Raw genomic sequence first — 230,686 nt, 5'->3', positions numbered from 1 at the left:
TATGGCAGGTACGAAGTGATGCCACCGCTGTTGCCAGGTCCTCCTGTCTGTGGACCCATGGTTCCGCCGGTAATCTCGAGTTCTACTTCCTTATCGACGGTTATTCTCTCTCCTTTTGCATCCGTATATTCAATCTGGACTAACAGGGGATTGTTTTCCACGGAGGCAACGGTTAAATTTCCTTCTTCAGTACTTGCTTTTGCAGTACCCGGTCCGCCTGTACTACCTTCAGCTCCTACGGCACCCTGTGTGCTTGCAACGTCAAAGGTAGTGATTGTATAGTCTCCTTTCTCAAGATTTCCTACAATTGTTGAGGAACTCCCCGATACCTTGTAATTTTCCTGGTCTGGAACCGAGACTTTCACTGAATATGCGATGTTGTTGCCCACGTTTGCAACCGAAAGTGAAATTTCTCCTTCATCGCTTTCCGAGAAGGATACGTCAAAGTCGGTTTCACCGCCTACGAAAACTCCTGCTGTAGTATTGATAGTCTGCTCATTGGATTCATAGTCTTCAAGGGTCAGGGTTATGTCAAGTGTGTAAAGGCCCGGATCCGCGTTTACATCTGCCATCACGGAATAAGTAACGGTTACGGATTCCCCTGCATCCAGGTACTTAATGTACTTGGTATTGTCCGAGTATACCGGGAGGACCACGCCGTCAGGGTCTGTCCAGGATATCACCATATTTTTCAGAGGGGAAGTTCCGGTATTCGTTACGATGAACTCAAGAGTTTCTTCTTTTGCAATGTCGATGTTTGCCTTATCTATGGTCACGATCTGAGCGTATTCTTTCCCTCTTACATCGATGTAGACGGTTTTTGTAGTTGTGTACGTGGTCGCCGAAGATCCTGACCCTGTTTTATAGGTAGTTGTAATATCTACGGGATACGTACCGGCAGAGGCATTGGAATCTACCAAGAGCTTGAATTTTAGGACACCTCCCTCGTCTTCGTCCTGCCGCGCATTCAGATAGGAGATCTCTTTTTCCAGGGCTTCTCCGGAAATTTTAGAGAAAGGATATTCCGGATCGACGGTGACAGTAATATCTTTTGCATCCTTTGTTCCCACATTCTGCACGCTAACGGTAAGCTCAGCAGTTTCTCCGGGACGAGCAGTGTCCGGGTTCTGATTGGTTAAATTGACTTCCAGGGATGAGGACGTTATGTCCCCTGTAGACCCTAAGGCTGTTCCGGCCCCCAGGCATATGAACGCTGAAAACAGCAGCAAAATTGTTAGTAAAGAAAACTTTTTCATTTTTATTCCTCAATTCATATCCGATTCATTTATCGTACTTGGTTCTTTTTTCGTGCGTATTTCAATTTTTTCGATTTCACCGTCTCTGATGTACACAACTCTTGTTGCATATTTTACCAGGTCCAGGTCATGGGTCACAATGATAATCGTCTTGCCTTCCTTTTCATGCAATCCGTCCAGAAATTCCAGGATGTAATCTCCTGTCTTGCTGTCCAGGTTTCCCGTAGGCTCGTCTGCCAGGATTATAGGCGGGTTCACAGCCAGGGACCGGGCTATGGCAACCCTTTGCCTCTGCCCGCCAGAGAGCTGGGATGGCAGGTTTTTTTTCTTGTCCGAAAGCCCGACTATGTCAAGCAGATATTCAGCTTTCCTTCGGGCTAAATGTGCGTCCTCTTCCTGAAATTCCAGGGGCAAGAGCACATTTTCTTCCGTACTCAACGTGGGAATCAGGTTGAAACTCTGGAAAATAAAGCCAATCATCTGTCCCCTGATGCGGGCAAGCTCGGATTCTTCGAGTTCTGAGATGTCATTTGAGTTCAGGTAAACCGTGCCCTCTGAAGGTATGTCGAGACAGCCCAGCAGGTTCATAAGAGTGCTTTTTCCGCTTCCGCTGGGGCCGAGCACTACAAGAAATTCTCCTTCGAAGATATCCAGATCTATTCCCTTCAAGGCTGCAAACTCAACCTCCCCCATCTGGTAGATTTTCCAGACATCAGTGAGTTTTATAAGTGGTTCTCTTTCGTTACTGGTGAGCCTGCTCCTTTCAGAGCTATGGGAAAAACCGGTGGAGGAACTTCTTTTCTGGTTTTGTAGCTCCTCCCATGAACCACTTGCCTCTGAATCGTTTTCGGATTCGTCGTAGAAACTTGCAGTTTTTTCGAGCGAATCCATGATTGTTGAGGGATTTAACTTCGTTTTGAAGTTCTCTATAATTTCAGTAAGTGTCATAAATTACCTCTAAAAAGCTAGTCATATCTGAGCTGAATCTTTCAGGCTGAGCTGAATCTTTTCAGAGTAGCTTTAATTTGATTTTCTTCTGTTCGGTTGGCTTTTATATTCTCACGACCCGTTTCGTGATTGAATCTGATTATTTCGTGATCGAATCCGATTATTTCGTGGTCAGGCTGATGTCCTTCTCCAGGGTATCAGGGTGATAGTAACGCAAAACTTGATGTATTTAATGTATATGTTGTGGTGCGTTGTGGTGCGTTGTGGTGCGTTGTGGTGCGTTGTGGTGCGTTGTGGTGCAATCTGGTTTGATTTTATTATGTGGTCTAGTTGGACCATGAAGGCCCAATTAGACGGTTTAATGAGGTCCTGATAATTTTGAGGCACCTGCGGGGTGCATGGTGCCTCTTTCTTCTGGGGTGTAGGGTTTCTGTTTGACTGCTCCTTTCCTCTTGTTCTTAAACAGGGAACACCTGGACGTTTTGAAGGGTTCCAGTTTTCTGGTGGCGAGGTATCCTTTCCAGGTGTAGTTCCCGTTTACTCCTCTCTGACGTAAGCACCTTTAGACGGTACCTGGTCAGATAACTGCTCTGGAGGGACTCGAGGCAGTCAACCCCATCATGGGCATTTAATAATAAAAGCATACTTAACCGAAAAAAGGGAATTTAAGGAATGAATTTATCAATGAAGCTTTTTTATATGGTTTTTGACATATTTATTCTTTAATAGGCCTTTAATCTGAAATTATAATCCCTATAAAGTGTTATTATCTGTAACGATTATTCGTAATCCCATGACAACCTTCTCAGTGAGCTGTTTTCCATGGACGAAATCCCGGATTCGGATATTGACATGTTCTCATTCCTTGACCTGCATACTCATAGAGAGGTAGAAAATAACCTCCTCCCCAAAAATAAAATAAAAAAAATATTTAGAACTCGAGAGCATCAAAAATAATTTAAAAAATTTACTGTTCTTTTCTGGAGCCCCCAATATAAATTGATCTCCTACTATTTGCGCACTGAGGGTTGAGTCAATGTAAGAAAATCGTCGGAAATAATTCTGAAAATACTCAGCAAGTCTTTCGAAGTCATAAACCCCTGGAGTTATCTGGCATGGAATGGAAATTTGTTTTTCTCCCGAGTTTCGCTTCCCGAGTTTCGCTTCGGGAGCATGAGGTCCTTTTCACTCGCTTCGCTCGTTCAAGAGGACTAAAATTACAGGTCTTATGACCAGTAAAATCTTATTCACTATATCGAGTCGTTTTTGTCCCGGCAGAGTTGCGCCAGCAGAGTTACGGCTCCGCAGTGCGCTGCCCTTTTCGCTTTGCTCAAGCAGATTATTTATGGGTTGAGAAGTGAGCTGAGCTCAGGCGGACTAATTGATGGGTTTTTATAGGTAGTTTCGCTAAAGCAGACTACTTTATAGTAGAGTCGGGAGCTGCGCTCAAGAGGACTAACTTAAAACAATGGTAAAATAAAAAGACTCAGGAGAACGGTCATTCCAACAAAAAGAAAAAAGAAGAACAGAAAAGCTGAAATGTAAAGTTATTTAATATGTTTGAGGGTAAAAAGAGAAGCAAAAAGGTCAAATTGGCATAATTAGGCCTTATTTCTCTTTCAAATCTGTATTTCTTTTTTACAGGGTCACCAGTCAAGTTGGAGAAATCGCTGAAAATTACTTAAATTAAAAAATAGTCTCTGGGGTAAGAAAAAATATTCTCTTGAGCTAGGGGTCATTTTTACAGTTTATCTTCTTAATTGAGGCACTGGTTTGCAGATTGTTTTTTATCTGACTGGAAAACAGGCTCGAAAGCAGCATGGGCTTAAAAATATCAATTAAAAAACTTTTTTTAAGGTTTAAACACAAAAATAAAGATTTAAATCTAATTTATAGCTTCAATTATGCTTAAAAATGAAAATAAAGTTCTTTTTAGACTCTTTTTTTGCAAGTATCTTTATCTCTTTGTCTGGCAATTAGAGGGATGTTAGACGGCAAGCTGAGTTAACAGCGTGGCCGTAATTGATCGTTAGACAAATATGGAAAAATTACTCAGAGATGTAGAAGTTAGAAAGATGTAGATCCAATGGAGTAAAAGAATGAGTCGAACAAAAATTAACTACGTCGTGGACCTTGCCTTACTCGTACAATTTGTGCTGGTTGGCTATTCAGGTCTTTTATTGTTTATCGACGGACATGGAACGTCCCATTTCTGGAAGGTTATCCATGAGAAGATTGGGATTCTGATGCTGGCTTTCTTTATTGCCCACTTTGTACTGCACTGGGGCTGGTTAATGTTAAACACAAAGAAATGTTTCAGAAGAAACAAAGAAACAAAAGCTGATGAGATTATCGAGGCAAAATATACTGCTATCGACTAATCTGGAATAACCCAATATACAGGTATGAAAAAAGTAGTGGGATGTGGGAATCAGGGGATATGGGGAGCTGATATATGAGGGAAACTTATCTCTCCTCGTCCCTGATGATCACAACATTCCCACGTCCCCGCTTGAACTTTTCTATCAGCTCTCTTCTTTCCAGATCTGCAAGCATGAGGCTGACTTTCCCTTCGGAATATCTTAACTTACTGCGGAGATCTTTCTGTGTAATCCTGCCTCCCTGGCCCCTGATGATGTCCATGATTTCCTGGAGGTCCGCAGGGAGAGGAAGATTCTTTTTGACAGCAGGGGCTTCCGGTTCGGGCCGCTTTGCGGGTTCCGGAGCCTGTTCTGATCCCTCTGACGACTTTTCTGGAGATGGTTCTTCCGGACTCTTTTTCCGATCTTCTTCTGCTTCAGGTTCAAATTCTGCAGGTTTTATTTCAGTTCTGGAAGGCTCTGTTTTGCTTTCTGTCTCTTTTTCCTTTTCCTTTAATTCAAAGTCCGTCTCTTCGGGGAGTCGGGTTTCTGAGGGCTTTGCCTGGATTTCCTTTTCGATTGACGGTGTAACTCCTTCATCAGGAAGCTTTGCTGAAAAGGTGGGTGTGTTCCCGAGTGAAGAGATTTTTTCTGCTTCGGATACTGCTGTTTCATGTACAGCTTTTCCTTCCTGAAGTCTGTTTTTCTTCAGTTTATCTGCTTCCAGTTGACTTTTTCCCGATTTATCTTTTTCTGGTTCCTTTTTCTCTACGTTTCTACGTTTCTGGAAACTGTAGCCGGCAACTAAAAGGAGAGACAGTGCAAGGGCAGCAAGCAGATAATATCCGGTTGAAAAGGTAGAGCCGGTTATTCCTTCAGGGACACTTACATTAATATTGCTCGAGTTTTCTTCATCTGAGCTGATATCAGAATCCGAATTATTACTCACCGGTACGGAGGTGCTGGAATTATTCTCTCCTTCCATCAATATTGTGGAATAAACAGGGAGGAGCAAAAGGTCACGTACATAACTCCCTTCCCCTTTAATTGTGACCGTTACTTCGCCAGAATTAACTAGCGTACTGTTTTCATAATAACTGGCTTTAATGAGATAATCCCCAGGGTCAAGCTCAAAATAGTATACGCCGTATTTAGCTACCATGGACTGGGAAGGGGTGGAGTTTACTTCAACCACGGCATTTTCCAGCGGTTCGAAGGTATCCCAGCTATACACCTCTCCGTGAATTGTGGCTGTGTTGTCTGCAAGGACAGGCACAGCAAAAAGTACGGCGGTAGCAACGCATATTATGTAAACTTTCAGATTCATTTTTATCAGGAAACCCGGGTTACGGTTGGATTCTCAATTTATCTTTTCGGACTTTATACTTATATCTTTTTTATGACTTTATAGATTCTCTTTAATAAAGTTGATTCCCTTTAATAAAGCTGATTCCTTTCAATGAAGCTCTTTTCTCCCGTTTTCCTGAATATGCATGCCCACTGGGGAAAACTTGCTTTCTGTCCTTTCCGGTTTCCCTGGGCCCATTTCTGCTACTAAAATTATTTCAGCTGCCCACTGTTCTTCGGGCTTTGTTCCGGCGGCATCTTCAACAGTGTAAGTCCCATTCCCGAAGAAAACCGCATAGCCTTCTCCGTCTGCTTCAACAGTGATATTTTCACCAATAAGCAACAGTGTTTTTTGGGAACCTGAAATCTCCACATCCGCAGACCGTATATGGTAGATGAGCATGTTTTCCTGCCGTCCATCCTTAATTTCAACTGTGTAGTCCCCTTCGATCTGTATTGCTGAATCAGGGGAAAGGTCCATTATGGCTATTTCACCTTCCTGCAGGTGCAGGCTGAGGTTAAAACCTCCCATTAGAGTAACTCTTCCCTCCCCTTCCGCATTTAGCCTGGCAGTCTCGTTCAGTTCTACACTTCCGGGCATCAGGCGCTTAAACTCTTCAAATATGTCTTTAAGCACGAGGTTGGCTTGAATCATGCTCTTCTGGGACTGGATCAGGTACTCCTTTTCCGAACTCTCCACTGTCATTTCGTCTTCTGAAGCTTCATTCGTCCCGGAAATGACGTAGTCTTCGCCAGATACGGATGCTGCGAGGGCTCGATAACTCTTTGCTTCTTCTATGAGCCTTTTGTATTCTTCAAGCAGAGCCTCAAGCCTGTTCACATCCTTTCCCTGTTCCTTGAAGTACTGAATTCCAGGTTCTATTTTTTCAGCTATAAATTCTGCCTTTTCAATATTCTCATCAAGCAGGTGGGTTGCATCTCGCAGAGAAGGCGGTCCGTCCACATCTGAATGTGGAGGAGGATGCGGCGTCAGGAGTCCAGCATAGGGGTAGAAAATGCTCCTGTAAAGATCGCCTGGAACTTTTGTATAAGGCTGTGCCTGTGAATCAACACAACCTGAAGTTACGAGAACTCCCATTATTATAAGAATCAAGGACAAGAGTTTAATTTTCATGCTTGTCTACGCCTTCTGGTAAATAATCACTGGACACTACATTCCATTTATTGTTTTTATATATTAAAATATTGTTGGAGTTCTGAAATTTTTCTTTAAAGCATACCTTAAGCAATCTCAGATGCATGCTTGCGGAAATTTCAGATTCCGGGCTCACAATAAACTCCCGAAACATCCGATCCTTCCGGGCTTTTCAGGCTGTGCTGCCGGAGCATCGTTAATATGAGGGACATATCAGGACTTCTTTTTCCTGGCAGAAGAATTATTACTTTCTCTACTGCTTCATACACCTTTATTTCTCTTCCTTTTCGACTCCATTTTACCTGTCTGACTCTGATCAGCCCGGCTTCAAGGAGTGAATCCAGGTTGTACTTGAGGGTATTCAGGCGCACTTCAAGCTCATCGGCAATGTCAGCGGCTGACATCGATCTTCTGTAAAGCAGTTTGAGGATCCTGATCGAAGTCTCATTAGAGAGGAGTCTGGCAATTTTCCTAGAATCTTCGGAAAGCTGCAGGACCAACAAATTTTCCTCAGGGTTTTCAGGCATCTTTCTGTCTCTGTATGTTGGATGTTGTGATAATAATATCTCTTCTGATATCTTCTTGAAGGGTTTATTAGCTGTCAGGAACATCCGAAGCTGTTATTTTGCAGGTATATGATACAACATGTGGTCTCGATTTTTTGCTTCAGCCGCACCTTTCATGATGTAAACACGAAATAGTACGGCTTGAAAGCATATTTTGAAGGTTTCTTGTTTTGAGAGTTTATTGGTTTTAAGAGTTTGTTGGGCGAGGATTGTAGTGGGTTGGATGTGTATTCTTCGGTATATTCCTGACTGCAGATGCTGTATCTGGATTTAAAGATAAAAGCATACTTACTTTTCCAGTTCCGTCACGGTATTGGGTTTAATAAATTTCCTTTAAGAGGGCTTATTTTTGTGTTTAATACTTTATAATTCTTAAATCTCATATTTTGGGAATTCAGATTTCCTTAAAGCTCTTGAACAGCGCTATACTCTATTTATAAGCCATTTTCACATTTGAAAAGTGCCTTTCTGATTTCAGGTTTTATACCTCTATGAAGCCCCCCATAATAATCCCATGTTTTTCTCAAATTTTTTCTTCCTTTTTTCTTCCTATTTTTCTTTTTTGATCTTTTTGATCTATCTCTTAATTTCTCTACCAGTAAGTGACTCCGAGTAAAACTAATCGCGAGGACAACTAATCATGAGTGCAATTAGCGACGAATGCAATAAGCGACGAATGCAGTTAATAATGAATATAAATAATAAATGTAATTAACAGCAAGTACAGGCTCATTGACAGTTACCTTTCTCCTTCAGCTCTTTTTTATCACACAAACCTGAGGAAGATATGGATTTCTATAAAAATGAGCTTGTAATAATGGGGAATGGTAATCTGGTAGGTCACGTATCCCAGTAATCCAAAAGATGCAGATTTTCATTCCTGGTGCTGGAGAGTCTCTGTACCGATCTGCCTTAATCATCAACCTTAAAATCACTCTATTCTTGTAGGACAGGTTACCACTAGCTGTTCAGGTATCTAATTTATTGGACACATTTATCCAGTTAAATTATAAGGTTTTTTAGAATTTAAATAAGCATCATATTCATTATTTAAGCTTAATTCTTAAAATAAAGTTGGATAAAAGTTTATTTTCTAAATTCAAATCGTTAAAAATCCCTATTCCAGAAAGTATGCTTATATTTAAGCCAGCTTATTACAGAAATGTCGAGCGGCGAAAAGCTGCTTGAGCTCAACAGAAAAGAATAACGAAGTAAGTTAGACAAGTAAATCAAACAAGTAATTGACGGAGGTATACTATGAAAAAACAAGCAGTAAAATCGGCTGCCAGTTTTGCGGTGGTGCTGATGGTCTTAAGCATCATTCCTTCCGGCGCCTTTGCTTTGGAAAACGGGACCACAAATCAATCAAATTCAACAAATGAAAACGAATTAGGGAAAATGATGCCCGGAGGTATGGGGCATGGGGGTGCAGGGCCTGATGGAATGCGTGGCATGGGTTTTGGTTCTGCTTTAAATATTACTGAAGAAAACTTCTCAGATATTCAGGCTGAAATTCTTAACTCAATTACTGAAAAGATTGCTGAACTTCAAAGCAAGTATGACAATGTAAGTGAGGCTTCAAGTGCAGAAGAACTGCAGGAGGTTTTGCTCGCAGATAGGCCAGCAAATGCTGAAGGTGCGGGCTTTGGAGAAAAGAACGGATTCCCCTGTAGAACATACGGACCATGCCTCTTTGAAGTCGCGAACTTAACTGATGAGAACTTTACTGAGGTCCAGACTAATATGCTTGATTCCCTTCAGAACATGACCGAACAGCTTGAAGAAATGCAGACCAGTCTCGAGGAAGCAGGCGAAGACGACAGGGCTGAAGAGCTCAATGAAAAAATCGCTGAGCTTCAAAACTTATATGCTGATATAAGTGAGGCTTCAACAGCTGCAGAACTGGAGGACGTTATATTCGATTACCTTCAGACCCAGACCGTTGATTCCCTTGAAAAGGAAATTGAGATCCTGAATGCCAGGCTTACGGAAGATGAAAATGCAACTGATGAGCAGCTAGAAGACAGGATTGAGGAACTCACTGCCCTGATCGCAGATGTCGAAGGGGTTGAATCCCTTGATGAGCTCAGAGAAATTATGTCCTCTGAAATGAAAAATGGGAAGGGCCTGATGCAGCAGGGTGGCCCAATGCAAAGAGAAGGCAAAATGCAGGGTGACCGCGGAAACAGGCTCATACGCTCTGAAATCGTGCCGGAGAACGGCACGGATAACAGCACCGAGGACTGATCCTCTGAGATGATCATTAAAAATCCCTCCTTTAAAGATCCAGTTAAAAAACCCAAACCGAAAACCTAAGTCAGGAGATCCGTAAAATCCATACCAGGGAAATAGAAGTCAAAAAAAATAGAAAAGGCCTCCTGAAAGGAAGCCCATCATAACAGCACTATATGATATGTCAGAACCTGAGATAAAGGGAATGGATTGGGAGATAGAGCACATACTCTTTTCCCGTTCTTTTTCTGGCACATGTTACCTTCAGGAGACCTGGATGGATTTTTATTCCTGATTTGTTCCCCGATTACACATTTCAAAATTATGTATCCCAGAATACGATCCGAATTCAAGATTCGTTATCTGAATGCAGATCCATTAGAGGTTAGATTCATTAGAGGTTATATACATGAAACTTTTTGATTCGACCAAATTCTTTACCCTGAAAAAAATTTCCATTTTTTCCGTTTTGCTGATAATGTTCAGCGCAGTTCCCAGTTACGCACTTGCTGAGGAGGAAACAACAGAACCCTCCCTCCCGGAGGAAGATTTTGATACTATGCAGAGCCGGATGACCGAATCTGTTGACAGGATGATAGAAGCTCTTGAAAACTCCACCGAAGAACTTGACGATGAGACCCTTGCATCCGCCGAAGAGTTGATAAGCGGGCTGACTTCAATCAAAGAAGAAATTTCCGAAGCCGAATCTGAATCAGACCTCCAGACGGTCCGGGAAGAGCTTGATACCCTGCTTGAAGAGGCCCCTGAAGAATTGATGAGCATTTCCGGTTTTGGAATGATGGGCCCTGGCCCTGAACAGGCTCAGAACGGAAGTCAGAACGGAAGTCAGGTACCTCCACAGGGCGCTGGGAACATGTCCGAAGAGCGCCCTGAGAGGCCAGAGGGGGCTAACGCAATGGGCGAAAATGCAAGTATGGAAAAACAGGGAATGTCCGGACAGGCTCCCGATGAACAGGAAGAAACAGATAATGCCGAAAATGCTGAGACCGAAAGCTCCACTGAAACCGGTTTCTTTGCAAGTCTTCTTAACAGTCTGAAATCCCTTTTCAGCTGAGCCCTTTCAACTGAGTCGGAAATTGACCTGAAGTTTAGATTCTTTTAAGGCTTCAGGAGCAAAAATGGAAAGGTCTATCCAATAGAAGGATCTGTCCTTTCCTTTTTCTAACCGTTTTTACTGCCTGTTTTGAACTGCAAAACAATTATTTAATCATTCAGGAAATTGTTTTTATACATCCCTTTACACACTTGAGACTATCACGAAGAAATTACCCTGAAAGAGGAAACCAGAAAATGAACAAATATCTTGTATCTCGAAATGTAGTCGCGCTGCTGCTGGCCACCAGTATTATCACACTCATTACGCTCGCTGGCTGCGGATGCTTATTCGACTCTGACAGTTCAGGGGGGTCTGAGTCGGACAGAACATCGGCGTCAATAACAACTAAGGCATATGCACAGAGTGGCGGGACTTCAGCCCAGGCAACCCAGGCAATTACTGCATCTAATCCTGATGAAAGCAGCATAAAAGTTACTGATGGAGGAACTTTTACTCTATCCGATTCAACAATAAAAAAGACTGGAAACACTTCTTCGAATGAAAACAGTGACTTTTACGGCCTCAATGCTGCAGTACTGGCAGAGTCAGGCAGTAAGGTGAAACTCACCAACTGTACGGTGAGCACGAGTGCCAATGGTGCCAATGCTGTCTTTGCAACGGGTACGAGGTCTTCAATTGTCCTGTCTGATGTAGAGATCAAGACCACAGGTGATGGTTCAAGAGGCGTGGATGCAACCTTTACTGGAAACATAACCTGTACCGATGTGGATATCAGCACTGAAGGGCAGCACTGCGCAGCCATTGCAACGGACAGGGGCAGCGGAACTGTGACCGTTACAGGCGGGACTATGAACACGGCAGGAGACGGTTCTCCAGGAATTTATTCAACAGGTGTTATTAAGGTTTCCAAAGCCGTAATTACTGCGACCGGGTCCGAAGCTGCCGTAATAGAAGGAAAGAACTCCATTACCATTACGAATGTTACCCTCTCGGGCGCAAAAAAATACGGAGTAATGCTGTATCAGAGCTTCTCCGGGGATGCCGAAGTGGGCACCAGCATCTTTAAGATGAATGGCGGGTCCCTTACGGCTGAAGTCGGTCCCCTGTTCTATGTTACGAACACAGACTCTGTAATCGAGTTAAAAGGTGCGGATTTAACTGCAACATCAGGCACGCTTCTCACAGCCAGTGCCGACAAGTGGGGAAATACGGGTTCAAACGGTGGTGTAGTGACCCTTAAGGCCGAAGAGGAAGTTCTTAACGGGGACATTACCTGTGATAGCCTCAGTTCGGTCACAGTCATACTCGAGAATGGAACCAGCCTGACAGGAGCTATAAATGCGGACAATACAGCTGGCTCAATTGCCCTTATCCTGGACTCGACCAGCACCTGGGACGTGACCGGGACTTCCTACCTTACGAGCCTGACTAATAAAGGCCCCACCCTGGCCAATATTAAAGACAACGGCTACACTATCTATTATGACGCAGATGAAAGTACAAATAGCTGGCTTAAGGGTAGAACATATACCCTGAATGGTGGGGGAAAACTTACCCCCTTCACAAGTTCGGTGTAAAGCCGGGAAGACTAATTGTTCTGGTGCGTTATTCTGAAACCTCGAAACCTGAAGTTCCGAGGTTTTTTACCTTTTCCAGGGTATTGCCTGATTTCTCAACTCTTTCGAGAGCCTTTAATGCAGCTTTTCTTACGGAAGCGCCATGATTCTCAAGAGCTCTTGCAAGACCCGAAACTGCTTCGGGTGTACCTATTTTTTCGAGTGCAGAAATTACGGCTTTATGCGTCATAGCCTCAGGGTCATCAAGGATTTTTAGTAGTTCAGGAACCGCATCCTTTGCCTTCAGGTCTCCAAGCGAGATCACAGCAGCTTCCTGGACGGCATTTTTCGAATCATGAAGTGCTTTCAAAAGCCCTGGCACAGCTTCTGTTTTTCCTGTCTTTCCAAGCACAAGGGCTGCAGTCTCCCGGACCGAGCTATCAAGGTCTTCAAGGGCTTTGACCAAACCTTCAACGGCTTCAACCGTCCCGATTTTTCCAAGGGCATTCACTATTATTTTCTTTACAGGACTGTCATGGATATCCATGACTTTAATAAGCCCCAGGGCGGCTTCAGGGGAAGCGATGTCTGCAAGTGCGTCAGCAGCCCGACTTCTCAAATACCAGTCTGCGTCATCAAGCTCCCTCAAAAGGGGGGGAATGGCTTCAGGGGTACCTGCTTTCCAGAGAGCTTCTATTGCAGCTTTCCTGACATTTCTGTCAGTTGCATCCAGTGCCTTTACCAGAACGGGGACCGAGTCTGATGCAGCTATTATTTTGCGGAGGGCTTCGGATGCCGCTTCCTGTACCGGTTGTCTTGAGTCTTTCAGCGCCTCCATCAGATCTTCAAGGACATCCGGGTTGCCCCTTTTTCCAAGGGTTTTCACAGCTCGCTGCCTTACCCTGTTGTCCGGGTCTTCAAGAGCTTTTATAAGCCCGCAGCCCGCTTCATAAGTATTTATTTTCCCAAGGGCGATTATTGAAGTTTTTTTTAGGGGGATATCCGAACTCCCAAGAGCTTTCGTAAGCCCTGAAACAGCTTCCAGAGACCCTATTTTCATCAGGGCTTTTACCGATTCTTTTTGTACGAACTTATCCGGATCACTGAACCCTTTAACAATTCCGGAAACTGCCTCCGGTGTGCCTATCTTTCCCAGAGCAATTATTGCAGTTTTCTTGACAGTACTTTCAGGTTCAGCAAGCATTTTAATCAGACCCGGGACTGCAGCAGGGTCGTTAAGTCTCCCCAGCGCATCCGAAGCCGCAATTTTTACCTTCGGGCTGGAATCTTCAAGCGCCTTAATCAGAATGGGAACAGCCTCAGGGTCTCCGGTACTCCCCAGCTCTTTTGCAGCGGCTGCCCTGTTCCCCGCGAAAACAGAGCGTTCGACCTTCTTTCTTAAACTCTTTTTTTTCTCATCCATTTCATTCTATCCCCATAAATATAAAGAGTGATAAATCTCAAGAAGTTCTGTATCAAAAAGTTTCAGATTATTTTTGGAAGATGCATGTTAATCGGTGTATTAATCGGTATAATATCAATTTTTAAAAACAATTATCTATACAAGGTTATTATTATCATTTTTTTATTTCGATTGTTTATATAGCGATTTAGTTAGTTGAAACCCCATCTTCCGAACAGTTAATCCAATAACTGAAACTCTGCAAATTCCCCTCTTAACACCCTATATATCTCCTCTCCTGATATAAATTATTTCTTAATGTATTCCCTCAGATATATATGATATTTTAAAATGTAGGGGATGAACGATTTAAATATACAGGCTTTCAAGGCAAGCTTAAGGGTTACTCAGAAAAAATAGGTATAAAGGGCTGTAAGAATGAATCAAGGGAATGTAAGAAAAGAATCCGGAAAATTATACTTCAGGTTCCTTATTATTCCGGTTATCCCGTCCCCATATGCCATAAAAAGCACAGGGATTACCCCAAGCCAGAAAGTTCTGTCAATACACCAGGTAAAAAATATTATCAACCCCCAGCTTAATGTGAAATCCACGTCATAGATGTTTCCGGACCCTGAAACCAGTACATGCGTCTGTTAAGTCTATGGCGGCAGATATGTTGCAAGAGCAAGCCTGGAAGCCATCATTGCAGGCAGGATAGGCTCATGAGCGACAAAGGGAAGTAACATTGCCGTAAATTCGCCAGCCAAAAAATGAATTGCTTTTCTGGAGAAATTCAAGTAAGATGAATATATTACCAACATGTTTTTATTACAATGGGAGCGCGGAGGGTCTTATTACTGTCAAGATTTGTCGGACAGCCTCTTTAGGGTGTGGTGGCCGCACGCAATTTGATTTATTCGCCTCTAATTAAGTATTTCATTTATACTCAAATTTTTGATATTATAACAAACCCATTTACTTTATTTCCCGATCTTGAAACAAATTCTTTAATCTTAAAATAAGAGTCTTTTTAATTTTTTCTGGTTTTTCTTCAATTTCAAGACAACCACAAAATTTCATCCCAATTTGAGCAAATCAATTCACTCATTTAAAAATGTTGATTCATTTACACAAGCATTCACCAAAATTTTCCAAATTGTGGAACTATTTTTGTGGGAATTTCCGACAGCTACAGCTATAAGCCATCAAGTTTAAGAACTAATTATTCTCCAATTCTAGCATTATCCATATTGGAATCTTGCTCTCATTAAAGGTGAGAAACCTTTCCATTTTCCAGTGCTGAAACACCGTTTGTTGAAAAAAGTAAATAGATTGTAACAAAAATTAGTTAGTCCATTATCGGTTTTGAATGACCTTACTTTGTCTACTATATCACATATCAAAGAAAATATTTGTTCCATTGTATTATCTGTCTCAGGTGTAAAACCTTTTTTCAAGAAGCTCACATTCTTGCTGAAAATCTCTTCGGCATAAGAAATCGCTTTATGAGACGCTTCAGAAAGTTCAAGATCAGAGTTAAATTCTCGTATCTTCTGAATATGCGCAACAGCACTGATAACCGTATCAGAAAGTATCAATTGAGATATCTCATTGTAGGTAATCTTATCGTTATCTGGAATCTCTTCAATAGAACTGAATTCCTCATAATACCTCTTACTAACGTTTTTTAATTGATGAAACACACAAAAAGAATGAGTCACTTCAGGAAAGACCATTTTTACGGCTCCAATGATCGCTTTATCCTCATCAGAAACAATCTTTTTGATTTTATCTTCAGGAAATCGGTTCTTTATTCGTATAAAAAGAGGCATCAGAGCCTCAATTGTTGGTAACCTCTCAGTTACTTCAAAATCTAAAATGACCTTCTCTTTGGTAGCAACAACGTAAACAGATTTATATCGCATTTTTTTCCATTCTTTCTTTGTGAGTTTCGTTCCAATAAATTCTTCAAGCTTTTTTTTCCATCCATTCTTGATCCAATTCCCATCAACATACAATGTTTCTTCAAAGCTAACTCCTTGGTTCAAAAGTTCTTGCTTTGAAAGTTTTGCTAGTTTCTGTTCATATAACCACAATGAAGTGGGACAAGGAGCTCTTCCACAGACATTTATTACTCCTTCTGTATATGTTTCCCCAATTCGCCGAGAATTGTGCAGACTGCATCGTCCATCGTATCTGACATTTATTTGTGTATCATAATATTCAGAACTGTAATTTGCAGAACCCTGAACACCAATAACCTGATCATGATAATGTTTCTTACAAGTGGGACAAAGCCAGTATGTAACATTGAGAGATATAGTGCCGTAACGTGATATAATAAAACGAGTGTGATGAGAGTTAACATGTAATTTACTTCCACAACTATCACACTGAGTAGGGGAGAATATAGAGAACATAGGATAGTATCGATTTTCAACCAAAACTTTTGGCAAAGGAATTATTATTTTGCCGTCAACTATTGTTTTTATCATTGATTTATCTATTGCAATGTTTCCTTTTCCCATAAATAGAAAAAATATATCAATATAATTAAAATTTTATTGTTTTGCACGATATAGAGGGAAAACGAAAAACCAGAAAATAATAAAAAGTCTCTAAAATAATCTATTTTGAATCCATTATTTACCAAAAGAAAAATCAATTCTTTTTCTGTATAATGATGTGAAATGAACTCAATTTCCCCTGTATCTTTATTATAAACTAAAAAAGATCCTTCTTCCTTTGTTATGGGGAAATCTTTCAGATATCTTTCTCTGTATATATCTGAGTGCCAAGTTTGACCAAAGTCTACAATATATAAATGCCCTTCTGGGTTCAGAACCCTATAAGCTTCCTGTATAATTTTGTTTCTATCACTGTTATCCACAATAATGGTCAAAAGTCCATGCATGATAACAATGTCAAATTTATCATCCATATATGGTAAATCTTTAGCATCTCCAACTCTGAAATGTGCTTTATCAGCCAGGTTTAGTTTTCTTGCACTATCCTGTGCAGCAAGTATTCCAGTTTCATTAATGTCTATTCCTTCCACATAAAAACCCTGAAAGGCAAGTTGAAGGGAAACTTTTCCAACACCACATCCGATATCAAGAATCAAATGATCTTTTTTTATATATTCATAAATTATAGGATCCAATTTGACACTTGAGGGAATTTTGGTCACAATAAATTTGTCCCAACTTAGATATTCTTTTGACATTAAACAAAACAAGGATTCACCAGGAATAACTTTTTCGATTTTTCACTATTCTTAGCTTTTATATCATATGGGAGGCCCTAGTGTCTCGTCAATTCTTAAATGTAATTTCTACAAGTTTTTTATTTCTTTCGTACCTAAACTTATTTTTATGCATCTTAATTAAAAGACAATGCAGGCAGATCAGCCTGATTAACTGGCAGGGAACTTGAAGCACAGACTCCATGACATTTTCTATATCTTTCAGATATATGGCTTTTTGAATTTGCTGAAATCAGTCAATCATCCTTAATTTCTAAAAGGGCTGTATGCTCGTGGATTCTTGTAAACTGTTTTTAATGAAAAGGGTTTTGTGAGCAGGGGCATTCCTGAACTTACTTGTAATATGAGATAAGTTTCCACTTCCGATTTTTGATCAAAATATTTTTACATTTATTTTATTATCTTTTTTTAAATAAAAATGGAAACGCCTATATAACTTATAATCTTGACACTGTTACTGGAGGACTTCTATGAAAATTAACAGGATCTTTTTGGCTCTTCTTTTCTCCCTGGCACTTACCCTTGCCGGAAGCGGGTGTGTATCGCAGGGTGAGGGAGCAGAAGATGGCGAAAGTGCGGACACAGAGGTTGAAAGCGAGGTTTCGAACATCCGGGCAAATCCCGTGACCCCCTGGAATCCCGAACCAACCGAACCGGTAATTGACTCTACTGCCTACATCCACCCTCAGGCAGCAGTAATAGGTGACGTAACAATAGGCGCAAGTGTAATGGTTTCCCCGATGGCTTCGGTCCGGAGCGACGAAGGCACGCCGATTTTTGTTGGGGACGAGACCAATATCCAGGACGGGGTCGTACTACATGCCCTTGAAACGGTTAATGAGGAAGGCGAACCTGTGGAAAGTAATCTGGTTGAGGTTGACGGTGAAAAATATGCAGTTTACGTCGGAGAAAGAGTATCTCTTGCCCACCAGTCTCAGATCCACGGTCCGGCCTATGTCGGAAATGACACATTCATTGGTATGCAGGCTCTCGTTTTCAAGGCTAACGTAGGAGACAACTGTGTACTCGAACCGAAATCAGGAGCAATTGGTGTGACCATCCCTGATGGCAGATACATCCCTGCAGGTACTGTGGTAACCTCTCAGGCAGAAGCGGACGAGCTACCCGAAGTCACTGATGACTATGGCTACAAGCACACTAATGAAGCAGTAGTCTACGTAAATGTCAACCTGGCTGCGGGATATAACGCATAAAAGCACTTTCCTCTAAAGCAGAAAAATAAATGGATTGTACTATACAGGGAAAATATACAGAGTATAAAATATACAGAACAAGAAAATATACTAAAACAAGGAAATATACGGGAGATAAAACTTCAAAAGATACAAAGGACTTTAATCTAAAAAAACCTGTACCGAATCTTTTTTCTTTGCCCGGAACTGCCTTATTTCCCTGCTTTCGGGCAAGCCCTCTATTTCTTTTTTCATCCTAAGCGTACCACCCGAGTTTCTCTTCCCGAGTTTCGCTTCAGGATCACAGGAAATCGGAGATTTCCTGGGAGTTGCGATGTAATCGCAACAGCACGAGGTCCTTTTCGCTACGCTTCGCTCAAGAGGACTACGTTATGGTTTTAAACAATAATGTTTTTCTTCCCGAATTGCGCCTCGGGATCGCAGGAAATCGGAGATTTTCTGGGAGTTGCGATGTAACCGCAAAAGTACTCGATTGTTTCGCTTCGTTCAAGCAGACTAATTTGTAGGTAAAAATCGGGAGCTTCTCTCAAGAGGACTAAATTATGATTTCTCTGACCCGTACAACCATATTTGCCATACAGTATATCTTTCTTTTTCCACTCTATGCTGGAGAGCGGCTTTTCCCACAAAAACAGGATCAGGAAAAAGTGCCATAAGTAAAAGTCACCAGGGAAGCAAATACGAACCAACGGAAAAATTTGTGGGTATCAGCTAACATGTGAATTAAAAAGCGACTGTGAGTTTTGTTTTCTGAATTCAGTTAATAAAATATAATATGGACTAAAGTTTCGATATATTATATAATTAATCGTTTATAATTATGTATCTAATTTTTTAAGTTAACAGTGAGGACTCATGAGAGAAATACTCAAAGGTTTTTGTTCTTTATTGTTCATTGTAATTCTCGTCCTGCCTGTGGAGGCAGTACCCAATGAACTGTCTGAATACGACAACTTTACAGAGGATTCGGGATTAAACAAAACCTCAAATGCTTCGCGTTACTACTTTGATTCCGATTCCGGTTTGATCTGTGTTGCTGCAGGAAAGACCGTAGATTCTGGGGAAATTATCTCTGCAGATGAGCTTGTGGAAGAAATCACTTTTCTTACTGACAGTCCAGAATCGGAATCGTCTCCGGTCTGGACTGCAGACGGCCAGTACATCATGTACACCGTTGAAAGAAACGACTCAGAAAATTTAGAATCATATCGGATGAAAGCAGATGGAAGTTCGATCGAAAGAACCGGAATTGGGGAAGGAAACCTTGCCGGTTTCAGTGATATAAATCTTAATGGAACAGAACTGATTTTTACAAAATCAATTAATTCTCAGCCTGGACTGTATCTGGCAAATCTTGAGAATGGAACAGTATTCCCTGTTGCTGATGACCCGCAGATCTCCGAATACTGGGGGGCTTGGTGCCGCCTCGGGAAAAAAATAACCTACACGCAGAAGGCGGCAGAGATCCCGTCGCAGTTATGGATAGTTGACCGGGACGGAAGCAACAAATTCAGGCTTGGAACCTCTGAAAATGTGGGGACTGGGAAGGACTGGTGTCCTCTAGGGCTGAGAGTGATATACAGCGCAAAAGATTCAGAAGATAACTCAGATCTATGGGTAATAGACTTTTATGGTACAAACCAGGTCAGGTTAACAAATACATCCTGTAACGAATGGAACCCCTCTTTCAGTCCAAACGGAAAATGGATAGCGTACGTCTCAGACGAAGGCGGAAGCCCTGATATCTGGCTCAGGGATATCGAAGGAAACTATAGATCCAGAGTTACAAACAACACCGGAAGTCCTGATTCTGTTCCAAAGTGGAGCCCTGACGGGTCAAAAATCGTTTTTGCGGGATACAACCCGGAGAATAATTCTGAAATTAATTCGACGAACACTGATATGATAAACGGTTCCAACATTAATGGTTCGGATATTGATGCAAATGGTTCGGATATTGATGAAATAAATGGTTCCAATGCAACTACATTTGAAAGTTCAGATACAGCTACAGTTAGTGGTTCTGACATTGTTATTATAAAGCTCGTCTCCTCCTCTTATATCTCCCCCTATCCAGAAATCACCAGTGTAAAAGCCGCTCCTCCCGAAGGAGTTTCTCCGGAGGGAAATGTCACAATTTCCGTAACAGTACTCAATGAAGGAGGAAACGCATCTGAAGGCTATATCTCAGTCTCCTTCCCTGAAAATGAGACGATAGAAGATGTAGAGGGAACAGGCAGCAGTGTTGATGTTTATTCAAAAGGAAATTCTATCCAGGGAAATACCGGAGAGATAACCGCTCAGTATCCACTTGTTGAACTTGCGGAGTATGATTGGGGTGCGGGGAAGGAAGAAACGCTCAACGTGACAGTGACACCGAATAACCGAACCGAGGAAATTGTGTTTTTCGTAAGGTCCTGGCTGAAAGACGATAGCAACGGCACTTACATAAGAGACCCTTCACTCTCTGCGGACCGGGACCAGCAGGGATATGCTGTATACAGATATTCTACAGGTATTCTACAGAGTATTCAATGAATATATCTGAGGATCTGAGGAACGAAACATTTCTTCCTGAAGCAGAATATTTGGTCATTAAAGATCTATCCGAAAAGTCAATAATGGCATGTTGTAGAAGTTACAATAGGTCATAATATCGAGTATCAGTTAAGTTGTGCATATTGCCAATTGTAAAAGTTACAGTAGGTCACAACACTTTTCGGATAGGCTCTAAGTCAGGATTCTTCTCCTTCTTTTCCTTCTTTTTCCTTCTTTTTCCCTCTTCTTTTCCTTCTTTTTCCCTCTTCTTTTCCTTCTTTTTCCCTCTTCTTTTCCTTCTTTTTCCCTCTTCTTTTCCTTCTTTTTCCCTCTTCTTTTCCTTCTTTTTCCCTCTTCTTTCCTTTTCTTTTTTCTAACTTTCTTCTTTAAGTCATTCATCCAGCCCTTTTCTTCCGACGATATAGTTTGCAACCCTCAGGGCGTCCCTTTCTCCTGTCTCTTTTTCGGGAGAGTCGCTTAATTTCACTACCGGAATGCCGTTAACACTGTGGAGTTTAATCACCATATTCAGGGGAGGACTTTCCCGGAAAAATTCCGAATTGTTGGTAAGGCTTGTACCTATCCCGAAACTGCAGTTGATTTTGTCCTGGCAGTATTTTTTGAGCCGGATTGCGGCTTCGGCGTTGAGGGCATCGCTGAAAACTATTACCTTTTTCATCGGGTCGATGCCCATTTTCCTGTAATGATCTATCACCCTGTCCACAAAGGTGAAAGGGTCTCCACTGTCGTGTCTGAACCCGTCGTAGATTTTTGACAGTTTCAGATCCATATCCTTAAAAAAGGCCTCAGAGCCGAAGGTATCCGTAAGGGCAATCCCAAGGTCTCCTTTGTAGACCTCCACCCAGTTTTCGAAAGCGAAGCGGTTAGCATACCTGAGCCCTATAAGCGCAGAAGTGCCCATAATCCACTCGTGGCCTACCGTACCTATAGGTTTTAAACCATACTTTTTTGCAAAAAAGACATTGCTGGTCCCTGTGAGGGTTTCTATCTGCAGAAGGGTTTTCATCACCTGGTCGTGGAGTTCAAAGCTTCTTCGCCTGCGGGTCCCGAACTCGGCAAAAAGGCAACCGTTTTCCTCAAGGATCTTTCCGATTTCCAGGATTTTTTCTCCATAGGCTGTAAGGATGGATTCGGATGTCGCGGAGATGTTTCCGTCCCATTCCTTTCCGTTCCATTCCTTTTCTATAGTCGTGAAGTAGAGTTCGGAGACCGCAGCCATAAGAACAATCTCCCAGAGAATCGTGCTATGCCAGGGCCCTTTTATTCGGATGTCCAGTTCTTTTTCTTCGGTGAGGCAGACTTCTACTTCCCCGGGTTTGAAGCGGAAATTTTTGAGGTATTCAAGGTACATCGGTTTTAAAAAAGAGCAGTTTTCACCAAGCCACTGGTATTCGTCTTCTGTCAGCATCAGGGCGGAGATATCTTCGTCTATGACTCTCCTGAGCTTTTCTACGAACTCTTCGGAAAAGTGATGGGATCCACGATTGGTAAAACGATATTCTGCCTCTGCTTTTGGAAATAATTCCAGTACAGCCATTTGCATGGTGAATTTATAAAGGTCGTTATCAAGTATCGATTTTATCACGGAAGGCCTTCCTTTAACGTTTTAGCTTGATTCTGGCGCAACATCCGTAACTTCTCAGTAATATTGCGGCTTTTTGCTTCACGTATATAGCCTGTTATATTTTTAAAATTTCTGATGTACCTGCTCAAAAACAAGTTTTCTTTATTAAGTTAGGACAACCTTAAACCTCTTTCTTGCCTTTTCTTCCAAACAAATAATTACCGGAAAGACAGATAATTTGTCTGGACATTAATTTTAACAGGGGGTTTTAGGGATATGGAAAGAGAACTTAAGTTTGCAACCAAATGTGTGCATGCAGGAGAAGAGCCGGACCCTGTCTTCGGGGCGCATACGACTCCGATATTTCAGACTTCAACTTTCATTTTTAAGAATGTCGAACAGGGGGCTGCCAGGTTTGCAGGAGAGGAATCAGGGTACGTATACACAAGAATCCCTCCGAACACACCTACACATGCGGTCCTTGCCGAAAAGGTTGCTGTACTTGAGGGCGGGGAGGCAGGACAGACCTTTGCTTCCGGAATGGCTGCAATAACCGCAGTTGTACTCTCAACCCTGAAACAGGGAGACCACCTGATCTCAACGGATGTGGTGTACGGCTGCACCTACAGCCTCTTTTCGGAGATCCTGCCCGGGTTTGGGATAGATGTCAGTTTTGTTGATACATCCGATATAAAAAAGGTGAGAGCAGCCTTTAAGCCGGAAACCAGAATGGTTTTTCTGGAAACGCCTGCCAATCCCACAATAACGGTCTGCGACATCAGGGAGATTTCCAAACTTGCAAAGGCACAGGGGGCCATTTGCATCGTGGATAATACCTTTGCAACGCCGTATTTCCAGAAACCCCTTGAACTCGGGGCAGACATATCCCTAAGCAGCTGCACAAAATACATAGGCGGGCACGCTGACCTTCTCGGTGGAATCGTTGTAGGGAGCAGGGATTTTATGAAAAGCCTGGGAAAGGTTGTTGGGTATACCGGAGGGATCATGGGACTGCACGAAGCCTGGCTCTGTATCAGGGGGCTTAAGACTCTGCACATCCGGATGGAAAGGCATGCTGAAAACGCCCTGACGGTTGCAAACTTCCTTGAGGCTCATCCCACAGTAGAATGGGTCAGGTATCCCGGACTTTCAAACCATCCTCAGCACGAGGTCGCAAAAAAACAGATGAGCGGCTATGGTGGAATGCTCTCTTTCGAGATCAGGGGAGGAGTTGAAGCCGGGCGCAGGCTTATGGACAGCGTCAGGCTCTGCTCTCTTGCAGTGAGCCTGGGGGCAACTGATACCCTTATCCAACACCCCGCTTCCATGACCCATGCCTGCATTCCCGGGCATATAAGAAACAAGGTCGGAATCAAAGACGGACTTGTCAGGCTGTCTGTTGGAATCGAAGACCCTGAAGATATAATTGCAGACCTTGAACAGGCCCTCTCAAAAGTTTATTGCCGGAGAGGAAACGGATTCGACCCATGTAATTGAATTTCACCTGTTTTATTTTCAGAACCAGACAAGGTATATTTGCCGCGGAAATAATCTTTATTTCAACAATCAGCGCATAAAATCAGAACTCAAGACCAGATAATCATAGGCAGATAATCATAGGCAGATAATCATAGGCAGATAATCATAGGTCTAAACAGAAAAGCCTGAACTTTAAGCTAAACCGAAAAATGAACCTTAAGCTAAAACCATAACTTAACCGGGGGAGTCTCATATGAAAGCACTTGTATTCGGAGCCGATGGTTTTGAAGACCTTGAACTTTTTTATCCTTACCACCGTCTGAAAGAGGAAGGTATAACCACACATGTAGCCTCTATGAAAAAGGGGCCGATAACAGGAAAGCACGGCTATGAAATCACTGCCGATATCGCTTTTAAGGATGTGAACTCTGCAGATTATGATATCATCGTAATCTCCGGCGGAAAAGGTCCGGAAAAAATGAGGCTTGATAAGGATGCCCTTGAGATTGTAAAAAACTTTTTCAAGAAAAACAAACCCGTTGCTTCAATCTGCCACGGCCCGCAGGTTCTTGTCTCGGCAGACGTGATAAAAGGCAGGAAAGCTACCTGCTGGATAGGAATCAGGGACGACATCATAGCTGCAGGAGCACAATACGAAGATAGTGAAGTTGTCGTGGACGGGAACCTCGTATCTTCAAGGAATCCAGGAGATCTGCATGCTTTCGGAAGGGAAATGATCAAATTGCTGAAATGAAATGTTCTTGGGAATATAAGGTTTACGGGGATGGTAGGAAAAATCAAAGTTGCACTGGTACACCTCGCTTCAAACAAGGAATATATTCGTGCCCCCAATCTCTTTATAATGGAATATTGAAAATTGAGAATTTTCATTTGTTGATATGTTTCTTTTTCTTCCCATTTTCCCTGATCGAAGTGGCACATAAAAATCGTTAACCGATGAAAGTAAGTTATTATTTGCCTTTTCTGATCTGATCCCATGCAAGTTCTTGCAAAAAAGTTATTAGAGGAAGTAATGAATCTGGAGCCGTAATGTCATTAAATGATAAAGAAATCCTCATATTTCCTTCATGAACCATAAGTTTATAGTGCAATACATCAGGAGGGCCGGATAAATTGGGAATAACTTCTTTTTCTTTAAGGTCAAATATCCTGGAGCTTTCTACAAGCTGTATGAGCTTATCGGCAACTTCTTCAGGAAGTGTATCTGTGTTCCCATGATATTTTAACTTAATATTGGCATATCCACCTGAACTTTCAAAGTCGATGTGCATGACCATCTTGCTCCTATATGATTATGGAAAGCTCCCAACACTTTTACAAGGCACTGGAAGCAATCCATAAAATTCCTCCTCATTGGCTGTCTCAGAACTCAATTCACGGTATGAAGCCAATTCACGGTATGAAGCCAATTCACGGTATGAAGCCAATTCACGGTATGAAGCCGATTTTCTACATTAATTAGCTTTGTTCCCATTAATCTAATTTAAAATAGCCCTACTTCCCTAAAAGCTGTTCTTACTCTTTGCGTCGCATCTTTGTCTACTTTGTTGTTTTTTGCAAGAATCCGTGCAGCTTTTACAATCTCCCCGACAGCTTCCTTGAAAATTGCAGTAGGCCAGAGGTTCTGTAATGCATTATACCAGATTAAAGCTGCTTGATCGGTCCCTATTTCGATGGCTGTGAGGTAAAAAGCTTTATTCATAATGCCGCTGTTGATGTGCACACCACCGTTATCGCCAGTGCCAGTGTAGATATCTTTCATATGTGCAGGTTGAGGATCCTTGCCTAAAATACTGTTATCATATGCAGTTCCCGGTTCACTCATGGAACGAAGGGCTTCTCCATATAATTCCGGCCCCATGATCTCGTCACCGATTAGCCAATCAGCTTTGTCTGAAGTCTGATTCTCGACCCACTGCGTGATCACCGTTCCAAATACATCAGCGAAATGTTCATTCAAAGCGCCCGATTGACCATGATATTCAAAGTCAGCAGTAAACTGAACAACGCCATGACCCAGTTCATGAGCTATTACATCAAGAGATTTGGAAAAGTTGGTGAATATTATGCCGTCTCCATCACCAAGAGTGATTTGCTCGCCATCCCAAAAAGCGTTATTGTATTTTACACCGAAATGTACGTTGCATATCAGATCCATGCCATTGTTATCCAGGGAATTTCGGTTTATTACTTTCTCCTTTAAAAAATCGCGATCTTTGCTAACGTAATCGTAAGTGAGATCCACGGATTCAATGCCTGTAGGAGAAGAATTCCCTCCTTGATCACGCTTTAGTGTCTTTTGAAACGTTGTTGTATTTTCAGAATCATATACCTGCACATATGCCCTGCCTACTGGCACAACAGCTTTAGGTAATCCAGCCTCCATTCCCATCTTTTTAGAAGTCTCAGTCCTTTTCTCCCGGAAATACTGGCTCTGCAGAATGGTCGACTTTGCTTCTTCAATTCCAGCTTTCGCCATATTATCAAGAACATAAGGTGGAATAAACGTTGAGAAACATTTATTATCCGACCCCACTTTTGTGAAATTATTCATCTCTTTTCCTCCCCCTAAGTATCTACTTTCGGTAAATAACTCACATTCCGACCCCTTTCTCAAAAGTGCCAATTACATTTTAGACAGAGGTAATTTACGAACAAAAACATCACTAATATTAGATTTTTTGTCTCGCAAAATAATATAAAAAATTAAAACTCGGAATGTGAGAGGTAACTTGTTTTTCTTAAAATTTTTATTGATTTCATGTTGGCAGGCAACTTGTTTTTTCTAAACAGGTTACTTACCTTGTTTTGTCTGCCAATTCAATATTCTACCTATATTATATATTACGTAATATAAAAGAAATGGAGAAAATGTATTCAGAACCTATAGCTAAGATTGCATGTAACCTGCATTCAGTAGACTTTAGAAGATGATAATCATTGTTGATAGCGTTTTTGAAACTATACCCCACATTTTAGATGGAGTCTATATTTTTCCAAAATTTTAATTCGTGTGTAAGTGAGTGCACATGTACAGGATTGTATTTTTTGACGTGACTTCGTTGAGAATATCAAGGCTCAAGCTTTCTATCAACCTGGTCTGTGTAAGTACTGCTAATCCCTATATCCGAAAGGAATGCTGCTAGAGAATTTCGAAACATAAAATTTTTATAACACCTAATATATATTCTGCCATTTTTTTATATCGCTGAAAATATAGGAAATATGACTTATGCGATGGAACTGAAAAATCAATAATGAGAATACCATTTAATCTAAAAATTATGGATTTAAAACGCAATTTTTATCGCGCTTGGTTTTTCGCTCAGGTGCGTGAGTCCTATTATTAGTCAAATTAAAAGTGGGAAGGGGGAAAAGGGATGAGCAAGCAAGAATTATGCAACGATTTCTATGATATGAACAATGTGGTAACTATTCGAATCACCATGCCACAAAGCGACTGGGAAGCGTTGAGAAACGCGGAGCCATATGGTGGGATATGTAACTATGCTTACACCGAAGATCGGTATGATTGGTTTAAAACTACATCGGTAGAAATTGCGGGTTCTGCATTTCCTTCAGGAGGATTTCACAGCTTTGAATCCGTAGCGATCGGGAAAAAGTCCTATTGCGGATCTTTTAGCACATCAAAACCATCGTTGAAACTGAACTTTTCGAAATACGTTTCCTCCAATGAAAAAGCGATTGAGGGTCTGGTTGGTACACAGTATATTACTCTTAACAACTGTGTGCAGGATCCTTCATACATCAGGCAACCGCTTGGATATTTCCTGTTCAAACAGGCTGGTCTTCCGTATTCGCGATGCAATTTTGCCAAAGTTTACGTTAATGGTACGGACTACGGTGTTTACCTGAACATCGAGCCAATCAAAAAGCGTCACATACAAAACAACTTCAATGACAACGACGAGGGAAATCTTTATGAGATTGAAGAAGGTGAAGATTTCACCCAGTCTATCATTGATGCTGACCGGATCAGCTGTGAAAGTATGTCTAAGTACTCCAACATGAAAGACCTGGAGCTTGCAACCACGGAAATTTCCGATAATGGGTTGTCAGGAATGGCGAAGGTCATAGACATCAATCAATTCCTTCGATTCTTTGCGATGGAAGTTCTTTTGAAGCACTGGGACGGATATACAAACAAATTAAACAACGCATATATTTATAATGATGTTGTGGCTGTGAAGACTCCCAGTGTAAACGACGTAAAATTTAAGTTTATCCCATGGGGGGTGGATCGGATACTGCAAAAAACCGAAAAGTTCCAGTTGTATGACGCCTCCGTTCTCGGGAAGCTTGTCCTTGAAGACGCTAACAGCCTTGCTAAACTCAAGATGGAAATCAGAAATTATTCCAACACTATTTTTGACCGAGGCAACTACAATAACGTGCTGAATCCCTACATTGACCAGATGCAGAACATTCTCATCAGCCTTGGTCTAACAGAGCTGACCTCGCAAATCGAAGGCGTCAGAGAGCAGTTAAAGCTGGTAAAGTCTGGAGGATTTCAACTTATAGGTGAATTCTCAGCAGCCCTGGTCTAACTGAGCTGACCTCTCAAATGAGGTTGTTAAAGAGCCGTTAAAGTTGGTCAAATCCGGTGGATTTAAACTACTGGTGAATAACCATTCAATTTTGCTTTCTTGCTCGACAGAGAAAGGTTATTGTTTTTATGCCAGCAATATCGAGTTTGCCGGCGATACCGGAGAATAGCAAGAAGTTATCATCATGTATCCAATACGGCTTCAGCGGACACGTGGTCTATTTCCCTGTCTGGTCAATTGGGAATTTGCAAGTTCAAAAACAGAGAGTATGGCACATATGTCTATTGCAGTTCCATAGTGCAGACTTCTAGTGGTAATCTGAACGTTTACAGTGTCCTTTATTTACAGAGTCCTTTATATAGTATCCTTTACTTTTGGGATGGCAGGCGAATATATCGGAGTGCCCGAAAATCAAACTTCACTTTTTAAAGTGTTTCTACGAATGACGGTCTGGCCTGGAATAACCCTTCCATTTATGGTTGGGGTTTAATAACGGACAGGAGTAGAACCATACCTCGAACCTTTTCTTTCTTCATCCTCTACTTTTATCTTATACGATGCGGTTTCACCAGCTGGTTTTTCGTCTTCTACTTTTATTTTATACCAGCCACACCAACGGCAACTTTCTTTGCCGTGCATGATGTGTTTTACAATATGAGCAAAACCTATTATCGCTAAGATAAAGCCCACTATTTTTATTAATTTATGCATAATTATTCACCCCAAGCTATTATTGTACCTTATCGTTTATGAAGATACGCAAACAGGTAGAAAGCCGTCGGTTATAAAGAAAATAAGTTATGTATAAAGCGGATCAATTGTTATTAATAATAAAAAGGCGGTTTGTGACATGCATAAATAGTAACTTTTGTGTATGGAACTCGCTGGATAAGGACCCGCTGCGAAATAACGTATGCATCCGTATTCCCATGGATCAAACTTTGAATATGGACAGCCTGCTTATGAATATACTCATTTAATTTCTCAATCTGCTAATCCTTAATGTGCAACTTATTCTTCAACAGGCAAGGCCTGCACGCCTTAAGTCCTAAAAACTATACTTTCCCAATCGATAAGTCCTGGCCTTTTAGATTAGCTTCAGGTATATGTGCGTAGTTAGGGTATGTGAAAGGCTACAAAAAAGAAGCTGTGCCTGGTTCCACATTATTTCCACAAAATCCTTTTTCGTATCCTCTTCAAATTCAAGGGAGAATTTTCCAACCAGAAGAATACGCAACAAAGTTGAATGCAGCTCTTGACATTATTTTACCCTGGCTGAATAGTTGCAGAGAAGGTAACTATTCATTAACTTCGATTTCTTACTTCTGTTTCTTGTGAATCCAATAATTATTTTTTTATATTTATAGTGACATTTTATTATCCTAAACAAACCTATTTTTTGGCGTGTTTTTCTATGAAACCCCTTGTCAAATTCACTCTGAAGGATGGCAGTACTGTATTAGTAGAAGCAGAAGAGACTGAAGTTAAAGGGGAAACGGTTCGTGTTTCACGTCCATCTACATCTCGCGAGATTGTAGACGGCGCAAATCAAACATTTGAAGAGTCGCTTGGTATTGTAAAGCCGGTATGTTTATGGCAGCGGGTACGGGTGCCAATTTTAATGTGACTTTGACCTGAAAGAATTGAAAACACGAAAAATTGAAATCATTTTCATTTCTGTGTTCTGATTTTAATCTGTTTCTAAAATAATGGAACAATCCAACAAGCAGGGACATCATGATACCTGAAGGTTTAACTGCAGGAATCGTTCAGATTCTCAGGAATGATGATATTGTTGTTGGAACCGGATTTCTCGTCTCTAAGAGCGTGTCTTAAAATTCAATTTAATTATACAATTGGGATAGGACTCATGTATTTGGACTAAAAAACGGTAGAATTGAACCGTTAAATGTCTAAAGTTTAAATTTTAACCATGATGTCTAATGCATTTGATATTATGCATAGAGCTAATATGTTAGATATAATTAATTTACTGAGTGACCTTAAGATCAACAATGCGTACTATCCAAATGTAGAAATGATTTGAATTTTAAGACAGCCTCTAAGAGCGTGTTTAAAAATTAAACTTTATCCTAACCAGGATAAGACTCATGCATTTGAACAGAAACACGGTAGCATTTAATGTTTACCGTACTTGATTTTATATTTTGAGTGCATATAGTCCGATGGGATAAAGTGATATCTCAAGGTCGATGTGTATCTGAATTTCGGGAAAATTTACGATCTAAATTTTAAGTTAAAGTTGCTCATTATCCAACTGGAGAAATGGTTTGAATTTTAAGACAGCCTCTATGATTAAAAATTGACTCTGAAAATAGAAAATGGTTCCAAAGAAATCCAGCAATGGCAGAAGGAATAAATATCACATGTGGAATTTAAAGGAATTACTAATTTATAAGGATCCTGTTCAATAACTTGGGGACACGATCAGGTTCCGATACCTGCAAAAATGATTTACGAAACTGATTTAATTTGACAATATCAAGCTATCTGCCAGGAAAAAATGATTGAAAAATTAAAACTGTCTTAGACATAAGTTTTGGGAGTGTGGTATTTTATGGGAAAAGAGATATTCGGTATTGTGAGGAAGGTGCTGTATGTTTTACTGCTGATCTTTTTTGCGATGTCTGCAACAGCCGGGACAGTAAACGCAGCAGAAGTAATTGTATACGAGCATGTTAACTTTGGGGGAAAAAGCTTTGACGCTACTTCTGATCAACCAGGCGCTGGAGATAACTTGAATGACAAAATATCATCAATTAAGGTCAAGTCAGGTACATGGCGATTCTATGAATATATAAATTATGGAGGTCGCTATTGGGATCTTGGACCAGGAGAATATTCTTCGGTGGAAAGTGCTGGTATACCCGACAATTCAATTTCGTCATTTAGACAGATTTAAAAACGCATTTCATGTCACAGAATCCTTCGTAGAAATTAACATGGTTGAGAAAAAAATTGGTAGTCCAGTGTCATATGATCGATGATTTAAAACACTGAAAGTCAAAAGATTTCGTAGTGTTCACTTTGAATCTGTAATCCCTGCTTCTCTTGCAGGTGTATTTTTACATTCAACGCTTTTTCCATCTTTGTACTTTAATCCCACATGCTCTCTACATAAGCTGAAATGAGTACAGTAGGGCTTCATTTGATTTACGAACCGTTTTACTACTTTAGACACTCCTATTTTTTCTCGAAAATCTGTTTTTGTCCTGCCTGAAAGCGCGGTAGACGTCGCAATTAAAAGTTGACTTTTCGGAAGTTGTAAGTTTAATGCTGTTGTTTTTGTACTTCAAGTGCGTACGCCCCGGAATTAAAACTCCAACTTTATAAACACTAAACCAGTAACAACACCGAATGTGCTTGATTTCATATATAGTGCGTAAGTCCTATATTTACAAACGTTTATGGTAAATTTGGAAATCTCTTGTGATACGGCTTATCGCCCATATATTCTTTCCATTCCTCTGGTTTAAGATTCCGGGTTAGACGATTGTTGGCTTCATCTATAAGATCTTCTGTATCAGATATCCACAACTTTGCTGTCCACAACCTTGCTGTTTTGTCGACACTCGCCGTTGCGATGTATTTTCCATCAGGACTGAACACAACATTATTCACACCACTATCATGTCTCAGATAGGAAATTTGTTTACCTGTAGTTGCATTCCATAAACGCGCTTTGTCAGCGCTTGCCGTAGCAATATATTTTCCATCAGGACTGAATACAACAGTATTTACCCTACCAGCATGGTTCAGAACAAAAATTTTTTCACCTGTAGCTGTGTCCCATAGACATGCTGTATTATCGTAGCCCGCCGTAGCAACATATTTTCCATCAGGACTGAACACAACATTATTTACCGGACCATCATGTTTCATATCAAAGATTTTTTCACCTGTAGCTGTACCCCACAAACGTGATGTATTGTCATCACCTGCCGTAGCAATATATTTTCCATCAGGACTGAACACAACATTATTTACCCTATCAGTATGGTTCAGAACAAAAATTTCTTCACCTGTAGCTGTATCCCATAAACGTGATGTATTGTCATCACTCGCCGTAGCAATATATTTTCCATCAGAACTGAATACAACAGTATTTACCGGACCATCATGGTTCAGAACAAGGATTTGTTTACCTGTAGCTGTATCCCATAAACGTGATGTATTGTCATCACTCGCCGTAGCAATATATTTTCTATCAGGACTGAATACAACATTACGCACCGGATCAGTCTGATTCAGAACAAAGATTTGTTTACCTGTAGTTGTATCCCATAAACGTGATGTATTGTCAGCGCTCGCCGTTGCGATATATTTTCCATCAGGACTGAATACAGCATTATTTACCCTGCCAGTGTGGTTCAGAACAAAAATTTTTTCACCTGTAGTTGTATTCCACACGTCTGCTGTTTTGTCAGCGCTCGCCGTAACAACATATTTTCCATCAGGACCGAACACAACATTGTTCACACCACTATCATGTCTCAGATAAGAAATTTGTTTACCTGTAGATACATCCCATAAATGTGCTGTTTTGTCAGCGCTCGCCGTAGCAACATATTTTCCATCAGGACTGAATACAACAGTATTTACCCAACCATAATGGTTCAGAAAAAAAATTTTTTCACCTGTAGCTGTATCCCATAAACGTGATGTATTGTCAGCGCTTGCCGTTGCGATGTATTTTCCATCAGGACTGAATACAACAGTATTTACCGAACCATCATGTTTCATATCAAAGATTTTTTTACCTGTAGTTGTATTCCAAACTCCTGCTGTTTTGTCATCACTCGCCGTTACTATGTATTTTCCATCAGGACTGAATACAACAGTATTTATACCACTATCATGTTTCATATCAAAAATTTTTTTACCTGTAGTTGCATTCCATAAACGCGCTTTTTTGTCAGCACTCGCCGTAGCAACATATTTTCCATCAGGACTGAATACAACAATATTTACCGGACCATCATGTTTCATATCAAAGATTTGTTTACCTGTAGTTGTATCCCATAAACGTGATGTATTGTCAGCGCTCGCCGTTGCGATATATTTTCCATCAGGACTGAATACAACATTACGCACCGGATCAGTCTGATTCAGAACAAAGATTTGTTTACCTGTAGCTGTATCCCATAAACGTGATGTATTGTCATCACTTGCCGTAGCAATATATTTTCCATCAGGACTGAATACAACATTATTTACCCTACCAGTATGGTTCAGAACAGAAATTCCTTCACCTGTAGTTGTATTCCATACGCCTGCTGTTTTGTCAGCGCTCGCCGTAGCAACATATTTTCCATCAGGACTGAACACAACATTACGCACTGGATCAGTATGGTTCAGGACAAAGATTTGTTTACCTGTAGATACATCCCATAAACGTGATGTATTATCATTGCTCGCCGTAGCAACATATTTTCCATCAGGACTGAACACAACATTATTCACATCACTATAATGTTTCAGAATCACAACACGGTGAGGCATGGATAATAATCCCTGACGTATTAAATGATCGGCAGTCGATGTTATATGAATTTTCAATGATTCGATAGCAAGGAGAACACTTTTATCTAGATTCCTGGGATCTCCCTGAAGAAGGGCGGAATTTAAATTTAAATCCGAAGCACGAGCTTCTTCCGCGTTTTCCTTGGCTTGATGCCATTCAAAGACTGCAACTAAAGCTAGAAGTATAGCAAGAAAAGAAATGGCTGCAAGTCTTTTATAGAAAAGTTGTTTGCTCTCTGCCAGTTCTTTCTCTGCCCGTAGTTCTTTCTCTAGCCTTTCTTTCTCTGCCCTTTCTTTCTCTAGCCTTTCTTTCTCTGCCCATTCTTTCTCCGCCCACTCTTTCTCTATCCGTTCTTTCTCTATCCGTTCTTTCTCTGCCCTTTCTTTCTCTGCCAGTTCATCATTAAAAACCCTGTTAGAAGATAGTATCGGCTTGATAAAACCGTCGTGGGTCAGTTCATACCAGCGCGCACCTGCCCGCCACTCTGCTCTAATAAGGTGCATGCTTTCAAGCACATCAATGGCTGTATTGGGAATGCCGCCAGTGGACTCTTGAGCCCGGTATACCATCCCCCGCGTCCCCATCGTCGTTATCAGCACTTCACCGAACAATCTGCGCAGGCTCTCCTCGTCAATATGTGCCGTAGCTGCCGCTGTCCTTATAGCTTCTTCGTAAAATCTGTAAAGTTCCTGTTCTACATTGCCATAGGTTTTCAGGTGATGAAACGTGATTTGCTTGACATCTGGCGGTAACTCTCTCCAGAGGTTCTGGCACACTACCTGAAGTTGCACAGCCTCTATGAACTCTCCTGTTACCTCAGTGGTCTCGCCTGGTGTCGTTTCAACTCGAATCTTCAGCAAATCATCGACAAGTTTTTCTGCCACACCTTCTGCAAAAGAACGACCGGTATCTCTTAACGGCTCTTTGATTGCCAGCAGTGCAGCCTCACGTCGCAGGCGCTCTATGTGAAAACGCGTCCGCAATCTCTCGGGAAGAAGCTCTACATAAGGGTCTAGTTGAGCTATGAAATCCTCCCGTATGACAAAAACAACCCTCAAAAGGGGGTCTGTTTCCAGAGCAGCGCTTATTTGCTCAAAAAATCCCTCTCTATCTTTCCAGCGGTCCTGATATAAAGAGAATATTTCCTCAAACTGGTCGAAGATAACGGCACGGGGTAAAGGTATGCCATCTTCATCCTGCAGGCGCTCCTGTTCATTCAAAAAATCAACGAGTTTCATTTTGGTCAGGCGTTCAACGTCGTATTCATCTTCAGCCCAGCTTGTGAGCGTATTAAGAACATATATGTTCGAAATCTCGTCAGTTTTTATATTTCTTAAAGGTGTGCCTTTAACTCGCGCCACCGGGAAAACTTCAAACCGGTTTTCCTTCAGGAGAGGAATAAGCCCGGCATTGATAAGTGAAGTCTTACCTGCACCCGACTGGGCATAGACGAGAACCAGATTATGTGCAATGACTAAGGACAGGAGATCACGAGCTTCACGGTCTCTTCCGAAAAAAATGAATTTATCTTCCTGTTCAAAAGGCCGAGGGCCCACGTAAGCCTGGAATTCAGGTTCTTCCATTGAAAACCTCCCATCGCGTTTTCAATTCCGCGGCAAATTCGTGGCAATCTTGCCAGTGTACCTGGATATAAAGATCCTCAAAATAGCGATCCAGATATTTCTGAGCTTTTTCTTCCCGGGTCTCAGAAAAATTCCCTGGCCCGAGCTGCACGGATATGTGCTTTCTACCCGTACTTCTTTCTAAGTATCCAGCAAAAATCCGGAAATTACGGCTTTCAAGAGCTTGCACCATAAGGTCATCGTAAGTTGTGGTAATATAACTTGGCAGTGGAAAATAGGCTAGCACTCCGTGAATTTCATCAGTAGTTTCAAAGTATGTTGGTGTGACTTCTTCTGACAGTTCAGTGATTTTATTACAAACCTCATCCCTTGGAAACATCTCGTCTTCTTCGGTCATAGCTACAAACTGAACCACCCTTGTCAAGTCATCAGGGTCTTCCATTGGGTAGTCGTACTCTCTTGCCCATTCATTTACAATTTGGGAAATAACTGGAATCTTTTCAGAACAAGCTACAGATCCGAGAAAGGGGGTACACTTCCCGTTCTTGATCCTCCGAAGAAGGTCCCAATCCTTCTCTTCCAGTATATTTGGCATTACTGATACCCTCCACAAAGTTTAAAATTCGAACCATTTCTCCACTTGGATAATAAGCAACGGTACCATCCAAGTTGTAGGATCAAGTTTAATTTTAGTACACGCTCTGAGAGAGCAAAAAACAAAGTGCACCAGAGCTGCAGCTCTGCTGATGAAAAATAAGATCATAACCTTTCCCCCATTATATATTTTCAATTAATGGTTAAAAAGACATCGGCTCTTCGTTTTTGTGTGGGTTGAAATTAATTTTCCAGTTGAAAAGAAAACACACTAAAAAGATAAACATTGATTCCGGATGTGATTCCCCACAATAAATGTTTTCAAATATTATATGTGTTACACACATATTCAGAACATTACTATAAATTGTACACTCGAAATAGCGATCCTGCTGAAGCTTTACCCTTAAACCCTCGGCTTACCTGAACCTGGGATCGAAAAGACGCTCCGCACCGTCTCCTCAATCCTTATTTGTTGGGCGGTGACAATTAAGACCGATCCTTCTTTATTAAAACCGGTGTTAGATGCCCTGGAATATTCTGTAGTTGGATTTGTACATACCCAAATCTATATGCATCTTCAATGCTACGCCCTCCTCCTAATGCCTGGTAAAAACCAATTGCGAAGGCGATAGCAGCTCTATCACCGATTTCCTGGTTCATGCCAATGACATATTTGATGTGTTTAGCGATGGCTTTTGCCTGAATCTCTGAGTAACAAGCATTCAATATTACACAATTCACCTGACCGCTAAATTGTTCAAACAATGCAGCCAACGCATCAGGCTCGACTGAGTGGGCTTTCCCTGCCAGATCCTCAAAGCACAAAGCACCGATAGGTGTGCCATGACCAGAAAAATGGACGATTTGCGGCTGTGTATCAAGCAAAGCCTGGGATATATCTGACGGGCGAACCGACAACTGTGGCAATTCTAATGTAAAGTGATCCCGAAGTCTAGCCAATTTCAGTTTTTCTTGAATCTCTCGAAATTCTTCACCAAGCCGCAGGCGAGACGCATCAGTGGGATCGGCTGCCAAGAAGAGTATCGAAACCTTATCAGCCTCTTCTTTTGTTTTACCAGTTCGCTCATACTCCGTCTTAAACCGGTCAATACTTGTCATATCGGTATATTTTTTTACGGTACCACGATTGAAAGCCTCCCATCGTGTTTTCAATTCTGCGGCAAATTCGTGACAATCTTGCCAGTATACCTGGATACGAAGATCCTCAAAATAGCGATCCAGATATTTCTGGGCTTTTTCTTTTTGGGACTTAGCAACATTCCCTGGCACAAGCTGCACGGATATATGCTTTCTACCTATACTACCTATACTACCTCTTCCTATGTATTCATCAAGAATCCGGCAAAGAATACGGAAATCCCAATCAGTTACCTTGTAGCCTATAAGAAGAAGAGATGTGCCTCCAAATGCCTGCTGAATACGCGGCGGAAGCAGGTTTTGTTCCTTTGAAATGGCAACGAGGAAGTCCAGATAGTTGTCCTCTGTTAGAACCAGCGACTCCGGTATTTTATAGCAGCCATTGAGGTGATATACTAAAGGTTTTTCAGGAGTAGGGTCGAAGTCTGGTGATGTTGGTTTGCGTTGAATCAGGTATTCATTCCACCGACATATTTCCTGGGTTGGTGTTTTGCCACAGCTTTCAAGAGCTTGCACCATAAGGTCATCGTAAGTTGTGGTAATATAAATTGGCAGTGGGAAATCGGCTAGCACTCCGTGAATTTCATCAGGAGTTTCAAAGTATGTTGGTGTGACTTCTTCTGACAGTTCAGTGATTTTATTACAAATCTCATCCCTTGGAAACATCTCGTCTTCTTCGGTCACAGCCACAAACTGAGCCACCCTTGTCAAGTTATCAGAGTCTTCCATTGGGTAGTCGTACTTTCTTGCCCATTCATTTGCAATCTGGGAAGCAACAGAAATCTTTTCAGAACAGGCCCAAAATCCAAGAAAAGGAGTACATTTTCCGTTCTTGATTCTCTTAAGAAGGATGTCCCAATCCTTCTCTTCCAGCATTTTTGGCATTACTAATCCCCTCCACAAAGTTAAATTTTCTTCTCAATTTTTCTCGTTTTTGTTCTTCCCACTCACCTGCTGTCTTGAATCCTGCTCTGTACTGAAAACAGACCTGCGAGGGTAGAAATAGCTACAAAGACAAAAGCGCTTGTTTGTTGAATCGTCGTTGTCTGTTGATAGATCCCGCCGCGGATTGTAATACAAAAAATAAGCCCGAGAAATGCCCCGATAACTGGTGATAGAAGGTACATGGCAAGCAAGCTCAATACCAGTTCAAGATTACCTGCATACCAATAGAAAGATCGAAGAGCATGAACTAAATTCCCAAGAGCACCAGCTAATGCTACAATGAGGAACAATCATTCTTTATCCGAAAGCTTTCCGATAAGGATTTTTCCACCGGCTCGAAAGGTATGTGTTTGTAGGTCTTCTGGAATAGATTCAGCTTCATCAATTGAAGTCTTTGTATTCGATTGTATATTATAATTAATTGAGTATAATTATAAAATACAATAGAAAATCTAAGTCAGAACTTTAGGTCATTACAATTACCGGGGTTCTGTTGGAAGGAGGCCAATATGATAGAGGATAAAAGCAATAAGGCAGTGCGTCGATTTTTCCGACAAATCACAAATTTCAAGAAGTTATTGGGTCATAAATTCGATATCTGAAGATCAGTTTCATCGACAGTATACGAAAACTTAACTTTGAATTTATAGCAAATTCTCTATATTTTCCTCAAAATACCAGGATTATGGTATCTTAAAAAGATTTTGTAATATTTTGATGGGGGACGGGTTCATCAACTTGTCTATCTGGCTGCTTTTCATCGATAGTGTTATTGTATTTACAAACAAACACAAAATATATAAACAGCAATTAAGTATAATGAAAAATGTGTCAATCTCACAAAAAACAACAAATGCAACAATAGACAAAGCAATAATCTTAGCACCAACGGTCCTTATTTACTTTATTAGCTACTTTTTTATATTTATTAAAGAAACACCGAATGAAAACAATAACATTAGACTATACAACCGCCTCAATAAGCTTAATACCACCAATAATGTTTTTAGCAGCAATATTTATTTTTCACAAATTATGATATTTTTTAATATCTTCTGGGATCGTCAAAAAACCAGAAAATAATACACAGTCTCTAAAATATTATTTAATATGTGACAAATGATAAGTATCGGTTGTTTTATAACTCTCTAAAAGACCTTTTAAACAGCTTTAATAAGTATTTTAGTCCAGTTTGGTGCGGATTTTTGCGGAAACGCCATCCTAGGAGAGGCCAAAATAAAGTTCGAGGCGATGCCCACATCTGATCTTCCATAAGGTGTAAAATGGAACCTATTGCAAGGGTAAGGACTTTGATATCCCCTCTTTTATCATATAAGTATAAACCTGTCAGAAAGAGAGTAAAAGAAAATAACAATGTATGAGCTATTATCCGTCCGTTTGCAATGGCAGAAGAAAAGATAACCATTCCTATAGGTTTATCTATTAAGTCTGGAAGGAGCGATCCAATAACCAGATATGTTGGATCTATAATGGTTCTTAATTGTGGTATGAAAAATGCAACTCCGAAAATTATCCCTAGCGTGACGCCAATATGTCCAAAAAGAAGCATCAGCATTAAAAGGTACTGTAGTTACATATAAATGTGGTCTAAAGATCTGTTTCTTGCAAAACTTTACAAAAATAGCAACGTTTTGACCTGAAGTGCGCCATAGTGAACTGCTGGAATGGGCTATTGGTCTCGAGTTGATGTCGCTTTTGTCATCGGTTAATGAATTCTAGGCATAACTTCGAACATCATTTTAGCGATTTTCAGACTTAGTGCCTATCCGAAAAGTCGGTAATGCGATCGAAAAGTTACAGCAGGTCTATAATAGCAGGGCATCCTCTTCGGTTTTGCATATTGCTAATGGTAAGTTACCATAGGTCACAACACTTTTCGGATAGGCTCTTAAATGTCAGATCTTGGCATAAAATCAACACTTTTTAAATTTTTCTATCTTAACTGAATTCATATAAAAAAGATTAAGAACATCATTATCTGGAAAAAGCAATGTATGGACTGCAGAAAAATTTTTGATAAAGGAGATGCTTGCTTCCATCTGCGACTTTTCTCTTAAAAGAAGAAATTGTAAAAGAATCAATCTTTAGCTGAAAAAAAAGATATAACGCTTGATATTATAATACGGTCTTAATTTAGAGGTTCCGGAAATACAACCGGATAAAATCTCAGGTGGGAATAGAAATATGAAAGATATCGAAGATTTAATCGAGAAAGCTGTAGAACTGCAGAGTAACGGGCTTATTAGCGCCCAGATTGCCGATGAACTCAACATCTCAAGAGAAACGGTTACCTGGCTTTTAACACGTTCAAAAAAAGAAGAAGCAACCCCTGCTCCGAAAGATATTTCTGTAGATTGGAGCAGTATAGGGAAAAGTGCTAAACGTCTCCACAATATCTCGCTTGCACTCTGCGACATGGTGCTTGAGACCATGGAAAAGGTGAATGCCGAGGTAGACGTGGTTGTTGGTATTGCTGCCAATGGTGTACCTCTGGCAAGCATGATGGCATATGAACTGGATGCGGATTTTGCGATTTATCATCGTAAAGGGCAGGGCATCGTTCACGCAGGCCACAGAGGGACCATAAGCAGAAATTTTGGATCCGTTGCCGGTAAAAACTGCATTATCGTGGATGATGTTATTACCACCGGTTCAACCAGTATGGAAGTGATTGAGCAACTGAAAGAAATGGATGCAAAACCAAGAGTTGTAACGGTACTGGTCGACAAAAAAGGTGTAGATACAATATATAATGTTCCGATTCAGTCTCTTGTAAGAATTGCACGTGTGGACTGAAAAAAACTTGGGACTCGTTGCGAAATAACTCAGACAACATATAATCATTTTAGTACAAAAGTGCTCAATAGATTGCGAAAATAGTTAGGGACAGTGTAAAAATGGACCTTAGCTATTTCGCTTTGTACCCTCAGCAGGCCAGCCTGTGCCTGAAGAGTTTGTCATCCTATGGGTGAGACTAAGGCAAATTCTTCACGCCGGCTGTCCAAAATCCATCCTTATCTCAAGCGATAGCCTTGGCCCTTTAGCTTCTATGTATATGTGTATGGAAAGGATCGTTCGATATAAGGGCTTCTTTTTCTCAAAAAAGGAATAGTCTCAATTAGAGTTGTGGTTTTCCAGGTTTGCACATAACATAAGAGTACACTCTGCACTGGAGTGAAAAGCTAGCTCGATTGTCTGTCATTTCAAGCATATCGACATTTCTGTCTTCTCCAATTTGAGGCGCTTAATTACTTCTTTTCGTCTTCCGTTTGTCCGGAAATTAAATTGTGATAACTTTTCAGGATGGGGGCATTTGTGACTTTCTCACTCCCTAAATACAAAGCATTTATACACTATTACAAGAGATTTTTTAGGTCCCTATGGGTTACTATAATACCTGTTAAATTTGCATACCTGTTAAATTTGCAACTGGTGTATTTTTTACGAACTTTGAACTTTCCATTCCCTAGCAGTTAAATTACTTGCATGTGCTACTCCTGTTCTTGACGGTGCAGCATTTTCGGTTAAGTCTACGTACCCACCACTGGTCTTGTAAGAATCCAGTGTTTGGAGTATCCCGTCTACTGCTGTTTGATTTAGTGAATTACGACTGACATTTAAATAAAATAAACCAGGGTCATTGGAAATGTCTAAACTTGTGAGGTCATTATCATAAAGATTCACAGTGCATTCTCCACCTGCAGGAAAACAGCCAGATAAATTAGCTGCAGTATATTGATTATTGAAGGATATAACGCTTTTCAAATTTGTTGAAGTTAGGTGCAGAGTGCCGCTTTGATTCCCGTTCCATACAAAAAAATCTTCAATAAGTGGAAACTGACTGACCGGGAGGAGGCTGGTCATCTGCGGGTTATCTCGAACACATATATGCCATATATTAGCCCCGGTAGTGCCCCAATTTATTGTGTATGTTTGATTATTTTGAGATGCTCCACGAAGATCAGCCAGAGAAGGAGCTTCCGAAAGATCAAGCTCAGAAATGTTGCAATTTTCGAGGCAAAGCCTGGTCAGATAAGGAACATTACGGAGTCTGATAGTATTCAGTGATGTACAATAAAAACACTCAATCGTATGCAGTGCCGTAAAGTTACTAAAATCCAGCGAAGTTATTGGATTATAACTCGATGCCCATATCTGGAGATACGGTGCAACATTCTCAAGACCAGTAACAGCTATTACATCCTGTTGTTCTAAATTCTCTATTGTATCGGAGCCCGGAGTTACACCCCCATCTGCCCCATCATAACCTATATTGATCTTGGTTACTGCACTCCACGGTGTTACTACCAAAGTGTTTTCCCTTATCTTCCTTAAACCAAAATTTACAGTCGGAGACGTAGAATTAGATGTTGAACCGTCGCCAAATACCCATTGTATTTCAGGATTACCTGTAACTGTGATAATTGGCGAAAATTCTGAACCAGCCGTGACAAACGTAATATTTTCATTAGGTTTTGCAGTTCTCATTTTTTCATCTAGACTGCCGCTTGAATTGCTCTTTTCCGAGTTCGAGCTAGTATATTCAAGAGTACAAAATATTAAAACAACGATGACTAATAATCCTGCAAATTTGATTCCAGAGATTTTATTAGAGAATCGCATAATTGTTCCCCTGGTATTATTTACTTTGAGATTACTTTTGCCGAAAACTTACGTCATTTCTTAATAAATTTCGCTCAGGAAATTCTTTATTTTTACTAAATATTTTAATTGTGGCACTCTATTTATATTTAGCTAATATTCTGTCCTAGATATACTATAATTAGACAGAATAACGACGCCGGATTAACGCCAGAAAAAGAGTTAAGTCCTGGTAAAGATTCAAGACCGCGGTGTGTCAGCTCATCGAGATTCGGGCGATCATTTAAATATTGAAGGTGATATGTATAAAAGGATAGGATGATCGATGAAGTGCTAAAGGTTTTCAAGAAACTTGATGCAAAGGATTTCAGGATACTCACAGGCATCGAGACAGGGATGAAACATTTTGAGTGGGTGCCGGTAGAAGAACTGAATAAATACACCAAATTGCCTTTCGATAAACTGGAATACAGGCTGAAGAGGCTTGTCAAGGACAAGCTTGTGGTCAGAACCACCCAGCCTTATGAGGGTTTTCAGATTTATTTCGAGGGCTACGATGCCCTCGCACTCAATGCCTTTGTGAAAAGAAAAAGTATCAACGCTATAGGGGACGAAATCGGGGTAGGTAAGGAGTCCGTTATTTATGAAGCGATCCGGCAGCCTGAGCTTGCAATAGGGGAACCTTATCCTGTCATAATCAAGTTCCACAGGGAAGGCAGGACCAGCTTCAAACAGATAAAAAGAGTACGTGAGCATCTCGGGGAAAGAGAGCATTTCTCCTGGATTTATGCTGCCCGGCTTGCGGCTCAGAGGGAATATGAGATCATGACTCAACTGTACCCGCGAGTGTCTCTCCCAAAACCCCTGGACCAGAACAGGCATGCAATTATTATGGAGCTTGCAAAAGGCAATCTGCTCTCAAAAACAAAACTTCTGGACCCTGAATGGTATCTTGATGAGATTCTCAGGCAGGTAAAGATTACCTATTCGTTGGGTGTCATCCATGCCGATTTAAGCGAATATAACATCTTTGTATCCGAAGATAGTGTCCAGTTTATCGACTGGCCCCAGTATATCACTCCAGACCATCCTCACGCTGATGAAATTCTCGAAAGGGATGTCTCAAATGTCCTGGCTCATTTCTCTCGAAAATATAATATTGAAAGAGAACTTGAAGAAGTTCTCGAAGAGATCAAAAGTGCAGCAGAGAAAAGCGTTGAAGAAACTGCAGAAGAAGCTTAAATGTGACACCTGAGGTTTTTCTATCCGAATAGTCCCTCAGACCTTATTATTTTCACTTCGTCCCGGACCTTATTATTTTCACTTCATCCCGAAAATTATTATTTTCACTTCATCCTGGACATTATTATTTTCACTTCATCTCAGACATTATTAATTTTACTTCATCTCAGACACTGATAATTTTCCTTCACCTGGGGTCTTATCGATTTCACTTAATATGTGAAGGGGTGAATTGTCTGACTAATTCGGGAAATTAAGTTGTTCCGCCGAACGGATTTTAGTTTTGAACTGGCTATATAATTGTAAACGTACTTCCCTTTTCCTCTTCACTTTCAAGCCTTATTTTTTAACTTACTTGAGGTTCTGCCAAAATTGATATAAATGCTTTAAAATAAAAAAAATGGGTCAAAATCACGTATTTTGACAAAAAATTCCTTTTAAAGCCTCTAAAATAATACTTCAAAATGCCTTTGAATACGAATTAAGCTCAAAAACTGATATAATATTATATTTACTTTAAAAATTAGAATTTATTGCAACTTATTTCAATAAATTACATAAAAATATAAATATTTATCATGTTTTGAAAGTTCAAAAGAAGTTTATTTCCAAATTAATGAGTTATTTATTACTCCAATATTAATTATAGATAAAAATAACGAATTAAATAGATTTTAAGTTGTTATTAGGTAAATTTTTCACAAAATAAACTACGTTGTTAAATATAAGCGGAAATAAAGGGATTATGTGAAAAATGGCAAAACCTCACTTCAATGAAAAAAGTTAATCGATGGAAAAGGTGCTAATTGAAGGAGCTAAGACAAATGAAGTTATTCAAGGATATTTGAAGTTAAATGAAAGAAATTAAAGCTAGCTTAGACAAATTTGGTCGGCTGGGACAAAAGGCAGGACCTTATAGATTATGTTTATATTGTAAAATAAAGGTAGAAATCAGTTAAATATATATTCAACAAGAAATAAAATATAGGTGCTCATGCAAAACAGGATAATTTATGGAATTGATATCGCTCGGGGTTCCCCAAGGGCAAAGGAACTTCCTCGCTATGCTCTGGCTATCCTGAAGGACGGAGAAGTTACCCATTACAGCATGCTTCGCCGCCAGAAGGTCCTGAATATGATACAGCGGGACAGGCCGGATATCATAGCTGTGGACAATATTTTTGAGCTGGCTGCTGACAGAAACGAGCTTCTCTCGATAATGGAGCGCCTGCCTGATGGGGTTAAACTTGTCCAGGTTACCGGAGGGCTTCACCCGGAACCTCTGGTCAGGATTGCGAAAAAACATGGTTTTTCCTTTAACCCTGAAAACCCCAACGATGAAGCTGAAGCCTGTGCCCGGCTTGCAGACCTTGGAGTAGGGCACGAAGTCTCTCTTTTTGAAGACATTACGAAAATTAAGGTTAGCAGAGCCCGTTCACTCGGGCGGGGGGGCTGGAGCCAGAACCGGTACAGAAGAAAAGTACACGGAGCCGTGCTTCAGAGGAGCAGGGAGATTGAAAATGTCCTCAAAGACCTTTCACGGGAAAAAGGCATCAGATTCGAAGTCGTAAACGTGAAAGGGTTCGGGGGCTATGTGAGGTCAGAATTTACAGTATATGCAAAGCGCGGAGAGATTCCAATACACTCTATGGCAAGCAACGATGCGCAGGTAAGTGTGAGAAGTGTCGAACGTGATAAAATCCGTTATGTCCCCCTGAAGCCGAAGAATCCCCGGCGTAAATTTACAATCGTGGGAATAGATCCGGGAACAACCGTAGGCATAGCCATCCTTTCTCTCGATGGAGAACTCCTTTATTTGAAAAGCTTCAGGGGAATAGCTCCTGATGAAGTTGTCAAGCTTATTGCCGAATACGGAAAACCTGCAGTGATCGCAAGCGATGTAACTCCAATGCCGGGTTCGGTTGAAAAAATCAGGAGGAGTTTTAATGCAGTCCCTGCGAGCCCAGGGATTGAGGTTTCTGCCGAGGAAAAAATCGCGCTTGGAAAACCCTTCGGTTATTCCAATGACCACGAAAGGGACGCCTTAACTGCTGCCCTTCTCACCTACAGGAGCTACAAGAATATCTTTACGCGGATTGAAAAGAAAGCTCCGGATAATGCGGACCTTGAGCTGATAAAGCTTCACGTAATCCGCGGAGACTCGATCGAAGCTGCGATCGAAAAAGTCAAGGCTGCAGCGAGAGCGTCTGAAAAGCCGGGGGTACGGACTGCTCCTGAAAAACCGGAGGAAAGAGTCATTGACGAATCTCTCATGAAAATTAGAGAAACTGTCCAGAGGCAGGGAGAACAGATTCAGAACCTCCAGGATTATGTGGAAGAATTGAAACAGGCTCTTCTGGCAAAAGACCGGAAAATCTCAATGCTTGAGTCCAGGTTGAGGGGCTTCAAAAAAGAAGTTTATGGCGAAGTCCGGAAATCAAAAGAGATCCGGATCAGGGACAGCACCATAGAGAGTCTGAAAAAAGAACTCAGCAATAAAAGCAAAACCGTAAAAGAACTCAGGCGCAGGAGCAACAAACTGCGTAAAATCCAGAAAATGGAAATCCGCGGCGAAGGTACTCCTGTAAAGGTTATTTCCGCCTTTACAAAGGAATCCATTGCCGAAACCAGAGAAAAGTACGGGCTTAAGGAAGGAGACGTCGTTTTTCTGGAAAAACCGAGCGGAGGCGGAGCAGCAACCGCCCAGATCCTTGTAGAAGCCAGGGTCCGAGCTATCCTTATTCCTGAAGATATCTCACATGCAGCAGAAGAGACTTTCTTCAAGGGTGATGTGCCGGTCTTAAGGGAGGTCCAGCTTGAAAGAGCTGAAGATTTTGCAATGGCAGAACCGGAGTCTCTGAAGGCTTCAATTGCTGCATGGGAAAAAGAAGCTGAAAAAAGACGGCAAAAAGCCAAAGAAGACGAGCTTCAGAGTCTTTTTGATGAATACAGAAGTGAAAGGAGGAGAGGCCTGGTTTAAGGCTCTTTTCTTTCCTTTATCTTTCTTCTAACTCTTTTCTTTTAGTTTCCTTTTTTCCTTGAGGTTCTTTTATCTCTTTTCTCTAAATCATAAAAAATGAAGTTGTATATCAGCTTTTTATCCATTTTTTGTGCTTTAAATTGCCATATATCTTTAAACAAGTATTTTATATCCTTTTATAGCCCTAAATAAGTATTCTTGTTACTGATATTACCTTAAATTAATATCTCATGTTATTTTATCTGGAATTATTATGTATTAATGTACTAAAGTCAAGATATATGCAAGCGATTGAAGTATCTCATCTTGTCAAAAATTTCGGTGCTCTCACCGCGCTCAATGATATTAATTTCTCAGTCAGCGAAGGAGAAACCTTTGGGTTTTTGGGTCCCAACGGTGCTGGTAAGACCACTACCATTCGTATTTTAACCGGGATCTCCAAGCCTACATCCGGAACAGCAACCATTTTTGGTCATGACATTGAGCATGAAACCATTGCCGCAAGGCAGTCCATGGGCATTGTATCCGAGAATTCCAATGTTTACGATGACCTGACTGCATGGTAGAACATAATATTCTCTGCTGAACTTTACCATGTTGGCCGGAAGGAGAGAGAAAAAAAGGCCACAGAACTGCTTACGGTATTGGGTTTATATGATCAACGTAATGATAAAGTACGCGGCTTTTCGAAGGAGATGAAAAGGCGTCTTACGCTTGCGATGGGGCTGGTCAACAGCCTTCGACTGCTGTTTCTGGACGAACCTACCTCAGGACTTGATGTACAGAGCAACCTCATCATTCGGGATGTGGTCACAGTACTTGTCCGTGACGGGGTCACAGTTTTTTTAACAACGCACAATATAGAGGAGGCGAATATCATGTGTGATCGGGTGGCAATAATCAATAAAGGCAATATCATTGCAATCGATTCCCCTGAATCCATGAAAAAGACGCTTCAGAGTGTGCAGTCTATAGTTCAGAGTGTGCAGTCTATAGAACTGTCATTTAACTGTAATTCTGCAGATAAGCTGGAAGAACTGCGCCGCCTCCCCCGGGTAAATGATGTACAAAAGGCTGGTGACAAGTTTAAGCTCTATACTGGAGATCCATCTGAAGTTATCGATGCCGTACTGGCTTATGCCCATACTCACAACCTGAAAGTGGTGAGTATCATGACTCTGGGCCCGAGCCTTGAGGATGTGTTCATATGGTTGACAGGCCTTCGGCGGGCAGGTGATGGAATTCATGCTATCGACTGATCATGAAGGGTGGACAAAACTTCTGTCCCGTGAGCTATCTGCGGCATGGACAATCGCCAGGAAGGACATGCGAATCTACTACCTCAAGCCCAATATCATAGTTTCCGGCATCTTCTTCCCGCTCTTTATGTTCCTGGCCTTTGCCGTCGGGAAGAGTACCCCCCTGGAACCCTTATCCCGGGTTTAATCTCAATAACCCTTTTTTTTCATCTTCATCAATAGAATCTGTCTCTATACCCATCGAAAGGAGGGTAAAAACGTTTGAACGCCTGCTTTCAGCCCCATTTTCTCTTTATTCGCTTGTATCGGGTGAAAGCCTTAGCGGTTTTCTCTACAGTCTCGGCATCGCATGCCTCCCACTTGCAGTCGGTGTCATCGTCTTCAATACACCTATTGTTCATGCCCCTGTCCTTGTGGTTTCAATGATACTCACAGCGTTCTGTTTTGCTACGCTTGGGACACTGTTTGCTGCATATCCTACTGAGAATGTGGGAGAGGTTATGTCCATGCTCAACACAGTCAGGCTACTGCTGATCTTTATCTCCGGGGTTTTTGTCCCTATATCCTCTATGCCTCAAATCGGGCAGAAGATTGCAATGATATCCCCTCTTACCTATGGAAACGATCTGATAGGGTACGCATATACCGGTAAATCGCTTTTTCCCCCGATGCTGGATATCCTGCTGCTGGTAATCTTCATCTTTCTCTTCCAGATAACGGCGAATTATCTCTACAAAAAATTTAACATTTAAATGAGAAATGATAGAAAAGTAATGAGTGGGAGGGAAATCGCAAGAAAAATTGATATCAAGCAGGATTAAGTAACTGCATAGTAATATCAGATTGTACTGAATATTGCAGAAAAAATTGAAAATTTGTTTCCTGCAAAAACATTCTTCATCTCCTGTCAAAAAAGATATTCTTCCCGGTAACGCTCAGCGGAATTCCAAAAACAACATCTGCATCCAGAAGGCCGGAGGCCCTTGCTGCCGCACCTATCGAATACATGACCCTGTTGTCAATGCAGAAGTCTTTGGCTTTTGCGGTAGCTGCTCCGACAGCGATTCCCAGATCCGCATACTTGAGCATGCAATTCGGACCCTTAAATTCTGCTTCAACCTTTTGCCGGTCCAGCATTTTTGCACAGGTCTTAAACCCGCAGGCTCCGCAGTTTAAGCCTGCGGCCCCGCTGGCTTTTACTCCTATAAGGACAGCAGCTCCCGCATTTCTAAGGTTTCTCGCATCTCTTTTGAGGAAAGCAAAGCCTTCTCCCTTTTCATCTGCCAGCTTTTCCATGGCTAAGGCAAGGACTTCAACATCTTCTTTTTCAACAAGGGCAGTTATTATATCATCTACTCCTTTGGCTTTCGGGGCAGTCCGTGCAGCCAGAAGGATGCTCTTTGCAAGTGTCTCGATTACATCGGATTCGGGATTGAGGATCATGCATGAATTATTGGAACTTGCGGAGCTTAAGCATTTCGCAGGCTTCAGGAAAACCTTTGCATTTTTTTCTCTCATTCCCTGCGCTCATTCTTTCCTCTTTTTCTGTCCTCTCTTTCCTTTTTCCCGATTAAAAGCTGAAGGACTCTCCATTTGCGGGTGCATAAGCTTCCACACCGATTTCTTCAGAGATCCACTGTGCAAAAGCTTCGGTTTTGTCCCCATGCATTACAAAGACCCTTTCAGTGCCTTTCTTGCAGAAATCCTTCACAAGTTTTTTAAGCTCGCTGTCCCCGCTGTGTGCGGAAAAGTCGTACTGCTCTATTTTGGGCTTGAGGGCAAGGACATCCCCTCTGGTCTCGATGACGCCGTGATTCAGTGCCAACCGGCCGTTTGTGCCTTCAACCTGATAGCCGGTGAGCAGGACTTTCGAGTTCGGGTCCCTGTAAAGCTGGCTAAGGTAATAGAGTACAGGCCCGCCGTTAAGCATTCCGGCTGTAGTGACAATAACCGAAGGTTCTTTGAGGACAGACTCCCGCTGTTTATCTTTTACGGAAATAGCCCGGTCGAAAGCCCTGTCCAGAAGTTCCGGATTTCTCAGATACTCGGGATATTTTCGGAGGAGTTTGTACACATCTCTGCCCATGCCGTCCACATAAGCCGTGATCCCGTGGGCGTCGAGCAGCATAAGGATCTCCTGCGTCCTGCCTATTGCAAAAGCAGGGATAAGGGCAGTTCCTCCCCTTTCCAGAGTTTCAAGGACAGAGTCGATAAACCGTTTTTCGGTTTCCTTTCTCGGGACATGTTCTTCTCCGAAGTATGTACTTTCAAGCACAAGCGTATCAGCTTCGGGAAACTTTTCTGCTCCCGGCACAAGTCTTGTTTCCTTCATGCTGAAATCGCCCGTATAAAGGAGACTTTCTCCTGATTTGGATTCAAGGTAAATTCCGGAGGCTCCCGGGATATGGCCTGCATTATAGAAACAGACACTATACCCTTGCGTTTTGAAAGCCTCCCCGTAATCTTTTCTCCGGGTCAGCTGGTTAACTCTTTGAAGGTCGTTGGGGTCAAAAGGGGCTACACCCGAAAGGGTGGTTTCTGCAAGCTTGAGAGTATCCCTCCCAAGAAGGTTGGTAAACTCTGCCGTTGGCGGCGTCATGAAAACTTCGGGATTCATGTACATCAGGTTAGGGACAGCCCCGCAGTGGTCCAGATGCCCGTGGGATACAAGTACGGCTTTTGGTTCCATGCCGTTTCCGGGATATTCGGGGATTTCTCCGGCCTTTATACCGTAATCGAGTAGAATTTCCTCATTGACAAGCAAACCCGAACGTCCGACTTCCCTGCATCCGCCTTTAAAGCTAAGTTCCAGAACAAACACTCCTTGGATATTTTTTTATGCTTCAATTTCTCAAATAAGTTTTTCAAAATGCTTTTTGAAATAAATCTGGCTTACAGCCCTTAAAAGTTATGATCCGATAATCTTCCTCTCCGGAAATGGTATTTTCAGTTTTCTTCCTCTGCGCTGTGCAGACTTTTAGCAGGCCCCGGAAGCTGAGAAATAAGCAATAGCTGAACATAGCCTCACACTAAAAAAACTGGATTCTATGAAGAAAACCTCTGCACTAGAAATATTCTCTTATTTCTCTTGACCCGTGTCGCGTATCTATAAAATAATTTTACAAAAAAGAAGAAAAAACTCAGTTAGGGGAATTTCTACAGAAACATTTTTGGCATATAATTTAGACCTTGGCGTATAATTTAGCACCTCGAGTTCTCGTGATTCCCATCCCGGACAACAACCACAGGGACTTTTGAATATCTTACCACTTTTTCTGCAACACTTCCCATCAGGAGTCTTTCAAATCCGGTTTTTCCGAGGGTTCCCATCACTATCAGGTCCATCTTGTTATTTCCTGCAAAATTGATTATTTCATTAGCCGGATGTCCCTCTAAGAGAACCTCTTTAACCTCCACCCCCGAGTCCTCTATAATCTTCTTAACTTTAGACATTACTTTTTTTCCATCGTTCATCATCACTTCCCGGATTATTTCTTTGCAAGCAGTCCATTTTTCAGAAATCGTAGAGCATGTATCCACCACGTAAAGGACGTGGATGGTAGCTCCGCTGAGCTTTGCAATTTCAATACCGCAAGAGATAGCCCTCCGGGAATTTTCTGATCCATCAGTTGCAATCACTATATTCCGGTACAAATCACTGGACATTTATTGTTCCCCATTTTAGATTTTAATTTACATTCAAGTTCCTGAACATGAAAAAATTACTCACGGTTTCCTATACTACTATTACAAGATAAACAAATGGTACTGATCAATCTATCAATATCTTCCAATACATCCTACAATTGTATTTAATTGTTTTTCGTTTGTTTGGTGGTCCTGTATTAATCAGTTGATATTATTCAGATATCTGAAACTGGGACCTTTTGTTTGTTGATTCTACTCCTTGCAGGGCTGAACTTTTCTCTTCTGCAGCGCAAAAAAGGAACAGGCGAATTTAGATCTTGACCTGGGGGACCTCATTAAAATTCATAGATAAATATAAGCGCCTCCGCCAGCTTGTCTGGCGGCCCTTCACAAAAGGAAAAAGAAGCAGAAGGCGATCAGTTTCTCCTATCATTTTAATTGTTAGTTCCTAAAAGTGGTACAGGTCGATTTTTCTTTTCTTTTCTTCTTTTCTTTTCCTTTCTCTTCTTTCTTTTTCTTCCCTTCTGTCTTTTAGGAAAAGACCGCTCTCCTGCGTCGAGCGTGGAAAGAACGACCCTGTATAGTGAATAATGTTGTACGGGTCAGAATTCAAACTTTTCACCGAATTTTCAAAAAGAAAATTTCAGCAAGATCACTTTCTCTTTTTTCTGTAGTATTTTCTGTAGTATAAATAGAAAAAACAGATAATCAAAATAAAGAGAATTGCAAGGAATAATTCTCCTGGTATTATTTGAGTAGCAGAGCTTGTAGCAGCATCAGTAAAAGTAGGCATAGTTCCTTAAAGGATGCAAAAGTTAAATTTTTTCCTGTAGTTCTTCACATGGCATTTTGTTTCTATAAGCCCGGTAAGAGTTTGCCGACAAGCTTACTGCTCCAAAAACTAGCTCACTCCGCATAGGGTAGCACCTTTTATCATGTGATATGCTGTTTTGCAGTTACTAAATGGATTAGTCTAAATTACCAGGAGCTCTTGGGGATATGAAAAAAATTCATTTTTTCAGAGAAGTTCTGACTCGGAGTATAGCGCCTTCGAGAATGGATTCTACACGAAGCTATTCCTTTTTCTGTTAATTCATCCGAAACTTTCAACGCCTCCATCGACAGGGTCATCGCCTCACTTGGCGACTCGGTGGAGCTGCTCGGCTTCGGAGAGGCCCTTCATGGCGGTGAGAATATTCTAATACTTCGCAACAGGCTCTTCCAGCGCCGAGTGGAGTAGCATGGCTACAGAGCCTTTACAATCTAGAGCAGTTTCCCCAGGGCACACATAGTGAATAGTACGTCGCCGGTCACAGCCCGAAATCTTATGAGGGCGTGAAGGACACCGGATTCAGTCACGGCTTCGTCAGTCTCGACGCAAATTGAGAACTTGTGGAGTGGGTGCGGCTATATCATGCTGATCCTTCCAATCTCGTCAAACTCCTGTTTTATGGCTTCGATAGCCCGACAGAAATGACCGGTACCGATAGTCCACGCAGGGTCCTGTATTTTGTTCTCGATTACCTCGCCTCGATTGATAACGCCAGCAGTCAGGAGCATCGAAAATGTATCGACCAGCTTCTTGGTCAGGACTTCGATTGGGAGAATCCTGCTGCGATGATGGACCCGACGAAGTCGACAGGTCTGTCCCCAGCCGCAACGGCTCTCCGGATTGAGACGGAAAATCTCATTTCGGAACTGCATGTACGCCGTCCAGAACTGGTGGCAAAAAGCGACAAACTTCGTTATCTGGAAGCCGTACACTATGCAACGGTATCACGGCAGTTGCTGAACTGCCATGCCGTGATGGCCAGAACCACAGGCAAACCAGGCTACCGACTTGTCAGCGGGCTCGGACTTCGTGATGCGATGATGGCTGCTAATCTGGAGTAGCTGCTAATCTGGAGTAGCTGCTAATCTGGAGTATATTGTATCCCGTGAACGTGGTCGAGGAAAAGTGCTGGTTTTTGCTCATAACAGCCACCTGAAGCGAGGAAAGGCAGAATGGCAATTAGGCTCTGACCTCTTAACATGATGGCCCGCAGGCTCTCACCTCAAGGAGATGTTTGGCCCGCGCTATGCCCTCATCGGTTCGGCCTTAGGAGTTTCTGATGCAAATGGCATCGCCCAACCCGAAGCCGGCACTCTTGAAGAGATGCTGACCACCATGCCGGGGCCGGTGCGGTTCATTCCAATTCACAAAGGCCAGGGGCTTCCAGGCTAGGAAATCGAAGCTCTTCCTACTCGCTCGGGCAGCACGAAGAACCCGACTTATTTCCCATTAACTCCTCAAAGCTTCAGCGATTTCTACTGGCTGGCGGTCCTGGATTCTACTGAATATTCCCATGGTGGGCCACCGTTGCAATAATGGGATGCTAACACAAGACAGTAAAACTCTTCGGCTTCCTGCCTTCCCTGTCTGAAGAATATTTTTCGTTACCTGGGTAGCCTCATTTAAAATCCACAGGTTAAAATATAAGCGCCTCTGCAAGCTTATCTGACGGCACTTTACAGAAAGAAGATAGAAGTAGACGTAGAACGAAGGTAGAAGGAAGAAGCCTGAAAATTCAATTATATAGAAGTAAAAAGCAGAAGTAGATATTATCTGCTTTTACTCTTCTTCTATCGTGTCTTTTTGGGAAAGACCGCTCTTCTGCGTCGAGCGTGACAAGAATGACTCGGTATAGCGAATAAGGTTGTACATGTAAGAAGTATAGCAATTAGTCCCCTTGGCAATTAGTCCCCTTGGCAATTAGTCCTCTTGAGCGAGCAAAGCGAGCGAAAAGGACCTCGTGCTCCCGAAGCGAAACTCGGGAAGTGGAACCAGCGCAAGGCACAATTCAGGTATACTAAGGACTTTTTTTACAAATTCCCTCTATTTTCAGAAGCCCTCAGTTTATAGGTCCTCAACTATGCCGCCGTTACATGAGATCTGCCAGGTTTTGACCTTTTTTACGCTGGTCTTTATTGTTTTTGCGAGTTCTATGGGATCGGCTTCTGCCAGGGCTTCCACGCTTGTGATCCCTGCTTCTTCCAGTTTTCCTGCAGTGGCTTTTCCCACGCCTTCGATGTCTTTAATTGTCTTGGGCTTTTCTTTTTTCGGCTGCTGGGCCTGCTTTTCTTTCTGGGTTTTTTGCCATTCGATAAAGTTGCACTGGGGGCAGCCGAGGTCCCAGGGGCGTTTTCCGGCATTAATTATGCGGATGTGGTGCAGGCCGTGTGTCTCGCATTGCTTGTCTGTAACCACGATCTGGCCGCTCTTTGGTAGGGGGAGGGAGAAGGTACAGTTAGGGTAATTGCTGCAGCCTATAAAGCGGCTTCCTCTTTTCGAGCGGCGGATCATGAGTTCGTTTCCGCATAAGGAGCAGTTGCCTATGATCTTGTCTTCCCTGAGACCTGCCTGCAGGGACTCTATGATTTTGTCCCTGTTTTTGTCGAGTTCCGAAAATACCTGCTGGAGCATTTCTCTGGACTCTTCAAGGACAGTGTCCTCTTTAATTTTGCCTTCTGCGATCAGGTCCATATTTTCTTCAAGCAGCTTTGTCATGTCCGGTTTTGTGATCGTAGGCGAGTATTTTTCAAGAGTTTCCACCACGGCAAAAGAGGTATTTGTGGGCTGTACCGGGTTTCCGTGGATATATGCCCTGGAATAGAGCTTGCTGATAATCTCATGGCGGGTAGCTTTTGTGCCAAGACCCAGCTCTTCCATTATGTTGATCAGCCTGCCCTGCCCGTAACGGCCGGGTGGCTGGGTTTCTTTGTCCAGCATCTCTTTTTTTATGACTTTAAGGATTTCTCCTTCGCTGAGTTCCGGAAACAGCCTGTCTTCAGGGACATTGTAAGGGTAATACCAGCGCCATCCCGGTTCCAGCAATCTTGCTCCGTTTGCCCTGAACTCTTCGGCATTGATTTCGAGTCTCAGGCGCATGGTCTCCCAGGTGCTGGGTCCTGCGAAGGTTGCAAAAAAGCGCCTGACCACAAGCTCGTAGACCTTCCATTCCTCTTCTTTTAACTCGGATTCCTTTGCAAGGGACGCCGGATAGATAGGGGGGTGGTCTGTTGTTTCTTTTTTCCCGCGGGTGGGAACAAGTTCGGCTTTCTCAAGCAGGGCGTCTGCGAACTCCTTAAAAGGCCCTTCCGTAAAGATTTCAATTTGAGCCCTGAGGTCAAGGGTTTCGGGATAAACCGTATTGTCGGTCCTGGGATAAGATATATACCCGTTAGTGTAGAGGGATTCGGCTATACGCATGGCGTTTGCAGGGCTGAGCCCGATTGAGTTTGCCGCGCTGATAAAGCCTGTAGTATTAAATGGGGTCGGGGGCAGGTCACTTTTTGTGCCCTTTTCTATCTCTTTTAATTCGGCTTTTTTTCCCAGTTTCTTAAAGACCGCTGTAGCTTCCTCTTTGTCCAGGAAACGGCGGGTTGAGTGCTGGGCTGAAAAAGTCTCACCTGCTTTTGTTTCAAGTTCGACGTGGATTTCCCAGTAAGGAGTAGGAACAAAAATATTTCTCTCTTTTTCCCTGTCGACTACAAGTGATAAGGTTGGGGATTGCACCCTTCCAACGGATAGGAACATTTTCCCGAGCCTGCCTGCTGCAAGGGAAATATATCGGGTAAGGGCAGCTCCCCAGACCAGGTCAATAACCTGCCTGGAGTGGCCTGCATCGGCAAGGTCAAAATCAACACTTGTAGGGTTTGTAAATGCTGCATCAATTGCTTTTGGGGTGATTGCACTGTAGCGGACCCTGTCAAAAGGTACCTCCGGGTTCACCTTCTTTATGATATTCAGAGCTTCGACTCCTATCAGTTCCCCTTCCCGGTCGTAGTCAGTTGCAATTGTGACCCTATCTGCTTCTTTTCCAAGGGTCCTTAAAGCGGTCACTATCTTCCGGTTGATTGGAGTCGTCGTAATCTCAGCGTCGATCAGGGCTCTGGCATCAACCTTCTGCCAGTTGTTGTACTCTTTTTGAAAATCTATCCCGACAATATGCCCGGAAAGCCCTACTACTGCAGTCTCCTGCCTGCTTTTGCCTTTTCCAAGCTCGTACCGGTATACGTCTACTCCGCTGACTCTTTCCTTCTTAGGACTTTTTGGAGCCAGAATCGCAGCTATCCTCCTTGCTGCTATATTTTTTTCCGTTACGATAAGGTGCATTTAAAACTCCGATATAACTTTTCTTACATTTTATGGAGGAATACTGGCGTACCCCTGAACTCCTGCCAGTATGAGTCGAAGCCTGCCTCCTAATTCTTGAAGTTTCCTTTTGTGATATAAATTTATGGATCAAATACTCAGAATATTCTACTATCCGGAACTATAATCAGGTTCGGATATTCCTGATTTTTCTTTATTTGCCTGTTTTTTTCCTTTTTCCCGATTCCACTTCACTCATAATTTTTCATAATTTTTTTCTAATGTTTTCCAGTTTCTCTCTATTTTTCGCTCTTTTTTCGCCCTATTTTTTCCCTTTTTTTCCTTTCCTCAATGAGCCTGAAAGCGAGTTCCACAGCCTCCAGCGGGCTTCTTGCGCTCTTCGTACCTTCGATTTTCCATTTTGACTCCAGCAATACCACAGGCTTTCCCATCTTAAGGCCGAAAGCTATTTCCGAAAGTGTACCATACTCCCCGTCAACCGCAATCAGAGCATCTGAGGACTGGGCTATAAGGGCGTTTCTGGCATGTCCCATTCCGCTGAGCACGGCTACATCTATCCAGGGGTTTGCTTCCTCTCTCAGGATTCCGGGCAGGATTCCTGTGGTCATGCCTCCCTCAAGTTTTGCCCCTTTCGCTGCAGCTTCCATTACTCCCCCCAGGCCTCCGCAGAGCAGGATGGCTCCCTTTTTTGCAATCTCTCGTCCCACAGCTTCTGCAAGGGTTCGCGTCTCCATGCTGCAGGTCCCGGCTCCTATTACCCCGATCTGAGTCCTTACTTGCGGTTTCACTGTATTCCCTCCTGTTTTACTACTTTTTCTTTTCTCTAAACGGAGCTGCTTTCAGATATAGTGGCTCTGGATTTCCACAATCTCGGAGCTGTTTTTTGCAGTGGCGTATTCGTCAAGGGGCTCCCTGTTCAGCTCCAGAAAACTGTGCCCCCAGTTAAACTTGGACATGACTTTTTCGGCCTGTTCTTTGTAGCCTAAAATGTACAGGGCGGCTGCAAAAGCCTCTGCAGAGTTGAGTTTGAAAGGCCTTCCGAAGTTCACCGGATTGCCTGCAAGCATGTAAGGAAGAGCCCTGTGTTCCAGGTTCAGCTTTTCCAGTTCGGGAAATACCCTTTCCACTTCTTCCCAGGAGCAGTCAAGCACTATAATTCCTTTCTTCGGGTCATCAGCTGGCGAGAGAGCCTTCTCTGCCATCGGGTCAAGCAAAATCGCGGATCTGGGCAGCCTTGAAATCTTATCGTAAAGGCGGGCAAGCTCAAAACGTGCCATTTTTCTTCCCGTGCACTTCTTCGGGTCACACTGCCCGGCATGGTAGATGTATAGGGGAACGTCCCGGCTATTTGTCGGATTCATCATTGATCCTCTGGGATGCGGGACTTATATGTTTTACGTCTTTCTGCGCGGTTTTGCTGCAAAGCCACACGGCCGGTACCAGGCTGCTTCACTTACCTTACCCTTCCCTGAGTTTTCCATATTTACTAACTCTGATACTCCCTTATATGCCCTTATTTTTGATTTTTCCTTTAGCAGGGGCTTTCTTTTGTCGTTGCACAAAAATTTCGGAACTTATTTATACCTCTCACTGTTTTACTTCCTCACTTTAATAAAATATTGCACATTTTAAACTGTGGTATGCAATTTTTGTATTTCTTTATATTTTCAGGCAGATTTCAAGCCGGTATGCAAGGGACTATCCCGGCATCCAGGTCTTATTGTTTCGTTTAAATGCCTGAGCCTTTTCATTTCCTTTGACAGAGAGGTGCCTGTTAAAAACAATGTTTAAAACTCCGGCAGGTTGTGAAAACAAGCCCGCCTTTTTCTTACTTGAGGGAGGTTTTTCATGAGAAATATGAATATTACTATCAGGCTATTGCTTTCGTTAATCCTTATTTTGGGGCTTGCGGCAGCAGGTTCAGCTGAGGCTGAAGAAAGTGAAACCGTTGAACAGTTGACTTTGACAGCAAACCCGGTTGCAGAAGGAAGTTCCGGGGCAGACTATTCTCTTGCTCCCGTAAACCCTGAATTTCTGGAATATCGGGAACAAATGGATGAAATGGAAAACATTGATGATTTGATTTTTTCCGTCCGAAGTTCATTGACTTCCGAAACAGAATCAGAAACTGAGCCTGAACAGAAGACTGTAGTTCATACTACTGGGCTGAACCCTGCCCCTGTGGATCTTTCTCACCTTAAAGCGCTTGAAGATGCGGAAGACTCCGGCTCTTTTGAGCCTTTCTACGACCTTCGGGAGCTTGGGAAAGTGAGCCCCGTAAAAGATCAGAAAGACTCGGGAAGCTGCTGGGCTCACGGGGCCTATTCCTCGCTTGAATCTTACCTGCTCCCCTCGGAAACCTGGGATTTTTCGGAAAACAATATGAAAAATCTGCTCACACCCTATTATCCCGAGAGTTTTGATTATTACGAAGGTGGAGTCACCCTGATGTCAGTAGCTTACCTCACCCGCTGGAGCGGGCCTGTTGTTGAAACGGATGACCTCTATGACTCCCATTCCATTCTTTCTCCGGACGGGCTTCCAACAGTAAAACATGTTCAGGAAGTTCTGTTTATTCCGGACAGGCAGGGGGCTCTGGACAACGAGAACATCAAGCGGGCTCTGCAAGAATACGGAGCAGTTGCCTCCACAATTTATATTGATCTTGCCTATTTTAATTCCTTTAACAACAGTTATTATTATCCTGATGAGGAATTTTCCAATCACCTTGTTGCTATTGTCGGCTGGGACGACTCCTTTGATAAAAACAAATTCAATCCGGCTGCTCCGGGAGATGGCGCTTTTATTGTAAAGAATTCCTGGGGATCTGACTGGGGAGATGAAGGTTATTTCTATGTTTCTTATTATGACTCGAAAATAGGCACGGATAATGCCATTTACACCGCAGAGAGTCTTGACGACTATGATTCCATATACCAGTATGACCCTCTGGGCTGGGTCAGCAGCTTCGGGTATGCCCAAAAATCCTTTGCCTGGACTGCCAATATTTTCGCAGCAGGAGAAAATGAGACGCTCAGTGCTGTCAGTTTCTATACAACGGATTCCGGTGCTGAGTATGAGGTTTATATTTATACCGATCCGATTTCCGGGCCTATAAACCCCAAGGGCCCCGAAGCATCCGAGAAAGGGACATTTACCTGTGCCGGGTATCATACTGTCCGGCTGGATCAGGGAGTTCCCCTCACTAAAGGGCAGAATTTCTCGGTGTTACTCAGGTTCAGTGCTCCTGAATACGGATATCCTGTTGCTCTGGAGTACCCGATAGATGGTTACAGCAGCCAGGCCTCCTCCGGTGCAGGGGAAAGTTATGTCAGCCCTGACGGTATCAGCTGGGTTGACCTCTCTTCTATCCTTGAAAACTCAAACGCCTGTATAAAGGCATTTACTGACAGGGACGTTGCTCCGGAAGCGGCTTTTGTACTTAATGTTACTTCGGGAGCTTCCCCACTTGCGGTCAGTTTCATTGATGCAAGCAGGAATTCCCCTTCAGCCTGGAGCTGGGACTTCGGGGATGGCAGCAATTCAACCGAACAAAACCCGGTACATTCGTACTCCGAGGAGGGGCTCTACACTGTAACCCTTTCCGTGGAAAACGAATTTGGGGCTAACGGCACTTCCAGGATTGACTGTGTTTCCGTAGGGAAGCAGGCTGTGATCCTTTATGTTGACGATGACAATGTATGCGGTACTTCCTCCAACACTTATTCTTCCATTCAGGAAGCAGTGGACAGGGCAACCGCCGGTTCAACAATTATTGTCCGCGATGGCTGGTACAGCGAAACTGTGAATGTAGATAAGCCCCTGACAATCCGCTCCGAGTGCGGGCCTGAAGCCACCGTTGTCCAGTCCGATAAACAGGAAGATTCTGTGTTTTATGTTACTGCCGATTCCGTAAATATCAGCGGATTTTTCATAATCGGAGCAGGTGATTATTCAGGTAGCATTTTGTCCAATTGCGGAATCCTCCTTTACAATGTCAGAGGAAACAATATCTGTAACAATATTCTTACAGATAACCTGCTCGGGATTTGCATGTACGGCTCATCCGACAATACGGTGCAGGCAAACAATGCTATCTCAAACACCCATACAGGGATCTATCTGTACGATTCCCCTAACAATACCCTCTTCCGGAACAAAGCTATTTCAAACGGGTACGGGATCTGTCTTCGAGCTTCGGGGGATAACAGGCTCCGCCGCAATGAAATGGTGAACAATAAATATAATTTGAAAATTACAGACTTTTCCTCCATAAACGATATCGATAAGAGTAATACCGTTAACCGCAAGTCTGTTTACCACATTGTCGGAAAAAGCGACCTGGAAATAAATGCTTCTTTCGGGGCGGGGACGGTTTTCTGTATCGACTGCCAGAATGTGACTGTCAGGGACTTGGCCCTCGAAAACAACTACTGGGGACTTGTCCTCTGCAACACAAGCAATTTCCTGCTTGAAAACAACACCCTTGAAGATAACGACATAGGAATGTATCTCCTGGATTCCGGGTACGGTAAAATCGCAAACAACAGTGCGGTTTCAAATGGGGACTACGGTATCCTGTTTGAAAACGCCTGTGAAAACAGCGTTGAGAACAACACCGCAGATTCCAACAAGCTGTACGGGCTTTACCTGAGCAGTTCCTGGGGAAATACGCTCCGGAACAACACGATGTCAGACAACTATTTTAACTTCGGAGCCGGAGGGGTGCTTGAGCCAAACAGGATAGAAACGAATAACCTTGTTGACGGCAAGCCGATTTATTTCTTTGTAAATAGAGACGGAATCGAACTTAATTCAAGCTCGAATGCAGGCACCGTTTATTTCGTTTCCTGCCAGAATGTTTCGGTCAGGGACCTTTCCCTGGAATATAACCTGTGCGGGATTTATCTCGAAAATACACGCGAAGCAAGGCTGGAAAATAACAGAGTATCGGACAACCTTTACGGGATCTATCTCGAAAATGCTGAGGGCGGTCTGCTTGCTAACAATATTGCCTCAAACAACGATGCCGGCATTTTCGTTTTAAGTTCGGAAAATACCACTTTTGAAGACAACATCCTCTCTGATGGCGGGTACGGAATCTGTCTGGCGCTTTCCGAGAACAGCAGCCTGCTTAACAACAGTGCCTCGGACAATTTCTACGGAGTTTATGCTTATAGGTCCGGAAATAACACGTTTACGGGAAACCTGGCAAATGATAACTTTGAAGGCATCTATCTGGAGGCTTCGGACAATAATAGATTAATTAATAACTATGCCTCGGAAAATATTTACGGCTTAGACCTGACATTTTCAAGCAATAACACCCTGGACACAAATACTGCAGACTTAAACTATTACGGCCTTTCAATGTGGGTTTCCGAAAACAGCAGCGTTAATGAAAGCAATGCCGGTTCGAACTTAATAGGCATTTTACTCTGGATGTCTGAATACAACAATTTAAGCAACAACACTGTCCTCGACAACATATACGGGTTCTATCTGATGGACGACAGCACAGGCAGTGGAGACAAAATAAGGCCAAATGCCAATACCCTCGTGTCGAACGTCGTTGCAAACAATGATGGAGGTATCCTGATTGATGAAAGTTACGGAAACCTCATTTACAGGAACTACTTCAACAACACGGAGAACGTTGAGGATGAATACCTGAACACCTGGAACAGTTCCGAAATCGGGAACTACTGGAGTGATTATGAAGGTCAGGACTCCAATGGGGACGGAATAGGGGACACTCCCTATGTAATCAGTAATTACACAGGCAGCCAGGATTATCTGCCGGTAACCTGGCTTTTCGATTGTCCGGCTCAGCCTGAGGATAATGATTCGGAAGGGCAGGATCTTGAGGATGATACCGATACTTCAGCAGAGCCCGCAGAAAACTTCTGGGCAGTTGAAGCCTCGCAAGAAGATGTTTCAGACTCGAAAATAGAGTCCATTCTCGGCAACTCCGAAACTGGAATCACTGAAATCGTCTTTGAACCCTGGAAGTATTCCACAAGGATACCTTCTGGATATGAAAGGTTCGAAGAGGAAGCTTCGGCTATTGACAGTGAACAGGAAGACGAACCGGAAGACGAACTGGACTATGCTGTCTCCCCAGGTTTTGAAATTTCTCAGAGTATGAATCTTCTGGCAGGCAGCGAAGAGTTTGAAAACTCCGGGAATATCAATAAGGCAGTTATAGAATTCAGAGTTTCAAAATCCTGGATTGAAGAAAATAACGCAGATATCTCCACGGTCGTCCTGAAAAGGTTCACTGACGAATCCTGGACTTCCTTTGAAACAGCAATCGCCGGAGAAGACGGGGAATATTACTTCTTCGAGGCTGAAATCTGGGATTCTCCCGATATTCAACTAAGGGAAAGAAAATGATCTGCAGACAACGGAAAAAAGTCTGATGGGAGTTCGCGAGAAGAGGTTCAGGTTGAAAAACCTTAACCTCAAACTCTTTTATTCTTCAATTCGGTTTTGATTCTTTTTTAACTTTGATTTTGATTTGTTTTTCAATTTTGGGGTATCACCCCGAATTGAGCCACCCGAGTTTTGCTTTCCGAGTTTTGCTTTCCGAGTTTTGCTTCGGGACAGAAAAATCTATGATTTTTCTTTTAGTTGTGATGTAATCGCAACAGCACGAAGTCCTTTTCGCTTGCTTTGCTCGCTTAAGAGGAATAATTTAAAAACAATGGTAAAATAAAGAGATGCAGAAGAGCTGCTTTCTCGAGAGTAAGAAGAGGGAAATGAAGATAAAAGGCAAATAATAATCTAGTTCTACTTTTTACTGTTTTATACTGGTATTTTCAGGCTACTTCCGTCTCTTTCTTCTTTCTCTTTAATCATTCCTTTTTCCTTTTTTTGAATAACTTCCCGGCAAGCTGACGGAATTCCGGATAAAAGAGTCTTCTTTGAGAATTAATAATAAGTTATTTTATATCTAATGGTTTGTATATAAACAATCATATCATTGCTTCATCATCAGGAGAATGTAAAGAAGGGATCAATCTTGAAGTTGAAATTGGTCTTGAAATTAACACTGAAATTAAGATCCCAGCAGAATCCTGTCTTCATATGTTGCAGTGATAGATAATACTTTATTTCAGCCTGCGTCATGTCGGGGCTTTCAATGATGGAAAAGCTGCACTTGATCAGAGACTTTCACAATGAGATCTTCTGATTAATTGTGGGCAAGCCGTACAGGTGTGAATTCCATCAATGAACGCCCGGAAAGAAGAGATGCTCTGCTTTGTGGAGGGGGAAGACTGTCTTCTCTTTGATTCTGGCTGATTCCTGAGTGTACCGGAAATTATCCGAAAACAGGATATTTCTGCTCAGGATGGGTGATGTCTCTTTAGCTGTGCTCATGCCTGTATTCCAATAGTGGAAAATTGGCTGGGGCACTAAAAAATTAGGGAGATGGATTATATGGAACAACCAGTTGAAGTTGAAGAACAACCAGGCAGTGAGGTAGGGTATGGAGTACTGGGAGTACCATGGTGGGTGGTTCTTCTGGAAGGGATTATCGCAATTATCGTTGGTTTATTCCTGATATACAACCCTGCAGTAACCACTATCTTTCTCATACAGGTCCTGGGCATTTTCTGGCTGGCAGGTGGGATCCTTTCCGTTTTAGGGGCATTCGTATTCTCAGGGAACCGATTATGGAAACTGCTTGCAGGTATACTGGGCATTATTGTAGGAATTCTCGTATTGATATACCCTATTTACAGCCCTTTCATAGTACTCACACTCTTCATTATTTTCATAGGGGTATGGGCTATAATCACCGGTGCTGTAAAACTTTTTCTGGGATTTAAGGGAGGAGGATGGGGGACTGGAATTCTTGGTATCGTTACCATAATCCTCGGGCTGCTACTTCTAAACAACTCTCTGGTAGGAGCTCTGGTTCTACCGTGGGTATTCGGGTTTTTCCTCATTATCGGAGGGATTGGAGGAATTATCGGAGGACTGAAAATGCGAACCTGAAGAAGGGGTTTTTCGAGACAAACATAAGAAGACAAACATAAGGAGACAAATAATAAGGAGACAAAAATATGGAAAGACCTATTGGCGTTACTATTCTGGCACTTCTGGCTGTATTGTTGGCAATTTTAAACGGTATTGCAACGCTTCGTTTTCTTGGTTTTTTTCCCTTTGTCGGGCCTCTGGACATCCGTATTTTCAATCTCTGGTATGCCCTATTGTACGGCCTGCTGACCTATATCTGGGCGTGGGTGGCCAAGATGCTCTGGGAGGTAAATCCGCAGGGCTGGATATTTATGGCTGTTATCTCGATATTTAGTCTGTGCGTGGATTTTGTGGTGCTGGTTACAGGCGGCTCATGGTATGACGTTAACCTTTCAGTAATTGTTAGCGCCCTTATCCTCATCTACGTTATGCTGCCTGGAGTGAGAGAGGCATTCGGGACAGATTAAACCGGGATAGGGATTGGGAACTAATGTGATCCAATAATCCATTTTTGTTCCTGCCAGGCAACTCTCTGGCAGGAGCCTTTTTCTTCCTTGGATATCCGTGCTGTTCCTTATTCTCGGGAATCAGGGTAGCCATCGGAGGGTTAAATATGCGAACCTGATGAAGGAATTTTTCGAGACAAAAATAAGGAGACAAAAATATGGAAAGACCTGTTGGTGTTACTATTCTGACCTTTGTAGCTGTATTGCTGGCATTTTTAAACGGTATTGCAATGCTTCGTTTTCTTGGATTTTTGCCTTTTCTCGGGCCTGTGAACATCCGTATTTTCAACCTCTGGTATGCCCTCTTGTATGGCCTGCTTGCCTACATATGGGCCTGGGTGGCTCAGATGCTCTGGCAGGTAGACCCGCAAGCATGGCTCTTCCTGGCTGTCATTTCAGTCTTTAATCTGTGCCTGGCTTTTGTGGTGCTGATTACCGGAGGCTCATGGTATGATGTTAACCTGTCAGTTATCGTTAACGCCCTTGTTCTTATCTACATAATGCTACCCGGGGTGAGGGAAACATTCGGAAGGGATTGAGAAGTGAAGATGAAGGCAGGAGTGGAGATGGAGGACAGTAGATGATGATTTCCAGGGGGATTAGAAAAGGTTCCTGACTTTCTGCTCCTGCTTTAATTCTCTGAGAAAAGCTCTGGTTGTGAAAGGATGAAGGGAGCTTATCTGCCGAAGATGTTCACTATTGCTCTAATTCACAGGAGGCAGTAACATCGAGAGAAAGACCGTACTTGTTGCACTAGTGCTTGCAATGTTCGTGCTCGTTATTGATACCACAATCATGAACGTTTCGATTTCAGCACTTATAAGTGACTTCAATACGAACGTAACTACCGTCCAGGGCGCTATTACTCTGTATGCGCTTGTTATGGCATCCTTTATGATCACAGGGGGCAAAATCGGAGATATCATTGGGAGAAAACGAGCATTCAGGCTCGGACTGGTGATATACGGGGTGGGGTCACTCCTGACGGCGATCAGCCCGACAATAGGTGTACTGTTTGTGGGCTGGTCGATCCTTGAAGGACTGGGGGCAACCCTTGTCATGCCTGCCATCCAGACTCTCGTGACCTCAAACTACGAAGGGGAAGATCGCGCCATTGCTTATGGGATAATTGGGGGAATCGTTGCAAGCGGAATTGCTCTTGGCCCTATCATAGGAGGCTGGCTCACAACCGCATACACCTGGCGGCTTGCCTTTGCTGGAGAGGTGGTGATAGTGATCATTGTCCTGGCTTTAAGCCGCGCTATCCTGGATGCGCCTCTTAAGGCCGGAGAAGAACCGAAGCTGGATGTAATCGGGTCTATTCTCTCCGCGCTGGGAATGGGACTTATCGTTTTTGGTATATTGATGGCAGGGACCTACGGCTGGTGGAAGGCACGCCAGACTTTTTCAATAGCAGGGATTGAAATTTCCCCGTTCGGCCTTTCCCCAACTCCCGTATTCATTGCAGCAGGAGTCGTTATCCTGCTTGGTTTTGCCGCCTGGGAACGCCATCTCATTAGCAGCGGGGGAATGCCGCTCGTAAGGCTCGACGTGCTCAGGGACCGCAGGGTCACATCGGGAATTCTCACCCAGATGGTCCAGACCCTCCTTTTCGGAGGTTTCCTGTTCAGCATGGCTCTCTTTCTTCAGATCGTCCTGGGCTTAAACGCGATGCAGACCGGCTTTGTCTACCTGCCTCTTTCCATACCGCTTTTGATAGCCTCACTAACGGCATCCCGGCTCTCCATCTTCATTGCCTCGAAGCGCATCATCCAGGCCGGACTGGTCATACTTCTCGCGGGTCTTTTTCTGGCTATCGCAACTATTGACGTAGAGGTAAGAGGACTTGGCCTTATGACCGGCTTTGCCCTGATAGGTATAGGCGGGGGGCTTATAGCATCCCAGGTGATGAACCTCGTGCTTTCCCAGGTAACTCCCGAAAGGACAAGCGAGACGGCTGCCCTGATGGGCACTTCCCAGAACCTTGGCATGGCCATCGGGACTGCGCTTATGGGCTCTCTTCTGGTTGCGGGCCTGGCAGTCGGAGCCATTACCTTAATCGACGACAGTACTGCCATTCCGGAGGATCTCAAGCCCGACCTGGTATCTGCGGTAGAAGAGAATGTGCAGTTTTTGAGCAACGAGGAACTGCAGACCGCCCTGGAAGGTGTCCCCTCTGACCTTGCAGCGGAAATCCTGAGAATCAACGAAATCGCTCGCATTAAGGGGATAAGAACTTCCCTCCTGGGGCTGGTGCTTGTTACAATATTCGGCATATTCGTCTCGGCATTCCTGCCGCCTGAAATCCTGGTCTCTAAAAAAGAATGAGGCATCAAACACACCCAGATGATAGGAAATTCGACAGGTCTTGAATGTTCAATACAAGGAACGAATAGGGGAATCAAAATATGGCAACCAAAATTGAAGATGCGGAAACCAGAATTGAAGATGCGGAAACCAGAATTGAAGATGTGGAAGCCAGAATTGAAGCATTGATGGAATTCATGAGGGTCCCGCCCGGCAGGAAGATCAACCTGAGGAAGGACTATGATCCCGGTTTCACCGGCAGATGGATGAAGAAAGCGGAGGCAAAAGAGATCCTGGCCAGAGGTATCCAGATGCTCGCCGAGATGCAGGACAAGCTCTGGGCCCAGAACCAGTATGCACTGCTTATGGTCCTTCAGGCCCTCGATGCAGCCGGCAAGGACGGCACCATCAAGCACGTCATGTCGGGGGTCAACCCGCAGGGGGTCGATGTCTACAGTTTCAAGGCGCCTTCCGGCGAAGAACGGGACCACGATTATATGTGGCGAAACTTCAAGGTCCTGCCCGCTCGCGGTGACATCGGGATTTTCAACCGTTCCTACTATGAAGAAGTCCTTGTTGTGCGCGTGCATCCCGAGATCCTCGCCGGCCAGCAGCTCCCGCCCGCATTGAAGGACAGGGATATCTGGAAACGGCGCTTCGAAGAGATCAACAACTTCGAGAAGTACCTGGTCGACAACGGCATCATTGTCGTCAAGTTCTTCCTCTACGTGTCCAAAGAAGCCCAGAAGAAGCGTTTCCTGAAGCGGACCATGTTGCCTGAGAAGAACTGGAAGTTCTCTGCAGCTGACATAAAAGAGCGGGCCCATTGGGACGATTATATCGACGCCTACGAAGACATGTTCAACCATACAAGTACTGAGTGGGCACCCTGGTATATCGTACCTGCCGATCATAAGTGGTTCACACGGCTGGCCGTTGCTGCCGTACTATACAGCACTATGAAAAAACTCGACCTGGCCTATCCTACAGTCAGTGAGCAGCAGAAACAGGCTTTGCTTGTGGCTAAAGAAGAGCTCGAGAACGAGGACGGGGGTCGGAAGGATAAAGCTGTCGTAAAGGCCAAAGCGAAAGGCAAGAAGAACAGGTAAGACCACGCCTGAAAGCAGGGCAACTCAAACCGGAGGACATCAAAACCTCCATACTTTTAGAACTCAAGGAGATGGAACATGTCATCCAATCAAACAGAATCGCCTGGTCCGGCCCAGATGGCGTCAGATGTCGAATGGTACGCACTTACGCCCGCAGAAATCGCCAGCCGGCTTCAGGTCGATCCGGACAGGGGCCTGAATGCGGCTGAGGCTCAGCAGCGTTTGCAGAAGTATGGCCCGAATCACCTGGTGGAGATGAATAAAGAGCCGGGCTGGCAGGCGTTCCTGCGGCAGTACAAAGACCTGATGCAGATCATCCTGCTGGCGGCAGCGCTCATCAACCAGATATTCACAGATAAGTGGGGGACCACGCTGGTTCTGGTGGGTCTGACTGTCTTCAATGCGATGCTGGGCCTGCGCGGCGAATCCAAGGCTGCTGCCAGCCTGGCGGCGCTAGCCGGGACGATGAAAAACATCACTCATGTGCGCCGGGATGGTGTGACGCAGGAAGTAGATATCGCGCAGGTGGTGCCAGGCGATGTCGTGTTAATGGAAGCGGGTGATGTAGTCCCTGCTGACGGACGCCTGTTTGTGACGGCAACACTGGAAATCGAGGAAGCGGCTCTGACAGGCGAAAGCGTTGCTTCGGCCAAGAATAGCGAGGTCATCGACGGAGCCGAGGTGCCCCTGGGTGACCGCCACAACATGGCTTATATGAACACTTCAGTCACCCGTGGTCGAGGCGAGATGATCGTCACCACCACCGGCATGGGCACCGAAATGGGCCACATCGCTGACCTGCTCAACAAAACCAAAGCGGATAAGACGCCATTACAGAAGCAGCTCGACCGGCTGACAATGATCATTGCAGGGCTGGCAGGTCTTGCTTTTATCCTGATGGTCATAATGGGACTCCGCAACGGACAGCCCCTGGACTCCATCTTCATCGCCGGTGTGGCTCTGGCTATCGCAGCTATCCCCACAGGCCTGCCGGCTGTGGTCATCACCATGTATTCCATGGGTACGCGGGAACTGGCGGCCCAGAATGCCATTGTCAAACGGCTGCCATCGGTGGAGACGCTTGGTTCGGTCTCGGCCATCTGCACGGACAAGACCGGCACGCTGACACTTAACAAGATGACAGCGGTAGAGTTCACTATCCCCGGCCAGAACCGCTACCATGTGACAGGTGAAGGCTACGGCATCACAGGAGAGTTGAAACTGACCAGGGGTATTCAGCCCGGCCAGCCTTGGCAGAAGAATACGGCGCCTTACAGCACCGAGGGTAAGATACAGAGTGCAGGTGGGAAAAGGATCGACCTTGATCAGGTCTTGCTGCCCATGGCACTGTGTGCAGACGCGCGGCTGGACGGCGAAACCCTGATTGGCGACCCCACCGAGGGTGCTCTGATCGTGCTGGCTGAGAAGGGAGGCATCCATGTTGACAGCGCAAGAGAGATGTTCCCCCGTGTTGCCGAGGTGCCGTTTGATGCCGAATATAAGTTCATGGCGACCTTCCACAACATGACCGATGAGCAGGGAAAGCCGGTTGTGCGTTGCTGCGTCAAGGGAGCGCCTGACGTGTTGATCGCCCGTGGTGGATATTACTGGATTCCGGGTGGAGAGCCATTCGCAGTAACCGACGAAAATCGTCATCTGGCACTGGCCGAAAACGACCGTATGGCAGCTGCCGGGGAGCGGGTAATGGTCGTGGCACGCCGGGACTTCGATCCGGCAACTTTCGACCCGAAAAGTAATCTGCTCGACCTGGTGCAGGATCTGACCCTTCTAGCGATGGTTGGGATAGTCGATCCGCCGCGAGGCGAGGCAAAGGATGCGATTGCCAGCTGCCACAGTGCCGGCATCCAGGTACGTATGATCACTGGCGACCATGCGGTGACAGCTGCCGCCATAGGCAACGAACTGGGCATTGAAGGCCAGGCTTTGACAGGGGCAGAATTTGCCGCCATTCCTGATGAGCAGTTGAAGCCACAGCTGGATCAGATCGGTGTGGTGGCTCGCGTGACCCCGGAGGACAAAATTCGGCTGGTGACCCTGCTCCAGCAGAAAGACAACATCGTAGCGATGACCGGTGATGGGGTTAACGATGCCCCTGCGCTGAAGAAAGCTGACATCGGCGTGGCCATGGGCGTTACCGGCACCGAAGTCTCTAAGGATGCAGCGGTGATGATCCTGACCGACGACAACTTCGCCACCATCGTCAAGGCAGTGGAGTACGGCCGGCACATCTACAATAACCTGTTCAACTTTGTCCGCTTCCAGATGGGACAGCTGGTGGCGTACATCGCATGCTACCTGCTGGCTGCGTTCTTCTTCGTACTCGGGGGAACCCCGTTTGCAGCACTCGTTGTCCTGTTTCTGAACTTCCTGATCTCGGTCCCGGTGGCTATGGCGCTTGGATTTGACAAGCCAACCACAGGCCTGATGAAGAAGAAACCACGGCCGCTGAAACAACCCCTCCTATCAACTTCACAATGGATACGCATCGCTTTCCTCGGCATCCTGATGGCTATCGCCACGGTCTATCTGGAGGCTATCTTCGAAGCAGCCGGCGCAGTCACGGCGGCTACTATGGGTTTTGTGGCTTTCGCCTTACTCAGCATCTCCAGGGGACTCAGCGTTCGCAGCGAGACCGAGACCGCCTTTGACCGGGACATTATCCGTGATCGAAACCAGCTGCAACTCTATGGCATGGCGTTGTTGATAACCATCCTGGCGACCGAGCTCGGCTTCCTGCAGCGCCTCCTTGGCCTGACCTCCCTGAGCGGGCACCAGTGGCGGATTTGCATCGCCGCTGCCATCGCCCTGCTGCTCGTTGATGAGCTCATCAAGTTCTTCATGCGCAGAAGCCACAAGCATGATACATTAGCTCCTGTTGCCGCAGCGCCAGCCCATACATAAGCGGAAACATCCAGGCAAAAACATCTGAAATCATTGTGATACGCCCGCAATTACCGGGGTGAATCTCCAGGATGTAGTTGGAATGTGAGAATGAATCAATTTGAGTGTGAATCAATTTGAGTGGAGGAATTAGTTGAATAAACAATACTTGCCAGGTTTTGCAATTCTTATTGCGCTTCTCATAATTGCCCCGGGCATTGCAGAAGCGGTATCTGAGACTGATTATACTGAGACTGATTATACTGAGATTGATTATACTGAGACTGATTATACTACTTCAGTTGGGTACCAGAATATTACGCCCTGTGTTGCCAGTGAGATACTCGAACAAAAATGTGTGTTCATTCTGGACGTTCGTACCCCTGCTGAATACAAGCACGGGCATATAGGAGGAGCAAAACTGATCCCATTAAAAAATGTGCCAGCATATGATCCAGTTAATTTATCCGATAGCCAGCTATTGCCGAATAGAATAAATGAATTACCAAAAAATAAAGATATAAAAGTATTCGTTTATTGTAAAGCAGGAAACAGAGGCGCTGCTGCAAGCCAGTTGATAGCAGATTCGGGTTACAAAAATGTGTATAACATTCAGGGTGGTATAGATTCATGGGTAAATGGAGGGTGTCCAATTGTATTTGACCCTACAGAATGGACAGCTAGTTATCCTTCAAATCTATGACGCAAAGGAGGTATGTAAGTTGGTGAACTACCGCTAAACTAAAGATTCAGCGGCTTCCTGAATCCTCCTCCCAGCCAATGTTGACGAGTCATACAGGCTCTGCCCCTCGTTCCAAAGGTAAAACAGAGTATGAACGTGAGATTATACTTGAGATGCTTTCCAGCTTCTGGTTTTCTCCGGCTTGACGTTCCCGATCCCTTCAGGTATGAGGATACCCTGTTATCCAACTCCTCAGCTTGGTTTTCGCATTTTGGTTGTGGTGACAGTATCGAATATTATAATATAGTTAAGAATACAAGCTTATTTGCAGAAGCAATATCAGGAGAATGTTGAGAAGTTGACGCTTATCCTCCTGAACTTAAAAACTCAGGGTTTTGCGCTTCTTCATATGAACCAATTTATACCGGCACTATAATTGCTGAAGAAAAGATATATATCCGTAGCTTCTGCAGTAAAATTGATGAGCTCTTCTCTGGTCACAGTCTTTCTGCCTTCCAAGAAGACAGATCTGTTCTTGTTTTTAAAAGAAAAACCCGGGACAGTCGAAGAAATAAACTCCGAACTTGGAATCGGTCCGGATGCAATCCTTTCCCGGCTCAAAAGGCTGGAAGAAAACGGGCTTGTGGTTCAACAGGGCAATCTATACAGCCTTTCCCTTACAGGAAAAATTCTTGTCCGAAGAATGGAATCGCTTGTTAAAGCTTTCAGGCTGCTTGAAGACGATTACGATTACTGCCCTGGAGTTAAACCCGGAGGAATCCCTCCTGTTTTTTTCAAGCTAATGGAAGAACTTATAGTCTGTTTCCCGGCGCTCTGTCACGGTGATGATGTTTCTTCGATGTACAGGGAAGTGACCGAAGCTTTTTGCAGCTCAAAACAGCTTCTCCTCATCATCTCATGCCTCCACATGAGCTACTCGGGTATCTGTGCGGAGCACGCAAAAAAAGGACTGAAGGTCTCAGTGATACTTACTCGGCTAATCTTTGAAAAACTCGCAGAAGAGTTTAAAGAAGACCTTGACACCCTCCTTCTTCTTGAAAACTCAGAGATGTATATACTGGGTAATGATTTTAATCCTCCTACGGTTGCTGTAACCGATACAATGGTCCTTATATACTTTTCATCCGGAAAAATGGACGACAGTGAGGACAATAGTATGGTCGTTTTCGGAGAAAAAGCTGTACGGTGGGGAAAAGAACTTTTTGAACACTTCAGGGTGCTGGCTGAACCTCTGGGGCCTGATCCATCAAAGCGATTATACCTTGAGGGCCGCAGAGGCGAAGGTTAAGAGGACAAAAGCTTTTCTAAAAGCACCTGTCCCACCTGAGTTTATTTTCGGCAGCATATGTCTGTTTCGCAGCTCTCAAGCGGAATAAATTAAGATTTTCCTTCCCCGTACAACCTTATTCGCTTTATTGTGTCGTTCGTGTTCCGCTCGACGAAGGAGAGCGGTCTGTCTCAAAAAGGCAAAAAGAGAGACAAAAGAACCTAAAAGTAGGAAAAGAGGAAAACAAGAAAAGTTACAGCTACCGAATACGCTTGTGAGGAAGTAAGAGAACCTGAAAGGCAAACAGTAAGAAATTTCGGTCTTTATTTTCCTATCATTTCTTCTTTTTATGAATTTTGGGAAGGGCCGCCAGGCAAGCTGGCGGATAAGTCTGATATTTAACTTTGATTAACAAATGGTTTTCAGGGTAGAGAAATTATTTTTCAGGTACTAGCGGGGAATGCAAGTACAAACTGAAAAGATTTCAGATAACTGGTGCAGGCCGGAAAATTGCACTACCTTCAGGACTGTACTACCTGAAGATTGCTTCATCTGAGGACTGCACTACCTTAAACGTTGATTTTTACTTCTGCATTCCTTCATACACTTTCTCAGCTTTTTCCCTGACCTCTGCAAAAATATCTTTCCCTTTTGCATCGATTCCTACTATGAGAGGCCCGAACTCCTGCACCCTGAGTACCCAGACAGCCTCAGGCATGCCAAGGTCAAGCCAGTGGACGGTTTTTACCTCTTTTATAAGTTCGGCGGCAAGGGCTGCGCATCCTCCTGTATATGCAAGGTAGACGCATCTGTTTTTTAACGCATCTGAGACCCCTTTCATCCCACCTTTTCCGATAATCGCCCTAACTTCATGTGCTTTCAGGAGAGGAGGAGTCATTTTTGACATCCTGCCGCTGGTTGTGGGACCTGCTGACACTACTTTCCATTCCTCCTTTTCGCCGTTTCCTGTCTTTTGCATAAGGGGGCCACAGTGGTAGATAACTGCCCCTGTAAGGGAGAACGGAAGTTCTTCTCCTTTTTCTTTCATTTCAAGAATTCTTGCATGGGCTTCGTCCCGGGCTGTCAGGATCTCTCCTGAGATATAAACAATGTCTCCGGCATTGAGTTTCTTGATATCCTCAATCTTCAGCGGGGTCTGCAGGTGGTACTCCATTATTCTTCACCCCCGAAAACGACGGAAGCATGCCTGTTCGCCCAGCACTGGATGTTTATGGCAACAGGCAGGGAAGCCGTATGGCAATGTGCGGTTTTCACATGCACGGCAAGGGCGGTTGTGCTGCCTCCAAGTCCCATACAGCCGATTCCAAGGGCGTTTACTGCTTCCAGGATTTCCTTTTCAAACTCGTTCATGGGGGTGTCAAGGGGTTCTAGCAGGGCTTCTTTTGCAAGCCTTGCGGCTTTGTCAAAGGACCCTCCTATCCCTATGCCAAGCGTCAGGGGAGGACAGGGCATCCCGCCTGCGTTAATCACCGTTTCGAGCACGAAGTTTTTGATACTACCGGTTTCGGTCGGGTTTAGCATCCGAAGAGCACTCATGTTTTCCGAACCCGCACCTTTAGGGGCAACTGTGACTCTGAGCTCTTTTCCGGGCACGAGTTTCCAGTGAATATCCGGGATTCCTGCGCCGGTATTATCTCCGCTGTTTTTTCGGGTCAGGGGGTCCACGGCATTCGGGCGGAGGGGGATTTCCCGGGTCGCAAGGACGGCAGCTTCCCGGATTGCGGCTTCAAGGTCAAAGCCCGGTTGAAGCTCTGTCCCGAGTTCGACAAAAAAGATCATAATGCCTGTGTCCTGGCACATGGGAACTCCATGATTTTTTGCAAGCTCGATGTTTTTAAGGATTGCCCGGAGCTGGGACTTTGCAACCGGTTTTTCTTCCCGGGCTTCGGCTTTCCTGAGGGTTTCGACCACATCGTCGGGAAGCTCGATTTCCGCTTTTCTGAGAAGGTCTGCAATAGAACGGATAAAGGTTTCACGGTTTAGTTTTGAAGACAAAAAGACCACCAAAATGGCTAAAATGGATTGATGATAGTTAGAAGACGGGTGTAAGATAAACGGAAAATAATTGCAGGAGAAGGAATTTTGGTTCCAAACGCCTGACGAATAGATCTCTGGCTTTCTGAGAATTGGGTTCTTTAATTAAATAATTTCTTTTCCTCCGTATATGCTAGGATACTTTATTTCGAGACATGCTTTATTCTCATTTTGGCAGATCCGTAACAGGAAGCTTTATGCTAATACGCTTCTCAGGATACGCTATCCTGCTCCGTTTGCAGATAAAGGAATCTCCCAGGTCGGCTGCCATCTGCTGCACGAGCCCTGCAGGGATTCCCATAATCATTAACTCGGGTGGAAGCCAGGAGTTTCCTGTAGGATCTACAGGTCCGACATAAGCAGAGTCCGCAGGTGCATTTTCTGCCATTCCTGCCGGAAAAGCGATCATCGTAGCACAGACAGGCCCTCCGGGTATTATTGTCCTGAAGAAAGGGTCGGAGTTACTGAACTGCGCCAGCCCGCAGAGGTTTCGGATCTGTTCACTGCCTGCGAACAGGATAAAGGCGCTGGCAGTCTCAGGTGCAATCTCATCAGTACACGGCGCGATAACTGTGTATTTGCTGTGAGGAGTAATTTTCCCGGCACGTTCTTTCTGCTCATCGAAAAGTTCCGGGGTTGCTTTTAAATGTTCAGCAGCTCCACCCCGGAAGTCCGGTGTGCCTACGGTTACGAAGTACTTCAGCTTCGGGTGCGGTTCAGCAAGCCCCATCCACGTAAGCCCGCCGGGACAGCATTGCTCATGGCTTGCCTCAATGTAAAGAGCAGGTGTCTCTTCAAAGAGGGCAGAAGTGTATATTGCCTTTGCTACACAGCGGTCTACCGCGTACGATGGTACTGCTCCCTTCGGGATCTCATCCGTGCCGTAGACGCACAGAGGGCGCAGTTTCAGCCTTCCGGCTTCGGTAAGCTTTTTCCCAAGCTCTTCAACGCTTAACATTGCAGCTTCCCCCAGGTACAACCTTTAGAATCTCATCTTTGGAATCTTATCTTGAAAATCCTGTTCTTTGATCAATACAGCCTCTTCGAAAATTTCACACTTTCATCCAGCCCTTTTCAATCCAGTAATCGCAATTATGCGTCCATTGTTCTTTGTTGGCAAGGATAACATACTTGAAGTGTTCTCTCCATGCCTCATGTACAGCTTCCTGTTCAGGATATTTTCTCTTTTCTTTTATCGCTTCAACTAGGTCTTTTCCCTTATCACGCGATTTTTCAATAGCTACCTCCATTGCTTCAGGTCCCCGTGCTACCGCACAGCCCACTCCTCCGATAGAGTTCCCTCCGCAGTGTAGCATAAAATTATCCATAATACCCAAGACAAAATCGAGTTCATCACTGCCAGCAGTTGTTAAGGAAAGGCCGCATTTTCCATCAAAGAGCTGTTCGTGAATGACAAGCGGACTTCTGTCAAAGACTGTCTTGAGCTGGGCTGTCACGTTTGTTATGTAGTTAGGGCTGCTCCAGATTATACCATCAGCATCCAGCAGCTTTTCCAGCACACCGTTATAGTCATCTTTTATTGAGCAGACGCCTGTTTCCTGGCATTTGTTACATGCTGTGCAGTATTTGACCTTCAGTTTTGCAACGTCGATGGATTCAACTTCTGCTCCTGCTTTTTCAGCCCCTTCCAGGGCTGCATCCAGCAGTTTTAAGGTATTGCTGTTCTTGCCTCTCGGGCTTGATGATATTCCGACTATTTTCATGGTTACCTTCTTTGAATTTTACAATTCTTTTGCAAAATAACAGAGTATTGTATTTAATTAAAACTTTATTATCCTCCCGGATTGGGGAATTACCGGTTACAGCAATTCAAAGATTCGTCCTCTACCTGTGAGCTATTCGGGATTAATCGTTATTTGATAATCCCCAATCGGAAAATTCACTATCGAATTTTTATAGAGAATAACTTCCGGCGACTCAGTCCCAAAATCTAGTGATAAAAGTAAGTGTAACATCACTACACAAAATTATAATCCTATAATTATGTAATGATGTTACGGCAGAAGCAATGGTGACTATAAATCTTACACTTAATAACTTTTCTGAGCTCCATGCTCTCTTAGACGTTTTTGGTTGTTTTGGAAACGATTATGAATATACTACACGAGGAATTTTTCGTAGAAAAATTCCTCCCGTCTGTTCAATTTGTAATACTCCAATGGTTCATAATGGCTATAATCCCCATACCAAAGACGGTCTTGGGGAAATCAACATTGGTCGGTATAAATGCTCAAACTGTGGTAGTACACACGAAGAAGATTATAGTTTTTGGGAAGATATGAAGACTTTACTTTTTGATACATTCAATGATTTTTTCCAGTTACTCAGATACCATAACGTTTCATATGATGGAATTTCTGATCTAATGGATTTCATATATCCAAGATCAAGAAGCACGATTTTTAGAGCATTCTACAAAGAAATGGAACAGGAAACTATTCCATATTCAGAAAATATACATATGGTGCATTATGACGAACAACATCCAAAAGAAGGAAGATGTCAGAAATACCGTTTAACTTTACTGGATGCAAAAGCTCAAAGAACGATAGCAGATGAACTTTTCAAAGATAAGAGTCCAGAAACCATCAAGGAATTTCTAAAGAAAAATCTTGATGCATCAGAGCCAGTGTTTATCGTTACGGATTTTGATAAGAGATACCCTGATATATTAAAGGAAATTTTTAGGGATAAGTTAGTCCATCAATATTGTTTGATGCATTTAAATAAGCTTATTGTTAATGATTTTCCAAAGAACACAACGATAGAACAGGAACTTTTGAAGTACAGGTTATTAAGTATATTTTATAATAGAGAGAATGAGATTAAATTTCTGCAAAAACTTCAATCTGAAGAACTCAACGTAATTAATAACAAAGAAAAGCATCAAGAATGGATTAAAAAAGCAAAAAAGGAATTTTGCCAGTATAGACATAAATTAAAGCTTGAAATCAGAAGAAAAAAGGAAAATCTTCCACGTAATAGTCTTGAAAAAGCAAAATATAACTTTGATAAATTAATGGAAAATATAAGAATATATGATGAAAAGGTTCAAAAACGATTGTGGATGATCAATAAACACTGGTTAAATCTTACTTTGTTCCATTATCTTCCAGGAGCGCCAGCGACAAATAACCCTATCGAAAGCTATTATTCAAAAAGTCTAAAAACGGATAACAAGAAGAAGTTTAGAACTGACAAAGGAATTGAAAATCGGATTAAACTTACTCAGATGAGAAGATTAAATTTACTTAAGAAACCACAAAAGTCATTTATGGAATTGTTCAGATTATTTTCTCCATTTAAGCTTTAGTAATATCTATTTTTGAGAGAGTAGTTCAGAATGACATAGCGGAGCGTGTCGATTTTAGTCAATAGGTTCAGTGAAAAATTACAGAAGTAAAAGAATTCTTTGGCAGAAATGCCAAAAAAATTGTTTCTCAAGGGTTATATTACAGTTTATTTAGGAAGTTAGCAGAGAAATTGAAGTTTAAAGGATGGAAAAAAATGAGAAATCACTAAATTATGGAATTGTGTCCTTCCGGCTGGCTTGAGCCGGAAAAAGTTCATGGTGCCTGATAGCCCCATATCTTCAAGGAGAGGTCTACCATCATGTCCGTTAGGGCTTCTTCGCTTATGAGAGGCAGAGAGTAGATAACATTGGAGAGAATGGTGCCTTCTACTGTGATTCCCCAGTACATGAAGAGTTTTAGAGGATCTTTATTTCCTACCTCAACGCCATTGAAACGACAGAAAAATTCGGATACGGCTTTGTAATCTTTAATGTCTATGTTTTTGACTTCAGCCATGATTTCGCTATCGCAAAGTGCGGCCATGATCAATGCTTTTATCAAAGAACTATTATCCTTATAGAATTGCTGCATATTTTTTATGACATCCCTTATGTAACCCGGAAAATCATTAAAATCAATAGTTTCCGGCTGTTTTATCCTCAATATCTCGTCCATGTATCTATAACTGATTTCTTTAAGGACGTCAAATTTGCCGCCCGGGAAATATTTATAGATCAGCCCTATGCTCACACCGGCAGCCTCAGCTATGTCCCGGATGGTCACCTTATCATAACCAACAGTCTCGATCAGCATAAGTGTGGCATCCTGTATAGAGTTTATTTTTGCTTCTTTATCCCGTTTGACACTCATTTTATCGCCTTTGGTGCTCTTTTTAGCCAGAATTAAATCCTCATAAGTGAACATTGTTCAAAAGCTTTATTAATAAGTTGTATGTATTACTTTCTCTTAAGTGAACATTGTTCAATAGCTCTGATAATAAGCTGTATTCATTAAATCCAGTAAAACTCATGTATAGCTCAGAAAATAATTAAAAGTCTTTGAGACCAAAACAATCTTTTTGTCATCGAATCGGAGTCTTTTTAATTTTTTCTGGTTTTTCTTCAATTTCAAGACAACCACAAAATTTCATCCCAATTTGAGCAAATCAATTCACTCATTTAAAAATGTTGATTCATTTACACAAGCATTCACCAAAATTTTCCAAATTGTGGAACTATTTTTGTGGGAATTTCCGACAGCTACAGCTATAAGCCATCAAGTTTAAGAACTAATTATTCTCCAATTCTAGCATTATCCATATTGGAATCTTGCTCTCATTAAAGGTGAGAAACCTTTCCATTTTCCAGTGCTGAAACACCGTTTGTTGAAAAAAGTAAATAGATTGTATCAAAAATTAGTTAGTCCATTATCGGTTTTGAATGACCTTACTTTGTCTACTATATCACATATCAAAGAAAATATTTGTTCCATTGTATTATCTGTCTCAGGTGTAAAACCTTTTTTCAAGAAGCTCACATTCTTGCTGAAAATCTCTTCGGCATAAGAAATCGCTTTATGAGACGCTTCAGAAAGTTCAAGATCAGAGTTAAATTCTCGTATCTTCTGAATATGCGCAACAGCACTGATAACCGTATCAGAAAGTATCAATTGAGATATCTCATTGTAGGTAATCTTATCGTTATCTGGAATCTCTTCAACAGAACTGAATTCCTCATAATACCTCTTACTAACGTTTTTTAATTGATGAAACACACAAAAAGAATGAGTCACTTCAGGAAAGACCATTTTTACGGCTCCAATGATCGCTTTATCCTCATCAGAAACAATCTTTTTGATTTTATCTTCAGGAAATCGGTTCTTTATTCGTATAAAAAGAGGCATCAGAGCCTCAATTGTTGGTAACCTCTCAGTTACTTCAAAATCTAAAATGACCTTCTCTTTGGTAGCAACAACGTAAACAGATTTATATCGCATTTTTTTCCATTCTTTCTTTGTGAGTTTCGTTCCAATAAATTCTTCAAGCTTTTTTTTCCATCCATTCTTGATCCAATTCCCATCAACATACAATGTTTCTTCAAAGCTAACTCCTTGGTTCAAAAGTTCTTGCTTTGAAAGTTTTGCTAGTTTCTGTTCATATAACCACAATGAAGTGGGACAAGGAGCTCTTCCACAGACATTTATTACTCCTTCTGTATATGTTTCCCCAATTCGCCGAGAATTGTGCAGACTGCATCGTCCATCGTATCTGACATTTATTTGTGTATCATAATATTCAGAACTGTAATTTGCAGAACCCTGAACACCAATAACCCGATCATGATAATGTTTCTTACAAGTGGGACAAAGCCAGTATGTAACATTGAGAGATATAGTGCCGTAACGTGATATAATAAAACGAGTGTGATGAGAGTTAACATGTAATTTACTTCCACAACTATCACACTGAGTAGGGGAGAATATAGAGAACATAGGATAGTATCGATTTTCAACCAAAACTTTTGGCAAAGGAATTATTATTTTGCCGTCAACTATCGTTTTTATCATTGATTTATCTATTGCAATGTTTCCTTTTCCCATAAATAGAAAAAATATATCAATATAATTAAAATTTTATTGTTTTGCACGATATAGAGGGAAAACGAAAAACCAGAAAATAATAAAAAGTCTCTCGAATCGGGAAAAAAGACCATGAAAGCCTTGCTTTTCGTACTCGTATTATTTCTTATATCAGTTCTCCCGGCCTCTGCAGCAAATACCTCCCAGGCCAACGGAACAGCTCCAACCCGCATAGCCGAACTTTACAGTGATATCGAGTCTTTTGATGTAACACTTTACTCAATCCAGCCAGAAGAGAATCTGACCCTGGAGGTATCTCTGATCAGGTCGGAAAATGGAAACAAAGAGGTCATTGCCACGCAGGAATTCTCGACTGGCAGTTTGCCTGCAAACACGAGAGTCACGAAAGTTGGTTTATGGGATGTAAGGAACGCCGAACGCGGGGCTTATACTCTGAGAGCAAGGCTTCTGGAACAGGGGCAGATACTTTCAGAATCGGAGTATGATTTTGTTTACGGCGGCAACTCCGCGTCCAGACTCCGGGTCGATGATCTCATCCCCAACTCCGAAGGGATAACTGTCATACTCTCCCCCAATCAGGCTTCACTTTTTGATCTCGAATACATGCTTGTAGACGGACATGATGTCCTTTCCAGTACAAAAACCGAAAAGGCATCCCTGACCAGCATTCCGGAAGCCTTTTCTGCATCATGGGAGACCCTCCTCGAAAACAATAGAGAATATACAGGGAGGGTGAAAGTCCGGGTTTACTCCCCAAATAGGGGGTTTATCGCATCAACGGAGAATTTCACTGCCAGAGACGATGCAAAGATTACTGATATTTATGAAGATGAGACTGGAGCAAGTGCAACTGTTTTAGGGCGTTCCCAGGTGCCTTTTGAAGGAAGCCTGGCCTTTTCTGTATACAAACTGAACGAAAATTTCGGAACCGGAAACGCCATCCCGATCGAATCTGTCCAGGAAAGGGTTCCAGTGCTACTGAATAATGACGATGAGACCGTTGAAATTGCCTGGAGCCAGAAACTTCCTGAAGGAGTCTACAGGCTTGAGATAGAGCTTCTGGGAAATAACGGAGACGTTATTGAGCACAGGGAAACTGTTATCGAGTCCGATCTCTCCCTGGCTTCCAGTCTTAGCTCGGTAAACAATTCTACTTCAGAAACAGAGGCTTCAAGTGGAAAGAGAACTCCCGGTTTTTCCGCATCTTCTTTAATTTCAGGGCTTGTTGCTGTTTTTGTCCTTTTTAAGGAGGCAAAGTTGAAACAAAACACAAGGCTGTGAACCCCATGCGTTATGAACTCTTTATCGCACTCAGGCAGATTTGGGCGAGAAAGGTCCAGACCTTACTCTCGGTAGGAGCTATAGCTCTGGCAGTAATGGTGCTCACGGTTTCTCAGGCCGTTATGGTTGGGTTTACTGGCGAGCTCTATAACACTACCGTAAATAAACTTCCTCATGTTTCGGTATCTCCAGAGGAAGGCGAGGATTATATTTACCTTTACAGGACCCTTATCGAGGATATCAGCAAAATTGAAGGGGTTACTGCCATTTCTCCCTTTCTTGCAGGAAAAGCTTCCTTCAGATTCAAGACGAATTCCCTTAATGCTGAGCTAAAAGGCGTAATTCCTTTAGAGGAAAATGAAATCAGCTCTATTGAATCCGATATGGTGGAAGGCGATTTCAGAGAGCTTGAGTTTTCCAGAAATACCGTGGTAATCGGCTCTAAACTTGCAGATAAACTCGAGGTTAATCTGGGGGAATCGGTCGATGTGTCTTTCCCCAATGCAAAATCTCTTTCTTTGAGGGTGGTCGGAATCTTCCATACCGGGTCTTCTCTGGACGAGTCCCTGACTTATACGTCCCTGGACACTGCGCAGGAGTTTTATGATGTTCCTGATGTGATTAACGGAATCTCTGTCCGGCTTGCGGATTTTAACAGGGACAGGGAAGTTGCTGCAGAGATAAGAAAAACTGGTTATAAAGTAAAAGGGTGGACAGAATCAAATCCGGAAATCCTTCGTACTATTGCGATCGAAAGCACTTCAAATAACGTTACCCTTGGCCTGATTGTGGTTATTGCTTCTTTTGGCGTGATCAGCACCCTGAACCTTTCGGTTATCAGTGCAACAAGCCAGATAGGCATGCTCCGCGCTATGGGCGCCAGGGTTTCAAGTATCCGAAAAATCTTCATTCTTCAGAGCGGCATTCTGGGTTTGCTGGGAGCTCTTGGAGGTACTCTTACAGGAGTTGCAATATCCCTGGCAATAGGCCAGTATGAAATTCCGGGCGCCTCCTCCGAACTCTACGGGGGTCTTACAACCATCCCCATAGTAGTCCGCATCGGGGATATCCTGCTCATTATTCTTGCTGTTTTCCTGCTGAACCTGATTGCCGGAATTTATCCTGCCCAGCAGGCAGCTAAATTGGATCCTGTGAAGGCGATCAGTTCAAAGTGAGTACGGATTCAAAGTGAGAACAGATTTAATATTTTGGAAATCGTGAAATTCCCTGATGACTAAAACCCTGATGCGTATCATACCTGGGAGTTTATTAGGATGTATGAACTGAAAATCGCTTTGAGGCAAGTTTTTTCCAGAAGAAGGCAAACCTTTTTTGCCATACTTGCTGTTGCCCTGGCAGTTACCGTGATCACGGTAATGATGGCAATGCTTTCTGGTTTTCAGGATGAACTTGTAACCTCAAGCATCGAAAATAATCCCCATATTGTTATCAATCCTCAAGACGAGGAAGAAGAGTTCATCCACCTTTACAGGTATACGTCTGACCTAATTGCTGAAAAGGAAGGAGTTATAGCTGTATCCCCCAAATATCTGGGTCAGGTGGCCCTGGAATATCGGGATAATGCCGAAGGGGTTTCCCTTCAGGGGGTTGATCCTATGGCTGAAGAGAACGTTATGAGGGTGAGCGAGGATGTTATAGAAGGGGACTTCATGACTCTTGTTCATACAAGATATGGGATCCTGCTTGGGGACCAGCTTGCGGAGAACCTTGAGGTTCATGTAGGAGACAGGGTAGACGCTGTTTTTCCGGGTTCTCAAACAACTTCTTTTAAGGTCGTGGGCCTGATTAATACCGGAACTGCTGAAGATGAGGTAACAGCCTATGCAAGGCTGGATTCTGTGCAGGATTTTTTTAACGAACCAGGCGTTGTGAGCACTATAGGCGTCAGGGTTGTAGACCCCTACCAGGCAGACATTATTGCAGGTTCGATTGAAAGAGAAACTGGACTTGATGCCGTAAGCTGGATTGAAGAAAATGCTGAAATTCTCAACCTCTTGGAAACCCAGACGGTTTTTGTAAATATTTTCTACTTCCTGATTTATGGGATTGCAGGTTTCGGGATTGCAAATACCCTGATCACCATCGTTGCCCAGAGGACCAGGGAAATAGGTATCTTGAAGGCGATGGGGGCTTCTCAAAAGAGCATAATGTTTGTCTTTCTATTCCAGTCCATGATCCTTGGAGCCATAGGCCTTATCCTCGGTACAATTCTCGGTTATATTGTGACCGTTGGCCTGCAGAGCTATGAAATAGAGGTACCCCAGGAGATGTATTTCGGGCTTCAGACCCTTCCCCTTGAGATCGAACCGCTTAACTTTGTGTATGCTGCTTTCTTTGCCTTTATTATCAATATAATCTCAGGAATCTACCCTGCGCGGAAAGCTGCAAAACTTGACCCTGTAAAAGCTATTGAAAGCGCCTGAATGTAATAACCATCAAAATACAGCAGATACAGCAGATTAAACACTTATTGTCTAAATATACAAATTTTAATGAGGCATCGGAAAAGCATGACAGAAGAAAGCCCAATTATAGAGCTTAAAAATCTGACAAAAACCTATAAAAATGGAGTGGAATTTCACGCGCTCGACAGTGTAAATCTGAAAATTGAGAGAGGGGAATTCGCAGCAATTGTCGGGCCATCGGGTTCAGGCAAAAGCACACTTATGCATCTAATAGGCTTGCTGGACACTCCGAGTTCAGGCACCCTCCTGATAGACAGGAATGATGTGACAAAAATGTCGGACAAAGAACTTTCCGAGATGAGAAACAGGACTCTTGGTTTTGTCTTCCAGTACCACCACCTGCTGCCGGATTTCACAGCCCTGGAAAATGTAATGATGCCACTTTTGATTTCTGGAAAAAATCGGAAAGAAGCAACAGAAATTGCCGAAGAGCTTCTGAAGAAGGTAAGGCTTGAAGACCGGATGGATCACAGGCCTGGTGAACTTTCAGGAGGGCAGAACCAGAGGGTTGCAATAGCAAGAGCGTTGAGCTGTTCTCCTGCAATCGTGCTCGGGGACGAACCTACAGGCAACCTTGATACAAAAACGGGCGACATGATCTACGAACTGCTCAGGCAGCTAAACAGAGAGTATAATCAGACATTTATCGTAGTTACTCATAACGAGAACCTGGCTTTAAAAGCTGATAAAATTATCAGGCTTGTAGACGGGAAAATTACGGTTCAGTAAGGAGAAAATACAGAGCACGCAAAAGGAAGAAACACATCCCTATCCCTATAGATTTTTTCAACTCCACGTACTTTTTTTGGCACTCCGGCAGCGTGGAAGTTCTTCCTTTTCTCCCGCAGATCGGCAAGCTGCTTGCCGATCCAGTCCAGACCATCGGTGGGAGAGGGATGCAAGCCTCGTACTCGTGCGGTCTAAGGCTCCCATATTTTCGGACAAAGGAGCGAGGTCAATTTTTTTTCCAGGCTTCTTCAAACCATTGCCAGCTCGGTCATGAAGCTTACGAGTGGCGAGCCTTGCGGCTGGTTCGCCCGAAAGCCAGTTTTATGGCAGGCTTTGCCGGCGTTTCCATGAGCTTCACCGGGCTTTTGGCAGCGGTAGCGTACCATGTCTCTTTCGAGTATTTCCTCGCAGTTCTCATCTTGTTCCCATGTCATCGGGTCTGAACGGCGCCCTCCGCAGTGCTAGCCGAAGGTGGGCGAAGCAAAGGGCTGAAGTCTAAAACACGCTCAGGAATGGCAATAACCCCGGTTACTTGATCGGCCCTACGGTCGGAGGCATCATCGCTGTGATGAGCTGGGCGAACTTCCCTCCATATTCTGAATATTGTCGAATTAATACATATTTAGTAACACAAAATTATTAAATAGTAATATATCGTAAAGCAATCAGTATTAATTAATAGACATATGGATGTTGACGGTTCGTTATTCCATAAGTCATGACATTGAGGTATGTTGATGAGGCACATGACAAAGCTATTGATGATTACTGTTCTGGTTGTTTATCTCTTGTTATCAGGATGCATACAGCCGTCAGCAAATACGATGGAGCCACCGACCTCTGCGGAGGATAACCAGGTCCAGAAACTGGTCATCGGAACCACCAACAAGGTGGAAGACACGAACATTAACGATTACTGCTTTGGGATTTTCTTACGTCAAATGTCCCATCAGGCGTTGGTGACTATCTCCGCGGACGGGGATATCGTGCCCGAGCTTGCCACATCATGGAACACCTCGGACCTGAAAACCTGGACGTTCCACCTAGTCGACAACGCCACGTGGCACGATGGCAAGCCGTTGACAGCGCAGGACATCAAGTTCACCATGGACTACCGAAAAAAGAATGATCCAAACTGGAAATCGGTATTTGGCGATCTTCTTTCGGTAGAAGCTCCCGACAACCGGACGGTAATCATGACTCTGGACAAGCCAGACTTCAACTTTCTCATGAACCTTGCTGTTTACCGGATATTGCCCGAACATGTCTACAAGAAAGTCGAGGACCCTAAGAAGTTCAATACTCCGGACGCATGGATCGGCACCGGCCCTTATGTGCTCAAAAGTTTTGACAAGGCCACCGGCCTTCTGCACTTCGAGGCTTACGACCAGTACTGGGGTTCGGCTCCAGCCATTGATCAGATCGATATACGCTACTTCGCCAACACAGATACCATGATACTTGCGTTCCAGAAGGGAGAGATCGACGTCCCGTACGCCTACGCGACGGGTTTCAGCCCTTTCTATATGCCCAAGCTGCTCAACGATGAAGATATTGGCATAATGATCCAGAAGAACGGTGGCATCACTAACGTGCTCTGGTTCAACGAGAACAAGACATACTTCGACAGTAAGGTCTTCCGGCAGGCCGTCAGCTATGCGATCGACTACGAAGAGATGAAGAATATCTTTACGGCGGGCTACGGCTCGATTCCCGATGCAGGTCTGGTACCCCAGGGCACTCTCTACTACAAAGAGACAAGAACACTTGCCTATGACGTGAACAAATCAAGAGACCTTCTGGACGCGGCCGGTTTCAAGGACACGGACGGTGACGGGTTCCGCGAGGCTCTAGGCGGCAAAAAGTTCCAGCCGGTGCTTTCGACGCGCAGTGATATGGCAGACAACGTCCGGGCTGTCGAGATGCTGAAGAAGTACCTGAACGCAGTCGGCATCGATGTACAGCTCAAGGTCATGGACCGTACGTCCTTTAGTAATTCCCTTGACTTCGACAAGACGCATGAGATGGCGCTAACTCGGACAACGTATTGGGGCATGCAGATGTGTGCGGGTTACGGGTCGGGTTACATCGACCAGCGTTTCTATGGCTGGTCAATGGTTAACGACTCGAAGTTCCAGACCATCGTGGACCAGCTCACGTCGACCATCGACAAGGACAAGCGCAAAGCCCTGGCCGGTCAGATTCAGGACTACTATGCCGATGAGATGCCGGCGATTGCCGTGTACAACATGGACATCATACAGCCGTACAACAAGAACTATGCGGGATGGGTCTACAACCCGTACAACGGTGTCCTGAACTACGACACGCTATTTAGCCTGCATAAAGTATGAACTCCCCCTTTTCAGGGGCATTTTTTTATTATCCTTTGTCCGATCGCGGAGGCTCTATGAATAAAACAAAATGGGAAATAGCGTGGGATGAGGCCCGGCTGAAATCACCGGGAAGGGTCAGGATGCAGAATGAGGCTGCATGGGCAGGCTACTGGGATGAGGTCGCAGACGAGTACCTGTGCGATGTGATCGCGGGAGAGCCCGTGTACAGGGCCATCATCAGTTATCTGACGAGACAGGGTGCATTCAGGGATAGTGACCGTGTGCTGGACGTCGGCTGCGGCCCTGGGACTTATGCCCTGATATTTGCCGAACGGGCGCGACAAGTCGATGCCCTTGACTCATCGGCCGCCATGCTGGCCGCGATGTCGAGGGAAGCGTCGCACAGGGGTCTGGCCAAGCTCCGGCCATTGCAGGTAAAGTGGGAAGAGCTCGTGCCGGAAGGCAGATACGACCTCGCTTTTTCGGCCATGTCTCCCGCGGTAAAGGATGCGCCTACGCTCCGGAAGCTGGAAGCGTGCTCCTCCCGGAGCTGCTGTCTGGTCACCTACGGGGAGAATCCGGACTACGGACCAATTAATGATCTCTGGAAGGCGGTCATCGGTAAACGGCCGGCGACCAATGCATTTCATTACGTTTATCCATACAACTTGTTGCGGGAAATTGACAGAAAGCCTGTGCTGGAGATGTTCGAGCTGGAGCGCGCAAAACATGTACCTGTGGACCGGCTGGTCAGGCAGCATGTCACCTATTTCGGCATCTTCACTGCGATCGATTCCCGCAGTGAGCGCCTGATCCGTGAATATTTCGAATCCCGGTCTGATGCGGGCTTATTCGAGGTAAAGACACACGTCAGGCTGGCAGCTATCTGCTGGGATGTGCCAGGAAGGGCCGGGACATGAGCCAAGCTAAGGGGCAGGCGCGCTTTTTTGCTGACAAGGCGCTACGGTATGGCATCACAATAGTGATCATTCTCACCATTAACTTTGCCATTCCCCGCGCCATGCTTGGCGACCCTATGATCAATCTGCTGGGCGACGAAGCGGTCCGCATCGACAGGCAAATGCTGGACGAGCTGCGGGCGCAGTACGGCCTCGATCGGCCTATCCAGGAGCAATACATTGAGTACATGCTGGGCGCAGGCCGCCTGGACTTCGGCTATTCCATCCACAAGAACCTGAAGGTAACCGACCTCATCTCCGACCGGCTCTTCTGGACTCTAGTACTCGTCTTCCCGTCGGTTGTCATCGGGGGACTGCTTGCCCTGGTTCTGGGAGCCATCGCCGGGTTCAGGTACGGGAGCAAAATCGATAGACTGCTCACCGGGACTTCGATATTCATGTACACCTGTCCCTCGTTCTTGTTCGCTATGGTCGTCGTGACAATCTTCAGCTTCCACCTGGGATGGTTCCCGCTGGGCAGTATATCCTCAGGCAAAACCCAGGGCTTTGCCTACCTGTTGGATGTCGGATGGCACCTGTTCCTCCCGATCACCATTCTGGCGGTCTTTGAGGCGGCATACATTTTCCTGGTCATCCGCAACTCGATCACCCAGATAATAGATGAGTACTTCATTTTCGTAGCGAAGGCTAAAGGCCTGCCGGCACGGACCATTGAGCTCCGCCACGTTATGCGGAACGTGCTTCCCCAGTTCATCAGTATCATGGCCCTGAATTTCGGGTTCATGGTGAGCGGAGCTCTGATAATAGAGATCGTATTTTCTTTAAACGGCATGGGCACGCTTATATATGACGCGGTTATGTCGCGAGACTACCCGGTCCTGCAAGGGGCATTCGTCTTCCTGACGATCTTTGTTCTGGCCGCCAATTTCCTGGCAGACGTGCTATACGGCCTCGCCGATCCGAGGATAAGCGATGCGAGCAGAGGCGGGAGCCTGGTCTGAATCGCGGAACCAGTCTTCGACAATTGCCTTCTAGTTTTTCGGGTAATACCTAGAGACCTGCCACGGGCCGGCCAATCCGAGAACAGAGGGAGTCAAAAATAAGTCGGCAACGGGCGGATCGCAGGCACCTCTCTCCCCTGTACGGATCTCATGCTCCCGAACTTCCAGCCGGGCGAAACGGACCACCATCTGCTGAGTCCACATCAGCAGGGGAACGGCAACGAGAACCGATGCCAGGATAATCCCGGCCAGCCGCCAGGCGACCGTGAGCAAGACCAGCAACAGTATGCCCGGCATCACTATCGAGCAGATGAACCGGGGGAATATGATCCTGGTCAGCAGCGCCAGCTCCATGATCCCGGAACGATCGAAAGGAACGGCGAGTAGTTCACGATCACGAGGTATATGATGACGAAGGGCATCAAGCCCAGTACCTCACTTACGATCGGACATACCACGGAGGTGATGACGTATCATTTTTTTTCGTCAAGCTCCACCAGCCAGATAGTATTATCCAGGTCAGACATATAAAAATATTAACAAGTATGATGAAATATGAATAATTCTTAATAATTTAACATAAAAAATTAAATAATTACAATATTTTACTAATTATTGTTACAAAAGAAAAATTATTAATACGATCAACCATAACTGCAAATAGTATCAAGCTTTACGTTCGCTTTACAATCTGCCGGAAGACCGTTATAGATACGGGGGAGGGCATGAGATGAGACAAAAGACGATATTCGTAGTTTTATGCTTATTGATACTGAGCCTAATCGTTGCAGGTTGTACAGGTACGAAGGGCACCGATTCGAAGCCTATCGAGACGACGACGAAACTGGTAATCGGCACGACGCTGATCCCCGCAGACATCAACCTCGGGGATACCAACTTCGGCGTTTTCACCGAATTGTTATGCCGCCCGAGCCTGATCACCGTCAACGAGAAGGGTGAGATCATGCCGTTTCTCGCCGACTCGTGGGAAAATATAAACGGGACGACCTGGACGTTCCATCTCAACAAGAGTGCCGTCTGGGAAGACGGAGTACCGATCACCGCAGAGGATGTCAAGTTCATGATGGAATACCGGGTGGCGAAACACCCGACATTTAGCGCATCATGGTCTTACGTGGATTCAGTGGACACTCCCGACGACCACACAGTGGTGATCAAGCTCAATGGGCCATTCAAGAGCTTCCTGGAAGATATGGAATCGCCCGTCATCCCGAAGCACGTGTTCCAGAGCATCGATGATCCGCTGAAGTACGCCGACAAACTGGCATCATTGAGCGGCGGGCCGTTTTCGTTCGTAAACTTTGACAAGCAGGCAGGCGTCCTGACGTATAAGGTCAACGACAATTACTGGGGCAAAAAGCCCAACGTCGATGTTATAGAGATCAGGACCTACAAGACCAAGGACGTCATGATGTTGGCGCTACAGAACGGAGAAATCGACCTGCCGTACATCTATGGTGGCAACATCGACTACTATTACCTCTCCAATATTTTGTCCAATAAGAACCTGAAAGTGGACATATATAGCCCGCCGGCAGTCGCCAAGGTTATCTATTTCAATAACAACCGGACCCCATACAGCAGCGCAGATCTGAGGATCGCGTTGAGCTACGCCATCGACTATAGCGAGATCAACCGGCTCATCAATGGAGGTTTCGGCGAGGTGGCCGACGCCGGCTTCATCCCGGCCAGCGCACCCAACCACATCGAGACGCGGAAGATGGCGTTCGACAAGGACAAGTCGATTGCCATGCTGGACGCCCTTGGGTACAAGGACACCGACGGGGACGGATTCCGCGAAATGCCCGATGGCAAGAAGTTCCAGCCGAAAATATTGATGGGGCCGGAGGACACCTCGAGTGACAACTACCGGATCGGCCAGCTGCTGAAGAAGTACTTCAACAATGTCGGGATCGACATCAAACTAGTGTACCTCGACAACCCGACAAAGTGGGACCTGGTTGAAACCAAGGAGGACTTCGATCTCTGGCTGGGAGAAGCGAGGACCTGGATGCTGACCGACTACGCCGGCTACTGGACCGGAGCTTTCGACGCCCGGAGCTGGGGCTGGGCAGCGGTGACCGATCCAGAATACACGACCATGGTCGATGAGCTGATTAAAACGAACGACCAGGCAGGCACAGCGAAGATACTCGCGGACATGCAGCATTATTACGCCGACAAACTGCCGTCACTGCCGCTGTACACGAGAAATGAGATCCAGCCTTATTCGAACGAGTACGAGGGATGGAAATACCACTACATCTGGGGCATCTTCAACCTCGAGACGATGTACAGCATCAACCAGACGAAATGAACGGTCCCTCAAGGAGCCTTTTTCTTTTTCCCGGTGGCAAAGCTATGGCAAAAATTGGAGAAAAAAAGGCTTTTCTGCTTCATAAGTCCCTACGTTATGCGCTAGTCATTTTCATCATCCTGTCCGTCAACTTTCTCCTGCCCCGAATGATGCCGGGAGACCCGATCCAGACGATGGTCCACCAGAACCGCTACGTAGACGATTCGACGATACAGGCACTGCGGGATCGCTACGGCCTGAACGATCCGCTGCACGTGCAATACGTGAAGTATTTCTACATGCTCGCACACCTCGATCTGGGCTTTTCGCTGGTGACCCATAAAAATGTGGCCGACATGATAGGCGAAAAGCTCTTCTGGACGCTGCTGATCATCTTCCCGTCGATCGTGATTGGCAACCTGCTGGCCCTCGCCATGGGCACCTTCGCAGGATACTGGCACGGCGGAAAAATCGACTGGATGCTGACTGCCGTAAACCTGATCATATTCGCGACCCCGACGTTCCTACTCGGGATGCTCTTCCTGACCTTTTTCGGGTTCCAGCTCCGCTGGTTCCCGCTCAGCAACCTTTCGACCGGTGGCATATCTGGTATGGAGTACTACCTCGACACGGCATGGCACATGTGCCTGCCTATCGTGGTCCTGACGTTGTACGAACTTTCCTATACGTTCTTTATCGTGAAAAACTCGATAGTCCAGGTCCGTAACGAATACTTCGTTTTCGTGGCCGGATCGAAGGGACTGACGGAGCGATCGATCATGTTCCGCCACGTGCTCCGGTGCATCCTTCCCCAATTCATCAGCTGGATCGCACTCAACATCTCATACATGGTGACGGGTGCATTGCTGATCGAGGTGGTATTTTCCCTGCCCGGCATGGGCAGCCTCATCTACGAGGCAGTCATGAAAAGGGATTATCCCGTCCTGCAGGGGGCGTTTTTGGTCATGACGATCTTCGTCATCACGATGAATTTCTTAGCCGAAATGCTTTACGGGATCGTAGACCCGCGGGTAGGTGACAATAAGAGTGCTACGACCTGAAGCCCCGGCTAACTAAAAACAAGATCACCAATGATTTGATCATACTGTATAGCGACAAGCGTCTGATCGGATACCAATTCGATTCCCGTATAAGACTGCCGACCTGGAGGTCCAATCCTTTGGAACTATCACTACCCGATAACACCTTCAAGCACATCAACGACACAGGCATAAAAAGCCTGACCCGTAATCCGTTGCGGTCCTTCGGCATTTTCCTGCTGACAGCCTTGGTGCTGGTAGCCCTCTTAGCACCTTACCTGGCACCGCACGACCCGAAACAGACAGGTATTCCCTATCAATTGCCATCGTCTGAGCACATACTCGGGACGAACGACCTGGGCCAGGATGTATTCTCAGAGCTGATCTACGGGACGAGGGTGTCCCTGACTATCGGCTTCCTGGCAGGAATTATTTCCATCATAATCGGCGTGACTGTAGGTGTTTTCGCTGGCTACTTCCGGGGTTGGACGGAGGAGCTGTTGATGGGCGTGACAGATGTGTTCCTGCTCATCCCGGGCCTGCCTCTCATGATTATTCTGACTGCCTACCTCAATGCAAGTATGTGGAACATCATCCTGGTGGTCGGACTCCTCTGGTGGTGTTCGACCGCTCGGCTGGTACATTCTCGAGTGCTGCAGGTGCGGGAAATGCAGTTCATCGAGTCCACCCGGGCGCTCGGCTACTCTGACCTTTATATCATAAGCAGGCACGTCCTGGTCAACACAAAGGATATCATCTATGCCAAATTTTCGCTGGCCGTTGCCTCAGCAATGCTGTCGGAGGCATCGCTCAGTTTCCTGGGCCTTGGCGATCCCCTGAACATCAGCTGGGGTGAGATGATCCATTTCGCATTCAGTCGGGGTGGCTTCGCCAACGACATGTGGTGGTGGTATCTGCCGCCAGGCCTAATGATATGCATCACTGTGCTGGCCTTCATTATGCTCACCATGGAGAGAAGGAAGACCAGTAAGATACTGGAGTTGATCTGATGAGCCTCCTCAAAGTAAGAGACCTGTCGGTGACGTTTGACACGCTGCAGGGGCCCTTCAAGGCTATCGAAGGCATCGATCTCGATGTGGAGGAGTTCGATACACTTGCCATCGTGGGCGAGTCTGGCTGCGGAAAATCCGTGCTGGGCCACGCTACAATGAGATTGCTGGACGACATCGCAGTTGTCAAGGGCAGCGTCATCTATCGCGGACGGGAGGTCTATGCCATGTCCCGCGAAGAACTGTTGGAGCTGAGAGGAAAGGCAATCTCGCTGGTGCCGCAAAGTCCTTCCGCATCGTTCAACCCGGTCATCAGGATCGGGACGCAGATTACCGAACTGATTGAAAAAGCTGGCGTTGCGCACGGCAGGGAGGCTGAGCAGAGAGCCCTGACGTATCTGGAGCGCGTCGGTTTCCCTGATCCCCGTGCCATCTTCAATTCGTACCCCCACCGCATGTCGGGTGGCATGTGCGAGCGTGCGCTCATAGCCATGTCAACTTCGACTGAGCCCGATCTGATCATCGCGGATGAGCCCACAAAAGGCCTGGACGCACTCTCCCGGAAGAACATACTGTATATGCTCCAGAAGATGACTACAGGGTCGACCCTTATAATGATCACGCACGACTTCAAAGCGGCGGCAATGTGTAAACGGATCGCAGTCATGTATTCCGGAGAGATTGTCGAGATCGGACCTACCCGGGTGGTGCTGGAGCAGCCCACACACCACTACACCAGGGGCCTCATCGACGCCCAGCCCTCCCGGGGCATGAAGCCCATTCCTGGCCGGCATACCATCGGCTCGCATACGTCCGAAGGGTGCCGGTTCAGGGATCGCTGTGATCGTGTCCGTAGCGAATGCGGTCGTCACCCGCTGCTCCGGAAGATAGAAGACTATCGCATGGTGAGGTGCCATTATGCTTGAGCTGGCAGGTATATCGAAAATTTTTCGGACCTGCTTCATGGGGAGGAACCAGAAGGTAGCTGTGGACTGTGTGTCCTTCCGGTTGAAAGAAGGGGAGATCCTGGGGCTGGTCGGCGAAAGCGGGTGTGGCAAATCCACGCTCGGACGGCTGGCAGTCAGGTTGCTGCAGCCATCCGGGGGCTGCATCTTCCTCGACGGGAAAGACGTAACCGAACTGTCCGAGCGGCAGTTCCGGGAGTATCGCCAGAAGATCCAGATCATTTTCCAGCACCCGGAAAGTGCCCTGGACCCGCATTTCACACTAATGGATTCCATTCGGGAGGCATTCAACAGGCTCAGCATCCCTAAAAGTGAGCATCAGACTCTGCTGGAACAGCTGGCGGATGAGGCGAACCTGCCGCTTGATATCATTGACAGGTATCCGAACCAGGTGAGCGGGGGCGAAATCCAGCGGGCCGTGTTGACGCGCGTGTTCGCGTTCAAGCCCAGCTATCTCGTGCTGGACGAGCCCACTTCGATGCTGGACGTCTCGGTGCAGGCTCATATCCTGCAGCTTTTGAAGAAGAAGGCCAGAGAGGACAATATGGGCATGTTGTTCATCTCTCACGACCTTGAGGTCGTACGAGCGATGTGTGACAGAGTACTGGTAATGAAAGAAGGGAGGATTATCGAAGAAGGTACAGCGGATAAGATCTTTACAGATCCATCAACGCCTTACTTGCATAAACTTATCGCAGACTGTCACGACACAATTTGACTCATTGCAATGCTCGGGGGTCTATACTTGTTCATCCCGTATCTGGACAAATTGGCCGGCGCAGACTATCGACCAGAGTGCCTCCTACACTAGATATCACCCGTAAATAATGAAAATAGAATTTACAGGAGACAATAATTTGAGCAAACCGAACAAGTCGCTAACGAGATCTGCAGTGGGCATAGTCGTGTTACTTATACTCGTCAGCCTGTTCCTGATCGTAACTGGCACGAAATCAGATGACGGAAATGTCAATACTGGAGACGAGACCGTTTCTAAGCTAGTCCTGGGAAATGTTGCAGAAGTAAATAGTGTCAACTATTTTGATCGCGGTCTCAGCAGCTTTTTCTGGCTGCTGACGAACTATGGGCTGATTCGATTCGACAAGGACGGGGAGGTTGTTCCTGAGATCGCTGAGTCATGGGAGACCACTGACTTCAAGAGATGGGTTTTTCACTTGAGGAATAACGTAACATGGCATGACGGGGTGTCTGTGACGTCCAGAGATTTCAAGTATTCGGTCGATTTTTCTAAGGAAAACACCGACTCGTGGGAATCGATCTTTGGCAACATCGATTCGATCGAGACGCCTGACCCGTACACCGTCATTTATAATCTCAAAGACCCTGACTATAATTTCCTGACAACGATGGCAGTAGCAGCTAAAGCCGTGCCTGAGCATGTATTTGAGGACGTGGCGGATCCCAAAAGGTATGACGATAAAAAAGCGCTTATCGGTACCGGTCCATACATGTTCGATAACTTTGACAAGAATGCCGGCATCATCACCTATAAAGCCTACGATCAATACTGGAGAGGCAAGCCCGCGGTAGACGTCATTGAGATCAAGCTCTTTAAGAACCCGGAGACCATGATGATGGCACTCCAAAAAGGTGAGATCGATGCTCCTTACACGTATGCCAAGGGTGTGGACTATTACCATGTACCGAACCTGATGAAAAACGATAATCTAGGCTACATGATAGTGGATTCGCGCACTCTCGGCAATGTACTCTGGATCAACACCAATCACACACCGCTCGACAATAAAGACTTACGGCAGGCCTTGAGCTATGCCATCAACTACGCCGAGATACTGAACCTGTTCACTGCAGGTTACGGTCAAATGCCTGACGCCGGCTTCGTCCCGAACGGTACGCTATACTATGTGGACACAAGGAAGCTGACTTACGATGTCAACAAGTCGAAGTCCATGCTCGACTCGATCGGGTTCAAGGACATTGATGGAGATGGGTTCAGGGAAACCCCCGACGAAAAAAAGATCGTGTTAGATCTGGTCATGGACTCCAGTAAATCTGACCAGGTGAGGCTCGGCGAAATAATCAAGAAATACTTCGCCTCCGTGGGCATGAACGTGGAGCTGAGGCCACTCGACAGCAGCACTTTCTGGGATACGATGGACGTGCGTAAGACATTTGATATGGGCCTCGCGGGTACTACTTTCTGGGGCATGAACATGGGTGCCGGCTACGGGAGCGGTTACGTTGCCACAAGGTATTATGGGTGGTCGATGGTAAACGATTCTAGGTACGATGCCATCCTTGACGGCCTGCTGCAAATGCAGGACAGAGATAAGAAAAAGGTGCTTGCGGCGGACATCCAAGAATACTACGCGGAGGAAATGCCCCAGATAGCGCTGTACTCCATGAACCTGATCCAACCTTACAATAAGAAATATGAGGGCTGGACATACAACGTGTACTATGGCGTTATCTGTCCAGATACGTTCTACAACTTGCATAAAGCATGAGGCTCTTCCCAAGGATTTTTTTGTTTTATCGTCAAGAATTAGACACGATACCAGTATAAAGCGTAATTTTTTCATTTCTACAGATTATTACTTATTTAGAATTAATTAGTGAAAAAATCATACTTAAATTTTATTTAGTAGCAAAAAATATAGGTTACAATAAAAAATTTTCAATAATTTATTAAAAATTAAAAAATTATCAATACTAAATACAGATACTGTATATTTATATTTTCCATCCCGAGGAATGAGTTATAAACAGTTAAAAGGGTAGCTTTAAGCCTGTACACATGCGGATTTCCGGTATCTGTAATAGATGCCCTCCCGGAAGTATGGCCTCCGAGGACCCGGAAGATTTTAACTGATTCATACGGAGGATACACTGTGGATATTAAACGAAAAGCGGACCGACATATGTATGCAATGGCCGGAGGGTTACTTTTTGTGTTCTTGGGTGTGCTTCTGGCTGGCTGTATTTCTGAGGTAGACACCGATAAGGCGAACAATCATTTGACCAGAGAAGAAGAATATAACGTATCGAAGCTCGTTATCGGCGTAAGCGGATCGATGACAGAAATTCAAATGAACTTGAAAAATTACGTCTTAACTAATTATCTCTCGTTATTTACCAATGAAGGATTTATTGAATACGATGAAAACGGTTCTGTCGTTACAAGGCTTGCAAAAAGCTGGGAAACGAACGATTCAAAAAGATATGTCATCCACCTGGTGGAAAATGCGACATGGAATGATGGTGTCCCTTTTACGTCTGAAGATGTGAAATTTACATTCGATTACATGGAAAAAAACTCGTTGCCGGCTGGAGAATCCTTCTATAAAATGATCGATTCGATCGAAACTCCGGACGAACACACAGTAGTCATCAACTTGAAAAACACGGATGCAACTGTGTTCAGTAGAAGATCAGTCTTGCCTTTTACTATTCCTGAGCATATTTTTAAGGATGTAGAATCCCTGGAGACATTTTCTAATACTACTGCATTGTTCACAGGAACAGGACCTTATGTATTTGACGGTTATGACCAGTCGGCAGGTATCATCCGATTTAAGGCAAACGAAAATTACTGGGGCGGAATACCGGCTATCGGGGAACTTGAGATTAAATTCTATAAAAATTACGATACATTGATGATGGCTTTCGAGAAGGGAGAAGTAGACGTACCTTTCGTATACGCCTCGGGAATAAATTATTATTATGTGCCTAAGTTGTTGAAAAATGAACAGGTAAAAATCATGTCATACGACAGCAAGGGAATAAATAGCGTATTATATTTTAATAATAATAGGACACCGTATGATATAAAAGAATATAGACAGGCGATAAGCTATGCGATTGATTTCGAGGAATTAAGGAATCTGATGACAGCAGGTTATGGATATACGCCGAATGCGGGAATGGTCCTCGAAGGTATGCCATATTATATCGAGACAAGGCCATTGTCGTATGACCTTGACAAATCGAAGGAACTTCTCGATTCTATCGGGTTCAAAGACGTTGATGGAGACGGATTCAGGGAGACTGCCGATGGCCGACAACTAAAACCGGAACTTCTCGTCGTAAACAACGTTAATTCCGAGAGAACGGCACAGTTGCTTAAGAAATATTTCAATGATGCCGGATTATCTCTGGAGATCAATATCGTAGATGATTCTACCCTCTGGACACTGATCGAAGAGAATCGAGACTACGATATGTCAATTCTCAGTGCCGGATTCTGGACGACTTTTAATTATCGGGGCTATTATACCAGTGTAGTGGATTCGAGACGATTCGGTTGGGCTAATGTCGTTGACCCCAATTATCTGTCGTTAGTCGATCAGCTGGGAACGGCCACGGATAGTCAGACCAGAGCGATGCTGGTAAAAGACCTGCAAAATTATTACGCCGATAACATGACGCAGATACCACTCTATACGATGGACTACATTCAACCATATAATAAAAAATATGAAGGATATGTCCCTAATCCTGTATGGGGTATTCTATCGCTGGAAACCTATGTGGGTTTGCATGAGGCTGCATGAAGAGGGAGGCCCGGTTTATCCCTTTTTGTTTCATCATTGTCTGGTGCGATTTTCTGACATTTACCACTCCCAAACTTCCACTCATGTGCCTGCTGCTTATTTCACAGATGTGCGTACAGAGGGTAGGTGTACGTACAGGCCATTCTTTTCGAGCAGTTCCTCGCATTGACCTCTTTTGACGAGCTCAGCGTTTTTTATCCCCGTATACGGTCCTTCATGTCATTTCAAACCACAAATCGCATAATAGTCATACTTGTAGGCGACCTTATACCTAAAAGGCATATGCTTTTTCTGGATCCCCACCAGATCGGCGAGCCCTATCGCCTGCACGTCTTTGAGTCCAGCTTTTTCCATGTATCCCCTGGCCTTATCCAAAGACACCCCTTTCGCGTTGGGTAACATGGCATTCATTTCTGCAGTATAGCTGTCTTTGGAGATATCGTTCCTTTCAACGATACGTATCATAACCTCACCTATCTTTTGTCTCAGACGCATCTCAAGGCTTCCGTTATCCCATATGCCATCTATGACGATCACTTTTCCCTCAGATTTCAGTACATTTCTCCAGCTTTCAAGGGCTTTTTCCGGATTTGGCAGCGTCCAGAGGACGTGTCGGGTAACGACTGCATCGAACTTCCCTTCTTCGAATGGAGGATTCTCTGCGTCGCCTATCCTAAATTCGATACCGTCAGGAGACTTCGACTTCGCTACAGTGAGCATTTTCTCGGACAGGTCGATACCTGTTACTTTGTGCCCCACGTCAGCCAGTATCCGGCTCATCTCGCCCGTACAACAGCCGACGTCCGGAGTGCTTAGCCCTTTCCCGGGGATGTAGTCTTTAACGGGACAAACATAACAAGGCTCAACAAACCGGATCTGAGGAAAATGCGCCCGAAAATGCAGATCCTGTTCCAGGATGCGGATTCCTCTTTACATCCCAGGATGAGGATACGGGAGAGTGTGGCTGAACCTTTGAAGCTGTATAACCTAGTACCGGAATCAGATACCGAAAAAAAAGTAGTTGAGCTGTTAGAAATGGTTGGGCTTCAAAAAGAGCATCTTAACAGGTATCCTCACGAGTTAAGCGGAGGGGAAAACCAGAGAGTAGTGCTGGCAAGGGTACTTGCTCTCGGACCGCAATTCATTGTTGCCGATGAGCCGACATCTGCACTGTATGTCAGTGTGCAGGCTCAGATATTATCCCTGATGAATGAGATGCAGCAAAAGTATGGCTTTTCATGCCTTTTCATATCTCATGACCTGAGTGTCATAAGAAAAATGACCAGCAATATGGGTGTGATGTACCCTGGCAAGCTTGTGGAAACAGGCCGGACGGAAGATGTATTTGAGACGCCGAAGCATCCTTATACACAGGCTTTGATTGCATCCGGTAGGGTAGCAGGTTTGGACAATAAACAAAAAATTTCTCCCATAGAAGGCGAGATACCGGATCCGATGAATCTGCCATCAGGGTGTAAGTTCCATACAAGATGCCCGCAAAGGATGAATTTGTGCGAAAAAGTAGCGCCTGAAATGGTTAATGTAGGAACCGGGAAAGTGGCTTGCCATTTATTCTAGCGTTGCACTTATCCATTCCTAACAGTCATTTTAAGTAACTTATTGACTTATGGTCAGAACTTATTTAATTAGTGGAATCGATTAAATTCGGGTTTTAAGGGGAAACGGTATCGCTCCTGATGTTTTCCCGGTGATAAGGCTCTCGAAATTCCCTCCTGCCATTACTAATTCGTCGTATTTCCCGGATTCTGCTACACGGCCTTTGTCTAACATGACTACCGTATCCGCACTACGAATCGTCGAAGGACGGTGAGCTACAATAATCGTTGTCCTGTCCCTGGAGACCTCTGCCATAGCCCGGCGCACTGCGACCTCCGATTCGGTGTCCAGGCTGGAAACTGCTTCGTCCATGACCAGTATAGGTGCGTTTTTCAGAAATGCCCGCGCTATCGCAATCCTCTGGCGTTGGCCACCCGAAAGTGTCTCGCCACGCTCTCCAAGCACGGTGTTCCACTTATCGGGCAAAGCCTCGATGAAATCAAGAGCGAATGCCCGACGGGCCGCTTCCCGAACTTCGGCGTCGGTAGCGTCACTCCTGCCGAGGAGGATATTTTCCCTCACTGAGATATTGAACAGGTAGACATCTTGAGGCACATAGGCGATCATATCCCGAAGGTACTCCTGAGGGAACTGACGCAGGTCGTACCCGCCGATCCTGACCGAGCCTTCAGAAGGGTCCCATAGCCTGAGTAACAGGTAAGTACAGGTCGACTTTCCCGCACCTGAAGGACCAACCAGTGCGACCGTCTCTCCCGGCGATACCGTCAGGTTCACACCCTTCAGTACTTCGGGTCCTTCGGGGTCATACCGGAACCTCACGTCTTCAAAGCGTATTTTCGGGATAATCGGCCCCTTAGGAGGGGAAACTATCCGATCGACGACCGAAGGTTGAGTATTCATTATGCCGAACACTCTGTCGGCTGCTGCCGCGGTCTGACTGAGCTGTCGGGCGATATTCAGCAAGTGCATAACGGGTGAAAACGCCATTGCAGTGAGGACTGCTGCTACAGGGTATAGTGCAATGTTCATGTAGCCCATGATAGAGAGCCAACCTCCTAGCGCTACGGTGACGAACATTCCTCCCGCCAGCAATGCATCGCCGGCTCCACGTTCCATGCCGCTGCGACTCTCGTAGGCTACGTAAGTGTCCGAGTACTTCTGCTGGCTGGCATCTAGCCGGCTCATCGACAATTTTATCGCCCCGAAGGCCACGATCTCTTTCATGCCCTGGATATAATCGATCACGTCTGCGCTCATCGCTCCCGCCGATTCCCTGTGGGCCTTGCCCTGCGCTTCCGCCCGGCGAGCGAACCAGTCTGGCACCGTTACTGCGGCTATAAGGAACGGAGCAAGCACTATCATCAGGCTCCAGTGGATAAGCCCGATGAAGATCAGCGCTAAAGGTGTCACCACGATCGCCTGTAGAAACTCGGGCAGTGTGTGGGCAATGTATAGCTCAAGCAGGTTGATATCGGAGAGCGCGGATCGGGCCAGGTCGCCTGACCGCTGCTTGATCACATATGCCGGGGCAAGCTCGTCCAGTTTCCGGTATAGCGCCTTGCGAATCTCGGCCAGCGACCGGAACGCGATGACATGAGACCAGTAGCTGTTGAGGTTTGAGATCCCGAATTGCGTAATGGTGAACAGGAGCAACAGCCCGATCACCGGCCATAGCTCGGCAACGGGAACCCCTGTGATTACCGCCCCTACGAGATACGCTCCGGTAATTGCCGATAGGATGCCCAGCACCTGAATCACGACGCTGGCAATCCGCACTTTCCAGAGATCCAGGTGATAGATGGTCAACAACCGATCAATGATTCTTACTTTTCGAAATACCTGTCCTACAGGCAGATCGAAGTGTGTGCTGTGTTCGTGGCTCATATGCATTCCTCTTCGGCCCTGACCAGAGCACTGTAATTACCGTTACAGCCCACCAGCTTCGAGTGTGTACCCGCCTCCATCAGCCGGCCTTTTTCCAACACGTAGATTCGGTCGGCATCTCGAACTGCCGAAAGGCGGTGAGAGATGAGCAAGGTGGTTCGGTCATGGGCCAATCCGGCTATTGCTTCGCGAATCAGCGTTTCGTTGGCAACATCTACGCTGGATGTCGCCTCATCGAGGATAAGGATTGGGGCGTCCTTCAGAATGGCCCGAGCGATGGCGATACGCTGGCGCTCTCCTCCGGATAACCGTACCCCCCTCTCCCCTATCAATGTGTCGTAGCTGTCAGGGAGGGTTGCGATGAACTTGTGCGCTGCGGCGGCCCGAGCAGCCCGCTCGAGTTCTTCCTGTGAGGCCTCCGGCTTTGCCATCAACAGGTTATCACGTACAGTCCCATGGAACAGGAACGTGTCCTGGGATACGATGGAGTACATGGCATGTAACTCGTCTGCAGGAATATGCCGGATGTCTTCCCCGCCGAGCCTGATGATGCCGGCTTGCGGGTCGAAATATCTCATCAGGAGAGAGGTCACTGTCGTTTTGCCGCTTCCGGAACGGCCGACCAGCGCGACCTTATCTCCTGGTTCGACCTTAAATGAAAGATTCTCGACCGCAGAAGCATCAGTTTTCCGGTATCTGAAGGTAACGTCTTCAAAGGCGAAGGAATGGGGGATAGAGCTGGGGGTGGGCCTAGCGGTAACTGCCGCGAGCGGGGTCGCTTCTAGAATATCCAGCACACCTTCGGCGGCCCCCATTCCGGAAAAAGAAAAGTGTATCGTCTGCCTCAGGTCAGTGACCGGGCGTAGCGCTTCTCTTACCAGCAGCAGCACGAAGAGCAGGCCTGCTGCGGACAGGGCACCTGCATCCATGCGGATGGCGCCGATAATGATAGCCACAGTGCCGCAGATCGCGGCGACCAGCCCTGGAGGCACACTCCACAGAATTTCATCCCGCAGAATGCCGATTTCCGCATCGTACAGGTCATTAGTCCGCTGGTAGAGAATTTTCCCCTGCCTCTGGCTGGCGTTGAAAGACTTCAACGTGACGATGCCCTGGATGTTATCGACGTACTCCGCGAATAGGCGAGGCATGGCGACAAACCAGATCCGTATTCCCTTGCCGACTCCCTTATATATGGCGAGCGGCTGGATTAGGGCAGCAATCATCATACCCCCGATGACCAGCCCGATGGTCATGTCAACGTAGAACAGTATCGCTACAATCGATATACCGGCGGCAATAGACACTACGACCTGAGGTAGGAAGCGTCCGTAGTAATTCTGCAGAGCTTCGGCTCCGTCTACCAGCGTAGCCTGTATAACGCCGCTTTTCTGGGTCATGATCCACCCGGGACCAAGCTCGTACAACTTATGGTACATGCGCCGCCGTAGAGACATAGCGATGTTGCTGGCAGTTCTGGCCGCTATACGATCGTTTTCCCGGATCATGATCCATCGCAGGACGATAAGGAGGGCTACAGCGGCAAAGTAAAGCCTGGATTCATGGAGCGGCGTTCCCGCAAATACTCCGTTGAGTATGACGGCAATGAGGAGTCCCTGGACAATATAACTGAACGAAATGAGAAGGCCGAGAATGATAACGTTCCATAGCTTGCCGTACTCTCCGCGGCCGAGCTCAAGAACCCTGCGGTCGAACAGTTTCATTCTGTTCGCCCCTGTTGTAATCGAGAGCCCGCGCTTTGAATCTATCCGGGTATACTCTTTGACGACATCGGTTTTTTTTGACATGTGATCTCTCTGTTAACAACTGCATTTTGTCATTAATTGATGTGGTTTCGGCTGTGTTCCTAGACTTATTGCTGACTTGAGAAGAATCAATTGAATGAATTTTTAATACATTTGCTAAAAATCATTTATAAACAACTTATTAATTAACATTAATAACAATATTTATATCATATTGATTAACATTTAAAGAAATTATTAATAAAAATTAGCAACTATAACATTATTTTTATGAAATATAATATTTGTTAGCTAAATAACAATATATATCACACAAAATTATTTTAAAAGGAATTGACAACAAAAAATAATAAATTTGATATTTGTTATGAAAATGTGGTATTGTTATCTAAATATAGTTCATTGGTCATCGGTTAAGGAGTTTTCTTGCCTGAAAGTTATCGATTTTGCACCAAAAGGCTGCCCTAAATTTTGGCCTTATTACATGAAATCGATACCCAGTTCCAGTCCACAACACATTAAAATTATTGATAATTGTTGTGAGAATGGAGGCAATTTATCACGATTCCTCACTTAACCGAAGACGCATGAAATATAGTTAACTCTCTATTTCTATATTTCATCAATAAAAGTACAGAGTACTTTAGCATTTCAAGACTCTTAGTATAACACTTTGTCTTTCGTCTTAACCTTGCCAGAAAGTGCCTCAATATGCTGTTATATCCTTCAACTGTATACGTTTCTGCTTTGGATTGAGTATGAATAGTTTCAGGAAGAAACGCTGCATATGCTCTCCAGTGATCAGTCATCACTTCTCCAATCTCTTTCTTCTCTAATTTTTCCCAGAGTAGTTGTCCAGTTTCCGTTCCTCTGCTACCAAAAGAGCAGTTGATGAACTTTTTCCCAACTCTATCAACAGCAATCCAGATCCAGCAATATTTTTTTTGTTACCGATGTAAGTGTGCATCTCATCCAGTTCAACAATAGAGATCTCATTTTCGCTTTTTAGCTCCTCTAACTCCTGACCAAATTTCTTTATCCATTTTTGGACAGAAACATGGCTTACCCCTAAAAATCGTCCTATTGAGCGAAATCCAAATCCTTCAAGATAGAGTTGCAAAGCCTGTCTCTTAACAGTAGTGGAGCTAGCAGTTGATTTTATCTCTACTGTATAGTTATATCCACAATCATGGCATTTGTATCGTTGACGTCCACAAACTATACCGTTCTTTTTGTGATTGGAACTCTTACACCTTGGGCAGTTCATGCAGAAATATAGGTTCTCATATATGTAACTATGTTTAATTACCAAAGCCAAAGAAAGAATGCTCATGGCCCTGTGTACCCAGACCATGCAGAGCAGACGGCTGAACCCCATCTCACCAGACCAATGGGCAGAGGATGAGATCTACTTCATTGATTACGATTCTGGCAAATTCAAGGTGAGTAAGACGAGGAAGCCAATGATCAATACGCAGCTAGTCCGACCCGGGAGAATAGCATGAAGCGTCCCACCGAACCACGCATTCCGCCCGTTGACACGGCGTCGATGACCGAAAACCAGCGCGTCCTTGCCGGTATCGGAGCGTCAAACGTCATTCGGACGCTCGTTCGCCACGAGGATCTGTTCACGTCGTGGCTCGCACTCGGTGAGATGTTGCTCGTCAGAGGTCGGCTGTCTCCCAGAGACCGCGAGTTGGCGATCCTGCGGGTCGCACTCCGCACCGAGTGCGAGTACGAATGGGCAAACCACTCCCTGGGCGCTCTCGGTGCCGGTGTCACTGGGACCGAGATCGACGCGCTGTCCAGTGAGTCGGCATCCTGGTCTGACGCCGATGCTGCGCTTCTCCGTGCGGTCGACGAATTGTGTTCGGACGACTGTGTATCGGACGACACATGGACGGCGTTGAAAACGACCCGTGACGATGTGCAAATAATCGAAATTCTTTTTGTAGTCGGCTACTACCGGATGACGGCTGGCTTCCTGAACTCAGCAGGCGTACAGCCTGAACCCGGTAGGCCGCATCTCGGGCAGCTGCCGGTTGTCAGCCCCCCGCGATCACCGGCACCCAGACGGCCCGAGACGAGCATCAAGAACGGAGTAACAACCACCGGGGAGAGGCGCACGGCTGTAGGCGGAACATGGCAGGTTGTCTTTCACCATCCGGCCGCCGACCTTGATCTCACGCTAGTTGTGGATACGAGCAGTGGGGGGATTTCCGGTTCGGTGACCAGCCCCTCACAGGGAACGAGCGTGCAAATTGTCGAGGGTACGGTTGAAGGTAACCGTTTCTCGTTCAGGGCACCAGTGACCACGCCGTTGAAGATGGAGATCAGATACGATGGGATTGTGGACGGCGACTTGATCTCAGGCCACATCACAATCCAAGGTACCGGGACCTTTTCCTTTGACGGAATCCGCGTTTGAGTCCTACTGAGATTGCTATGTAATTCGAGGCAGATATGGAAGCCGGGAATTCTCTTCGGCAGGATAAGACCCTTATCCTGGCGAGCCGTTCGGTCCGTCTCATCACGAGGCTGGGCCTGCTGTCTCTGTCCGCCAGCATGTCGTCCTCGCTCTGTTCTATCGAAAGAAGGAGTTTGTATGAGACAAAAACAATCCATTAAAACAGCCGAAGGAATGGCACTTGTGCGTGCGATCGAGGCACAGAAACCGGAAGACGTGCGGATTTGCTATGATCCCGTTGCCCTTTCACTGGTAAACCGTATCAGGTTTACCCTCAGCAAACTGGTGATTGATTCCGGTATTTACGGCCTGATATTCAGGGGAGCAATAGAATTTATCACAGCCAGGGAGCGGTATATAGATGATTTCCTCAAGGCGTGTCTGAATGAAGGTCTCGATCAGGTAGTCATTCTGGGAGCCGGGTTCGATACACGCGCATACCGCATCGCAGGAATCGAGAAGATGCGGGTATTCGAAGTCGATCACCCGGAAACGCAGGAAGTAAAACTGAAGCGGTTGAAGAAGGTAATCAACCCCATGCCTGATCATGTCACCTTCGTCCAGGTGGATTTCAATACCCAGATGCTCGGTAAGCGCCTGCTCGCCAGCGGCTATGACGAGCAGGGCAAAACGCTGTTTATCTGGCAGGGCGTAACCATGTACCTTACTCCGGAAGGAATTGACAGCACGCTGGCTTTTATCGCCAATCATTCAGGAACGGGAAGTTCTGTGATCTTTGACTATTTCTACAACGAAACTCTGCACGACATGAAGACCGTGAGGTGGATAACAAGGGTGATCGGCGAGAGGTTGATTTTCGGGATTGATGAAGGCCAGATTGAACCATTTCTTATCCGGCGCGGCTTCCGTGAGGTTCACAACGCAACAACCGGAGAGCTAAAACGGCTCTATTTTACCGGTCCGAATGCCGGACGCCCGATTTCCACGGGTGTTGCCATTGCGTCGGCAAGGGCTGGTAAAACCGAGATTAATTCATGCCCTCATGATCCTGTTCCTGTCGCATAAATACGGATTACAATAAAAATTCGGTCTGGTTTCGTGCGGCTTGTTGTTATGTCAGAGACATGTTTTTTCGGATATGTTTTATTCCCATTACGATAAATAGAGGAGTAATTTCATGAGGAACAATTTCATGAATATCACTAACAAAAGTACTTCCGCTCTGAAAATGAAAACTCTATTTGGCTTCGTGCGGCTTATTGTCATGTTAGGGATATGTCTTTTTGGCCCTGCGTGGTCATTTGATTTCTGGCAGGCATGGGTTTATTTGATTGTTTTCTACGGGTCAGTAGTGATGATAACTATTTATTTGTGGAAAAAAGACCCGAAACTTCTGGAACGCCGGGTTGAAAGGGGGCCAGGGGCAGAGAAAGAAAAGACTCAGAAGATTATACAACTATTTCTTTTAATTTTGTTTTGTGCTATTCTCATTATTCCCTCATTTGACCACCGTTTCGGGTGGTCGGATGTTCCGGTTTATATTGTTATTGCAGGAGATATGCTCGTAGTACTGGGATATTTTCTCATTTTTCTGGTTTTCAGAGAAAACCCCTTTGCTGCTGCTACCATTCAAGTATCCTCAGACCAGCAAGTAATAACCACAGGAGTTTATAGCATAGTCCGCCATCCTATGTATGCAGCTGGTCTCATTATATTTTCAGGTACTCCTCTTGCGCTTGGTTCGTGGTGGGGACTGCTTATACTCGTACCCATTATGCTGGTTATCATCTGGAGACTTCTTGAGGAAGAAAAGTTTCTATCCGAAAATCTGCCGGGTTATAAAGAATACTGTCAAAAAGTTCGTTACAGACTGATTCCGTTATTGTGGTAGGGATATTTAGGAATAACACATATATAATTTCAAGAATTCCTATTACCAGCTATAATGCTTTTTTGAAAGCTATTACAAATAAATATAAGGAATCTAATTTGACGCTACGCATAAAATATTCTGAAGAAATTGAAAAGCAAATGAAAGCATTTTATGACAGTTTGAACGAGAAAGATCGGAGAAGATACGCAGCCATCGAAGCAATGAAATTAGGTCACGGAGGACAAATCTATATAAGCAAAGTGTTAGGTTGCCATTTTCAAACTGTCATGGCTGGAAATAATGAGATCGCTAATGGTAAAGAACCGATTTCCTGAAGGTAAAATCAAAAAATTGTTTCTGATGAGGATAAAGCGATTATTGGAGCCGTAAAAAAGGTCTTTCCTGAAGTGGCTCATTCTTTTTGCGTGTTTCATCAATTAAAAAACGTTAGTAAGAGGTATTATGAGGAATTCAGTTCTATTGAAGAGATTCCAGATAATGATAAGATTACCTACAATGAGATATCTCAATTGATACTTTCTGATACGGTTATCAGTGCTGTTGCGCATATTCAAAAAAATACGAGAATTTAACTCTGATTTTGAACTGTCTGAAGCTTCTCATAAAGCTATTTCTTATGCCGAAGAAATTTTCATGAAGAATGTGAGCTTCTTGAAAAAAGGTTTTACGCCTGAGACAGATAATACAATGGAACATATATTTTCTTTGATATGTGATATAGTAGACAAAGCATGGTCATTCAAAACCGATAATGGACTAAGAACCTATCCGAAAAGTGCTGCAGTTTGCTATAACTTTTACATTGGGCAATACGCAACCGGAAGGGAACCCGGATATTATAGCCTTCTCGTAATCTTTGCAACATGCCATTATCGACTTTTCGGATAGGCTCTAACTAATTTTTGTTACAATCTATTTACTTTTTTCAACAAACGGTGTTTCAGCACTGGAATATGTAACGGTTTCTCACCTTTAATAAGAGCAAAATTCCAATATGGATAAGGCTAAAATGGGGGAAAAATTAGTTCATAAACTTAATCGCTTTTAGCTGTAGCTGTCGGGAATTCCCACAAAAAAGATCCATAATCTAGTGTTCTGTCAATTAAGTAATGTCGTATGAACCGGATTACAGTCATTCATTACTATTCAATACTTGATTATTGGCTCGACACTAGTTTGAATATCTTAATTCTCATATGTCTTAAGTCCAACATCACTGCCAATATTTATTCCATTAGAAATATCCTGAAGAAATGTAGCACAAAAGTAATCTTTGTAGTCTCTTATACTACCCGGAAGGGCTGGAAAAAGCAACGTTTTCACAATTGGTACTTCTCAGCGTATTTAGGCTTCCCGTTCCCTGAAAATATATTGGTTCAATATTACTTTTTAACAGACTCGAATTTTCTCTACTTTTATTAAGATATGTATATATATGGTTGTTTATATTATACACGACAGGTAATAATATATTATAGGAGGTTTTTATATCTTCTTGGTTAGTGTTAACTATGTTCCTATAAAGGAATTTAAAGTAAAAAATGAACTTTTTTTAACCAGCTTTTCCCCGCGCTTCCAACAAGAGAAAGAGATTTGTCGTTCAAAGGAAGCAGTCTGCCAGAAAATAACCGTAGTCCTTCCAGCTTTTAATGAGAAAGTATCAATAGGAAGTACTGTCCTGCATACGAAAAGATATGCCGATAGAGTGATCATGGTAGATAATGGCAGTTCTGACCGGACTGTAGAGATAGCAGAAAAAGCCGGAGCTGAAGTGATTGTTCATGAGACAAACAAAGGTAAAGGCATGGCTCTTAAAACAGGCTTTGAAGCTGCCGAAGGTTCCGATATTCTCGTAACCATGGATTCTGATGGTCAGCACAATCCTGCTGATATTCCAATCTGGTTGTCCCGATCATTGAAGGCAAAGCAGATATGGTCAACGGCAAGTGGTATGGTTTAAGTGATTTAGAAGTTGAAAAGTAAAAAATGGCTGACCGCATATCTTTTATGGATTTTCTCTACTTTCCTGATCCGTTCCCCTATTCCAGAACTATATAGTTATTCAAAGAACCGTGGATGAGACCGGAAAAGAAGAGATAGTCTGGCAGAGTTTCAAAGGCAACTGGACGCTATGGGTTTACAAGTCAAACGTGGAATGGTTCAGGATTACTCGTGTACCTAATTTATTAAATTGATAGTAAAGCAAAGTTCAGATGATGATGGGACTCGCAACCAAGAGGTTCGGTTGGAACTAGATGGTACTTATGTTTAGCTTAGTAGAATTTATACATTTGATTGATACTATAGTCTTCATTACAGTGGCTGTATGCCTTTTAATTAAAAACCAGTCGCTGAGAAGAATGGTCCGTAAGTCTAGAACCATATTCAGGGTCATATTGGCCAGCAATATCTTTTTCGCTGCCCTCCAATTTTACTGCCTGATAAGCATAAATTCGGACATATGGCTCCATCTTGGTTGTGATTGCCTGAGCATCATAGGACTGAGTGCACTCATGATAGGAATTGTGAGGATGAAGGTGATAGCTGAACCTAGTCTAAAATCGATGAAGATTCTGGTAATTGGAGCCCATCCAGATGACATGGAGATCGCCTGTGGAGGATCTCTCGCAAAGCTTTGCGACGCAGGGCACACTATATGGGGCTTGGTCTTAAGCAACGGAGAAATGGGGGGCAATAGTCCATCCAGGCTTAGAGAAGCAAAGAAAAGCGCTGAATTCTTAGGTCTGAGTAAGCTTGAAATTAGGGATTTTCCTGATACGAGACTGGATCATTTCATCTTAGAGATTACCAAGCAAATCGAAATAATCGTAGACGAGTTGAAACCGGATGTAGTATTTACACATTCAATTCACGATCTACATCAGGATCATAGATCGGTTCACCGTGCAACACTGCGTGCTTGCCGCAACCTGAGCACGATATTATGCTATGAAAGCCCTTCCACTACCCAGTCCTTCCAGCCAAATGTTTTCATAGACATCGAACCCTATATCGATATCAAAATAGAGAGTATCCGGGAACATGAAGATCAAAATAAAAAGAGATATGTACAGCCAGAGCAGGTCTATGGAAATGCCATCTTCCGAGGTGCTCAAGCAAAATTGAAACAAGCAGAAGGCTTTGAGGCAATTCGGATTAGTTTGCCAATTTATTTGTGTCCGTGATGATATGAATGAACAAGCGCAAATTTGAAAGGGCACATAATAAATTGGGCACGAGGGATGATTAATAATGAAGATTATGGTGACTGGTATTGGAGGACCAGCCGGTCGTAATGTTGCATCACTCCTTTTAGAAAGAGGACATTCCGTCATCGGTGTTGATATGCAGAGGATTTCGCTTCCGGGGGTCAAAGTGCATAGGATTCCTCCTGCTTCACACCCATCGTTCTTGGAAAAACTATGCACTCTTGCAGTCGAGGAGAGCATTCAACTGATGATTCCAACTGTGAGCGAGGAATTGCCAATCTTAGCCTCAGAATGGATTAAATGGAGTGATATACCGGCGGTCATTAGCCAAAAGCAAGCAGTCTACGATGCAGATGATAAATTTCTGACATCTAAACGGCTTTCGAACCACGGAGTATGCGTTCCCAGGTACTTACTGCCTTCCCAGGTCTCTTCGCCTGAGGAGATCTCGCTCAATTTGGGATGGCCATGTCTGAGTAAGCCGCGGGTAGGTAGAGGCGGTAGAGAAGTAGTTATCAGAAACGTAAAGGACTGGCCTGCAATCTCCATGCTTGATGACAGATATATATTGCAGGAATTTATCCCAGGAACGGATTACGCACCTAATGTATATATCGGGAAAAAATCTGCTATCGTAGTTTTAGAAAAGACTATGCTTAAAGAGGGAATCGTGGGCAACGCAGCTGAAGTGAAGCGCGTAAACGCTCCTGACGTGGCGGATATAGCTATATCTGCAGCAAAGGCTATGAATCTGACCGGTCCAATGGACATAGATATTCGCCGTCGAAACGATAACAATCCTGTAGTTCTGGAGATCAATGCCAGGTTTGGAGCAAATATTACCCAGGCCAAAGAAGTACTGGATGCAGTTTTGGAAGATTTTGGAGTTTGATGATGGAGATGCTTCTTTTATTCTTCTATATTATAGGATTCACCTGCTTTTCTGTAGGCATTCTGACAATTACATATTTTCCACTATCTCTAGCTTTCGAAATGCGCAAAAGTAAACAGCATATATTCAACAGCGATAATCCCTTCATCTCTATAGTGGTACCAGCCTATAATGAAGAAAAAGTGATAGCCCATTGCATAGACTCCATTCTGGCATCGGACTATTCAGAATATGAGGTCATCCTAGTGGATGACGGTTCGTCTGATAATACGCTTGAAGAGATGCAGCGTTATGAAACGAACTCCCGTGTAATTGTGGTAACCAAGAAAAACGGAGGCAAAGCCTCAGCTCTTAACATGGGACTGAACCTAGCCAAAGGAGAAGTAATATTCTTCGTCGATGCTGACGGCATCTTTGCTCCTGATACCATAAGCAAGATGCTCGGTGGTTTTAGCAGCGAAGATGTAGGTGCAGTATGTGGCAGCGATGCTCCCGTTAACCTTGATAAGCTTCAGACACTACTGGCGAACTTGCTCACTCACGTAGGCACAGGCTTTGTGCGTAGAGCGCTGGATACTATCGATTGCCTTCCTGTCGTGTCTGGCAATATAGGCGCCTTCCGACGTATCACTCTTGAAAAGACTGGTCCCTTCTTAGAGGGATTTATAGGCGAAGACATAGAATTGACCTGGCGTGTGCACAAGGCAGGTTACAAGGTAGCGTTTCAACCCTGGGCCATAGTGTATGTAGAAGTACCCTCAACTATCAAGGGCCTGTGGAAGCAGCGAGTGCGATGGGCGCGTGGGCTACTTAAGACTGCTTATATTCACCGAGATATGTTATTCAATCCCAGGTATGGCCTTTTTGCCTTATATTTGCCGATTAACTTGGCATCAATGATTATCATACCTTTGCTGCAGTTGATATCAATCATACTGCTGCCAATCTTGCTATTTCTCAACATCAATCCCATCCCTTTGGGCTGGATGAGCATCATTGGTTGGCTTGGTCTGATCTTTGCCTTCATTGCATCACTATTCGCTATCGCCCTTGACCGAGCTTGGATCGATTTAAAATACTTCTACGTGATTCCGTTATGGGTACCATATTCCTTAATGATGGATGCAGTAATGCTATGGGCGATCATCGTTGAGCTGCGTAGAGAGGAGGCAAAATGGAACAAGCTGGATCGGACCGGCATTGTAAGCCGCGGAGAGATTCCAAAGCAATAATATGCGGTATAGCCTGTTGTTTTATCGTAATATTCATTCTTCTTGTAATCAGCATATGGTATCCTGCCTCTACTTCTCCTGCACTGACGGTCAGAGTAGATTTTTCCTCCCTGGAAAATAGTCGAGAAGAGATACCTGCTTTGGAGGAAAAGATGAAATCCGCCGGTGTCAGTACCGTAGCCTTAGGCGCTGGTCGGCTGGATTGGAACTATTTTAAATGGAAGAACCATGAGAATTACTGGTCACAGGATGTACAGGATACAGGCATTGATTTTTTGGCGGAAGATTCGAAGCGCTTTAGTAAGTGGGCAAATGTAGATATCGTCGTAGATTTATATGCACCAAACTACATCAGAGAGCATCCAAAATCTTCAGCTATCTCATGGTTAGGGGAACCTAGCAGCAATCTGGTCAGCACAATGGAGCTAGTTGAGGGCGATTTTGGCGAACAGATCCTGCAAATGTTGGAATACATTTCTACTAACTACCCAGCGAATTCGATATCCTTGACTGAACTGGCATACTACACTGATGGCTATGGTGATGATGATAAAGCTGCCTATATGTCCTATACTGGCCGTGATGATTGGCCTAGACTTCCCAATGGATTAATAAACATAGACGATCCGTCGATTGGTGAGTGGCGCTCTTATGAAGTTGGGCGCTTTTTGGATCGAGCTGCAAAGATCGTCCACAAAAATGATAAGAAGCTTTACATGGATGTGGAAGTTAGCTGGGACGACTTAAGCAAAGAATCGACGGAAAAGGGCCAATCGTATCATGTTATGCTGGAACATGTTGATAAGATAGTGATATGGGATTACTTTGGGCTAAAAGGCTATGACCCAGAAGTTACAAGGGAGATCGCCCATGAGTATGGGCAAAAATACGATCCAAGCAGAATAATTATTTCTATCGGACTCTGGAAAAGCGGTAACGATATCCTTTCTTCGGAGGAACTCAAGCAAGCTATGCATTCCTCCATCAGGGGAGGTATCGGTAACCTCTGGATTACGCCCAGCCATTATTTAAGTGATGATCATTGGGAAGCTCTATCCGAGATCAACATGAGCTATAGCGGGTAATGAACTCCTCCCCCACTCCATTTGGGAGGGATTTCTCTGCTTTTCCTTCATGTTATCTCACCTTTCAAAGATGGGTGATTTTCCGTTATCCTCTGGCTTTGTTTGTGTATGTCTATGAAAAGTATAACCCTGACAATAACGATTTTGTTAATATGGCAGGTTTCTCCATGTTCAGAAAAGAAAATAACGATGCTTGTTTTGTATCCATTTCTTCCACAATAATTTTGCTTTTTTTGACTCTTTTTCCTGAACTACCGCAATCTTGATCTCAGACAGTTTTTCAATGAGCTTTTTCATAGAATAACCGTATATTTTGGTCTCTCAGGCCAAGTATCTGTAGAAAAGTAGGCCAATCATAGCCAAAAACACATGAACTCTAATGTTTTCATCCTTGTGATGGTATACCGGTCCTACAGAAACAAGCAAGTAGGGACAAGCAAGTGATCATTCAACAGTTTAAAATCATCTTCAACAAGGTTCTTACTGCTATATGTTTTCACTATCTCTTTAGTTTGCCATTTATGCTTATCCGTAAATAGGATGTTCTTCCCAAACGTCCTTTCGCACTTTTTTTCGTTTTCTTCATCAATCCAGAACTTTAACTGAGGTTTTTTCTTCCCTTCCAGGGCATCAATTATTTCATATTTTATAATGCTACTGTATTTTTTCAGAATAATACCTTCAAGATCATGTTCTACACTGCTCCTGTTTCTTTCTTTTCCTTTACTGCTTTCTAATCTTTTCCGGAACTCCTCCAAACTGTCAATTATTCTTGATTTGTTTGTTTCATAAGGGCTCTTTTGAAGCTTGTAAGTTCCTTCGTTGTATGTTATTACGGTTGTGTATTCTGTTCCGCAAAACTGGTGTTTTGTCCCGTATCCAAAAATTTTGTTACCTTTCGAATTCTTGTATAAACACTCATATTTGGAAAGCGGAACATCGAGAAGTTCCTCAGTCTGATTTGCTTTTGCAGCTCCTACAAAACTCATTTTTGAGGTTACCTTTTCAATGTTATCTTTTGAGTTGTTACCCTTATCAAAAACAAGAACAAGAGCTTCAGAACAGATATTTAATTCAGTCAGTCTGTTTATGATTTATATCTACTATGCCTGAAAATTCTTCAGAGTCATGAACATTTCCAGGATATGTTTCATGAATAAAAGGTATGTTGTCCTCGTTTACAGCTAGCGAAACACATATTTGATTTTTGTCTTTTCTGTGCTTTTTGTTATACCCTTTATGAAGCAGTTAGCTCTCGTCATCATAATTGTTAGCGAGCTCATCCCAAAACCCAGTTTTAATCTCAATTATCAGAATAATTCAAGATTGCTTTCGTAATCAGAAGCTTTGTTGGTTACTTAAATTGAGAGATCCAAAAAAGCAAATTTTGAGTTTTGGGATAGACTCAAAGTCAAAAATTGTATTCCATTGGGGATTGGAACTGGGTATCGAGTTCATGTAAAGAGGACAAAATTTAAGGCGACTTTTGGTGCAAAATCGATATCCTTCAGGCAAGAAAATTCCTTAACCGATGACCAATGAGATATTCTTCATTCTTTTTGATTATTCCAAGCTTTATTTGCTTTATAGTAATAAATTACATTTCATGCCGTTGGTTAAGTATTAAATTCCATTTATTGTATATATTTTTATAATAATTCTCAAAATCTATCTATATCAGAAGTCTCTCAGCGTCATATGTCTCATCATCCCCCAGCTACGAATGGTTTGAATAAGAAATGAAGGAATTGGATTTAAAAAAGAAGAAGCGAAGGAAATAAACTCTGGACTGAAGATCAATGAATTAAAGTTGAATATTTTCATCTTTTTCAAAGGTGTATCCAAAATGAGCGCTTATGTGATGCATTTTAATGAAGTCGATAGAAGGAATTTGCCTGAAGTCGGGGGAAAAGGTGCCAATCTGGGAGAAATGAGCAAGGCAGGCTTTCCTGTTTCTCCGGGATTTTGCATTACAACATCGGGCTACCGTGACTTTATCGCAGAAAGCGGTGAGATGGACGAATTGCTGGACTTGCTTGCCCGGTTGAAACCGAACCAAACTGATGAAATTAACAGGCTGGGACAGCGGATCAGGGACCACTTGCTAATCGTTCCCATACCCCGTACAATCAAGTCGTCAATCATTGATGCATGGAAAATGGTGGGAGAAGAACAGGCGTATGCCGTTCGGTCAAGCGCCACAGCCGAAGATTTACCTACCGCTTCTTTTGCCGGCCAGCAGGAGACCTATTTGAATGTAAGGGGAGCAGATCAATTGCTACAGGCTGTGCGGAAGTGCTGGATTTCGCTGTTTACCGACAGGGCAATTCTTTACCGCATGAAAAACGGATTCGATCACCGTTCGGTGTATCTGTCCATAGTGGTGCAGCAAATGGTATTTCCGGATGTTTCCGGGCTTATGTTTACTGCAGACCCCGTTACAGGGCACAGGAATATTATTTCCATTGACGCCAGCTTCGGGTTGGGTGAAGCGCTGGTTTCAGGAATTGTTTCCGCCGACTCTTATCAGGTCCTCAAGGATAGGATTGTTAAAAAGCAAATTGCAGAAAAGAAGAAAGCTATTTATCCGGCCGCAGAAGGGGGAACGAAGATTAAGGAACTTGCTCCCGAACTGCAAAACAAACAGGCCCTCTCTGATGACAAAATTCTGGAGCTGGCCCGACTCGGCCAAAGGATAGAAAAACACTACTGTCCTGAACGTGGTGTTGAACAGCGTCCTGAACGTGGTTCTGAAAGGTGTCCGGGAGGGGGTGCCGAACAGTGTCTGGAACAGGATATCGAATGGTGCCTGGCAGGCGATAAGTTCTATATCTTACAAAGCCGTCCTATTACCTCTCTTTATCCCGTCCCCAAGGTCCATGACAATAAACTTCACATTTTTTTTTCTTTTGCTCACCTGCAGATGATGACGGATGCCATGAAACCCATGGGGATTTCTATTTTTCAGGGGGTATTTCCCCTTGGGAAGGATCCCGCTGCCTTTCCCAATTCAGTGATAGTGGAAGCCGGAGACAGGCTTTTTTTCGACGTCACTCTTCTTTTATACAGTAAGTTTTTTCGGAAATATTTTACCTGGAAAATTACCATCCTGGACGAATTAATGGGAAATGCCCTGGAAAAAATAGTGACAAGTGAGGCCTTTCAACAGGAGGCTAAAGCAAACAAGGGTGCAACAAAGCAGCTGTTTAGATTATTCAAACCAATGCTTCCGTTTTATCTAAAGGGTATTCCGATAATTATCAACAGTTTATTTTTTCTGGACCCTTCAGGCATTATCGAACGGGCCACAGTTCCTCCTGAACAGACCATTAGTAAGTACAGAAACAGCATCATGCAGCTGTCAGGAGTGGAACGGATTAAACGGGTCAGGGAAAGTATGGAAAACTTACTGCAAGACCTGAATGACAGCATGATGTACGTACCCTTGCCATTCATTGTCCTGCCAATGGCAAGCCGCCTGACCAGAAGATGGTTGGGGGAGGATCTGGATGTGGATACGCTGAGTAAATCCCCGCCTGGCAATGTGACCGGTGAGATGGGGTTAATGATAGGGGATCTGGCCGATACGGTACGGAGATATCCTGAAGTTGAGAATTACCTGAAAAGAGCTGAAGACATCACTTTCTATCAGGGGTTGAGTAAAGTAAAGGGTGGGGATGCGTTCAGGCCCGAACTGGATAGGTTCATGGAACTGTACGGCATGCGCTGCCCGGGTGAGATCGATATCTCAAACCTTCGATGGCGAGAAGCTCCTACCTTGCTTGTTCCCTCCATTATAAACCACATGAAAAGCAACGCTCCGGGTGAACACCGGAAACGGTTCAGCCAGGGCCAGAAAGAGGCTCAGGAATACGTGCAAAAACTTCTGGAACGTATGCGTAATACTCCCGCCGGAAGGCTCAAAACAGGGCTTATGGCCAGACTCATTTCCATTTACCGAAATTCCACAGGCTTACGCGAGTTTCCCAAGTATGTCATTGTTCGATTTTTTGACATCTATCGGCAGGCTATCCTGGCAGAGGCACGATCTTTACATGAAAGAGAAATTCTGGAGAGGGATGAAGATGTGTTCTATCTGTATCTGGATGAGCTGATTGCATTGCTGGAAAACCATTCCGGCGAAGATGTGAGATGCCTCATAGCTTTTCGTAAAAGAGCCCACGAACAATATCAAAAGTTGACTCCTCCTCGGGTTATGACCAGTGAAGGGGAAGTTATTACGGGGGTGAGAAGCGACGTTGAGGCTCCGAAAGGCGCTTTAATCGGTACTCCTGTCTCTGCCGGTGTTGCGGAAGGGTACGTAAAGGTTGTCCTCAAACCCGAAGAAGCAAAGTTGAATAAAGGAGATATTTTGGTTGCGCCATTTACCGATCCGGGCTGGACTCCCCTGTTTTATTCCGCTCAAGCCCTGGTGGTGGAGATCGGCGGTATGATGACACACGGCTCGGTCATCGCGAGGGAGTACGGTATTCCTGCCGTTGTCGGCATAGAAAACGTAACCAAGATATTAAAAGACGGCCAGTATGTCCGTGTTGACGGTACAAGGGGCTTTGTACAGGTTCTGGAGCGAGCTCTGGAGCGAGATATCTAAATAGAAGGCCTGGATGTAGAAGGCCTGGATGGGAGTAAAAATCGAGTTCCGGCTTATGAAGGCAATCTGAAAACTCAAAAAAAAACTCCATGGTTAAGAATAAAAACATTAAAGAGAGCCGAGGTTCAGATTTATTTTCAGAACATTTATTTCAAAATCATTTTATCGTATCGAATTATTATTCATATAAATTATAATAACAGGCTTCTTTTTTGCTGATATATTGATTAAGGGGAGCATTGGTTCATGAAAGGAAGCTCAATTCAAATCATTTCCATATTTTTCGTTTTTATGCTTGGGCCAGCCGTTACTCAAGCAGGTGCTGCAGTTATTATCGTAGACGATAGTGGAGGAGGAAATTGTAGTTCGATTCAGGAAGCTGTCGATAATGCACAAGATGGGGATACGATCCTTGTGAGCCCTGGAGTATATCAAGAAAATATAAAAGTGGATAAAGAGCTCACAATTATTTCGCATTCTACTCTCGCGGAAGATCGGACAAACCGTATCCTTATCATAGGTACTGTCCCGAATAATGACGTTTTTTATGTTAACTCCAACAGTGTGACAATAGACGGTTTCTATATCTTAGGGTATCAGTCTGGAACGGATGGATCAGAAGCCGGGATTCACCTTGAAGGAGTGCAGGACTGTTCGTTAAGTAACAATACACTGGTATTCAATGGCCAAGGCATTTTACTCAACGATTCCCAGGGCAATTATCTTGACAGCAATCTTGTAAACCTTGGAGATTGCGGAATCGCTCTTGGCGACTCTGAAGACAATATACTTTCGAATAATATTGTGGTAACAAATAAGCAGGGAATTTCGCTGCACAATTCCGTTAATAACACCCTTGTTAAGAACATCGCAGACTCAAACACGATAGGAGTTTTCCTGGGAATGTCTCACGGGAATAAACTTGCCTATAACCATATTTTGACTAACGAATACGGGATTTCCGGTCAGGCGGCAGGGCACAATACTCTGGTCGATAACAGCCTGTACCTGAACGGTATCGGAGTATACCTTAACGAGTCATCGGACAACACACTCTACAGGAATGAATTTATTAACCTTCTTAATGCAGTTGACAAAGGAAATAACTTCTGGAACAGCAGTTCGGAAGGTAATTTCTGGAATGACCATACCGGAAAAGACACTGACGGAAATGGCATAGCAGATACTCCGTATCTGATCAACCGGGCAACCGGAAGCATAGATTACATGCCTGAGGTAAACGAGACTTTATCAAGCAACAATTCTGAAAACACTACCAAGAGAATGAGTGCCTTAATAGCTCTGTTAAATAAAGGTTACTCCATAAACCCCAGGAATCCGGAAAAGGGTACTGTTGTGGAAATAACCCGGCTGGAACAGATAAACACATCCCTTCAGGAAGGTCCGGTTTTTTTGAGAATCGGAGCCGAATGGTGCCCGTTATGCAGGGCTATGAGTTCTACCGTTACTGAACTGGCATCAGAATACGGAGAAAAAGCAACAATCATGTTAATAGATGCGGATCGAAACCCTGACTTTAAAAGCTATTTCGGAGTAGGTCATATTCCTGATTTCTCCGTAATTGTGGGCATCGAAAACGGGGAATATGTTTATATGAAATCGGACGGGAACGTCAGTAAAGACATAGACCAGGCAAGGTTAGTCGGAATAATGGATAAAGAAGTGCTTGAAAAAGTTCTGGACCTCGCCCTTCTGCATGAAAGACAAGAAAAATCCAGATAAGGAGCCTTAGGGAGCTTAATTCCGGTCTTGCCGGAGAACAATCCAAGAGTGGTCCAGCAGGTGAGAAAGGAAGAACTGATTCTCATGATTCCGGGACCGTTTTTTTCTCCGGGGTTCTCCTGGTTAAGTCCGGGATTTAGAAAAAACATGAGAAAGGTGTGGTATAACGACAAAATTGATTTAATACGGGATTTATGCGGCTGATATCATGACGGCAACGCTCATTTCCGTAAATCCTATGAAATTGAATATCGTTAATTGAATGTAGTTATAACAGGCAGTGTTGTAATTTTACCGCAAAATCCAAAGTTAAATTTTGGGTACCGTATGTGATTTGATTCTTTCAGGTTGTTATTTTCTTTCTAACAATTTTTTGGGATTTGTGGTTTTACAGAAAAATCGGCACAATGCCTTTTTTTGTTTACTCTATCTCTTTTTTATTTACTCTATCTCTTTTTTATTTACTCTATCTCTTTTTTATTTACTCTATCTCTTTTTTATTTACTCTATCTCTTTTTTATTTACTCTTTTTCCTGGCTAAAGGTTGGTCAAGGATCCCTATTTAGAGCCTATCCGAAAAGTCGATAATGGCATGTTGCAAAGATTACGAGAAGGCTATAATATCCGGGTTCCCTTCCGGTTGCGTATTGCCCAATGTAAAAGTTATAGCAAACTGCAGCACTTTTCGGATAGGTTCTTACTCGTATCAGAAACTATTATATATTTTATACCTAGAATAATTTATTATCTATGGGAGAAATAACATGGCAAAAATATAGGCGAAAGTAGAAAGAGCTTGAGACCCCTGGGAGCAGTGACAGAAAAGAGGAAGAATTTCCAGGCCCTGAGCCCCTTTTTCCAAAAAGTCGCATTAGGAAGGGATGAATTATATGAGTGTTATAGACGAACATATTCTTGACCAGAGCAAGTACATTGTGGATGTCGCTTTGAAACTACGCAACCTCGATCTTGAAATTGCTAAAAATCCGAACTGCTACGAGCTTAAGGTGAGGCGGTTTAAAGTACTGGAAGACCTTCACGACAAAACCCGCTCCGAAATGGTGCAGGCTGCAGCCGAACTCCGCAGAAACAGGAATATAGAACATTGTGCCGATTGTATGAGATGCGATTATTACAAGGAGTTCGTTTAAGTTTTATGAAGCGGGTGACTCCGGTAGGTATTTATCTGGCGGTTAATACTACCCCATGGAAAAAACTGACCTGGAAACCTTAAACACCCATGATTATTGCTCCAACAAGAGAACATGTGTACCAAATTTTGTTTTCTCGCAGTTGTTCCACTCGCCTCAAGGAGTTTACATATTGAATATCTACCCGTCCCAGCCTGAACAGCCCTGCAGGCATCGGCTTTCTTCAGCTATAACTCCAGTTTATGACCCTTCTCCAGCTGCTGAATCTGTTCTTCGCTTTTGGTGGCCAATTCCTTGAACTGATTGATAGTATCCCGCATTTTGGGCAGAGCTTCCTGCTTATAGGTGCTGATGGAATCCAGCGCTTCCATGACATCGGCAAAGGCAGTCTTCAGCGTCTCGACAGAGATATTGCTTTCCATTGATTGTTTCTGGATTTCCACCCCATTTTCCTTCAGCATTTGGGAGGTGCTGCTGATGATAATATTCGTGGTCTCATTGAGCATTTGAATCTTCTTCAGGACAATCTTCTGGTTATAGAGGGCCCCGGCAACCATCACTGAGGTCCGCAAGGCGGTAATCGTCACATTTTTGGCCCTTTCTACCCCGCGCATCAGTTCCTTATTATTTCGTATCACCAGCTCTGTCGCCATAACACCCTGCTGATTGACGACAATCATCTGCTGCATATCCATAATCCGCTGCCGCAGGGGAAATAGGACTTCTTCAGTGACAAATTTAACGTTTTCCGGGTCTTCGTTCCTGGCTTTAGCCGCTCCGATCTGCGTTTCAATCGATTTGTCCATCAGGGTACCGAGCTGGACCTCTTTCATTAACTTTTTAGTCAAATTGCGCAATGCCTGTTGTTCGAGCTCCAGAGTAGTATTATCGTTTTTCAGAATTGTTTTCCCTTTGTCCAGAGAGACAATGATATCCGCAATCGCCGAATCTGCTTTTTGGTATCTGGCAAAATAGTCCCTGACCGGGTCGAACAGCTTGCCTAAGATCTTGGTCCTGGTGAAATCAACCAGGCTGGGGTCCAGGTCTTTTAGTTCTCGGTTCAAATTCATTAAGCCTTTTGCCACAACACCGCCTTCGTCGCCGTCTCTGGACAGGTTCCCGACTGTCACCTGCAGCAAAGAATTTTTAGCTGCCGAGCTTTTCATCGAGGCAGCCCCAAAAGACTCGATCGACTGGAGTATATCCTTCTTTTTGGCAAATTCATCGATATCCAGGGTCAGAATTTCCGCAACATTTCTCTCTGCCACAGCCTGAAGCTGGGCTATTTCCTCCGATACCGGTTTAACTTGCTCATCTACTTCACTCTTGATCGCCGCTTCATCGGGCACTTCCATAGTAAAAGCCATCTTAACCCCTCCTGTATTTACATTTCAGCATTGAACAGATTTCCCAGCTTATAAACAACGTCATCGGTATCGGCGTTAATGCTGGCAGCCTCATTGATGCTGGAGATAGCCTGCAGGGCCGGGATATTCGCATTATAGCCAATTGTGTATATAGGTATTCCAGTATCCTCCACGATGCCTTTAATATCATTCAGCGGATGGCCTTTATTGGTCTCGCCGTCGCTGAGAACGAAGATAACAGGTCTAATATTGGGATCTGCAGCCCGCTGTTCCTGAATCATCTTCATTGCGACAGCAATCCCATCGAAGGTTGCCGTGCCGCCGCCAGCCTGCAAATCATTAACTGCTCCGGCAAACGAGGCTCTCTGGTTCAGATCGAATTTGGCAATCGGCAGATCGATATTGACATCATTGGAATATGATACCAGGCCAATCATATTGTCCTCGCCGATGTAATATTGACCTCTGAGCAATGAATCTTTCAAATTGTTCAGCGGCTCGCCCATCATGCTGCCGGAGACATCGGCAACAAATACTGCACAAATAGGTTTTTTCTTTTCTTTCCAGAGCTTTTGGGCCTGAAAAATCACATCGCCGCTGACGGGTTCAGTTTCGGACTGGTATTCGTTAAAGCCGTTAAAACCATACTCAGTACCCAGGGTCTGGTACTTTTCCTGCTGGGAAAATTCAACGAATTCGTTCAGGGTTTTTCTTTTCTCTCCCGATAGTTCGCCGATCGCATACATCGGGTTGTCATGTCTGAACCCAAAGGGAGTAAATTCGTAGTACCTGATATCCGGTGTATTCACATAGGTCTGGTATTCCAGGACAAAACCGTCCAGAACACCTGATTTGGCAGATTCCCTCATTTGCAGAGTAGTATAGGCAACCAGGGGAATATTGATCTGGAAGCTCTCAAATCCTGATTTTGCTTTGTCGCTCAATAAGTTGCTGCTGTCAAAGGTGTATAAAGATGAGATCAGGAAGTTCAGCCCGGTTGAACTGGCAAAAGGATTGGTGTAGCCCATCGCCAGTTCCTTGTTCGCGACAGCATCGGTAATCGTTTTGGTATTGATTTCCCCGTGTTTGTCTACAAGCTCGTCTTTCTTGGATTTAGTGAGCAGGATCCCGGCCACATTGCCGACAAGCCTTTCTTGCACTAACTCGGCTTTAACCCCTTTGGAGATGATCATCTCCCCCCAGAGCTCATTGGACGGCGTATATGCATCCGGCAAATACTTCCCGGAAGTAATATAATCGGCGGCTTCCCCGGAGGGGATTCCTCTAAGCCTTACAGATACCTGTTTTCCGTCAATCGTTATTGCCGCGCTATTGAAGTCTCTGGCCACTTCTGTCAGCCAGCCATCAGCACCGCTGCCAGCTTTTTCCGTTGAGGAGAATATTTCGATGTAGGTGGGGGTGCTGTTATTAACCTGCGGCGGGTAATTGGAGATTTCAGGCAAGTTTTCAGTCAAGGAGTCATCCAGGTTCGGGGAGATGACAACATGGCCCATAGGATGCGAAACTGTATTCACATTGATGTCTTCAATGATGTCATCAAGTGATCCCTCACTGGGCCCGATTATAGTAATCGCCAGATAAACTAAGACAAATACTACAACTGCTGCTCCGATTATCTTCAAAATTACTTTATTGTTGCTTTCGTTCAGCATGCCGATGCTCCCTTCTTCAATTCTTATAGTATTTTGCCTGTTTGATCAGATTATCGATCTCGATCATGCCGGCCATTTGCTCCAGTTGGCCGCTCTCTATACTGTTTAAGCCTGAGATCTCCAGCAGCAGTTTATCAAGCTTTAGCAGGATCTGCTCATTATCTTCAGTGGCAGCTTTCACAAACTTAATATATTCATTATAAACTTTAAATTTTTCTTTCACAAGTTCTTCCGGAAAGGCCCCTTCTTTGTATTCCTTTCTAACGAAATTGTAGTCTTTTTCATCGAATGCATCCAATTTATTGAGGATGCTGCCGATATTCATAAGGAATATTTTCTCCACCTCGGCGATGACCGCATCAAATTTCTTGTAGCTCATCTCTGAGGCACTGAAGATCTTCAGAAGGATATCCCGGATAGTTTTATTCTTTTTTTGCAGCCGTTCAATCTGATCCAGCAGCAAGTCAACGGTTTTTTCGAATGTTTTGAGCCCTCTGTGAATATTCAGTGCTTCAATATAATCTTCCACCGTCCTTATTTTATTGGTTTGAGTTTCTTTCTCCGGTCTGGTAAGGAGCTCATAATTGCCGTAGATTAACCCGGCGCCGCTTAAGAAGATGAATGTGGTGCCAAGGGCTGTTTCCAGTGCACTGGTCCCTAACAACCCCAGTCCGACCAATCTTGGAGAAAAGGTAATTATGTTGGCTGCAGCAATGCCTAAATTCAGGCCCGATAGTTTAATCAGCTTTTCTCTGTCCATGTCCTCTTACCCCCGGATTTTTCTGTGTATATAATACTGTTTGAGTTGACAATAAATGTGAAAGAACTTGTAATTCCTTCAGCTTCTTTTCCAATGTTATGTGCAAGAAGTGCAATATGAAGGGCTGCAGTTTCAGAGTTTACAGCAGCTGAATCTTCGTCCACCCGGATGTCCAACTTGCTCTACATGAACATCAGAAGCCATTGCTGCATCTGTAACTATTGCAAAAAAAATAACAAATATAAGTGAAAAGATCATTTGCCTATTAATTTTCATCATTTACACCCTTGCTTTCGAATCCTCATCCTCAAATTTCTAAGCTATAAGAAACCCGAAATAACTGGAACTTTGTATCCTGAAGATCAACCAGAATACCTGTGTCATTTTTCCTGTAAACCATGCCATTACCGGATCAACTATGTCTCAACATGACAAGCTAAGTCGTTCATAAACCAAATTCAATAAACATATAAATTAATGCAGATAACTTTCAATATACTAATTGTAGTTGACAAATAAAATAACTATTTCTTTTTTACTAGGATCGGATAAAATATTGTCGTTAATTTAAAAATTTATGAATAAAATCGTAAAAATATAAACTAATTCTTTGATGAACGAAATAAAAATCTGAAAGGGCAAGATAGACATCCCTATTTTTCTACTACCTTCAATCTGCTTCACAAATTTGAAGGTATTAAATTTCCTTATAACTGCTGTAACTTAAAAGAAATCTAAATGGGATAAAACATCCAGACTAGCCATTAGAAATCCATATAAACCAATAATCAGAAAGCAGTCTTATGAATCCCGATGAGAACAATGAATTTGTTGAGGACAATTTATCCCTGTCCGAATTTCTCGTCCCGGATACTCCGGAGATTAAGGAAATTAAAAGCATTTACAATAAAGAATACGAGTACAGCGAGTATTTGAGTGAAATCGAGTTTTCAATTGCCGACTATTACTACAACGCGAACCGGAAAGTAACGGACAAAGACGTCATCAGGGCATTGAAGAATATAAAGGAAAACCGTGACAAGCCAATCAGTTTCTTTGAAAAACCCATTGAAAAAGAAATTGTAAAAAGCCTGGTCGAGCCTCTTGAGGAATCCCCGCTTTACGACCATGAATTCACCCTTGTCCTTGACTATGTTTTATGGTCCATTGACAACAGGTCCTGGCTTGAAGACAAACAGGCCTATGTGAAGTGGATCACGTATGTACTCGACTTTTTTTCAGAAGCCGAAGAGAAAAAATACGAAAGCAAGTTCAAAAAATTTGCCCGCAAAATGGGAATATCCGGGGCTCAGGTTGATATGCTCCTCATGAAAAAAGAGGCTGAAGACTTTTTTGAGGATGAAAATCTTTTTGAAGAAGGAAGCTTTTTCGAAGGTCTGAGCCCGGAAGATATTTTAGGAGAGGACAGAAAGGCAGATGACCTTGAAACCGGTTTCTTTTTAATGACCGAGGATGAAAAATTCGATTTTCTGCTGGACAAAGGCTCGGATTATATGGAACTTATGCAGGATTATCTTCTGGATCTTATGGGAAAAGGAGATTTTGATAAAATCCAGGAATTTTACACGAAATTCAATGAAAAGCACAGCAACTTTTCTCCCCTTCAGGTTATGGTTGGAACCATCTATGCTGAGAAAGATCCTGCTCTCGCAAAGTCCTATTTTAAGGAAGCCCTAAGATCGGTACAGGAATCAAAAGAATTGCCTGAAGAACTAAAAGAGGGACTGAGAAATCATATTGAATATCTAACAACTCTCCTCTTTGAAGAATCCCCTGAAGAAGTTGAGGAAAAAGCCGCTGAGAGCAAAAAAGGCAAAAAGACATGCAAAAGCGGCAAAAGCAGCAAAGGAGCTTCAAAGAAAAAATCTGAGAGCGATAAAGAGTTTTAATTTTATGTTAATCCTGATGAACATATTTCTCGATTTTACGTTAATCTCAATTAACATATTTTTCAATTATGCCAGCCCACACGTAAAATTTCTGCATAAAATGTCCGTGAATAATTTAGGGAACATGCAAGAATTCTCAACGCCAGTACCCTCAACGCCAGTACCTCAACAAATATCATAATAAAAACCCAAAATTTATAGAAAAAGAAAACCTTTTCCTGACACATCGTTATTTGACTCTGAAGAAAAAACAATAAAAAGCGCCGGAAAAAGATTCAATGAACTAAAAACAGGGAATGGTTTGTGCCCTGGAAGACAATCGACGGGAAAAGGTTGCGGATTTTAAGGTAACGCCTATGGAAATCCTGCTCCGGGGGATGTGCAGGCCGGAAATCCTCCTTGACCTTGTCAGGCACTTTATCGTTTTTGAGGATGACCGGGGAAAGGTTATAAAGAAACTTGCCCGGTATCACCAGTACCATGCAGTGAACAGGGATGTGAAGAAAACAAAGATTGCTTCTATGCCCGGAGGAGACCGAAAATGCGGGGTTGTCTGGCATACGCAGGAGTCGGGAAAGAGCCTTTCAATGGTCTTTTATACGGGAAAACTGGCACTTGAACTTGACAACCCTACCATTGTCGTGTTTACGGACAGAAACGACCTTGACGGGCAGCTCTTCGAGAACTTTGCCTGCTACAGCGAAGTCCTGCGCCAGCAGCCGGCGCAGGCTGAAACCAGGGCTTACCTGCGGGAACTCCTTGCTGTTGCCTCGGGAAGGATTGTATTTACTACGATCCAGAAGTTCTCTCCCGAAGTAGAAGAGGACCAGTTTCCTACCCTTTCGGAAAGGAGAAATATTATTGTAATTGCTGACAAAGTCCACCGTAGCCAGTATGGGTTTGATGCAAAGATCCGGGAAAGGGAAGTGGAGGATGAAAAGGTTGCGGAAATCTCATACGGCTTTGCAAAAACATGTGAGAGATGCTCTCCCGAATGCATCTTGATCTTAATCCGAATTGGCAAATTCTCATTTATGGCGTATCTTTTCGATTGCCATAACTCCTATAGAAAAGCAATTATTCGAGAAACTTTGAACCGAAATTTGGATTAAAAAATAAGAAATAATAATGAATTATGTGCGGGAGAAGGGATTCGAACCCCTGAACGTCTGCACGAACAGATCTTGAGTCTGCCACCGTTGACCGCTTGGTTACTCCCGCGCTTTTTGAAATCCAATTAGGTAAAGTTATAACTAACATATAAAGCTAATCCTGAAAAGAAGCTCATCCTGCTAATTTTTGAGTCAGAGAATGGGCGCCGAGATTTTTATCTCATTTTTCCGGTTTCAGACTTTCCGGTTCCGGGCTCAGGCTGTGGGCTCGTCAGTTTTTCTCACGAGCTGTTTACATGGACCCAGTCGAGGTACTCCTGCTCGCCTTCGATTTCCCAGAATTCGATTGCAGGCAGGTCGTAGGTATGAAGAGATTTTACGGCTTTGATAATTTCGTCAAGGCGGGAGGAGTCAGTTTTAACAAGCAGGGCTATCTCGTTCTGCTCTTCTACCTGCTCGTTCCACCTGTAGATTGAAAATATCGGAAACATGCTCACGCAGGCCGCAAGCCTTCTTGAAACCAGCTCTCTTGCGATCTCGGATGCATTTGTCATATCTCCGGCTGTAATGTAGACGATTCCAAGCATGAAACAGGCACCTCACACAAAGTTATTTAACAACAATTGCCACAATAATACAGGATATTATTATTCGCATAATTATTATCTATTCCCTTTGATTCTGAAAAATACACATTTAAACCCGAGCTTTTCGGACTAACCGAAAGCCGTTATTCCATACGGATTTTTATATAATTATGATGTATTATATAATGCCTTTTTCGAGACAAAGGTTTTCGAAAAAGAAATAATTCAAAACTGGATCTCATGTTATCTAAAGAAGAACTAAAACGCTTTTATAATAAGATCGACTACGGGATTAACAGCATTAATTAATTGAATGCATGCCTGCTTTCCCGTATTCACCGCTTAAAACAACAACTTGAAGCTTGTAAAGGACGTCTAGAGGTTGCTGGCGTCAACTTCTTTATGGAAGGCATGTTCTATATACAGTTGTAATTGCTTAACAGTTTAATCGACCAATTGATCAACAGTTATGCCGATGGTAAAAATCCCTATTGCCTACGGTAAAATCCCTACTGCCAATGGTAAAATCCCTACTGCCAATGGTAAAATCCCTACCTTTAATTTTATATCTATCACATTAATATCTCACATTCAATCTCTCATAATCCAAACCCTATGATTGGTTCAGCTTAATAATTTCGGAGAATTTCCTTGAGTGGCACAAGCATTATACTGGGTATTTTTTTAATATACTGGTTCCTTATTTCTGCTCTTGACAGAAAAGGAATTCTGGAAAAGTATAACATAAGCACTTTCGGGCCTCTTCCTATCCTTATGATCAGGACAACAAAAGGGCTTAAGCTACTGGATGTACTTGCCCGACCGAAACGTTACTGGAGAGTTTTTGCAAACATCGGGATCCTGATGATGTTTGTCGGCATGATTGCCATGTTCCTGGTCATTGCTGTTTCGGATCTTGCACTTTATACTTCATTTCTGAACGACAGCGTGCCAGAGCCTGGAAAGTATAACGCCCCCAGGAATATCCTTTTGATCCCCGGAGTAAACGAGTTTATTCCCTTCACCTGGGGTGTGATCGCCCTCATAGTTACGCTTATAGTCCACGAGTTTTCCCATGCAATCCTCTGCCGGGTTGAAAACATCAGGGTCAAATCCATGGGAATCCTGCTTGCTCTTGTTCCTATTGGGGGTTTTGCGGAACCTGATGACGAGCAGCTTTTCGGCAAAAAAGAAGAAGTAAAAAAAGAGCTGCCGCTAACGGCAACAATTGAGGAAATTGAAGAGTGGGAACAGCGGCAAAAAGAAGAAAAAGAAAAACAGCTAAAAGAAATGAAAAACGGGAAAACCGATGTTTCTGGACCAGAAGCAAAGCCTGAGTCGGCAGTAATTGCCACAAGGACTCAGAGAGCCCGCATCCTTGCTGCCGGAGTTATGGCTAATTTCTGCGTTGCTTTCATAGCTCTCCTGCTCTTTTTCGGACCCGTGCTGGGGGCGATTGCTCCTCTCAGTGATGCCATGATCGTGGGCATAAACGAAAGTTCCCCAGCTCAGCTTGCAGGGCTTCAGGAAGACATGATAATTACACAGGTCAATGACACGCCCGTCTCAACAGGCATGGACTTTCTCTCCTATCTCGAGAACGTCGAACCCGGAGACACTCTGCATGTCCATGCCTCAAAAGACGGGGTCGTTTCAGTTTATGACCTGAAGGCGCCTTCCTCATCGGAGGAATGTTTCAGTGGAGTGCCTATAGGAGGGGTTGTGGAAGGAAGCCCTGCAGAAGCTGCAGGAATCGAGCCCGGAATGACAATGCTCCGGATTAACGATACAAGAATGCGAAGCATTGCAAGTTTCATTGACTTCATGGAAGGAACAGAGGCAAACCAGACCATAGAAGTAGAGATGCTCCCCTCTGCAAATTATACGGGAGAACTTACTGAAAACGGCACTGCTGTCTTTGAGGTCGAGCTAATTTCCAATCCTTCGGGAGGTGAAAACGGTTTCCTTGGAGTGATTTACGGAAGCAACGGAGTACTTGAGTGCCAGATGCTTGGGGTTTCCATCTGGATGCCCCAGTCCGAATCCTATCTTGAGGCACTGAAGCAGATTCCTTCCTTCCTTAACCAGCCCGTGGGCTGGATCATCCTTTTCGGGCTTCCTATCTACGGGTTTGCAGGGGAAGGCTTCCGCGGCTTTTCAGGCACAATCGCTCAGTTCTATCAGCCTGTTGGCTGGGCAGAGCCTCTAGGAGTCGGAATTTTCTGGATTGCAAACTCCCTGCTCTGGATTGGCTGGCTGAACTTTTACGTAGGCCTGTTCAACTGCCTGCCTGCCGTCCCTCTCGACGGTGGCCATGTGTTCAGGGACTATACTTACTCCCTTATCTACCGGTTTACAAGGAATGAAGCAGTTTCGGAAAGGGTTTCAAACTCCATCACGGCAAGCTTCTCCATGCTGATCTTGCTCTCGTTCCTCTTCATGATATTCGGCCCTTTCATCGGGCAGTGGATGTAATAGTCTGAACCGGGAACAGTGAAAACGGGACAGCTCAAAATGAACAAAATCTGAATGAAAACAACTGCAAATTAAGCAGCAGGTAAATTTGAATAATTCGGAAATCCGAAAATCGGGAACTTAAAGTCTCTTTCCCGTTTTTTCGCTTCTTTTTTAGTTCCGGTGGTTTTTGATCGATCAGTTATTTTTAATTCAGGATATCCAGCGATCGAATCCCTCAGTTTTCTCTCCCTTCGCCGCGCTGGTTCCGGACCGGCCTTCCCTCTATAAAAGATAAATAGTAATCTAAAAAGATCGTGCAATTGAAAGAAATAAGGAAATTGGAAAAACACCTCATGACTAAAGGAATTCATTCCTTAACCCTGAAAACCGTTTCTGAATTGTGTAAGCATAATGCCTCCACCAGCCTATCTGGCGACTCTTCATAAAAAGAAGAAAATTAATGGAAGGAAAGTATAGTAGGACTATACGCACTTGAAATAAAAAAATCAGGCACATGCGAGCTCATCAACATTATTCTAGTTTATACAGTTAAGTCTTTCTCGCTCGTGGTTTTAAATTCAACTGCGTAAGTCCTATATAGGATATTTGAAAATGCAGCAAAAAGCAGACACAAATTACATTTGCCTTTTCTCTTCTTCTTATTTGTAGGAAAACCGCTCTCCTGCGTCGAGCGGGACAAGAACGACAGGCACAGCGAATACTGTTGTACGGATCAGATGGATCTATGGATTTGGCCGCTTGAGCGAAGCCCAGCCTCTAAGCTATCAAGTAGTCCGCTTGAGCGAAGCTCATTTCTTCCCACAAATAGTCTGCTTAAGCGAAGCTCCTGATTTTATCTGCAAATTAGTCTGCTTGAGCGGAGCGAAACAGACAGCGCACTGCAGAGCCGCAACTCTGCTGGCACAACTCTGCTGGCACAACTCGGCCAAAACATAAGATATTAATAAAGAGTATAGAGATATTAATAAAGATTATAGGTTTTTTACCTGGTTCAGCAGTAAAAATAAGGCAGGGCGCAAAAAATGTTTTCTTTTGTGAAAAAAAAGCCGAGTCGCAGATCAAAGTTTCGAAAAATCATGCGCAAAAGGCCCAATCTGGCATACAAGCTTGCAGCTTTGCTCCTGCTCATTATTTATATTCTGCTTTTTAAATATATTATGATTTTTGAAAACCAGCCGGAAAATGCAAACGCTGTTACAGCTATTTATTGGGCTACCACTACCATTGCAACGGTAGGGTACGGTGATGTAGTCTTTGCCTCGCTGCTGGGAAGACTCTTCTCCATAGTCGTCCAGGTCACGGGAATTATTCTGATTTCAGGTTTTCTTGCGACTTATGTTATCACCCCCTGGATGGACAGAATTATCAAATTCAGGCTGCCCAGGAAAGTCCCTTCCAGCATGAAAGACCATATCATCATCTGCGGGTATAACCAGCTGGTTGAGACCCTTATTGACGAACTGGCAGAGCAGGAAATAACTTTCATAATAATCGAGGACGAGGAAGACGTAATTAAAGAACTTGTTTACAGGGACATCCCCTGCATTTTCGGGACTCTGAGTGATAAGCAGACTCTTCTCAATGGGAATATTGAAAAAGCCAGGATACTTATAGCCAACAAGTCGGATGAGAGGAATGCAAACATCGTGCTGACTGCCCGAGAGTTTCAGCACCTTAGTATTGTAGCCATCGTTGAGGATAGGTCAAACTCAAAATACCTGAAATACGCCGGTGCAGACATGGTTGTATCACCCAAATCAATGTTCGGGCAGTTTATCGGTAGAAAAGCTATGGATAGGCTTGTAAGCCGGGTGACAGGAACCACTGAAATCTTCAAAGGGGTGCATGTCACGGAATTTCCGGTTTACATCAAGAGCCCGCTGATAGGCAAAACCCTTAAGGAGGTATCCAGCCAGCGGCTGACCGGCGCAAGAATTGTTGGAATCTGGAAAAGCGGGGCTCTTTCTTTTAACCCTAAAGAAGATGATGTTATTCGGGGCAACTCCGTCCTGCTGGCTGTGGGAACGCCGGAAGAGCTTGCAAAACTGAAGAAACTTACACATTGAATTTTATGGCACATTCGTTTGTGACACAACAGTCAAAATTTATTTAAAAACTCTCAGGGATTAACGATGGAGTCAAAAGGGCATCTTGTAATACTCGGGTACGGAGACGTTGGAAAGAGCATTGTGAGTGAACTCTCTGGAGGACCGTTCCGCTTCGTAGTTGTGGACTCCAACGAGAAGGTTTTTGAGAATGTGGTATTCGAACATCTCGTGGGCAATGGGGCGGATGAGGAGGTTATAGTCGCAGCCGGAGTAAAAACCGCATCCTTTGTGTTTGTGGCCCTGAATGATGATACCAATGTTATTTTCGCAACCCTTATTTGCAGGGGGCTTAACCCTGAAGCTACCATCGTGGCAAGGGCAAACTCTGTAAAATCCATTGATAAGATTTATAAGGCAGGAGCGGACTATGTTGGGTCTCTTTCCATAGTTGCAGGCCAGTTGCTGGCCAAAATGAGTGCAAACTGTATCGGGAAAGTCTGCAGGATCGATGAAGATATAATGCTTTACGAGGGCATAGAAATCGAAAAGCACCACATCGAGAAAGGCTCTTACCTTGACAAAAAATCAATAGAAGAACTGGACCTCGAAAGAAAGATCGGGTGCACTGTAATAGGTATTGAGCGCGGAGGACTTGTCAGCACCGCCATTAACAAACAGACCGTACTCAGGGCAGGGGATATAGTAGCAGTAGTTGGAAGCAGCAAGCAGATCACGGAGTTTAAGGAGAAATATCTTGATTAATTGCCGGTAAATCAGCACAACTAAAAGTCCGGTTTTTAAAAATTCTTGTTCTTATCTGTTCCTGTTTTTTCAGTTATTTATTTAAGGGCTTTATTTGGTTTCTGTACTTTCAGTTCCTGTGATTTGAACTGTTTACTCTTATTTGTGATTTTGTAAAACTCTGTTTGCTTTTGTAACCATCTGCTACTCTGTTTGCTTTTGTAACCATCTGTGACTCCATTCGCTTTTGTAACCACCTGTAACTTTATTTGCTTTTGTAACTACCTTTCCCTGCAATTTTTTGAGGCATTTTTTCTAATAACTTAATTTAGTTTTTCAGGAATAGATGTATTGGGGAAAATATAATCTGTTAAAACACATACTTATTTTTTATAGTAAGTACGTGATTTACTTAATCAAATTAATGAGAAGTTATTTTCGCTTTAAAAAACTTATCGCGCTTAGAGATGTGATAGCATGGAGAGTTTGTCTACCGGAGTAGAAGGGTTGGATTTACTGACAGATGGAGGGTATCCTAAAGGAAAAAGTATTCTGGTTACCGGGCCCCCAGGTTCGGGTAAAACCATCCTTGGGCTTCATTTCCTTCACAGGAGCTGCCAGGAAGGCGAAAAATGCATACTTGTTCTTACCAGAGAACTTACCGCAGATATCCTCACTCAGGCCCGTAGCTTCAAGCTTAATCTGGAGCCTTTCCTTGAAAACGGTCAGCTCCACATAAGGAATATCTTCGAAGACAAGATGAACAAGATAAAAAGCGTTTCAAAATTCGGAAAAGGGCTCTGCGCCGTGGATACGGACATAATCGAATATCTGAGCTCAATGTCATCGGAAGCCGACGTTGTGGTCATTGACAACATCGGAGTAATGGCAATAAATCATGATATAAAGGAGTTTGCCGATGAATTCAGCTCAATAAGCATTATCCTCCTGAAAAATGGATGTACAAGCCTCTTTGTCATGGACGAGGACTCTTACCACCTGACCCACAGGCTTACAGGTTATATGGTTTTCGGGCTGATAAGGCTAACAACACAGGAAAATTACAGTTCGGGAAAAACAAAGCAATATCTCTACATTGAGAAAATGAGAAATACACCGGTGCCGGTCAAATATTCCCTCTTTGACATTACTCCACAGGGAATAAGAATCATCTCAGGTATGAAAAACTCCCGACATTTCTGACAGGTTTTTGAAACAAAAAAGTGAGCTTTTGAGGCAGCGGAAATAAGGATATATGAGGCAGGAGCTTCTTTCTTTTCTCTCTATTTTTTTAGAGCCTGGAATTGATCGGTATTATTACTTACAGTTAAGGAAAAATTAATATTTTATTTTTAAATTAGTTTGCTCAGTTAATTTCAAGTTGATCTATAAACTGTAATTTTATTAATTGAAGGCTACAACTGTAATTAATTGAAGGTATAACAAACCGAATATATGATAAGTCAAAATATAATTGTCCGAAATATAATGGTCCGAAATATAAGAAAGTCTGGAAAATGAGGGTTAAAACCAATATAAAAATGAAATTCAGAAAGTATAGGAATTAAGGTTGGAATGATTGAACGAAATTCAGAAAGTATAGGAATTAAGGTTGGAATGATTGGACGAAATTCAGAAAGGATATGAATTAAAGTTGGAATGGTTGAGCTAAATTCAGAAAGGATAGAAATTAAAGTTGGAATGATTGAGCTAAATTCAGAAAGGATAGAAATTAAGGTTGAAACGAATTGAATGAAGATATTATGCTGCTTTTATGATAAATTCGCAGCAGTCATTCCTGTTTCCTATGGTTTTCAGAGCTTCGAGACTGTAGCTTGAATCTACTTTCATAGTTATGTTTGAAAAGATCTTTCTGGTAAGCGTGCAGAGGATGGGGTTTTTGCGGGCTTCTTCTCCTTTCCAGGGGCATTTTGTTCCTTTGACTATCCAGCGTTTTTCGTTTTCACCCATGGTCGCGGAAAAGGTTCCTCCCAGCTGGTTCATTATGTCAGCGCAGACAGTTCCTGCATAAGCCAGGTCCATCTCCTTATCATTAAAATTGTACATTTCAAGAAGTGTTTTTTCGACCATGCCTGTCATCTGATTTATTATGACCTTTTTTTCTTCGTTTGAGACAAACTGGAGCAGGGTCGGAATTACAGCTGTAAGGATGCTCTGTACCCGGTTCTTTATTTCCAGGCTGTCACGGTCGGCAACCAGTCTGTCGTGAAGGCATTTGACTCTGAGGAGGGATTTTACTCTGGTCTTGAGTTCGAGTCTGTTTATGGGCTTTGTAAGGAAATCATCGGCTCCTACCTCAATCCCTCTTATCCTGTCTTCAAGTTCCGAAAGGGCCGTAAGCATCAGGACCGGAATGAATTGGGTTTCGGGATTTCCTTTGAGAATTTTGCAGACCTCATAACCGTTGACTTCAGGCATCATGACATCCAGAAGGATAATATCCGGCTTTTCTTCCTTTACTTTCTGAAATGCCTCTTTTCCCCCGTAGGCAGTGATTACATCATAAGGTTCCACGGCAAGGTAGGCTTCCATGAGTTCTACATTTTCCTTCTTGTCGTCTACGATCAGGACTTTGGGTTTGTTTTTCTCATTCAATAAAGCTTCCTCCATCTGGTTCATGAATCTTGATTCCTTCGGATGCTATCTCAAAAATCGACATATCCGGTGAAATAGGAGTACTGCGCATCTTGGGTATGCACAGATAACGCTCCATTTTTCCAAGATATGCGTTCTCTTTTACCAGGAGGCGTATAGAGCCGTAGACTGAGTATTCGGCAAGCTGGTGAGTCAGGTTGTATGCCGACTCGTCCATAATTAAGAGAGTAGTACAGCCTTTCTTTCTCACGAGATAGGCCAGTCCGTCAAACTGGTCTCTTAGCTTTTTCTTGGAAACTCTCAGGGCAAAAGTGCCCAGGTTATCTATTACAAGGCATTCTGTTCCTTCACGTATGAATTCCATAAGGTTAGGAAGTTCAATGTCCAGGCTTTCGGGTTTAAACCCATACCTTGTCTGTCCTATACTTTCCGAACGGCTCTCGAATATGTTTTCTATGGTGAGCTGCCCGCTTTCATAGTACGGTTTAAGGTCATGCCCCAGCATTTGCGCCTGGTAGAGGATATCTTCAGGAGTTTCTTCGGTTGCGATCATCAGGCATTTTCTTCCCTCAACACAGCTCCTGTAAATGAAATGGATTCCAAAGATAGTTTTTCCACTCCCTGCCACCCCTGTTATCAGGATTGCTTTGTTCACAGGATAACCCCCGATCAATTTCCTGTCAAGCTCTTCTATGCCTGTTGAAACCCTCTCCATTTTTATATACCTTCATTCTTCTGTGTATTTTGCCCTGTTTTCCCCACGCTGCCGAAGACGTTGTATTGGTTGCACAATATGTTATAAGTTACAGAAAATTCTCAAATAATCTCAACAGTTTTCCAACTTAAAAAATATATTCATTATTTGTTTATAGCCTGAGATGTAGTAATTCTCGGTTTAATTTTACTGATACAGATTTTGGCATGTCCTGTTTCTGCATTTCAATACTGATAATGATATGATGCCGAAAATTACTTTTTACATATTAAAAGAACTTTTGTAATATAAAAGTTATGTATGCGGTATATTTCCTTTTTGTTTCGGGAATATTTCTTTAACTTTGGCTTACTTTGAGCCCTAAATTTTCCCATTATTTTCATTCAATATAACTTTTTATTTACACTGTTCAACTTCTCAAATATTTTCCTCAAAGATCTACTTTTGAACCTGCTCTTCTTTTCTGTCCTCTTTTCTTAATTCTGAGAGAAACCTTTAATATGGATAGTTACAATCACTACTGCGGCACCGCGGGCTCGTGGGGTAGCCAGGATATCCTAATGGGCTTCGAAGTAAGATTCTTACGAAGATACCCATTGACTCGTGTTCGAATCGCGGCGGGCCCGTTAATCTACTTTTGACCCGATTCCTTTAATTTTGACATGAACTTATTATCATTTCCTGACTGAACTCACTTTCAAGAAATTATCTATGTGTTTTACAATCTTCCCGGAATTACATGTAAAAGTGTTTATCCTTAGAATTTTTTTCAAAAAAGAGGATCCCCGGAACTACAAAAAGAGGTCCATGGATGGAAAAGAAACCCGGCCTTGCACTGAAGACAAAATGGATTGATGGAAAAAACTCTGATGAGCTGGAAGATGCTTTTTACGTCCGCAGGGAAGTTTTCATAAAAGAACAAAACATTTCCGAAGCAGAGGAACTTGACGAAGCTGATCTTAGCTCCCGACATATAGTTGTATATGCATCTGACAGACCGGTTGCCACAGGCAGGTTTTTTAGTAATGAAAAAACCTGGCTTATCGGGAGGATTTCCGTCCTGAAGGAATGCAGGGGAAAGCAGATCGGCAAACTCGTTGTGGAAAAGCTTCTGGAAAAAGCTGTTGAACTTGAGGCAGGAGCTGTCCACATTCACGCACAGACCCATGCTGTAAGCTTTTATGAAAAGTTTGGGTTTGTTGCTTATAGGGAAACTTTTCTTGAAGCTAACATAGAGCATATCTCAATGATAAAAATTTTTGATGCTGAGACTGCTAGAAGTTTGTTGAGCAAGAGGATTGTTGAGCAAGAAGATTATTGAAAAAGAGGATTATTGAAAAAAAGGATTAATGACATTATTATCTTAAATCGAAAAGAGCGTATTTTCAATAATGTCGATGTCTCCGAGGGCCTCATTTATTGCTGTATTCTTCTGGCAGATACAGAACAGGAGACAACGATTTTCATATTATTACCCGATCATTCGCCTGCACCAAAAGCTGCTTTAAGCTTTAGTTCATCTTCTTTTGAGAGGGATGTTCTCACTATTGTTGCATTGAATTTGTTCAGTTTTTCAAGAGCTTTGTCTTCCGTCCATTTTGAAATCAAAAGAAAAAGGGCAGATCCACCCGGTTTAATGGTTTCACCCACTTCTTTGATGAAGTCATCGTTGATTCCATAATCGTAAAGTTTGCTGGTGATTGCACCGGCAACAGCACCAACTGCCAGCCCGAGCCAGGGCATCCAGAAAAAGAGTCCTATCAGCATGCCCCAAAATGCTCCCCCTAACACACCCGCACCAACGAGGTTTGTTGCTTGTTTAACCTTTATTTTACCGTCAGGTTTGCGAACAACAGTGGCAGCATCATCAAGAACTATCAACTCTTCCTTTTTAAGCTGGTTTATAGCTTCATCCATTTCAGACGCGCCGGTCTCATTCGGAAACGCAAAAACAATTAACTCACTCATGTTCCAAATCTCCTTTTGTTCACTCAATTGGTAGTTCAAAATTCGAGATTCAAATAATCAAATGTCGAGTTTTATAAAGAGACCCCAATAATTAACGGGTTAAAACAATATTTAACTTCTCGCAAGTGAGCAAAGTTTCTTTGAGAAGCTTTTTTTAAAAATAAAAAAATCCTTAAGTCAGTTTCTTCGCTAAGATCAAAATGAAAAATAGGACAAAGTCAAGTTAATATAATTTGATGATACATTGCTTTATGGGGAAGAGAAAACAAAGCAAAAAGCAATTCTTTAGAAAAATGATGTTACAGAAAAGTAAGGTTATTGGGCAGTAAGGTTAATGGGCAGTTTAGTCAGTTCCTTTACCAGAGGTATTAATTGAAAAAAATCATTCAATTGAAAAACAAGTTCATTCTGTTTTCTCTTCGGTGTTCTGCGCTTATTATATTTTTTGGGGAACTAAATCGGATGTGGATTTTCAAAATAAACGTTCATATTACCCGATAACTTTCAGAGTTCACGAGTAACATCCATGTAAAAAGAAATGGGCACTTCCAAAAGTGAAAAGGTGCGATGCAATCATGAGAGGAGTTGTCAAGGAGCAGATAGAAAATAAAAATAACTATTCTAACCTCGGCTCGGTTGTCTCGGTGCGTGGCAGTATTGTTGATATAAGGTTTGAGAAGTATTTGCCTCCCATATACTCATTGCTACGCGCAGGAAAAGGTGGAAGAATTGCCATTGAAGTTCTGACCCAGCTTGATTCGCATCGCGTTCGTGGGATTGCACTGACTCCTACGGAAGGGCTTTCCCGGGGCACGTTGGTAGAAGATACGGGTGGACCGTTGAAGGCCCCTGTAGGCAGGGGAATTCTTTCTCGCATGTTCGACGTGTTTGGAAATCCCATAGATCACAGAGCTCCCCCATCAAACGTCCGGTGGCGCACAATCCATCAAGCTCCGCCCCCCCTTATACGTCGGTCAACGCGATCTGAAATCTTCGAGACCGGAATAAAAGTCATAGATGTACTGGTGCCCCTTGAACGCGGAGGCAAAGCGGGCCTGTTCGGAGGGGCGGGGGTTGGCAAAACAGTGCTCCTAACCGAAATGATTCACAATGTGGTCAGGCAGCAAAAGGGAGTGAGTATTTTTTGTGGAATAGGGGAGCGTTGTCGTGAAGGGGAAGAGCTTTACCGTGACATGAAAGAAGCAGGTGTGCTTCCGAATACGGTTATGGTGTTCGGTCAGATGAACGAACCCCCAGGCGCACGTTTTCGAGTGGGGCATGTGGCACTTACAATGGCAGAGTATTTCCGGGATGATGAACACCGCGATGTACTCTTGCTTATCGACAACATTTTTCGGTTCATCCAGGCTGGCTCGGAAGTATCCGGCCTGATGGGGCAGATGCCCTCGCGGCTTGGCTATCAGCCGACAATGGGTACTGAGTTATCGGAGCTGGAAGAGCGCATATCCAATACCGATGCCGGAGCCATTATGTCAATTCAGGCGGTATATGTGCCGGCTGATGATTTCACAGACCCTGCAGCTGTGCATACGTTTTCGCACCTTTCGGCATCAATTGTCCTCTCGCGCAAAAGGGCAAGTGAGGGGCTTTATCCGGCTATTGACCCCCTGCAGTCAAATTCAAAAATGTCCACGCCCGGGATCATTGGCGAAAGGCATTATCGCCTGGCCCAGGAAATCCGGCAGACGCTCGCGCAATATGCAGAACTCAAAGATATTATCTCCATGCTTGGCCTGGAACAGCTCTCACAGGAGGACAGAAACGTTGTCGCTCGCGCTCGCCGCCTGGAGCGCTTCCTCACTCAGCCATTTTTTACAACCGAGCAGTTCACCGGTTTTAAAGGCAAATTCGTCACTCTCTCGGATGCGCTTGACGGCTGCGAACGTATACTGCTCGACGAATTTAAAGACTACCCGGAAAGCGATCTCTACATGATCGGGACAATTGACGAAGCAATAGCCAAAAAATCAAGCAGGGACCAGACATGAATTCTCCACTCATGAATCTCAAGATTCTTCTGCCGTTCCAGGTCTTTGCCGAAAAGAAAGGGGTATCCCGCATAGTTGCAGAGACTCGTGAAGGTTCTTTCGGACTCCTGCCACACCGGCTCGATTGTGTTGCGGCTCTGGAACCCGGGATTTTTATCTATGAAACCGAAGCAGAAGGAGAAGTTTATGTGGCTGTTGATGAAGGCATACTGATCAAGGCAGGTAAGGACGTACTGGTTTCGGTGCGAAGCGCCATTGTCGGGACTGACCTCAGCCAGTTAAGGGAGGCAGTGGAAAGAGAGTTTTTAACTCTGGACGAAAGCGAGAAAAAAATACGTTCAGTGATGACAAAATTGGAAATCGGGCTTATGCGCCGCTTAGCGGAGTTTCGGAATGACTGACAGATCGAAAGAAAAACCCTCAAAGGCCGACCCTCCCCTAGCCCGCCATGTCGGGAGAAAAGCTGAACGCAAACTCAAAGCGCAACGTGACGTGAATCGGACTGTCTGGCTCGGTCTGGGTATGATGGGGCTTATCGGCTGGTCTGTGGCGATTCCCACGCTGCTTGGGGCGGCCCTTGGGCTCTGGCTGGACAAAAATTATCCAGCTAGCTTTTCCTGGACGCTTACGATGCTAATTATCGGCCTGCTTGCAGGCTGCTTGAATGCATGGCACTGGATAGCCAGGGAGCATAAGGAAATGCAAGAGGAACAGGAGGATAACAATGAGTGAAGTTTTCAATCTGATCTCGGCTCTGGTGGCTGGCTTTTTACTCGGGGCTTTTTTCTTCGGCGGCCTCTGGTGGACTGTTCGGAAGGGCCTTTTATCCGGACAACCTGCACTCTGGTTCTTCGGCAGTCTGCTGCTGCGGACTGGCATTGCTGTTGCTGGATTTTATTTTGCTTCAGGCGGACACTGGGATAGGCTGCTCATGTGCTTACTTGGATTTTTTATCATGCGCCGTATAGTGACCAGGCTCACCAGAGCCCCGGAAGAAGAGTCGAACCAATTGGCAAAGGAGGCCGGGCATGCGACTTAGTCCTGATGAGCTGATTTTCTGGCAGTACGGCTTTATCAAACTCAACGCTACGATTGTGTATACCTGGGGACTGATGCTGGTAATGGTAGTCGGCTCAAAAATTATTACAGACAAACTTTCCCCTGATCTGCAACGTTCCCGCTGGCAGAATATGCTGGAAATCATTGTCACGGGTATTTTAAAACAAATCGAAGATGTTGGGCTGGAGCGGCCGCAGAAGTATCTGGGCTTTCTGGGCACGCTCTTTCTGTTTATTGCCGTAGCAAATCTCTGCATCATTATTCCGGGCTATGAACCTCCAACAGGCTCTCTATCTACCACGGCTGCGCTCGCACTATGCGTATTTGTGGCCGTACCAATTTTCGGTATAGAAGAGCAGGGGCTTGGTAGCTATCTCAGGTCGTACACGGAACCTACGATCCTCATGCTGCCGTTTAATATCATCAGCGAACTCTCCCGCACGCTGGCCCTGGCAATCCGTCTGTTCGGGAATATTATGAGCGGGTCTATGATCATCGCCATCCTGCTGACAATAGCCCCTTTCATTTTTCCGATAATAATGACTGCTCTCGGCTTGCTCATCGGCATGGTCCAGGCTTACATTTTCAGTGTCCTGGCAACGGTTTACATTACCGCCGCCACGCGAACCGGCAAGTCCAGACGTGAAACCGGAGAATAAGAATTGAAACAATAACTCTAACAACGGAAGGAGACACCATGACTCTTGATACTTATACGACTATAATTGCGGTGGCATCAATTGCCACCTCCGGCTTAACGATAGGCATTGGAGTTCTCGGACCTGCAATTGGGGAAGGAAGGGCTGTTGCAACGGCTCTAAGTTCGCTGGCACAGCAACCCGATGCTTCCGCAACCATTACCAGGACCCTTTTCGTGGGCCTGGCTATGATAGAGTCCCTGTCTATCTATTGTTTCGTGGTCTCGATGATTTTGATCTTCGCCAACCCGTTCTGGAATACAGCAACTGTCTGAGCTGCAGAGGAACACCGTCTATGCTGATCGATTGGTTCACTGTCATTGCCCAGGTGCTTAACTTCCTCATACTGGTGTGGTTGCTGAAGCGCTTCCTTTACAAACCTATTCTCAACGCCATCGATGAGCGTGAGAAGAGGGTCGCAGCCGAGCTTGCAGATGCCGATGCGAAAGAGGCAGAAGCGCAAAAAGAGAAAGAAGAGTTCAAGCAGAAGAACGAGGAGTTCGACCAGCAGCGTGCTGCGCTCCTGAGCAGGGCAAAGGATGAAGCGAAATCCGAACGTCAGCGGCTTCTCGAAGAAGCCCGGAAAGAAGCCTCCGATTTGAGGGCAAAACAGCAAGAGGCTTTGAGAAATGATAAACAGAACTTAAACCGGGCAATCAGCCGGCGGGCTCAGCAGGAAGTATTTGCCATTGCTCGAAAGGCGCTGCAGGACCTGGCTGGAACGGATCTGGAAGAACGCACAGTTGACATGTTTGCCAAAAAGCTGCGCGAACTTGAAGGTAAAGAGAAAGAGCAGCTGGTCTCTGTGCTTGCCCTGGCTTCAAGCCCGGTGCTTGTTCGCACTGCATTCGATCTTCCGCAGGCGCAGCGTGAACTGATAAAAAAGACGATCAAGGAGACTCTTGGCATCGAGGTTCAAGTCTGTTTCGAGACCGTACCGGATCTTGTCAGTGGTATTGAGTTAACCGCAAACGGGCAAAAAGTGGCCTGGAGCATCGCAGGTTATCTCTCATCGCTGGAAGAAGGCATCGATGAGCTCCTGCAAGAGCAACCCCGGAGTGAGGCCCGGACCGAACCTGTGCTTAAACAGGGCGAAACGGAGTCGAAATCCGAACCCAAAGCCACAGCCAGGCCTGAGTCAACATCTGATGTATCTGAACCTGAACAGAAAGCTGAGCCTGAACAGGAATCTGAGTCTGAACAGGAATCTGAGTCTGAACAGGAATCTGAGCCTGGACAGAAAGCTGAGACTAAAATAGTCAATCCCGCACCGGAGCCCGAATAACGAGTCGATTACCATGGAACCTGAAAGACTAAAGGATGTTTTTAACAACGCTTTTAATGAAATAAACCAGGTGCGTAAATCATCCACTCCGACTCTCACTCCGCGGGAGGTGGGCACCATCCTGACAGTCTCCACAGACATAGCCAATGTCTCCGGCCTTCCCGGTGTGGGTTACGAGGAAATTGTCAAGTTCCCGGGCGATGTGTTCGGGATTGCGTTTAATGTGGACGAAAAAGAAGTCGGGGTCATTCTACTGGGCGAATACTCGCATCTGCATGCGGGGGATGAAGTCGAACGCACAGGCCGGGTTATGGACGTTTCAGTAGGCGAAAGTCTGCTCGGGCGCGTTATTGACCCTCTTGGTAGGCCACTCGATGGTAAAGGCCCGGTAATCTCCGGTAAGCGCCTGCCGATCGAGCGCTCCAGCGCGCCAATCATGGATCGTGCTCCGGTTACAGTGCCTCTTCAGACAGGGATCAAAGTAATTGATGCGTTAATACCAATCGGACGCGGCCAGCGAGAGTTGATTCTGGGCGACCGTCAGACAGGTAAAACTGCAATTGCAATCGATACTATCCTTAACCAGCGCGATTATAATGTCCTGTGCGTTTATTGCGCAATCGGTCAGCGCGCATCGGCAGTTGCCAGGGCAGTAGCAACCCTGCGTGAAAAGGGTGCAATGGATTACACTGTTGTTGTCGTGACCGAAGGCAATGATCCGTCCGGGCTGACATATATTGCTCCTTACGCCGCAACCAGCATTGCAGAATATTTTATGGAAGCGGGCCGGGACGTGCTGATTGTTTACGACGATCTAACTAATCATGCACGCGCCTATCGCGAACTTTCCCTCCTGCTTCGCCGTCCTCCGGGGCGTGAAGCATATCCCGGGGATATCTTTTACATTCACTCACGGTTACTGGAGCGTGCAACCCACCTGCTCGGGGAACTCGGGGGTGGTTCCCTTACAGCTCTTCCTATTATCGAGACCGAAGCCCAGAATATTTCCGCCTATATTCCGACTAACCTTATTTCGATCACAGACGGACAGATCTATCTTTCGCCTTCGCTTTTCGAACTGGGCGTACTGCCTGCAGTTGATGTCGGGAAGTCCGTTTCCCGAGTAGGGGGAAAAGCACAGCTTGCTGTTTACCGCGAAGTGGCCGGTGCCCTGAAGCTTGCCTATTCACAGTTTGAAGAACTCGAAGCGTTTACCCGGTTTGGCGCCAGACTGGATGAAAACACCCGCAAGATTATCGAGCATGGGCGAAGGATCCGTGCCCTTCTCAAACAGCCGGAATTTTCTCCTGTGCCCGTACCTGAACAAATCGTCATCCTGCTTGCGCTGGATGCAAAACTCTTTGACAGCGTGCCGCTTGACCGGATAATAGACGCCGAACATTCCCTGCGTGCGGCGGTCGCGGATATCCCGGCGGAAGTACGTGAGCGGTTCAATGCCGATGCAGAATTGAGTGACAGGGACCGTGAAATAATTCTTGAGATTGCACGCAAAGCACTGGAACGCTTCCGGCCTGAGTCCAAACCTGTTACTATTACTAAGCCGGAAGTCAAAACCGAAGCCAAATCCATGCAGGAAACTAAGGAGAACGTATGAGCGAAACCACGGAAAGCCTGCGCAAAAAGATTGATAGAGCAAACGAGCTTCAATCGGTCGTCCGCACGATGAAGACCCTGGCGGCCTCGAATATTGGACAATACGAGAAATCGGTGAGTGCTCTGTCAGACTACTATCGTACAGTGGAAATGGGATTGGAGGTGTGCTTTCGGGAAATTGCACTTTCCTTTCCTGCAGAGCGGCCAGGGCAGAAGAATTCCGGTTATGTTGCTGCGGTCGTGTTCGGTTCGGATCAGGGGCTTGTGGGCCAGTTCAATGATATTATAGCTGATTACGCAGTCAAGAAACTGGCGGCTTTGCCGGACAAAGCTCGGGTCTGGGCTGTCGGGGAACGTGTTTATTCGCGCCTGATAGATGCGGGTTTGCCCCTGATCGGACTCTTTACAGTCCCGAATTCCGTCAAAGGCATTACTCCGCTCATAGGGCAGATTCTTGTGGAGAACGAAAAATTCCGCAACCAGGATGAAAACGCTGAACTTTACCTGTTTTACAACCGCCATAAAACCCGAGCTACCTACGAGCCTGTCAGTCAGCGCCTGCTGCCCCTGGACGAGACCTGGCGGCGCGATCTGGCTAAAAATCCCTGGCCAACAAAGAACCTGCCTGAGGTAATGGGAGATAGCACGGAGACTTTGAGGGCTCTCATCCGGGAATATCTTTTCGTTTCTCTTTTCCGAGCATGTGCCGAGTCCCTTGCGAGCGAAAACGCAAGCCGCCTGGCTGCGATGCAGCGTGCTGACAAAAATATCGATGAATTGCTGGAAGATTTCAGCGGTTCATTTTATCGCCTGCGCCAGAGTGGAATTGACGAAGAACTGTTTGAAGTCATCGCCGGCTTTGAAGCGCTGTCCCGATCTCGTAGCCCCGACTGAAGGGAAGATTTCAGGTATCATTACCTGATCTGCGCAGAAGGTGAGAAAAGCAGAGTTCTTCAGGGTTTGGCTGAAAACGTCATGTCGGTTTTTGAGAAAGAAAAGGTACTGAGAAAGAAAAGGTACCAGGAAAATTTGCTATAATGTGTAATTGCTGTAATTCCTGATACGTGATTGTTGTAATTCCTGATACGTGATTGTTGTAATTCCTGATACGTGATTGCTGTGATTCCTGATATTCAGACGCTTGAAACCGATAGTTTGGCGCTGATCTGGGATTCTCTGAAATTTTCTGAGATTTGTCCATATTTTACTCTTCGGATAATTATTTATTTTCCGAAATAAACTTTATATTATGAGCTGGTATGGGATAGATGCGGTAGATAAGGCTTTTTCAAGAACAAGAACAGCCCTTTTCGAGCCTTTTGATTTCTGGAAGTGGGTAAAGCTTGCAATCATCATCTTTTTTGTTGGCGGGATGGGATACAATTACGGAGGTTCGGGCACCAACTATCAGCTGAGCTCCGAAGATGTCAGAAACGATATCTCGAACATTGATCCGGGAAGGATCGTTGACTTTTCTTCCGGCATATCCTGGCTTGGCTTTAATTATACTCAGTCAACCTCCTTCCTGGGAATTATAGCTGCAATAATAGCTTTTTTTCTTCTTTTAGCTCTGATTTTTTCCTATATTTCCAGTGTCATGGAGTTTGTTTTTGTGGAATCCCTTGTAAAGAACGAGGTACTTTTCTGGGCTTATTCAAAAAAATTCATTGGTAAAGGGTTCAACCTTTTACTCGTACGTTTAGCCCTTGCGCTGATTTTCTTTGTACTCTTTGCACTGGCTTTCCTGCCTTTTATTTCGATAATCCTTAAGGAGTCCTCTGACTTTTCTTTTCCTCTTTTGATAGGTGGATTATTCTGGTTTTTTGTTGTAGTTATTCTGCTTGCCCTGCTCGGGGTAGTCGTAAACTCTTTCATAAGTCTTGCAATTCCCCTCGCCATTTACAGGGAAACCGGTATTCTTTCGGCTTTGAAGATGGTCTACAGGAATTTCAGAAAAAGCTGGCAGCAAGTCCTGGTTTATTGGTTTATCAGACTCCTTCTCGGAATCGGGGTAACCATCCTGGCAGTAATCATTTTCGGACTGCTGATTCTGGGACTGATTATTCTTTTCCTTATTATCGACGGGATTCTGTATTTCCTCCTCTCGACTTTCATATCAGAGCCTCTTAACTGGATACTCCTTATCCCCTTCGCCATTGTAGAACTGCTACTGATCTTCGTAACTCTGATGTTGCTAAGCGTACCACTGGCAGTTTTCCTGAAATACCATTTACTGAGTTTCCTTGAAGCCTGGTTTGCCGACTCAAATATTCCTTTTTTCGACAAAGTTCCCGGAGAACCTGAAACCGGAATCGGCCCAGGACAAGATGAATCGATATTATCTGTACCAAAATCAGGTGAAATGGAGTCCGATGGACTTGAATCCGGTAAATCGGAAGGCGAATCAAAATCCGGTGAACAGGAACCCGGCAGATCTGAAGCCGATGGATCAGGGTCTGTGAGATCGGAAAATGCCGAAGGAGCAGAATTTTAAGGTTATGGGAACCTGAATGAGATTTTAATATTGGAGATTACTTAATGAGGGCGCAGGGTATGCCCTGGCAACTCTTCCCTTTTTCTCCATTTTCTTCTTTGGAACGAAAGTATTGCAATCTGAAAAGTTCTTTCATCTCTTTCTGCCTGTCATTTGAAGAATTTCATGTTCATTTTTTGTGACTCGTTTTCTCTTCTTTTTTGTCTTCTTGGGAAAGACCGCTCTCCTGCGTCGAGCGGGGCAAGAACGACTCAGTATAGTGAATAAGGTTGTACGGTTCAGAGATATCTATAAAATTTGACTTCTTGAGCGAAGCTCAAGTCTCTAAGCATCGAGTATTCAGCTTGAGCACAGCTCACTTCTCACCATAAATTGTCTGCTTGACGGAGATGAACATAATGTTACTTGTCAATAAGTTAGTCCGCTTGAACGAGCGAAAGCGAGTGAAACGGACCTCGTGCTGTTGCGATTACATCGCAACTCCCAGGAAATCTCCGATTTCCTGTGATCCCGAAGCGAAACTCGGGTGGTGCAACTAAGGATGTGCACTGGTGCCGTGAGCGAACACCGGACTGTTTTTTCCGCTGGTACAATAAAGCTTAAATTGAGTACAGTAATACTGAATAAACTGATTGGCGTGCGGTGGCTCCTTTTATCCGTCGGAAAAGTGCAGTTTCGCTTTTACGGATAGGAATATTTTGTACGTCAGATACCTGTCTTAAGTACATGTATAAGCGGTCGGTAAAGAATATCAGATACACTTTACAGTAGATTATTTATTGCAGCTTCGGTACTTACAGATCAGAGCTTTGTTATAGTATGCTGACCAGTAATTTACCCTGAAATTTGCCCTGAAATCAGAGTGTGCTGTATAGAGCTCGCTGTTTAGAGCTTATTGGTTAGAGCTTACTGGTTATCAGTTTCAGTAGCAGTTTCTAAATATTAAAATTAGTATTAGTATTGTCACCATTTGCTGGTTGTCAATTTATCAAGAGTCGTCCGCCAGCCGCAGGGTAGGTCCTGCACAGGCGACGTTTATTTCAGTTTATCTTTCATCAGGGAGACCCCCATATGATAAAAGAAATCACTGCCAAATACAATGCAGAACAAATAGAAAAAAAAGTAACGCAGTTCTGGGAAGACAGCGATGCCTACCGGAAAACCCGGGAGAGACGCAAGACCGGAAAAAGACTTTTTTTTGTTGACGGCCCCCCGTATACTACAGGACATATCCACCTGGGGACTGCCTGGAATAAAATCATTAAAGATACCATTCTCCGCTATTACTCCATGAACAACCGCTACATCCTTGAGCGCCCCGGCTGGGATATGCACGGCCTCCCTATCGAGGTAAGGGTCGAAGGTGTGCTTGGTTTTAAGTCCAAGAAGGATATTGAGAGCTTTGGGGTAGAGAATTTCATCGAGAAATGCAAGGAATTTGCCATTACACAGAAACAGGCAATGACCGAGCAGTTCCAGAGGCTCGGGGTCTGGATGCAGTGGCCGGAACCCTACATGACCTTAAAAGACGACTACATCGAGGCTGCCTGGTGGACTCTCAAACAGGCCCATGAAAAAGACCTCCTTGAAGTGGGCAAACGGTCGGTAAACTGGTGCCCGCGCTGTGAAACTGCAATTGCCGATTCCGAAGTAGAATATTCCGAGCGGACTGACCCTTCGATCTATGTTAAGTTCAAGGTCAAGGGCGAAGAAAACACTTTCATAGTTATCTGGACAACCACGCCCTGGACAATTCCTGCAAACGTAGCCGTAGCCGTTCATCCGGCTTACGAATACTCAAAATTCCGGGCAATCCGGCAGGACGGCTCGGAAGAGATCCTGATCGCGGCCACGGAACTGATCAAAAATGTCCTCAAACAGGGAAGGTATGCGGACTTTAAAGTGCTTGAGACAATGCTCGGAGAAGAGCTCACAAAGCTCGAATACGAAAGCCCTGTCGGAGACCTGGTGCCCATCCAGAATGAGATAAAGCACGGGGTCTACCTTGCTGATTTCGTAACCGTAGAAAATACCGGCTGCGTACATATAGCTCCGGGGCACGGTATGGACGACTTTAACCTCGGGGTTAAGCACAAGCTTCCGATCCTCTGTCCTGTGGGCTCAAACGGCGCCTATACCGAAGAAGCCGGGGAGTACGCAGGTAAGAATGTCAGGGAAGCAAACCCCATTGTCATCGAAGACCTCAAGGCCCGCAACAGGCTCCTTGCCGAAGGGACGGTCACTCACAGGTACGGGCACTGCTGGCGCTGCAAGACTCCCATCATCTACCTTGCAACCGAACAGTGGTTCCTCAAGATCACCGAGATCAAGGAAAAGATGCTCGAGGAAATAGATGCTGTTGACTGGTACCCTGACTGGGCGGGTTCAGCCCGTTTCAGGACATGGGTCGAAGGGGCAAGAGACTGGTGCATCTCCAGGCAGCGCTACTGGGGAATTCCGCTCCCTGTCTGGAAATGTAAGAAGTGCGGAAAACTTGAGGTAATAGGGACAAAGGCCGAACTGCTCGAAAAGGCAGGGTTAAGCGGGGACATCGAACTGCACCGTCCCTATGTGGACAGGGTTACCGTGCCCTGTGAGTGCGGAGGGGAGAAAAAGCGGGTTGAAGACGTTTTCGATGTCTGGTTTGACTCGGCTGTTGCTTCCTGGGCAACCCTGAAGTTCCCGCAGACGCATGATCAGTTTGATGAATGGTGGCCTGCTGATTTCGTAACCGAAGGACATGACCAGACTCGCGGCTGGTTCTATTCCCAGCTCGGGGCAAGTATGGTTGGCTTTGGTCGGGCACCTTATAAAAGTGTGCTCATGCACGGCTTTACTCTGGATGCAGGCGGAAAGAAGATGTCCAAGAGCCTTGGAAACGTGGTATCTCCCCTGGACATTATCGATAGGTTGGGGGCAGACACACTGCGTGCCTACGTACTTTCCTCAAGCGCGCCCTGGGAAGACCTGAAGTACAATTTGGAAGAGGTAGAAACCGTCCACCGTTCTATCAATATCCTCTGGAACGTTTTCAGGTTTCCGCTCCCGTATATGGCGCTTGATAACTTTGACCCGATGCAGGTCAGCCTGGATTCCGTAAAAGATGCCCTGCGGGAAGAAGACCGGTGGATTCTCTCAAGAGCCCAATCCGTGATAAAAGCCGTGAACGAAGCAATGAGCGGGTACCTCCTCCATAAGGCAGTCCGTGAGATTCTGGAGTTTGCCCTTGAAGACCTCTCCCGCTGGTATATCCAGCTTATCCGTCCGAGGACCTGGACCGAAGCTGACGACCCGGACAAGCTTGCAGCTTACTGCGTACTTTACGAGGTCTATGTAACAATCACAAAGCTGATCTCGCCTTTCATGCCCTACCTGGCTGAAGAGATGTACCAGAACCTGATCCGGAACGTGGACCCGAATGCCCCCGAATCCGTGCACATGTGCGACTGGCCTAAGGTCAACGATACCTATCTTGATCCCGAACTCGAAGTAGCCATGGACACTGTTCGCTCGATCGTGGAGGCTGCTTCAAATGCCCGCCAGAAGGCAGGAAGAAAACTCAGGTGGCCCGTATCAAGGATTATTGTTTCACCTGAAAGCGAGGCTGCAGCAAAGGCAGTTAACAGGCTGGGTTCCGTACTTATGGACCAGACCAATTCCAAAGCCATTGTGCTCACCGGGGTTGGCAAGAGCTGGGACGAACTCGGGCTTGAGGTCATCCCTGACCCGGGCAAGATCGGACCTGTTTTCAAGAAGGATGCCGGAAGGGTTATCCCTGCCCTGCAGAAAGTCGAGGGTTTTACTTTAAAGAAAGCCTTTGCCGAAACCGGGGAGTTTGAACTCACACTGGCTGACGGGACCACTGTTCCAGTCACCTCCGGCATGGCAAACTTCAAAGAAACCCTGCCCGAAGGCACAGCCAGTGCTGAGTCGGATGCAGGCCTTGTTTACGTAGACGCAAACCTTACTCCCGAACTCGAGGCTGAAGGATATGCAAGGGAAGTCATCCGCAGGCTTCAGGACATGAGGAAGGAACTCGACCTTGTTGTGGACGAAAACATCCGCGTCTCTGTCAGGATCGAGGCCGAAAAGGTCTTAGCGCTCGTTGAAACCTTGAAGGACCTGATTGCAGAAGAGGTTAGAGCCGATGTCTTTGATCTCGGCAGCAGCATAGAGGTTTCCGGAACCCTTGTAAAGGACTGGGATGTTGAAGGCACAGCTATGAAAATGGGAATTGCAAAGAAATAACTCTGCAATAAAGTTTCAGATCGAAACTCGATAAGAAAATCCAAGTTCGGAAATGAAAAACAGGAAAGGAGTGATTTATACGGATTTTGCTGCCTGGGAGCCCATCTATGAACGAATTCTTGAAGACTTCGGGTTCGACCGTACAGGTGATGAAGAGGCAGCCCGCCTCCTTTCCTCCCTTCTATCCGAGAAAAACACTGTAAGCCTTTCCGAGCTCAAAGACAGGATCTCAGGAAAACCTGTTCTGGTCTGTGGGAATGCTCCGGGACTAAGAAATGAGCTTTTAAAGCTCGATCTTTCTGTTTTTACAATAATTGCAGCCGACGGGGCTGCTGCCGTCCTGATGGATCTGGGATGCGCGCCTGAAGTCATCTGTACCGACCTTGACGGCAATTCCGAAGCTGATATTGAAAAAGAGATCCTTGCCTGCCAGCAGGGTTCAATAGTCCTTATCCATGCCCATGGGGATAATAGGGATAAGCTGGAAAAATATGTGCCCCGGTTCGTACGCTTTATTGCAACGACACAGGCCAGGCCTTTCGATCGAGTGTATAACTTCGGTGGGTTCAGTGATGGGGACCGATGCGTTTTTGTTGCAAGAGAGTTCGGGGCGAAAAGCATCCGGCTGGTTGGATTTGATTTTGAAGACCCAATGGTGAATCCGATTAAGAAAAAGAAGCTGAATTGGGCGAAAGAATTAATCGGGATGTTTGGGATTTAACGGGTTAATGGTGCCTGCGGATGTAAGGATGTGGGGAACTTACAGATTAAAATAATTATCTTAATATAATTGTCCAAAAATTTTTCTCCGGGAAAATACCACACTTGAAAAGAAAAAAACCTAAGTTATATAGTTAATAAATAGAAGAGGTTACTCGTTTTTTCAGTTATATTAAGAGGTTTCAAAGCTTTATATCATATTTTATTATGCTTTTTACCCTTTATTTTTCATGAACTGTTTTACTTTTCCCTTATTTGCAGAAAAGAGGGGTAAAAGCTTTATTTCACCTGTACACTCTCAAATTTATAACCTGTAACTTAAATTTATAAGTTGGATCCTTTATTCCCCTTTTATTCTTCCAGATTTTCAAGCACTATTTAATGGTAAGTATTGTTAATTCTGTTGATTTTATATGTGTTACGTATATATTTTTATTTATACTCTGAAGCAATTAAAATTTAGTCTGTGGGCTTACAAATGAAGATAAGTGTCCAGACTAATTTCTAAAAATAATTGCCATGAGTATAATCTTGGTGTTGGGGGGTTGATAAAGAGTTTGATCGGAGAATTACAAGCCATTGGGAGATTATTCTAAGTTCACAAAACTCCATTCTTTTCAACTAATGTACATGAATATACAAGACAAGAAGAACATATCACGAAGAACACATTAAAATTTGGAGGAATATACAATGGGATTCTTTAGTTTATATTACAACAAAATCATCGCCTATTATGAGAGCACCCAACTCTACATCTGGGCTGGCTGGGACTAAATAACACTGGAATGGATAATAATAGCTGTTTGAACTAAGAAAAAAAATTGTTTTCTAACTATTGAACAAGAATTGAAATCTGGAGGAATATACAATGGGATTCTTTAGTTTATATTACAACAAAATCGTCGCCTATTATGAGAGCACCCAACTCTACATCTGGGCTGGCTGGGATTAAATAACACTGGATACGGATTAATTGGTCACTTAACTGAAAAGCAATTGTTTCATTTGCCATCTTTTCAAGATATAAGGATAAAATCATGGTTTCTTTTTACCTTGAATTGATGGCTACGATTTCTTATTTTTTATGGGCTGGTAACTACATATCTTTCTGTCATGGTTTGTGACATATGATCCGGGTAATTTTTACGGTTGAAACCGTATTTTTCATGCTTCTTTATTTGTTCTTTTTTCTCCTTTTCTTTACTTACTCGAGATTTGAAGGCACTGGAATAAATCTAAGCGGGAATGAAGAATTGAAGTTGGGAATGAAATGGAATAAATCGAAAATCCATCAATCCCATGTTCCACTTCTAAAGAAATGAATTTTCTGAAGAAAAGACTGAAGTTTTGATGTTTAATATTGGAAAATGTTACTATTTTTTTTCAGCAAAATCAGTTCCGTTAAGAAACTTTATATTGATTTAATTTAAGAATAGAGCTTATTTATCCAAAAAAAAAAATTTTTCTTGCTTGAATAGTAAATTAAAGACTGAATCTCCGGTGTTATTGAGAAGTTTTAAGAATTATTACCTTCAAAATTAAGAATAGAAGAAAACCTTCAATCTCAGTCGGCTGTTTACCCGGATTTTCGAAGACTATTTAATGTTTAGAAAAATTTATTCTATCCTTTTTATATAATTTATTATTATTATTTAGGTATATACTCTCTGGCAATTAAAATCAAATCTGCTCCTCTCCAAATAAAATCAGTACGAAGAATGGTTTCAAAAATTGCCGTGAGTACAACACTTATTGGGGGTTGATAAGGGTTTAATCAGGAAGGTACACACCATTAGGAAAATAGGCACTTAATTTTAATGAATTCATTTTCCTTTAATGTGCAATAATGAGTGTGAAAATAAGGTAAACAGACGGAGGTAAGTACAATGTGTTGTGGATTTGGATTTAACAACTGGGGCTGGGGCTTCAGGCATCGCTTCTGGGGTCGTGGCTGCGGCTGCGGCTGGGGCGGCGGTTGTGGCGGCTGGGGCGGTTGTTAATAACAACCATTGAGCCCGATAATAAGCAATGAATAGGTAAATAAGATAAATAAGGTAATTAGACGGAGGTAAGTACAATGTGTTGTGGATTTGGATTTAACAACTGGGGCTGGGGCTTCAGGCATCGCTTCTGGGGTCGTGGCTGCGGCTGCGGCTGGGGCGGCGGTTGTGGCGGCTGGGGCGGTTGTTAATAACAACCGCTAAGCCCGATAATAAGCAAATTTAAAAAAATATAATCCATAGTCGTCTTTTCAAGTATAAAAGATAATTTCTAAGAAATTATCTTTTTTTGAATTGATGACTATGTATGTTTGTTTTTCTAAATTTAGTTGTGCATTTCTTTTTTCAGGGATTATAGGGAATACCAGTACGAGGCGGATCACTTCATTTGAGCTTCTCACTTACTTTTTTGCCCTGTTCCATACATTTTGAGTTTTTTAACATTTTCAGCTTAAACACGGTTTCTGTAAGGTTTTTGTTTATATTTGAGTAATAATCAGCTGGAAGTGTTTTGAAACTGTCATAATGGCTACATTTTAAATGGTCACTGTAGAGGAGTATCTCTACCAGGCTTAAAAGGAACTTATTGATTGTCTTTTTTATAATGTAATGGCTGGTGCTTGTGCCCTAATACATTCTTGACATTATTTAATAAAAATAATTCCTTACTGCAAATCCTGAACCTTAATCAGATATTTGTCTGGATTTTCGAAGACTATTTAATGATTAGAACAAATTATTCTAGTCGTTTTATATAATTGATTGTTATTAGTATTATTATTATAATTTGCTATATACTCTCTGGCAATTAAAATAAAATCTACTCATCTCCAAATTAAAATCAGGATTAAGAATAGTTTTAAAAATAATTGCCTTGAGTATAAAACTTATTTGGGGGGTTGATAAGGGGTTTAGGAGGTATAATATATGTACTTTCAGCTTAGCCGTAGTCTCTGTGAGTTCTTGTTGTAAGATAAGTGTATAACTCTGACTGCAGAAGGCTACGCACAATGGAAAGATAAACAAAAATCAAATAAAAGATGGGGGGAATTATAATGTGTTTCTTTTTCTTCCGCTTTATCTGCATAAGAATTAGGTGCTGTGTACCCAGATTCTACTGGCGTTGCTGCTAAACTCTGAGTCCAATACTTATCTCAGATGAAATATATCTCTCTTATGGGATGTTAATTCACCGTTAATGGCCATTACGATATTGTTTGAAAAGTTCGTAATGGCTACATTTTTTAACGGTCATTATACTTCTTTTTCTTCCCAGCAAATTCAACTGCTCCGAGCATTGCTGCAGCTGCCCACAGAATGCCTGTGAAAGGAATGTTTTCCGTATCTGAGGGGGAATTTGGACCTGCTGGCTGCTCACCTGCCGTTTCCGTATTTCCGGTCTGATTTTCTTCCTGCCATTTTCCCTGAACCTTCAGCTCTTCAATTACAGCTCCCCTGTCTGATGCAGAGTGTTTTCCAGGAAAGCCAATAGAGACTCTGAAAAGCTGCTTCTCGGGGTCTTCGTCCCTGAGCATGAGGAGTACAGACTCGTTAAGGGTGAATTCTGCCTGGTCTTCAGTCCAGAGATACTTTCCGGTCTCGGTTCTCACGTCTATGGTTTTTGCGGGTAGAGGGTTATAGAGCCACTCATCAACTGTAATTGTGAAGATTGTATGGTCATAGTGAATGTCAATCCCACTTACCGTGCCGATAACTATTCTGTCCGAGGCATTAATCTGGTAGGGGATTTCGGCAGCTTCCGGGACCAGCAAAGCAACTGCCGGACCTGGGATATAAAGCAGCGTAAACATTGCAGATAATATCAAGAGGACATTCAATTTTTTCATTGAATTCTCCTGTTTTATATGCCGATTTATTTCTCCTGTTTTTGGTTCAATTTCATTTTTAATTTCATGTTTTTTCTTCATTAGTCCTTTACTTCGATATTATATCTAATTTATGCTTTTTTTATCTGTAGATTATTTGAATCGTTTATTGTCCCATCTGAACTATTGGAGGGAAGAACAGTTTTTGGAGGAGAGAACAGTTTTTGGAGGAAAGAACAGTTTTTCAAGGGTCGACAAGATGACTTGAGAATATGAACAATGACAAAAAGGTTGAGAAAAGCCAATTCAGCTCCGGAAGCGTATGGGAATGCTAAAAAATAGGACCTCAAAAAATTTAATATATCGAATTGAAAACAAATATAATTGTTCGATGACAACTATATTATTCAATGAGAAATATAAATATTCGGTGGGGATATGAAATGCTTCGGTGGGGATATGAAATGCTAATTCTTTTTGCGGAGCAAAAAATGAGGGGTAATTTTACAGTCAGATTTACTAATTTTTCGTAAAAAAGTACTTATGAAAATTTCTACAAAATCAAATTTCATTGATGACATGGGGTACTGTAAAATGAAGAAGGGAAAATGTCCAAAATGCGGGAGCGAAAATCTCGATATAGGCCATATAATTGGAGAACGTATAGGTTACGAGTCTGATAACGAATGCTATTTTACCGGGCCCATGCGCGAATTTACAGTTCATGTTTGTTTAGATTGCGGATATGCTGAATTTTATGTGGATGCAGCAAATCGAAAAAAAGTTGAAAGTTAAATCTAAAGTGCAAATATATGTTGGGGGTCCGCATAAGTGAGAGATATAGCGAAGCATTAAATTTTATGGGAAAGTATTGAAAATTGATCCGTACAGTGCTTATGCATGGAGTAAAAAAGGTGATATCCCCTTTTTGTTAAGCTGAAAAACAGTTTCAGGTCGGCAGAAATGGTGGAAAGGCTAAAAACAGCTATCAGGCAGATGTTTGTATCCAAGTATCGCACAAGGTTGAGGCGTTTCATGCGATACATGATGAGGCATCAGTCCGGATGGATACGACTTCATCAAACATTTTTTTCCTTTCCACCGCATCTAATATAAGGCTTTTTGGCCTTACTCTACCACTTTCTTATCATCTATTGCCCAATTTTCTTTCGGTCCTTCGCCCATCTATGAAACGACCCACTCATTGAACGCCAGGGTGGAGTGATGATCGTAATGGTAGCGAAGAACTTCTTCATGTATTTCTGCGTCACAGAAATACAGAATATGATTGGCTTTTATTGTTATATATAATTTTCCGGATAACTTTTATGGGAACTCAACTATTCTTAATCTGGGAAAGGAAGTAAAGCAAAAACGAAGAATCATTATGTAAATTTTTCTTGTTTTACATGTGGTCTGGACTACTCATACAAAAGAATTCCAAAAGTTTTCAGGTTCTAAACTTTTAACAAGATTGAAAAATGGAAAGAGGAGAAGGAAGGTTGAAATACAGGTTTCAGGAGGAGCAAGCAGCAGTTTTTAAGGTGTTGTTGTACATAGCTGAGGCCTTGTATGTACAGTTTTGAGGCGTATAAAAAACGTTTCTGCTTGTTTCATCCTTTTTGCTTTTACCTTTCCACCGGAAGGAGCAGGCTTGCAGACTTTTGAGGCATTTTCGATTGTCTGCCACGCACTTTTTCTACCACTTTTTATCTACCACGTCTACTCTGCCTGAGATCCGTTTTTTCTGTTCTTTCCATCACCCATCACCTTAACGACTTCCCTATAACCAGGGGTGGATATGGATTGTAACACTGAGGTGAAGAGCGTCTCATCATATCCTTTTATATGTATGGATACTACCATATCATTCCTACTCCATATATATATAATTTAACAGAATGAATAATTTAATCAAAAATTTTCCGCAATAATTCTACTTAAATTTCTCATTAGAGTATTTAAACAAGATAAATGGAGATAAAAATTCTTAGAAATAAACTAAATAGCAAATAAAGGTTAAATAGAGTTCAGAATCTTTTTAATGAATTTCATATTTCAAAACTTATTGGAGCGGTCGGATGCCCGATACCTTCCTAAACATTCTCTACAGGGCTCGTTTAATCTGGATTCTTCTACTATCTTGAGAATACTGTTCCTGACTTTTAAAACTTTAGGCAGGGTCTTGTGAATGTATAAAAAGGTAGAATGAAAAGAAAGGAGCTTTTCTGGGTTCTTCGCAACTTGCATGATGAATATTGTTTCTCTGCTCTCTGAATAACTCTAAACTAGCGGAACTCGGGTTAGAATAACAATTAAATAATATTATTGATAATAAAGTTATTCCAGTATATTCAGCTTGTCCAGTATATTCAGCTTGAAATTTCAGGTTAGAAGAATTCATTATATGAGGGTGATTACCTGGCTTACAGGGCTCCATCCAGGGTTTCCGGAAAACCTTCACGGAGAAGCATTTTGTGCCTTATAGGGCTTCATAAGTGGAAAAGAAGCGGAGGTTTGAACATCTATGCTTCAAATGTAAGGGAAAAGTATTTTGTGTGTACGAGATGTGGAAAACAGAAAACGACATATGAGCCTAAAAAAGATTAAAACTTTGGAAAGGTTTCGGAAAATTAATGAAACTATATATTTTCTACATTGCGACATATCTCATATTTTTTTTAAGTTGAATCGCATTCGGTTGACCTTATCCATCTATCAAATCTATGGAAAAAAATTTATCTTACATCTCAATATTTCCACATTGTTATTTTTACGATCTCAGTTATTTGCTCTGTTTTTGAGGCAGGAAGTTAAAAGCTATTTTTCAGTGGAACATTTATCTTACTGATAACTTGAAAATAAGCACTAATTTGAAATAATCTGGCATTATCAGACGAAATTTAAACTGGTTTGCACTTAAAAGCGTTTTTTTCTGTTCAGGCACAATGAAACTACAGGAAAGTGTCCTAGCAATTCGAAATTCAACTGTGTTTTCTCCTTTTTAATGATCGAAACTTTTAAAATTTTCTTGAGCATGTAAGGCTGTTCCAGAATAACTATATAGTTTTACCTCCAAAATTATTACGATCATATGCAAAGACTCGAAATTCTCCCCCTGGTTCTTGACCATCAAACCTTTTTCCAGAGCCCCTCTAATCTAATCCCGCGCAATATTCCGTTTTCTCCCTGCCTGGATGGGCGTGAGATCAATTTGATCTATGGTCCGCTCCATGCGGGCAAGACGTCCTTCTTAAAGTATGTCGCAGGTCTTGTGCAGGGTGTGAAGATCTACATTAATTTCGCAGACAGCAGGTTTAAAGAATTGGGACCCGAATGTTTTCAGGAAATCGAAGAAATTGCGGCTGAAGTTTACTTAAAAGGAAATGAAAATGAAGCCGAACAGATCTACTATTTTTTAGATGAAGTTCACAATTTCCCGGGGTGGGAGAACTGGGTTGACAGGCTTTACAGGGAAGGGGCAGGAGTTTTCATAACTTCATCTTCCGCAGGTCTCCTCAATCCGGAGCTTTCTTCTCGCTTTGCAGGCAGGACCAGGGTCCTCAAACTTTTGCCTTTTTCCTTTAAAGAATACCTGACCCTGAAAGGGCTCAGGGTCCCGAGACCCAACTTTCTTACGCCTTCCCGATGCGATGAGATGCTGTGCCTGTTCCTTAAATATTTTGAAAACGGAGGCTTTCCCGCTGTAATAAAAGACGGAAATTCCATGCTTTCCCGGGAGTATTTTGAAGAAACTTTAAATAACGGGATTATTTCCGGATATAATATTCAGGATGCGGAAGGGCTGAAAAAACTTGCAGTTTTCCTGATCTCAAACATGGCTTCGGAGTACTCCCTCGATACCCTGAAAAAAGCGAGTGGGATCGAGAGCGAGGATACCGTCCGCGCCTACCTTGACTATCTGGAAGAAGCCTTTTTGCTGTACCGGACTCCTCTGTTTAACCACGCATCCGAAAACGGAAACGAAAAAGAAAATAACCAGGAAAGAAAAGTCCCATGTAAAGTTTACGCCGGAGATACGGGTTTCTTCAAGACGGTCTTCCCCAATTATCCGGACAGCCTGGGGCTACGATTTGAAAACCTTGTATTTCTCGAACTGCTCAGGCAGGGCAATCAGGTCTCATACTTCCGGGACAAGCGAGAATGTGATTTCCTCCTAACCGAAGAAGGCAACCCGGCAGTTAAGGCTGCGGTTCAGGTCTCGGTCTACTTCGGAAACCCGGCTACAAGGGAAAGAGAGGTCCTCGGGCTCCTGGAAGCTATGGAAGTATACGGACTTAATGAGGGGCTTATCCTCACCATGGACGATGAGGGAGTCATTGAGATCCCGGATGAAGACGGGGAAAAGAAAAGAATAGTAATTAATTCGGTATGGAAGTGGATGCTGGAATAATCATTCTATCTCTTACAACCTGACTTTCCCGCTCCTTATAATTTTGTTCACTACCATAACTGATTTGCAGATTACTTTTTTTCTGACAGGCCGGTCAAAGTCAAACGCAGTGCAGGCAGAGAACAAATAAAGCTTTTTTCCGGGTCCTGGAAATGGTCAATAGTAGATAAGTAACCACCCGTAAAGAAGAGAATCCAGAAAAATGCAGGAACTGAAAAAAAGATACCGGAACAGGAAGGTTCCGGCTTGATTTTCGTTTCCGAACCTTTCTTCTCGCTTCTCAGACTCAGGAAAGCTCCGGAGAAAGGTCAGGCATCTTTTTCATTGAAGCTTCGTTTTTTTAGTTGAGCAATTTTCCATCCTGATATTCAGACGATAACCGCTTCTTTTTCTGCAGCCATTTTTTCTTCGGTCTTTCTTGTTTCTCTCTGAGAGTAGAACCAGAGCGGGACATAGAGACAGAGCACAAAGAAACCGACTCCGGTGGTGGCCCAGCCGAGTTCGAGGCTGTTAAGATAAATGATTCCCACAAGGAAGAAGGGGATGTTCAGGATGGCAGTTGCCATTGCCACGTTTTTCCAGCCATTGGGGGCTTTAAAGGGCCTATCCAGTTTTGAGAGTTTGGGGTCGTTTCTGACCTTGACATAGGTATAGAGGCTGATCCCGTTTGCGAAGATATACCCGATAGCAGAAGCTGCAAGGATTGCGGTCGGGGTTCCGAGCAGGATAAGGCCCATATTGAACAGGGCATCGGCAATCATTGCGTTCATAGGGTGCCCGTGGGAGTTCAATTTGCTCAGGACAGCCGGCAAATTACCTTCGGTTGACATCGAGTAGATCGACCTTGCCGAAGAGAGGAAGGCGGTCTGGATGATAAGAAGCATTGCCCCTACAAGCATGATAATTGCAATTGAGGCTCCAAGTGCGCCCAGGGTAAGGTTGGCTATGGGGAGCATCGGAGATATGGGTTCGGAAAGTACACCTTCAACTCCAAGGGTGCCTATAACCGAGGTCTGGACCAGCACGTAGAGCACAAGGCAGATTCCTCCGCAGACCAGCAGGGCTTTGGGGGTGTCGGTATTCGGGTTTTTATATTCGGGCCCGTAAATTGCTGCGGTTTCCCAGGCACAGGCGCTCCATTCAGCCATTGCAAAGATCCCGAAGAGGATAAGGATGTGTTTCATGTCCCAGGTCCAGTCTGTTGGGAACCAGGAGCTTGTGATGTTGGCAAGGTGGAAGTCTCCCGTCAGGAACGGGGCAACGGTAATAACAATGAGAGGAATCAGGGAAACAACAGCAAGGATGTATCCGGCCATTGCTCCGTTTTTGAGCCCTTTTGAGTTAATGATTGCAAGGGATCCGAAAATCAGGGCTCCTACCATCAAAGAGAGCAGAGTATCCGGAACTCCTGAAAAGGCAGGTACAAGCCCTTTGAGGTAACTTCCGATGAGGATCGCATAGATTGCAAGCACCGGGCTCCAGCCGAACCAGTAACTCCAGGCACTGAATCCGCCTATGAATTTTCCAAACTTGAATTTGCCTTTATTGTTACTGTTCGAACTCGAGCCAAAAACAGTCTGGGTGTAGCCCGGCAGGCCTGAAGCTTTCGGAAAGACGGTTGCAAGTTCTCCGAAGGCAAGGTTCTGGAAAAAACCCAGGAAAATAGTCAGGGCCCAGATAATTATTGAAAAAGCCCAGACGTAACCTGTAAAGTAACCGATAGAGGGGAGGATCAGTAAGGGGACCCCGAGAGCAATTGCAAGCCCCTGTTTCCAGTCAATGGATCTTTCGAGTTCTTTTAAGTCACAGCTTGCTCTGCTGCATTCCTCGGCATACTGCCAGTCGATTTGAGAAGAATGGGTGTTGTCGTCCATAGATATCACCATTTTTTAAAAGATTAGTTTAAGCCCCTGATTCAGGCAAGCTGTGCCCTGAACGTTTCACAGGAATTGATCTTGATCCCGAGCAGTTTCTCAATGTTCATCTTCGCAGCAATGCCCTTTGCAGCTCCGGGTACGGAAGTGATGACACCAATGTCAAGCTCTTCCCTGAGTTCGCGCATAACGTGCTCGTCTGCAAGGTCCATGGTGTCAACGTTAAGTTTCTTTGCCACGTACTCTTTTGCCTCTCCTATGCGCATGTTCTTTGAAAACTCCATCCTTGCGACCAGGTCGCCTGCAGCTCTTATCCCGGTCATACCTGAAGCCATTATGTGGGAAATCGGCATACCCAGAGGGTCGCCGACCCCGATCTATATGCCATCGACACCGGCAACTTCGACCATTGCCTTACTTGCCCTAGTAACCGCATCTACAGGAGGAGTTTCAAGCATGGGAATTCCGCCCACTCCCATACCCATGTTCACATGACAGGGAATCGGGGACGCTTTTACTGCCTCCTTTATGAAGGTAACAGCCCTTGCCAGGTTCCAGGCTGAGGTCTTGCTGGTGTTGGTGTTGACCACAGGCCCGAAGACGTTTGCTCCGGCTTTTGCAATCAGAGGAGCCTGTTCATGCGGCCAGAGCCCGGCAAGCCGAACTTCATCGTACTCCAGTTCCCCGTGCATCCCGAGCACCATCTCGCCTGCCATGCCCACCTCAATGTACATCTCCGGAAATTGAGCCCTGAGAACTTCCACGGCCCGGAGGGTGCCGTACATATCAGCATCTCCGGCGGCAGCAGTTGTATCAAAGTTGACACCGTCCGCGCCCGAGGCAAAGAGTTTCTGCATAACCCAGACCGTGTCCCTGGTCAGATGGTCTGCTGCGTGTTCCATGGACTCCCTTGCCTTATCGATCTTGAACATCTTCATAAGATCACCGGGGTTCTCGAAGGGTCCGTCTGGAGTGTAGTAAAGCCCCATGTTGGGCATTGCGCCGTAGAAAAGGGGAATGATCATGTTCTGCTGGCAGACTTCCATTGCCTGGCACTCGTTAGAGACAACGGGTTTGACCGGCTTGAAACTGTAGTCGATGTGTCCGAGTTCCATTGTGTCGGCGCCAAATGCCCTCTCATGCGTCATGCAGCCTACCAGACGGCTGGAGGGGATCCCAACGCCGCTGTTACCCTGGTCCCCATCAAGCCGGATCGTGCCTATATCATGAGTAACCGGGACTTCCATCCCCTGTTCGACACTCACGGCCTTTCCGGGCATCATAAGGATTTCAGCGAGCTTTTTCATTTCATCCGTACTGAGATCAGGGATATCTCCCAGATCAGCGGCATTTGACGAGCCGGCTTCTATCTCACTGAGGATTTTTTCTTTTGTGAGGTAGATCCTTTTGCCATCACCCATCCTCAAAGCGTATTCAGTTGCCATTTTTATCCTCCATTGCTCAAATTTAACTGATTAAAATCGGACTGGCCAAATCCGAATGGTTAAACCGGATTAACCAGTTCTGGAATGATTTATTTCGATTGACTAAACCTGGAACGATTAATTTTGGTTGACCAAATTTAGATTGGAATCGGGGTTCAGAGCAGCAGTTCCTTTGCCTTTGCCACGGCTTCGCTTGCGTTTTCGGCGTAGCAGTCAGCACCTATTTTATCTGCCCAGGCCTGGGTTGCAGGAGCTCCTCCGACCATGACCTTGACCCGGCTGCGCAGCCCTTCTTCTTTCAGAAGCTCAATAACGTCCCTCTGCCCCTGAAGGGTCGTGGTCATAAGGGCGGAAATCCCTATCATATCGGCATCGGTTTCCTTTGCCTTTTCAATAAAATCTCTGATAGGAACGTCCCTGCCTATGTCATGGACTTCAAAACCAGCGGACTGCAGCATGGTCGAGACGATCGACTTCCCTATGTCGTGGACGTCGCCTTCCACAGTCCCGTTAACAATAACTCCAAGCTTCTTTTCAGCCCCTGCCGGGAGATCAGCCTCAAGGAGCTTGACGCCTGTTGTCATTGCATCTGCTGCCATCATCACATGGGGCAGGAAGAGTTTCCCCCTCTCAAAGAGAACCCCCACCTGGTTCATACCAGCAGAAAGCCCTTTTTCAATAATCTCTTCCGGTGGGACCTCAGCTCTGGCTTTTTCCACCGCCTCGAGCACCTTTTCTTTTTTACAGGAGATTACCGCATCGGCAACCTCGTGGAGTAATCCTTCAATATCTGCCATTTTTTTTCGTCCTTTTTTTCATCTTAAAATAGCTGTGAATGGAATTCCAAAATCGGAAATCGGTAAGTTCTTTCCTACTCCTAATAGATATATTTTTCTAAAAACAAAGCAAAAATATTGTGATGTTAGCAGTGTTTGAGAAAAGCATGACAGTAATATGACAGTAGTAAAACAACACTCCTTTCTTCCAAAAAAGGAATTTTCAACTTGAAAATCTGAAATTAAAACGTGAAATAGGATCAGGAGCTACGTGAAATTGGATCAGAAGTTTATAGAGATTTTACAGTTATGTCATTCAATGGGCAGCTCAAAAGGTTCTAATTCCTTTAAAAAGGCCTTTAATTTCCTTTATTTTCTTCCTGCTTTCTTCTGATTTCTGTCGAAGAAATTCCATCATCTTCATATTCGTCCATCGGAACAATCTCACAAAACTTAAGGACCTCAGGGTTGACGGACATTTCGACGGATTTTCTCTGAAACACCATGAACCGTATATTCTTTTCCCTGAAATGCCTTAGAATGGCAGAGATATCCACTTTTCCGCCATAGTATTTTGCGTCAAACAGCCTGTTGAAGGTATCGGCTCCTATGATGAAAGTGCTGTTCGGGAAAAGATCGGCTTTTTGCAGGAAAAGTGGTGCATTGGTCAGGCAAACCCCACCCACGAAAGCTTCGTCTCTGTATTTCCTTAACGAGTCAAGCCTTTGATTCAGCGAGATAAAATCTATGGGTGGCTTGTCGACGTTTGTCAAAGAAATTTCAAAATGGACAGGCTCCCCATGTTTCTCCGAAGCCAGTTTTGCCATAAAAACATGATTTCTGTGGCAGGGGTCAAAAGAGCCGGGAAACACGAGCCTGACCTTATCGGGCTCAGCAGAAGATTTTCCCTCATTTAAATCTATTCTTGCCATATCCGGGGTTTTGTCAGGACCTTTCTGGCTGCATATTTTTTGTTTAAGCAGGTTTCCAACAGGCTCGGAAACGGACTCATATTTTTCAGTTATCTCTTCCTTTCTTTCGTCCCCGGTCCCAATCCTGCCCGGTAAATCAACTTCAGGAACGCCACTGTGGCGGGCAAGCACATTGAAAATCAGGAACGCGGCAATTTTTTCTTCCTTTTCCCTTGTCCTATCCGCGGCCAGTTCTAGTGTGATGACGCCTGTTTTACAGGCTGCCTGGATGGCGACGTGGACCACATGTTTTCTTCCTTTCCGCTCGTTTGCCGCTTTAAGCTTGCAGGTCGCTCCGATCCCGACTACATCATGGGCTGCAGACTCTTCGCCTTTAGAGAGGTCCAGAGCTCGCTGGTAGGCGACCATTGCCATCAACCTCGCAGTTTTTTCAGAACAGTACTTTTCAGGCTTCCTGCCAAGGAAGCGATCCATAGCCTCCATACTGTACGGAACGACTGCATCCAGTACTGTTGCAGAGCCGCTGCCGTGGCGGAGAAGTTCCCCAAGAATTTCTGCCCCGCCCCCGGTTATTGCGAGAACGATTTTGCAGGGAGATTCATGAATCTGAAAAATGCTTTCAACAGGCACACTGTATTTATCCGCAGCCAGATTGTCTACCATCAACCCTGTGGATACACTTAATGAGGTTATAAATATTATTATTCACATCAGCCTATGTTAGAAATTTAAGGTGTTGCATATTCGGTATCCAAGTTCTCCAGTTCTCCCGGTAGTCCGAAAAATAGCAAGAGTTCGGGTTCTGGACGAGTTCAGGTCCTGGGCGCCGTTTTTCTCCGCAGCTTACCAGGTTATACCGGGTTAGTATTCTCGCAAAGATTTAAAAAAAATAAGGGTTAAGGAAAAACTTATCTTTTCTCGATGGCCCCGCAGGCAATCCGCGCACCACTGTTGCCGGAAGGATTGGTTATCTGGTCGTCAGGGTCGGCATGGATAACCAGTGAAGTGCCGTTGGCCGGAAATAGCGTGGTATTTCCGGGAGATAACGTCACAAGGTTAGTGGTGACATCCATATATCCCGTACCATCCTGCCCTACTACGAGATTGGGCAGATCTCCTGCATGGGGACCTTTCAGGTTGTTAAACCCATGCTCTTTGCCCAGAGGGTTGTAGTGTCCGCCTGCAGAAGTGAAAGACGGCCCGGTGCAGTTCGCTTTCTCGTGGATGTGGATGCCATGAAGGCCCGGCGTCAGGTTGCTAGCAAAGACCTGAATCCGAACCATGCCAAAGTCGTCCTTGGTAAAGGTAGCAAACCCTACAGTACTGCCATTCGCGTCCTTCATGACAGCTGCAGCACTGTCTGTGGAGTTATCCTGGGCAGAGCCCACGGTTGCAAACATCAGTACTGTCGAGATGATCATCAATAATATCAGTCCGGTTTTCATCAGCTTATTCCCCCTTAAAAGCGACAATTTTAATGTAGAAGAAGTATGCCTGTTAAATCATTGATGGGATGAATAATGATCTCCCATCCTGTAACTGGTCATGTAGAATGCTCCGTCTCCCCGTTCCAGACATACTCCCGGACAAATAAACGGCCAGATAATATAAAAGCGTTATTATATAACTAAAATTATACTCTGGAGCCCCAAATTAGCTCTTAAAATCCCTGATATAGAGTAAATTCTGCGTTTTTCACGGTTCATACAGATAGAACTCCAAGCAAATCCTTTTGATGAGATACATCTTTTCAAGTAAAATGCGAATTTTTTACTATTTTTCTCATTTTTCTGGAATTTATCAATTGTTGCCCATTTGTGTAATTATTTTGTGTGGAATTTTCGCCATATTGTATATATAGTATGTGAACTTTTTTCAACATAATGTTGAATCCAACGGAGATTTCCATATTTAAATATCTTAAAGAGCCGATGAACATATCGGATCTTGCAGAGCTTTTAAGCCTGCATCATTCTACAGTATCGAAAGCTATAAGTTCGCTAGAAAGTGAAGGCTTCGTGCTTAAAGAAAAAAAGGGAAACCATGTATTCGTCCGACGCTCGGATTCGCTGCATGCACAATCTCTGGTAGATATTTTAAATGAGTTTCCAATGCTCCCATTGAGCAAACTTTTAACTCCTTCTTCTTTGCACGTTATCTCCGTATTGGAACCTCCGCGCAGTATTACTGAGGTCTCTGAAATAACTGGTCTTGATAGATCTACGGTATCTGCGGCAATATCAAGACTTGCAAAATACGGGATCGTGATTAAGGCAAATAGCAAGTTTCTCCTGAGCAGCCGCCAGACCCTTTTTGAAAACTTTGTTGACAATTATTTTAAGTATAAGACAAATATGAACCTGAGAGCTGTTTCTCAAAATGGGATGTTGATATGGCAAAGAGGTCCGGAATTTCTGTTCAAAGCGGAAAACCTGAACACTGATTTTGGATCAGATTTGAAAAATAAAATCCACCCTACAGCTATCAGTATTTTCCCTAATTACGGCTTCGATGTGATAACCGACATGAAATACTACTTCTTCAGGAAAAAATCACCATGTGAAGAAGAATTCTTTATCCATACAATTTTAATCGACCCTTACAGCCCTATTTACAATTCATATGCTCTTGCACTTGTCCCCAGGCTTGGATCAAAAAATTTGTTAAAGTATGCCATTTATTACGATATTGAAGCTCACGTCAGGAACCTTCTTGAGTATATCGACAAAAAAGAGAAAAGAAGCGACTTTGTTCTTCCCTGGAATGAATATCAGGAACTGCTTGAAAGCTTGGTGTAAACATGGCGACCTTCAGAAGAACCTATCTGGAAACCGAGTTTAAGAAACTCAATGACAGGCTTCCCGAGCATGTCGACCTTTATCTTATCGGCGGTGGAGCCATGAGCTTCCAGAACCTCAAGGTCGCCACAAAAGACATCGATGTTGTCTCAGGTCAACCCGAGAACTTGAACTCACCAGAAACACACTTTTATCCATGGGCTATTTCGTCCCCTGCGTCCGGGTAGCCTATGCCAAAATGAATACAAGTGCCATACTCGAAAATTCCGATGGCTTCCGGTGGGATATCTTCGTTCAGGTAGTCTGCAATGGCCTGCAGCTTTCCGAATCAATGGTTAAACGTTCCATTGAGTTTTTTCCATGGAAAAAATTTCAGTATACATGCTGGCTCCCGAAGATATCTTCGTTTTTAAAAGCGTTACCTCAAGAGACCGGGACCGTGAGGATATGTACACACTTTTTACCAGGGGCCTGGACTTTGACGTCATCAGGAATGAAATCCTCTGGCAAAATGAACAGGACCGAACTTTTGCCTGGATAGTCTTTTTCTTCGACGGGCTGGAGGAGTTCGCAGACAGATACAAAATCTCTCACTCTGTCATTGGTGAACTGCACGATCTCGCTTATCAGGACATGCTGGCCCAGATGCTTATTGAAAGACTGAAGGGCGGGAATAAGACTTTTGAAGAGCTAAGTCAGGATATGGACTCCAGGGATGTTAGAAAAGCGATTAAAGTACTTGTCAAGAAAGGGATTATTAAACAGGTTGCTGAAAGCCAATTTTTATTGAATGATTTATCCTGATGTATACAGGCAAAAAAAAGTAGATTATGCAGCAAGCTGCTGCACAATTTCATATTTATTTTCATGGAAGATGAGCGATCTGAGGTGTGTTCAACTCAATTGTCTCCGCAGTGCGGCGACAATTTGTTCATAACCCTATGAATCAGTTCAAAATAGAATCCTCAAGCAGTGATCTGTTGCGAACTCGAGAAAACAAGTGCTGTTGCTGTAATCTGTTCCAGCGCTGCTATCAACTCATCCACCTGGGCAGAGGTGAAAAGCCCATCAGGACCCTGTGGCGTAAGGTCAGTAAATGGAGACTCGTAAAGCAATGCAGCATCCATTGCTCCGTGTTCGGTAAGATGGTCAATTATCCGGTTTATGAACTCTATCTGGTTTGCAACCAGAGTCTTACCTGCCAGGAATCTGGCAAAAGACTGTTTTGCAGCTTCCCTATCAAGTCCTATCAGGGAGCGTACGAAGAGGCCAAGTCCGTTTGATACCTCTTTGGCATGGGCAATTTCTTCCGGTCCTCCCAATCCGCTTTCAGAAAGTATCCGCTCCAGCTCATCGAGATCAGCTGCAGTCAATGGCTTGTTCATCCTGAGCTTATGGATGACGGCCTGGTCCTGATGTTCCAGGAGGAAGGCCCGGGTCTTGGCACGAAACTTTTCGAAATCTCCGGCTGCAGCAAAGCCAGGCAATTCAACATTGTTTTCACTGCCCATTTCGTCTTCGAAATCTGTGTAAATAGGCTTTCTGCGGTGTTTTTCAATCAGTTTCACAATGTCACGGAGACGCCGTCTAAGCGTTTCCAGCATGGGAGTTGTAACATTTTCCCACCATTCGTCGGTCTGCACATCCAGAATCAGAGCCATCTGATCGCGTACCATCGGGATGGCTGATTTTTCTTCAAGGAGACCAGCAATGTCTCTCACCTGGTTACGCAAACGTTCAAAGGCGGGTTCAGCACGCAGTAAAGCCAGCTGTAGGTTCAGGACAAGAAGGTCAAAACGCTTTGCCTCTTCAGCCTCCGGTTCCATCTCCGAGGGCAGGCCGGCAACTTCATGTGAAAGCTCGGAGAGGTCTTCTCCCGACAGCTTTAACCAGGCTTCGGATCTTGAGTATCTCTCGACCAGCCGCCGTTTGGGACGCACGACGAAATTGTCCAGATTCATCGAGGCAATTTCACTGTGCAGCGTTTCGGCAATTGAGTGGCGAACTTCGGCTTCTGTTATCGGTTCGCCATAGATTTCACGGGTTTCTGTACCGACTTCACAATCGCTGTCAGCTTCCAGTTTTTTGTCCAGTTCAGAGAGTAATTCAAGTCGTGATTTGAACAGGCGTGTGCCAAGAGAATCGCCCAGTGCACCTTCAGTGGTTTCCGGGTTCTGGCTGAAGAACTCCAGGTTCTGGCAGTAATCGAAAAGATAAAAGAACCGTTTGTCTTCTCCCGGTTCGAAAAGGTCAGGACAGAGCCTGGTTCCGCGCCCTACCATCTGCCAGAACTTTGTCTTTGAGCGCACCAGTTTGAAGAATACAAGATTCACTACTTCCGGCACATCGATCCCGGTATCAAGCATGTCTACCGAGAGAGCAATGTGGGGGTCTTTTTCCTTGATCGAAAAATTGTCTATCAGGCTCTGGGCATATTCGGTCTTGAAAGTGATAACGCGGGCGAATTCACCTTTGAAATGCGGATAGTTGACATTGAACCTTTCGGCAACATACTCAGCATGAGCCTGATTTTTGGCAAAGAGAATGGTCTTGCCCAGGCGGTCACCGCCAGCGACTTTCAGGCCCCTCTCCATCAGGTGTGCCAGCACTTTGTCCACGGTGTCCTTGTTAAACAGCCATTTGTTGACGGCTTCGGCTTCCACCCTTTCAGGGATTTCGCCGTCCTCGTCCCCCCAGTCCAGAGCTTCCCACTGCTCCTTATCCTCATCGGAGAGCTCATCGTAATTAATCCCCTGGCGCTGGAATTTCAGGGGCACTGAAACCGCTTTTGGAGGGACAAGGAAACCGTCTTTTACGGCTTCTTCGAGCTGGTAGGCGTCGGTAGGAACCCCGGGTTCGAGGTCAAAGAGGCTGTAGGTATTACGTTCGATTTCATTTTTGGGCGTTGCTGTAAGGCCCACAAGGAGGGAATCAAAGTAATCGAAAATCGCTCTGTATTTTTTGAAGACCGAGCGGTGGGCTTCGTCAATAATCACAAGGTCAAAGTGTCCGACTCCAAAACGGCGCTGTCCACCGTTTATTTCTTCTATCTGTTTCATCATTGTAGGATAGGTTGAAACGAACACCCTGCCTTCCGTGTCCTTTTCCGTGACAAGGTTTACAGGTGCGGAATCGGGGAGGTGCCGTTTGAAGGCGTTTACCGCCTGATTGACCAGAGCCACCCTATCGGCAAGGAAGAGCACACGTTTAACCCAGTTGCAGCGCATCAGGAGGTCGCAGAGTGCAATGACCGTGCGGGTTTTGCCGGCGCCTGTTGCCATTACTATCAGAGCTTTTCTGTCGTTGTCCTGCTCGAAGGCTTCCCCGATACGGCGGATGGCACGGGTTTGATAGTAGCGTTCGACAATGGCGGAGTTAATTTCTGCTTCGGAGAGAGGTCTGCGACTGCTGCGCCGCTGGATGAGGAGTTCCAGTTCGGCTTTTTTGTAGAATCCCTGCACCTGCCTCGGCGGATATAGGGAATCGTCCCAGATCCAGGTTTCATACCCGTTTGAGTAAAAGATCACCGGTCTTTGCCCGAACTGATTTTCGAGGCAGTTGGCGTAGAGTTTTGCCTGCTGCTGGCCGACCTGCGGGTCTTTTGTGGTGCGTTTTGCTTCCACGAGGGCAAGGGGCTTTCCGTCGTCGCCCCAGAGCACGTAGTCTACATAGCCGACTCCGTTTTTGTTTGGCATGCCCAATACTTCAAATTCCTTGTCCTGAGTTTTGTCTAGGGGCCAGCCGGCTTCTTTAAGCAGGAGGTCGATCAAGCTTTTGCGGGTCTCAGCTTCGGAATAATCGTGGGTGTCCGGTAGCAAGGTTGAAGCTTCTTTTGCTTTTGCGACCTCGGCCCGCAGGCGTTTGAGTTCTTCGTCCATTGCGGATTTGTCGGCCAAGAGCTCAGAGAGTTTTTCGTCCTTTTCCTGAAGGCTTGCTTCCAGTTTCTGGAGCTGCTCTATCGTCTGCTTCGGGACGGTTGTTTTCGGCAGTTCGTCAGGATTGAAGCTCAGCCCGGGTTCAGGCTTTTCTTTCCGGGCATAGGTGCGGGCAAGCCAGTAGCTGATGTGGAAAAGCTCACTCACGGCTGTTAATGAATCATGCAGCAGAACTGTGCTGTTGCTGTGCACGGCCTGGTTTCCAAGCCGGATTATGATACGCGCTTTGTTGAAGATTGCCTCTCCCGCAGCTTTCTTGAATGTGGGCTCATGGACAAGAGCACTCAAATTATCCTGATACGGCAGGAGCAGTGTATAATCATGTTTATACATCCACTGCACAGCCAGTTCCAGAGCCCTGCGAGCGTAAAAACAGGCAGTGCGAGGGTCAGGATAAACTGCATTTGAGGCTTTTTCGGCTGCCTCATACAGAGAAGGCCATTCGGTTTCGAGAAAGGCAAAGTTGGTCATTAATATCCTCCGTTACCCATCTGGTGTTCGAAAGATTGCCGCACCAGACCTATTACATAGGGCAGTTCGTTCAGTGATCCTAGGCCTACTTTTACGTCGCCATTACCCCAGCAACCAACATCGGAAACATCCTTGCAGAGTCCTCTTGGGTCGTTTATATCAGAAAAAGGCAGATTGAGCGACAGGATCAGCCGTTTAGCTTGTGGTACCACATCCACAAAATTAGTCTCAGCTTTATAGGCGACATAAAGCTTGAGATACTCCTCGGTTACACAGGGATCAAGAGCCAAGACTTCCTTGCGGAAGGCTTCGAAAAGCTCATGCACTGTTCCCGTTAACAGGTATGGATGGTCTTCAATTGTGTAACCAGATGCTGTAGCCTTTGGCCTGTACGCCTCAAGGGTATCGGTAGTCAGTTTTGGCATTGCCCATACATTAAGAGCTATTTCTGCCAGCCTGCTTGCCCTTTCTTTGATAGTCTCTTCATTCCACCGGTCGAGCTGACCAAGTCCTTTATTGAGTTTGAGCGGGCTTTCCTTAAAACCGCCAGGTATGTCACGTTTCTCTGTGAAAGCCCTGTCACTATATTCTGAATTGTAGCCAGTGAGTGTGAGGTTGCCAAGGGTATGCAGCCACGTTTCATGAATTCGTTTCCACTCTATGCCAAGTTCTGTTTCCCAGGCAGTGGGGAGATTCTCATTCTGAGGCATTATATGCTCGATAGTGTACTCATCTACCTGCACACGTTCTTTACGTCCGTAGTTTTCCAAACGTCTGATCCAATAGCTGCGGCTTCGGAAGTTGTAGATGTCCCGGATTTTCAATTCACGCTGGAACTCCTCATCGTTTGGAAAGCGGCGATATGAAGGCAACTGAAAAAAGTGTACTTGGATGCTTTTGAGATAATGATCCTTTTTTAGATATCTGGAAAAGGTTGCAAAGGTCTTGTTCATCGAGTTTGTGGGAATAGAACAGATAGCACGCCGGAACACATAGGATTCGATCAGCCGAACTGCTGCAACAAAATCTTCTCTTGAGAGTATTCCGGTTGCATAGTCATAATAAAGTTCGAGCAAGAATGGATAAGCTACATCTACTCTAAGCTCGCGTAAGTCGTTGAATGCAAGTTTCAAATTCGGATCTTTCTCTTTTCCGAGCGCCATAGCGCAGAAGTAGCGGGAAAAGGTCTGGATGTCGGCTACAAGCGCTTCTACTCCTGCATATGCCGTTTTTGTGGAACTGGCGTGAACTTTAAACGCCTCATACACTTCCCCTATTCTGGGAATCTCTCCGGTTTTAACAGTCAAATAGTGGCGCATGAAACCGTCGAACTGGTCACTGTAGGCTTCCTGTCCAAAATCCACTTCCATTGGCCGCCAGAACTGTTCATAAAGCCTTGTCTGCAACTGCGGTTCCAGCCCCATCAGAATATAGTTGCGGATCAGGTCAGCCTGGCTGAGCTCTTTACCGGTTGAGTTCATGCTTTCAAAAATAAGCTGCGGGTTGTCCTGATCGCGGTTAAGTGCAATATCCACCACTACAAGCTTGGCTAGCCCTTTACACAGGGGCATGAGATCGTCTTTACACCCGGCAATCCATGATTCAAAAAGTTTGAAATTCTCCATCACCCTCAGAGAGTACTCTTTTGGCTGCTCTCTGCTGCCGACAATAGAGGTGAGTGAGTCTTTATCTGTCTGCGACAGGATAAGCTTGTAGTGCCTTTCTCCTTCTTCTTCCGGGTTGAGCAGATAATAATTGCGCAGTTTGCGCGGAGAAAATCCATCCAGAGGCTCACGTTTTTCTTCATCCAATTGGTCAAGCGCTCTGGAAAGAGCAGCTATCAGCAGGGTTACTGTGGTCAAACGCTGCTGGCCGTCGATTACGAGCAGAGGAGACTGACTGGACACCTGATAAATCCCTTTTTCTATGTAGACGATAGAACCTATAAAGTGAGCTGAGATATCATCGTTACTGCCTGTACGAAGAATATCATCCCATAGCTGCTTGCACTCTTTTTCAGTCCATGAGTATGTGCGCTGGTATATGGGAATCACAAACTGAGGGGATTTTCTGAGAAAATCAAGAAGTTTGGCTTCGGTGGCTTTCATTTATCTCCCTCGGTATAGGACTTCAGCGTCGAGTTTATTGGTTAAATAAGGCACAAATCCTATCAACAAAATGGATACTGCGACCATATCTTTCATCTCTATATCACGAGTAGCACTTTCTATAGTACCTGAGTGTCTAATTCCTGGATAATCACAAGTGAATCTGTAAATACTTTTCATGGCTTCTTTGACTGTTTCATGAGGCCACGTTTGAAGCTGGTCGCAAATTTTACCGATTGTTTTTTCTTTGACCCCAGGATATCGACGACCTATTGCTTCTAACAAGTTAACTTGCTTCTGAATACACGTCTTAATTCGTGTGTCCGAACAATCAATTCGCAGGTCTCGAATGGAATTCTCAAAGTCTTTCATATGATTATTGAGGTAGACGTCTTGACTGGTTGCATTCCGTAGATCACATAAGAGACTTGTAAATAGGCCCGGTAATGTTGGACAAAGCATGCAAGGTTTCCTTAGATCGTAACGCAGATTGAACTTCTCGATGAATGCTTCGAGCAGATTAAAGTAATAGTTGGAAAGAGGATCACCGCCAAGATCGTATAAAACCTCATTGGTACTTTCAAGAAATCTAAGTAGTGCCCACTCACTAGAAAAGTCTTCAGATTTAGTATTGACAAATATCTCTTCACTTTTTTCAGGATCATTGGTGATTTCTGCTATCTTTTCAACGGGAGGTTTTTTCTTCAAGGCAAGTACAAGCTCATCATAAAGCTCACAAAATAAGTCACTTGGCGCATCTTTCTGCAATGTTAGTTTACTCCATATCTCCCTCCATGTTTCAGACCAAACCTCAATAAATTCCCCTCGCATGGTTACAGTTCCCCCCTGAAGGCGCGATATTGAAGAGATAAGAAAAGCTCATCAATCTCTGTCAACGAGGATTTGTAAGTTGTTTTTAATTTCTCAATGGATTCAATGTGATGGCTGAATTCTTTTTGCAATTCAATTGGTGGCAGAGAAATAGCCAATTCTCCAACAATTCCTCGATTCAAATTCGGTAGTGTGGCTCCAAGTGAAAACCCTTCCAAATGCTTACGCATACTCTCACTTGAAAGCGTTGCTTGAAGGTACATAGCAATAGCTTTGCTCTCATCAGGACGGATAAAAAGTGATCCTGTGCCACAGAGCGTTCCATTGTGCTCTGACCCCACGATTGCGCACCGACCCATTTCTCCTCGACGACCCATGATCACATCACCTTGTTGAAGTTGGTAAAGTTGAAGTTCAGCAAGTTTTTGCACAGTGATAGACTGGTTTACGTCGGGAACAATTTTCCCATTTTCAATATGCGTAGGATTTATGAGTGGAATACCACCGAAAACGTAGTCCTCTTTATGCAGAAGTGATCCAAAAGGACCGATTTGAATATGATTTACACAGTGTTTTAAAGGATATCTCTTCCATCCCATTGGATTTGATACTGAGTCACCGAACATATCTATGAAAATAGCTTGAGTAAGTTCATCAAGATGTTCAAGAGCTACTCGACGTTTAGCTCGAAGAGCCTCCGCACGGTCCAGAATATCTGCAATTCTTTTTTGCTCTGGTAAGGGAGGAACAGGAATTTCAAGTTGTCCAAACTTTGACTTGTTGACAATGGGTACTGTCGTTGCGGGTGCCAATACTTCAAGTCTGGATTTCAGTAGACGGCAGGCATAAAAACCAAAACGGGGCCAAATGATTTTGGGATCAAAAATTACAGAGTTGATTTGCTGATTACTTGCAACTGTTCTTCCTGCAATTCCTACTTTCCCCAGAGAACCTATACAGCAGACCATAACTGTACCTTCTGGAAGCAAGCGTGATTCTTGAGAACCTGTTTCACTCAAGGTTCTTGCAGCATTCATAATAGGATCAGTTTGATCAAGCTCAGCAGGTGTTACGAAAGGGATGTCCCCACCATAGAAATGCTCCTCAGAGGTTTTTGGAGTCGAGCCTGTGATGATTGTTCCAAGAGAGATAATTGGTTGATGTGGCCAAGGACTCATCCTAGCATCCCTTCCAGTTCTTTCATCCCCTGCTGAATCTCAGCTTCCAGCTTTGCGAGGCTTTCGAGTATCTCTTTCGGGGCTCTGTATTCCACTTCCTCATGCACAACTTCCTTGTAGCGGTTGAGGGAAAGGTCGTAACTCTGGGCTGCGATGTCGGCTTTTGGCACGCAGAAACTCTGCTCGGTTCTCTCACGTTTGAGTTCGCCGGAATTGCGTTCCTGCCAGCGGGCAAGGACATCAGGAAGGTTATTTCTGGCGTGCTCCTCCTCGGAAAGTCCGGTTGAAGGGACAGGACCCAGTTTGTCCTCGCTCAGAAGCGGGCTCCGTTTATCGTCAAGGCTCCAGCCGTCGGCCTGCATATCGTAGAACCAGACATGATCCGTGCCTCCTGAATTTGTTTTCGTGAAAAGGAGGATGGCAGTAGAAACCCCTGCATAGGGCTTGAAAACGCCGCCCGGAAGGGAAACAATGGCATCAAGCTTCTGCTCCTCGACAAGCATCCGGCGAAGCTCCTTATGGGCTTTGCTTGAGCCGAAAAGCACACCGTCAGGAACGATAACAGCAGCCCGACCTCCGGGTTTGAGCAGGCGCATGAAAAGGGCAACGAAAAGCAGTTCGGTCTTTTTGGTCTTTACGACCTTCAGGAGTTCCTTTGATGTGCTCTCATAGTCCAGCGATCCGGCAAAAGGAGGATTTGCAAGGACAAGCGTGTAGGCTTCTTCGTCGCTGGCATAGTCCTGGGCAAGGGAGTCGCGGTAGCGGATATCCGGGTTTTCCACGCCGTGCAGGAGCATATTCATGCTGCCTATGCGGAGCATGGTGTTGTCGAAATCGAAACCGTGGAACATCCCGCGGTGGAAGTGCTGTTTCAGCTTTTCGTCGTGCAGGATATTCGGGTGGTGTTCCCGCAGGTGTTCGCCTGCACATACCAGAAATCCGGCTGTCCCGCATGCGGGGTCACATATGATGTCTGTCGGCTGCGGGGAAGTAAGTTCCACCATCAGGCGGATAACGTGGCGTGGGGTCCGGAACTGGCCGTTCTGCCCGGCGGTTGCTATCTTGCTGAGCGTATTCATAGAGGTCGCCTTTGGTGTCGCGGTCTTCCATGGGTACGTCGTCGAGAAGGTCCACCACTCTTGAGAGCAGGGCGGGCGTGGGTATGGTGAAACGGGCGCCTTCCATGTGTTTGGCATAGGTGGAGTCGTCTCCGCCCAGGGTTCGCAGGAAGGGGAAGACGTGTTCGCTGACAACCGTATACATCTCTGCCGGGGCGAAGTTTTTGAAACGGGACCAGCGCAGGTCCTCGTAGGGGCGGCCTTTGTCGTCCTCGCCTTCGGGGAAAATCCGGCGTTCCATCGGGCGTTTGAGCCGGGCTGATTTGTTTTCTTCCAGGGTGTGGAGGTCGTCCAGCCTCCGTAAAAACAGCAGGTAGGTAATTTGTTCGATAACTTCGAGGGGGTTGGCTATCCCGCCGGACCAGAAAGTGTCCCATATGCGGTCGATTTTGTTTTTCAGTTCACCAGTGATCATTTTTTATTCCTCTGTAAGCCCGACATGCAGCCTTGTATACTGTTTCTTAGTTACGGTTCGATTAACGTTATTTTCACTCATTTTTTAGCCTGACATCTGTTCACAATTAGTATCATAATGAGGGTTTCGATCAGCTTCTAATTTTATTCAGTGAAGATTTTCTATTCAGGTATACCTGCTAATCTTCTTAACTCTTGCTCTTTTTCATCATTTTTTCGAATTTAAGGATAGTCTCTTCCATCTTAACTTATTCCTTTTCTTTCAGTTTCTGTATCTGAAGCAGGTCAGGCACAGGCCAGAAAAATAGGGTTGTCGTTTTTCAGTCTGCATCTTTTTCATTTACATTTTCATCATGAGAAGGCCGGTCGTCTCCGCCGACCGGTGAGAGCCCGGGGTCCTATAAAATGGAAAAAATAAAAACGGGTGTCGTAAAGGATCAGAGAGTAATTTAAAGACTGTAAGGGTAGGAACTTACAAAAAAGTTTAACTCGTTCCGGATGATTTCAGGCGTCGCACTTTTGGATGTTGAAGGCAGGGAGTGATCAGTACAGGATGTCCCTTGTTTTCACAACTCGGCTTTGACTTTACGATTAATGGATTTAGGTTTACGATATCTTAACGAATATGTTATATCTTTTTATATATTTTGCAGATTTATTTCCCTGAAATCGGATGATTTTGACGAAAAATCGGATGATTATCGGATGATTTAAGAATCCGAAATATTTTCTCTCAATACATAGATTACTCCTCTTCCAGAACCCTGACTCACTAAGATATTCCTTTTGACCAGATCGACAAGATTCCGGTGAGCAGTATCCCTTGAGATATTCAAAGTTTCCATACACCAGCCGGTTGTCACAGAGCCGGTTACAGCTACATGCTTCAAAATTTCCTTCTGCCTCTCATTCAATTGAACTTCAATAGCAGGCGTCACCAGTAGTATGGTTTCAGGTACCAGGATGCGGTCGAGATTCTCGCCTGGTCCTGGGAAGGTTACCTGGAAATATCCGGTATCAGTTCCTATGAGGGGCTTATCCAGGCCATGATTTAGCATCTGGTCTCGCATACGCCTGAAACCGCTACCGCGCTCCTCTATCCTGTGGAAATAGGAAAGGCACTGGGCCAGCACAGGGTTTCGCGAGCAGGGCCTGTAATTTCCTTTACGTAAATTGGCAAGTGTGATAGGGGCTGGTGGGAGACCGGGACTGGAGACGATCACCCTGTCAGGGAATACCTCAAGAATGATCTTTCTCCCGGCATCCTCGTACTGCCTGTGGGCGACAGCGTTCACAAGAGCTTCTCGAAGGGCCTCGACAGGGTATTCACCAACACGAACCCTGTTTAGTCCAATAACTTTCATAGGATGTCGGGTGTTACGGTCAATGAAAGCAACTGCCCGGTCAATGACCAGGGGCATCGGTCCCCTGATGTCTTCATGATCACGCGGTTCTCCATCTGGTTCGGATCCCCGATAAGCATCTGCAAGCACCCTGCACTGAGGAAAAACCGCAGATGGGTCTTTTGCCAGCAGTACTATCCCTGCGGCAGTAGCGTAATATTCCTCCGATCCCGGGGAAGCCCAGATAAGGCCGCGCAGCATTGCTCCAGCCAGTAAGTCGGCAGAAGATAACTCATCTTCTTTTCTGTTTTCAGCCGCTGCTACAAGCTGGCGAGCTACTTTATGATCAAGATCCTTCCAGAGAATTCGAGTGAGCGGCTGCGATTCAAAAGTAGAAGTGGCCTCGATAGTTTGCTTTGCAATCAAATTTTCATCGCTGGTCGGAGCAATACCAAATCTGTCTTTAAGAAGCTTTACCAGTGCCTCTCGAACTTCCTTCTGGAGTTCGATTACATTCCCGAAGCGTTTGTACTTAAAACCATCAACTTCAAGTTCTCTCAGGAAAGCATCGGTTCCTTCCTCACGGTCCATTTCCCTGCTGCCCTTAATGAAAGCAAGAATTGGCAGCTTCTCTTCCCTTGCCCTGTGATACTCGGTGTGAGTTATCGAAAGTTCTCCGGTAAAAGTGCCATATTGTACCCCAATTATGAGCAAATATACCTGGCAACTGTCAAGAGTTTTAAGACAGCCCTCAATTGCCTTATCCGGAGATGCAGGCTCATACTCATAAAGCACGGGAGTGCAATGTGCTGACAGGAAAGGGTCAGTGCTCACAAGATTTTGAATGATGAGTCGCTCATCTTCAAGTTCTTTCTGCACTGAACTTACGAATATCCTGAATACTTGAGTCATCGAGGAGCCTCAAAACTTATTTTTGTATCTTATAATTGCCTACAAGATAAGGTAATTTCGGTTGTTTATTTCAGATTAAGCCTTCATACCGCCCAAAACTTCCAAAAGCTCGTTGCTCTAAATTCAGGACGTGAGCAGGCCCCAATAAATAGAGATATTTTAATTACCATCCTTTTTACTTTCCAGTTAGACTTCTCCACAGTCTTGACGCCATCCGGGTCTCCGCCCGGAAGAAACAGGCGTACCGAAAAGGCCTTTGTTCTCTTAACAGCATGCTGTAGCCTTTCAGCCAGCAGTTCACGGGGCAGCAGTTCAGTCAGATATTCAGCCACATGTATTCCGAAACGGTTCAGTTCCAGAAGTTCTATTTGTTCTTCTTTCTTTCCGGCGCAGAGAATGATTCCGAGCGGGGACTCTTCTCCCGGTTGCCTTTCATATTTGTCCAGCCAGCGCAGGTAGAGTTCCATCTGGCCTTTGAATTCGGCTCTGAAATTTCCAAACTTTAGGTCAGTAGCTATAAGCCTGTGCAAGGAACGGTGGTAGAAAAGGGAGTCAATGTAAAAATCTTCGTCGTCAATCTGGGTGCGCCGCTGCCGAGCTACAAAGGCGGATCCGACACCAAGTTCCAGCAGAAAAAACTCAAGTTCACGCAGGATGGCATCTTCCAGGTCCTTTTCCAGATAAAGGTCTTTCAGGCCGAGGAAGTCGAGGACATGGGGGTCCCGGAAAACAAGTTCAGGCGTTAATTGGTCCTGCTCTCTCAGGTTGGCAAGTTCATGACGGATCACTTCTTCAGGCTTGCGTGAAATGGCTGTGCGCTCATACAGCATGGAATCTATTCTTTCTTGCAGTGTTCGAGTGCTCCAGCGTTCGACCCGACACATTTCGGCATAAAAGTCGCGTTTGAGGAGATCTTCGATAGGAATAAGCGTCTTGAAATGAGTCCAGCTTAATTGTCGCCTCAGTGCGGCGACAATTTTCTCCTCAGGGAATACCTCAGCAAATTGGATCATCCGGCGCAGGTTTTTCTCTGAAAATCCATTGCCGTATTCAGTTGCCAATTCTCGACCCAGTGAGGCGACAATTTCCTGCCCGTATTCTGCTCGTTCACCTTTGAGGATCTCCTCATGGATGCGTTTGCCGATATTCCAGTAGAGTGTTGTCAGCCCGGCGTTAACGGTAGTAGCCACTGCAGAGCGAGTCGCTTCGATCATATGACGAATATCTTCCAGCAGCAGAGAGTTATTTGAAGCCGGGCCAAGTTCCTGGCTGTCCTTGCGGCTCATTATACATTTCTCCAGACAATTTTTCCCAGAAATTTACTTTCTTTTTTCCCAGGTTCTTCGATGGTTAACAGATTGTGGTATCTGTGACTTTGTGCAAGAGACTCTTGCACAATTTCCCACTTGGTAAACTGAAATGTATCTGGTTCAATTGTCGTGACAGTGTCACGACAATTCCTTCTTTAAATAACTGTGACAGTAATACATAAATCTCTTTTCCACAACCTGCAAGCTTCATCTTTCGCCTCCTCCGATGATCTCTTCTAGCAGCCCTTCAATTTTTCGCAAGCAATTTTTCGCAAGCAATTTTTCGCAAGCAATTTTTCGCAAGCAATTTTTCGCAAGCAATTTTTCGCAAGCCTCCTTCGAAGTAGCCGACCTGTTTCGTGAGCCGTTCAAGGTCCAGATGTTACGGTATTCATGGCTTTCCACCTTTACGTGATGAGCTCCACGGTTTACCAGCGGGTCTCTCAGACCAAAACGCCCTTCCAGCCACAGGCATCCCAATGAAGCCCCAGCTTCTATAAATTCCGGAATGACACGAATATCTGCCGCTGGGACTGTCCGGGTGTAGCCGTGTTCATCACGGTAGAGTATGCGGACCTCTTCAGGTCTCAGAGCATTGACGAAAACTGGGTCCTATGAAATGAATAATAAGAAAGATGCCGGAAAATTAGAAATGGAATCAAAAAGTGGTCTGACATTTGACTTAATTTGAGACTTAGCCCGGTTTCACGCTCGGTTAAATCAGCAAATCCTCAATCCCCGCTCCCCTCACTATATCAATCGCAGCTGTCTGTTCTTCCAGGGTCAGATGCCTTCCGAGGTCCGGGTATTCCATTGCCCTGTAGCAGGGCCTGTACTGGAACATAAGGTTGAACCTGATATGCGGGGTGTGTTCTGCGACCCATTCGGCAATCGGCCTTGTGCAGCACTCGATATGGCCTGGGAGGGCGAGGTGGCGGAGGAGGATTTCGGCTGTTTCGTAGGCGAACTCGAAGTTGGGCTGGACAACTTCCAGGTAGTTTTTCACCTTTGAAAATTTCAGGGCACAGGCGTTGTTGCCATATTTGAAATCTCCGAGGTAGACATCCACCACACCTTCAAGGATTTCGGCGATTTCTTTTGAGTGATACATGTTCGAGTTCCAGATGACCGGGGTGTTTGACGACATTTCCCGCACGATTTTCAGGACGGTGTGCGGGTGCGGGGATGGGGTTACGAAGTTTACGTTTTTTGCCCCGTGCAGCCTCCGGATGTCAACAAGCTTTGCGAGTTTTCGGGGATCGACTTCGGTCCCGCATTCCGGGCAGGCGGAGATGTCCCAGTTCTGGCAGTAGATGCAGGCAAAGACGCAGCCGGTAAAAAAAATCGTGTGGGAGGGGACAAGTTCGGGTTCTTCCCCCATATGCAGGAATTCCGAGGCGTAGTGGGAAACATCAGTCAGCCGGCAGAAGCCTTTTTCACCCTTTTTCCTGTTTATCTCGCAGCGGCGCTCGCAGCAGGTGCAGTTTTCAAGCATCCTGTCCACAATTGCAACTTTGAGGTCCATGAGAGAGGGGCTGGCTTCAGGGATATCAAGAAAGCTTTCGGTATACAGCTTCAACCTGTCCGAAATATCCGGGTAGGCAAGGGCTTCCACGGCTTCGAAATCAAGATTTTCCCGCAGTTTCCTGTATTCCTGGATGTTTGCTTTATGGATATCTCTGAGTTCTTCAAGCTCCATTTCCGGATCGAACTCGACTGAAATTCTCTCAGTTATCCTTGAGAGGGCAGGCATTTCATTTCCCTGCACCATAAGATAACGTTTCAGGTACTTCGGGGCTGCCATATGGAAATATTTGTCTGCATTGGTTATAGGCTTATGGTAACCAGGCTTATGGTAACCAGGTTTATGGTACTTGGTCCGGATTTATTTCTTATTTTCAACTCTGAAGATAGGCTAATAGTTAGCGAATAGTTAATAGCTGGAAAGACAATGTTAATAAAGGTATTAAGCCCGGGGGTTTGAATCTCATCATCCGGTTATTTTTGGCGCTACCTGCGGGAAATTAACGGGGAAATTTTGAGGGGAATCTAAGGGGGAAGTTTTTCTGGCTACCGTTGACAGCACGACAATCAGTTTCTGGGATTTGGCAACTCTTTTGTTTTTAATCCTGTTTTTCTACGCGGTGATCTATCCGCAGACCCAGCTTAAAAGGATCCAGATGCGGCGTATGGCAAAACTGAAAGCTATGGAGAGCCGGCACGGCTGTAAGGTGCTGACAATGATTCACAGGCGGGAAGCCATCTCTTTTTTCGGGCTGCCTGCTTACCAGTTTATAGACGAGGAGGATGCCGAACAGATCCTGCGCTGGATAAGGAAATATAGGGACTCCCCCCTTGAGCTGATCCTGCACACCTCCGGCGGGCAGCTCCATGCAAGTATCCAGATAGCACGTGCCCTGAAGAATCACTCTAAAAAGACCCGTGTGCTCATCCCCCACTACTCACTCTCAGGGGGCACAATTATCGCCCTTGCAGCAGACGAGATTGTAATGGATAAAGATGCTGTCATAGGACCTATCGACCCGCAGGTAGGGGATCTTATGCGTGGGGTTTTCCCTGCTCCTTCCTGGATCTATGCTGCAGAAACGAAGAAAGAAAAAGCAGAAGACACCACTCTTGTAATGAGCGATATCTCCAGAAAAGCCCTCAAACTTACCCGGAATGTTGCAAAAGAGCTCCTTGAAGGCAAGGTAGAGGCAGGGCCTGAAGGAAAAAGCAGGCTCGATGAGGTGGTTGAAAAGCTGGTCAGTGGAGAAATGATCCATAGTACCCCCCTCTCAGCCGGAGAAGCTAAAGAACTAGGGCTTTCCGTAAGCACGGATTTTCCCGAAGATGTGCACGAGTTCATGAAACTCTTCCGGCCTGTGAAAAGGAACGTGGAATACGTGGAATAAAATCCCCTCCCGTGGAATAAACTTTCATCTAAGGCAGGTCAGGGCAGGAACTGGAAGAAAGACAGAAACTGTAAGAGGGCAGGGACTGTAAAAAGGACAGGACTGGAAGATTCTTGAATGGATGTAAGCAGAGTTACTCGCTCAAAAAAGGCAGCTAAAAGCAGTTATGACCGGTTGAGCAAATGGTATGATTTATTTGCCAGTCCTTTTGAGGGAGAGTTTATAGATACCGGACTGCAGAAGCTGCAAGCTGCCCCCGGAGAAATAATACTTGAAATCGGCTTCGGGACAGGTCAGGGTATCCTCAAACTCGCCCAAGCAGTCGGAAATTCCGGAAAAGTCTATGGAATTGACATCTCTGAAAAAATGTGTGAAATAACCCGCTTAAAAGTAGAAAAAGCAGGGTTTTCAAAATGGGTGCAGCTGGTAAATGGAGACGCTTTTAATCTCCCTTTTCCGGATTCTTCCTTTAATGCGATTTTTATGATCTTCACACTTGAGCTTTTTGACACTCCTGAGATCCCTCTGGTTTTGAAGGAATGCCAGCGAGTGCTCAAAAAAGACGGAAGGCTTTGTGTTGTAGCCATGAAACAAAAACATGATCCCACTCCAATGTTGAAGCTCTATGAATGGGCTCACAGAAAATTTCCGAATTATGTTGACTGCAGGCCCATTTTTGTCAGGGAAATGCTGGAAAAAGCTGGTTTTCGTATCCTGGATGCAACCGAGATTAGCAGCTGGGGATTTCCAGTTGAAGTTGTTGTTTGCGGAAACGTGAAAAACTGACCAGTTTAAGCAGCCGGGCGGGAAGAGTATCCGGAAAGGGAGAGTGTATCTGGAAAGAAAGAGTAGCTGAAAATACTGGTTTAAAAACTCACTGAGCAATATTCTGAAATTCGGATACTTATTTTTGAAATTTACATCTTTAGTCTTCTAATTGTAAATTTTTTTGCCCCGAATATGAAGATTTGTTGAGTTTTCTCACAGCTTTTTTCCACTTTTTATTGACATTTTTTTAAAATAGTAAAGCTGTCTACTAGCTCATATTTTTTATTACATTTTAAATTTAAAGAAAATAATTATATTTAAACATTCTGCTTACTTTCATTTAAATTATGCCTTTTGATCTCTTTTTTATACAGAATAAGTATTTATGCAATTATAACGATTATACTATTGGTAAAATATAATACCATTGAGCAACAAAAGATCGATAGTTGCTGGGGACAACATGTCATTTCAAATATTAAGAAAATTTCTAGTGATATTGCAGCTTTCATAGCAAGCATCGGACAAAATGGGAAGGTAAGAGGATAAAGGTCACATAATTCCTGCCCGTTCGTGGTTGGAAGGAGTACTTGTGTTTCCGAATGAATCCACGAAAAACAGGGTTTGAATTAAGACCTTAGAGCCTATCCGAAAAGTCGATAATGGCATGTTGCAAAGATTACGAGAAGGCTATAATATCCGGGTTCCCTTCCGGTTGCGTATTGCCCAATGTAAAAGTTATAGCAAACTGCAGCACTTTTCGGATAGGTTCTTAGTAACTAAAAAACAGTGTTAAGATTAAAAACAGTTATATGAGAGAAAAAAGTGTTGGGATTATAAAAAAGTGGGATTATAAAAAAGTGGGATTGAGAAAAAGTCGAAATCAATTCAAAAATAAATTTTTGGGAGTGGTGTTTGATGGCTCTTTCGAACCTGACTGAAGCTGAAAAAACGATCTTGATGGATGAAACCGTCAACGATTTAAAACATTCTTTGGAAACTGTCATTAAGAACTTACTTATAGAATACGAAGCGGACCTTGAATCCAACCTCAACGTTTCGAAAGTTGAGGTAAACTTCATCGTAAAAATGGATGGAATCGAGGTCTGAAGTTTATTTAATTACAGCAGACAAATGGGAAGAGTTTTCGTGAGGAGAGTCGGAATACTTTCAAATAATTTTAGTTACCTCGAGGTTCGGGACCAAAACAGCCTTTATCTTGAGGGCGCAGACAGTATAATGGATTAAATGGATTCCAGCCGGCTTTTCTTCCTGTTCCTTTAATCTGCGAAAGAACCACTTTTTTCTAACTGTTCGTCCCTGATACTTCTGGGACTTTCCATAACATTCAGCCAATATTATATATGGATGGAAATTATATACTTGGTGGGGATAAATGTCAGGTACTTGGAGATGGCATTTGGGAGATGGCATCTGGGGCCTGATAGAATTGCAAATCTGACAGGATTGCAGGGTCGAATAACTCAAATCAGTTCAATTAACAGCAGTTTTCCTGATGATTGATTAATTGATTGTGGCTTATGACCATTTTATTGACCATTTTATTGACCATTTTATTGACCATTTTATTGACCATTTGTTAAACATTGAATGGTTGCTGAGTAGCAGGTTGAATGGCTAATAAGAAACAGGAAAGCTGTAGTGTCCTGAATCACCCTTAAAAGATATCCGGATTTGGAAGAGGAATTGCTATGAGTAAAACCGCACCGAAAACCTATATTACATCCGGGCACAGTGCCTGCCCGGGCTGCTGTGATATTTTTGCTGCAAAATTCGCACTAATGGGAGCAGGTCCCAACTGTATTATCGTTAACCCTACAGGCTGTCTTGAAGTCACATCCACACCTTACCCGAAATCCGCCTGGCAGGTTCCCTGGATCCATTCCCTTTTTGAAAACGGAGGTGCAGTGGCTTCAGGGGTTGAGGCCGGCTTAAAAGCCCTTGGCAAAAAGGACGATATCAAGGTCATAGCTATCGCAGGCGATGGTGCTACAATGGATATAGGGATCCGGTCTATCTCGGGCGCTTTTGAGCGGGGTCATGACTTTACTTACATCTGTATGGACAATGAAGCCTACATGAACACCGGAGTCCAGCGCAGCAGCGGAACTCCTTTTGATGCCTCTACCACAACAAGCCCTCCAGGAAAATTCTCCTTCGGGAACCCTCTTCCAAAAAAGAACATGCCTGCCATCATGGCAGCTCACGGTTCCCCTTACGTAGCTACGACCACAATCGGCTTCCCGCGGGACATGATAAGGAAAGTCAAGAAAGCAACCGAAATCATGGGCCCGACTTACATCCATGCCCACGCCCCCTGTACCACGGGCTGGGGTTTTGATACCTCCAAAACCCTGGAAGTTGCCAGGCTTGCCGTCGAGACCTGTCTCTGGCCCTTGTATGAGATGGAAAACGGGCAAATAACGCAGGCCAGGAAGATCAAAAATCCAAGACCTGTTGAAGAGTACCTGAGAGCTCAAAAAAGATTCCAACACCTTTTTACCATGGAGGGCGGCGAAGAAGAAATCAAGAAGATCCAGGCTATGGCGGACTGGAATATTGAGTATTACGGGCTTCAGTGAAAACCTGGATTTTAATTTAGGCTCTTCGCTGTTTTGTATGGGTAATTTAATATAACGCAATTAAAATATAATTTAGTAATCACTTCTTTTATTCATATAATTGCAGGAGTTTGATCGACCATTTACAACGAACTTTTTCAGAAAGCTTTGAATATCGAAGATCCCTGGTACATTAAGGATATCGATTTTAATCCCGAATTAAAGCAACTTGATATTTGGATCGATTTTAAAAAAGGATCTAAATTTCCTTGCCCTAAATGTAGTGGTGCGAACTGTTCCATCCATGATACTATTGATAAAGTATGGCGTCACCTCAATTTCTTTGAATATAAGACCTATTTGCATTGCAGAGTTCCAAGAGTTAAATGTGATGACTGCGGAGTTCATCAAATCGAAGTTCCTTGGGCTCGTAAACAAAGTGGGTTTACTCTTCTTATGGATGCTATTATCATAACACTAGCACAAAGCATGCCAATATTAAAAGTAGCTATAATGCTTGATGAACACGATACAAGAATTTGGCGAGTCATAATCTATTATGTCAAGAAATCACGAGCAAAAGAGAACTTTTCAAAAGTTTCAAAAATTGGTATTGATGAAACTTCGTTTAAAAAAGGACATAAATACGTTACTATAGTAGCTGATATCGAAAAATCAAAGGTTATGTATGTTTGTGAAGGAAAAGACTCTTCGACTCTTACCAGATTTAATAAGGACTTAATAAATCATGGTGGGAAACCCACCATGATTCGATCCATTAGCTGTGATATGTCACCAGCCTTCATTAATGGAATTTCAAGTGAATTTCCAGATGCAAAAATTACGTTTGATAAGTTCCATGTAATGAAAATGATGAATGAAGCAGTTGATGAAGTTAGAAAACAGGAACAATCAACGATAAAAGAATTGAAGAATAGTAAGTACTTATGGCTCAAAAATGAAGGGAATTTGAGTGAAAAGCAAAAAGAAAGGTTTCTAGCTCTTAAGAATCAAAAACTGAAAACGGTAAGAGCATATAATGTAAAGTTAAGTCTTCAAGAGTTTTGGGATTCTAAAAATAGGAAAGAAGCTACACAATATCTCAAAAAATGGTATTTCTGGGCAACTCATAGCAGGATAACTCCAATAACTGAAGCAGCAAATACGGTCAAAAAGCATTGGGATGGGATATTGAATTATTTCGACTCAAAGATAACAAATGGAATCCTCGAAGGAATTAACAGTATTGTACAGTTGCAAAAAAGAAATGCAAGAGGATTTAAAAACATACAATATTTTATTAATATGATCTATCTAAAATTAGGAAAACTTAAATTTGGGTTACCCACATGAAATAGCGAAGAGCCTTAATTTATAATTTTAATTTTTACCTTAAAGTTGATTTTATCTTAAAGTTGATTTTCAGGTGGTCTTTGATTAGCTGTTTGCTCTATTCCGGGATCGAGAGGGAATCTTCGTTTCATCTTTCTCTGAGCCTCAATGAGCTGGGTTAGCCATTAGCCCGATAAAAAGCGACCCAAAAGCCGGATAGCAATTAAAAGAACAACAGATGAGAAAATATTTCCGGGCTGAGAGAATACTTTCATTTACTCTGAAAATATTTTTCAATTCATTGGAAAATATTAGAGCCTCCGCCAGCTTGTCTGGCGGCCCTTCACAAAAGAAAAAACACACATGATGTTCTTCGAATAACAGGCACAAATAATGAAAGTAAATGAAATGACTTTCATGCCAAAGCAGAAGAAATGGAGAAATAAGACCGGAATTTCTACCGCTTTAGTCTCTTTGATTCTCTTTCTTATCCACAAGCATCCTCATCAGCTTTTACTTTTTGGCTTTTACACTATTTCTTTTCTTTTTCTCTTTCTTTTTCTCTCATTTCTCATTCTTTTCCTTTTTTTTGGGAAAAACCGATCTCCTGAGTCGAGCGGGACAAAAATGACTTGATAAAGAGAGTAAGGTTGTACGATACAGAAGTGTCTGTAATTTAGAGTCCAGTCATTGCTTAACTTTTTTGACTTTAGCATCCTCTTCACTCAACCCTGCCCAGATAACCCGATACCCGAGTTCTTCCAGCAAGGGATAATAGAGACTGCTGTCAAGCCTGAAGCCCTTAAAGACTTTTACCGCATCTGCATATGTCTCCACGACCCTGGGTTTTTCAAGTTCCTTATCTATTTTCTCAAGCAATTGTTTGTGGATTACAAAGTTTTCAAGGAGTACATAATCCCTGTATTTTTCCAATTCTTCGGATTCTATGAATCTCCCTGCTTCTTCAGCTTCCCCGGACTTTTTAAGCCTGGCTGCAATCACTTCCTTTAAAGCATCGAGCAGGACTCCTTTTTCAGCTGCGATTTCATCGAGGCTTATCAGTTCTCCGGAAAGAGGAATTTCCATCTCCTGCAGTATTGATTTCTCTTCACGAAGCTTCTTTTCCTCGTATTTCCGAAGCACCTTCATGACTTCGTTTGCCGGGATTTTTTTGTCAAAGAAAATTACTTCCTGGGCAGGGAAGTCTTTTTCAGAACATTTCAATTTTCTGTCAATCAGGAGAATAAGGGGTTCCTTCACTTCTTTGAGTTTCTCAACTTTCTTTTCAAGGTATTCCGGAGTCCAGAAGCCTACAATTTCCAGATATACCTTCAAACTATTCCTCTGCAGAGAAAAGTCCGGGACAAAAGCGTGTTTTCCGGCTTTGAGAATTGTGGGTTCCCTTTTTGCCTTCCAGCTCCCCAAACTGAGGCTACCGAATGCCTGTTCAAGTGTACTGTCATAGCTTGCTTCTTCGGCGGCTATTTCCCGAATCTCGGCTTCCTCTTCCGCAAATCCTATCTCACCTTCTCCTACTATTCCGCTTTTTTTTCCGGTTTTGTATCTTTCCCGTGTTTCCTCAAGTTTAAGCCCGGAATAGAGAGCTTCCGAATATCGGACTGCTTCGGATGAGGGTTTAAAAGCTGCTTTCGAGCTGTCAAGGGTAAACTCGAGGATGCGTTTTCCCTGAAAACCTTTGTGGAGAATGCCTGCTTTCAGGCTCCAGCCTTTTGTTCGCAGGAGAGTCGGGAAGAGTTTTGCAAAGGAATTCCCGTACCTTTCCGACATCCGGAAAAGGGAAGCTGGCCCTTCGAGATGGAGGTGGACAGCCTTTAGCTCCTTAGCTTCTTCTTTTTCACCGGTTTCCTCTTCAGCGTCTTCCAGGGAATACATAAGCCCGGACCTGAGGATCTTCCAGAGGACTTTCTGGAAATCGCCTGTGATCCAGATATCCAGATCAACAGCGCGGAAAAGGAGGGTCTGGGTCAGGGAGATGTTGTACTGCCTGAGGAGTTCCGCAGGGGAAAGGGGATTGAATTCTTTAAGGAACTGGTTTTCTTCAAGGTCAGCCCAGAGGGATTTTTCAAGTTCCGGGACTGAAATCGAAAGCTTTTCCGCGGCTTTTTGAAGCGCCTCTTTTCTTTCGACAGGAGAAAGTGCCATCCCCCCACAGGCTTCAAAAACAGCTTCCCTGGCTCTGGAGGGGTCAACAGCCGAAGAGGTTTCAACCACAGCCCGCCTGCCAAGAAGCTGGGAAAGCCCCCTGATGAAGCGGTAATTCATCTCTTCATATCCTTCAAGTTCAGCCAGGAGGTCTCCGTATGTTTTTCCCACATGCTGTTCGAAAGTCTCTATAAGGAGTTCTGCAAGTTCCAGATTTTCGGAATCAAAGGATGCATATTCCGGTTTTATTTTTCCCTTTGAAATCCGGGTGACAAGCAGATCAGAGGTGAGCAGGCGAATCACCTCCTAGGCTTTTCTTTTTTGGGGTTCCGGTATTGCCTTTAGCTTTTGAAGTTCTTTTCCCGGAGGAGAGAGCTTCTTTTCTCCTCCTTGCAGTCCCGGTTTCGGTAGTTTCCCCAGCTATGATTTCATAGAGCACGGCTTCTTTTCCTTCTTTTTTCCTCAGGATCCTGCCCAGGCGCTGGACATATGCCCTTTTGCTTCCGGTCCCGCTTACGATGATTCCAATATTTGCTTCAGGGACGTCAATTCCCTCGTCAAGCACCTTTGAGGTAACAACTGCCCTGTAGCTCCCAGTCCTGAATTTTTCAAGAATGGAGTTCCTTTCTTTTGCCGGGGTCCTGTAGGTGATTGCAGGGATAAAAAATGTATTGGAAATCCGGTGCACCAGCCGGTTATGTTCCGTGAAGATAAACACCCTATCCTCCCTGTGCTGCTCCAGGATCTCCCGCAGTTTCTCGATTTTTGAATTGCTGTTGAAGGCAAGGTCTCTTGCTGCATTTCTTGCAAGGAGGGCTTTTCTGGCTTCTGGGTCCCTGCCGCTTTTCATGACCAGTTTCTGAAAGTCCCGAGCTCCTCTCATCAGCATTCCGGTTTTTCGGAGGTAATCAAGGAATACAGAATAGTTCCGGTCATATTCTCTCTGCTCCTTCTCAGTGAGTGTCACAGCAAACCTCTTTATTGTGTAAGGGGCAAGATGTCCTCCAGCAAGTTCCGAGACCTTTTTCTCGTAGACCTTTCCCCCTACGAGCCGGTTGAGTTCCGTGTGCAGCCCGTCTTCCCTCTCGTAGGTGGCAGTCAGTCCAAGCCTGCAAGGGGCTGCGGAAAACTCGGCAATACTCCTGTACCCGGCTGCAGGCAGGTGGTGCACTTCGTCAAAAACAAGAAGGCCGAACCTGTTCCCCAGAGTTTCGGCATGGATATAAGCAGAGTCATATGTGGAAACGGTTATGGGAAGGATTTTCTTCTCTCCGCCCCCAAGCTTTCCTATTTCCATGGAAAAGGCTACTTCAAGCTGGGTTTTCCACTGTTCGAGCAGGTCAAGGGTCGGGACAATAACAAGGGCAGGCGTGTTGCACCCGGCAATTGCCCTGATTCCAAGAAGGGTTTTTCCGCTTCCTGTTGGCAGGACCAGCACTCCCCACTTTTCGTTTTCACTCCAGGCAACAAGGGCTTCGGCCTGGTAGTCCCTCAATTTCAGCTTCTTTCCCGAAGCCTCATAAGCTGCTGAAAGGTCCGGACAGGGAAGCAGGTCAAGTACGGCATCTTCAAAATCAATGCCGGATTCTTTCAGATAGTTGACAATATCCCTATAATACAGTGCTGGAGCCCGAAAGCTCCCGCTCCTTTCGTCCCATATGGAATTCGGTACCCTCACATTGCCCTTTATGAGAAGAGTTCCCTGCTTGAAGCTGATTTCAATCATTGTTAACTAAGAGTCGGGACATGATATATAATAATTCAGTTATCAGCAGGCTCAGACTGGAGTTTATCACCTGTGTTAATTTTTTATCTTCTCTGCTCGGAAAAGGAATTTCTCATTTTACTCTACCGCGCCGTCCGGGACCTTGGCCGTTCCATCGGGCAAGACAAAAATAATCTACAAACCAGGCCGCAATTGAGAGAGGCAATATATTGAAGAAACGTCTACAGATCGAAGGAACGGGTTTCTTAGCCCCAGAAGCTGGTTTTCAAAGAACAGGTAAACATTAGTACTTCCGCCAGCTTGTCTGGCAGCAATTACAAAAAAAGAAAAAAGTAGAAAGAAGAATCTGAATAAAGCCTGAATATACTGTGAGGCTATCCCAAAAGTCACCTTTATTCTTAATCTTTGGGAATTTTCAGAATTGTTTTCATGATCATGAGCTTGATTGATTACTCGAAATACAAGCTCAAGAAGCAAATTTTGAGTTTTGGGATGAGCTCTGTAATAAGCATAAAAGCAAACGTCAATTATTGTTTGCATGTTTTCTTTTCTCTTCATTAAGTAAGTAGGATTGTACGGGACAGAAACTTTCGTAACTTAATCCTTTTTGGTCCTCTTGAGCGAAGCTCCTTATTCTAATATATAAAGTAGTCTGCTTGAACGAAACCAATAATAAAATCCATCAAGTAGTCCTCTTGAACGAGCGAAGCGAGTGAAAAGGACTTCGTGCTCCCGAAGCGAAACTCGGGAAACTGAGAAATAACTTCAGGTCGATTTTCAATAGTAGGATGGAAATAAAATGAAGGGAATTTTGAATGAGCTCTAATTTCAGATCCAGGGGGAATAGCAGGTACGAGGATGATGTTCTGCCCGAACCCATGTTCCTGGAAGACCTTTTTCATAAATACGGAATTGAACGCAGCCATGCTGATAACGTGGCCCGGAATGCACTCGAACTTTTTGAGATCCTTGCTCCTATCCACGGGCTGGGTCCCGAGTACCGGAAATTAGTGGAAATAGCTGCTCTTGTGCACGATACCGGGGTAGCTACTGACTTTGAGAACCACCACAGGGCAGGGAGGGATATCCTGCTTCGGCACCCGCCTGCCGAATTACCTGAAAGGCTGTGGCCGGTTGTTGCCTGGGCGGCTTTCCTGCACAAAAAAAGAGTTGGGAGAGAGAAGGTTGCAAAACTCAGGCTAAAAGCTTTCGGGAAAATGCCCGAAGACCTGCAGGATCTTACCTTAAAAGTGGCTGCCCTCATCCGGCTTGCCGATGCCCTTGACTACAGCCGGATGGAAAGCAGGCTCGGGAAGGCTACTTTCAAAGGCCGGAAAGTCAGGTTCGAAATAATAGGGCAGGGAGCTGAAATAGATGCGGAAAGGATGTACAAAAAGGGGGACCTCTGGTCTCTGCTCTATGATACGGAACTTGAGTTCAAGCCGCGATCGAAAAAATCATGAATATTCAAATCATGAAGATTTAAATTATGAAGATTTAAATCAGAAAAACTATATTTTTAGTCCTGCTTTAAAATCATACCTTAAGGTTTATACTTTAAACCATACTTTATAATCCATACTTTGAATATACTTTAAATCCTTACCGAATAAACCTATTCGAAACATACTTTAAAACCATCTTTTAAAAAACAAGAATTAAGTCTTGGGATTGGAAGATCTGAATGAGTTACCTGATAATTGTACGACACGGGGAATCCGGCTGGAACGTTGATGGCAGGTTCGGAGGCTGGGTTGACGTTCCTTTGACCGGAAAGGGGATAAAAGAAGCCCTTCTCTGTGCTGCCGAACTTGAGGGGATTGATCTGGACGTTACTTTCACTTCAAAACTGATTCGGGCACAGGAAACTCTCTTTTTAATCCTTTCAAAGCAGAAAAAAATTGGGGTCTTTGTCCACGAAGAAGCCGGGACAGGAGAGGATAGGACCGAAAGAGAAGACGGATCCAGGAAGGACAGAAAAGAAAAACGGTATGCTTACCCCCCTAATACCGAAAAAAACCTGATCCCTATCCATTCAAATGAAGCCTTAAACGAACGCTATTACGGGATACTTCAGGGCAAGAAAAAGGACAAAATGAAAGCGAAATACGGGGAAGAGCAGATTCTCCACTGGTGCCGGAGTTTTGACGAAGGGCCTCCGGAAGGGGAAAGCCTCAAGGATATCTATAGACGTGCGGTGCCATATTTCGAAAAAGAGATCTTTCCCATCCTTCAGGACGGAAAAAATGTAATTGTCTGTGCTCACCAGAACAGTTTACGAGCGCTGATAAAGCATATTGAAGGGATTTCTAACGAAGACATCCGCAAAATCAGGCTGGCAAATGCAAGGCCAGTAATCTATACATTCTCTGGAGGCAGGCTGGTCAGGGAAAATGCTGAAACGGACCCATCAGTGAAAAGGAATCTCTGATTTATTTTTTCGGGTCCATCCGAATTTGCCTCTGCTGATTCACATCTGCTGGTTTACTGCTACTGATCTGCTGTTGCTTCTGCACAGAAAAATATTTGCAGGCAGGTTTAGATGTAGCCCAGGGGCATGATATAGAGAGGATCTTCATTTGCAGGCATTTTAAGGACCTTTTTTACCTCCTCGTCTTCAAAAGCCCCTACTGTACAGGTCCCGATTCCCAATTCAACTCCAAGAAGATATACGTTCTGGGCAGCATGTCCGGCTTCCATGTGGGCGTATCTAAGTCCTCTTTTTCCATATTTGCTTGTTATGCGCGGGTAGATTGCAGAAATTACGAGTGAAACAGGAGCGTTTTTGATCATGCCCTGAGATAGGGCAGCTTCCGAGAGTTTTTTTCTCATATCGCCAGGGATTTCCTGGATAAGGGAATGTTCTTCCGTAACGTACCTGTAAATACCGGCTTCAAGTCCACTGCCCTCTCCGATTACGACATGGACCTCAAGAGGGTAAAGTGCGCCTGCCGAAGGTGCTGTCCTTAACCCCTCTTTTGAACTGGTTCCCTGGGTTACCCACAGAAAACGAGAAATGAGCGGCTCGGAAAGTTCTCTGTCAGCATATTCCCGTATGGACCTCCGCTTTGCGATGAGTTCTTCTATATGGCTTCTGCCTGCAGCATCCAGCTCAGGCAGCTTTACTTTCATTGGCAGGTCGCTAAGATCCTGATTTCCCATATTTGTTCCCCCAACTTTTAATGCAAAATTTTTAGTTCCTTATGTTTCGGTTTTTGGTGTTTCAGTTCTTATTGTTTTTGTTCCTTATACTCTAACTCTTGTTGCTTTTGCTCCTTATGTTTTATTCCGTAACGGTTTAGTTTCTATTTTTTTATATAATGTTTCAGTTTTTTTGTTTAATTTCACCAGGTTTTAATTCGCTGTTTTATTCCGTTATCTTCCTCATTGCATCTTCCGAAATTCTGTCCGGAGTCCAGGGAGGTTCCCAGACAAGTTCTACTTCGGCTTCTTTTACTCCTTTGATTGCTTCGACCTTTCGCTTCACGTCTTCAGCAATAAGCCCTCCCATTGGACAACCGGGTGCGGTCAGGGTCATTTTTATATGCACCCTGTCTTCTTTTATCTCGATCCCGTAAACAAGTCCCAGGTCAATGATATTGATCGGAATTTCGGGGTCGTAGCAGCTCTTCAGAACCTCGATGACTTCTTCTTTTGTAACGATGGTACCATCCCCCTTAAAGTGTGATCTGCAGCAATTTTATGTTCCCTACTAAATAAAATGGCGGATGGAGTTAAATATATTTCCAGAAAACTCATATTTCCAGAAAACTCATATTTCCAGAAAACTCATATTTCCAGAAAACTCATATTTCCAGAAAACTCATATTTCCAGAAAACTCATAATTTCCAGAAAACTCCAGAATAGGTCGTTTCGCGGTTTTAACATGTTCTTCCAGCAATGATTTTTTTCAGCAGCAGACTTTTCGGAAACAGCTTCCTTAAAAAGCTGGTCTGTTCAGAATCAGAAATTCTCAGAAAAGATATTCAGAAAAAGGTTTAATCAGAAATTATCAGAAACAGGGATCTTAAAAAGGAGTTTTCCAATCATCTCAACTGCACACCAGGGCCGGCTTTGTGGTGTGTAGATATTGTAGATGTGGTAGATATGGTGGTAGATAGTATTTTTGGACTTTTATCCCGGCCCTGCGATGTGCAGTTTCTGGTTCCAGACGCTGCGGTACTTTTTTCCAGTCTGTTCGGGTCTATTCGCGTGAGTGCTGATATGTTCCCCCATCAGGGTTCACATGGTTGGAACCAAAGTGCTGGTGTGAGCTTTCTTTATCTGTAGCTCTCCTGTTATAATATATTTCTCGTGGTTTTAACCCTCTTCAAACAAAATAATTTCGGCAGACTTATATATATAGAAAATTCGGAAGCTCCTTATCCTCTCATTTGAACTACTTATTAACTTAAATCTTTTTTTGGATATATTACAGTTTTCATCATCTGTAGGCTGTATTTCTAGGGATATGGTCAGATCGCGGTAGAGGATAGACTTATATATTAGTTTTTTTAAAATAAAATTTCTTCTATCTGTTCATTTTCTGTTTGAAAATGAACTGGGCTGATTTTTTTCTCATTTTTATTTTGAGTGGAAAAGAAGATTAAATATTGATATATATTTTTCGTCCTTTCTCACTCCTCAGGCCTGGGCCGGGAGAGAGCAATCAGGACTTCCTGTCCCCTCCATGAGCCTTTACTGAATTTGGTTTCAGCAAAAATCTCTGTTCCGTCCCTGGTAACAAAGGGCACGCTGTACAGGAATGTTTTTCCTTCGAGGATTTCAGAAAAGTTTTTTGCGGCTTCAAGGACCCGGTTCTGGGGATGGAAGGAAAGAATATTCCTCCCAAGGAGTTCTTTTTCGGTATACGAAAGGTATTTGCGGAAAGCAGGATTGGAATGAACTATGCAGCCTTCCTGGTTTACTATGAAAATGAAGTCCTTTATGCTTTTGAAGAGCCCCTGAAAATCGCTGCTAATCTGCTGGAGTTCTGCTTTTTCCTTAGTCCTTGAAATCTCGTTTCCGAGTTCAAGGGCAATGGTTTCGAGCTGTTTTCTGGAACTTTCGGGAATCTCATCCGCCTTATGGGAACTGAGCTGCATGACTGCCGCAAAATTTCCTCCAGAGAATACGGGAATAAAAGCTGCTGCCCTGAGCTTTTCTTCAGGAGGTGTTTCAAGGGAAGCCATTTTTTTAAGTTCAAAATACTGCCTGTAGACAGGTTTTCCTATCCTGAACAGGTTTACAAGCCCCTGAGCTTTCCCAAAACCTGAAGCTGCTTTCACAAAAGCAGGGGAAAGACCTCTGCAGGTCTTTAATTTCAGCTCGCCGTTTGCCTCGCCCATCAGATAGATACAGCCTGAGTCCAGGGGTTCAACCTCAAGTGCAAGGTCAAGGAGCTGCCTTAAGATATCCTGCAACACATCGGTTGATTCAAGGGCAGTGCCTGTATCGCGGCGGATGCGCAGGAAGTCCGAACTCTGCTTTTTTTCGGTAACGTCAATAACGGTCCCGTACAGGTATTCTATATCCCCTTTTTCATCGGAGTGGATAAACGTCTGCTCATCAACCCAGCGCACCTCTCCGGAGGCTGTTAGAATCCTGTACTCCTGGAAAAAGTCGTTTTTTCCTTCCTTGTAATTCCTGAACAGGTTATCCCTTACCTTTTCGATATCAAGGGGGTGGATAATGTTCTCATATGCCAGTTCCCCTGAGGTAAAAGCCCCTGCCGGATACCCGAAAAGGATTATGTTTTCAGTTATGAATTCCACAGGCCTTTTTTCTCTGGGGCTGCTCAGGAAAACAACCATAGGGCTGCTGCTTACAATTAATTCCAGGACTTTATTTACTTTCAGGGAGTTTGAGAGGTCTTTTTTTATTTGTTTTTGTTCGCTGATGTCATTTGCAACCGTAAGGATTGTGCTTCTGCCCTCATAATCCATTAAATGGGCTTCCACTTCCACAGGAATAGAAGTGCCGTCTTTTTTCAGATAGCTGGTCTCAAAGGCAATGTTTCCTTTCTGAAATATCTTTTTGACCTGCCTTGGAAACTGGTTTCCATACCTTGTATCGATGTTTGAGGGAGCAAGCTTGAGGAGTTCTTCCTGGCTGTACCCGAGGCTTGTACACGCCCTTTCGTTTGTTTCCAGGATTTTTCCCTGCCTGTCCATGATAATTATAAGACTGCGGCTTGAGTTAAGGAGGTAACTGAACTTCTGCTTTTCCTGTTTCAGCTTTTCTGCAAGCTCTCTGCGGGTGTTAATATCCGAAACAATCCCTATATAACGGCTTATCCTGCCGTTTTTCCCGTACTGGATGAGAGTCCTGTCCTCAACCCAGTGCACCTCTCCATCTTTTGTAAGAATCCTGTACTTCAGAATATAGTCTGCAATCCCTCGCTCGGAATTGCTTATAACCCCGAAATTGAAAGCTTCAAGGTCCTCGGGATGGACGATATCAGCATACAGTATTTTTCCTGCTCTGAAGTCGGCAGGTTCATACCCAAATCCGGAAACGTTTGCAGAAGCAAACTCTACCGGAAAGCCAGATTCGGCTTTCCTTATGAAAATAACCTGCGGAATACTCCTCAGGAAAATTTTCAGTTCATCCTTTGACTCAAAAAAGTCCGGTAACTCCTTTTCAGGAAGCCCCTTTCCCGTGAATTTGCTCTGAATGTTTTTTTCCGTAATGCTGATCCCCTTTTAAAATTAATATCGACTGATAGTCATACAGGCTGATAATTATATCTTCTATTTACTTTTTATAATAATGCTTATTAAATAAAACTGTTCTTTTATCGCAGAAAATATAAGAGCAATTTAGCTGAAAGACAATTTTGTTGAAAGCCAACTTTGCTGAAAGCCAACTTTGCTGAAAGCCAACTTTGCTGAAAGCCAACTTTGTTGAAAGGCAAGTTCTCAAAAAAGTGATTTTGTAAGAAGGGCAATTCAGCTAGAAGAGCGATTAAGTTTGACATCAGAAATATGGTTGAATCTTAAGACCTGAAAGGAGGTTTTTGAATGTGAAATTATATATAAAAATTCTCTTAATTACTTCTATTGTGAAGTATAATAATCTGTTGCTGTATATATCGTATTTATGGTAGGCTAGGGTAATATGGATTTTGAAAAACAAGTATTTTCCAGCCTTCTTTTCAGAGAACAGTTTTAAAAATACAATTGTGTTCTGGGTGTTTACTGTATAAAATAAGTTAAATGTCACGATTCAGGTAATTTTTTCTTCTATATTTTTAATGATTCAGTCTCAATTTCATCCATGAGGGTATTAAGAGCCAAAGGTACAATTTCCATTGATGTTTTATCAACGTGGGCCCATTCTTCGAGTAGATCCTGCTCAAAGCCACCAGAAAGGGTGATTACGACTTTATCTCCATTAGATTCTACGTTCAAGTGTGCAGACATTTAGAACACCGTCCATTCGTTTTACGATGAGTTAATGACACGTTCGGACTCTCCGACTACCCAATAGTCTTCTTCCTGGATATCACAGACAAGTACCCTACCCACTGGATTTTCAGATACTTCAAGCACTACCCCGCATTCACAGCAAAGCTTATACCCATTCTCTGTTTTTTCGGCTGCAACATAGACATCATTTGTGCAATCGTCTGTTATCAAATGGTTTTTTAGGTTCTCATACATCATGTCATTTCCCTACCAACTCACCATATCCAACCACTCACCACGGATGTCAACCACACCGTGATTATTACCAATATAAGACCAATTATAATTGACACTGGTGTTCGGTATGGTTCCCTTGTAAGCCAGTTCAAATTCGGTGTTTTCATGTCACCTGCTCCAAAGCATCATTGCAGCGTTCGCCAGATCAAGCAATTCCTTTTTCATTTCCGATGTTATGGTGAATTCCTCGTATGGGGGAGACTCCAGGATATACTCGTCATACTCACTATTGAGCAAAGAATCGAGTATAATGGGATCAATCGTTTTGTACGAGTCACCTTTTATGGGATCATGCTTTCTCAATGTCCTCTCCATCTCCATAACAAATGCCCGGAGCTCCGGACGTAAAAAATCAAACAATCTCCGGGCTTCAATGTTTTTCTCTTCCTCGGCTTTTTTGAGCTTATATAACTCGGCTCTCGCTTCGAGCCATTGTTTATGCGTTTTCGGTGCCATATTGGTAATTTCGATATCATGAGGCATATCAGTCACCCAATCCATCATTGACGTTATCAAGCCCGTTATCTCTTATTCCGTAGAGCTCGACCAAAGTGTCTTCGTTTACATTTATCTTGCCTATGTCATCTTTAAGAGAATCCGGGATTACCCCGGAATTGATTTTCCGAACAAATACCCATCTCTGTTTACGCAGTCCTTTTTTCGACCTTTGAAATTGCGTTACTTAGGTCGTCGCTTATTCCGGATGCCAGGTACTAACTACTGTGGTCTGTTTGTTTGCATCATTCTGAATAAAGTTCTGTATTCTGTCATTCCGCATTTTTACCCTTTCTTCGATATTCATCTTTTATCACATCTTGTATAATTCCAGAAACTCGCTAAACTTCATCCTGCCCTCCAGGAACCATTCTGAATTTGTCCTTATGGTAACTTCCCTTTTTGAAAAGTCGATGTCCTTTATGATGGCAGTTATGGCCTGATTGGTTTTATGCATCCATCTGATCATGGATTCCATTGCTTCGTTTAGCAGCAGTTCAGTGTATATTCTCCGGAGTGCCTGGAGCTCGTAAATTAAAGCCGATGTCTTTTCGATTGATTGCTTATATGCTTCGATCTTGTCCATGCTCACCACCGTATACTCAGCTTTCGGATTCTTGCATATTCTTAATCCAATTTACACGTTTATCATTGAACGGACATACCACTCGCGTTTTAACCCGGGTCGGGTTCATAGTTACTTCAAGCCTGAGTTAAGCATACACCCATCACAATCCCAGATTGTTTTCATTGATTATCGTCGCCCATTTGCTTTCCCGGTTTTATGATTATATTCTCATTATCATCCGTTATCTCCACCTGGTCGCCGTTTTCGAGTTCAAATTTATCTCGTATGTATGCAGGCAGTACCACTTTCGTCCTACCTGATTTATCTATGGTAATTCTGTGCCTTACCATGTACCCACATATGAGGGCACACACACTTAAAGATTGTACAAATGGAAACTATATTTCACAGAATAGTATTTATTACTATATAGATAATTTATATGTCTACCTGATGCTGATATTTCAATACAAAAAAGATATCCAAATTTTAATTAACCTAATTGTGTAAATCCATGAGAATTTACTGTCATTTTTGTGATATCGATACATCGGATATCCGTGCAGTGGAAATAAAGGGGTAGATTTTGAGTAAAATATAGGATGTTTGAATTATCCTTATATTTTCGCACGATTCTAACTATATTTCACGCAAGCTCTTAGAATAGCATGTAAGTCTTAGGTTGGCATGGATAGAGGATAAAACCCAACAGATGAATTTAAGAGACTTTTTATTATTTTCTGGTTTTTCGTTTTCCCTCTATATCGTGCAAAACAATAAAATTTTAATTATATTGATATATTTTTTCTATTTATGGGAAAAGGAAACATTGCAATAGATAAATCTATGATAAAAACGATAGTTGACGGCAAAATAATAATTCCTTTGCCAAAAGTTTTGGTTGAAAATCGATACTATCCTATGTTCTCTATATTCTCCCCTACTCAGTGTGATAGTTGTGGAAGTAAATTACATGTTAACTCTCATCACACTCGTTTTATTATATCACGTTACGGCACTATATCTCTCAATGTTACATACTGGCTTTGTCCCACTTGTAAGAAACATTATCATGATCGGGTTATTGGTGTTCAGGGTTCTGCAAATTACAGTTCTGAATATTATGATACACAAATAAATGTCAGATACGATGGACGATGCAGTCTGCACAATTCTCGGCGAATTGGGGAAACATATACAGAAGGAGTAATAAATGTCTGTGGAAGAGCTCCTTGTCCCACTTCATTGTGGTTATATGAACAGAAACTAGCAAAACTTTCAAAGCAAGAACTTTTGAACCAAGGAGTTAGCTTTGAAGAAACATTGTATGTTGATGGGAATTGGATCAAGAATGGATGGAAAAAAAAGCTTGAAGAATTTATTGGAACGAAACTCACAAAGAAAGAATGGAAAAAAATGCGATATAAATCTGTTTACGTTGTTGCTACCAAAGAGAAGGTCATTTTAGATTTTGAAGTAACTGAGAGGTTACCAACAATTGAGGCTCTGATGCCTCTTTTTATACGAATAAAGAACCGATTTCCTGAAGATAAAATCAAAAAGATTGTTTCTGATGAGGATAAAGCGATCATTGGAGCCGTAAAAATGGTCTTTCCTGAAGTGACTCATTCTTTTTGTGTGTTTCATCAATTAAAAAACGTTAGTAAGAGGTATTATGAGGAATTCAGTTCTATTGAAGAGATTCCAGATAACGATAAGATTACCTACAATGAGATATCTCAATTGATACTTTCTGATACGGTTATCAGTGCTGTTGCGCATATTCAGAAGATACGAGAATTTAACTCTGATCTTGAACTTTCTGAAGCGTCTCATAAAGCGATTTCTTATGCCGAAGAGATTTTCAGCAAGAATGTGAGCTTCTTGAAAAAAGGTTTTACACCTGAGACAGATAATACAATGGAACAGATATTTTCTTTGATATGTGATATAGTAGACAAAGCGAGGTCATTCAAAACCAATAATGGACTAACTAATTTTTGTTACAATCTATTTACTTTTTTCAACAAACGGTGTTTCAGCACTGGAAAATGGAAAGGTTTCTCACCTTTAATGAGAGCAAGATTCCAATATGGATAATGCTAGAATTGGAGAATAATTAGTTCTTAAACTTGATGGCTTATAGCTGTAGCTGTCGGAAATTCCCACAAAAATAGTTCCACAATTTGGAAAATTTTGGTGGATGCTTGTGTGAATGAATCAACATTTTTAAATGAGTGAATTGATTTGCTCAAATTGGGATAAAATTTTGTGGTTGTCTTGAGATTGAAGAAAAACCAGAAAAAATTAAAAAGACTCACCTTTTGACGAAAAAGACCTGCACAGCAATATAGAAATAGCCCTTTACAGGTACAGAAAAGAAAGGGAAAAACTTAATGGAAAAGAGTGAAAGTCCCTGATAAGCGTGAAAAAAGATTAAAGAAACTTTTCGGGTTTGTTGAGTGTGCTGGTGGCTTCGGATAAAATAATTTATCGATCTTTGAGTACATGTCCCTTACATTGATCAGGTATCCTACTTTCGGCAGGTAACTTGATTTTTTCCAAGTATTTTTACTGATAGCGTTTTTGTGGGAAAACACGTTTTCTTCCACATTAAACATTACTGCAAAAATGGTTCGTTACTTATATAGGGCGTAAGATTTGAGTCATATGTTAACCAGCTTCAAGTATATTACAAATTTGCAGAATGTTTAAAAAACAATATCAGCAAAAATATTTAATTCATAATGTCGACCTGCCGAATATAAGAGGTATTTATCATGTATTCAATTCTTTTTCAAGGTTTTCAGCTACGGTCTTCAGGACTTTTATCCTTGAATAACGCTTGTCTCGGGACTCGACAACTATCCAGGGAGAGCCTGTGGTACTTGTTTTCTGAAGCATCTCGTCGACTGCAACCTTATAGTCGTCCCACTTATTCCGGTTTCGCCAGTCTTCTTCTGTAATTTTCCAGCGTTTCTCAGGGTCTTTCATCCGGCTTTCAAAACGTTCGAGCTGGGTTTCTTCATCGATATGAAGCCAGAACTTGAGGATAATTGTTCCTGCATCGGTAAGGATCTTTTCAAATTCATTGATTTCCCGGTAAGCTCTTCTCCATTCTTCTTCCGTACTGAACCCTTCCACTCTTTCTACAAGGACGCGCCCGTACCAGCTCCTGTCAAAAATGGTTATATGTCCTGCCATAGGGACAGCTTCACAGAAGCGCCAGAGATAATGGTGAGCTTTTTCAGTATCGTTTGGGGAACCCACAGGCACGACCCTGTAAAGCCGGGGATTGAGCTCTTCAACAAGGCGGTGGATGTCTCCTCCTTTCCCTGCGGCATCCCAGCCTTCAAAGACTATGACAACCGATCGTTTCTTTTTATAAAGTTCATACTGAAGGTTTTCAAGTCTGTGCTGGTAAAGTTTTTTAGCTTCCCTGTATTCTTCTACGGAAATACTTTTGGAGAGGTCGGTCTTTTCCAGGATCGAACCGTTGAGCAACGGGAGATTTACAGTTCCAATGTCAAGGTACTTGATTGTCTGCTGTCCAGGAGTCCGTGTCACCTTTTCAATATACGTCTCGATCGCATGAGCTACCGTTACCATGATTTTAAGGACTGCAAAGTTCCTGTCATTTGCCTCAACAATCGTCCAGGGGGCATTTGGAACATCGGTGCTCTCAAGTATTTTTTCCACAACAGGCAGATATTCATCGTATTGCTCGATAAAATCCTGCTCTATCCCGTTTTTTCCCTGGTATTCATCAAGGATGAGGGGAATATCTCTTTTTTTGATCTCTTTGAAGCGCTCTTTCTGTTCTTTTTCGCTTATATGAAGGAAAAACTTGAGTATCAGGTATCCATCGTCCGCAAGCTGGCGTTCAAAATAATTTATTTCTTCCAGGGCATTTTCCAGGGCTATTTCATCTTTTTCTTTTCCAAAATGCTCGATTATTGCCCGGCTGTACCAGCTCCGGTCAAAGACCCCGATTCTTCCTTCTACAGGGATTCGCGCCCAGAACCGCAGAAGAAATGGCTTGAGGAGCTCTTCGTAGCAGGGTCTTGTCATGGTATGGAAGTCAAATCCTCTCGGGTCCAGAGGCAGAATAAAACGGTTGATATCTTCTCCCATCCCTGATGCGTGCCAGCCTTCAAAAACAAGTATGATGGGGATTTTTAGCTCCCATGCCCTGCGTTGAAGTTCCCCGATTTTAACCTCAAGTGTTTTCATACTCATTTTATAGTCTTCGTTATTTATCGTCTGGGATAAGTCTAAATTTTCAAGCATGCTAAAGCCCTGAATTTTTTTAAGATCAGTTTCGAATAATGTGTTTAAAGTATTATTGATTGGGCAGGTATAAGTTTTGTCCTTATGGAGAATGTAAAAGTAAATGAAGTAAAAATACAAGTTTTGTTTAAAAGATTCAATTAAGAAAAATTTATGCTTTTTGTTTTTGAGCCTGTTATTCGAAGAATTCACGTTCAAAAAATGTGTGGTTTTTGGTACAAATTAAAAAAAATCAAAAATTTTGCCAGAAATCAGTGAAAAATATATAAATATTTATAAAAAATTTATTAAAAATTAAGGGTATGTTTTTTGTGTATAACTCATTCCAAATAGTGTATACGGATGAGAACAAAAATCATTATATAAATATATACTAATTTTATTAATGAAAAAAACCTCAATATAGGTTTTCTTTAAAAAACATATGCTTTACTATATATTTTATAATGTGGTTTGACACTGTATTTATTTTTCAAACTATAATGATTTATGGTAGATTATTGTATATATTAAAAATTTGTTGAATTTGTTTGATATATATCATATACTCCACTAGTTAGTTATTATTAATTAAAGATATGTGTATATACAATTTCTATATGTGATATTATAAAGATGTTCTAAAAATAAATACACATAAAATCAAAGATAAATAGAAACATTCATAATGTTATATCTCATTGACTATGTATGGATCTAAATTAGTATATAGTAATATCAGTGTATATGTATACATTAAAATGTAATAATAGGATACCCACTGTTTGCTAAATTATTCTTTATTAAAAAGTATATGTTGAATGAAATGTTTATATTCTATTTTGTGAGATGATATCCTCTATGATATTCATTAAAATACATATATTAAATATGATATATTTTTCTTAAAAAAATACCTCTACTAAATATATATTATTCAATAGACCCTTTTGTCCAAAGTAACTTTTTAAAGACTAGCACTACATTAATTATAATCAATTATCATTTTCAGTGAAATATTAACTACAAAATACTAAATCATAAGCTTATTCAGTTACACTCTGAGTAATTATATTTTCTAATACACTCTAAAAATAAATACTCTAGAAAACAAATACATGTATTAAAATGTGTATCTTCTAAGAACATCCTTTAAAAAAATAGAGTATTTTTTACGCAAGTACAAGATCTGTATTATTTTTTTCAATATATCTATTTTTTTTACCAGTTGTATTAAATTAACCCTATATTTATAATACACTTTTTAGAAGGAAAGGGATAGACTCTGCACTTCAAAAATCATTCAGAACACATACATATAAAATAGAAACGTTAGAGGATTTTCTTGTTAAACAATCATATTTATTGTATTGGCTTAATTATTTTTAAAAATAACTTGTTTGGGCAACAAGATTGAAGAGGATTTTACTATTCATATATTACATATGTATGGATTTCCCCATTTTCAGAATTATTTTCCTGAAATATTTTTTGCACTAAATAGGGCGGTGATCGGCAAAATATAGTATATTCATATAGTCTTTGAAATGAACGACCTGACAAAATTGGAGCTAAATTGGAAAATAGAACTCAAGAGAAGAGATATTCATAAAGTATATCAGAATAGTTGATTTCAGGATCAGGTAGGATCTGGCAGGAGCAAGAAAATCCAGAAAAAGATGACAGAATGAAACTGTAAAAATGTCTCATGCATACAAATAATAATTATTCTCCTACTATATTACAAAATTGCCATTTTGTTCAGCAAAAGGTGAATTTATGTTTGAGAAATAAGTTTTATTATTTTGTTGATCTATTTTGTTGGTCGGATGAGTGTCAGAAATGAGGACGAAGAATGAAATAAAATATTTTTAGAATGAAAATTGTTTTTTTCTTAAAAAATAATTTGCTCATAAATATAAATCATTTCAAATTTTACACATATTTTTATATTGATAATATAAATAAACCGCCATAATATCATTCTATAGTGATATTTTTATATATTAGTTTTTGAAGTGCAGAGTCTATACCATGTATATTGAAAAAGGTGTAAAACACATAGAGTAGATTATACTTAAACATGATAAACTATAGTCAAGTTAATTGGTTAATAATCATTCTGGACAACATTTATTAGGTTCTTGAATGGCACATAAATATGTCATCAATATTATATTTTTAGATATTTGTACATGTTTTTTCTCAGATTCGGACATCATTTTCCAACTTTATTTCAGGTAATTAATTCAAGTTCGAAGCAGAATTGAGGATATATTTTAATATGAGATTAAAATTACCGGAAACTAAACACGTGGAGTCAGTTAAATTTGACGTAATATTATATAATTACTTATCTTTAAATTGATATTTTTACTCCATCCCTCTATTTTTTGCCTAAAATCAGTAACTTTGATGTAACGAAATTATAATTCCAGCCTTAAATCAAAGATTTCTTCAAAAAGTTCGTACTTTTTACGAGCCCTATAGAGATACTGGCGGACAGGAGCTTTGTCTTTTGCCCGGGCAAAGAGAGCTTCGATCTCTCCCTTTGAAAAAACGGCTTCAAGTTTTTTTATGGGGACGGCTTTAAGCTCTTCCCAGCTGTCAACTACAGGGTTGCTTATAGGTATGGGGATCGGAAGGAGTGTTACCCGGACTTCGTCCATCCAGTTCCAGTCGGAGTCATAGATATTTACATAGAAGGCTCCGCATGAAGCGCATTTTGTTATGACTGCAATATTCTCCCCGACAGCATGATAGCTAAGGCTTACAAGGATAGAGTCACAACTGGTGCAGTTGCCAATCTCGTTTTTTTCCAGGCTATACGCAGGTATTCGGTTTTCATCAATGTAAAGAGTTTGCTCATTAAGGTCATACCTATATTCCACATTATCCGCTCCTGAATGAGGCCTGAATCCTGGAAAGTAAGTTTCTCTGTCCAGGTCTGATATTTAATTTCCTTTTTGATTTCTGTCTAAGGTAATTACCCTATTAAAATTAATCCCTCTTTTAGAAAGAAAATGGCAGTTTTGATGACCACCTTTTTTCTCTGAAGTCATTTGTTCTTCCTTGCCCTGCAAAATCTCGGTTTTTGGAACTCCAATAAAAGTTTCCGCATAATCTTTCAAAGTAGATGTTTTTTTATTATACCAATCAAATAAACTATGCCCATTTTAGCAATATGAACACAAACTTAATATATATGTTCGTAAGAAAATAATAATGTTAATAAGTAAATATATTATCCAAGTTTTCAAATTCATCAGAGGAGCTTAAAAGTTTTTTTCAGCATTCAAATGAATGAAATGCTTTATTGGAAAAAATGGTTAATAATAAAAATATAATAGTCCCTCTTCCAGGTCGGGCAATTTAAAAAAACTCCAAGTGTACAGACCGTGAGAATGGATGATAAAAAGCGATATATTATAGAAGGAACATACTTATACGCATAAATGAACTTAAAGCAAAGTAAAATTGCCTGAAGAACAGGAGCTTTAATATCCATTTTCATCAGAACGAATAAATTTACAAACCTATATATAGAGCTATAACTGACATTGTTTACTACATCAGTAGAGGTGGTAATTATGGTATCCATCCGAGCTAAAGTAAAATCCAGATTAGAGAAATTTCTTGAAGTAGATTCCAATGGATATCGAAGGGCTATACTGTGTATCTTCATCAAGGTAAAGAAAACAACTATTGATGAGCTGCATGAAATGCTTTCAAGCAGATATAACGTATCAAGAAATACAGTAGCATCCATGGTAGGATATATCCATTCGAAACTCGGAATCCTGAGGGCACATAAAGAGTCCTACAAAACCCCTATGGTTTACCTCTTGAGAGAAGAGTACATAGACCTGATAATGAAGATAGTTGCTTCGCCCTCGAAATCATCTACTGATTCTGCAGCCTGAAATTTTATAAATTCAATCCAATTACCGATAGACAATGTCGCTTGTGAAAAACGCCCCCAGAACAGCAACCACTATTGTGGTACGGTCGGATTCGAATACCCGTATAGGTCATTCAAGAGACCCATACTATAATTTAATGAGGCGCATTTTCCAGGAAGACGCAACTGCTGTACGGGGACAGAAATTCCTGTCAATGGTTGAAGAACGTCAGGAAGCAGGCAACGCCATCCGAACGAATGAATGGAAAACCATTCTGGAAGAGCTACAGATAGGCCGAGCCTCCTTTTATGCAATGCGCAATAAACTCCTCGGAGCCGGGCTTATTGCCATAAAAAACAAAGAATACCGGCTTTCCGGCCAGTTCTCCAAAGACCTCATGGACATGGCCCGCTGGTGGTGGACTGCAGTTCTCAACCAGTCCGAAGAAAGTCTGTGATTGAATACTTAAGTAACCGATCTTTTGACACGAATACCCATTGAACAGGATAATACTTCATTTTGAAAAATATTTCATGTTTCTAAATTAAATTTTTAGAGATCTTTATCACTACTTAATTTATTGAATTTTTAATAGATTCAGGGGTGCTCACCCGAAAGTTATATATATAAAATCTTCCTTTAGAAGATACGCTTCAGGGCGCAAGAATCACGCCCCACAGCGAAAAATCATCGAAGCCCGGTAGTGTAGTGGTCAATCATGCGGGACTCTGGATCCTGCAACCTCGGTTCGAATCCGTGCCGGGCTATACTCACTATTTTATTAAACCATTTTTACTCCTTTTCCAAGCCAAATCTAGTCTCAACAAATCAGTTTTTGACTTAATTTTCTACCACTTCTTTTTGAACAAATAGCAGAATACTATTTTTACATTCTTACTTCAGATAGTTTCATGTCTACAAGCAATCAGCTCAGGATTTTAGGCAAAAGAAGTCGCACTTAAATCATCCCTTTTTCACTTATGTCAGGTTTTAAACTCTGAACTGTAATAAACCAGCAGTTAAAGAAACTCGGTTTACAAAGAATCTCAGTTTGATTTCAAACTTGAAATAAGAAATCCAGAATCAAAAAACCTGAATAATTAGAGTAGTATAGATAAATTTTTTTTGTATGATAAAAATAAAAAAATATTATAAAATTAAGAAATAAATCTCTAATTAGAGTTTTTATTCCATATTAAGGCATTTTGAAGTGTTTTTTAGAGAGCTAATAGGATTGGAATACTGAATATACTATTGAAATAACATTAGCTTAATGAGATAACTATTTATAATAAGTTGATGTAGTATATACTGTAGTAAAAACATAAAGAAATTGAACCCTAAACAGACTTAGAATATGAAACAACTTTCCGTGGGGGAAAATATGAGAATTAGAGTAGTTAGTTCCAGAGAAGAGATCTTTACACTTAACCCGAATGAGCGTCTTGTTCACCTGGCATTCAGGCCTTCAAACAAGGATATCTTTGGATTGGTTGAAACCTGCCCTAAAATTGAAGTAATTCAGCTGCCAAAATCATACAGGCGCACAGTCTCAAGATCTATAGAGATGTTCCTGCAGATGCAGCGCGTCCAGCTTCTCGAAGGAGATGTCTGGGGACACAGGAAAGACATTAATGAATATTACAACATTCCAGCTTCAGCAATCAAAAAGATTAAAGAAATGAAAATGGAAGGCAGATCCACAGAGGAGATTGAGAAAAGAGTTTCAAGGGAGAGTAAGCTGAATCCAGAAATGGTTAATTATATCCTGAATAAGGAAATGCCTGCCTGAATCCAAACAGGCACTTTTGCCCTTTGCTGAAGATTAGATCGTACAGAGATCGATTCCAGATACATCAACATTTGTTATCTAATCTTCAGTTTCAATGCCTTTATTTTTAATTTCCTTTGAGATATAAAGAAAAATTAAACATATAATTCAGGCCAATTTTTTAAGAAAATCCTGCCTGTTCTTCGAGAGCAAATAGATGGGATTTTGAGGGTTTTTGAGATATCCGGTATTTTCTAATTATTAATCGCCCTTTCCGCTAATTCTCTCTCTCCTATACTGTCTTCTCCCCATTTCTGTTTCGCTTCTTCGCTCCAGTAAAGTTTATACTCTCCAATCATAGATATGGGAATTGTAAAGACTTTTGCTCTTGAATTTCTGGGAGTACTGCACCTTAACCATTTATACTGGTTTTTCTCAGAGTCATATACCAGGCAATAATCAAGTTTAAAGGCGCGGGGTACATCCGAGGATTTATAATAAACCTGCTTTAAGCCTCCTTTTGGTTCCTTTTTCTGCCTTCCTCCGAGTATCTTTGCCTCTTCTTTTCTAATGTCATCCAGATACTTTAAACTCCTTTCGACTTCACTTTTAAAGATAATCATGTGCCATTTTAAGGATAATGGATATTGTTTTTTTAGAAATACATTTAATTCGGCTATTAGATCAGAGTCATTTTGCGTGCTTTCAATTTCTTTCATTATTCTTTTCATTCTGGCCAAATTTGCTCTCTGTCTTTCCTTACTTGTTACCATAGCTATCGCCAACATTCTAAGGTAAATTTAACAGTTTATGTGTATGGAATTCATGCTATTAAATTATTTTGATAGTTTGGGGACGAAGGTGGAATTGATAACGAAAAGAAAGAAGAAATAAGAAACAATAAGACACGAAACAATAAGACACCGGGAAAAAGAACATTATATTATAAAAAATATTAATATGATAAAAGAAACAACAGGACGTTATGTAGAATAACAGGGAGGGAAATAACAATTTTTTTTAAAGAAGAAGGACTTGATTAAAATAACTAATACAATGTAGAACAAGGAGCCCCTATTACAAAAGTCTGCAAAAAAAGAATTTTCGGGGTCAGGACCTGATCAACATGGAGCCTTCCTTAACAAACGCTAATTTCCATCAAAATATCAGTACCTTCGTACCCATCAGTACTTTAGTACCGTTTTCTTCTGTCATTTTACTTCCGGCCACCCTCTTGCTCCCCTGAACCTGTTTATTCTATCCAGATAGTTTTTTACCACATCATCGGCACGAACCCCTAGGTCCCTGAGTACGCCCCCGAGCACAGTGCTAGTCCTGCCAATTCCACCCATACAGTGAACAACAATTCCTATCCAGGTATCCATTTCACGTCTTATTACTTCAGCTGCTTTCCTTACAAGTTCCTCTTCCACTTGGGTTAATCGGCGGAAAACCGTGGTGCAGGTCTTCTAACTCTGTGAAAAATAGCACTTCAAAAGGAAAGGGGGTTATAGGAAACCCTGGAATCGCAGAGGCAGACAAGACCTGAGAAGCCGGCATCTTTTATATTTTTCCAGGGGGTACGCATTCCTGGATAAGACAGGCCCGTAAGAAGTGTGGACTCTTTAATCACGACGTATAAGTTCAATGGGATTCTTATGCCGTCAATTGCAGGCATCTCAAGACATGATTTTTAAAAAATTAATCGGAACTTGAACAAAATATGGAGAAATCGGAATACAATTTGAACAAAATATGAAGAAATCTAAACACAATCAGATGAAAGTCGGGAGAAAATCTGAAAAACATGCAGGGATGAGGTCAAACATTATTGTCTCATGCTCAACCCACATCCCGTAGAGATGCATTCCTGAAGCTAAATTTGCTTATTACTGTTTCAATTGCAAATTCAATTTAGGACGCTGATTCTCTCCGCCTGCTTCCGAACTGTAGAAGGCTATGTAATTGTTGTTTTCCGTGCGGGCTTTGATCAGGAATCCAGTGTTTTCATATTTGCCGCTGATGTATTCATTTACAAGGTCGGTTACGTCCAGCTCGTAATACCTGTTGTCAGGAAGGTCGCTGCCCTCAAGGGTTATTGTGGCATACGGCGTGCTTCCCTGCAGGACCCCGTTCCTGTCATACCAGTCTCCCCCTGCATTATTCCAGGCAACCCTTTTGTCTTTTTTATTCCAGCTCACGTAGTCCGGGTTCCAGGAATCGGCAGGCCTGTAAATCTCAATCACAGTATCTTCAGGTCTTGCTTTTCCAGCAGGATAATACCAGTAGAGAAAAAGGGTCGCACTGTTTACTTCACTGTAATCAGCATACTCGCTCAGATCGAACTGCATCATATCTCTATATCTTCCAACTCCACTGAGTGCACCTACATCAACATAAGCCGAACTCTGGTAGACATTCTCAGCAGAGGCTTCGCGCAGGCGGTTGTCCTTTGCCCCGCTTACGGTTACATCAATAGGCTGGACATCAATCGGGCTTACAGAAGCCTCTTCAGTTACAGTGAGCTTTGGCTTCTGGTTTTCGTTTCCGCAGTCATTGCTGTAGAAAGCTATGTAATTGTTGTTTTCCGTGCGGGCTTTGATCAGGAATCCAGTGTTTTCGTATTTGCTGCTGATGTATTCATTTACAAGGTCAGTTACGTCCAGCTCGTAATACCTGTTGTCAGGAAGGTCGCTGCCCTCAAGGGTTATTGTGGCATACGGCGTGCTTCCCTGCAGGACTCCGTTCCTGTCATACCAGTCTCCCCCTGCATTATTCCAGGCAACCCTTTTGTCTTTTTTATTCCAGCTCACGTAGTCCGGGTTCCAGGAATCGGCAGGCCTGTAAATCTCAATCACAGTATCTTCAGGTCTTGCTTTTCCAGCAGGATAATACCAGTAGAGAGAAAGGGTCGCACTGTTTACTTCACTATAATCAGCATACACGCTCAGGTCAAACCACATTATATCTCTGTAACTGCCAATACTCATTGCGCCGACATCGATAAAAGGCGAACTCTGGTAGACGATGTCAGGAGAAGCTTCACGCAGGCGGTTATCGTAGACCTCTCCTGTTATAGTTGAAGGGTCTTCCTGTTTGGAAGTGTCTTCCTGTTTAGAAACGTTTATGATTGCCGTCGCTGAATCCGTCAGTTCCCCATCGCTTACCACAAAGGTTACGCTGTATGTTCCCTCCTGTCCGACAGCCGGAGTCCAGGCAAAAATCCCTGACTCACTGTCAAAAGTTGCACCTGTGGGAAGACCTGAAGCCGAGTAGCTGAGGCTGTCCTCTTCTGCATCCGAAGCGCTTACCGTAAAGGTAAGGCTCTCTCCGATCTCAACAGTGGCGTCCTGGATGGAATTCAGTACAGGAGCCTGATTGGTAACTACTTCCGTTGTTCCGGATTTGGAAGCATACTTGGTGTTTCCGTATGTTCCTATGTTAATCCTGCCTCCGTTGTCCTGAGGCTCCTTAGAATAGTCCGAAGCGATGTATCCTGCATCGATGCAGGGGGAGCTCGCGCTGTCAGTGATCCAGCTTTTTCCGTTCCATCTTCCTGCTATTGATTTCAGGTGGTAGTCGTGGCTGCTTCTATCGGCAAACTGGGGGTCTACTTTTATATCAGAAGCCGAAAGCTGAACATTTCTGGAATCTCCTCCTGCACTTCCGTAGTAGCAGTTGTTTTGCAGGACAAAAGAGTGGGTACCTGATAGCTCATTGTTTATCCCGTATCCACTTCCTCCCCCTGAAGAGGATCTAGAGTTTGAAAGTATATTATTTCTGACAGTAAGAAGAAAACCCGAGCCTGAAGGAGCCGGGGAATAAACAGTCTTCTGGACAATTCCAGCTCCATATGCCCCATCAATCACGTTGTTTTCAATGAGCCCGCTAAACCCGTTGGATACGATTCCTCCGATTATACTATTACTGGTCTTGGTTCCGGTATCGTATATCTGGTTATGGTGGACGTGGACGTTTGCCGTTGAAGCTGAATAGGATCCTGAACCGAAAATCCAGATCCCTGCAAGAGCAGTTTTATAGATTACATTGTTGTAGACTTCGATATCGTCCATCGCAGGAGTATTATATTTCTGGATTTCAATGCCTGCTCCTCCTGAGCCCTCCGAGGTAATAACATTGTCATGGAAGCTGGCTTTGTTTGTGTTATAAAGCCTGAGGCCACTGTTTGTCCTGCAGGTTATTGTATTGCCGTAAGCTTCCACGTCCGAACAGCCGCTGGCATAGAGCCCGTCGTGCCCGAGCAGGTAGATTTCGTTATCGTAGAACTCCACATTTGTGCATTTATCGGTTTTCAGGCCATCCCCGTGGTTGTTGGTCAGATACATATCATATACTTTTATGTTCTGACAGCTGCTGAGGTGGATAAGGTTATAATATCCTTTTCCGCTGACCACATTTGTATTCCCTTCCCGGTTCCCGTCGATTGTAAAACCCCGGATGGTAATGCCACTGATGCCGGTACTTCTTTCTTTAATCATCGGCTTCCGGGATTCCCAGTTAGCATTGTTGACAAGTTTTATTTTTGCACTGGAGTCACCCTCGAGGATAGTATTGCTGCCGATCAGAAGCGTATCATCAATAACATAGGTAAAAGGGCCCTTGAGGTAGACAGTAGTATAAGCAGAATTTTCTGCCACGAATTTAAGGGCCTGATTTATCTGAACGTGGTCATCTGTTCCGTCACAATTGAAATCTCCGCTCCCGTCGCCTGTTACGTAAACGACAGGTGCTGAACTCATGCATAAAGCTGCAGGAATGCCCGACAGGACAAGACAGTTTACCATGATAAATATTACTAACTTCCTTACTAACTTTAAATTCAACAGAGCTATCACCTTAATTCTATTTAATAAAGTTTCGTCTAAATTCACCTAAAAATTTGTTCTGTTTATTCAGGTTTTTTGAGCGTCAAGATTCGGATCTGGGATCTACTTTGATCGTAATTCGTACTTTCAGGGGGACAAGATCGGATCTGGCAGATAGTATCCACTATCATAGTTTTGGATTCCAGAATTAATCCTAAAATGTCTTCGGATCAGGGCTATCTTCTCAGGGCAGAAAATTAAAGATAGCATAGACCCTTTATTTTACAGGATTTGATTTTTTTTACTTGAATAGACTTGCAGAAATTAACAGAGTAAACAAATTATGTTTAATAGATTTAATTAATTTAGTAAGTTATACCGTACTTTATGTGTTATATTATAAAAATATTTGCGAAACTTGAATAATAATTTTAGACTGTTTCGTGAAAAAAATTTTGTGTGAATACAGGAACCCAAAAAGCGTCATCTATAGACAAGTTTTGCCTTATAATAAGAGGCCGGATATATTATTCAAAAGTCTTTAATCTTTTATGAACAAGGATTTTCTGCATTTATGCCCTGACAACTTTGAACTCATTCGTATAATTACGAATTTTTTCTATGCCCTGTGAAGCTGGAGTCAGGTTGCGGAGAGAAGGAACAGAGTCTAAAGATAAACCTTAAAAAAATTTTTGTTGAATTCTGTTACATATATCAGAGCATGTTTAATTAGATAAAAATCGATCTGGACAAAAAAAGAATTCATGTTCAAGATCTGTAAGCTGAAATTCTGTGAAAAATGGTCATGCTGTACACAGTAACAGCAGGAAGCAAAAAAAGAATTTAAGCTTTTTCAGCTGCCTGATTTGGCTCCTATTATTTTTAGTTTAAAGGAACTAATAGGACTTTTAAGAGAACAATATTTTCCTGAAGTTTCATTACCTATTTTCGTTAACTAGTTAAATTATATTTATAAATAATATTAAATATAAGTGAATACATTTCCTATATCTAATCAATATTTTGTTACTCATTTGACTAAGTTTTAGCAAAGTGAATGCTCGTTTGGGGGTTGTATTTCTCGCTTTTTAGCAGTAAATTAAGCGGTTATGGTCAGAATTTTCAAAAAGAACAATATGTTTTTGACTTTGTATTTTTTTAGACAATGCATATTTTCTGATGGATATATGCGGTTAATGAAATGCAATTTGATTAACAGGGAGTACGAGTTTGATAAAGTGGTTAAGTGAAAAAAATGCTTAAATAAATATAATTAAGTGAAAAAATGCTTAAATAAATGTTATCAAGTGAAAAAATGCTTAAATAAATGTTATCAAGTGAAAAAATGCTTAAATAAATGTTATCAAGTGAAAAAATGCTTAAATAAATGTTATTAAGTGGAGAAAACACTTGGTTAAGTATTATTAAGTGGGGAAAATACCTAATTAAGTGCTTTAAACTCCGAAAGCGGGAAGTACGGACCTGATTCCTTTAAGTGGGGGAAAAAAGTTGAATAAACAGCTGAAAGTCTTGTTTATAGGAACTTATGTTCCGAAAGAATGTGGGATTGCAACATTTACTTTTGATCTTTTAAATTCAGTATCCGGGGTGCATGACGATATACATTGCGAAGTCATTGCCCTTAATGACCCTTCCGAAATTTACAACTATCCTGAAGAGGTCGTTTTTCAAATAGAAAGAAACAGACTTGAAGATTACTACAGGGCTGCAGATTTTATAAACCAGTCCGATGCGGATATCGTATGCCTTCAACATGAATTCGGGCTTTTCTGGGGAAACGCGGGAGATTACATTTTTGCTCTGCTTTCAGGAATAAGCAAGCCTGTAATTACCACTATGCATACGATAATAAAGGAACCGGAACCGGAATACCGTATATCCACAGAAAAGCTCATAAGATATTCCGAAAAGCTGGTTGTAATGAGCCAGACTGCAGTCGAGATGTTAAAAGAAGTATATAAAGTTCCGGATGAAAAAATCGAGATGATTTTTCACGGCTTACCTGATTATCCATTTAACAACTGCAACAAGTATAAACAGAAACTGGACCTGAAGGGCTCTCCTCTTCTCCTCACCTTTGGTCTGCTGAGTCAGAATAAAGGTATCGAAAGTATGCTCGAAGCTCTCCCGGAGCTAGTAAGCCAGTATCCTGACCTTGTTTACCTCATACTGGGTGCCACTCATCCGGTGGTCAAGAAACAACATGGAGAAACCTACAGACAGTATCTCACGAACAGGGTTTCCGAACTGGGGCTCGAGAAGAACGTACTGTTTCACGATAAATTTGTAGAAAAAGAAGAGCTCTGCAATTATATCCTTGCCAGTGACATCTACGTCTCTCCCTATCTTTCCAGAGAACAGATTGTAAGCGGTGCTCTTACCTACGCGATTGGGATGGGAAAAGCAATAGTATCCACCCCTTACTGGTACGCCCAGGAAATGCTTTCCGAGAACAGGGGTTTACTCGTTGATTTCGGATACGCTGAAGGCTTTAAAAATTCGCTTTTATACTTAATCGAAAACCCAGAAGAGTGTGACAAAATGCGCAGAAATGCCTACGATTTCGGGAGAAAAATGACCTGGAAAAATATAGGAAAAGAATATAACGCGGTTTTTACCAAGGCTTTAAAACAATACAGGCCCTACTCCGGAACTAAAAATCGGTTCAATTTCCTGCCGGACCAGCTGCCCGAAATAAAACTCGACCACCTCAAACTACTGACCGATAACGTGGGGATTATCCAGCATACCAATCTGGGGGTTCCGGCCCGGCATTACGGGTACAGTACCGATGATGTGGGCAGAGGGCTTGCTGCCCTGATCCAGCTTATCGACAGCCAGGAAAAATCCGAAGAGCTCTGGAAATTGATTACTACCTACATGAGCTTTCTCGAACATGCCCAGACTGACACAGGACACTTCCACAACTTCATGAGCTATAAAAGAGACTTTCTGGACGAAGAAGGCAGTGAAGACACTCTCGGGCGTGCAGTCTATGGGCTTGGGTACGTGATAAGCTGCCCTTATCTCTCAAAAAACATGCGTACTCTTGCACACACGCTCATCAGTAAAGCCGGAACACAGATGAAAAATTTGAGCTACCCGCGGGCAAAAGCCTACACAATGTGCGGGCTGTATGAGATGCTCAGGGCAGGCGTGGATGCAGACTCTTTTGAATCCATATTTAACTCTCGCAGGGATGCTGTCAGGGCTGTAGACTCCCTTATAGACAGGGATACTTTTGAATCCATATTTCTCAGCCATGCCGATTCTCTGGTCGACCTGTATGAGGCTAATAGAAAAGAAGGTTGGGAATGGTTTGAACCCACAGTGACCTACAGCAATGCAAAACTGAGTGAATCCCTGATCCTTGCGTATAACTATACCAAAGACCGCACTTACAGAAAAGCCGGGCTTGACACTCTGGACTTCCTTACCGAAACCCAGTGGAAAGGCGACTTTTTTGATATAGTTGGAAATAAGGGCTGGTACTCCTGGAACGGAGAGAAACCGATTTTTGACCAGCAACCAATCGAAGCGGGCTACCTGACTCAGGCTTACATTTCAGCCTACGAGGCTGTCCGGGTGAGAAAATATCTGGAACTTGCAAGGTACTCTTTTGAATATTTCCTGGGCAGAAACCGCCTGCAAATTCCCATGTATGACTCATTAACAGGTGCAGTCTGCGACGGGCTCAACTGTGATGGGATGAACTGCAACCAGGGCGCAGAATCCGTAATCTGCTTCCTCCTGGCTTTAAGCTCCTTAAATAAATACGCAGATGAAGCCTATAGTGCCCTATTTCAGCCCGCAGTAAGGAGCGAGGGCCTGACAAAGAAAAAGAACCTGTTAGCAGCAAATCGAATCGACTGAGAAGTGAGAACATGATCTGGAAGGACCACGGAGAATTGTTTGTAAGGCATAAGAAAAATCCCATACTTACAGTTGAAGACTGGCCGTATCAGGCTAATTCGGTGTTTAACCCTGCAGCTGCCATGGTTGAAAGCAAAACTCTCTTGCTGGTGAGGGTTGAAGACCATAGGGGCTTTTCTCACTTTACGGTAGCCAGGAGTAATAACGGGATAGACGGCTGGGAAATCGACACCGAACCAACCTTAACTCCGGATACTGTTAACTACCCTGAAGAGATCTACGGCATTGAAGACCCGCGTATAACTTATATTGATGAGATGGGTAGATGGGCTGTGGCGTACACCGCTTTTTCGGACTCCGGACCCCTGACATCCCTGGCTCTTACCAAGGATTTCCGTAATTTCGAGCGGATAGGAGCTACCATGCCTCCTGAAAATAAGGATTCTGCTCTCTTTCCGGTACGGTTTAACGGAAAATGGGCAATGTTGCACAGGCCGGTCTCTTCGATGAGCGGGGCAAAGGCAAATATCTGGATTTCTTTTTCCCCGGATATGCGGCACTGGGGAGACCATCAGGTTCTGCTGTATGCCAGAGAAGGAGGGTGGTGGGACGCCCGGAAGATAGGCTTATCTCCCCAGCCAATTCGTACATACGACGGATGGTTAATCATGTACCACGGAGTGCGTCCTACAACGTCAAAATTAAGTTATCGGCTTGGAATGGCTCTCCTTGACCTTGAAGACCCGAGGAAAGTCCTCCACAGGTCCGAAGGATGGGTTTTCGGGCCTAGAGAACTGTATGAACGCAGTGGAGATGTTAATGATGTTGTTTTTCCCTGCGGTTGGGTCCTGCATGATGACCAGATCCGTCTCTATTACGGGAGTGCGGATACATCGGTATCCCTGGCAAGTGCAAAACTTCACGATGTTCTGGAGTATATCCACGAGTGCCCTGAGGAGCAATGTCCAGCAGAGTTCTGCAGGTCTTTTGAAGGGCACAGGCATACCGTTTTCGAATAACAATTAGGGGAAATGGATCTTAACCAAAATACCGGGGGGAGCTTAATCAAAATTGCGATGTTATCTCCGATTGCCTGGAGCACGCCACCTAAAAAGTATGGGCCATGGGAATACATGGTCTCCTTATTAACCGAGGGTCTGGTAAAACGAGGGATTGAGGTTACGCTGTTTGCAACAGCGGACTCGCACACCGCAGGCGAACTTCACGCGGTATGCCCAAGGCCTTACGAAGAAGATAAAGATATGGTAAGAAAGGTATACGAGGGCCTGCATATCTCAGAGGTCTTTGAAAGGGCAAATGAATTTGATATAATCCACAATCACTTTGATTACCTGCCGCTCACCTACAGCGGGCTTGTAGACACGCCGGTTGTAACAACCATACATGGCTTTTCTTCAAGGAAAATTCTGCCGGTCTATAAAAAATATAACAACAGCACTTTTTATGTCTCCATAAGTGATGCCTACAGGTGCAATGAGCTGGATTATATAGCGACAGTCAGGCACGGGATAGACATCGAGACTTTTCCTTTTAATGACAGGCCTGAGGACTATCTTCTTTTTATCTCGCGCATCCACAGGGAAAAAGGTGCAAAAGAAGCGATAGAAGTTGCAAAAAAAGCAGGCAGGAAATTGAGAATGGCCGGTTTTATTGCAGACCCTGAATATTTTAAAAATGAAGTTGAGCCCCACATCGATAATGACCAGATCGTTTACGAAGGGCATGTAAGCCAGGAGCGCAAAAAAGAGCTGCTTTCAAATGCCTATGCTCTCCTGCACATGATCAATTATGAAGAAGCCTTCGGGCTCGGGGTGGTCGAAGCCCTTGCCTGCGGGACACCCATAATTGCAATAAACAGGGGTGCAATGCCTGAACTGATTATGGACGGCGAGACCGGATTCCTTGTAAATAACGTAACCGAAGCTGCAGAGGCTGTCGAAAAGCTTAACTCCATCTCCCGCAGGAGATGCCGGGAAAGCGTGGAAAAACGCTTCTCTGTTGACCGGATGGTAGAGGACTATATCAGGGTTTACGAGACAATTCTAGAAAAACGAAAACGTGAAGCAAAAAGGCCCTGGGGCTTCTACGAGATCCTCGCCCAAAAACCGGGATATAAGGTCAAACGCATTACGGTCCTGCCACAGGAACAAATCTCACTCCAGCGCCATGCTCACAGAAATGAACACTGGTATGTGGTCAGCGGCGAAGGCCTTGTAACTAAAAACAGTGATTATCTCAAGGTTCTTGTAGGAGATACGGTTGACATTCCCGTAAACGAAATACACCGCATAAAAAACACAGGCATTCAGAACCTGGTATTCATCGAGGTAGCACAGGGCGATTACCTTGGAGAGGACGACATAGAAAGGTTAGAAGATAAATACGGAAGAACCTGAACAGCTTATCCGGATTTTAATTGATCAACAACGGTATATGTCTAAGATCCTCAGATCCAGAGTACCAGGCCCTTTAAGCAAATAGAATCCATCTTCTCTATCTTCTTTATATAACCTGCCTTCTCTATCTTCTTTTTTCTTCTTTCTTTTTTCTTCTTTCTTTTTTCTTCTTTCTCTCTTTCAATCAGGTTTTCAGGCCGGACATTCGGAGTTTTCATATGTTTTTTTGACCTGAGCTGCTACTTCTTCCCCCATCCTTTCGGAGACATTTTCCACAAAGAGGTTCATGTAATCAAATGGAACGCAGCCCAGGCTTTCTTCTCCTGACAAAATGAGCCTGATAAGGTATTCAAGTTCGTACATGGACAGCATCTTAATCCTCCTCAGGAAATCGGCTGCATCCTTTGAGTAGTGGTTTGCCAGGGGCGGAAGAATGGAACGATAGGGCACTCCCGAACCCGAACAGAGAAGCCCTTCACACTCAGGAGCGAGCGTCTTTAAGATCCCAATATCTGTTTCTGAAAGTATTCTTGCCATGATGATCACCACAGTTAAGCAAAATTCGGTTAAGAGTTATTCCTGAACAAAAGATGATTCTATGTTTCTGCTATTTAAGAGATGGGGCTTCAGCCTGTACTATTTTCCGATTTGACTCATGATATAGAAAGAGACTTTCAGAAAGACTGCACTCCTGTTCCCAGCGTGACAAGAAGGACATTTTACTCCATTTCCGTAAGAATAAATCTGAAAATAGGAATTAGAGGCGGTATATCCTGTTTTATGGTGTCCCATAAAATTATCAGGTCCACGCCAAAATAGCCATGTATTAGTCTATCTCTCATGGTGGCCATGTCTCTCCATGGGATATCCCGGTATTTTTCCTTCACTTCAATAGGTAAGTTTTTAGATGCTTCACCTATGATTTCTATGGCTCTGATTACAGCATATTGTGTTTTTCTATCGTTGCTGAAGAGACTTTTTATTATTTTCTGGTTTTTCGTTTTCCCTCTATATCGTGCAAAACAATAAAATTTTAATTATATTGATATATTTTTTCTATTTATGGGAAAAGGAAACATTGCAATAGATAAATCAATGATAAAAACGATAGTTGACGGCAAAATAATAATTCCTTTGCCAAAAGTTTTGGTTGAAAATCGATACTATCCTATGTTCTCTATATTCTCCCCTACTCAGTGTGATAGTTGTGGAAGTAAATTACATGTTAACTCTCATCACACTCGTTTTATTATATCACGTTACGGCACTATATCTCTCAATGTTACATACTGGCTTTGTCCCACTTGTAAGAAACATTATCATGATCGGGTTATTGGTGTTCAGGGTTCTGCAAATTACAGTTCTGAATATTATGATACACAAATAAATGTCAGATACGATGGACGATGCAGTCTGCACAATTCTCGGCGAATTGGGGAAACATATACAGAAGGAGTAATAAATGTCTGTGGAAGAGCTCCTTGTCCCACTTCATTGTGGTTATATGAACAGAAACTAGCAAAACTTTCAAAGCAAGAACTTTTGAACCAAGGAGTTAGCTTTGAAGAAACATTGTATGTTGATGGGAATTGGATCAAGAATGGATGGAAAAAAAAGCTTGAAGAATTTATTGGAACGAAACTCACAAAGAAAGAATGGAAAAAAATGCGATATAAATCTGTTTACGTTGTTGCTACCAAAGAGAAGGTCATTTTAGATTTTGAAGTAACTGAGAGGTTACCAACAATTGAGGCTCTGATGCCTCTTTTTATACGAATAAAGAACCGATTTCCTGAAGATAAAATCAAAAAGATTGTTTCTGATGAGGATAAAGCGATCATTGGAGCCGTAAAAATGGTCTTTCCTGAAGTGACTCATTCTTTTTGTGTGTTTCATCAATTAAAAAACGTTAGTAAGAGGTATTATGAGGAATTCAGTTCTGTTGAAGAGATTCCAGATAACGATAAGATTACCTACAATGAGATATCTCAATTGATACTTTCTGATACGGTTATCAGTGCTGTTGCGCATATTCAGAAGATACGAGAATTTAACTCTGATCTTGAACTTTCTGAAGCGTCTCATAAAGCGATTTCTTATGCCGAAGAGATTTTCAGCAAGAATGTGAGCTTCTTGAAAAAAGGTTTTACACCTGAGACAGATAATACAATGGAACAAATATTTTCTTTGATATGTGATATAGTAGACAAAGTAAGGTCATTCAAAACCGATAATGGACTAACTAATTTTTGTTACAATCTATTTACTTTTTTCAACAAACGGTGTTTCAGCACTGGAAAATGGAAAGGTTTCTCACCTTTAATGAGAGCAAGATTCCAATATGGATAATGCTAGAATTGGAGAATAATTAGTTCTTAAACTTGATGGCTTATAGCTGTAGCTGTCGGAAATTCCCACAAAAATAGTTCCACAATTTGGAAAATTTTGGTGAATGCTTGTGTAAATGAATCAACATTTTTAAATGAGTGAATTGATTTGCTCAAATTGGGATGAAATTTTGTGGTTGTCTTGAAATTGAAGAAAAACCAGAAAAAATTAAAAAGACTCTTGCTGAACTGATCATAAGAATATTCAGCGACGAATTCCTGAATATCGAGCATAGCATTAAGTATGTCTTCGATATAATCTCCCGCAACTCTGCTGTTCATACCTCAACTACCTCTGAAAGGACATGTTTTCCTATCCTGGGTTTCAGAGCAGTTTTTGATACAAGATCTACCTTAATCCCAAGCCTATCCGATAATTCATTCTCAAGTCTAGCACACCCCAGCAATGTAATGGACCCATTGAATTCCACAAGGATGTCAAGGTCGCTAGATGGGCTCTGCTCTCCCCGGACATAAGAACCAAAAACTCCCATATACTTTATAGGGTATTTCTTCCTCAGTTCCGGAAGCATTTCCTGCAGTTTTTTAATATATATATCAACTTCACGCTGGTCCTGCAGTTTCATAGTAATTTGATTTTATGGCAGTTCATATATAAATAATGGTTTCAAGCTCCCTTATTCATGCAACCATGTCAGTAAGGCTCTCTCTTTTTTAGGTGTACGTAATATGAAAAATTCATGAAAGTCTCATAAGTGTATATGGAAATGGAAGAAAAATAGAAATTAATTTAGAGAGATCTATGCGCCACACATTAGATCTCTTCTCTCTTTCTTGTAGTCCTGCTAAACTAAGCGACTCTAAATCACAAATTCGTCCTCTTGAGCGCAGCGAAGCGTAGAGAAAAGGTTCTCGTGATGTTGCGATTACATCGCAACTACAAGAAAAATCATATATTTTTCTGTCCCGAATCGCAATTCGGGAAGCGCAACTCAGGAGTTTATAGTTCAAGCCCCATAAGGTCTTCTGCAAGGATCACCTCACCTTCGACATAACCCCTGAGG

178 protein-coding genes, 3 tRNA genes and 5 pseudogenes (2 of these 186 cut by a window edge) are annotated in these 230,686 nt (G+C 43.6%); 99 read left to right on the top strand and 87 right to left on the bottom strand.

What is annotated here, in order from left to right:
- Together MA_RS13255 and MA_RS13250 are read right to left on the bottom strand one after the other, a co-directional pair.
- A protein-coding gene (locus MA_RS13255; protein WP_011022515.1) for a COG1361 S-layer family protein crosses the window boundary here: on the bottom strand, positions 1 to 1,256 show its 5' portion. 178 nt of this gene lie to the left of the window's left edge; the window shows 1,256 of its 1,434 coding nt (coding positions 1–1,256); it begins with the start codon at positions 1,254 to 1,256; its stop codon lies beyond the left edge, outside the window.
- Between the two features lie 9 nt (positions 1,257 to 1,265).
- The gene (locus MA_RS13250; RefSeq protein WP_011022514.1) at positions 1,266 to 2,204 is read right to left on the bottom strand and encodes an ABC transporter ATP-binding protein; all 939 of its coding nucleotides are present in this window, start codon (positions 2,202 to 2,204) and stop codon (positions 1,266 to 1,268) included.
- Positions 2,205 to 4,303: 2,099 nt separating this feature from the next.
- Here MA_RS13250 and MA_RS13245 point away from each other — a divergent pair.
- A complete protein-coding gene (locus MA_RS13245; RefSeq protein WP_011022513.1) occupies positions 4,304 to 4,585 on the top strand; it encodes a DUF4405 domain-containing protein in 282 nt (93 codons plus the stop codon).
- Between the two features lie 85 nt (positions 4,586 to 4,670).
- Here MA_RS13245 and MA_RS13240 read toward each other — a convergent pair whose 3' ends face one another.
- From MA_RS13240 to MA_RS13230, 3 genes are all read right to left on the bottom strand, one after another.
- On the bottom strand, positions 4,671 to 5,891 hold the full coding sequence (locus MA_RS13240; protein WP_011022512.1) for a helix-turn-helix transcriptional regulator: 1,221 nt from the start codon (positions 5,889 to 5,891) through the stop codon (positions 4,671 to 4,673).
- A 129-nt stretch (positions 5,892 to 6,020) separates the two neighbouring features.
- Positions 6,021 to 7,025: a hypothetical protein gene (locus tag MA_RS13235; RefSeq protein WP_226990594.1), complete on the bottom strand. Its 1,005-nt coding sequence runs from the start codon at positions 7,023 to 7,025 to the stop codon at positions 6,021 to 6,023.
- Between the two features lie 161 nt (positions 7,026 to 7,186).
- Complete coding sequence (locus tag MA_RS13230; protein ID WP_048065435.1) at positions 7,187 to 7,594, bottom strand: ArsR/SmtB family transcription factor; 408 nt, start codon at positions 7,592 to 7,594, stop codon at positions 7,187 to 7,189.
- Between the two features lie 1,296 nt (positions 7,595 to 8,890).
- Between MA_RS13230 and MA_RS13225 the strand changes: the two genes are divergently transcribed.
- The 3 genes from MA_RS13225 to MA_RS13215 all read left to right on the top strand — a co-directional run bounded on the left by MA_RS13225 (position 8,891) and on the right by MA_RS13215 (position 12,520).
- Positions 8,891 to 9,880, top strand: coding sequence for a hypothetical protein (locus MA_RS13225; protein WP_048065434.1), 990 nt, complete (start codon positions 8,891 to 8,893; stop codon positions 9,878 to 9,880).
- Positions 9,881 to 10,274: 394 nt separating this feature from the next.
- The gene (locus tag MA_RS13220) at positions 10,275 to 10,940 is read left to right on the top strand and encodes a hypothetical protein (RefSeq protein ID WP_011022508.1); all 666 of its coding nucleotides are present in this window, start codon (positions 10,275 to 10,277) and stop codon (positions 10,938 to 10,940) included.
- A gap of 236 nt (positions 10,941 to 11,176) precedes the next feature.
- Positions 11,177 to 12,520: a right-handed parallel beta-helix repeat-containing protein gene (locus tag MA_RS13215; RefSeq protein WP_157860226.1), complete on the top strand. Its 1,344-nt coding sequence runs from the start codon at positions 11,177 to 11,179 to the stop codon at positions 12,518 to 12,520.
- Positions 12,521 to 12,548: 28 nt separating this feature from the next.
- Here the strand turns inward: MA_RS13215 and MA_RS13210 are convergent, their stop codons facing one another.
- The 3 genes from MA_RS13210 to MA_RS13195 form a co-directional block, all read right to left on the bottom strand.
- On the bottom strand, positions 12,549 to 13,922 hold the full coding sequence (locus MA_RS13210; protein WP_011022506.1) for a HEAT repeat domain-containing protein: 1,374 nt from the start codon (positions 13,920 to 13,922) through the stop codon (positions 12,549 to 12,551).
- 1,223 nt (positions 13,923 to 15,145) lie between these two features.
- Positions 15,146 to 16,432 (bottom strand): transposase, encoded by a 1,287-nt coding sequence (locus MA_RS13200; protein WP_011022073.1) that lies wholly within the window; start codon positions 16,430 to 16,432, stop codon positions 15,146 to 15,148.
- Positions 16,408 to 17,130, bottom strand: a complete 723-nt coding sequence (locus MA_RS13195; protein ID WP_048065433.1) for a class I SAM-dependent methyltransferase — start codon at positions 17,128 to 17,130, stop codon at positions 16,408 to 16,410. The genes MA_RS13200 and MA_RS13195 overlap by 25 nt, the downstream gene beginning before the upstream one ends.
- Positions 17,131 to 17,639: 509 nt before the next feature.
- Here MA_RS13195 and MA_RS13190 point away from each other — a divergent pair.
- Positions 17,640 to 18,383, top strand: a complete 744-nt coding sequence (locus MA_RS13190; protein ID WP_011022504.1) for a carbonic anhydrase — start codon at positions 17,640 to 17,642, stop codon at positions 18,381 to 18,383.
- 855 nt (positions 18,384 to 19,238) lie between these two features.
- Positions 19,239 to 20,921 (top strand): TolB family protein, encoded by a 1,683-nt coding sequence (locus MA_RS13185; RefSeq protein WP_011022503.1) that lies wholly within the window; start codon positions 19,239 to 19,241, stop codon positions 20,919 to 20,921.
- A 192-nt stretch (positions 20,922 to 21,113) separates the two neighbouring features.
- Here MA_RS13185 and MA_RS13180 read toward each other — a convergent pair whose 3' ends face one another.
- Complete coding sequence (locus tag MA_RS13180; RefSeq protein WP_048065432.1) at positions 21,114 to 21,320, bottom strand: hypothetical protein; 207 nt, start codon at positions 21,318 to 21,320, stop codon at positions 21,114 to 21,116.
- A complete protein-coding gene (pncB, locus tag MA_RS13175; RefSeq protein WP_011022501.1) occupies positions 21,313 to 22,527 on the bottom strand; it encodes a nicotinate phosphoribosyltransferase in 1,215 nt (404 codons plus the stop codon). Before pncB ends, MA_RS13180 begins: the two co-directional genes overlap by 8 nt.
- Positions 22,528 to 22,782: 255 nt before the next feature.
- Here pncB and MA_RS13170 point away from each other — a divergent pair, with 255 nt between their 5' ends.
- Positions 22,783 to 24,003, top strand: coding sequence for a trans-sulfuration enzyme family protein (locus tag MA_RS13170; RefSeq protein ID WP_011022500.1), 1,221 nt, complete (start codon positions 22,783 to 22,785; stop codon positions 24,001 to 24,003).
- A 235-nt stretch (positions 24,004 to 24,238) separates the two neighbouring features.
- A complete protein-coding gene (locus MA_RS13165) occupies positions 24,239 to 24,739 on the top strand; it encodes a type 1 glutamine amidotransferase domain-containing protein (RefSeq protein WP_011022499.1) in 501 nt (166 codons plus the stop codon).
- Between the two features lie 217 nt (positions 24,740 to 24,956).
- Here MA_RS13165 and MA_RS13160 read toward each other — a convergent pair whose 3' ends face one another.
- Together MA_RS13160 and MA_RS13155 are read right to left on the bottom strand one after the other, a co-directional pair.
- Positions 24,957 to 25,277 carry a protealysin inhibitor emfourin gene (locus tag MA_RS13160; protein ID WP_157860225.1) on the bottom strand — a complete coding sequence of 107 codons (321 nt, stop codon included), beginning with the start codon at positions 25,275 to 25,277 and terminating at the stop codon, positions 24,957 to 24,959.
- 212 nt (positions 25,278 to 25,489) lie between these two features.
- Entirely contained in the window at positions 25,490 to 26,560 is a 1,071-nt protein-coding gene (locus tag MA_RS13155; protein ID WP_048065431.1) for a M4 family metallopeptidase, read from the bottom strand.
- An 826-nt stretch (positions 26,561 to 27,386) separates the two neighbouring features.
- On the opposite strand from MA_RS13155, the gene MA_RS13150 reads away from it, so the two are divergent.
- A complete protein-coding gene (locus MA_RS13150) occupies positions 27,387 to 28,574 on the top strand; it encodes a CotH kinase family protein (protein WP_052279167.1) in 1,188 nt (395 codons plus the stop codon).
- Positions 28,575 to 29,060: 486 nt separating this feature from the next.
- Here MA_RS13150 and MA_RS13145 read toward each other — a convergent pair whose 3' ends face one another.
- Positions 29,061 to 29,285: a hypothetical protein gene (locus MA_RS13145; RefSeq protein ID WP_011022495.1), complete on the bottom strand. Its 225-nt coding sequence runs from the start codon at positions 29,283 to 29,285 to the stop codon at positions 29,061 to 29,063.
- A gap of 1,867 nt (positions 29,286 to 31,152) precedes the next feature.
- Here MA_RS13145 and MA_RS13135 point away from each other — a divergent pair.
- Positions 31,153 to 31,497 carry a beta/gamma crystallin family protein gene (locus MA_RS13135; RefSeq protein WP_048065429.1) on the top strand — a complete coding sequence of 115 codons (345 nt, stop codon included), beginning with the start codon at positions 31,153 to 31,155 and terminating at the stop codon, positions 31,495 to 31,497.
- Between the two features lie 70 nt (positions 31,498 to 31,567).
- Here the strand turns inward: MA_RS13135 and MA_RS28695 are convergent.
- The 6 genes and pseudogenes from MA_RS28695 to MA_RS13105 form a co-directional block, all read right to left on the bottom strand.
- Positions 31,568 to 31,816: pseudogene (locus MA_RS28695) on the bottom strand (IS1 family transposase); the annotation flags it as partial.
- Positions 31,817 to 32,000: 184 nt separating this feature from the next.
- Entirely contained in the window at positions 32,001 to 35,702 is a 3,702-nt protein-coding gene (locus tag MA_RS13130) for an eIF2A-related protein (protein WP_011022493.1), read from the bottom strand.
- Positions 35,689 to 36,297: a hypothetical protein gene (locus MA_RS13125; RefSeq protein WP_052279166.1), complete on the bottom strand. Its 609-nt coding sequence runs from the start codon at positions 36,295 to 36,297 to the stop codon at positions 35,689 to 35,691. Before MA_RS13125 ends, MA_RS13130 begins: the two co-directional genes overlap by 14 nt.
- Positions 36,298 to 36,785: 488 nt before the next feature.
- Positions 36,786 to 38,342, bottom strand: coding sequence for an SIR2 family protein (locus MA_RS13120; RefSeq protein ID WP_048065428.1), 1,557 nt, complete (start codon positions 38,340 to 38,342; stop codon positions 36,786 to 36,788).
- A gap of 62 nt (positions 38,343 to 38,404) precedes the next feature.
- Entirely contained in the window at positions 38,405 to 38,584 is a 180-nt protein-coding gene (locus MA_RS28690; protein WP_226990593.1) for a hypothetical protein, read from the bottom strand.
- A 956-nt stretch (positions 38,585 to 39,540) separates the two neighbouring features.
- A complete protein-coding gene (locus tag MA_RS13105; protein WP_083755995.1) occupies positions 39,541 to 39,972 on the bottom strand; it encodes a metal-dependent hydrolase in 432 nt (143 codons plus the stop codon).
- A gap of 635 nt (positions 39,973 to 40,607) precedes the next feature.
- Here MA_RS13105 and MA_RS13100 point away from each other — a divergent pair.
- Positions 40,608 to 41,219 carry an orotate phosphoribosyltransferase-like protein gene (locus MA_RS13100; RefSeq protein WP_011022488.1) on the top strand — a complete coding sequence of 204 codons (612 nt, stop codon included), beginning with the start codon at positions 40,608 to 40,610 and terminating at the stop codon, positions 41,217 to 41,219.
- Between the two features lie 645 nt (positions 41,220 to 41,864).
- Here MA_RS13100 and MA_RS13095 read toward each other — a convergent pair.
- Complete coding sequence (locus tag MA_RS13095; RefSeq protein ID WP_011022487.1) at positions 41,865 to 43,046, bottom strand: hypothetical protein; 1,182 nt, start codon at positions 43,044 to 43,046, stop codon at positions 41,865 to 41,867.
- A 297-nt stretch (positions 43,047 to 43,343) separates the two neighbouring features.
- On the opposite strand from MA_RS13095, the gene MA_RS13090 reads away from it, so the two are divergent.
- The 4 genes and pseudogenes from MA_RS13090 (at position 43,344) to MA_RS13075 (ending at position 49,258) form a co-directional block, all read left to right on the top strand.
- Positions 43,344 to 44,267 carry a serine/threonine-protein kinase RIO2 gene (locus MA_RS13090; RefSeq protein ID WP_011022486.1) on the top strand — a complete coding sequence of 308 codons (924 nt, stop codon included), beginning with the start codon at positions 43,344 to 43,346 and terminating at the stop codon, positions 44,265 to 44,267.
- 988 nt (positions 44,268 to 45,255) lie between these two features.
- Positions 45,256 to 47,247, top strand: coding sequence for a DUF460 domain-containing protein (locus MA_RS13085; RefSeq protein WP_011022485.1), 1,992 nt, complete (start codon positions 45,256 to 45,258; stop codon positions 47,245 to 47,247).
- Between the two features lie 230 nt (positions 47,248 to 47,477).
- Positions 47,478 to 48,506 (top strand): annotated as a pseudogene (locus MA_RS29195) (ATP-binding cassette domain-containing protein).
- Between the two features lie 140 nt (positions 48,507 to 48,646).
- A complete protein-coding gene (locus tag MA_RS13075; RefSeq protein ID WP_226990591.1) occupies positions 48,647 to 49,258 on the top strand; it encodes an ABC transporter permease in 612 nt (203 codons plus the stop codon).
- A gap of 145 nt (positions 49,259 to 49,403) precedes the next feature.
- Here MA_RS13075 and MA_RS13070 read toward each other — a convergent pair whose 3' ends face one another.
- From MA_RS13070 to MA_RS13060, 3 genes are all read right to left on the bottom strand, one after another.
- Complete coding sequence (locus tag MA_RS13070; protein WP_011022484.1) at positions 49,404 to 49,949, bottom strand: ferredoxin domain-containing protein; 546 nt, start codon at positions 49,947 to 49,949, stop codon at positions 49,404 to 49,406.
- 127 nt (positions 49,950 to 50,076) lie between these two features.
- The gene (locus MA_RS13065; protein WP_011022483.1) at positions 50,077 to 51,327 is read right to left on the bottom strand and encodes an MBL fold metallo-hydrolase; all 1,251 of its coding nucleotides are present in this window, start codon (positions 51,325 to 51,327) and stop codon (positions 50,077 to 50,079) included.
- 380 nt (positions 51,328 to 51,707) lie between these two features.
- Positions 51,708 to 52,172 carry a universal stress protein gene (locus tag MA_RS13060; protein ID WP_011022482.1) on the bottom strand — a complete coding sequence of 155 codons (465 nt, stop codon included), beginning with the start codon at positions 52,170 to 52,172 and terminating at the stop codon, positions 51,708 to 51,710.
- Positions 52,173 to 53,546: 1,374 nt separating this feature from the next.
- Between MA_RS13060 and MA_RS28675 the strand changes: the two genes are divergently transcribed.
- On the top strand, positions 53,547 to 54,047 hold the full coding sequence (locus tag MA_RS28675) for an erythromycin esterase family protein (RefSeq protein WP_345939334.1): 501 nt from the start codon (positions 53,547 to 53,549) through the stop codon (positions 54,045 to 54,047).
- Between the two features lie 1,003 nt (positions 54,048 to 55,050).
- Here MA_RS28675 and MA_RS13050 read toward each other — a convergent pair.
- The 3 genes from MA_RS13050 to MA_RS13040 all read right to left on the bottom strand — a co-directional run bounded on the left by MA_RS13050 (position 55,051) and on the right by MA_RS13040 (position 58,670).
- A complete protein-coding gene (locus tag MA_RS13050; protein ID WP_011022481.1) occupies positions 55,051 to 57,309 on the bottom strand; it encodes a DNA topoisomerase I in 2,259 nt (752 codons plus the stop codon).
- 278 nt (positions 57,310 to 57,587) lie between these two features.
- Entirely contained in the window at positions 57,588 to 58,097 is a 510-nt protein-coding gene (locus tag MA_RS13045; RefSeq protein WP_011022480.1) for a TIGR00725 family protein, read from the bottom strand.
- A 51-nt stretch (positions 58,098 to 58,148) separates the two neighbouring features.
- The gene (locus tag MA_RS13040; RefSeq protein ID WP_048065425.1) at positions 58,149 to 58,670 is read right to left on the bottom strand and encodes a DUF367 family protein; all 522 of its coding nucleotides are present in this window, start codon (positions 58,668 to 58,670) and stop codon (positions 58,149 to 58,151) included.
- A 487-nt stretch (positions 58,671 to 59,157) separates the two neighbouring features.
- On the opposite strand from MA_RS13040, the gene MA_RS13035 reads away from it, so the two are divergent.
- The 9 genes from MA_RS13035 to MA_RS12995 all read left to right on the top strand — a co-directional run bounded on the left by MA_RS13035 (position 59,158) and on the right by MA_RS12995 (position 74,109).
- Positions 59,158 to 63,705: a NosD domain-containing protein gene (locus MA_RS13035; RefSeq protein WP_011022478.1), complete on the top strand. Its 4,548-nt coding sequence runs from the start codon at positions 59,158 to 59,160 to the stop codon at positions 63,703 to 63,705.
- 1,047 nt (positions 63,706 to 64,752) lie between these two features.
- Complete coding sequence (locus MA_RS13030) at positions 64,753 to 65,313, top strand: HdeD family acid-resistance protein (protein ID WP_048066367.1); 561 nt, start codon at positions 64,753 to 64,755, stop codon at positions 65,311 to 65,313.
- 68 nt (positions 65,314 to 65,381) lie between these two features.
- Positions 65,382 to 65,762, top strand: coding sequence for a hypothetical protein (locus tag MA_RS13025; protein WP_011022476.1), 381 nt, complete (start codon positions 65,382 to 65,384; stop codon positions 65,760 to 65,762).
- Between the two features lie 197 nt (positions 65,763 to 65,959).
- On the top strand, positions 65,960 to 66,340 hold the full coding sequence (locus tag MA_RS13020; protein WP_011022475.1) for a hypothetical protein: 381 nt from the start codon (positions 65,960 to 65,962) through the stop codon (positions 66,338 to 66,340).
- 226 nt (positions 66,341 to 66,566) lie between these two features.
- Positions 66,567 to 68,129 carry an MFS transporter gene (locus MA_RS13015; RefSeq protein WP_048065424.1) on the top strand — a complete coding sequence of 521 codons (1,563 nt, stop codon included), beginning with the start codon at positions 66,567 to 66,569 and terminating at the stop codon, positions 68,127 to 68,129.
- A gap of 80 nt (positions 68,130 to 68,209) precedes the next feature.
- Positions 68,210 to 69,217 carry a polyphosphate kinase 2 family protein gene (locus MA_RS13010; RefSeq protein WP_011022473.1) on the top strand — a complete coding sequence of 336 codons (1,008 nt, stop codon included), beginning with the start codon at positions 68,210 to 68,212 and terminating at the stop codon, positions 69,215 to 69,217.
- A gap of 78 nt (positions 69,218 to 69,295) precedes the next feature.
- Positions 69,296 to 72,139 carry a cation-translocating P-type ATPase gene (locus tag MA_RS13005; protein WP_011022472.1) on the top strand — a complete coding sequence of 948 codons (2,844 nt, stop codon included), beginning with the start codon at positions 69,296 to 69,298 and terminating at the stop codon, positions 72,137 to 72,139.
- Between the two features lie 133 nt (positions 72,140 to 72,272).
- A complete protein-coding gene (locus tag MA_RS13000; RefSeq protein ID WP_011022471.1) occupies positions 72,273 to 72,821 on the top strand; it encodes a rhodanese-like domain-containing protein in 549 nt (182 codons plus the stop codon).
- A 460-nt stretch (positions 72,822 to 73,281) separates the two neighbouring features.
- Complete coding sequence (locus MA_RS12995; protein ID WP_048066364.1) at positions 73,282 to 74,109, top strand: helix-turn-helix transcriptional regulator; 828 nt, start codon at positions 73,282 to 73,284, stop codon at positions 74,107 to 74,109.
- A 562-nt stretch (positions 74,110 to 74,671) separates the two neighbouring features.
- On the opposite strand, the gene MA_RS12990 is transcribed toward MA_RS12995, so the two are convergent.
- The 4 genes from MA_RS12990 to MA_RS12975 all read right to left on the bottom strand — a co-directional run bounded on the left by MA_RS12990 (position 74,672) and on the right by MA_RS12975 (position 77,867).
- Complete coding sequence (locus tag MA_RS12990) at positions 74,672 to 75,262, bottom strand: FumA C-terminus/TtdB family hydratase beta subunit (protein WP_011022469.1); 591 nt, start codon at positions 75,260 to 75,262, stop codon at positions 74,672 to 74,674.
- Positions 75,262 to 76,104 (bottom strand): fumarate hydratase, encoded by an 843-nt coding sequence (locus MA_RS12985; protein WP_048065423.1) that lies wholly within the window; start codon positions 76,102 to 76,104, stop codon positions 75,262 to 75,264. The genes MA_RS12990 and MA_RS12985 overlap by 1 nt, the downstream gene beginning before the upstream one ends.
- A gap of 205 nt (positions 76,105 to 76,309) precedes the next feature.
- Positions 76,310 to 77,101, bottom strand: coding sequence for a DUF169 domain-containing protein (locus MA_RS12980; protein WP_048065422.1), 792 nt, complete (start codon positions 77,099 to 77,101; stop codon positions 76,310 to 76,312).
- A gap of 94 nt (positions 77,102 to 77,195) precedes the next feature.
- Positions 77,196 to 77,867 (bottom strand): flavodoxin family protein, encoded by a 672-nt coding sequence (locus tag MA_RS12975; protein WP_011022466.1) that lies wholly within the window; start codon positions 77,865 to 77,867, stop codon positions 77,196 to 77,198.
- Between the two features lie 305 nt (positions 77,868 to 78,172).
- Between MA_RS12975 and MA_RS12970 the strand changes: the two genes are divergently transcribed.
- Entirely contained in the window at positions 78,173 to 79,477 is a 1,305-nt protein-coding gene (locus MA_RS12970) for an ISNCY-like element ISMac19 family transposase (RefSeq protein WP_011022465.1), read from the top strand.
- 253 nt (positions 79,478 to 79,730) lie between these two features.
- On the opposite strand, the gene MA_RS12965 is transcribed toward MA_RS12970, so the two are convergent.
- Both MA_RS12965 and MA_RS25580 read right to left on the bottom strand, forming a co-directional pair.
- Entirely contained in the window at positions 79,731 to 80,381 is a 651-nt protein-coding gene (locus tag MA_RS12965) for a TetR/AcrR family transcriptional regulator (RefSeq protein WP_011022464.1), read from the bottom strand.
- 483 nt (positions 80,382 to 80,864) lie between these two features.
- A complete protein-coding gene (locus MA_RS25580) occupies positions 80,865 to 82,055 on the bottom strand; it encodes a transposase (RefSeq protein ID WP_011022463.1) in 1,191 nt (396 codons plus the stop codon).
- A gap of 111 nt (positions 82,056 to 82,166) precedes the next feature.
- Between MA_RS25580 and MA_RS12955 the strand changes: the two genes are divergently transcribed.
- The 4 genes from MA_RS12955 to MA_RS12940 all read left to right on the top strand — a co-directional run bounded on the left by MA_RS12955 (position 82,167) and on the right by MA_RS12940 (position 86,551).
- Positions 82,167 to 83,336 carry a hypothetical protein gene (locus MA_RS12955; protein WP_011022462.1) on the top strand — a complete coding sequence of 390 codons (1,170 nt, stop codon included), beginning with the start codon at positions 82,167 to 82,169 and terminating at the stop codon, positions 83,334 to 83,336.
- Positions 83,337 to 83,341: 5 nt separating this feature from the next.
- Complete coding sequence (locus MA_RS12950; protein ID WP_048066363.1) at positions 83,342 to 84,511, top strand: ABC transporter permease; 1,170 nt, start codon at positions 83,342 to 83,344, stop codon at positions 84,509 to 84,511.
- A 99-nt stretch (positions 84,512 to 84,610) separates the two neighbouring features.
- On the top strand, positions 84,611 to 85,780 hold the full coding sequence (locus MA_RS12945) for an ABC transporter permease (RefSeq protein ID WP_011022460.1): 1,170 nt from the start codon (positions 84,611 to 84,613) through the stop codon (positions 85,778 to 85,780).
- Positions 85,781 to 85,867: 87 nt separating this feature from the next.
- Positions 85,868 to 86,551: an ABC transporter ATP-binding protein gene (locus MA_RS12940; RefSeq protein ID WP_048065420.1), complete on the top strand. Its 684-nt coding sequence runs from the start codon at positions 85,868 to 85,870 to the stop codon at positions 86,549 to 86,551.
- On the opposite strand, the gene MA_RS12935 is transcribed toward MA_RS12940, so the two are convergent.
- Entirely contained in the window at positions 86,545 to 86,724 is a 180-nt protein-coding gene (locus MA_RS12935; RefSeq protein ID WP_048065419.1) for a hypothetical protein, read from the bottom strand. The two genes, MA_RS12940 and MA_RS12935, sit on opposite strands and share 7 nt — an antisense overlap.
- 564 nt (positions 86,725 to 87,288) lie before the next feature.
- Between MA_RS12935 and MA_RS12925 the strand changes: the two genes are divergently transcribed.
- The 3 genes from MA_RS12925 to MA_RS12915 are packed head-to-tail and all read left to right on the top strand — an operon-like array spanning position 87,289 to position 90,808.
- Positions 87,289 to 88,905, top strand: coding sequence for an ABC transporter substrate-binding protein (locus MA_RS12925; protein ID WP_048065417.1), 1,617 nt, complete (start codon positions 87,289 to 87,291; stop codon positions 88,903 to 88,905).
- 56 nt (positions 88,906 to 88,961) lie between these two features.
- The gene (locus MA_RS12920; protein ID WP_048065416.1) at positions 88,962 to 89,807 is read left to right on the top strand and encodes a class I SAM-dependent methyltransferase; all 846 of its coding nucleotides are present in this window, start codon (positions 88,962 to 88,964) and stop codon (positions 89,805 to 89,807) included.
- Positions 89,804 to 90,808: an ABC transporter permease gene (locus MA_RS12915; protein WP_011022455.1), complete on the top strand. Its 1,005-nt coding sequence runs from the start codon at positions 89,804 to 89,806 to the stop codon at positions 90,806 to 90,808. Before MA_RS12920 ends, MA_RS12915 begins: the two co-directional genes overlap by 4 nt.
- Before the next feature lie 30 nt (positions 90,809 to 90,838).
- Here the strand turns inward: MA_RS12915 and MA_RS12910 are convergent, their stop codons facing one another.
- Complete coding sequence (locus tag MA_RS12910) at positions 90,839 to 91,162, bottom strand: hypothetical protein (protein WP_048065415.1); 324 nt, start codon at positions 91,160 to 91,162, stop codon at positions 90,839 to 90,841.
- Positions 91,163 to 91,538: 376 nt separating this feature from the next.
- On the opposite strand from MA_RS12910, the gene MA_RS12905 reads away from it, so the two are divergent.
- From MA_RS12905 to MA_RS12870, 7 genes are all read left to right on the top strand, one after another.
- The gene (locus MA_RS12905; RefSeq protein WP_011022453.1) at positions 91,539 to 93,146 is read left to right on the top strand and encodes an ABC transporter substrate-binding protein; all 1,608 of its coding nucleotides are present in this window, start codon (positions 91,539 to 91,541) and stop codon (positions 93,144 to 93,146) included.
- Between the two features lie 44 nt (positions 93,147 to 93,190).
- Entirely contained in the window at positions 93,191 to 94,186 is a 996-nt protein-coding gene (locus MA_RS12900) for an ABC transporter permease (RefSeq protein WP_048066362.1), read from the top strand.
- Between the two features lie 119 nt (positions 94,187 to 94,305).
- A complete protein-coding gene (locus MA_RS12895) occupies positions 94,306 to 95,175 on the top strand; it encodes an ABC transporter permease (RefSeq protein WP_157860221.1) in 870 nt (289 codons plus the stop codon).
- Complete coding sequence (locus MA_RS12890) at positions 95,175 to 96,101, top strand: ABC transporter ATP-binding protein (RefSeq protein ID WP_011022450.1); 927 nt, start codon at positions 95,175 to 95,177, stop codon at positions 96,099 to 96,101. Before MA_RS12895 ends, MA_RS12890 begins: the two co-directional genes overlap by 1 nt.
- The gene (locus MA_RS12885) at positions 96,094 to 96,858 is read left to right on the top strand and encodes an ABC transporter ATP-binding protein (protein ID WP_011022449.1); all 765 of its coding nucleotides are present in this window, start codon (positions 96,094 to 96,096) and stop codon (positions 96,856 to 96,858) included. The genes MA_RS12890 and MA_RS12885 overlap by 8 nt, the downstream gene beginning before the upstream one ends.
- A gap of 139 nt (positions 96,859 to 96,997) precedes the next feature.
- Positions 96,998 to 98,629, top strand: coding sequence for an ABC transporter substrate-binding protein (locus MA_RS12880; protein WP_048065413.1), 1,632 nt, complete (start codon positions 96,998 to 97,000; stop codon positions 98,627 to 98,629).
- A gap of 414 nt (positions 98,630 to 99,043) precedes the next feature.
- Positions 99,044 to 100,675, top strand: coding sequence for an ABC transporter substrate-binding protein (locus MA_RS12870; protein ID WP_226990590.1), 1,632 nt, complete (start codon positions 99,044 to 99,046; stop codon positions 100,673 to 100,675).
- Between the two features lie 219 nt (positions 100,676 to 100,894).
- Here the strand turns inward: MA_RS12870 and MA_RS12865 are convergent, their stop codons facing one another.
- Positions 100,895 to 101,506 (bottom strand): class I SAM-dependent methyltransferase, encoded by a 612-nt coding sequence (locus tag MA_RS12865; RefSeq protein ID WP_226990873.1) that lies wholly within the window; start codon positions 101,504 to 101,506, stop codon positions 100,895 to 100,897.
- 54 nt (positions 101,507 to 101,560) lie between these two features.
- Between MA_RS12865 and MA_RS12860 the strand changes: the two genes are divergently transcribed.
- Entirely contained in the window at positions 101,561 to 102,253 is a 693-nt protein-coding gene (locus MA_RS12860) for an oligopeptide/dipeptide ABC transporter ATP-binding protein (RefSeq protein ID WP_011022445.1), read from the top strand.
- 81 nt (positions 102,254 to 102,334) lie between these two features.
- On the opposite strand, the gene MA_RS12855 is transcribed toward MA_RS12860, so the two are convergent.
- From MA_RS12855 to MA_RS25575, 3 genes are all read right to left on the bottom strand, one after another.
- Positions 102,335 to 104,137, bottom strand: a complete 1,803-nt coding sequence (locus MA_RS12855; protein WP_011022444.1) for an ABC transporter ATP-binding protein — start codon at positions 104,135 to 104,137, stop codon at positions 102,335 to 102,337.
- Entirely contained in the window at positions 104,134 to 105,945 is a 1,812-nt protein-coding gene (locus MA_RS12850) for an ABC transporter ATP-binding protein/permease (RefSeq protein WP_011022443.1), read from the bottom strand. The genes MA_RS12855 and MA_RS12850 overlap by 4 nt, the downstream gene beginning before the upstream one ends.
- A 527-nt stretch (positions 105,946 to 106,472) precedes the next feature.
- A protein-coding gene (locus MA_RS25575; RefSeq protein WP_085984870.1) for an IS1 family transposase occupies positions 106,473 to 107,170 on the bottom strand; the annotation gives its coding sequence in 2 pieces (ribosomal slippage) (positions 106,473 to 106,847 and positions 106,850 to 107,170; 696 coding nt in all).
- Positions 107,171 to 107,404: 234 nt separating this feature from the next.
- On the opposite strand from MA_RS25575, the gene MA_RS12840 reads away from it, so the two are divergent.
- The 12 genes and pseudogenes from MA_RS12840 to MA_RS12795 all read left to right on the top strand — a co-directional run bounded on the left by MA_RS12840 (position 107,405) and on the right by MA_RS12795 (position 116,643).
- Positions 107,405 to 108,331, top strand: a complete 927-nt coding sequence (locus MA_RS12840; protein ID WP_011022440.1) for a carboxymuconolactone decarboxylase family protein — start codon at positions 107,405 to 107,407, stop codon at positions 108,329 to 108,331.
- Positions 108,332 to 108,508: 177 nt separating this feature from the next.
- Complete coding sequence (locus MA_RS12835; RefSeq protein WP_048065411.1) at positions 108,509 to 109,396, top strand: class I SAM-dependent methyltransferase; 888 nt, start codon at positions 108,509 to 108,511, stop codon at positions 109,394 to 109,396.
- A 127-nt stretch (positions 109,397 to 109,523) separates the two neighbouring features.
- Complete coding sequence (locus MA_RS12830; RefSeq protein ID WP_157860219.1) at positions 109,524 to 110,222, top strand: methyltransferase family protein; 699 nt, start codon at positions 109,524 to 109,526, stop codon at positions 110,220 to 110,222.
- Between the two features lie 62 nt (positions 110,223 to 110,284).
- Positions 110,285 to 110,539, top strand: a complete 255-nt coding sequence (locus MA_RS12825) for a hypothetical protein (protein WP_157860218.1) — start codon at positions 110,285 to 110,287, stop codon at positions 110,537 to 110,539.
- Between the two features lie 15 nt (positions 110,540 to 110,554).
- A pseudogene (locus MA_RS29650) lies at positions 110,555 to 110,602 on the top strand (hypothetical protein); the annotation flags it as partial.
- A gap of 9 nt (positions 110,603 to 110,611) precedes the next feature.
- Positions 110,612 to 110,797 carry a hypothetical protein gene (locus tag MA_RS28670; RefSeq protein WP_248698042.1) on the top strand — a complete coding sequence of 62 codons (186 nt, stop codon included), beginning with the start codon at positions 110,612 to 110,614 and terminating at the stop codon, positions 110,795 to 110,797.
- A gap of 61 nt (positions 110,798 to 110,858) precedes the next feature.
- The gene (locus tag MA_RS28665) at positions 110,859 to 111,113 is read left to right on the top strand and encodes a hypothetical protein (RefSeq protein ID WP_226990589.1); all 255 of its coding nucleotides are present in this window, start codon (positions 110,859 to 110,861) and stop codon (positions 111,111 to 111,113) included.
- Between the two features lie 607 nt (positions 111,114 to 111,720).
- A complete protein-coding gene (locus tag MA_RS12815) occupies positions 111,721 to 112,185 on the top strand; it encodes a glycosyltransferase family 2 protein (protein WP_011022436.1) in 465 nt (154 codons plus the stop codon).
- 331 nt (positions 112,186 to 112,516) lie between these two features.
- Complete coding sequence (locus MA_RS12810; RefSeq protein ID WP_226990588.1) at positions 112,517 to 113,410, top strand: PIG-L deacetylase family protein; 894 nt, start codon at positions 112,517 to 112,519, stop codon at positions 113,408 to 113,410.
- A 67-nt stretch (positions 113,411 to 113,477) separates the two neighbouring features.
- Positions 113,478 to 114,326 (top strand): ATP-grasp domain-containing protein, encoded by an 849-nt coding sequence (locus MA_RS12805; RefSeq protein WP_011022434.1) that lies wholly within the window; start codon positions 113,478 to 113,480, stop codon positions 114,324 to 114,326.
- Entirely contained in the window at positions 114,326 to 115,558 is a 1,233-nt protein-coding gene (locus MA_RS12800) for a glycosyltransferase (RefSeq protein ID WP_048065409.1), read from the top strand. The genes MA_RS12805 and MA_RS12800 overlap by 1 nt, the downstream gene beginning before the upstream one ends.
- The gene (locus MA_RS12795) at positions 115,501 to 116,643 is read left to right on the top strand and encodes a hypothetical protein (protein ID WP_011022432.1); all 1,143 of its coding nucleotides are present in this window, start codon (positions 115,501 to 115,503) and stop codon (positions 116,641 to 116,643) included. The genes MA_RS12800 and MA_RS12795 overlap by 58 nt, the downstream gene beginning before the upstream one ends.
- Before the next feature lie 112 nt (positions 116,644 to 116,755).
- Here the strand turns inward: MA_RS12795 and MA_RS25565 are convergent.
- Positions 116,756 to 117,930, bottom strand: a pseudogene (locus tag MA_RS25565) (IS1634 family transposase); the annotation flags it as partial.
- Between the two features lie 559 nt (positions 117,931 to 118,489).
- Between MA_RS25565 and MA_RS12785 the strand changes: the two are divergent.
- The 3 genes from MA_RS12785 to MA_RS12770 all read left to right on the top strand — a co-directional run bounded on the left by MA_RS12785 (position 118,490) and on the right by MA_RS12770 (position 124,149).
- Positions 118,490 to 121,255, top strand: coding sequence for a phosphoenolpyruvate synthase (locus tag MA_RS12785; RefSeq protein ID WP_011022429.1), 2,766 nt, complete (start codon positions 118,490 to 118,492; stop codon positions 121,253 to 121,255).
- 291 nt (positions 121,256 to 121,546) lie between these two features.
- Positions 121,547 to 122,998, top strand: a complete 1,452-nt coding sequence (locus MA_RS12780; RefSeq protein WP_226990587.1) for a NosD domain-containing protein — start codon at positions 121,547 to 121,549, stop codon at positions 122,996 to 122,998.
- Between the two features lie 890 nt (positions 122,999 to 123,888).
- Entirely contained in the window at positions 123,889 to 124,149 is a 261-nt protein-coding gene (locus MA_RS12770) for a hypothetical protein (protein WP_157860217.1), read from the top strand.
- A 227-nt stretch (positions 124,150 to 124,376) separates the two neighbouring features.
- Here MA_RS12770 and MA_RS12765 read toward each other — a convergent pair whose 3' ends face one another.
- From MA_RS12765 to MA_RS12750, 4 genes are read right to left on the bottom strand one after another with little or no spacing between them, the layout of a single operon-like run.
- Entirely contained in the window at positions 124,377 to 125,516 is a 1,140-nt protein-coding gene (locus MA_RS12765; RefSeq protein ID WP_011022426.1) for a toxic anion resistance protein, read from the bottom strand.
- Positions 125,517 to 125,533: 17 nt separating this feature from the next.
- Positions 125,534 to 127,189 carry a vWA domain-containing protein gene (locus MA_RS12760; protein WP_011022425.1) on the bottom strand — a complete coding sequence of 552 codons (1,656 nt, stop codon included), beginning with the start codon at positions 127,187 to 127,189 and terminating at the stop codon, positions 125,534 to 125,536.
- A gap of 16 nt (positions 127,190 to 127,205) precedes the next feature.
- Positions 127,206 to 127,949, bottom strand: coding sequence for a hypothetical protein (locus MA_RS12755; RefSeq protein WP_011022424.1), 744 nt, complete (start codon positions 127,947 to 127,949; stop codon positions 127,206 to 127,208).
- Entirely contained in the window at positions 127,931 to 128,113 is a 183-nt protein-coding gene (locus tag MA_RS12750; protein WP_226990586.1) for a DegT/DnrJ/EryC1/StrS family aminotransferase, read from the bottom strand. The genes MA_RS12755 and MA_RS12750 overlap by 19 nt, the downstream gene beginning before the upstream one ends.
- A gap of 639 nt (positions 128,114 to 128,752) precedes the next feature.
- On the opposite strand from MA_RS12750, the gene MA_RS12745 reads away from it, so the two are divergent.
- Positions 128,753 to 129,859, top strand: a complete 1,107-nt coding sequence (locus MA_RS12745; protein WP_011022423.1) for a hypothetical protein — start codon at positions 128,753 to 128,755, stop codon at positions 129,857 to 129,859.
- Between the two features lie 296 nt (positions 129,860 to 130,155).
- Entirely contained in the window at positions 130,156 to 130,971 is an 816-nt protein-coding gene (locus MA_RS12740) for a DEAD/DEAH box helicase family protein (protein WP_011022422.1), read from the top strand.
- A 26-nt stretch (positions 130,972 to 130,997) separates the two neighbouring features.
- Here the strand turns inward: MA_RS12740 and MA_RS12735 are convergent.
- Together MA_RS12735 and cutA are read right to left on the bottom strand one after the other, a co-directional pair.
- Positions 130,998 to 131,080: transfer RNA gene (locus MA_RS12735), tRNA-Leu, on the bottom strand.
- 172 nt (positions 131,081 to 131,252) lie between these two features.
- A complete protein-coding gene (gene cutA, locus MA_RS12730; protein ID WP_011022421.1) occupies positions 131,253 to 131,558 on the bottom strand; it encodes a divalent-cation tolerance protein CutA in 306 nt (101 codons plus the stop codon).
- A 651-nt stretch (positions 131,559 to 132,209) separates the two neighbouring features.
- Between cutA and MA_RS12725 the strand changes: the two genes are divergently transcribed.
- Positions 132,210 to 134,033, top strand: a complete 1,824-nt coding sequence (locus MA_RS12725) for a site-2 protease family protein (RefSeq protein ID WP_011022420.1) — start codon at positions 132,210 to 132,212, stop codon at positions 134,031 to 134,033.
- A gap of 71 nt (positions 134,034 to 134,104) precedes the next feature.
- On the opposite strand, the gene MA_RS28660 is transcribed toward MA_RS12725, so the two are convergent.
- The gene (locus MA_RS28660; RefSeq protein ID WP_157860216.1) at positions 134,105 to 134,335 is read right to left on the bottom strand and encodes a hypothetical protein; all 231 of its coding nucleotides are present in this window, start codon (positions 134,333 to 134,335) and stop codon (positions 134,105 to 134,107) included.
- Positions 134,336 to 135,112: 777 nt separating this feature from the next.
- On the opposite strand from MA_RS28660, the gene MA_RS12715 reads away from it, so the two are divergent.
- The 3 genes from MA_RS12715 (at position 135,113) to MA_RS12705 (ending at position 138,028) form a co-directional block, all read left to right on the top strand.
- On the top strand, positions 135,113 to 136,102 hold the full coding sequence (locus tag MA_RS12715; RefSeq protein ID WP_226990585.1) for a potassium channel family protein: 990 nt from the start codon (positions 135,113 to 135,115) through the stop codon (positions 136,100 to 136,102).
- 66 nt (positions 136,103 to 136,168) lie between these two features.
- Positions 136,169 to 136,846, top strand: coding sequence for a potassium channel family protein (locus MA_RS12710; protein ID WP_011022418.1), 678 nt, complete (start codon positions 136,169 to 136,171; stop codon positions 136,844 to 136,846).
- A 456-nt stretch (positions 136,847 to 137,302) separates the two neighbouring features.
- Positions 137,303 to 138,028 (top strand): RAD55 family ATPase, encoded by a 726-nt coding sequence (locus tag MA_RS12705; RefSeq protein ID WP_011022417.1) that lies wholly within the window; start codon positions 137,303 to 137,305, stop codon positions 138,026 to 138,028.
- A gap of 558 nt (positions 138,029 to 138,586) precedes the next feature.
- On the opposite strand, the gene MA_RS12700 is transcribed toward MA_RS12705, so the two are convergent.
- Both MA_RS12700 and MA_RS12695 read right to left on the bottom strand, forming a co-directional pair.
- A complete protein-coding gene (locus MA_RS12700) occupies positions 138,587 to 139,441 on the bottom strand; it encodes a response regulator (protein ID WP_226990584.1) in 855 nt (284 codons plus the stop codon).
- A complete protein-coding gene (locus tag MA_RS12695) occupies positions 139,434 to 140,156 on the bottom strand; it encodes an ATPase domain-containing protein (protein ID WP_011022415.1) in 723 nt (240 codons plus the stop codon). Before MA_RS12695 ends, MA_RS12700 begins: the two co-directional genes overlap by 8 nt.
- Positions 140,157 to 140,688: 532 nt before the next feature.
- Between MA_RS12695 and MA_RS12690 the strand changes: the two genes are divergently transcribed.
- Positions 140,689 to 140,782 (top strand) — tRNA-Arg (locus tag MA_RS12690).
- A gap of 185 nt (positions 140,783 to 140,967) precedes the next feature.
- Positions 140,968 to 141,477 (top strand): GNAT family N-acetyltransferase, encoded by a 510-nt coding sequence (locus MA_RS12685; RefSeq protein WP_011022414.1) that lies wholly within the window; start codon positions 140,968 to 140,970, stop codon positions 141,475 to 141,477.
- Between the two features lie 158 nt (positions 141,478 to 141,635).
- On the opposite strand, the gene MA_RS12680 is transcribed toward MA_RS12685, so the two are convergent.
- A complete protein-coding gene (locus MA_RS12680; RefSeq protein WP_048065405.1) occupies positions 141,636 to 142,124 on the bottom strand; it encodes a DUF1269 domain-containing protein in 489 nt (162 codons plus the stop codon).
- 575 nt (positions 142,125 to 142,699) lie between these two features.
- Between MA_RS12680 and atpD the strand changes: the two genes are divergently transcribed.
- The 13 genes from atpD to MA_RS12620 all read left to right on the top strand — a co-directional run bounded on the left by atpD (position 142,700) and on the right by MA_RS12620 (position 156,252).
- Complete coding sequence (gene atpD / locus MA_RS12675; protein ID WP_048065404.1) at positions 142,700 to 144,133, top strand: F0F1 ATP synthase subunit beta; 1,434 nt, start codon at positions 142,700 to 142,702, stop codon at positions 144,131 to 144,133.
- Positions 144,130 to 144,534, top strand: a complete 405-nt coding sequence (locus tag MA_RS12670) for a F0F1 ATP synthase subunit epsilon (protein ID WP_011022411.1) — start codon at positions 144,130 to 144,132, stop codon at positions 144,532 to 144,534. The genes atpD and MA_RS12670 overlap by 4 nt, the downstream gene beginning before the upstream one ends.
- Positions 144,527 to 144,865 carry an AtpZ/AtpI family protein gene (locus tag MA_RS12665; RefSeq protein ID WP_011022410.1) on the top strand — a complete coding sequence of 113 codons (339 nt, stop codon included), beginning with the start codon at positions 144,527 to 144,529 and terminating at the stop codon, positions 144,863 to 144,865. Before MA_RS12670 ends, MA_RS12665 begins: the two co-directional genes overlap by 8 nt.
- Complete coding sequence (locus tag MA_RS12660) at positions 144,858 to 145,172, top strand: ATP synthase subunit I (protein ID WP_011022409.1); 315 nt, start codon at positions 144,858 to 144,860, stop codon at positions 145,170 to 145,172. The genes MA_RS12665 and MA_RS12660 overlap by 8 nt, the downstream gene beginning before the upstream one ends.
- Positions 145,162 to 145,851, top strand: a complete 690-nt coding sequence (locus MA_RS12655) for a F0F1 ATP synthase subunit A (RefSeq protein ID WP_011022408.1) — start codon at positions 145,162 to 145,164, stop codon at positions 145,849 to 145,851. Before MA_RS12660 ends, MA_RS12655 begins: the two co-directional genes overlap by 11 nt.
- A 38-nt stretch (positions 145,852 to 145,889) precedes the next feature.
- Positions 145,890 to 146,165, top strand: a complete 276-nt coding sequence (locus MA_RS12650; protein ID WP_011022407.1) for a F0F1 ATP synthase subunit C — start codon at positions 145,890 to 145,892, stop codon at positions 146,163 to 146,165.
- A gap of 20 nt (positions 146,166 to 146,185) precedes the next feature.
- Positions 146,186 to 147,175 carry an ATP synthase subunit B gene (locus MA_RS12645; RefSeq protein WP_011022406.1) on the top strand — a complete coding sequence of 330 codons (990 nt, stop codon included), beginning with the start codon at positions 146,186 to 146,188 and terminating at the stop codon, positions 147,173 to 147,175.
- A 13-nt stretch (positions 147,176 to 147,188) separates the two neighbouring features.
- Positions 147,189 to 148,790 carry an alternate F1F0 ATPase, F1 subunit alpha gene (locus MA_RS12640; RefSeq protein WP_011022405.1) on the top strand — a complete coding sequence of 534 codons (1,602 nt, stop codon included), beginning with the start codon at positions 147,189 to 147,191 and terminating at the stop codon, positions 148,788 to 148,790.
- Positions 148,787 to 149,683 (top strand): F0F1 ATP synthase subunit gamma, encoded by an 897-nt coding sequence (locus tag MA_RS12635; RefSeq protein ID WP_011022404.1) that lies wholly within the window; start codon positions 148,787 to 148,789, stop codon positions 149,681 to 149,683. Before MA_RS12640 ends, MA_RS12635 begins: the two co-directional genes overlap by 4 nt.
- A gap of 355 nt (positions 149,684 to 150,038) precedes the next feature.
- On the top strand, positions 150,039 to 151,283 hold the full coding sequence (locus MA_RS12630) for a DUF7544 domain-containing protein (protein WP_011022403.1): 1,245 nt from the start codon (positions 150,039 to 150,041) through the stop codon (positions 151,281 to 151,283).
- Positions 151,284 to 151,681: 398 nt separating this feature from the next.
- Positions 151,682 to 151,822 carry a hypothetical protein gene (locus tag MA_RS27035; RefSeq protein WP_157860215.1) on the top strand — a complete coding sequence of 47 codons (141 nt, stop codon included), beginning with the start codon at positions 151,682 to 151,684 and terminating at the stop codon, positions 151,820 to 151,822.
- Between the two features lie 532 nt (positions 151,823 to 152,354).
- Entirely contained in the window at positions 152,355 to 155,531 is a 3,177-nt protein-coding gene (ileS, locus tag MA_RS12625) for an isoleucine--tRNA ligase (protein WP_011022402.1), read from the top strand.
- A 52-nt stretch (positions 155,532 to 155,583) separates the two neighbouring features.
- Positions 155,584 to 156,252: a 6-hydroxymethylpterin diphosphokinase MptE-like protein gene (locus MA_RS12620; protein ID WP_011022401.1), complete on the top strand. Its 669-nt coding sequence runs from the start codon at positions 155,584 to 155,586 to the stop codon at positions 156,250 to 156,252.
- A 3,246-nt stretch (positions 156,253 to 159,498) separates the two neighbouring features.
- Here the strand turns inward: MA_RS12620 and MA_RS12610 are convergent.
- Positions 159,499 to 160,101 carry a hypothetical protein gene (locus MA_RS12610; protein WP_226990583.1) on the bottom strand — a complete coding sequence of 201 codons (603 nt, stop codon included), beginning with the start codon at positions 160,099 to 160,101 and terminating at the stop codon, positions 159,499 to 159,501.
- Positions 160,102 to 160,674: 573 nt separating this feature from the next.
- On the opposite strand from MA_RS12610, the gene MA_RS12605 reads away from it, so the two are divergent.
- Complete coding sequence (locus MA_RS12605; RefSeq protein WP_048066352.1) at positions 160,675 to 160,875, top strand: zinc ribbon domain-containing protein; 201 nt, start codon at positions 160,675 to 160,677, stop codon at positions 160,873 to 160,875.
- A gap of 927 nt (positions 160,876 to 161,802) precedes the next feature.
- Here the strand turns inward: MA_RS12605 and MA_RS27030 are convergent.
- Entirely contained in the window at positions 161,803 to 161,946 is a 144-nt protein-coding gene (locus tag MA_RS27030; RefSeq protein WP_157860214.1) for a hypothetical protein, read from the bottom strand.
- Between the two features lie 1,228 nt (positions 161,947 to 163,174).
- Between MA_RS27030 and MA_RS12600 the strand changes: the two genes are divergently transcribed.
- A complete protein-coding gene (locus tag MA_RS12600; RefSeq protein WP_011022398.1) occupies positions 163,175 to 164,494 on the top strand; it encodes an ATP-binding protein in 1,320 nt (439 codons plus the stop codon).
- Between the two features lie 368 nt (positions 164,495 to 164,862).
- Here the strand turns inward: MA_RS12600 and MA_RS12595 are convergent, their stop codons facing one another.
- From MA_RS12595 to MA_RS12570, 5 genes and pseudogenes are all read right to left on the bottom strand, one after another.
- Positions 164,863 to 166,368: an APC family permease gene (locus tag MA_RS12595; RefSeq protein ID WP_048065402.1), complete on the bottom strand. Its 1,506-nt coding sequence runs from the start codon at positions 166,366 to 166,368 to the stop codon at positions 164,863 to 164,865.
- A 41-nt stretch (positions 166,369 to 166,409) separates the two neighbouring features.
- Positions 166,410 to 167,813 (bottom strand): annotated as a pseudogene (gene mtbB / locus MA_RS12585) ([dimethylamine--corrinoid protein] Co-methyltransferase).
- Positions 167,814 to 167,968: 155 nt separating this feature from the next.
- Positions 167,969 to 168,610 (bottom strand): dimethylamine corrinoid protein MtbC, encoded by a 642-nt coding sequence (gene mtbC / locus MA_RS12580; RefSeq protein ID WP_011022395.1) that lies wholly within the window; start codon positions 168,608 to 168,610, stop codon positions 167,969 to 167,971.
- Positions 168,611 to 168,948: 338 nt separating this feature from the next.
- Positions 168,949 to 170,184, bottom strand: coding sequence for a hypothetical protein (locus MA_RS12575; RefSeq protein ID WP_048065399.1), 1,236 nt, complete (start codon positions 170,182 to 170,184; stop codon positions 168,949 to 168,951).
- 245 nt (positions 170,185 to 170,429) lie between these two features.
- Complete coding sequence (locus tag MA_RS12570; protein WP_048065398.1) at positions 170,430 to 170,966, bottom strand: superoxide dismutase family protein; 537 nt, start codon at positions 170,964 to 170,966, stop codon at positions 170,430 to 170,432.
- A gap of 486 nt (positions 170,967 to 171,452) precedes the next feature.
- On the opposite strand from MA_RS12570, the gene MA_RS12565 reads away from it, so the two are divergent.
- From MA_RS12565 to MA_RS12555, 3 genes are all read left to right on the top strand, one after another.
- Positions 171,453 to 172,319, top strand: coding sequence for an ArsR family transcriptional regulator (locus MA_RS12565; protein WP_248698040.1), 867 nt, complete (start codon positions 171,453 to 171,455; stop codon positions 172,317 to 172,319).
- A 2-nt stretch (positions 172,320 to 172,321) separates the two neighbouring features.
- A complete protein-coding gene (locus MA_RS12560; RefSeq protein ID WP_011022391.1) occupies positions 172,322 to 172,546 on the top strand; it encodes a hypothetical protein in 225 nt (74 codons plus the stop codon).
- A 133-nt stretch (positions 172,547 to 172,679) separates the two neighbouring features.
- Positions 172,680 to 173,123 (top strand): hypothetical protein, encoded by a 444-nt coding sequence (locus MA_RS12555; RefSeq protein ID WP_011022390.1) that lies wholly within the window; start codon positions 172,680 to 172,682, stop codon positions 173,121 to 173,123.
- 161 nt (positions 173,124 to 173,284) lie between these two features.
- On the opposite strand, the gene MA_RS12550 is transcribed toward MA_RS12555, so the two are convergent.
- From MA_RS12550 to MA_RS12510, 10 genes are all read right to left on the bottom strand, one after another.
- On the bottom strand, positions 173,285 to 176,725 hold the full coding sequence (locus tag MA_RS12550; RefSeq protein ID WP_011022389.1) for a DEAD/DEAH box helicase family protein: 3,441 nt from the start codon (positions 176,723 to 176,725) through the stop codon (positions 173,285 to 173,287).
- Positions 176,725 to 178,833, bottom strand: a complete 2,109-nt coding sequence (locus tag MA_RS12545; RefSeq protein ID WP_011022388.1) for a GmrSD restriction endonuclease domain-containing protein — start codon at positions 178,831 to 178,833, stop codon at positions 176,725 to 176,727. Before MA_RS12545 ends, MA_RS12550 begins: the two co-directional genes overlap by 1 nt.
- Positions 178,834 to 179,664, bottom strand: coding sequence for a hypothetical protein (locus tag MA_RS12540; protein WP_011022387.1), 831 nt, complete (start codon positions 179,662 to 179,664; stop codon positions 178,834 to 178,836).
- Between the two features lie 2 nt (positions 179,665 to 179,666).
- Positions 179,667 to 180,842 (bottom strand): restriction endonuclease subunit S, encoded by a 1,176-nt coding sequence (locus MA_RS12535; RefSeq protein WP_011022386.1) that lies wholly within the window; start codon positions 180,840 to 180,842, stop codon positions 179,667 to 179,669.
- Positions 180,839 to 181,921 (bottom strand): HsdM family class I SAM-dependent methyltransferase, encoded by a 1,083-nt coding sequence (locus MA_RS12530; protein ID WP_226990582.1) that lies wholly within the window; start codon positions 181,919 to 181,921, stop codon positions 180,839 to 180,841. The genes MA_RS12535 and MA_RS12530 overlap by 4 nt, the downstream gene beginning before the upstream one ends.
- Complete coding sequence (locus tag MA_RS28655; protein ID WP_226990581.1) at positions 181,803 to 182,375, bottom strand: type I restriction-modification system subunit M N-terminal domain-containing protein; 573 nt, start codon at positions 182,373 to 182,375, stop codon at positions 181,803 to 181,805. Before MA_RS28655 ends, MA_RS12530 begins: the two co-directional genes overlap by 119 nt.
- A gap of 709 nt (positions 182,376 to 183,084) precedes the next feature.
- On the bottom strand, positions 183,085 to 184,629 hold the full coding sequence (locus MA_RS12525) for an AlbA family DNA-binding domain-containing protein (protein ID WP_011022384.1): 1,545 nt from the start codon (positions 184,627 to 184,629) through the stop codon (positions 183,085 to 183,087).
- An 83-nt stretch (positions 184,630 to 184,712) separates the two neighbouring features.
- Positions 184,713 to 185,915 (bottom strand): PDDEXK nuclease domain-containing protein, encoded by a 1,203-nt coding sequence (locus tag MA_RS12520; RefSeq protein WP_011022383.1) that lies wholly within the window; start codon positions 185,913 to 185,915, stop codon positions 184,713 to 184,715.
- A gap of 231 nt (positions 185,916 to 186,146) precedes the next feature.
- A complete protein-coding gene (locus MA_RS12515; protein WP_011022382.1) occupies positions 186,147 to 186,419 on the bottom strand; it encodes a hypothetical protein in 273 nt (90 codons plus the stop codon).
- A 235-nt stretch (positions 186,420 to 186,654) separates the two neighbouring features.
- Entirely contained in the window at positions 186,655 to 187,743 is a 1,089-nt protein-coding gene (locus MA_RS12510) for a radical SAM protein (RefSeq protein ID WP_011022381.1), read from the bottom strand.
- A gap of 301 nt (positions 187,744 to 188,044) precedes the next feature.
- On the opposite strand from MA_RS12510, the gene MA_RS12505 reads away from it, so the two are divergent.
- From MA_RS12505 to MA_RS12485, 5 genes are all read left to right on the top strand, one after another.
- The gene (locus MA_RS12505) at positions 188,045 to 188,854 is read left to right on the top strand and encodes an SDH family Clp fold serine proteinase (RefSeq protein WP_011022380.1); all 810 of its coding nucleotides are present in this window, start codon (positions 188,045 to 188,047) and stop codon (positions 188,852 to 188,854) included.
- A 117-nt stretch (positions 188,855 to 188,971) separates the two neighbouring features.
- Positions 188,972 to 189,640, top strand: coding sequence for a class I SAM-dependent methyltransferase (locus MA_RS12500; RefSeq protein ID WP_011022379.1), 669 nt, complete (start codon positions 188,972 to 188,974; stop codon positions 189,638 to 189,640).
- A 900-nt stretch (positions 189,641 to 190,540) separates the two neighbouring features.
- Positions 190,541 to 190,732: a hypothetical protein gene (locus MA_RS12495; protein WP_048065397.1), complete on the top strand. Its 192-nt coding sequence runs from the start codon at positions 190,541 to 190,543 to the stop codon at positions 190,730 to 190,732.
- 602 nt (positions 190,733 to 191,334) lie between these two features.
- Positions 191,335 to 192,225, top strand: coding sequence for a thiamine pyrophosphate-dependent enzyme (locus MA_RS12490; protein WP_011022378.1), 891 nt, complete (start codon positions 191,335 to 191,337; stop codon positions 192,223 to 192,225).
- Positions 192,226 to 192,345: 120 nt separating this feature from the next.
- A complete protein-coding gene (locus MA_RS12485; RefSeq protein ID WP_011022377.1) occupies positions 192,346 to 193,557 on the top strand; it encodes an ISL3-like element ISMac21 family transposase in 1,212 nt (403 codons plus the stop codon).
- A gap of 666 nt (positions 193,558 to 194,223) precedes the next feature.
- On the opposite strand, the gene MA_RS12475 is transcribed toward MA_RS12485, so the two are convergent.
- Positions 194,224 to 196,002 (bottom strand): DUF790 family protein, encoded by a 1,779-nt coding sequence (locus tag MA_RS12475; protein ID WP_226990580.1) that lies wholly within the window; start codon positions 196,000 to 196,002, stop codon positions 194,224 to 194,226.
- Positions 195,980 to 197,425 (bottom strand): DEAD/DEAH box helicase, encoded by a 1,446-nt coding sequence (locus tag MA_RS12470; protein WP_011022374.1) that lies wholly within the window; start codon positions 197,423 to 197,425, stop codon positions 195,980 to 195,982. The genes MA_RS12475 and MA_RS12470 overlap by 23 nt, the downstream gene beginning before the upstream one ends.
- Positions 197,426 to 198,240: 815 nt before the next feature.
- Here MA_RS12470 and MA_RS12460 point away from each other — a divergent pair.
- Together MA_RS12460 and MA_RS12455 are read left to right on the top strand one after the other, a co-directional pair.
- The gene (locus MA_RS12460) at positions 198,241 to 198,888 is read left to right on the top strand and encodes an HD domain-containing protein (RefSeq protein WP_048065395.1); all 648 of its coding nucleotides are present in this window, start codon (positions 198,241 to 198,243) and stop codon (positions 198,886 to 198,888) included.
- 221 nt (positions 198,889 to 199,109) lie between these two features.
- A complete protein-coding gene (locus tag MA_RS12455; RefSeq protein WP_011022371.1) occupies positions 199,110 to 199,856 on the top strand; it encodes a histidine phosphatase family protein in 747 nt (248 codons plus the stop codon).
- Positions 199,857 to 199,963: 107 nt separating this feature from the next.
- Here the strand turns inward: MA_RS12455 and MA_RS25550 are convergent, their stop codons facing one another.
- Together MA_RS25550 and MA_RS12445 are read right to left on the bottom strand one after the other, a co-directional pair.
- Positions 199,964 to 200,587 carry a SagB/ThcOx family dehydrogenase gene (locus MA_RS25550; RefSeq protein WP_011022370.1) on the bottom strand — a complete coding sequence of 208 codons (624 nt, stop codon included), beginning with the start codon at positions 200,585 to 200,587 and terminating at the stop codon, positions 199,964 to 199,966.
- A gap of 205 nt (positions 200,588 to 200,792) precedes the next feature.
- A complete protein-coding gene (locus tag MA_RS12445; RefSeq protein ID WP_342636705.1) occupies positions 200,793 to 201,035 on the bottom strand; it encodes a metal-sulfur cluster assembly factor in 243 nt (80 codons plus the stop codon).
- Between MA_RS12445 and MA_RS28650 the strand changes: the two genes are divergently transcribed.
- Positions 200,970 to 201,113 carry a hypothetical protein gene (locus tag MA_RS28650; RefSeq protein ID WP_226990579.1) on the top strand — a complete coding sequence of 48 codons (144 nt, stop codon included), beginning with the start codon at positions 200,970 to 200,972 and terminating at the stop codon, positions 201,111 to 201,113. The genes MA_RS12445 and MA_RS28650 overlap by 66 nt on opposite strands.
- Positions 201,114 to 202,063: 950 nt before the next feature.
- Here MA_RS28650 and MA_RS24605 read toward each other — a convergent pair.
- The 6 genes from MA_RS24605 to MA_RS25545 form a co-directional block, all read right to left on the bottom strand.
- On the bottom strand, positions 202,064 to 203,992 hold the full coding sequence (locus tag MA_RS24605; RefSeq protein WP_226990869.1) for a PAS domain S-box protein: 1,929 nt from the start codon (positions 203,990 to 203,992) through the stop codon (positions 202,064 to 202,066).
- Positions 203,993 to 204,670: 678 nt separating this feature from the next.
- Positions 204,671 to 204,850 carry a hypothetical protein gene (locus tag MA_RS12430; protein ID WP_048065393.1) on the bottom strand — a complete coding sequence of 60 codons (180 nt, stop codon included), beginning with the start codon at positions 204,848 to 204,850 and terminating at the stop codon, positions 204,671 to 204,673.
- Between the two features lie 21 nt (positions 204,851 to 204,871).
- Positions 204,872 to 205,066: a hypothetical protein gene (locus MA_RS12425; RefSeq protein ID WP_157860213.1), complete on the bottom strand. Its 195-nt coding sequence runs from the start codon at positions 205,064 to 205,066 to the stop codon at positions 204,872 to 204,874.
- Between the two features lie 174 nt (positions 205,067 to 205,240).
- A complete protein-coding gene (locus MA_RS12420; protein WP_011022366.1) occupies positions 205,241 to 205,648 on the bottom strand; it encodes a hypothetical protein in 408 nt (135 codons plus the stop codon).
- 292 nt (positions 205,649 to 205,940) lie between these two features.
- Positions 205,941 to 206,213, bottom strand: a complete 273-nt coding sequence (locus MA_RS12415) for a hypothetical protein (protein ID WP_048065390.1) — start codon at positions 206,211 to 206,213, stop codon at positions 205,941 to 205,943.
- A gap of 161 nt (positions 206,214 to 206,374) precedes the next feature.
- Entirely contained in the window at positions 206,375 to 206,545 is a 171-nt protein-coding gene (locus tag MA_RS25545) for an AbrB/MazE/SpoVT family DNA-binding domain-containing protein (protein WP_083755928.1), read from the bottom strand.
- Between the two features lie 463 nt (positions 206,546 to 207,008).
- On the opposite strand from MA_RS25545, the gene MA_RS12410 reads away from it, so the two are divergent.
- Positions 207,009 to 208,295, top strand: coding sequence for a transposase (locus tag MA_RS12410; RefSeq protein WP_011022364.1), 1,287 nt, complete (start codon positions 207,009 to 207,011; stop codon positions 208,293 to 208,295).
- Between the two features lie 678 nt (positions 208,296 to 208,973).
- Here the strand turns inward: MA_RS12410 and pap are convergent.
- From pap to MA_RS27025, 3 genes are all read right to left on the bottom strand, one after another.
- Positions 208,974 to 210,485: a polyphosphate:AMP phosphotransferase gene (gene pap / locus MA_RS12405; RefSeq protein ID WP_048065389.1), complete on the bottom strand. Its 1,512-nt coding sequence runs from the start codon at positions 210,483 to 210,485 to the stop codon at positions 208,974 to 208,976.
- Between the two features lie 2,405 nt (positions 210,486 to 212,890).
- A complete protein-coding gene (locus MA_RS12400) occupies positions 212,891 to 213,355 on the bottom strand; it encodes a hypothetical protein (RefSeq protein WP_011022361.1) in 465 nt (154 codons plus the stop codon).
- A 63-nt stretch (positions 213,356 to 213,418) separates the two neighbouring features.
- Positions 213,419 to 213,595, bottom strand: coding sequence for a hypothetical protein (locus tag MA_RS27025; RefSeq protein ID WP_157860212.1), 177 nt, complete (start codon positions 213,593 to 213,595; stop codon positions 213,419 to 213,421).
- Between the two features lie 459 nt (positions 213,596 to 214,054).
- Here MA_RS27025 and MA_RS12395 point away from each other — a divergent pair, with 459 nt between their 5' ends.
- The 4 genes from MA_RS12395 (at position 214,055) to MA_RS12380 (ending at position 216,158) form a co-directional block, all read left to right on the top strand.
- The gene (locus MA_RS12395) at positions 214,055 to 214,387 is read left to right on the top strand and encodes a DUF2551 domain-containing protein (protein WP_048065388.1); all 333 of its coding nucleotides are present in this window, start codon (positions 214,055 to 214,057) and stop codon (positions 214,385 to 214,387) included.
- Between the two features lie 34 nt (positions 214,388 to 214,421).
- Positions 214,422 to 214,823: a hypothetical protein gene (locus MA_RS12390; RefSeq protein ID WP_011022359.1), complete on the top strand. Its 402-nt coding sequence runs from the start codon at positions 214,422 to 214,424 to the stop codon at positions 214,821 to 214,823.
- Positions 214,824 to 215,060: 237 nt separating this feature from the next.
- Positions 215,061 to 215,133: transfer RNA gene (locus MA_RS12385), tRNA-Gln, on the top strand.
- Between the two features lie 617 nt (positions 215,134 to 215,750).
- A complete protein-coding gene (locus MA_RS12380; RefSeq protein WP_048065387.1) occupies positions 215,751 to 216,158 on the top strand; it encodes a DUF1699 family protein in 408 nt (135 codons plus the stop codon).
- A gap of 233 nt (positions 216,159 to 216,391) precedes the next feature.
- Here MA_RS12380 and MA_RS12375 read toward each other — a convergent pair whose 3' ends face one another.
- The 4 genes from MA_RS12375 to MA_RS12365 form a co-directional block, all read right to left on the bottom strand.
- Positions 216,392 to 216,910, bottom strand: a complete 519-nt coding sequence (locus MA_RS12375; RefSeq protein ID WP_048066347.1) for a hypothetical protein — start codon at positions 216,908 to 216,910, stop codon at positions 216,392 to 216,394.
- Between the two features lie 438 nt (positions 216,911 to 217,348).
- Positions 217,349 to 217,570 carry a tyrosine-protein phosphatase gene (locus MA_RS28645; RefSeq protein WP_011022356.1) on the bottom strand — a complete coding sequence of 74 codons (222 nt, stop codon included), beginning with the start codon at positions 217,568 to 217,570 and terminating at the stop codon, positions 217,349 to 217,351.
- A 59-nt stretch (positions 217,571 to 217,629) separates the two neighbouring features.
- Positions 217,630 to 217,815, bottom strand: coding sequence for a hypothetical protein (locus MA_RS28640; protein WP_226990578.1), 186 nt, complete (start codon positions 217,813 to 217,815; stop codon positions 217,630 to 217,632).
- A gap of 211 nt (positions 217,816 to 218,026) precedes the next feature.
- Positions 218,027 to 220,942, bottom strand: coding sequence for a disaggregatase related repeat-containing protein (locus MA_RS12365; protein ID WP_157860211.1), 2,916 nt, complete (start codon positions 220,940 to 220,942; stop codon positions 218,027 to 218,029).
- A 1,530-nt stretch (positions 220,943 to 222,472) separates the two neighbouring features.
- On the opposite strand from MA_RS12365, the gene MA_RS12360 reads away from it, so the two are divergent.
- From MA_RS12360 to MA_RS12350, 3 genes are read left to right on the top strand one after another with little or no spacing between them, the layout of a single operon-like run.
- Positions 222,473 to 224,857 (top strand): glycosyltransferase family 4 protein, encoded by a 2,385-nt coding sequence (locus MA_RS12360; protein ID WP_011022354.1) that lies wholly within the window; start codon positions 222,473 to 222,475, stop codon positions 224,855 to 224,857.
- 11 nt (positions 224,858 to 224,868) lie between these two features.
- Entirely contained in the window at positions 224,869 to 225,876 is a 1,008-nt protein-coding gene (locus MA_RS12355) for a glycosidase (protein ID WP_011022353.1), read from the top strand.
- Between the two features lie 12 nt (positions 225,877 to 225,888).
- Positions 225,889 to 227,274: a glycosyltransferase gene (locus tag MA_RS12350; protein ID WP_011022352.1), complete on the top strand. Its 1,386-nt coding sequence runs from the start codon at positions 225,889 to 225,891 to the stop codon at positions 227,272 to 227,274.
- A gap of 192 nt (positions 227,275 to 227,466) precedes the next feature.
- On the opposite strand, the gene MA_RS12345 is transcribed toward MA_RS12350, so the two are convergent.
- Both MA_RS12345 and MA_RS12340 read right to left on the bottom strand, forming a co-directional pair.
- Complete coding sequence (locus MA_RS12345; protein WP_048065385.1) at positions 227,467 to 227,811, bottom strand: hypothetical protein; 345 nt, start codon at positions 227,809 to 227,811, stop codon at positions 227,467 to 227,469.
- A gap of 182 nt (positions 227,812 to 227,993) precedes the next feature.
- Positions 227,994 to 228,194: a HepT-like ribonuclease domain-containing protein gene (locus MA_RS12340; RefSeq protein ID WP_248698103.1), complete on the bottom strand. Its 201-nt coding sequence runs from the start codon at positions 228,192 to 228,194 to the stop codon at positions 227,994 to 227,996.
- 142 nt (positions 228,195 to 228,336) lie between these two features.
- On the opposite strand from MA_RS12340, the gene MA_RS12335 reads away from it, so the two are divergent.
- Entirely contained in the window at positions 228,337 to 229,623 is a 1,287-nt protein-coding gene (locus MA_RS12335) for a transposase (protein WP_011020086.1), read from the top strand.
- A 316-nt stretch (positions 229,624 to 229,939) separates the two neighbouring features.
- Here the strand turns inward: MA_RS12335 and MA_RS12325 are convergent, their stop codons facing one another.
- Positions 229,940 to 230,248: a nucleotidyltransferase family protein gene (locus MA_RS12325; protein WP_011022349.1), complete on the bottom strand. Its 309-nt coding sequence runs from the start codon at positions 230,246 to 230,248 to the stop codon at positions 229,940 to 229,942.
- Positions 230,249 to 230,622: 374 nt separating this feature from the next.
- Positions 230,623 to 230,686 carry the 3' end of an MBL fold metallo-hydrolase gene (locus MA_RS12320; RefSeq protein WP_011022348.1) on the bottom strand. 692 nt of this gene lie beyond the right edge of the window, so only the last 64 of its 756 coding nucleotides appear in the window; its start codon lies beyond the right edge, outside the window; its stop codon occupies positions 230,623 to 230,625.

Origin of the sequence: Methanosarcina acetivorans C2A, assembly GCF_000007345.1 — an archaeon.
Classification (GTDB): Archaea; Halobacteriota; Methanosarcinia; order Methanosarcinales; family Methanosarcinaceae; genus Methanosarcina; species Methanosarcina acetivorans.
The sequence above is the reverse complement of the archived record's forward strand: the minus strand, read 5'-3'. Positions and strand labels throughout refer to the sequence as shown.

Excerpts from the sequence above, each read along its gene's own strand:
- MA_RS13250 (WP_011022514.1), bottom strand. The coding sequence starts at position 2,204 with ATGACACTTACTGAAATTATAGAGAACTTCAAAACGAAGTTAAATCCC.
- MA_RS13245 (WP_011022513.1), top strand. The coding sequence starts at position 4,304 with ATGAGTCGAACAAAAATTAACTACGTCGTGGACCTTGCCTTACTCGTA.
- MA_RS13240 (WP_011022512.1), bottom strand. The coding sequence starts at position 5,891 with ATGAATCTGAAAGTTTACATAATATGCGTTGCTACCGCCGTACTTTTT.
- MA_RS13230 (WP_048065435.1), bottom strand. The coding sequence starts at position 7,594 with ATGCCTGAAAACCCTGAGGAAAATTTGTTGGTCCTGCAGCTTTCCGAA.
- MA_RS13225 (WP_048065434.1), top strand. The coding sequence starts at position 8,891 with ATGAAAAAACAAGCAGTAAAATCGGCTGCCAGTTTTGCGGTGGTGCTG.
- MA_RS13220 (WP_011022508.1), top strand. The coding sequence starts at position 10,275 with ATGAAACTTTTTGATTCGACCAAATTCTTTACCCTGAAAAAAATTTCC.
- MA_RS13215 (WP_157860226.1), top strand. The coding sequence starts at position 11,177 with ATGAACAAATATCTTGTATCTCGAAATGTAGTCGCGCTGCTGCTGGCC.
- MA_RS13210 (WP_011022506.1), bottom strand. The coding sequence starts at position 13,922 with ATGGATGAGAAAAAAAAGAGTTTAAGAAAGAAGGTCGAACGCTCTGTT.
- MA_RS13200 (WP_011022073.1), bottom strand. The coding sequence starts at position 16,432 with ATGGGAAAAGGAAACATTGCAATAGATAAATCAATGATAAAAACAATA.
- MA_RS13195 (WP_048065433.1), bottom strand. The coding sequence starts at position 17,130 with ATGTCAAAAGAATATCTAAGTTGGGACAAATTTATTGTGACCAAAATT.
- MA_RS13190 (WP_011022504.1), top strand. The coding sequence starts at position 17,640 with ATGAAAATTAACAGGATCTTTTTGGCTCTTCTTTTCTCCCTGGCACTT.
- MA_RS13185 (WP_011022503.1), top strand. The coding sequence starts at position 19,239 with ATGAGAGAAATACTCAAAGGTTTTTGTTCTTTATTGTTCATTGTAATT.
- MA_RS13180 (WP_048065432.1), bottom strand. The coding sequence starts at position 21,320 with ATGAATGACTTAAAGAAGAAAGTTAGAAAAAAGAAAAGGAAAGAAGAG.
- MA_RS13170 (WP_011022500.1), top strand. The coding sequence starts at position 22,783 with ATGGAAAGAGAACTTAAGTTTGCAACCAAATGTGTGCATGCAGGAGAA.
- MA_RS13165 (WP_011022499.1), top strand. The coding sequence starts at position 24,239 with ATGAAAGCACTTGTATTCGGAGCCGATGGTTTTGAAGACCTTGAACTT.
- MA_RS13160 (WP_157860225.1), bottom strand. The coding sequence starts at position 25,277 with ATGCACATCGACTTTGAAAGTTCAGGTGGATATGCCAATATTAAGTTA.
- MA_RS13155 (WP_048065431.1), bottom strand. The coding sequence starts at position 26,560 with ATGAATAATTTCACAAAAGTGGGGTCGGATAATAAATGTTTCTCAACG.
- MA_RS13150 (WP_052279167.1), top strand. The coding sequence starts at position 27,387 with ATGAGCAAGCAAGAATTATGCAACGATTTCTATGATATGAACAATGTG.
- MA_RS13145 (WP_011022495.1), bottom strand. The coding sequence starts at position 29,285 with ATGCATAAATTAATAAAAATAGTGGGCTTTATCTTAGCGATAATAGGT.
- MA_RS13135 (WP_048065429.1), top strand. The coding sequence starts at position 31,153 with ATGGGAAAAGAGATATTCGGTATTGTGAGGAAGGTGCTGTATGTTTTA.
- MA_RS13130 (WP_011022493.1), bottom strand. The coding sequence starts at position 35,702 with ATGGAAGAACCTGAATTCCAGGCTTACGTGGGCCCTCGGCCTTTTGAA.
- MA_RS13125 (WP_052279166.1), bottom strand. The coding sequence starts at position 36,297 with ATGCCAAATATACTGGAAGAGAAGGATTGGGACCTTCTTCGGAGGATC.
- MA_RS13120 (WP_048065428.1), bottom strand. The coding sequence starts at position 38,342 with ATGCCAAAAATGCTGGAAGAGAAGGATTGGGACATCCTTCTTAAGAGA.
- MA_RS28690 (WP_226990593.1), bottom strand. The coding sequence starts at position 38,584 with ATGTACCTTCTATCACCAGTTATCGGGGCATTTCTCGGGCTTATTTTT.
- MA_RS13105 (WP_083755995.1), bottom strand. The coding sequence starts at position 39,972 with ATGCTTCTTTTTGGACATATTGGCGTCACGCTAGGGATAATTTTCGGA.
- MA_RS13100 (WP_011022488.1), top strand. The coding sequence starts at position 40,608 with ATGAAAGATATCGAAGATTTAATCGAGAAAGCTGTAGAACTGCAGAGT.
- MA_RS13095 (WP_011022487.1), bottom strand. The coding sequence starts at position 43,046 with ATGCGATTCTCTAATAAAATCTCTGGAATCAAATTTGCAGGATTATTA.
- MA_RS13090 (WP_011022486.1), top strand. The coding sequence starts at position 43,344 with ATGATCGATGAAGTGCTAAAGGTTTTCAAGAAACTTGATGCAAAGGAT.
- MA_RS13070 (WP_011022484.1), bottom strand. The coding sequence starts at position 49,949 with ATGATCCTCAATCCCGAATCCGATGTAATCGAGACACTTGCAAAGAGC.
- MA_RS13060 (WP_011022482.1), bottom strand. The coding sequence starts at position 52,172 with ATGTCCAGTGATTTGTACCGGAATATAGTGATTGCAACTGATGGATCA.
- MA_RS13050 (WP_011022481.1), bottom strand. The coding sequence starts at position 57,309 with ATGCACCTTATCGTAACGGAAAAAAATATAGCAGCAAGGAGGATAGCT.
- MA_RS13040 (WP_048065425.1), bottom strand. The coding sequence starts at position 58,670 with ATGAATCCGACAAATAGCCGGGACGTTCCCCTATACATCTACCATGCC.
- MA_RS13035 (WP_011022478.1), top strand. The coding sequence starts at position 59,158 with ATGAGAAATATGAATATTACTATCAGGCTATTGCTTTCGTTAATCCTT.
- MA_RS13030 (WP_048066367.1), top strand. The coding sequence starts at position 64,753 with ATGGAACAACCAGTTGAAGTTGAAGAACAACCAGGCAGTGAGGTAGGG.
- MA_RS13025 (WP_011022476.1), top strand. The coding sequence starts at position 65,382 with ATGGAAAGACCTATTGGCGTTACTATTCTGGCACTTCTGGCTGTATTG.
- MA_RS13020 (WP_011022475.1), top strand. The coding sequence starts at position 65,960 with ATGGAAAGACCTGTTGGTGTTACTATTCTGACCTTTGTAGCTGTATTG.
- MA_RS13015 (WP_048065424.1), top strand. The coding sequence starts at position 66,567 with ATGTTCGTGCTCGTTATTGATACCACAATCATGAACGTTTCGATTTCA.
- MA_RS13010 (WP_011022473.1), top strand. The coding sequence starts at position 68,210 with ATGGCAACCAAAATTGAAGATGCGGAAACCAGAATTGAAGATGCGGAA.
- MA_RS13005 (WP_011022472.1), top strand. The coding sequence starts at position 69,296 with ATGTCATCCAATCAAACAGAATCGCCTGGTCCGGCCCAGATGGCGTCA.
- MA_RS12995 (WP_048066364.1), top strand. The coding sequence starts at position 73,282 with ATGAGCTCTTCTCTGGTCACAGTCTTTCTGCCTTCCAAGAAGACAGAT.
- MA_RS12990 (WP_011022469.1), bottom strand. The coding sequence starts at position 75,262 with ATGGAGTACCACCTGCAGACCCCGCTGAAGATTGAGGATATCAAGAAA.
- MA_RS12980 (WP_048065422.1), bottom strand. The coding sequence starts at position 77,101 with ATGTTAAGCGTTGAAGAGCTTGGGAAAAAGCTTACCGAAGCCGGAAGG.
- MA_RS12975 (WP_011022466.1), bottom strand. The coding sequence starts at position 77,867 with ATGAAAATAGTCGGAATATCATCAAGCCCGAGAGGCAAGAACAGCAAT.
- MA_RS12970 (WP_011022465.1), top strand. The coding sequence starts at position 78,173 with ATGGTGACTATAAATCTTACACTTAATAACTTTTCTGAGCTCCATGCT.
- MA_RS12965 (WP_011022464.1), bottom strand. The coding sequence starts at position 80,381 with ATGTTCACTTATGAGGATTTAATTCTGGCTAAAAAGAGCACCAAAGGC.
- MA_RS25580 (WP_011022463.1), bottom strand. The coding sequence starts at position 82,055 with ATGGGAAAAGGAAACATTGCAATAGATAAATCAATGATAAAAACGATA.
- MA_RS12955 (WP_011022462.1), top strand. The coding sequence starts at position 82,167 with ATGAAAGCCTTGCTTTTCGTACTCGTATTATTTCTTATATCAGTTCTC.
- MA_RS12950 (WP_048066363.1), top strand. The coding sequence starts at position 83,342 with ATGCGTTATGAACTCTTTATCGCACTCAGGCAGATTTGGGCGAGAAAG.
- MA_RS12945 (WP_011022460.1), top strand. The coding sequence starts at position 84,611 with ATGTATGAACTGAAAATCGCTTTGAGGCAAGTTTTTTCCAGAAGAAGG.
- MA_RS12940 (WP_048065420.1), top strand. The coding sequence starts at position 85,868 with ATGACAGAAGAAAGCCCAATTATAGAGCTTAAAAATCTGACAAAAACC.
- MA_RS12925 (WP_048065417.1), top strand. The coding sequence starts at position 87,289 with ATGAGGCACATGACAAAGCTATTGATGATTACTGTTCTGGTTGTTTAT.
- MA_RS12920 (WP_048065416.1), top strand. The coding sequence starts at position 88,962 with ATGAATAAAACAAAATGGGAAATAGCGTGGGATGAGGCCCGGCTGAAA.
- MA_RS12915 (WP_011022455.1), top strand. The coding sequence starts at position 89,804 with ATGAGCCAAGCTAAGGGGCAGGCGCGCTTTTTTGCTGACAAGGCGCTA.
- MA_RS12910 (WP_048065415.1), bottom strand. The coding sequence starts at position 91,162 with ATGGAGCTGGCGCTGCTGACCAGGATCATATTCCCCCGGTTCATCTGC.
- MA_RS12905 (WP_011022453.1), top strand. The coding sequence starts at position 91,539 with ATGAGACAAAAGACGATATTCGTAGTTTTATGCTTATTGATACTGAGC.
- MA_RS12900 (WP_048066362.1), top strand. The coding sequence starts at position 93,191 with ATGGCAAAAATTGGAGAAAAAAAGGCTTTTCTGCTTCATAAGTCCCTA.
- MA_RS12890 (WP_011022450.1), top strand. The coding sequence starts at position 95,175 with ATGAGCCTCCTCAAAGTAAGAGACCTGTCGGTGACGTTTGACACGCTG.
- MA_RS12885 (WP_011022449.1), top strand. The coding sequence starts at position 96,094 with ATGCTTGAGCTGGCAGGTATATCGAAAATTTTTCGGACCTGCTTCATG.
- MA_RS12870 (WP_226990590.1), top strand. The coding sequence starts at position 99,044 with ATGTATGCAATGGCCGGAGGGTTACTTTTTGTGTTCTTGGGTGTGCTT.
- MA_RS12860 (WP_011022445.1), top strand. The coding sequence starts at position 101,561 with ATGCGCCCGAAAATGCAGATCCTGTTCCAGGATGCGGATTCCTCTTTA.
- MA_RS12855 (WP_011022444.1), bottom strand. The coding sequence starts at position 104,137 with ATGAGCCACGAACACAGCACACACTTCGATCTGCCTGTAGGACAGGTA.
- MA_RS12850 (WP_011022443.1), bottom strand. The coding sequence starts at position 105,945 with ATGTCAAAAAAAACCGATGTCGTCAAAGAGTATACCCGGATAGATTCA.
- MA_RS12840 (WP_011022440.1), top strand. The coding sequence starts at position 107,405 with ATGAAGCGTCCCACCGAACCACGCATTCCGCCCGTTGACACGGCGTCG.
- MA_RS12835 (WP_048065411.1), top strand. The coding sequence starts at position 108,509 with ATGAGACAAAAACAATCCATTAAAACAGCCGAAGGAATGGCACTTGTG.
- MA_RS12830 (WP_157860219.1), top strand. The coding sequence starts at position 109,524 with ATGAATATCACTAACAAAAGTACTTCCGCTCTGAAAATGAAAACTCTA.
- MA_RS28665 (WP_226990589.1), top strand. The coding sequence starts at position 110,859 with ATGAAGAATGTGAGCTTCTTGAAAAAAGGTTTTACGCCTGAGACAGAT.
- MA_RS12805 (WP_011022434.1), top strand. The coding sequence starts at position 113,478 with ATGAAGATTATGGTGACTGGTATTGGAGGACCAGCCGGTCGTAATGTT.
- MA_RS12800 (WP_048065409.1), top strand. The coding sequence starts at position 114,326 with ATGATGGAGATGCTTCTTTTATTCTTCTATATTATAGGATTCACCTGC.
- MA_RS12795 (WP_011022432.1), top strand. The coding sequence starts at position 115,501 with ATGGAACAAGCTGGATCGGACCGGCATTGTAAGCCGCGGAGAGATTCC.
- MA_RS12785 (WP_011022429.1), top strand. The coding sequence starts at position 118,490 with ATGAGCGCTTATGTGATGCATTTTAATGAAGTCGATAGAAGGAATTTG.
- MA_RS12780 (WP_226990587.1), top strand. The coding sequence starts at position 121,547 with ATGCTTGGGCCAGCCGTTACTCAAGCAGGTGCTGCAGTTATTATCGTA.
- MA_RS12770 (WP_157860217.1), top strand. The coding sequence starts at position 123,889 with ATGAGTGTTATAGACGAACATATTCTTGACCAGAGCAAGTACATTGTG.
- MA_RS12765 (WP_011022426.1), bottom strand. The coding sequence starts at position 125,516 with ATGGCTTTTACTATGGAAGTGCCCGATGAAGCGGCGATCAAGAGTGAA.
- MA_RS12760 (WP_011022425.1), bottom strand. The coding sequence starts at position 127,189 with ATGCTGAACGAAAGCAACAATAAAGTAATTTTGAAGATAATCGGAGCA.
- MA_RS12755 (WP_011022424.1), bottom strand. The coding sequence starts at position 127,949 with ATGGACAGAGAAAAGCTGATTAAACTATCGGGCCTGAATTTAGGCATT.
- MA_RS12745 (WP_011022423.1), top strand. The coding sequence starts at position 128,753 with ATGAATCCCGATGAGAACAATGAATTTGTTGAGGACAATTTATCCCTG.
- MA_RS12740 (WP_011022422.1), top strand. The coding sequence starts at position 130,156 with ATGGTTTGTGCCCTGGAAGACAATCGACGGGAAAAGGTTGCGGATTTT.
- cutA (WP_011022421.1), bottom strand. The coding sequence starts at position 131,558 with ATGCTTGGAATCGTCTACATTACAGCCGGAGATATGACAAATGCATCC.
- MA_RS12715 (WP_226990585.1), top strand. The coding sequence starts at position 135,113 with ATGCGCAAAAGGCCCAATCTGGCATACAAGCTTGCAGCTTTGCTCCTG.
- MA_RS12710 (WP_011022418.1), top strand. The coding sequence starts at position 136,169 with ATGGAGTCAAAAGGGCATCTTGTAATACTCGGGTACGGAGACGTTGGA.
- MA_RS12705 (WP_011022417.1), top strand. The coding sequence starts at position 137,303 with ATGGAGAGTTTGTCTACCGGAGTAGAAGGGTTGGATTTACTGACAGAT.
- MA_RS12695 (WP_011022415.1), bottom strand. The coding sequence starts at position 140,156 with ATGGAGAGGGTTTCAACAGGCATAGAAGAGCTTGACAGGAAATTGATC.
- MA_RS12685 (WP_011022414.1), top strand. The coding sequence starts at position 140,968 with ATGGAAAAGAAACCCGGCCTTGCACTGAAGACAAAATGGATTGATGGA.
- MA_RS12680 (WP_048065405.1), bottom strand. The coding sequence starts at position 142,124 with ATGAGTGAGTTAATTGTTTTTGCGTTTCCGAATGAGACCGGCGCGTCT.
- atpD (WP_048065404.1), top strand. The coding sequence starts at position 142,700 with ATGAGAGGAGTTGTCAAGGAGCAGATAGAAAATAAAAATAACTATTCT.
- MA_RS12670 (WP_011022411.1), top strand. The coding sequence starts at position 144,130 with ATGAATTCTCCACTCATGAATCTCAAGATTCTTCTGCCGTTCCAGGTC.
- MA_RS12665 (WP_011022410.1), top strand. The coding sequence starts at position 144,527 with ATGACTGACAGATCGAAAGAAAAACCCTCAAAGGCCGACCCTCCCCTA.
- MA_RS12660 (WP_011022409.1), top strand. The coding sequence starts at position 144,858 with ATGAGTGAAGTTTTCAATCTGATCTCGGCTCTGGTGGCTGGCTTTTTA.
- MA_RS12655 (WP_011022408.1), top strand. The coding sequence starts at position 145,162 with ATGCGACTTAGTCCTGATGAGCTGATTTTCTGGCAGTACGGCTTTATC.
- MA_RS12650 (WP_011022407.1), top strand. The coding sequence starts at position 145,890 with ATGACTCTTGATACTTATACGACTATAATTGCGGTGGCATCAATTGCC.
- MA_RS12645 (WP_011022406.1), top strand. The coding sequence starts at position 146,186 with ATGCTGATCGATTGGTTCACTGTCATTGCCCAGGTGCTTAACTTCCTC.
- MA_RS12640 (WP_011022405.1), top strand. The coding sequence starts at position 147,189 with ATGGAACCTGAAAGACTAAAGGATGTTTTTAACAACGCTTTTAATGAA.
- MA_RS12635 (WP_011022404.1), top strand. The coding sequence starts at position 148,787 with ATGAGCGAAACCACGGAAAGCCTGCGCAAAAAGATTGATAGAGCAAAC.
- MA_RS12630 (WP_011022403.1), top strand. The coding sequence starts at position 150,039 with ATGAGCTGGTATGGGATAGATGCGGTAGATAAGGCTTTTTCAAGAACA.
- MA_RS27035 (WP_157860215.1), top strand. The coding sequence starts at position 151,682 with ATGTTACTTGTCAATAAGTTAGTCCGCTTGAACGAGCGAAAGCGAGTG.
- ileS (WP_011022402.1), top strand. The coding sequence starts at position 152,355 with ATGATAAAAGAAATCACTGCCAAATACAATGCAGAACAAATAGAAAAA.
- MA_RS12620 (WP_011022401.1), top strand. The coding sequence starts at position 155,584 with ATGAAAAACAGGAAAGGAGTGATTTATACGGATTTTGCTGCCTGGGAG.
- MA_RS12610 (WP_226990583.1), bottom strand. The coding sequence starts at position 160,101 with ATGAAAAAATTGAATGTCCTCTTGATATTATCTGCAATGTTTACGCTG.
- MA_RS12605 (WP_048066352.1), top strand. The coding sequence starts at position 160,675 with ATGAAGAAGGGAAAATGTCCAAAATGCGGGAGCGAAAATCTCGATATA.
- MA_RS27030 (WP_157860214.1), bottom strand. The coding sequence starts at position 161,946 with ATGGTAGTATCCATACATATAAAAGGATATGATGAGACGCTCTTCACC.
- MA_RS12600 (WP_011022398.1), top strand. The coding sequence starts at position 163,175 with ATGCAAAGACTCGAAATTCTCCCCCTGGTTCTTGACCATCAAACCTTT.
- MA_RS12595 (WP_048065402.1), bottom strand. The coding sequence starts at position 166,368 with ATGGACGACAACACCCATTCTTCTCAAATCGACTGGCAGTATGCCGAG.
- mtbC (WP_011022395.1), bottom strand. The coding sequence starts at position 168,610 with ATGGCAGATATTGAAGGATTACTCCACGAGGTTGCCGATGCGGTAATC.
- MA_RS12575 (WP_048065399.1), bottom strand. The coding sequence starts at position 170,184 with ATGGTAGACAATCTGGCTGCGGATAAATACAGTGTGCCTGTTGAAAGC.
- MA_RS12570 (WP_048065398.1), bottom strand. The coding sequence starts at position 170,966 with ATGAAAACCGGACTGATATTATTGATGATCATCTCGACAGTACTGATG.
- MA_RS12565 (WP_248698040.1), top strand. The coding sequence starts at position 171,453 with ATGAACATATCGGATCTTGCAGAGCTTTTAAGCCTGCATCATTCTACA.
- MA_RS12560 (WP_011022391.1), top strand. The coding sequence starts at position 172,322 with ATGGCGACCTTCAGAAGAACCTATCTGGAAACCGAGTTTAAGAAACTC.
- MA_RS12555 (WP_011022390.1), top strand. The coding sequence starts at position 172,680 with ATGGAAAAAATTTCAGTATACATGCTGGCTCCCGAAGATATCTTCGTT.
- MA_RS12550 (WP_011022389.1), bottom strand. The coding sequence starts at position 176,725 with ATGACCAACTTTGCCTTTCTCGAAACCGAATGGCCTTCTCTGTATGAG.
- MA_RS12545 (WP_011022388.1), bottom strand. The coding sequence starts at position 178,833 with ATGAAAGCCACCGAAGCCAAACTTCTTGATTTTCTCAGAAAATCCCCT.
- MA_RS12540 (WP_011022387.1), bottom strand. The coding sequence starts at position 179,664 with ATGCGAGGGGAATTTATTGAGGTTTGGTCTGAAACATGGAGGGAGATA.
- MA_RS12535 (WP_011022386.1), bottom strand. The coding sequence starts at position 180,842 with ATGAGTCCTTGGCCACATCAACCAATTATCTCTCTTGGAACAATCATC.
- MA_RS12530 (WP_226990582.1), bottom strand. The coding sequence starts at position 181,921 with ATGAATACGCTCAGCAAGATAGCAACCGCCGGGCAGAACGGCCAGTTC.
- MA_RS28655 (WP_226990581.1), bottom strand. The coding sequence starts at position 182,375 with ATGATCACTGGTGAACTGAAAAACAAAATCGACCGCATATGGGACACT.
- MA_RS12525 (WP_011022384.1), bottom strand. The coding sequence starts at position 184,629 with ATGACTCAAGTATTCAGGATATTCGTAAGTTCAGTGCAGAAAGAACTT.
- MA_RS12520 (WP_011022383.1), bottom strand. The coding sequence starts at position 185,915 with ATGAGCCGCAAGGACAGCCAGGAACTTGGCCCGGCTTCAAATAACTCT.
- MA_RS12510 (WP_011022381.1), bottom strand. The coding sequence starts at position 187,743 with ATGGCAGCCCCGAAGTACCTGAAACGTTATCTTATGGTGCAGGGAAAT.
- MA_RS12500 (WP_011022379.1), top strand. The coding sequence starts at position 188,972 with ATGGATGTAAGCAGAGTTACTCGCTCAAAAAAGGCAGCTAAAAGCAGT.
- MA_RS12495 (WP_048065397.1), top strand. The coding sequence starts at position 190,541 with ATGGCTCTTTCGAACCTGACTGAAGCTGAAAAAACGATCTTGATGGAT.
- MA_RS12490 (WP_011022378.1), top strand. The coding sequence starts at position 191,335 with ATGAGTAAAACCGCACCGAAAACCTATATTACATCCGGGCACAGTGCC.
- MA_RS12470 (WP_011022374.1), bottom strand. The coding sequence starts at position 197,425 with ATGATTGAAATCAGCTTCAAGCAGGGAACTCTTCTCATAAAGGGCAAT.
- MA_RS12460 (WP_048065395.1), top strand. The coding sequence starts at position 198,241 with ATGAGCTCTAATTTCAGATCCAGGGGGAATAGCAGGTACGAGGATGAT.
- MA_RS12455 (WP_011022371.1), top strand. The coding sequence starts at position 199,110 with ATGAGTTACCTGATAATTGTACGACACGGGGAATCCGGCTGGAACGTT.
- MA_RS25550 (WP_011022370.1), bottom strand. The coding sequence starts at position 200,587 with ATGGGAAATCAGGATCTTAGCGACCTGCCAATGAAAGTAAAGCTGCCT.
- MA_RS28650 (WP_226990579.1), top strand. The coding sequence starts at position 200,970 with ATGCACCCTGTCTTCTTTTATCTCGATCCCGTAAACAAGTCCCAGGTC.
- MA_RS12430 (WP_048065393.1), bottom strand. The coding sequence starts at position 204,850 with ATGTCTGCACACTTGAACGTAGAATCTAATGGAGATAAAGTCGTAATC.
- MA_RS12415 (WP_048065390.1), bottom strand. The coding sequence starts at position 206,213 with ATGGACAAGATCGAAGCATATAAGCAATCAATCGAAAAGACATCGGCT.
- MA_RS25545 (WP_083755928.1), bottom strand. The coding sequence starts at position 206,545 with ATGGTAAGGCACAGAATTACCATAGATAAATCAGGTAGGACGAAAGTG.
- MA_RS12410 (WP_011022364.1), top strand. The coding sequence starts at position 207,009 with ATGGGAAAAGGAAACATTGCAATAGATAAATCTATGATAAAAACGATA.
- pap (WP_048065389.1), bottom strand. The coding sequence starts at position 210,485 with ATGCTTGAAAATTTAGACTTATCCCAGACGATAAATAACGAAGACTAT.
- MA_RS12395 (WP_048065388.1), top strand. The coding sequence starts at position 214,055 with ATGGTATCCATCCGAGCTAAAGTAAAATCCAGATTAGAGAAATTTCTT.
- MA_RS12390 (WP_011022359.1), top strand. The coding sequence starts at position 214,422 with ATGTCGCTTGTGAAAAACGCCCCCAGAACAGCAACCACTATTGTGGTA.
- MA_RS12380 (WP_048065387.1), top strand. The coding sequence starts at position 215,751 with ATGAGAATTAGAGTAGTTAGTTCCAGAGAAGAGATCTTTACACTTAAC.
- MA_RS12375 (WP_048066347.1), bottom strand. The coding sequence starts at position 216,910 with ATGGTAACAAGTAAGGAAAGACAGAGAGCAAATTTGGCCAGAATGAAA.
- MA_RS28640 (WP_226990578.1), bottom strand. The coding sequence starts at position 217,815 with ATGCCTGCAATTGACGGCATAAGAATCCCATTGAACTTATACGTCGTG.
- MA_RS12365 (WP_157860211.1), bottom strand. The coding sequence starts at position 220,942 with ATGGTAAACTGTCTTGTCCTGTCGGGCATTCCTGCAGCTTTATGCATG.
- MA_RS12355 (WP_011022353.1), top strand. The coding sequence starts at position 224,869 with ATGATCTGGAAGGACCACGGAGAATTGTTTGTAAGGCATAAGAAAAAT.
- MA_RS12350 (WP_011022352.1), top strand. The coding sequence starts at position 225,889 with ATGGATCTTAACCAAAATACCGGGGGGAGCTTAATCAAAATTGCGATG.
- MA_RS12345 (WP_048065385.1), bottom strand. The coding sequence starts at position 227,811 with ATGGCAAGAATACTTTCAGAAACAGATATTGGGATCTTAAAGACGCTC.
- MA_RS12335 (WP_011020086.1), top strand. The coding sequence starts at position 228,337 with ATGGGAAAAGGAAACATTGCAATAGATAAATCAATGATAAAAACGATA.
- MA_RS12325 (WP_011022349.1), bottom strand. The coding sequence starts at position 230,248 with ATGAAACTGCAGGACCAGCGTGAAGTTGATATATATATTAAAAAACTG.